At 71.2% G+C, this 226,442-nt stretch carries 208 protein-coding genes, 2 tRNA genes, 1 pseudogene and 2 riboswitches (2 of these 213 only partly in view); of the genes and pseudogenes, 81 read left to right on the top strand and 130 right to left on the bottom strand.

Going from position 1 to position 226,442, the window contains the following annotated elements; translation table 11 throughout:
* A protein-coding gene (locus tag AB0J46_RS17430) for a terpene synthase family protein (RefSeq protein WP_364332518.1) crosses the window boundary here: on the top strand, positions 1 to 1,235 show its 3' portion. The gene continues 961 nt to the left of window position 1, outside the view; 1,235 of the gene's 2,196 nt are visible here — the last part of the coding sequence; its start codon lies beyond the left edge, outside the window; its stop codon occupies positions 1,233 to 1,235.
* Here the strand turns inward: AB0J46_RS17430 and AB0J46_RS17435 are convergent.
* Together AB0J46_RS17435 and AB0J46_RS17440 are read right to left on the bottom strand one after the other, a co-directional pair.
* Positions 1,202 to 1,549, bottom strand: coding sequence for an STAS domain-containing protein (locus AB0J46_RS17435; protein ID WP_364332521.1), 348 nt, complete (start codon positions 1,547 to 1,549; stop codon positions 1,202 to 1,204). The two genes, AB0J46_RS17430 and AB0J46_RS17435, sit on opposite strands and share 34 nt — an antisense overlap.
* Before the next feature lie 412 nt (positions 1,550 to 1,961).
* Positions 1,962 to 2,228 (bottom strand): hypothetical protein, encoded by a 267-nt coding sequence (locus AB0J46_RS17440; protein WP_352322994.1) that lies wholly within the window; start codon positions 2,226 to 2,228, stop codon positions 1,962 to 1,964.
* 398 nt (positions 2,229 to 2,626) lie between these two features.
* On the opposite strand from AB0J46_RS17440, the gene AB0J46_RS17445 reads away from it, so the two are divergent.
* The gene (locus AB0J46_RS17445) at positions 2,627 to 3,115 is read left to right on the top strand and encodes a C40 family peptidase (protein WP_364332525.1); all 489 of its coding nucleotides are present in this window, start codon (positions 2,627 to 2,629) and stop codon (positions 3,113 to 3,115) included.
* A 278-nt stretch (positions 3,116 to 3,393) separates the two neighbouring features.
* Here AB0J46_RS17445 and AB0J46_RS17450 read toward each other — a convergent pair whose 3' ends face one another.
* The 3 genes from AB0J46_RS17450 to AB0J46_RS17460 all read right to left on the bottom strand — a co-directional run bounded on the left by AB0J46_RS17450 (position 3,394) and on the right by AB0J46_RS17460 (position 5,314).
* A complete protein-coding gene (locus AB0J46_RS17450) occupies positions 3,394 to 3,660 on the bottom strand; it encodes a hypothetical protein (protein WP_352322992.1) in 267 nt (88 codons plus the stop codon).
* A 506-nt stretch (positions 3,661 to 4,166) separates the two neighbouring features.
* Complete coding sequence (locus AB0J46_RS17455) at positions 4,167 to 4,700, bottom strand: MarR family winged helix-turn-helix transcriptional regulator (RefSeq protein WP_364332528.1); 534 nt, start codon at positions 4,698 to 4,700, stop codon at positions 4,167 to 4,169.
* Positions 4,697 to 5,314, bottom strand: coding sequence for a DJ-1/PfpI family protein (locus AB0J46_RS17460; protein ID WP_364332531.1), 618 nt, complete (start codon positions 5,312 to 5,314; stop codon positions 4,697 to 4,699). The genes AB0J46_RS17455 and AB0J46_RS17460 overlap by 4 nt, the downstream gene beginning before the upstream one ends.
* A 61-nt stretch (positions 5,315 to 5,375) precedes the next feature.
* Between AB0J46_RS17460 and AB0J46_RS17465 the strand changes: the two genes are divergently transcribed.
* Positions 5,376 to 6,722: an NERD domain-containing protein kinase family protein gene (locus AB0J46_RS17465; protein ID WP_364332534.1), complete on the top strand. Its 1,347-nt coding sequence runs from the start codon at positions 5,376 to 5,378 to the stop codon at positions 6,720 to 6,722.
* An 8-nt stretch (positions 6,723 to 6,730) separates the two neighbouring features.
* Here the strand turns inward: AB0J46_RS17465 and AB0J46_RS17470 are convergent, their stop codons facing one another.
* On the bottom strand, positions 6,731 to 9,412 hold the full coding sequence (locus AB0J46_RS17470) for a BTAD domain-containing putative transcriptional regulator (RefSeq protein WP_364332537.1): 2,682 nt from the start codon (positions 9,410 to 9,412) through the stop codon (positions 6,731 to 6,733).
* Between the two features lie 115 nt (positions 9,413 to 9,527).
* On the opposite strand from AB0J46_RS17470, the gene AB0J46_RS17475 reads away from it, so the two are divergent.
* Positions 9,528 to 10,436, top strand: a complete 909-nt coding sequence (locus AB0J46_RS17475; protein WP_364332540.1) for a M23 family metallopeptidase — start codon at positions 9,528 to 9,530, stop codon at positions 10,434 to 10,436.
* A gap of 6 nt (positions 10,437 to 10,442) precedes the next feature.
* Here the strand turns inward: AB0J46_RS17475 and AB0J46_RS17480 are convergent, their stop codons facing one another.
* On the bottom strand, positions 10,443 to 11,246 hold the full coding sequence (locus AB0J46_RS17480; protein WP_364332543.1) for an FKBP-type peptidyl-prolyl cis-trans isomerase: 804 nt from the start codon (positions 11,244 to 11,246) through the stop codon (positions 10,443 to 10,445).
* A 107-nt stretch (positions 11,247 to 11,353) separates the two neighbouring features.
* On the opposite strand from AB0J46_RS17480, the gene AB0J46_RS17485 reads away from it, so the two are divergent.
* Together AB0J46_RS17485 and AB0J46_RS17490 are read left to right on the top strand one after the other, a co-directional pair.
* Complete coding sequence (locus tag AB0J46_RS17485) at positions 11,354 to 12,400, top strand: DUF2293 domain-containing protein (RefSeq protein WP_364332546.1); 1,047 nt, start codon at positions 11,354 to 11,356, stop codon at positions 12,398 to 12,400.
* A 31-nt stretch (positions 12,401 to 12,431) separates the two neighbouring features.
* Positions 12,432 to 12,806, top strand: a complete 375-nt coding sequence (locus AB0J46_RS17490; protein ID WP_364332549.1) for an MmcQ/YjbR family DNA-binding protein — start codon at positions 12,432 to 12,434, stop codon at positions 12,804 to 12,806.
* Here the strand turns inward: AB0J46_RS17490 and AB0J46_RS17495 are convergent.
* The 8 genes from AB0J46_RS17495 to AB0J46_RS17530 form a co-directional block, all read right to left on the bottom strand.
* On the bottom strand, positions 12,786 to 13,394 hold the full coding sequence (locus tag AB0J46_RS17495; RefSeq protein ID WP_352322983.1) for a LysE family translocator: 609 nt from the start codon (positions 13,392 to 13,394) through the stop codon (positions 12,786 to 12,788). The two genes, AB0J46_RS17490 and AB0J46_RS17495, sit on opposite strands and share 21 nt — an antisense overlap.
* A gap of 212 nt (positions 13,395 to 13,606) precedes the next feature.
* Positions 13,607 to 14,794 carry a serine hydrolase domain-containing protein gene (locus AB0J46_RS17500; RefSeq protein ID WP_364332552.1) on the bottom strand — a complete coding sequence of 396 codons (1,188 nt, stop codon included), beginning with the start codon at positions 14,792 to 14,794 and terminating at the stop codon, positions 13,607 to 13,609.
* A 122-nt stretch (positions 14,795 to 14,916) separates the two neighbouring features.
* A complete protein-coding gene (gene kynU, locus AB0J46_RS17505) occupies positions 14,917 to 16,113 on the bottom strand; it encodes a kynureninase (RefSeq protein ID WP_364332555.1) in 1,197 nt (398 codons plus the stop codon).
* Positions 16,114 to 16,125: 12 nt separating this feature from the next.
* Complete coding sequence (locus AB0J46_RS17510; protein ID WP_364332558.1) at positions 16,126 to 17,220, bottom strand: ABC transporter substrate-binding protein; 1,095 nt, start codon at positions 17,218 to 17,220, stop codon at positions 16,126 to 16,128.
* 65 nt (positions 17,221 to 17,285) lie between these two features.
* The gene (locus tag AB0J46_RS17515; protein WP_352322979.1) at positions 17,286 to 17,801 is read right to left on the bottom strand and encodes a 3-hydroxyanthranilate 3,4-dioxygenase; all 516 of its coding nucleotides are present in this window, start codon (positions 17,799 to 17,801) and stop codon (positions 17,286 to 17,288) included.
* The gene (locus tag AB0J46_RS17520) at positions 17,798 to 18,223 is read right to left on the bottom strand and encodes a RidA family protein (RefSeq protein WP_352358645.1); all 426 of its coding nucleotides are present in this window, start codon (positions 18,221 to 18,223) and stop codon (positions 17,798 to 17,800) included. The genes AB0J46_RS17515 and AB0J46_RS17520 overlap by 4 nt, the downstream gene beginning before the upstream one ends.
* The gene (locus AB0J46_RS17525; protein ID WP_364332563.1) at positions 18,220 to 19,017 is read right to left on the bottom strand and encodes a fumarylacetoacetate hydrolase family protein; all 798 of its coding nucleotides are present in this window, start codon (positions 19,015 to 19,017) and stop codon (positions 18,220 to 18,222) included. Before AB0J46_RS17525 ends, AB0J46_RS17520 begins: the two co-directional genes overlap by 4 nt.
* The gene (locus AB0J46_RS17530; protein WP_364332566.1) at positions 19,010 to 20,419 is read right to left on the bottom strand and encodes an aldehyde dehydrogenase family protein; all 1,410 of its coding nucleotides are present in this window, start codon (positions 20,417 to 20,419) and stop codon (positions 19,010 to 19,012) included. The genes AB0J46_RS17525 and AB0J46_RS17530 overlap by 8 nt, the downstream gene beginning before the upstream one ends.
* A 258-nt stretch (positions 20,420 to 20,677) precedes the next feature.
* Between AB0J46_RS17530 and AB0J46_RS17535 the strand changes: the two genes are divergently transcribed.
* From AB0J46_RS17535 to AB0J46_RS17545, 3 genes are all read left to right on the top strand, one after another.
* Entirely contained in the window at positions 20,678 to 21,160 is a 483-nt protein-coding gene (locus AB0J46_RS17535) for a VanZ family protein (protein ID WP_364332569.1), read from the top strand.
* A 153-nt stretch (positions 21,161 to 21,313) separates the two neighbouring features.
* Positions 21,314 to 22,066, top strand: coding sequence for a GntR family transcriptional regulator (locus AB0J46_RS17540; RefSeq protein ID WP_364332572.1), 753 nt, complete (start codon positions 21,314 to 21,316; stop codon positions 22,064 to 22,066).
* 138 nt (positions 22,067 to 22,204) lie between these two features.
* Entirely contained in the window at positions 22,205 to 22,447 is a 243-nt protein-coding gene (locus AB0J46_RS17545) for a hypothetical protein (protein WP_364332575.1), read from the top strand.
* 157 nt (positions 22,448 to 22,604) lie between these two features.
* Here the strand turns inward: AB0J46_RS17545 and AB0J46_RS17550 are convergent, their stop codons facing one another.
* Entirely contained in the window at positions 22,605 to 23,654 is a 1,050-nt protein-coding gene (locus tag AB0J46_RS17550; RefSeq protein WP_364332578.1) for a hypothetical protein, read from the bottom strand.
* A 147-nt stretch (positions 23,655 to 23,801) separates the two neighbouring features.
* Here AB0J46_RS17550 and AB0J46_RS17555 point away from each other — a divergent pair, with 147 nt between their 5' ends.
* Complete coding sequence (locus AB0J46_RS17555; RefSeq protein WP_364332581.1) at positions 23,802 to 24,323, top strand: gamma carbonic anhydrase family protein; 522 nt, start codon at positions 23,802 to 23,804, stop codon at positions 24,321 to 24,323.
* On the opposite strand, the gene AB0J46_RS17560 is transcribed toward AB0J46_RS17555, so the two are convergent.
* Positions 24,295 to 25,173 carry a hypothetical protein gene (locus AB0J46_RS17560; RefSeq protein ID WP_364332584.1) on the bottom strand — a complete coding sequence of 293 codons (879 nt, stop codon included), beginning with the start codon at positions 25,171 to 25,173 and terminating at the stop codon, positions 24,295 to 24,297. The two genes, AB0J46_RS17555 and AB0J46_RS17560, sit on opposite strands and share 29 nt — an antisense overlap.
* 74 nt (positions 25,174 to 25,247) lie before the next feature.
* On the opposite strand from AB0J46_RS17560, the gene AB0J46_RS17565 reads away from it, so the two are divergent.
* Both AB0J46_RS17565 and AB0J46_RS17570 read left to right on the top strand, forming a co-directional pair.
* On the top strand, positions 25,248 to 26,579 hold the full coding sequence (locus AB0J46_RS17565) for a hypothetical protein (RefSeq protein WP_364333460.1): 1,332 nt from the start codon (positions 25,248 to 25,250) through the stop codon (positions 26,577 to 26,579).
* Positions 26,580 to 26,793: 214 nt separating this feature from the next.
* A complete protein-coding gene (locus tag AB0J46_RS17570; protein WP_020540796.1) occupies positions 26,794 to 26,955 on the top strand; it encodes a hypothetical protein in 162 nt (53 codons plus the stop codon).
* Between the two features lie 119 nt (positions 26,956 to 27,074).
* On the opposite strand, the gene AB0J46_RS17575 is transcribed toward AB0J46_RS17570, so the two are convergent.
* From AB0J46_RS17575 to AB0J46_RS17605, 7 genes are all read right to left on the bottom strand, one after another.
* On the bottom strand, positions 27,075 to 27,356 hold the full coding sequence (locus tag AB0J46_RS17575) for a metal-sensitive transcriptional regulator (protein WP_352327377.1): 282 nt from the start codon (positions 27,354 to 27,356) through the stop codon (positions 27,075 to 27,077).
* Between the two features lie 29 nt (positions 27,357 to 27,385).
* Complete coding sequence (locus AB0J46_RS17580; protein ID WP_357975264.1) at positions 27,386 to 28,453, bottom strand: glycosyltransferase; 1,068 nt, start codon at positions 28,451 to 28,453, stop codon at positions 27,386 to 27,388.
* Complete coding sequence (locus AB0J46_RS17585) at positions 28,450 to 29,244, bottom strand: hypothetical protein (protein ID WP_364332587.1); 795 nt, start codon at positions 29,242 to 29,244, stop codon at positions 28,450 to 28,452. The genes AB0J46_RS17580 and AB0J46_RS17585 overlap by 4 nt, the downstream gene beginning before the upstream one ends.
* A gap of 147 nt (positions 29,245 to 29,391) precedes the next feature.
* A complete protein-coding gene (locus tag AB0J46_RS17590; RefSeq protein ID WP_364332590.1) occupies positions 29,392 to 31,491 on the bottom strand; it encodes a (Fe-S)-binding protein in 2,100 nt (699 codons plus the stop codon).
* Positions 31,492 to 31,617: 126 nt separating this feature from the next.
* A complete protein-coding gene (locus AB0J46_RS17595) occupies positions 31,618 to 32,202 on the bottom strand; it encodes a TetR family transcriptional regulator (protein WP_358291609.1) in 585 nt (194 codons plus the stop codon).
* 16 nt (positions 32,203 to 32,218) lie between these two features.
* Positions 32,219 to 33,007: a class I SAM-dependent methyltransferase gene (locus tag AB0J46_RS17600; RefSeq protein ID WP_364332593.1), complete on the bottom strand. Its 789-nt coding sequence runs from the start codon at positions 33,005 to 33,007 to the stop codon at positions 32,219 to 32,221.
* Entirely contained in the window at positions 33,004 to 33,813 is an 810-nt protein-coding gene (locus tag AB0J46_RS17605) for a sugar phosphate isomerase/epimerase (RefSeq protein WP_358291607.1), read from the bottom strand. The genes AB0J46_RS17600 and AB0J46_RS17605 overlap by 4 nt, the downstream gene beginning before the upstream one ends.
* Before the next feature lie 115 nt (positions 33,814 to 33,928).
* On the opposite strand from AB0J46_RS17605, the gene AB0J46_RS17610 reads away from it, so the two are divergent.
* The 5 genes from AB0J46_RS17610 to disA all read left to right on the top strand — a co-directional run bounded on the left by AB0J46_RS17610 (position 33,929) and on the right by disA (position 38,232).
* Positions 33,929 to 34,627: a class I SAM-dependent methyltransferase gene (locus tag AB0J46_RS17610; protein WP_364332596.1), complete on the top strand. Its 699-nt coding sequence runs from the start codon at positions 33,929 to 33,931 to the stop codon at positions 34,625 to 34,627.
* A 364-nt stretch (positions 34,628 to 34,991) separates the two neighbouring features.
* Positions 34,992 to 35,366, top strand: coding sequence for a MerR family transcriptional regulator (locus AB0J46_RS17615; protein ID WP_352358614.1), 375 nt, complete (start codon positions 34,992 to 34,994; stop codon positions 35,364 to 35,366).
* The gene (trxA, locus tag AB0J46_RS17620; protein WP_352325882.1) at positions 35,363 to 35,671 is read left to right on the top strand and encodes a thioredoxin; all 309 of its coding nucleotides are present in this window, start codon (positions 35,363 to 35,365) and stop codon (positions 35,669 to 35,671) included. The genes AB0J46_RS17615 and trxA overlap by 4 nt, the downstream gene beginning before the upstream one ends.
* Before the next feature lie 37 nt (positions 35,672 to 35,708).
* On the top strand, positions 35,709 to 37,115 hold the full coding sequence (gene radA, locus AB0J46_RS17625) for a DNA repair protein RadA (protein WP_364332600.1): 1,407 nt from the start codon (positions 35,709 to 35,711) through the stop codon (positions 37,113 to 37,115).
* Positions 37,116 to 37,155: 40 nt separating this feature from the next.
* Positions 37,156 to 38,232 (top strand): DNA integrity scanning diadenylate cyclase DisA, encoded by a 1,077-nt coding sequence (gene disA / locus AB0J46_RS17630; protein ID WP_352358608.1) that lies wholly within the window; start codon positions 37,156 to 37,158, stop codon positions 38,230 to 38,232.
* Positions 38,233 to 38,242: 10 nt separating this feature from the next.
* Here disA and AB0J46_RS17635 read toward each other — a convergent pair whose 3' ends face one another.
* Positions 38,243 to 38,914, bottom strand: coding sequence for a hypothetical protein (locus tag AB0J46_RS17635; RefSeq protein WP_364332603.1), 672 nt, complete (start codon positions 38,912 to 38,914; stop codon positions 38,243 to 38,245).
* A gap of 78 nt (positions 38,915 to 38,992) precedes the next feature.
* Here AB0J46_RS17635 and AB0J46_RS17640 point away from each other — a divergent pair, with 78 nt between their 5' ends.
* The gene (locus tag AB0J46_RS17640) at positions 38,993 to 39,868 is read left to right on the top strand and encodes an A/G-specific adenine glycosylase (RefSeq protein WP_352358604.1); all 876 of its coding nucleotides are present in this window, start codon (positions 38,993 to 38,995) and stop codon (positions 39,866 to 39,868) included.
* A 7-nt stretch (positions 39,869 to 39,875) separates the two neighbouring features.
* Here the strand turns inward: AB0J46_RS17640 and AB0J46_RS17645 are convergent, their stop codons facing one another.
* Both AB0J46_RS17645 and AB0J46_RS17650 read right to left on the bottom strand, forming a co-directional pair.
* Positions 39,876 to 40,292 (bottom strand): cupin, encoded by a 417-nt coding sequence (locus tag AB0J46_RS17645; protein ID WP_364332606.1) that lies wholly within the window; start codon positions 40,290 to 40,292, stop codon positions 39,876 to 39,878.
* Positions 40,293 to 40,353: 61 nt separating this feature from the next.
* Entirely contained in the window at positions 40,354 to 40,731 is a 378-nt protein-coding gene (locus AB0J46_RS17650; protein WP_364332609.1) for a cupin, read from the bottom strand.
* Between the two features lie 59 nt (positions 40,732 to 40,790).
* Between AB0J46_RS17650 and AB0J46_RS17655 the strand changes: the two genes are divergently transcribed.
* Positions 40,791 to 41,261 (top strand): MarR family winged helix-turn-helix transcriptional regulator, encoded by a 471-nt coding sequence (locus AB0J46_RS17655; RefSeq protein ID WP_364332612.1) that lies wholly within the window; start codon positions 40,791 to 40,793, stop codon positions 41,259 to 41,261.
* A gap of 55 nt (positions 41,262 to 41,316) precedes the next feature.
* On the opposite strand, the gene AB0J46_RS17660 is transcribed toward AB0J46_RS17655, so the two are convergent.
* The 6 genes from AB0J46_RS17660 to AB0J46_RS17685 form a co-directional block, all read right to left on the bottom strand.
* A complete protein-coding gene (locus tag AB0J46_RS17660; RefSeq protein WP_357702269.1) occupies positions 41,317 to 42,255 on the bottom strand; it encodes a TIM barrel protein in 939 nt (312 codons plus the stop codon).
* A 958-nt stretch (positions 42,256 to 43,213) separates the two neighbouring features.
* Complete coding sequence (locus AB0J46_RS17665) at positions 43,214 to 45,715, bottom strand: ATP-dependent Clp protease ATP-binding subunit (RefSeq protein WP_364332615.1); 2,502 nt, start codon at positions 45,713 to 45,715, stop codon at positions 43,214 to 43,216.
* A 1,116-nt stretch (positions 45,716 to 46,831) separates the two neighbouring features.
* On the bottom strand, positions 46,832 to 47,164 hold the full coding sequence (locus AB0J46_RS17670) for an Lsr2 family protein (protein ID WP_125641669.1): 333 nt from the start codon (positions 47,162 to 47,164) through the stop codon (positions 46,832 to 46,834).
* Positions 47,165 to 47,689: 525 nt separating this feature from the next.
* Positions 47,690 to 48,178 (bottom strand): RDD family protein, encoded by a 489-nt coding sequence (locus tag AB0J46_RS17675; protein ID WP_364332618.1) that lies wholly within the window; start codon positions 48,176 to 48,178, stop codon positions 47,690 to 47,692.
* A 106-nt stretch (positions 48,179 to 48,284) separates the two neighbouring features.
* Positions 48,285 to 49,916, bottom strand: coding sequence for an RDD family protein (locus AB0J46_RS17680; RefSeq protein ID WP_364332620.1), 1,632 nt, complete (start codon positions 49,914 to 49,916; stop codon positions 48,285 to 48,287).
* 85 nt (positions 49,917 to 50,001) lie between these two features.
* Positions 50,002 to 50,571, bottom strand: a complete 570-nt coding sequence (locus tag AB0J46_RS17685) for an amino-acid N-acetyltransferase (RefSeq protein WP_358291588.1) — start codon at positions 50,569 to 50,571, stop codon at positions 50,002 to 50,004.
* Between the two features lie 287 nt (positions 50,572 to 50,858).
* A riboswitch (cyclic di-AMP (ydaO/yuaA leader) is annotated at positions 50,859 to 51,010 on the top strand.
* A gap of 6 nt (positions 51,011 to 51,016) precedes the next feature.
* On the opposite strand from AB0J46_RS17685, the gene AB0J46_RS17690 reads away from it, so the two are divergent.
* Complete coding sequence (locus AB0J46_RS17690) at positions 51,017 to 52,060, top strand: NlpC/P60 family protein (protein WP_364332623.1); 1,044 nt, start codon at positions 51,017 to 51,019, stop codon at positions 52,058 to 52,060.
* A 70-nt stretch (positions 52,061 to 52,130) separates the two neighbouring features.
* On the opposite strand, the gene AB0J46_RS17695 is transcribed toward AB0J46_RS17690, so the two are convergent.
* Entirely contained in the window at positions 52,131 to 52,343 is a 213-nt protein-coding gene (locus tag AB0J46_RS17695) for a LuxR C-terminal-related transcriptional regulator (RefSeq protein ID WP_132597751.1), read from the bottom strand.
* 277 nt (positions 52,344 to 52,620) lie between these two features.
* On the opposite strand from AB0J46_RS17695, the gene AB0J46_RS17700 reads away from it, so the two are divergent.
* Positions 52,621 to 53,724 carry a cytochrome P450 gene (locus AB0J46_RS17700; RefSeq protein ID WP_364332626.1) on the top strand — a complete coding sequence of 368 codons (1,104 nt, stop codon included), beginning with the start codon at positions 52,621 to 52,623 and terminating at the stop codon, positions 53,722 to 53,724.
* Here the strand turns inward: AB0J46_RS17700 and AB0J46_RS17705 are convergent.
* Entirely contained in the window at positions 53,714 to 54,112 is a 399-nt protein-coding gene (locus AB0J46_RS17705; protein ID WP_364332629.1) for a helix-turn-helix domain-containing protein, read from the bottom strand. The two genes, AB0J46_RS17700 and AB0J46_RS17705, sit on opposite strands and share 11 nt — an antisense overlap.
* Before the next feature lie 80 nt (positions 54,113 to 54,192).
* Here AB0J46_RS17705 and AB0J46_RS17710 point away from each other — a divergent pair, with 80 nt between their 5' ends.
* Positions 54,193 to 55,122 carry an NADP-dependent oxidoreductase gene (locus AB0J46_RS17710; protein ID WP_364332632.1) on the top strand — a complete coding sequence of 310 codons (930 nt, stop codon included), beginning with the start codon at positions 54,193 to 54,195 and terminating at the stop codon, positions 55,120 to 55,122.
* A 42-nt stretch (positions 55,123 to 55,164) separates the two neighbouring features.
* On the opposite strand, the gene lysX is transcribed toward AB0J46_RS17710, so the two are convergent.
* Positions 55,165 to 56,646 carry a bifunctional lysylphosphatidylglycerol synthetase/lysine--tRNA ligase LysX gene (gene lysX, locus AB0J46_RS17715; RefSeq protein ID WP_364332635.1) on the bottom strand — a complete coding sequence of 494 codons (1,482 nt, stop codon included), beginning with the start codon at positions 56,644 to 56,646 and terminating at the stop codon, positions 55,165 to 55,167.
* Positions 56,647 to 56,794: 148 nt separating this feature from the next.
* Between lysX and AB0J46_RS17720 the strand changes: the two genes are divergently transcribed.
* Entirely contained in the window at positions 56,795 to 57,271 is a 477-nt protein-coding gene (locus AB0J46_RS17720) for a hypothetical protein (RefSeq protein WP_358291578.1), read from the top strand.
* A 65-nt stretch (positions 57,272 to 57,336) separates the two neighbouring features.
* Here AB0J46_RS17720 and AB0J46_RS17725 read toward each other — a convergent pair whose 3' ends face one another.
* The 5 genes from AB0J46_RS17725 to AB0J46_RS17745 form a co-directional block, all read right to left on the bottom strand.
* Positions 57,337 to 58,119 (bottom strand): type III pantothenate kinase, encoded by a 783-nt coding sequence (locus AB0J46_RS17725; RefSeq protein WP_352318636.1) that lies wholly within the window; start codon positions 58,117 to 58,119, stop codon positions 57,337 to 57,339.
* A 3-nt stretch (positions 58,120 to 58,122) separates the two neighbouring features.
* On the bottom strand, positions 58,123 to 60,648 hold the full coding sequence (locus tag AB0J46_RS17730) for an L-aspartate oxidase (protein ID WP_364332638.1): 2,526 nt from the start codon (positions 60,646 to 60,648) through the stop codon (positions 58,123 to 58,125).
* A gap of 84 nt (positions 60,649 to 60,732) precedes the next feature.
* A complete protein-coding gene (panC, locus tag AB0J46_RS17735) occupies positions 60,733 to 61,566 on the bottom strand; it encodes a pantoate--beta-alanine ligase (protein ID WP_364332641.1) in 834 nt (277 codons plus the stop codon).
* 22 nt (positions 61,567 to 61,588) lie between these two features.
* Positions 61,589 to 62,479 (bottom strand): DUF2520 domain-containing protein, encoded by an 891-nt coding sequence (locus AB0J46_RS17740; RefSeq protein ID WP_364332644.1) that lies wholly within the window; start codon positions 62,477 to 62,479, stop codon positions 61,589 to 61,591.
* Between the two features lie 333 nt (positions 62,480 to 62,812).
* Positions 62,813 to 63,037: a chaplin family protein gene (locus tag AB0J46_RS17745; RefSeq protein ID WP_352358570.1), complete on the bottom strand. Its 225-nt coding sequence runs from the start codon at positions 63,035 to 63,037 to the stop codon at positions 62,813 to 62,815.
* A gap of 194 nt (positions 63,038 to 63,231) precedes the next feature.
* On the opposite strand from AB0J46_RS17745, the gene AB0J46_RS17750 reads away from it, so the two are divergent.
* Positions 63,232 to 64,194, top strand: a complete 963-nt coding sequence (locus tag AB0J46_RS17750) for an SAM-dependent methyltransferase (RefSeq protein ID WP_364332647.1) — start codon at positions 63,232 to 63,234, stop codon at positions 64,192 to 64,194.
* On the opposite strand, the gene AB0J46_RS17755 is transcribed toward AB0J46_RS17750, so the two are convergent.
* Complete coding sequence (locus tag AB0J46_RS17755; RefSeq protein WP_358291568.1) at positions 64,178 to 65,377, bottom strand: cytochrome P450; 1,200 nt, start codon at positions 65,375 to 65,377, stop codon at positions 64,178 to 64,180. The two genes, AB0J46_RS17750 and AB0J46_RS17755, sit on opposite strands and share 17 nt — an antisense overlap.
* A gap of 75 nt (positions 65,378 to 65,452) precedes the next feature.
* Positions 65,453 to 65,568: riboswitch (SAM riboswitch) on the top strand.
* A 46-nt stretch (positions 65,569 to 65,614) separates the two neighbouring features.
* On the opposite strand from AB0J46_RS17755, the gene AB0J46_RS17760 reads away from it, so the two are divergent.
* Positions 65,615 to 66,910 (top strand): aminotransferase class V-fold PLP-dependent enzyme, encoded by a 1,296-nt coding sequence (locus AB0J46_RS17760; RefSeq protein ID WP_364332650.1) that lies wholly within the window; start codon positions 65,615 to 65,617, stop codon positions 66,908 to 66,910.
* A 3-nt stretch (positions 66,911 to 66,913) separates the two neighbouring features.
* On the opposite strand, the gene AB0J46_RS17765 is transcribed toward AB0J46_RS17760, so the two are convergent.
* Positions 66,914 to 67,597: a DoxX family protein gene (locus AB0J46_RS17765; RefSeq protein WP_364332653.1), complete on the bottom strand. Its 684-nt coding sequence runs from the start codon at positions 67,595 to 67,597 to the stop codon at positions 66,914 to 66,916.
* Between the two features lie 123 nt (positions 67,598 to 67,720).
* Here AB0J46_RS17765 and AB0J46_RS17770 point away from each other — a divergent pair, with 123 nt between their 5' ends.
* Positions 67,721 to 68,866, top strand: a complete 1,146-nt coding sequence (locus AB0J46_RS17770) for an NADH-quinone oxidoreductase subunit D (RefSeq protein ID WP_358291564.1) — start codon at positions 67,721 to 67,723, stop codon at positions 68,864 to 68,866.
* Positions 68,863 to 69,930 (top strand): acyltransferase, encoded by a 1,068-nt coding sequence (locus tag AB0J46_RS17775; RefSeq protein ID WP_364332656.1) that lies wholly within the window; start codon positions 68,863 to 68,865, stop codon positions 69,928 to 69,930. Before AB0J46_RS17770 ends, AB0J46_RS17775 begins: the two co-directional genes overlap by 4 nt.
* Here AB0J46_RS17775 and AB0J46_RS17780 read toward each other — a convergent pair.
* From AB0J46_RS17780 to dacB, 11 genes are all read right to left on the bottom strand, one after another.
* Entirely contained in the window at positions 69,927 to 70,382 is a 456-nt protein-coding gene (locus tag AB0J46_RS17780) for a DUF3180 domain-containing protein (RefSeq protein ID WP_364332659.1), read from the bottom strand. The two genes, AB0J46_RS17775 and AB0J46_RS17780, sit on opposite strands and share 4 nt — an antisense overlap.
* Positions 70,379 to 70,882: a 2-amino-4-hydroxy-6-hydroxymethyldihydropteridine diphosphokinase gene (folK, locus tag AB0J46_RS17785; RefSeq protein WP_352358556.1), complete on the bottom strand. Its 504-nt coding sequence runs from the start codon at positions 70,880 to 70,882 to the stop codon at positions 70,379 to 70,381. Before folK ends, AB0J46_RS17780 begins: the two co-directional genes overlap by 4 nt.
* Complete coding sequence (gene folB, locus AB0J46_RS17790; RefSeq protein ID WP_358291557.1) at positions 70,879 to 71,244, bottom strand: dihydroneopterin aldolase; 366 nt, start codon at positions 71,242 to 71,244, stop codon at positions 70,879 to 70,881. Before folB ends, folK begins: the two co-directional genes overlap by 4 nt.
* Positions 71,234 to 71,680, bottom strand: coding sequence for a nuclear transport factor 2 family protein (locus tag AB0J46_RS17795; RefSeq protein WP_358291555.1), 447 nt, complete (start codon positions 71,678 to 71,680; stop codon positions 71,234 to 71,236). The genes folB and AB0J46_RS17795 overlap by 11 nt, the downstream gene beginning before the upstream one ends.
* Positions 71,677 to 72,483, bottom strand: a complete 807-nt coding sequence (gene folP, locus AB0J46_RS17800; protein WP_357975464.1) for a dihydropteroate synthase — start codon at positions 72,481 to 72,483, stop codon at positions 71,677 to 71,679. The genes AB0J46_RS17795 and folP overlap by 4 nt, the downstream gene beginning before the upstream one ends.
* A gap of 117 nt (positions 72,484 to 72,600) precedes the next feature.
* Complete coding sequence (folE, locus tag AB0J46_RS17805) at positions 72,601 to 73,179, bottom strand: GTP cyclohydrolase I FolE (RefSeq protein ID WP_352318609.1); 579 nt, start codon at positions 73,177 to 73,179, stop codon at positions 72,601 to 72,603.
* Positions 73,176 to 75,170 (bottom strand): ATP-dependent zinc metalloprotease FtsH, encoded by a 1,995-nt coding sequence (gene ftsH, locus AB0J46_RS17810; protein WP_352358549.1) that lies wholly within the window; start codon positions 75,168 to 75,170, stop codon positions 73,176 to 73,178. Before ftsH ends, folE begins: the two co-directional genes overlap by 4 nt.
* Before the next feature lie 238 nt (positions 75,171 to 75,408).
* Positions 75,409 to 75,960 carry a hypoxanthine phosphoribosyltransferase gene (hpt, locus tag AB0J46_RS17815; protein WP_352318606.1) on the bottom strand — a complete coding sequence of 184 codons (552 nt, stop codon included), beginning with the start codon at positions 75,958 to 75,960 and terminating at the stop codon, positions 75,409 to 75,411.
* Positions 75,961 to 75,970: 10 nt separating this feature from the next.
* Entirely contained in the window at positions 75,971 to 76,975 is a 1,005-nt protein-coding gene (gene tilS, locus AB0J46_RS17820) for a tRNA lysidine(34) synthetase TilS (protein ID WP_364332666.1), read from the bottom strand.
* A 63-nt stretch (positions 76,976 to 77,038) separates the two neighbouring features.
* Positions 77,039 to 78,115 (bottom strand): zinc-dependent metalloprotease, encoded by a 1,077-nt coding sequence (locus AB0J46_RS17825; protein WP_364332669.1) that lies wholly within the window; start codon positions 78,113 to 78,115, stop codon positions 77,039 to 77,041.
* A 47-nt stretch (positions 78,116 to 78,162) separates the two neighbouring features.
* On the bottom strand, positions 78,163 to 79,578 hold the full coding sequence (gene dacB / locus AB0J46_RS17830) for a D-alanyl-D-alanine carboxypeptidase/D-alanyl-D-alanine-endopeptidase (RefSeq protein WP_364332672.1): 1,416 nt from the start codon (positions 79,576 to 79,578) through the stop codon (positions 78,163 to 78,165).
* Between the two features lie 86 nt (positions 79,579 to 79,664).
* Here dacB and AB0J46_RS17835 point away from each other — a divergent pair, with 86 nt between their 5' ends.
* Positions 79,665 to 80,156, top strand: coding sequence for an inorganic diphosphatase (locus tag AB0J46_RS17835; protein ID WP_352318598.1), 492 nt, complete (start codon positions 79,665 to 79,667; stop codon positions 80,154 to 80,156).
* 3 nt (positions 80,157 to 80,159) lie between these two features.
* On the opposite strand, the gene AB0J46_RS17840 is transcribed toward AB0J46_RS17835, so the two are convergent.
* From AB0J46_RS17840 to AB0J46_RS17860, 5 genes are all read right to left on the bottom strand, one after another.
* Complete coding sequence (locus tag AB0J46_RS17840) at positions 80,160 to 81,281, bottom strand: C40 family peptidase (protein ID WP_364332675.1); 1,122 nt, start codon at positions 81,279 to 81,281, stop codon at positions 80,160 to 80,162.
* A 68-nt stretch (positions 81,282 to 81,349) separates the two neighbouring features.
* Positions 81,350 to 82,051: a hypothetical protein gene (locus AB0J46_RS17845; RefSeq protein ID WP_364332678.1), complete on the bottom strand. Its 702-nt coding sequence runs from the start codon at positions 82,049 to 82,051 to the stop codon at positions 81,350 to 81,352.
* Positions 82,052 to 82,058: 7 nt separating this feature from the next.
* Positions 82,059 to 83,528: a hypothetical protein gene (locus tag AB0J46_RS17850; RefSeq protein WP_364332681.1), complete on the bottom strand. Its 1,470-nt coding sequence runs from the start codon at positions 83,526 to 83,528 to the stop codon at positions 82,059 to 82,061.
* Between the two features lie 102 nt (positions 83,529 to 83,630).
* On the bottom strand, positions 83,631 to 84,431 hold the full coding sequence (locus AB0J46_RS17855; RefSeq protein WP_364332684.1) for a hypothetical protein: 801 nt from the start codon (positions 84,429 to 84,431) through the stop codon (positions 83,631 to 83,633).
* Between the two features lie 64 nt (positions 84,432 to 84,495).
* Positions 84,496 to 86,106 (bottom strand): ATP-binding cassette domain-containing protein, encoded by a 1,611-nt coding sequence (locus tag AB0J46_RS17860; protein WP_364332687.1) that lies wholly within the window; start codon positions 86,104 to 86,106, stop codon positions 84,496 to 84,498.
* 128 nt (positions 86,107 to 86,234) lie between these two features.
* Here AB0J46_RS17860 and AB0J46_RS17865 point away from each other — a divergent pair, with 128 nt between their 5' ends.
* The 5 genes from AB0J46_RS17865 (at position 86,235) to AB0J46_RS17885 (ending at position 90,680) form a co-directional block, all read left to right on the top strand.
* Complete coding sequence (locus AB0J46_RS17865; RefSeq protein ID WP_364332690.1) at positions 86,235 to 87,404, top strand: DUF4185 domain-containing protein; 1,170 nt, start codon at positions 86,235 to 86,237, stop codon at positions 87,402 to 87,404.
* A complete protein-coding gene (locus tag AB0J46_RS17870) occupies positions 87,401 to 88,411 on the top strand; it encodes a DUF4432 family protein (protein WP_364332693.1) in 1,011 nt (336 codons plus the stop codon). Before AB0J46_RS17865 ends, AB0J46_RS17870 begins: the two co-directional genes overlap by 4 nt.
* On the top strand, positions 88,408 to 89,178 hold the full coding sequence (locus tag AB0J46_RS17875; RefSeq protein ID WP_364332696.1) for an SDR family oxidoreductase: 771 nt from the start codon (positions 88,408 to 88,410) through the stop codon (positions 89,176 to 89,178). The genes AB0J46_RS17870 and AB0J46_RS17875 overlap by 4 nt, the downstream gene beginning before the upstream one ends.
* 177 nt (positions 89,179 to 89,355) lie before the next feature.
* Positions 89,356 to 89,775, top strand: a complete 420-nt coding sequence (locus tag AB0J46_RS17880; protein WP_358291533.1) for a peptidase inhibitor family I36 protein — start codon at positions 89,356 to 89,358, stop codon at positions 89,773 to 89,775.
* A gap of 143 nt (positions 89,776 to 89,918) precedes the next feature.
* On the top strand, positions 89,919 to 90,680 hold the full coding sequence (locus tag AB0J46_RS17885; RefSeq protein WP_364332699.1) for a hypothetical protein: 762 nt from the start codon (positions 89,919 to 89,921) through the stop codon (positions 90,678 to 90,680).
* On the opposite strand, the gene AB0J46_RS17890 is transcribed toward AB0J46_RS17885, so the two are convergent.
* From AB0J46_RS17890 to AB0J46_RS17935, 10 genes are all read right to left on the bottom strand, one after another.
* Positions 90,639 to 92,075, bottom strand: coding sequence for a peptidase S10 (locus AB0J46_RS17890; RefSeq protein ID WP_358291529.1), 1,437 nt, complete (start codon positions 92,073 to 92,075; stop codon positions 90,639 to 90,641). The two genes, AB0J46_RS17885 and AB0J46_RS17890, sit on opposite strands and share 42 nt — an antisense overlap.
* A gap of 9 nt (positions 92,076 to 92,084) precedes the next feature.
* On the bottom strand, positions 92,085 to 93,317 hold the full coding sequence (locus tag AB0J46_RS17895) for an enolase C-terminal domain-like protein (RefSeq protein WP_364332702.1): 1,233 nt from the start codon (positions 93,315 to 93,317) through the stop codon (positions 92,085 to 92,087).
* Positions 93,314 to 96,277, bottom strand: coding sequence for a hypothetical protein (locus AB0J46_RS17900; RefSeq protein WP_364332705.1), 2,964 nt, complete (start codon positions 96,275 to 96,277; stop codon positions 93,314 to 93,316). Before AB0J46_RS17900 ends, AB0J46_RS17895 begins: the two co-directional genes overlap by 4 nt.
* The gene (locus AB0J46_RS17905) at positions 96,278 to 97,087 is read right to left on the bottom strand and encodes a carbohydrate ABC transporter permease (RefSeq protein ID WP_364332708.1); all 810 of its coding nucleotides are present in this window, start codon (positions 97,085 to 97,087) and stop codon (positions 96,278 to 96,280) included. It abuts the gene before it with no gap.
* Complete coding sequence (locus tag AB0J46_RS17910; RefSeq protein WP_357975433.1) at positions 97,084 to 97,929, bottom strand: sugar ABC transporter permease; 846 nt, start codon at positions 97,927 to 97,929, stop codon at positions 97,084 to 97,086. Before AB0J46_RS17910 ends, AB0J46_RS17905 begins: the two co-directional genes overlap by 4 nt.
* The gene (locus tag AB0J46_RS17915) at positions 97,929 to 99,179 is read right to left on the bottom strand and encodes an extracellular solute-binding protein (protein ID WP_364332711.1); all 1,251 of its coding nucleotides are present in this window, start codon (positions 99,177 to 99,179) and stop codon (positions 97,929 to 97,931) included. Before AB0J46_RS17915 ends, AB0J46_RS17910 begins: the two co-directional genes overlap by 1 nt.
* A 34-nt stretch (positions 99,180 to 99,213) precedes the next feature.
* On the bottom strand, positions 99,214 to 99,909 hold the full coding sequence (locus tag AB0J46_RS17920) for a FadR/GntR family transcriptional regulator (protein WP_352318565.1): 696 nt from the start codon (positions 99,907 to 99,909) through the stop codon (positions 99,214 to 99,216).
* 60 nt (positions 99,910 to 99,969) lie between these two features.
* Positions 99,970 to 100,521 carry a DUF305 domain-containing protein gene (locus tag AB0J46_RS17925; RefSeq protein ID WP_364332714.1) on the bottom strand — a complete coding sequence of 184 codons (552 nt, stop codon included), beginning with the start codon at positions 100,519 to 100,521 and terminating at the stop codon, positions 99,970 to 99,972.
* 180 nt (positions 100,522 to 100,701) lie between these two features.
* A complete protein-coding gene (locus AB0J46_RS17930; protein ID WP_364332717.1) occupies positions 100,702 to 101,808 on the bottom strand; it encodes a serine hydrolase domain-containing protein in 1,107 nt (368 codons plus the stop codon).
* Positions 101,809 to 101,936: 128 nt separating this feature from the next.
* Positions 101,937 to 102,785: a helix-turn-helix transcriptional regulator gene (locus AB0J46_RS17935; protein ID WP_364332720.1), complete on the bottom strand. Its 849-nt coding sequence runs from the start codon at positions 102,783 to 102,785 to the stop codon at positions 101,937 to 101,939.
* Positions 102,786 to 102,888: 103 nt separating this feature from the next.
* Between AB0J46_RS17935 and AB0J46_RS17940 the strand changes: the two genes are divergently transcribed.
* Entirely contained in the window at positions 102,889 to 103,662 is a 774-nt protein-coding gene (locus AB0J46_RS17940; protein WP_364332723.1) for an alpha/beta hydrolase, read from the top strand.
* 93 nt (positions 103,663 to 103,755) lie between these two features.
* On the opposite strand, the gene AB0J46_RS17945 is transcribed toward AB0J46_RS17940, so the two are convergent.
* The 4 genes from AB0J46_RS17945 to AB0J46_RS17960 form a co-directional block, all read right to left on the bottom strand.
* Positions 103,756 to 104,403, bottom strand: a complete 648-nt coding sequence (locus tag AB0J46_RS17945) for a ricin-type beta-trefoil lectin domain protein (protein WP_364332726.1) — start codon at positions 104,401 to 104,403, stop codon at positions 103,756 to 103,758.
* A gap of 137 nt (positions 104,404 to 104,540) precedes the next feature.
* Complete coding sequence (locus tag AB0J46_RS17950) at positions 104,541 to 104,777, bottom strand: hypothetical protein (protein WP_364332729.1); 237 nt, start codon at positions 104,775 to 104,777, stop codon at positions 104,541 to 104,543.
* Positions 104,778 to 105,268: 491 nt separating this feature from the next.
* A tRNA-Thr gene (locus tag AB0J46_RS17955) sits at positions 105,269 to 105,345 on the bottom strand.
* Between the two features lie 57 nt (positions 105,346 to 105,402).
* Positions 105,403 to 106,935: an alpha/beta hydrolase gene (locus AB0J46_RS17960; RefSeq protein ID WP_364332732.1), complete on the bottom strand. Its 1,533-nt coding sequence runs from the start codon at positions 106,933 to 106,935 to the stop codon at positions 105,403 to 105,405.
* Between the two features lie 193 nt (positions 106,936 to 107,128).
* Between AB0J46_RS17960 and AB0J46_RS17965 the strand changes: the two genes are divergently transcribed.
* Positions 107,129 to 108,961 (top strand): glycoside hydrolase family 15 protein, encoded by a 1,833-nt coding sequence (locus tag AB0J46_RS17965; protein WP_364332735.1) that lies wholly within the window; start codon positions 107,129 to 107,131, stop codon positions 108,959 to 108,961.
* Between the two features lie 21 nt (positions 108,962 to 108,982).
* Here the strand turns inward: AB0J46_RS17965 and AB0J46_RS17970 are convergent, their stop codons facing one another.
* From AB0J46_RS17970 to AB0J46_RS17980, 3 genes are all read right to left on the bottom strand, one after another.
* Complete coding sequence (locus AB0J46_RS17970) at positions 108,983 to 110,368, bottom strand: MFS transporter (RefSeq protein WP_364332738.1); 1,386 nt, start codon at positions 110,366 to 110,368, stop codon at positions 108,983 to 108,985.
* 279 nt (positions 110,369 to 110,647) lie between these two features.
* Entirely contained in the window at positions 110,648 to 111,166 is a 519-nt protein-coding gene (locus tag AB0J46_RS17975) for a hypothetical protein (RefSeq protein ID WP_364332741.1), read from the bottom strand.
* A 192-nt stretch (positions 111,167 to 111,358) separates the two neighbouring features.
* Positions 111,359 to 111,853: a DUF1269 domain-containing protein gene (locus tag AB0J46_RS17980; RefSeq protein WP_358291499.1), complete on the bottom strand. Its 495-nt coding sequence runs from the start codon at positions 111,851 to 111,853 to the stop codon at positions 111,359 to 111,361.
* A gap of 430 nt (positions 111,854 to 112,283) precedes the next feature.
* Between AB0J46_RS17980 and AB0J46_RS17985 the strand changes: the two genes are divergently transcribed.
* A complete protein-coding gene (locus AB0J46_RS17985; RefSeq protein WP_352358484.1) occupies positions 112,284 to 112,577 on the top strand; it encodes a hypothetical protein in 294 nt (97 codons plus the stop codon).
* A 103-nt stretch (positions 112,578 to 112,680) separates the two neighbouring features.
* On the opposite strand, the gene AB0J46_RS17990 is transcribed toward AB0J46_RS17985, so the two are convergent.
* From AB0J46_RS17990 to topA, 9 genes are all read right to left on the bottom strand, one after another.
* Positions 112,681 to 113,880, bottom strand: coding sequence for an AI-2E family transporter (locus tag AB0J46_RS17990; RefSeq protein ID WP_364332745.1), 1,200 nt, complete (start codon positions 113,878 to 113,880; stop codon positions 112,681 to 112,683).
* Between the two features lie 1,094 nt (positions 113,881 to 114,974).
* Positions 114,975 to 115,835: a regulatory iron-sulfur-containing complex subunit RicT gene (gene ricT, locus AB0J46_RS17995; RefSeq protein ID WP_364333463.1), complete on the bottom strand. Its 861-nt coding sequence runs from the start codon at positions 115,833 to 115,835 to the stop codon at positions 114,975 to 114,977.
* A gap of 120 nt (positions 115,836 to 115,955) precedes the next feature.
* The gene (locus tag AB0J46_RS18000) at positions 115,956 to 117,002 is read right to left on the bottom strand and encodes a permease-like cell division protein FtsX (RefSeq protein WP_364332748.1); all 1,047 of its coding nucleotides are present in this window, start codon (positions 117,000 to 117,002) and stop codon (positions 115,956 to 115,958) included.
* A complete protein-coding gene (locus AB0J46_RS18005) occupies positions 116,999 to 117,526 on the bottom strand; it encodes a SigE family RNA polymerase sigma factor (RefSeq protein ID WP_358291493.1) in 528 nt (175 codons plus the stop codon). The genes AB0J46_RS18000 and AB0J46_RS18005 overlap by 4 nt, the downstream gene beginning before the upstream one ends.
* A gap of 179 nt (positions 117,527 to 117,705) precedes the next feature.
* Entirely contained in the window at positions 117,706 to 118,884 is a 1,179-nt protein-coding gene (locus AB0J46_RS18010; protein WP_364332752.1) for a DNA polymerase III subunit delta', read from the bottom strand.
* Between the two features lie 9 nt (positions 118,885 to 118,893).
* A complete protein-coding gene (gene tmk / locus AB0J46_RS18015) occupies positions 118,894 to 120,930 on the bottom strand; it encodes a dTMP kinase (RefSeq protein ID WP_364332755.1) in 2,037 nt (678 codons plus the stop codon).
* Positions 120,931 to 121,071: 141 nt separating this feature from the next.
* Entirely contained in the window at positions 121,072 to 121,644 is a 573-nt protein-coding gene (locus AB0J46_RS18020) for a helix-turn-helix transcriptional regulator (RefSeq protein ID WP_364332758.1), read from the bottom strand.
* Between the two features lie 72 nt (positions 121,645 to 121,716).
* Positions 121,717 to 122,946, bottom strand: a complete 1,230-nt coding sequence (locus AB0J46_RS18025; RefSeq protein ID WP_364332761.1) for a metallophosphoesterase — start codon at positions 122,944 to 122,946, stop codon at positions 121,717 to 121,719.
* 13 nt (positions 122,947 to 122,959) lie between these two features.
* A complete protein-coding gene (gene topA / locus AB0J46_RS18030; protein ID WP_364332763.1) occupies positions 122,960 to 125,644 on the bottom strand; it encodes a type I DNA topoisomerase in 2,685 nt (894 codons plus the stop codon).
* A gap of 189 nt (positions 125,645 to 125,833) precedes the next feature.
* On the opposite strand from topA, the gene AB0J46_RS18035 reads away from it, so the two are divergent.
* Complete coding sequence (locus AB0J46_RS18035) at positions 125,834 to 126,019, top strand: DUF5703 family protein (RefSeq protein ID WP_125641854.1); 186 nt, start codon at positions 125,834 to 125,836, stop codon at positions 126,017 to 126,019.
* Positions 126,020 to 126,141: 122 nt separating this feature from the next.
* Here the strand turns inward: AB0J46_RS18035 and AB0J46_RS18040 are convergent, their stop codons facing one another.
* Together AB0J46_RS18040 and AB0J46_RS18045 are read right to left on the bottom strand one after the other, a co-directional pair.
* On the bottom strand, positions 126,142 to 128,289 hold the full coding sequence (locus AB0J46_RS18040; RefSeq protein ID WP_364332766.1) for a chaplin family protein: 2,148 nt from the start codon (positions 128,287 to 128,289) through the stop codon (positions 126,142 to 126,144).
* A 198-nt stretch (positions 128,290 to 128,487) separates the two neighbouring features.
* Positions 128,488 to 129,069, bottom strand: a complete 582-nt coding sequence (locus AB0J46_RS18045; protein ID WP_364332769.1) for a hypothetical protein — start codon at positions 129,067 to 129,069, stop codon at positions 128,488 to 128,490.
* Positions 129,070 to 129,377: 308 nt separating this feature from the next.
* Between AB0J46_RS18045 and AB0J46_RS18050 the strand changes: the two genes are divergently transcribed.
* The 4 genes from AB0J46_RS18050 (at position 129,378) to AB0J46_RS18065 (ending at position 139,646) form a co-directional block, all read left to right on the top strand.
* Positions 129,378 to 129,463, top strand: a tRNA-Leu gene (locus tag AB0J46_RS18050).
* A 442-nt stretch (positions 129,464 to 129,905) separates the two neighbouring features.
* On the top strand, positions 129,906 to 135,983 hold the full coding sequence (locus tag AB0J46_RS18055) for a hypothetical protein (protein WP_364332772.1): 6,078 nt from the start codon (positions 129,906 to 129,908) through the stop codon (positions 135,981 to 135,983).
* Entirely contained in the window at positions 135,976 to 138,006 is a 2,031-nt protein-coding gene (locus AB0J46_RS18060) for an MBL fold metallo-hydrolase (RefSeq protein WP_364332775.1), read from the top strand. The genes AB0J46_RS18055 and AB0J46_RS18060 overlap by 8 nt, the downstream gene beginning before the upstream one ends.
* Before the next feature lie 197 nt (positions 138,007 to 138,203).
* Positions 138,204 to 139,646 (top strand): MDR family MFS transporter, encoded by a 1,443-nt coding sequence (locus AB0J46_RS18065; protein ID WP_364332778.1) that lies wholly within the window; start codon positions 138,204 to 138,206, stop codon positions 139,644 to 139,646.
* Here AB0J46_RS18065 and AB0J46_RS18070 read toward each other — a convergent pair.
* From AB0J46_RS18070 to AB0J46_RS18080, 3 genes are all read right to left on the bottom strand, one after another.
* Positions 139,643 to 140,296 carry a response regulator transcription factor gene (locus AB0J46_RS18070; protein ID WP_364332781.1) on the bottom strand — a complete coding sequence of 218 codons (654 nt, stop codon included), beginning with the start codon at positions 140,294 to 140,296 and terminating at the stop codon, positions 139,643 to 139,645. The two genes, AB0J46_RS18065 and AB0J46_RS18070, sit on opposite strands and share 4 nt — an antisense overlap.
* Complete coding sequence (locus AB0J46_RS18075; protein WP_364332784.1) at positions 140,281 to 141,612, bottom strand: histidine kinase; 1,332 nt, start codon at positions 141,610 to 141,612, stop codon at positions 140,281 to 140,283. The genes AB0J46_RS18070 and AB0J46_RS18075 overlap by 16 nt, the downstream gene beginning before the upstream one ends.
* 177 nt (positions 141,613 to 141,789) lie before the next feature.
* Positions 141,790 to 142,677 (bottom strand): LysR substrate-binding domain-containing protein, encoded by an 888-nt coding sequence (locus tag AB0J46_RS18080; protein ID WP_364332787.1) that lies wholly within the window; start codon positions 142,675 to 142,677, stop codon positions 141,790 to 141,792.
* A 111-nt stretch (positions 142,678 to 142,788) separates the two neighbouring features.
* Here AB0J46_RS18080 and AB0J46_RS18085 point away from each other — a divergent pair, with 111 nt between their 5' ends.
* The 6 genes from AB0J46_RS18085 to AB0J46_RS18110 all read left to right on the top strand — a co-directional run bounded on the left by AB0J46_RS18085 (position 142,789) and on the right by AB0J46_RS18110 (position 148,993).
* Entirely contained in the window at positions 142,789 to 143,667 is an 879-nt protein-coding gene (locus tag AB0J46_RS18085; RefSeq protein WP_364332790.1) for an NAD(P)H-binding protein, read from the top strand.
* Between the two features lie 79 nt (positions 143,668 to 143,746).
* On the top strand, positions 143,747 to 144,406 hold the full coding sequence (locus tag AB0J46_RS18090; protein WP_364332793.1) for a helix-turn-helix domain-containing protein: 660 nt from the start codon (positions 143,747 to 143,749) through the stop codon (positions 144,404 to 144,406).
* A 9-nt stretch (positions 144,407 to 144,415) separates the two neighbouring features.
* Positions 144,416 to 145,618 (top strand): cytochrome P450, encoded by a 1,203-nt coding sequence (locus AB0J46_RS18095; RefSeq protein WP_364332796.1) that lies wholly within the window; start codon positions 144,416 to 144,418, stop codon positions 145,616 to 145,618.
* 152 nt (positions 145,619 to 145,770) lie between these two features.
* Positions 145,771 to 146,457: a hypothetical protein gene (locus tag AB0J46_RS18100; protein ID WP_364332799.1), complete on the top strand. Its 687-nt coding sequence runs from the start codon at positions 145,771 to 145,773 to the stop codon at positions 146,455 to 146,457.
* A gap of 155 nt (positions 146,458 to 146,612) precedes the next feature.
* Entirely contained in the window at positions 146,613 to 146,855 is a 243-nt protein-coding gene (locus AB0J46_RS18105; RefSeq protein WP_364332801.1) for a hypothetical protein, read from the top strand.
* A complete protein-coding gene (locus AB0J46_RS18110; RefSeq protein ID WP_364332803.1) occupies positions 146,855 to 148,993 on the top strand; it encodes a peptidase domain-containing ABC transporter in 2,139 nt (712 codons plus the stop codon). Before AB0J46_RS18105 ends, AB0J46_RS18110 begins: the two co-directional genes overlap by 1 nt.
* Positions 148,994 to 148,998: 5 nt before the next feature.
* Here AB0J46_RS18110 and AB0J46_RS18115 read toward each other — a convergent pair whose 3' ends face one another.
* Genes AB0J46_RS18115 through AB0J46_RS18125 form a run of 3 tightly spaced genes read right to left on the bottom strand, consistent with a single transcriptional unit; the run spans position 148,999 to position 153,286 of the window.
* Positions 148,999 to 151,230, bottom strand: a complete 2,232-nt coding sequence (locus AB0J46_RS18115; RefSeq protein WP_364332805.1) for a polysaccharide lyase 8 family protein — start codon at positions 151,228 to 151,230, stop codon at positions 148,999 to 149,001.
* A gap of 40 nt (positions 151,231 to 151,270) precedes the next feature.
* On the bottom strand, positions 151,271 to 152,245 hold the full coding sequence (locus AB0J46_RS18120; RefSeq protein ID WP_364332808.1) for a zinc-binding dehydrogenase: 975 nt from the start codon (positions 152,243 to 152,245) through the stop codon (positions 151,271 to 151,273).
* A gap of 60 nt (positions 152,246 to 152,305) precedes the next feature.
* On the bottom strand, positions 152,306 to 153,286 hold the full coding sequence (locus AB0J46_RS18125) for an AsnC family transcriptional regulator (protein WP_364332810.1): 981 nt from the start codon (positions 153,284 to 153,286) through the stop codon (positions 152,306 to 152,308).
* Positions 153,287 to 153,371: 85 nt separating this feature from the next.
* Between AB0J46_RS18125 and AB0J46_RS18130 the strand changes: the two genes are divergently transcribed.
* Positions 153,372 to 154,751: an MFS transporter gene (locus tag AB0J46_RS18130; protein ID WP_364332813.1), complete on the top strand. Its 1,380-nt coding sequence runs from the start codon at positions 153,372 to 153,374 to the stop codon at positions 154,749 to 154,751.
* 18 nt (positions 154,752 to 154,769) lie between these two features.
* Here the strand turns inward: AB0J46_RS18130 and AB0J46_RS18135 are convergent, their stop codons facing one another.
* The 4 genes and pseudogenes from AB0J46_RS18135 to AB0J46_RS18150 form a co-directional block, all read right to left on the bottom strand.
* The gene (locus tag AB0J46_RS18135) at positions 154,770 to 155,960 is read right to left on the bottom strand and encodes a hypothetical protein (protein ID WP_364332816.1); all 1,191 of its coding nucleotides are present in this window, start codon (positions 155,958 to 155,960) and stop codon (positions 154,770 to 154,772) included.
* Between the two features lie 45 nt (positions 155,961 to 156,005).
* Complete coding sequence (locus AB0J46_RS18140; RefSeq protein WP_364332819.1) at positions 156,006 to 158,792, bottom strand: BTAD domain-containing putative transcriptional regulator; 2,787 nt, start codon at positions 158,790 to 158,792, stop codon at positions 156,006 to 156,008.
* Between the two features lie 90 nt (positions 158,793 to 158,882).
* Positions 158,883 to 159,192, bottom strand: a pseudogene (locus AB0J46_RS18145) (thiamine pyrophosphate-dependent enzyme); the annotation flags it as partial.
* Positions 159,193 to 159,325: 133 nt separating this feature from the next.
* Positions 159,326 to 159,793, bottom strand: a complete 468-nt coding sequence (locus AB0J46_RS18150; protein WP_352318303.1) for an ATP-binding protein — start codon at positions 159,791 to 159,793, stop codon at positions 159,326 to 159,328.
* A 195-nt stretch (positions 159,794 to 159,988) separates the two neighbouring features.
* On the opposite strand from AB0J46_RS18150, the gene AB0J46_RS18155 reads away from it, so the two are divergent.
* Positions 159,989 to 160,234 (top strand): hypothetical protein, encoded by a 246-nt coding sequence (locus AB0J46_RS18155; RefSeq protein ID WP_364332822.1) that lies wholly within the window; start codon positions 159,989 to 159,991, stop codon positions 160,232 to 160,234.
* A 35-nt stretch (positions 160,235 to 160,269) separates the two neighbouring features.
* Here AB0J46_RS18155 and AB0J46_RS18160 read toward each other — a convergent pair whose 3' ends face one another.
* Both AB0J46_RS18160 and AB0J46_RS18165 read right to left on the bottom strand, forming a co-directional pair.
* On the bottom strand, positions 160,270 to 160,953 hold the full coding sequence (locus AB0J46_RS18160; RefSeq protein ID WP_358291440.1) for a DUF2267 domain-containing protein: 684 nt from the start codon (positions 160,951 to 160,953) through the stop codon (positions 160,270 to 160,272).
* A 61-nt stretch (positions 160,954 to 161,014) separates the two neighbouring features.
* A complete protein-coding gene (locus AB0J46_RS18165; RefSeq protein ID WP_364332825.1) occupies positions 161,015 to 163,294 on the bottom strand; it encodes a xanthine dehydrogenase family protein molybdopterin-binding subunit in 2,280 nt (759 codons plus the stop codon).
* 88 nt (positions 163,295 to 163,382) lie between these two features.
* Between AB0J46_RS18165 and AB0J46_RS18170 the strand changes: the two genes are divergently transcribed.
* Positions 163,383 to 163,865, top strand: coding sequence for an MSMEG_6728 family protein (locus AB0J46_RS18170; RefSeq protein ID WP_358291436.1), 483 nt, complete (start codon positions 163,383 to 163,385; stop codon positions 163,863 to 163,865).
* Here AB0J46_RS18170 and AB0J46_RS18175 read toward each other — a convergent pair.
* A complete protein-coding gene (locus tag AB0J46_RS18175; RefSeq protein WP_364332828.1) occupies positions 163,854 to 164,891 on the bottom strand; it encodes a carboxymuconolactone decarboxylase family protein in 1,038 nt (345 codons plus the stop codon). The two genes, AB0J46_RS18170 and AB0J46_RS18175, sit on opposite strands and share 12 nt — an antisense overlap.
* 166 nt (positions 164,892 to 165,057) lie before the next feature.
* Here AB0J46_RS18175 and AB0J46_RS18180 point away from each other — a divergent pair, with 166 nt between their 5' ends.
* The 3 genes from AB0J46_RS18180 (at position 165,058) to AB0J46_RS18190 (ending at position 168,401) form a co-directional block, all read left to right on the top strand.
* Entirely contained in the window at positions 165,058 to 166,188 is a 1,131-nt protein-coding gene (locus tag AB0J46_RS18180) for a sensor histidine kinase (RefSeq protein WP_364332831.1), read from the top strand.
* A complete protein-coding gene (locus AB0J46_RS18185) occupies positions 166,185 to 166,844 on the top strand; it encodes a response regulator transcription factor (RefSeq protein ID WP_364332834.1) in 660 nt (219 codons plus the stop codon). Before AB0J46_RS18180 ends, AB0J46_RS18185 begins: the two co-directional genes overlap by 4 nt.
* Positions 166,845 to 166,991: 147 nt before the next feature.
* On the top strand, positions 166,992 to 168,401 hold the full coding sequence (locus AB0J46_RS18190; protein WP_364332836.1) for an LCP family protein: 1,410 nt from the start codon (positions 166,992 to 166,994) through the stop codon (positions 168,399 to 168,401).
* 36 nt (positions 168,402 to 168,437) lie between these two features.
* Here the strand turns inward: AB0J46_RS18190 and AB0J46_RS18195 are convergent, their stop codons facing one another.
* On the bottom strand, positions 168,438 to 169,004 hold the full coding sequence (locus tag AB0J46_RS18195) for an NAD(P)-binding domain-containing protein (RefSeq protein WP_364332839.1): 567 nt from the start codon (positions 169,002 to 169,004) through the stop codon (positions 168,438 to 168,440).
* Between the two features lie 115 nt (positions 169,005 to 169,119).
* On the opposite strand from AB0J46_RS18195, the gene AB0J46_RS18200 reads away from it, so the two are divergent.
* Positions 169,120 to 169,947, top strand: a complete 828-nt coding sequence (locus AB0J46_RS18200; protein WP_364332842.1) for an alpha/beta hydrolase — start codon at positions 169,120 to 169,122, stop codon at positions 169,945 to 169,947.
* A 152-nt stretch (positions 169,948 to 170,099) separates the two neighbouring features.
* On the opposite strand, the gene AB0J46_RS18205 is transcribed toward AB0J46_RS18200, so the two are convergent.
* Positions 170,100 to 170,270: a DUF3073 domain-containing protein gene (locus AB0J46_RS18205; RefSeq protein WP_358291422.1), complete on the bottom strand. Its 171-nt coding sequence runs from the start codon at positions 170,268 to 170,270 to the stop codon at positions 170,100 to 170,102.
* An 86-nt stretch (positions 170,271 to 170,356) separates the two neighbouring features.
* Here AB0J46_RS18205 and AB0J46_RS18210 point away from each other — a divergent pair, with 86 nt between their 5' ends.
* A complete protein-coding gene (locus tag AB0J46_RS18210; RefSeq protein ID WP_090938046.1) occupies positions 170,357 to 170,689 on the top strand; it encodes a metalloregulator ArsR/SmtB family transcription factor in 333 nt (110 codons plus the stop codon).
* On the opposite strand, the gene AB0J46_RS18215 is transcribed toward AB0J46_RS18210, so the two are convergent.
* Positions 170,682 to 171,245, bottom strand: a complete 564-nt coding sequence (locus AB0J46_RS18215; protein WP_352366202.1) for a hypothetical protein — start codon at positions 171,243 to 171,245, stop codon at positions 170,682 to 170,684. The two genes, AB0J46_RS18210 and AB0J46_RS18215, sit on opposite strands and share 8 nt — an antisense overlap.
* A 76-nt stretch (positions 171,246 to 171,321) precedes the next feature.
* On the opposite strand from AB0J46_RS18215, the gene AB0J46_RS18220 reads away from it, so the two are divergent.
* Genes AB0J46_RS18220 through AB0J46_RS18230 form a run of 3 tightly spaced genes read left to right on the top strand, consistent with a single transcriptional unit; the run spans position 171,322 to position 173,675 of the window.
* Positions 171,322 to 171,834 carry a PadR family transcriptional regulator gene (locus AB0J46_RS18220; RefSeq protein ID WP_357702057.1) on the top strand — a complete coding sequence of 171 codons (513 nt, stop codon included), beginning with the start codon at positions 171,322 to 171,324 and terminating at the stop codon, positions 171,832 to 171,834.
* A gap of 10 nt (positions 171,835 to 171,844) precedes the next feature.
* Positions 171,845 to 172,723: a 1,4-dihydroxy-2-naphthoyl-CoA synthase gene (locus AB0J46_RS18225; protein ID WP_364332846.1), complete on the top strand. Its 879-nt coding sequence runs from the start codon at positions 171,845 to 171,847 to the stop codon at positions 172,721 to 172,723.
* A 34-nt stretch (positions 172,724 to 172,757) separates the two neighbouring features.
* The gene (locus AB0J46_RS18230) at positions 172,758 to 173,675 is read left to right on the top strand and encodes an aminoglycoside phosphotransferase family protein (protein WP_364332849.1); all 918 of its coding nucleotides are present in this window, start codon (positions 172,758 to 172,760) and stop codon (positions 173,673 to 173,675) included.
* A 135-nt stretch (positions 173,676 to 173,810) separates the two neighbouring features.
* Here the strand turns inward: AB0J46_RS18230 and AB0J46_RS18235 are convergent, their stop codons facing one another.
* Entirely contained in the window at positions 173,811 to 174,104 is a 294-nt protein-coding gene (locus tag AB0J46_RS18235) for a hypothetical protein (RefSeq protein WP_364332852.1), read from the bottom strand.
* Positions 174,105 to 174,198: 94 nt separating this feature from the next.
* The gene (locus tag AB0J46_RS18240; protein ID WP_364332855.1) at positions 174,199 to 175,059 is read right to left on the bottom strand and encodes an alpha/beta hydrolase; all 861 of its coding nucleotides are present in this window, start codon (positions 175,057 to 175,059) and stop codon (positions 174,199 to 174,201) included.
* A gap of 97 nt (positions 175,060 to 175,156) precedes the next feature.
* On the opposite strand from AB0J46_RS18240, the gene AB0J46_RS18245 reads away from it, so the two are divergent.
* Positions 175,157 to 175,678: a CGNR zinc finger domain-containing protein gene (locus AB0J46_RS18245; protein ID WP_364332858.1), complete on the top strand. Its 522-nt coding sequence runs from the start codon at positions 175,157 to 175,159 to the stop codon at positions 175,676 to 175,678.
* Positions 175,679 to 175,713: 35 nt separating this feature from the next.
* On the opposite strand, the gene AB0J46_RS18250 is transcribed toward AB0J46_RS18245, so the two are convergent.
* Positions 175,714 to 176,628: an NADP-dependent oxidoreductase gene (locus tag AB0J46_RS18250; protein WP_364333466.1), complete on the bottom strand. Its 915-nt coding sequence runs from the start codon at positions 176,626 to 176,628 to the stop codon at positions 175,714 to 175,716.
* Between the two features lie 155 nt (positions 176,629 to 176,783).
* On the opposite strand from AB0J46_RS18250, the gene AB0J46_RS18255 reads away from it, so the two are divergent.
* The 3 genes from AB0J46_RS18255 to AB0J46_RS18265 are packed head-to-tail and all read left to right on the top strand — an operon-like array spanning position 176,784 to position 184,235.
* Positions 176,784 to 177,335, top strand: coding sequence for a hypothetical protein (locus AB0J46_RS18255; protein ID WP_364332861.1), 552 nt, complete (start codon positions 176,784 to 176,786; stop codon positions 177,333 to 177,335).
* Complete coding sequence (locus tag AB0J46_RS18260; RefSeq protein WP_364332864.1) at positions 177,335 to 179,431, top strand: flotillin family protein; 2,097 nt, start codon at positions 177,335 to 177,337, stop codon at positions 179,429 to 179,431. The genes AB0J46_RS18255 and AB0J46_RS18260 overlap by 1 nt, the downstream gene beginning before the upstream one ends.
* Position 179,432: 1 nt before the next feature.
* The gene (locus AB0J46_RS18265) at positions 179,433 to 184,235 is read left to right on the top strand and encodes a DNA repair ATPase (protein WP_364332867.1); all 4,803 of its coding nucleotides are present in this window, start codon (positions 179,433 to 179,435) and stop codon (positions 184,233 to 184,235) included.
* A 114-nt stretch (positions 184,236 to 184,349) separates the two neighbouring features.
* On the opposite strand, the gene AB0J46_RS18270 is transcribed toward AB0J46_RS18265, so the two are convergent.
* Positions 184,350 to 186,098, bottom strand: coding sequence for an ABC-F family ATP-binding cassette domain-containing protein (locus AB0J46_RS18270; protein ID WP_364332870.1), 1,749 nt, complete (start codon positions 186,096 to 186,098; stop codon positions 184,350 to 184,352).
* 158 nt (positions 186,099 to 186,256) lie between these two features.
* Positions 186,257 to 186,697, bottom strand: coding sequence for a MarR family transcriptional regulator (locus tag AB0J46_RS18275; RefSeq protein WP_364332873.1), 441 nt, complete (start codon positions 186,695 to 186,697; stop codon positions 186,257 to 186,259).
* 84 nt (positions 186,698 to 186,781) lie between these two features.
* Between AB0J46_RS18275 and AB0J46_RS18280 the strand changes: the two genes are divergently transcribed.
* Complete coding sequence (locus AB0J46_RS18280; protein WP_364332876.1) at positions 186,782 to 187,933, top strand: NAD(P)/FAD-dependent oxidoreductase; 1,152 nt, start codon at positions 186,782 to 186,784, stop codon at positions 187,931 to 187,933.
* On the opposite strand, the gene AB0J46_RS18285 is transcribed toward AB0J46_RS18280, so the two are convergent.
* Positions 187,895 to 188,773 carry a 4-hydroxy-tetrahydrodipicolinate synthase gene (locus AB0J46_RS18285; RefSeq protein ID WP_364332879.1) on the bottom strand — a complete coding sequence of 293 codons (879 nt, stop codon included), beginning with the start codon at positions 188,771 to 188,773 and terminating at the stop codon, positions 187,895 to 187,897. The two genes, AB0J46_RS18280 and AB0J46_RS18285, sit on opposite strands and share 39 nt — an antisense overlap.
* Positions 188,774 to 188,844: 71 nt before the next feature.
* On the opposite strand from AB0J46_RS18285, the gene AB0J46_RS18290 reads away from it, so the two are divergent.
* Positions 188,845 to 189,714: a LysR family transcriptional regulator gene (locus AB0J46_RS18290; protein ID WP_364332882.1), complete on the top strand. Its 870-nt coding sequence runs from the start codon at positions 188,845 to 188,847 to the stop codon at positions 189,712 to 189,714.
* A gap of 38 nt (positions 189,715 to 189,752) precedes the next feature.
* Here AB0J46_RS18290 and AB0J46_RS18295 read toward each other — a convergent pair whose 3' ends face one another.
* The gene (locus AB0J46_RS18295; RefSeq protein WP_358291395.1) at positions 189,753 to 190,340 is read right to left on the bottom strand and encodes a helix-turn-helix domain-containing protein; all 588 of its coding nucleotides are present in this window, start codon (positions 190,338 to 190,340) and stop codon (positions 189,753 to 189,755) included.
* An 84-nt stretch (positions 190,341 to 190,424) separates the two neighbouring features.
* Here AB0J46_RS18295 and AB0J46_RS18300 point away from each other — a divergent pair, with 84 nt between their 5' ends.
* On the top strand, positions 190,425 to 191,378 hold the full coding sequence (locus tag AB0J46_RS18300; RefSeq protein WP_364332885.1) for a zinc-binding dehydrogenase: 954 nt from the start codon (positions 190,425 to 190,427) through the stop codon (positions 191,376 to 191,378).
* 5 nt (positions 191,379 to 191,383) lie between these two features.
* On the opposite strand, the gene AB0J46_RS18305 is transcribed toward AB0J46_RS18300, so the two are convergent.
* Complete coding sequence (locus AB0J46_RS18305) at positions 191,384 to 192,334, bottom strand: serine hydrolase (protein WP_364332888.1); 951 nt, start codon at positions 192,332 to 192,334, stop codon at positions 191,384 to 191,386.
* Positions 192,335 to 192,458: 124 nt separating this feature from the next.
* On the opposite strand from AB0J46_RS18305, the gene AB0J46_RS18310 reads away from it, so the two are divergent.
* From AB0J46_RS18310 to AB0J46_RS18320, 3 genes are all read left to right on the top strand, one after another.
* A complete protein-coding gene (locus AB0J46_RS18310; protein ID WP_364332891.1) occupies positions 192,459 to 193,442 on the top strand; it encodes a polyprenyl synthetase family protein in 984 nt (327 codons plus the stop codon).
* Between the two features lie 84 nt (positions 193,443 to 193,526).
* Positions 193,527 to 194,201, top strand: a complete 675-nt coding sequence (locus AB0J46_RS18315) for a hypothetical protein (protein ID WP_352362137.1) — start codon at positions 193,527 to 193,529, stop codon at positions 194,199 to 194,201.
* A 48-nt stretch (positions 194,202 to 194,249) separates the two neighbouring features.
* Complete coding sequence (locus tag AB0J46_RS18320) at positions 194,250 to 194,810, top strand: hypothetical protein (RefSeq protein WP_364332894.1); 561 nt, start codon at positions 194,250 to 194,252, stop codon at positions 194,808 to 194,810.
* On the opposite strand, the gene AB0J46_RS18325 is transcribed toward AB0J46_RS18320, so the two are convergent.
* Both AB0J46_RS18325 and AB0J46_RS18330 read right to left on the bottom strand, forming a co-directional pair.
* Complete coding sequence (locus tag AB0J46_RS18325) at positions 194,788 to 196,218, bottom strand: MFS transporter (RefSeq protein ID WP_364332897.1); 1,431 nt, start codon at positions 196,216 to 196,218, stop codon at positions 194,788 to 194,790. The genes AB0J46_RS18320 and AB0J46_RS18325 overlap by 23 nt on opposite strands.
* Positions 196,219 to 196,259: 41 nt before the next feature.
* Positions 196,260 to 196,988: a class I SAM-dependent methyltransferase gene (locus AB0J46_RS18330; RefSeq protein WP_364332900.1), complete on the bottom strand. Its 729-nt coding sequence runs from the start codon at positions 196,986 to 196,988 to the stop codon at positions 196,260 to 196,262.
* A gap of 127 nt (positions 196,989 to 197,115) precedes the next feature.
* Between AB0J46_RS18330 and AB0J46_RS18335 the strand changes: the two genes are divergently transcribed.
* The 3 genes from AB0J46_RS18335 to AB0J46_RS18345 all read left to right on the top strand — a co-directional run bounded on the left by AB0J46_RS18335 (position 197,116) and on the right by AB0J46_RS18345 (position 199,987).
* A complete protein-coding gene (locus tag AB0J46_RS18335) occupies positions 197,116 to 198,495 on the top strand; it encodes an LCP family protein (protein WP_364332903.1) in 1,380 nt (459 codons plus the stop codon).
* A 98-nt stretch (positions 198,496 to 198,593) separates the two neighbouring features.
* The gene (locus AB0J46_RS18340) at positions 198,594 to 199,523 is read left to right on the top strand and encodes an ATP-binding protein (protein ID WP_364332906.1); all 930 of its coding nucleotides are present in this window, start codon (positions 198,594 to 198,596) and stop codon (positions 199,521 to 199,523) included.
* 77 nt (positions 199,524 to 199,600) lie between these two features.
* Positions 199,601 to 199,987 (top strand): SCO5389 family protein, encoded by a 387-nt coding sequence (locus AB0J46_RS18345; protein ID WP_364332909.1) that lies wholly within the window; start codon positions 199,601 to 199,603, stop codon positions 199,985 to 199,987.
* Between the two features lie 35 nt (positions 199,988 to 200,022).
* Here the strand turns inward: AB0J46_RS18345 and AB0J46_RS18350 are convergent, their stop codons facing one another.
* From AB0J46_RS18350 to AB0J46_RS18360, 3 genes are read right to left on the bottom strand one after another with little or no spacing between them, the layout of a single operon-like run.
* Entirely contained in the window at positions 200,023 to 201,003 is a 981-nt protein-coding gene (locus AB0J46_RS18350; RefSeq protein ID WP_364332912.1) for an LLM class flavin-dependent oxidoreductase, read from the bottom strand.
* A 17-nt stretch (positions 201,004 to 201,020) separates the two neighbouring features.
* Positions 201,021 to 201,692 carry a ribonuclease HII gene (locus AB0J46_RS18355; protein WP_352318371.1) on the bottom strand — a complete coding sequence of 224 codons (672 nt, stop codon included), beginning with the start codon at positions 201,690 to 201,692 and terminating at the stop codon, positions 201,021 to 201,023.
* Positions 201,693 to 201,701: 9 nt separating this feature from the next.
* Positions 201,702 to 202,637, bottom strand: coding sequence for a LysR family transcriptional regulator (locus tag AB0J46_RS18360; protein ID WP_352362154.1), 936 nt, complete (start codon positions 202,635 to 202,637; stop codon positions 201,702 to 201,704).
* 79 nt (positions 202,638 to 202,716) lie between these two features.
* Here AB0J46_RS18360 and AB0J46_RS18365 point away from each other — a divergent pair, with 79 nt between their 5' ends.
* The 3 genes from AB0J46_RS18365 (at position 202,717) to AB0J46_RS18375 (ending at position 208,049) form a co-directional block, all read left to right on the top strand.
* On the top strand, positions 202,717 to 204,003 hold the full coding sequence (locus tag AB0J46_RS18365; RefSeq protein ID WP_364332916.1) for a pyridoxal phosphate-dependent aminotransferase: 1,287 nt from the start codon (positions 202,717 to 202,719) through the stop codon (positions 204,001 to 204,003).
* 141 nt (positions 204,004 to 204,144) lie between these two features.
* Entirely contained in the window at positions 204,145 to 204,789 is a 645-nt protein-coding gene (locus tag AB0J46_RS18370) for a GNAT family protein (RefSeq protein ID WP_352318377.1), read from the top strand.
* Positions 204,790 to 205,043: 254 nt separating this feature from the next.
* On the top strand, positions 205,044 to 208,049 hold the full coding sequence (locus AB0J46_RS18375; protein WP_364332919.1) for a BTAD domain-containing putative transcriptional regulator: 3,006 nt from the start codon (positions 205,044 to 205,046) through the stop codon (positions 208,047 to 208,049).
* Positions 208,050 to 208,304: 255 nt separating this feature from the next.
* Here the strand turns inward: AB0J46_RS18375 and AB0J46_RS18380 are convergent, their stop codons facing one another.
* The gene (locus tag AB0J46_RS18380; RefSeq protein ID WP_364332922.1) at positions 208,305 to 209,717 is read right to left on the bottom strand and encodes a methyltransferase; all 1,413 of its coding nucleotides are present in this window, start codon (positions 209,715 to 209,717) and stop codon (positions 208,305 to 208,307) included.
* 124 nt (positions 209,718 to 209,841) lie between these two features.
* On the opposite strand from AB0J46_RS18380, the gene AB0J46_RS18385 reads away from it, so the two are divergent.
* Positions 209,842 to 210,144 (top strand): hypothetical protein, encoded by a 303-nt coding sequence (locus AB0J46_RS18385; protein WP_352318383.1) that lies wholly within the window; start codon positions 209,842 to 209,844, stop codon positions 210,142 to 210,144.
* Here the strand turns inward: AB0J46_RS18385 and AB0J46_RS18390 are convergent.
* From AB0J46_RS18390 to AB0J46_RS18400, 3 genes are read right to left on the bottom strand one after another with little or no spacing between them, the layout of a single operon-like run.
* Positions 210,116 to 211,093: an NAD(P)-dependent oxidoreductase gene (locus AB0J46_RS18390; protein ID WP_364332925.1), complete on the bottom strand. Its 978-nt coding sequence runs from the start codon at positions 211,091 to 211,093 to the stop codon at positions 210,116 to 210,118. The two genes, AB0J46_RS18385 and AB0J46_RS18390, sit on opposite strands and share 29 nt — an antisense overlap.
* A gap of 33 nt (positions 211,094 to 211,126) precedes the next feature.
* The gene (locus tag AB0J46_RS18395; protein WP_352318387.1) at positions 211,127 to 211,726 is read right to left on the bottom strand and encodes a TetR/AcrR family transcriptional regulator; all 600 of its coding nucleotides are present in this window, start codon (positions 211,724 to 211,726) and stop codon (positions 211,127 to 211,129) included.
* Positions 211,723 to 212,235, bottom strand: a complete 513-nt coding sequence (locus AB0J46_RS18400) for a GNAT family N-acetyltransferase (RefSeq protein ID WP_364332929.1) — start codon at positions 212,233 to 212,235, stop codon at positions 211,723 to 211,725. The genes AB0J46_RS18395 and AB0J46_RS18400 overlap by 4 nt, the downstream gene beginning before the upstream one ends.
* 58 nt (positions 212,236 to 212,293) lie before the next feature.
* On the opposite strand from AB0J46_RS18400, the gene AB0J46_RS18405 reads away from it, so the two are divergent.
* The 4 genes from AB0J46_RS18405 (at position 212,294) to AB0J46_RS18420 (ending at position 215,736) form a co-directional block, all read left to right on the top strand.
* Positions 212,294 to 212,773 (top strand): helix-turn-helix domain-containing protein, encoded by a 480-nt coding sequence (locus tag AB0J46_RS18405; RefSeq protein ID WP_364332932.1) that lies wholly within the window; start codon positions 212,294 to 212,296, stop codon positions 212,771 to 212,773.
* 32 nt (positions 212,774 to 212,805) lie between these two features.
* Positions 212,806 to 213,627: an SURF1 family protein gene (locus tag AB0J46_RS18410; RefSeq protein WP_358291312.1), complete on the top strand. Its 822-nt coding sequence runs from the start codon at positions 212,806 to 212,808 to the stop codon at positions 213,625 to 213,627.
* 10 nt (positions 213,628 to 213,637) lie between these two features.
* A complete protein-coding gene (locus tag AB0J46_RS18415; protein WP_364332936.1) occupies positions 213,638 to 214,381 on the top strand; it encodes a tyrosine-protein phosphatase in 744 nt (247 codons plus the stop codon).
* Between the two features lie 158 nt (positions 214,382 to 214,539).
* Positions 214,540 to 215,736 (top strand): amidohydrolase family protein, encoded by a 1,197-nt coding sequence (locus AB0J46_RS18420; protein ID WP_352362172.1) that lies wholly within the window; start codon positions 214,540 to 214,542, stop codon positions 215,734 to 215,736.
* On the opposite strand, the gene AB0J46_RS18425 is transcribed toward AB0J46_RS18420, so the two are convergent.
* The 4 genes from AB0J46_RS18425 to AB0J46_RS18440 form a co-directional block, all read right to left on the bottom strand.
* Positions 215,733 to 216,083, bottom strand: coding sequence for a YkvA family protein (locus AB0J46_RS18425; protein WP_364332939.1), 351 nt, complete (start codon positions 216,081 to 216,083; stop codon positions 215,733 to 215,735). The genes AB0J46_RS18420 and AB0J46_RS18425 overlap by 4 nt on opposite strands.
* Positions 216,084 to 216,147: 64 nt before the next feature.
* A complete protein-coding gene (locus AB0J46_RS18430; RefSeq protein WP_364332942.1) occupies positions 216,148 to 217,566 on the bottom strand; it encodes an amidase in 1,419 nt (472 codons plus the stop codon).
* Entirely contained in the window at positions 217,566 to 218,531 is a 966-nt protein-coding gene (locus tag AB0J46_RS18435) for an LLM class F420-dependent oxidoreductase (RefSeq protein WP_364332944.1), read from the bottom strand. Before AB0J46_RS18435 ends, AB0J46_RS18430 begins: the two co-directional genes overlap by 1 nt.
* A gap of 65 nt (positions 218,532 to 218,596) precedes the next feature.
* Entirely contained in the window at positions 218,597 to 219,265 is a 669-nt protein-coding gene (locus AB0J46_RS18440) for a TetR family transcriptional regulator (RefSeq protein ID WP_352318405.1), read from the bottom strand.
* Between the two features lie 319 nt (positions 219,266 to 219,584).
* Between AB0J46_RS18440 and AB0J46_RS18445 the strand changes: the two genes are divergently transcribed.
* Positions 219,585 to 220,334 (top strand): hypothetical protein, encoded by a 750-nt coding sequence (locus AB0J46_RS18445; protein ID WP_364332946.1) that lies wholly within the window; start codon positions 219,585 to 219,587, stop codon positions 220,332 to 220,334.
* Positions 220,335 to 220,478: 144 nt separating this feature from the next.
* On the opposite strand, the gene AB0J46_RS18450 is transcribed toward AB0J46_RS18445, so the two are convergent.
* The 5 genes from AB0J46_RS18450 to AB0J46_RS18470 form a co-directional block, all read right to left on the bottom strand.
* Positions 220,479 to 221,537 carry an aspartate-semialdehyde dehydrogenase gene (locus AB0J46_RS18450; protein WP_364332948.1) on the bottom strand — a complete coding sequence of 353 codons (1,059 nt, stop codon included), beginning with the start codon at positions 221,535 to 221,537 and terminating at the stop codon, positions 220,479 to 220,481.
* On the bottom strand, positions 221,534 to 222,808 hold the full coding sequence (locus tag AB0J46_RS18455) for an aspartate kinase (protein ID WP_352318411.1): 1,275 nt from the start codon (positions 222,806 to 222,808) through the stop codon (positions 221,534 to 221,536). The genes AB0J46_RS18450 and AB0J46_RS18455 overlap by 4 nt, the downstream gene beginning before the upstream one ends.
* Positions 222,809 to 222,895: 87 nt before the next feature.
* Positions 222,896 to 223,426 (bottom strand): DUF5063 domain-containing protein, encoded by a 531-nt coding sequence (locus AB0J46_RS18460; protein WP_352362187.1) that lies wholly within the window; start codon positions 223,424 to 223,426, stop codon positions 222,896 to 222,898.
* Positions 223,419 to 224,018 carry a recombination mediator RecR gene (recR, locus tag AB0J46_RS18465; protein WP_364332952.1) on the bottom strand — a complete coding sequence of 200 codons (600 nt, stop codon included), beginning with the start codon at positions 224,016 to 224,018 and terminating at the stop codon, positions 223,419 to 223,421. The genes AB0J46_RS18460 and recR overlap by 8 nt, the downstream gene beginning before the upstream one ends.
* 2 nt (positions 224,019 to 224,020) lie before the next feature.
* A complete protein-coding gene (locus tag AB0J46_RS18470) occupies positions 224,021 to 224,371 on the bottom strand; it encodes a YbaB/EbfC family nucleoid-associated protein (RefSeq protein WP_125640519.1) in 351 nt (116 codons plus the stop codon).
* A 494-nt stretch (positions 224,372 to 224,865) separates the two neighbouring features.
* Here AB0J46_RS18470 and AB0J46_RS18475 point away from each other — a divergent pair, with 494 nt between their 5' ends.
* Positions 224,866 to 226,122, top strand: coding sequence for a GAF domain-containing protein (locus AB0J46_RS18475; RefSeq protein ID WP_364332955.1), 1,257 nt, complete (start codon positions 224,866 to 224,868; stop codon positions 226,120 to 226,122).
* A gap of 45 nt (positions 226,123 to 226,167) precedes the next feature.
* Here AB0J46_RS18475 and AB0J46_RS18480 read toward each other — a convergent pair whose 3' ends face one another.
* A protein-coding gene (locus AB0J46_RS18480; protein WP_364332958.1) for a DNA polymerase III subunit gamma and tau crosses the window boundary here: on the bottom strand, positions 226,168 to 226,442 show its 3' end. 2,068 nt of this gene lie beyond the right edge of the window; 275 of the gene's 2,343 nt are visible here — the last part of the coding sequence; its start codon lies off the right edge, out of view — the gene reads right to left on this strand; its stop codon occupies positions 226,168 to 226,170.

Here is a 226,442-nt window from a genome sequence, read left to right on the forward strand (position 1 = left end):
TGCGGTCGAGCCGCTACATGAACAAGGGCGCGAAGACGGCCCGGCCGCTCGGCGCGAAGTCGCTGATCGCCGGCACGGGGGCCAAGCGGCTGCGCAACTTCGCCCACACCGGGCGGCAGCGCGTCGGCCCCTCGCAGATCCCCGAGCTGTACGTGCCCTTCGAGCTGCGCCTGTCCCCCCACCTCGACGGGGCCCGGCGCAACGCGGTGACCTGGTGCGCGTCCATGGGCCTGCTGGAGGCCCAGCCGGGCGTCGTGGGCTCGGCGGTCTGGGACGCCGAGAAGCTGGCCGACTACGACCTGCCGTTGTGCGCGGCGGGCCTGCATCCCGACGCCACCCCCGAGGAACTGGACCTGGCCTCGCACTGGCTGTGCTGGGGCACCTACGGCGACGACTACTTCCCCGTGGTCTTCGGCCGGTCGGGCAACCTGACGGCGGCCAAGGTCACGGTGTCCAGGCTCTCGGCGTTCATGCCGCTGGACGGCACGCCGGCGCCGCCGCCCGTAAGCGCGCTCGAACGCGGCCTGGCCGACCTGTGGGCGCGTACGGCGGGGCCGATGCCGGCCGGCGCCCGCGCGCAGCTGCGGCGGTCGGTCGTGACGATGTGCGAGGGCTGGCTCTGGGAGCTGGGCAACGAGGCGGCCCGGCACATCCCCGACCCGGTGGACTACCTGGAGATGCGCCGGCTCACCTTCGGCTCGGAGCTGACGATGAGCCTGTGCCGGCTGCGGCACGCGTACGCGCTGCCCGAGGCGCTGTACGAGAGCGGCCCGATGCGGGCGCTGGAGAACGCGGTCATGGACTGCGGGATGTTGCTGAACGACATCTTCTCGTACCAGAAGGAGATCGAGTTCGAGGGCGAGGTGCACAACTGCGTCCTGGTGGTCCAGAACTTCTTCGACTGCGACTACCCGGCCGCGCTCGGCATCGTCAACGACCTGCTGACCTCGCGGATGAAGCAGTTCCAGCACATCGCCGCGCACGAGCTGCCGATCCTGTGCGACGACCTGGGGCTCGACTGCGCGGCGCGGCAGACGCTCGACGCGTTCCTGGCCGACTGCCGCCATTGGCTGACCGGCATTCTCAACTGGCACCGCGGCTGTCTGCGCTACGACGAGCCGTCCCTGCGCCGGCACCACCGGCCGCCGGCCTTCCGGCTGTCCGGCCCCCACGGGCTCGGCACGTCGGCGGCGACCTTGGTCTACAGCGGCACGTCGTACGGGCGCGGGGCGTAGAACCAGCCCATCATGCGCAGCAGACGTCGCAGGTGCGGCGTGACGTTGCGCAGCCGGATCCACCGTTCCTCCGGGGGCAGCGCGGGCAGCGCCAGCACCCGCAGCCCGGACAGGTCGACAAAGGTCAGCTCGCCGGTGTCGACCACGATGTACGTGCTGCCCCCGCGCGAGTCGGACAGCGTGCTGGCGAGCGCGGGGCTGTTGGTGACGTCGACCTCGCCGGACAGGGCGACGGCCGGGGCTCCGGGGACGACCCGCAGCGTGATGCTGAGCTGCCCGTCCTGATAGAGCAGCCGCTCTTCGAGATCGTTCACGACGTGCGCACCCCCCAACAGCTATGGACAGGGGGTTGCCGGCGGGATGACCGTCAAGCTTCCTCCCGGCCGTGGTGGCCGCCCTGAGGAGGTCGCGGTTCCTTCGCCGCGCTGACGATTAACCCGAAACCAGATTACACGAAGTATGTTTCGCTATGTAATGTTCAGGAGAAAATGACCGAATTGCAGCCCAATAATGAAGGGTTGTACCGATCTCCGCAGACGCACGAAGCCGGCCCAGCACGCAGGGCTGGGCCGGCTTCGGACCGTCCTCACGGCGGGGCCCGCACACGTCCCGCCGCGGCCGATCCGGAGGCGTTCGGCAAGGTGCCGCCACGAAGGGTCGTGGCTGCCGGAACGCCTTCAGGTCAGCCTGACGGGCGCGCGGACGGGCCGCCGCCGGTCAGCGGTCTCAGTTGTTGTCGCCGTAGTTGCTCTGGGCGTCCAGGACGTTGAGCTCGATGTCCTGGAGGTGCAGGGCGGTGAGGACGTCGATGTACTTGACGGAGTCGTTGAGGACGTCGTTGGCCAGCGTCAGGTCGTCCAGGATGGACAGCTGGCTCAGGATGGCCTTGCCGCCGTTGTAGGCGTTGGGGCCGACGTCGGCCGAGGCGCTCGTGGCGGTGAACCCGAACAGCGCGCCGGCGATGGCTGCACCGGTGAGAATGCGACGCATCATTTTTTACTTCCCTTTCATCGGAATCGGCGCAGCGGTGCGCGTCATCATTTATTACCCGCCTCCCGAGTGGCGGGAATTTCGCGAATAACGATCTCGTGGGGCTGCGGCGGGCCGCAAGGAAAATATGCTAAGCCAAAGTCAAGTACCCGCACTTATTCCTTGGCCGTCGATCGGGCGAAAGACATCCCGAAATGCCCCGAAATAATGTGACTCGTCGGGCACGGCGGGTTGTTTTATCCCCATACTCCCGGAGCAGGTAATCGGGAGAAGTCGCTTGAAACGCCGTGCCGTAACGGCGGCACGGCCGGCCACGCGGGGGTGCCGAATATGCCATGAACGGACTACTGCGATTGTTGGCTGTTGCATTGGCGCACATCATTGTGTGCGTTTCCCATTCGATGCCCGCGCAGGGCGCCGCAGGCTGCCATCCGCACGGGTGCCGGGCGCAGGCTCCGGCCGTCCGGTCGGCGGCGGGCTCGATCGCGCTGCGGGCGGCGATTGAGATGATCGGCGTCCCGTACTCGTGGGGCGGCGGCGGTCCGGGCGGCCCCGGATTCGGAATCGGCAAAGGGGCCAGGACCTGGGGATTCGACTGCTCGGGCCTCACCGAGTACGCGTGGGCGCGGGCCGGCGTGGCCATCGGGACGACGACGTACGAGCAGTGGCGGTCCGGGATCCGGATACCGCGGGAGGAGATCCAGCCCGGGGACCTGGTGTTCTACGACAGCGACGTCGACACCCCCGGCCCCGAGCACGTGGCGCTCGCGGTGGACGGCACGCAGATCGTGCACGCGCCTTACAGCGGCGAATCCGTACGGCTCGACGCGCTGGAACGGCCGCGCTTCCTGGGCGTCGTACGCCCGAGCCCGGGCCGTTCCGACGCCTAGGCCGAGCCCGGCGGGCCGAGTTCGCCGGCCGGGCCCGCGCGGAGCCGGGTGCGCCTACGCGTGAGCCCCGCGGCCCAGGTCGTCCTGCAGTGATCGACCTGGGCCGCGAGGCGTTCAGAGCTCGGTGCGCACCAAGCCCGTGCCGTGGCCTCGCGAAATGCCACGGCCCGTACTTTCGGTCCACCTCAAGGCACCAGGAAGGCGACCTTGGCCGGGCGGATCCGCGAAATCTCCCGCGGGTCGCCGATCGTCTTCCTGCCTACGCCACGCGAGGAGGCTCAGTTGTTGTCGCCGTACTTGTCCTGGTTGTTGAGGACGTTGGCCTCGATGTCGTTCAGGTGCAGCAGGGTGAGGATGTCGATGTACTTGATGGAGTCGTTGGCGACATCGTTCAGCGCCGTCAGGTCGTCGAGGATGCTCAGCTGGCTCAGGATGCTCTGCCCGTTGTTGTACGGGTTGGGGCCGACGTCCGCGGACGCGGCGGAGGCGGAGAAGCCGAGAGCGGTGACCGCGATAGCTGCACCGGCCAGAATGCGACGGATCATGTTTGCTTTCCTCCATGGATCGGCGCTGAATTTGTGCGCCATGGTCGTTTGTGCAGGGCTGTGAGGTGCCGCAAATAACCATCGCGGCAGGCAGCGAAAATCGCAACTCGGAATGCCCTAACGAAGGTCAAGGGGACGCCTCGATTTCTTGGCACTCGGTTTCCGCGCTCATCGACGGGGCACTGCATATATCCCGGTCCGGCTGCCCGGTGAACGGGATTCTTTTGGCCTTCCGGCGGCGATGTTGGGGCGTTCGCGCCCTGCCGTTCAGGCAACGATCACCCGAAACTTGAGGAACGACCTACGACGCCGGAGCCCGAATTCGGCGAATTTGGCGACCAGGTGAGTGGTTATCCAGGTGATCGCCTCGGAGGCGCCGTTGCGTTATTGCCGGACGACGGTCGACCCAGATGTCCCGCTGACCTGCGAGAACGCCCCCGAACCAAAACCGCCCCCTCCCGTCGAAGGACAGGGAGGGGGCGGGACGCGTGGGGAGAGAGGCGGGGTCAGGGGGTGATCAGGTGGTCGAGGGCGGCGGTCAGGCGGTGGAGGGCGGTCAGGGATTCGCGGGCGGCGTCGAGGCCGAGCACGTCCACCAGGCGGTCGGCGAAGTCGCGGTGGCCCGGGACGATCCCGGCGATCGCCTCGCGGCCCGCCTCCGTCGGCTGGAGGAGCTTGGCTCGGCGGTGGGCGGGGTTGGGCCGGTATTCGGCCAGGCCCCTCTCCACCAGCAGGTCCGCGATGCGCTGCACCCCCTGGCGGGTCATGCCCATCACCCGGGCGATCCCCGCCACGGGCAGCGGCTCCCCCAGGACGGCGCCCAGCACCTGCCACCAGGCCGCAGTCATGCCCGCCGGCTTGGCCAGCTCCTCCGCCACGTGCAGGAACTGGCCGTTGAGCCGGAACGACGCCAGAGCCAGACCGGACAGCAGCTCGGCCGCCGCACTCCCACCGCCGTCACCGCTCCCACCTTGCCCGCCACCGCTCCCGTCGCGGCGGGCACGGGGGTCTGCGGGGTCGGGGCTGCCGCCGGGGGTCATGCGGCCATCAGCACCTCGAACGCCGAGGCGTCGCTCTTGCCGAACAGGCGGTACCAGGCGTCGAGCACGTCGGGCCGGTAGACGTCGAGCCGGCGGAAGATCTCCCGGGCGAAGGCGACGGGCTCGGTCGGGCCGGCGGTGACGAGGTCGCCGTCGAGCACGGCGTCCGTCTCCTGGTAGCGCCCGGCTCCGGCGTAGCCCTGCTGGGCCCCCAGATACGGCAGCGCCGCGCTGGTGTGGCCGCGGTCGTCGAGCAGGCCCTCGCGGGCGAGGCCGGCCGTGGCGCTGCAGATGGCCGCCACCGGCACCCCCGCCTCCAGGAACTCGCGCGCCTTGCGGGCGAACGGCGCCAGCTCGTCACCCGCGTCCCACAGGTCGGCCCCCGGCAGGATGAGCAGCGAGCTGCCCTCGGGCGTGAGCCGGTCGAGCGCCAGGCCCGGGGTGACCCGCAGGCCGCCCATGCTGACGACGGGCTCGCAGGTCAGGCCGACGTTGACGATCTCGTACGCCCCGGGCTCGCGCTGGAAGCGCTCGCTGCGCAGATGGGCGGTCGCGTGCCAGGTCTCCCAGTCGGCGAAGGTGTCGTAGACGGCGTGGTGGATGATTCCCTTCATGACAACATGCTGTCATTTCGACAGCATGTTGTCAATGGAGAACCGTGCGAGGATAGGCGCCATGGCACAGATCGTCGGCGGAGGACGGCCGGTCAACGACGCCGAACGGCGCGTGATCTCCTACTTGCGCGACCACGCCCCCGCCGACTGGCTGCTGCTGCACAACGTCGAGGTCCCGCGCGGCGACGACGTGTTCGAGGTCGACCTGCTCGTGCTGACCGCCCACTCGCTCGTGGTCGTCGACGTCAAGGGCACCCGCGGCCGCATCGAGGTGTCCGGCACCCGCTGGTACCCGCCGCGCCGGGAGGCGTTCGGCTCTCCGGTGACCAAGCTGCGGGGCACCGCCAAGGCGCTCAAGGGCCTGCTGGTGTCCAGGGCCACCCAGCTCGAACGCGTCTACGTCGACAGCCTGGTCGTGCTCACCTCGCCCGACGCCCAGCTGGTCGACCAGGCCGGCCGCGACGCCCCCAACGTCACCGACCTGCCCGGCCTGGTGGCCACGCTGGGCGACGTCTCACGGGTCAGGCGGGGGTGCAGCCCCGACGTGCGGCCCTACCTGACGGCGGTGCTCGACGCGCTCAACCACACCGTGCGCCGCAGCACCGCGCCGCCCAGGTTCGGCAACTGGGAGGTCGAGGAGCAGCTCGGCGGCGACGCCAAGGTCACCGAATACCGCGCGTTCAACGCCACGCTGCCGGGCAGCGAGACCGTGCTGCTGCGGGTCTACCAGGCCGACCCGCTGGCCGACCACGAGGCGCGGGCCGCCGAGCGCCAGCGCATCGCCAACGCCTACCAGTCGCTGGCCCGCATCCCGCCCCATCCGTGCGTCGTGCGCTCGCGCGACTTCTTCGCCATCGACGACGAGAGCCGGTTCGTGCTGGTGCTCGACGACGTCCACGGCGAGGCGCTGCACCTGTCGCTGGGCAAGGGGGCCCGGCTGGGCGTGATCCAGGACCTGCTGCGCGGGCTCGCGCACGCGCACGCCAACGGCGTCGTCCACCGGGCGCTCACGCCCGGGTGCGTGCTGGTCACCGACGACGGGCACGCGGTGCTGACCGGCTTCGACTACGCCAAGCCGGGGCCGCGCAACTACACCGTCGCCCACGAGCTGGGCAACGTGCTCGACGCCCATTACGTGGCGCCCGAGTGCCAGGAGCGTCCCGACCGGATGACCACCGCGTCCGACGTCTACGCGGCGGGGGCCATCGCCTACCAGCTGCTCACCGGGCAGCTCCCGACCAGCTCCGACGCCCACGGTCCCGACGTCCCCGACGTCGTGCGCCGGATGCTCGACCACTCCCCGGCCAAGCGGCCGAGCGCCGCCGAGGCGCTCGACGCGCTGCAGGGCGTGCCGTTGCAGCAGTCGCGGCTGCGGCGGCTGGTCCGCCGCCTGGTCTCCGGTCCCTGACGTCCTCCTCAGGCCGGCAGGCTGCGGCGCAGGGCGCTGGCGTGCCTGAGGTAGTCGAGGGCCAGGCCGGTGCGCCCGGCCGAGCGGTGCAGCTCGCCGAGCAGCTGGGTGGCCGACGCCTCGCCGCTGCGGTCGCCGAGCTCCTGGAAGACCTCCAGCGAGCGTTCCAGGCCGGTCGAGGCGCGGGTCAGGTCGCCGCGCGCCGCCTGGAGGCCCGCGAGGCTCTGCAGCGCGTACGCCCCGCAGTGGCGGTCGCCGAGCGACTCGAAGATCTCCAGGGCGTGCCGGTGGAACGACATCGCCTGGTGCAGCCGGCCCATCTGGAGGCACACGCAGCCCTCGCGGTGGGCGTCCCCGAGCTCCTGGGCCAGCCGCATGGCCTCGCCCAGCGACTCCGCCGCCTGGACGAGGTCGCCCGAGGTCAGGCAGGCCCGGCCGATGGCCTGCCGGGCGAACGCCTCGCCATGCCTGTCCTCGGAGGCGACGAACATGGCCAGTGCCCGGCGCAGGTGCCCGAGCGACTGGAGGTGCCGGCCGCGGAACTGGTTCACGGCGCCGAGCCCGCAGACCGAGGTCGCCTCGGCCCTGACGTCTCCTATTTCGTGAAATATCTGGCGGGAGAGGGTGAAGCCCTCGGCGGACTCCTCGTACCGGTCCTGGTAAAGGCTGACCTGGGCCAGGCCCCTGAGCATGGCGGCCTCGCCGTACCGGTCGCCGGCGGCGCGGGCGGCGGCCAGGGCGGCGGTGTGCGTACGGCGCCAGGTGCCGAGGTGGCAGCGCAGGTCGAGGTAGGGCACCATGGCGGCGGCCAGCCCCCAGGCCGACTCGGCCAGGCCCAGCTCGGCCGCCAGGTCCACGGCTCCGGCCAGCGCCTCGTGCTCCGACTCGAACCAGGTGATCGGGTCGGCGGTGAGCCGGTCGAGCGTGCGCGCAGGCAGCCGCCACCTGGCCGCCCTGGCCGCGGTGAGGCTGAAGACGGTGGTGGGCAGGCGGGCCATGGCGTGCTCGGTGGTGGCCGTCCAGGCCGCCAGCACCCGGGCCAGCGCGCCGCGGTCGGGGCCGCGGTCGCGGGCGTGCCTGCCGACGAGGTCGGGCACGCGGTAGCGCGGCTGGCCGACGTCGTCGGTGCCGACGGGGTCCAGCAGGTGGGCGTCCACGAGCAGGTCGGTGACGTCGTGCGCGCCGTGCCGGCCGAGTGCCGCGTCCACCACCCAGCCCGGCTGCGCCCCGGCGGCGGGCCCGAGGACGCCGAGCGCGCTCAGGGTACGGGCGGCCTCCACGGGCAGCCTGCGGTACCCGGCGTCGAGGCAGGCCCGCACCTCTTTCAGCTCGGCCAGCCAGTCCTCCTCAAGCCGCTCGCGCAGCACCGACAGCGACCAACCGGGCCGGGCCGCCAGCCGGGCTCCGGCGGCCCTGACCGCCAGGGGCGACCCGCCGCACAGCGTGACGACGGCCAGGGCGTCGGCCGGTTCGCGGGCCACCCGCCCGGCCCCGGCGACGCCGCCGAGCAGCGCCAGCGACTCCTCCGGCGACAGCTCGCCGAGCTCGACGCGCAGCGCGCCGGGCAGCTCGGTGATCCGCCGCCTGGTGGTCACGATCACGGCGCTGTCGTTGCCGGGGAGCAGCGGGCGTACCTGGGCGGCGTCGCGGGCGTCGTCCAGCAGGACCAGCATCGGGCGTTCGGCCAGCAGCGACCGCAGCAGCGCCGACCGCTCGCCGGGCGTCGGCGGCGCGCCGGTCACGCCGAGCGCCCGCAGCGCCTCGGCCAGCAGCTCGCCCGGCGCCCTGCCGCCGAGCTCCAGGTAGAGCTGCCCGGCGGGGAAGGCCGGGCGCAGGCGGTGGGCGGCGTGCACGGCCAGGGCCGACTTCCCCACGCCGGGCGGGCCGGAGATCACCGCGACCGAGAACGTCCCGGCCAGCGCGGCCAGGGGGGCGGCCCGGCCGATGAAGTCCGGCAGGTCGGGCGGGAGCTGCCGGGGCACGGCCGGCGCCGCCCGGCCCTCGTCGGCCAGGATCAGCTCGTACGCGCCGCGCAGCTCGGCCCCCGGCTCGACGCCGAGCTCGTCCACGAGCTGGTCGCGGACCGCCGCGTACGTGCGCAGCGCCTCGGCCTTGCGGCCCCCGCGGTGCAGGGCGAGCAGCAGCCGGCCCCACAGGTCCTCCCGGTAGGGATGCTCGACCAGCAGGCCGCGCAGCTCGTCGGCGGCGCCGTCGTGGTCGCCGGCCTTCAGGCGCCGCTCGATCAGCGACTCGGCGGCCCGCAGCCGCAGCCGGTGGAGGTGCTCGATCCGGCGGTCCCAGACCGGGCTGCCCGGCAGGTCGCTCAGCGGCGCGCCGCGCCAGAGCGCGAGGGCCGCGCCGTACTCGCCGCGGCGGGCCAGCTCCTCGAACAGACGCAGGTCGAGCGCGCCGTCGGCGACGTCGATGGTGTAGCCGGCCCCGGCGGCGCGCAGGCCGACCGGGCCGAGCTGGGACCGCAGCGAGCTGACGTAGGTGCGCACGTTGGCCAGCGCCGAACGCGGCGGGCGCCCCGGCCAGAGCACCTCGGCGAGCCGGTCGGCGCCGACCACCTGCCCCGCCTCCAGCAGCAACGTGGCCAGCAGCATGCGGGGTTTGCCGCCGGAGATCCGTAGGGGACGGCCGGCGGAGCGGATCTCCAGCGGGCCGAGGACGTGGAAGGTGACCGTCATGACAGCATCAGCCCCTTTACGGGAGATCTGACAGCTCTTTGTATCGGTTCTGGATGATTCTTGTGCGGCCAATGCGGACTCTGGTGTCACAGATCCCACTGGAAAGGATCACCCCATGAAGCTCAGCCGATCAATGGTCGCCGGCCTGGCATTGTTATTCGGCCTCGGCACGACGACCCCCGCCTTCGCCGACCCGGAGCCGGAGTCCGCGCAGGCGCAGCTCCTCGCGACGAACTTCCAGATGCCGTTCCCCTGCGGCCAGACCTGGACCGGCAACTCCAGCGCGAGCAGCGCCCACCAGTCGTGGGAGATCGACTTCAACCGGGGCAGCACCGCCGACGCCGACCTCGGCGACCCGGTCGTGGCCGCCGCCTCGGGAACGGTGGTGATCTCGGCGCACCAGGGCTCGACCAACGGCTACGGCAACCTCGTCAAGATCGACCACGGCGGCGGCTGGTCCACCTACTACGCCCACCTGAACACCCGGCTGGTCAGCGCCGGCCAGTCCGTCTCGCAGGGCCAGCAGATCGGCACGGTCGGCAACACCAGCAAGCCGGGCAACAACATCAGCCCCCACCTGCACTACGAGGTGCGCCTGGGCACCAGCTACCCGTCGAACATCCAGAAGGCCGTCTTCAACGGCGTCACCTTCGGCTACCCGGTGCAGACGCTGAGCTCGAAGAACTGCGGCGGGTCCAGCAACCCGTACACGCCGCAGGAGGCGTGCGGCGCCGGCTACGACGTGATCGACTCGGCCGGGCTCGGCACCGACGGGACCGTCTACCTGCTCTACAACGGCTCCAACGGCAACAACTGCGTGGTCACCATGAAGGCGAAGTCGCTCGGCACGGCGACCGCGACGACCGCCTACCTGGAGGTGCAGGGCAGTACCAGGAAGACCGACTCCGGCAACTACGGCTACTACGCCGGCCCGGTCTACGCCGCCGCCGCGAACACGTGCGTCAAGTGGGGCGGCAAGGCCGGCGCCTCGGCCTACGACAGCCCGTTCGAGCACTGCGGCTGAGGCGGCTCAGGCAGGCGTGATCGTGTCGAGGACGTCGATCACGTACAGCATGGGCCTGTCCACCGGGGACCCCACGGCCAGCCGGCTGCCGACCTGGCTGCCGACCAGCGCCTCCAGCCAGGCGGGCGGCACCGAGCCGGGCCTGAGCGTGAAGGCGCTGGGACCGCCCTTCCGGTAGGACGAGTCCACCACCGTGCGGGACGGCCAGGACGCGGCCACGTACTGGATGACCACCTTGGAACCGGCCGTGACGTCCCGTCCCGAACCGTCGATGAGGGTCCGGGGCGGGGAGTCCGGCCGCAGGTCGGACGGGATCGCCGGCAGCGCCCGTCCGACGAGCCGCGCGTCGGGCGGGTAGCCGCCGAGGATGTCGAAGACCACCACCAGCGTGTCGGCCGGCGAGACGCCGGTCAGCGGCACGTTCGGGCCTATGGCCTCGGAGGCCGGGCTGACCAGCATCACCCGGCTGCCGGCCGGCCTGCCGATGAGCGAGGCCCGCCAGGTCTCGGAGACCTGCCTGCCGTCGAAGACGACCGTGGTGGGCTGGTTGCCGTCGTAGGTGCTGAGATACGGCTTGTTTCCCGACCATCGCCGGATGTCCACGTCGGCGAGCACGACGTCCCCCGGGACCGTACGCCGGCCGTTGCCCATGGAGAGCACCGTGATCCGCGGCGTGCGCCCCGGCTTCCCCCGAGGTATGGCGACGACGGGCTTGCTGCCGAACGCACCCGTCACGACGGGCTGCGAGCCGTCCTCGGCGACGCCACACGAGGTGGCCAGCATGAGTACGGCAGGCCAGAGCAGGCGCACGATTTCCCCCAAGATGCCAGATCCGAAGGGGTTACTTGCCGCGATCGCCAAAAGGAAAGCTGCGGGTCTCGCCATCTCACGACAAAGGGCGCGGGAGACTGGACCGCGTGAGCAAGCCCAACCTGGCCCGCAGGGTCGCAGAAGCAGCCGAGATCGCGTTGACCAACCGCCACTACGTGACGTTCATCGACGTCGTCACGGGGTTGCGCTGGCTGCGGTCCCGGCACGTGGACCTCTGGCGGCAGGGCCGCGCGGGCACGCTGGCCGAACTGGCCGCGGTCGACGAGGAGCGGCTGCTCGTCACGGCCGGGCTGCTGCGGGAATGGGCGCTGGCCAAGGGGCTGCGGCCGGTGGAGACGCCGTACGTGGCCGGCACCCGCGACCGGCGCGACCTGCGCTTCACCTCCGGCCACGAGCAGGACGCCTTCCGCGTCCACTGGCTCTCGCCCGATCTGAGCGAGGCCCGGGTGCGACGGCTCACCGAGCGGCAGAGCAAGGTCCCCGACCTGGTGGCGGTGGTCTCCGAGGACCCGTGGACGTGCGCGTCCTGCGGCGACACCGGGCCGTACCTGATCATGGAGGACGACCGGCCCCACTGCCTGAGCTGCGCCGACCTGGACCACCTGGTGTTCCTGCCATCGGGGAACGCGGCGCTCAGCCGGCGGGCCAAGCAGGAGAGCGGGCTGTCGGCGGTGGTCGTCCGGTACAACCGGCGGCGCAAGGTCTACCAGCGCCAGGGCGTGCTGGTCGAGGAGGGCGCGCTGGCCGCGGCCGAGGAGCGCTGCCTGGCCGACGAGGAGGCGCGGCTGCGCCGCCGCGAGCGCGACCAGGTGCGCAGGGCCGAGCAGGACGTCGCCTTCCAGGCGGCGATGGCGGCCGAGATCGCCCGGCTGTTCCCGGGCTGCCCGGCCGAGCGGGCCCGCGAGATCGCCGAGCACGCCGGGCGGCGCGGCAGCGGCCGGGTGGGCAGGACGGCGGCGGCCAGGGCGCTCGACGAGAACGCCATCACGCTGGCGGTGATCGCGTCGGTCCGGCACCTCGACACCGACTACGACCGTCTGCTCATGTCCGGCGTCCCCCGGATGGAGGCCAGGGACCGGATCAGGGACGCCATCGAGGCCAGGCTCACGGAGTTCCGGCGACCGCCCCGATGACCGCGCGGCCCGCCTTCGGTACCGTCCATACATGGACGACTGGCACACCGTACGTGCGGAACTGCGGGCCTTCGCGCTGGGGCTGCCCGAGACCCACGAGGACCATCCGTGGGGCGAGACGGTCATCAAGGTCAACAAGAAGGTCTTCGTGTTCCTCGGCCTGGACGAGCAGACGGAGAAGTGGGCCCCGACGTTCGGCGTGAAGCTGCTGTCGGAGGCGCACGGCCACGCGCTGACCGTCGAGGGCGCGGCCCCCAGCGGGTACGGCCTGGGCAGGGCCGGCTGGGTGACCGTGCCGTTCCTGTCGGCGCTGCCCGAGACCGACGTGCTGCTCGACTGGGTCGAGGAGAGCTACCGGGCCATCGCCCCGAAGCGGGCGGTCAAGCTACTGGACGGCCAGCCGTAGCGCGAAGGCGACCAGCAGCACGCCGGTCACCCGCTCGACCCTGGCCCGCACCCGGGGCCTGCGCAGCAGCGCGCTCACCCGGTCGATGATCACGTTGTAGAGGCTGAACCAGAGCACGTACAGCACGGCGATGATCCCCGACAGCAGCAGGGCCCGTCCCAGGGTGTCGCCGTGGCCGGGCAGGAACTGCGGCAGCCAGGTCACGAAGAGCAGCAGCACCTTGGGGTTGAGCAGGTTCGACAGCAACCCCCTGCGCACGTGCACGAGCGGCGAGCCGGTCGGGGGCGCGGCGCCCTCCACGGCCTTGGCCCGGTTCCGGCTCGACAGCAGGGCGTGCACCCCGAGCCAGAGCAGGTAGCAGATGCCGAGGGCGCGCACCACGGTGAAGGCGGTGGGCGAGGCGGCCAGCAGCGCCGACAGGCCGACCGCGGCGGCCGCGGCGTGCACGGACAGGCCCAGCAGGCCGCCGAGCATGGTCAGCAGGCCGGCCACGCGGCCGTGGGCGAGGGAGTTGCGCATGATCAGGGCCGCGTCGGGGCCGGGGATCATGATCATGATCAGCGTCGTGACCGCGAAGGTCAGCAGCATGGCGGGGGTCTCCCGGAGCTGGGGGCGCGCTCCCGCCCGACCCGCCGGGTGTGCGGAGGTCGCACGGTCACGCGGGCGAACATCGTCAGTGCCTTGTGGGCACCGGCCATGATATCTGGATCAGTTTGCCGAAACACGCCAGGAAAGGCGATAAGGGACCTCTGTGACGAAAGCCACCGCGAGGTCCCTGATCTGTCCGGCGCAGCCCGCCGCTATTCGGCGAAGGCCGCCAGTGCGACGCCGAGGCCGCGTTCGTTCTGGCCCTGGGCCTTGGCGTCGGTGGAGTTGAGCGAGTAGACCACGACGCGGCTCAGGTCCTGGGTGGCGCCGATGCCGGTGGAGCTGCCGTAGCGGGCGCCGGTCTTGCCGTACGCGACGATGCCGCCGGGCAGCACCAGCTCGGTCAGGCCCGAGGTGTAGTGGGCCGGCTCATCCTCGGTGCCGTACATGGTCACCTTCGGCACGGTGAACATCGGCTTCAGCTGCTCGGCGGGCACGAGCCGGCCGCCGAACAGCGCCTTGGTGAACTTCTCCAGGTCGGCGGCGGTGGAGATGAGGTCGCCCGAGGCCCAGGTGGAGGTGACCTCCATCTCGGTGACGTCCACGACGTACGCGCCGCCGTAGGTGAAGGAGTCGGGGAAGCCCTTGGGGACGACCTGGTAGCCCTGGTTGTGCCGGCCGTGGATCTTGACGGACGCGCCGGGGAAGTAGCTCTGGTTCATGCCCGCCGGGCGCAGGATCCGGGCGCCGACCTCCTGCTCGTACGACCTGCCGGTGACCTTCTCGATCACCAGGCCCTCGACGAAGGTGTTGATGTTGAGGTAGTGCTGCTTGGTCCCGGGGGTGAACTCGATCGGGTTGAGCACGGCCTGGCGGACGTACTCCCGCGGGGTGATCGTCTTGAAGCGGTCGGCGTAGACCCGCTCGAAGCCGCCCTCCGACTTCGGCGCGGGCAGCCCGCTGGTGTGGTTGAGCACCTGGGCCAGCTTGACCGGCGGATAGTCGGCGGGCAGCAGCCCCGGCAGGTAGTCCTGGACCGTGCGGTCGAGGGAGACCTTGCCCTCGGCCACGAGCTGGAGCACGACCGCCGTGGTGAGCACCTTGGTCACGCTGCCCGCCCGGAACCTGGCCCCCTCCCTGGCCGGGTGCTTCCCGCGCAGATCGGTCACGCCGGAGACGCCGTGCCAGGAGCCGGCCGAGCCGCTGACCCTGACCTCGGCCGCGGTGGCGTCGGCCGCGGGCAGCCCGGCGATGCTCTTGCGCAGCGCGGTCTCGTTGATCGGCGGCACCTGGACGGCGGCGGCGCTGTGGGCGCCCACCTCCGCATGGGCGAGGGCGGGAACGCTCACGGTCAGGGCGGACAGGGCCAGGACGGCGACGGCGAGACGGGTGCGCTTCATGGGGATCTCTCCAGGTCACATCGGCTTTCGATGGGACAATCCTGGCCAGGGACCCCCTGGCGGCGGATCGCCGACGACGGCGATCTTCCGGCTCGCTCTCAGGAGGGAGGGGACTCGCCCGATCAGGTGACCGCGAGCCGCCGGGCGTACCGCTCGTCCCGCCACAGCTCCTTGTCCAGCACCTCCAGCAGCGTGGTGGCCGCGTCGTGGACGTCGGCGTAGCCGATGTAGAGCGGCGCGAAGCCGAACCTCAGGACGTCCGGCGCGCGGAAGTCGCCGTGCACCCCCCGGTCGATGAGGGCCCGCATGACCGGGTAGCCGTCCGGGTGGTGGAAGCAGACCTGGCTGCCGCGAGAGTCCGGCTCGGCGGGCGAGACCAGCTTGAGCGCGTCGCCGACCAGGTCGACGAAGAGCGAGGTCAGGGCGACGCTCTTGGCCCGCACCTGCGCCATCGGCACCCGCTCCCAGATGTCCAGCGCCGCCTCCAGCGCGGCGAAGGACACCACGTGCGGCGTGCTGACCGCGAAGCGCCGGATGCCCTCGGCCGGGCGGTAGCCGGTCTCGAAGGCGAACGGCTCGGCGTGGCCGTGCCAGCCGGACAGCACGTTCTCGGCGGTGGCGTGGTGGCGCGGGTTGACGTAGAGGAAGGCGGGCGCGCCGGGTCCGGCGTTGAGGTACTTGTACGTGCACCCGACCGCGAAGTCGGCCTGCGACACGTCCACCTCCATGGCGCCCACGCTGTGGCACACGTCCCAGACCATGAGCGCCCCGGCCGCCTGGACCTGGGCGGTCACCGAGGGCACGGGCCGCCGGGCGCCGGTGCGGTAGTCCACCTCCGACAGCAGCACGACGGCCGCGTCGTCGAACCGGCCCTCGGCGTAGTCGCGCACCTCGTAGTCGCCGAGCAGCCGGGCCAGGCCCTGGGCGATGTAGTGGTCGGTGGGGAAGTTCCGCGGGTCGGAGACGATCACCTTGCGGCCGGGGCGCAGCCGTACGGCGGCGGCCAGCGCCTGGTAGGCGGCGATCGTGGTGGTGTTGCCCACGACGACCTGGCCGGGGCCGGCCCCGATCAGCGGCGCGAGCCGGTCGCCGGCGGTCAGCGGCTGGTCGTACCAGCCGGCCGCGTTCCAGCCGCCGACCAGCCGGCCGCCCCACTCGTCCTCGACCGTGCGGCGCACCCGTTCCGCGGCGCGGCGCGGCATCGCGCCGAGCGAGTTGCCCACGAGGTAGACGACCCCTTCGGGCAGGACGAACTCGTCCTTGAACGGCCGCAGCGGATCGTCGGCGTCGAGGGCGAGGCAGGCGTCGCGGTCCAGCACCGGTTGTGCTCCTTACGGGGGTGAGATGGTGGCAATTATCCGGTTTACACCATTCTGGTACTCGCGGACGTACCAGTTCTGCACCGGATTGTGGGCCGCGTCCAGGCTGAGCGATCCCCGCGGGCCGTCCAGCTTCCCCACCCCGGCCAGCGCCCTCGTCAGGTCGCCGCCGGCGGCCGCCGCCCGGTCGATCAGCCGCATCGCGTCCCAGCTCTGCAGCGCGACCGCGGACGGGTTGCGCCCGGTGCGCGCCCGCCACCCCGCCACGAACGCGGCGTTGGCCGGGTTCTGCAGCGCGGGCGACCAGAGCCCGACGCTGACCATGCCCTCGGCGTCCCGGCCGACCGCGCGCAGGACGTCCTCGTCGGCCAGGTTCTGGCAGGCCAGCAGCTTGATCCTGGCATCGTAGCCGAACCGCTTGAACGCCTTGACGAACGCGACCGCCTCCCCGCCCGCGTAGAAGGCGTACAGAAGCCGCGCCTCGCGCGGTATGCGCGCCAGGTACGGCTCCAGGTCGGCCTGCCCGCCGAACGGCGTCAGGATGCGCCTGAGCGGCCCGGCGCCGTATCCCTCGGCGAAGCCGGTCAGGGTCTCGGTGCCCGCGGAGTAGTCGGAGGCCATGAGCACCACGTCCTGGCCGGCGTAGTGCTCGGCGGCGTACCGGCCGGCCGCGTAGCCGTGGGCGCGGTTGGTGTAGGACACCCGGAAGACGCCGGGCCCGCCGAGCTGGTCGGCGCCCGCGTTCGCGATCACCACCGGGGTGCCGGCCGCCTCCTTGACCACCGAGACGGCGACCGGCGAGGCGAGCAGGCCGGTGAGCACGTCGGCCCCGCCGTCGATCAGCTTCCTGGCCTGCTCCGCGCCGATCTCCGGGCTGCTGGCGTCGTCGGCCACGACCAGCCGGGCCGGCCGGCCGCCGAGCAGGCCGTGGTGGTCGTCCAGGTAGAGCCGCATGGCGGTCTCCATGTCGTCGCCGAGGGTGGCGTACACGCCGGTCTGCGAGATGATCGCGCCGACCCGTACGGGCTCGTCCTCCGCGGCGAGGGGCACCGAGCCGCCGCAGCCGGCGACCATCAGCGCGACCAGCCCCAGCACGGCAACGCGCATGGGAGCCCCCTTCAGCCCTCGCCCGACGCCCCGGGCACGCGCGCCGCGCGGGCGTCGGTGGCCAGCTAGCCCTTGCCGGGGTGCAGCGCGCCGCACCGGTCACACGTGCGGGCCTTCTCGTCGCCGTAGAACGCCTCGAAGACCGGCGGCAGGTCCTTGACGATGTCGCGCACCTGGAGCTCGACCTCGTGGACCTTGGCGCCGCACTCCGCGCAGTACCACTGGAACTTCTCCAGCTCGCCCTCGGGCCGGATGCGCTCCACCACCAGCCCGACGGACCCGGCCTCCGGGCGCTGCGGCGAGTGCGGCATGCGCGCCGGCAGCAGCCACATCTGCCCCTCCCGGACGTGCACGGTCTCGGGGCCGTTCTCGGTCACCACGTTGACGTGCATGTTGCCGCGCACCTGGTAGAACAGCTCCTCGTACGGATCGACGTGGAAGTCGGTCCTGGAGTTGGGCCCGCCGACCACCATCACGATGAAGTCGCCGGCCCCCTCGAAGACCACCTTGTTGCCGACCGGTGGCTTGAGCAGGTGGGCGTGCTCGTCGATCCACTTGGTGAAGTCAATGGGGGGAATCATGGTCGCTCCTGTGGATGGTAGGCGACGGCCTGCATCTCGATGAGCAGGTGCGGGTGCGGGAGCTGGTGCACCGCCACCGTGGTCCTGGTCGGACCCTCCTCGTCGAAGAATTCGGCGTACACCTCGTTGTAGCCCTTGAAGTCGTTCATGTTTACCAGGTACGTGGTGATCTGTACGAGATCGGCGAGCGAGCCTCCGGCGGCCATGAGCAGGTCGCCGACGTTCTCGATGACCGCCCGCGTCTGGGCGCGGATGTCCAGGTCGGTGACGCCGAAGCGGTCGGCGCGGGCGCCCGCGAAGGTGCCGTCGGGCCTGCGGGAGCTGGTGCCGGAGACGTACAGGAAGTCGCCCGCCCGCTTGACGTGCGGGAACCGTCCCCGGGGCACGGCCTTGCCGGGGACGCGGATGGCCTCGCGGCTCACGTGCCGAACACCGCCCGCACCGAGCCGAGCCCCTCGATCCTGGCCTCGAACACGTTCCCCGCCTCGACCGGCACGACCGGGCCGAGCGCGCCGGTCAGGACGACGTCCCCGGCGCGCAGCGGGTGGCCGGTGGCGGCCAGCGCGCCGGCCAGCCAGAGTGCGGCGTTCAGCGGGTTGCCCATGCACGCGGCTCCGGACCCGGCCGAGACCTCCTCGCCGTCGCGGGTCATCGTCATCGCCGCCGCGCCGAGGTCGAGGTCGGTCAGCCGCTTCGGCGTGGCGCCCAGCACGTACGCGCCGGAGGAGGCGTTGTCGGCGACCGTGTCGGTGATCGTGATGTCCCAGTCGGCGATGCGCGAGTCGGCGATCTCGATGGCGGGCAGCGCGAACTCCACCGCCCTGATCACGTCCACCAGCGTGAACGGTCCCTCGGTCAGGTCCTTGCCGAACACGAGCGCGACCTCGGCCTCGGCGCGCGGCTGCAGGAACCGCTGCACCCTGATGGGCCGGCCGTCGAGCTCGGCCATGTCGGCGAAGAGCATGCCGTGGTCGGGCTGGTCGATGCCGAACTTCCGCTGCAGCACCGGGTTGGTGGCGCCGATCTTCCGGCCGACCGGCCGCCGGCCCTCCGCCAGCGCCCGCCGGGTGTTGATGTCCTGCACCGCGTAGGCGTCGGTGACCGTGGTGATGAGATCCCTGAGCGGCGCGCAGGGCTTGCCGGTACGCGCGGCCTCGACGAGCCGCTCGGCGGCCTGCCCCCGGGTGTCGACGGCCAGGGACCATTCGTCATGCATCGGGTTGCTCCAGTTTGATGGTGATCGTGGTGGGCTCGGAGTAGAAGTCGAGCGACTGCGTGCCACCCTCCCTGCCGATGCCCGACAGCTTCACGCCGCCGAACGGGGTGCGCAGGTCGCGCAGGTACCAGGTGTTGACCCAGACCAGCCCCGCCTCCAGGCGCTGGGCCACGCGGTGGGCGCGGTCGAGGTTGGCGGTCCAGAGGGTGGCGGCCAGGCCGTACTCGCTGCTGTTGGCCAGGTCGATCGCCTCGGCCTCGCTGTCGAACGGAGCCACGTGGCACACGGGACCGAAGATCTCCTCTCGATTGAAGCGGGACCACTCCGACAACCCTGTCATTACCGTTGGTTCCACGAAATATCCGGAATCGCGGTGGTCGCCGAACGTCGGGACGCCGCCCCCCGTGAGCACCTTGGCCCCCTCCGAGCGGGCCAGGGCGTAGTAGGACAGCACCTTCTCCCGATGCCCGGCCGAGATCATCGGCTGCGGCTCGACCTCCTGGGCGCGAGAGGCCAGGAGGCCGCAGAAGTCCTCGAAGATCGGCCGCTCGACGTAGAGCCGCTCGGTGCACAGGCACACCTGGCCGCCGTTGGTGAAGACCGACTTCACCGTGCCCTCGACGGCCCGGCCCAGGTCGCAGTCCTCGAAGACCAGGCCGGCGTTCTTGCCGCCCAGCTCGAACGAGATCGGCTTGACCCGGTCGGCGGCGGTCTTCATGATCTGCGTCCCGGTCGCGGTCGAGCCGGTGAACGTCACGCCGTCCACGCCCGGGTGCTCGACGAGGAGCTGGCCCGCCGGGCCGTGCCCGAAGATGATGTTGACCACGCCCGGGGGCAGGCCGGCCTCGGCGCAGATCTCGGCGAAGACCGCGGCCGAGCCGGGCGTGTGCTCCGACGGCTTGACGACCACGGTGTTGCCGGCGACGAGGGCGGGGGCCAGCTTCCACGTCATGAGCAGGAACGGCAGGTTCCACGGCACGATCACCGCGACCACGCCGAGCGGCCTGCGCACGGTGTAGCTGAGCACGCCGGCGAGGTGGAAGGCGTCGTCGGGGCGCTGGGAGGCGATCTCGGCGAACGCGCGGAAGTTCGCGATGCCGCGCGGCACGTCGAGCGTGCGGGTCTGGCCGAGCGGCTTGCCGGTGTCGGCGATCTCGGCCGTGACCAGGTCGTCGAAGCGGACCTCGATGCCCTCGGCGAGGCGGCGCAGCCATCCGGCCCGCTCGGCCACCGGCAGCCCCGCCCAGTCGCGCGCCGCCTCCCTGGCCGCGCGCACCGCCCGGTCGACCACCTCCGGATCGGCCTCGTGCACCTGCCTGATCACCCCGCCCGTCACCGGGTCGTGGACCGGGAACGCATTGCCCGCCGCCACCGGCAGCCCGCCGATGAAATGGGTCAGCACAGCAGCCTCCTCTAGCCTCACTCCCGGTATAGATCGTCGGGCGACGGTCAGACAACAGTCCGGCGGGGGCGGGAACCGCGCGGGCCCGTCAGCCCTCGGTGGCGCCGGTGACACTGAGCCACGCCTCAGCCGGGCCCCGGCGGACCTGTCCATACAGACATCTTCCGGTACCCCTCGGCGGCCCGGGATGATGACCAAATGGCGCGCACATGGGAATTGTGGGGAAATATCATCATTGCTGGGGTTCTTGCGCTTCCAGTGGCCTTCCTGGCGATCATCCTCCTCGCCCGCCGCCGGGCCCGCGCCGGGCATCCGGCGCCGCTGCGCACCTCGCTCGCCGACGTCGGCGTCGTGGTGGGGACCGCGCCGTGGATCTGGATGATCCTCACGCCGTCCACCGGCCGGTCCGGGGTCGGCCTCGTCCCGTTCATGGACCTCGCCGATCTCGCCGGAGCCTCGTGGGAGACGGTGACGGTGCAGGTCGGAGGCAATCTGCTGGTGTTCGCCGCGCTGGGCGCCCTGCTGCCCGTACGGACCGCCGCGATGGCCTCCTACGGCCGGGTTGCGGCCGTCGCGGCGGCCTTTTCGGTCACGGTCGAGCTCCTCCAGTACGCCCTGCGCCTGGGCCGGTTCTCCTCCGTGGACGACGTGATCATGAACACCGCGGGCGCGGTGCTCGCCGCGTCGGTTACTCGCCGCTGGTGGGCCCCGCGAATAGCGGCCGGGACCGTTCCACGATAACGGTCTGCATAAACCTCCTCGCATTCATCACACAGGCACGATCAGCTCAAAAGAAGCTCGGGACCAACCTCTGTATCTGTGCGATCGTGGACAAGACGGGGCAAGTTCTCTGGAGACGCCACAACCTGGTTGGTGACAGAGGGTGATCGAAACGTGTCTGAATCCCCGGTACCCCACGAGCCCCCTATTTATCGCCGCATCGCCGACGGCCTCCGCGCCCGGATCCTGTCCGGCGAACTGCGCGACGGGGACCGCCTACCGGGCGAGAACGCGCTCATGGCCGACTACGCAATCGCACGCGCCACCGCCAGGCAGGCGCTTGCCGTACTGATCAACGAAGGGCTGGCGGTGCCCAAACGAGGTTCGGGGGTCTACGTGCGCCTGTTCAAACCCATCCGCAGACACGGCTCGCGCCGCCTGTCACGAGAGCAGTGGGGTCAGGGGCGTGCCATCTGGGACGCCGACACCCGGGGCCGTCCCTTCACCGTGGACCAGGTGGAGGTGGTGCTGGAGCGCGCATCGGAGGAGGTGGCGGGCGTCCTGGAGAGCGGCGAGGTATGGGTGCGTCGGCGCCGCTACTCCGTGGACGGCCGGCCCGTGCAACTGGCGACCTCCTCCTTCCCCGCCCGCCTGGTCCAGGGCAGCGCCATCACCCTGGCCGACACCGGGCCGGGCGGCGTCTACGCCAGGCTCGGCGACCTGGGCCTGCCCCCGGCCCACTTCACCGAGGAGGTACGGGCCCGCATGCCCGGCCCCCGCGAGACCGGGCTGCTCGACCTGCCCGGCGGAACCCCCGTCATCGTCATCGCCCGCACCGCGTACACGGCGGGCGGCAGACCCGTCGAGCTCAACGAGATGGTTCTGGACTCGGCGGCATACGTACTCCAGTACGACTTCGACGCCTAGTTCAACCCGATCTGTCAAGCGATAGGTTGACCTGTCCATCACGATCATTGATTTCTCTAGAGAGGTCCCTCATCTTCTAAGGAGATGGAACCGTTCAGGAGATGGAACCTTCGCCTGGGGCCCGGGAGAGGTGCGCGGATGTCCGTTGACCGGCATCTTGCCGAGATCGCCCGGGAGTACCCCAGGTGGACCATCTGGCGGAGCGACGCGGGCCGCTGGTGGGCCACGCGGCACCATCCGCTCGACGCGGCGCAGCGCGCGGCCGGATGTGCGATGACCATCGACGCGGACGACCCGGACGACCTGCGCGACCAGCTCCGGGACCAGGAGGAACGGACCGGCCGGCAGCCCCGCTGGTGGGCCGGCCCCGCTCCTCCCTGACGCGGGCCGTGGAGCGTTCCGCGGCTCGCACGCGAGCAGCCCGGTGCCGGGTCCAGCGTCTCGGCGGCCCCGGCACCGGGCCCCCAACGGGGCCACGAACGCGGAAGTCTCCGACCCTATCGGGGGCGGGGGCTTCCGCTCCCCGCCCCTTCACCCTCTAGGTGTGGTACTCGCCCAGCCGCAGGATGTGCACGTCGGTGTCGTCGGAGACGCTCTCCTTCGGCTTCTCCTCGTCCTCCTCGACGATGACCCGCACGTCGTCCTGCGCGGACTGCTGCGGGGCCGGCGCGGCCTCGATGGCGGGCTCCGGCGCGGGCGCCGGGACGGCCACCGGCTGCTGAGCGGCCACCGGCTGCTGGGCGGCGACCGGCGCGGGCGGCAGCGCCGACTCCGGCACGAGCTGCCCGGCCGCCGCCTCGGTGCGCATCAGGTCGCCGAGCACCGAGCCGATCTCGGTCAGCCGCCGCACGACCTCGGTGTGGGTGTTGGTCAGGTACTCCACCCGGCGCCCGGCGTGCTCGTCGAGCGAGGCCGTGCGCTGACGCGCCGCCGCCAGCATCGACTCGGCCTCCGCGTGCGCCCCCGCCACCAGCTGCTCGGCCTGCGCGTGGGCGGCCGCCATCATGCGCTCCGCCTCGGCCTGCGCCCCGCCGAGCACCCGCTCGGCCTCGGCGTGCGCGTCGCGCAGCAGGCTCTCGGCCTCGCTGCGGGCCGACCCGAGCTGCTCCTCGGCGTCCGCGCCCGCCTGGGCCAGCATGCGCTCGGCCGCCTGCGTGGCCTCGGCCACCCGCCGCTCGGCCTCCGCCTGCGCCGAGGTCAGCATCTTGTCGGACGTCTCGCGCGACGTCGTCACCAGCCGCTCGGCCTCGGCCCTGGCGCTCTCCCGCACGGCGGTCGCCTCGGCCTCCGCGTCGGCGCGCTTGGCCGCGGCCTCCTCCTCGCCCAGCTTGAGGATCTGCGCGAGCCGCGGGCTGAGGTCCTCGTAGCTCTGGGGCGCCTCGACCATCCGCCGCCTGGCCTCCGCCAGCTCGACCCGGCCCTGCTCCGCCTGGTCGATCGCCCGCGCCAGCCGCTCTTCCAGATCCCGGACCTGGTTCCGGGTACGGATCATGTAGTCGTGCACCTGACGGCGGTTGTAGCCGCGCATCACGACTTCGAAGGTGTCCTCTTGCATCAGATCGGGAATGCTCTCGTGCTGGTTTGTCATGGGGGTTACCTAAGGGTTTGCGTGAGGCGGGGGAAAACTGCGGGTTGTGAGGGTCTGACGACGAGACGTCAGGAAACGACTTTCCTGCCATCTGCCCACGTCCGCAACCGGAACGCCACACCTGGGGCGGGAATTACGATTGGACGAATGTACATAGCAGCGTTGGACGACGGGGCAGTGCCGGACCTCCACCCGGAGGCGTACATCGCGCCCGGCGCCGTCGTGGTCGGAAGTGTGCGGGTGGGCCGGATGTCCAGCATCTGGTACGGCTCCGTTCTCCGAGGGGACGACGAGCGGATCGAGATCGGCGAGGAGTGCAACGTACAGGATCTGTGCTGCCTGCACGCCGACGCCGGCCAGCCCGCGATCCTGGAGGACCGGGTCAGCCTGGGCCACAAGGCCATGGTCCACGGCGCGTACGTCGAGACCGGCGCGCTGGTCGGCATCGGCGCGATCGTGCTCGGCGGCGCCCGGGTGGGCGCGGGCACGCTGGTCGCCGCGGGAGCGCTGGTCGGGCCGGGCAAGAAGATCCCGTCCGGGGTGCTGGTCGCCGGTGTGCCGGGCAAGATCGTGCGCGAGCTCACCGACGACGACCGGGCCTCCTTCGCCCGCACGCCGGACAACTACATGGCCAAGGCGGTCAGGCACCGGCAGGCGTCAGCAGTTTGATCAGGACCTGGTCCGACACCGAGGCGGTGTTGAGCGGGTCGGCGTACTCCGGCAGCTCGGGGCGGAGGAAGCGGACGAAGTCGACGGTCAGCTTGAGGTCGGGCACACCCTTGATCTGCTTGGCGTTGGCCTTGGCGGCGTCCTTCTTCAGCGCGCCGTAGCTGTCCCAGTCGGTGTAGGCGGTGACACCCCATTGCAGCACCTCGGGGAGGTTCGAGGGCCAGCGTCTGGCGACCTTCCAGGCGCCGCCGTCCTCCTTGTAGAGCGCGACGGCGACCCGGCCCAGCCTGGCCAGGACGAGGTCCACCCAGCCGTCCTTGACCGCCACCTCCAGCGGCTTGGAGCTGCCGTCCTGGGTGAACTTGGCCTCGACCTGCCCGGCCGCGTCGGCGGTGCCGGTGGTGACGGACATCCACACGGGCTTGGCGTACGTGCCGGGCTGGCGGGCCATGAGCCCGCCGAGCGAGAACTTGCGCGCCGGCCTGCCGCCCTTCTTGCCGGTGACCTTGACCCGGGCGTGCATGACGATGTCCCCGGCCAGCTCCTGGTAGACGAAGGGGCCGCGGAAGCCGTCGTACCAGGTGGAGGTCTTCGGCTCCAGGTAGAGGGCGCCCTTGGCGGTCTTGTTCACGTCGAGCTTGGCGATCCTGTCGACGTCCTTCTCGGTGTCGCTCAGCTTGCTCCACACGGCCAGCTCCGCGGCGTCGGCGAACTCGCTGGAGGCCGATCCGACCTCGCCGCCCGGCGTGGGCGCCTGGGCGTTCTGGACGGTGAGCACGCCGGGACCCGTGGGAGTGGGCGGCGCCGCGGCGGTCCCGCAGCCGCTCACCACACCCGCCACTGCCAACACCCCTGCCACCTTTGCCCTCATAGCGGACATTCTGCCGTGAAATGCCGACGGGTGACGTCGGGCGGCCCAGTACGATGACGGCCGTGCGCCCCTGGGATGCGTTCACCTCGGCAGAGGCGGAGGTCCGCGCGATGGTCGCGGACCCGCGCTGGCAGGGCCTGTCCGTGCCCGACCGCGCGCACGTCCTGGCGGCCAGGGTCCTGGTGACCCAGGACGGCGACCGCTGGCTCTACGGCGCGTACGCGCGCTGGCACCTGCACGACCCCGGCGACGGCCGCTGGCACCCCGCGCCGCCGCCCAGGGGCGAACGGGCGCGCAAGGTGGGGCACGCCACGGCCGCGCTGCCGGACCAGGTGGTGCCCACCGGGCCCGACTTCGCCGCCGAGCCGGGCTCGACCCAGGCGTTCATCGGCCCCGACGTGCTGCCGGTGGTGACCGGGCAGATCGCGGAGATGGTCCGCGGCGCCGGGCGCAAGTCGGAGCTGGACTACCCGCTGACCGCCTTCGGGGAGATCTTCGCCGCCGACGTGCCGAGCACGGTCGCCGCCGTCTGGGGGACGATCATGTGGTGCGCGTACGCGCCGGCCTTCGACGGCAACGAGCGCCTGATCACCCTGTTCGGCGAGTACCTGCGCCGCTCGCTGCCCGGCGACGAATGGGTGCGCTGGCTGCCCGCGCCGCCGCTGCTCGACCTGGTCACGCTGGTGTCCGAGCGCACCCGCGCCGGCCGTCCCCGGGCCGCGCTCCGGCTGGCCGCGCTGATCGCCGACACCGCCCAGGCGCTGCTGTCGGACATCCGGTTCAGGCCGCGGGCGCTGGCGCTGCTCACGATGGTGGAGCCGGTGCTGCGCCGGCCCGGCCGCGACGACGCCACGGCCGCGCGGGGCGACGACGCCGTGCGCCGGGCCTGGCTCGACCGCTGCCCGCCGCGGCTGGCGCTGGCCCTGCTGCCGGAGACCGATCCCGACGCGTACTTCGCCCACTCGGTGTACGACCTGGTCGAGGCGCTGGGCTTCGTGCAGGACGCGTCCGGGGCGGCGGCGGCGTACCTGGCCGACCTGTCGGACTCCAGGAGGATGTTGCCCGAGCGGCTGAACCACCGGTTGCGGCGGGCGTACGTGGAGTTGGAGCGTGCCGGGCTGACGGGCACGTCGGCGGCCGAGCGCACCGAACCGGAGGGCTTCGCCGTGCGTCCGGGCGGTGCGCCCGTGCCGCAGGCGGCGGCGGTGGTGACGCCGCCCGACCGGGAGAGCAAGGCGGCCGTGCTGGGCGCCGCGTACGCCACGTGCCTGGCGTGGGGCCGGCTGACCGGGGCCAAGGTGCCGCAGCACGGCCTGGCCGGCCAGAGCGCGCTGGTCCGTGAGCTGATCCACGAACGCGACGACCACCACATCGGTCACCCGTAACGCACTATTACCGTTATTTCCCCCTTACTCCGCCTATATCCCGCTATCACTTCAGCCACCGGGCAATTCGCTGAATTGTGATCTCGACTTCGGGAAATGATCCCTGTGGGGCCCCCGTGACGCCGAAAGGAATGACTCCGATGGGCCATGTCGCCGGAAGGGCCCTCGCCGTAACCTCGTAGAGGGTGTGGGCTGCGGAAGGAAGGACGACGCGGTGGGGCACGACGACCTGGACTCTCGGGTCCACGACCGTGTCGCGTTGGACGAGATTGCGCTCTACGCCGAGGTGCTCACTGCCGTGGCTGTCAGCGAGCGGCGGCTGACCTTGGACGAACTCGACGACGCGCTCGGATTGCGGACTTCGGCGAGTCGCTGAAGACCATCGAAAATTACCTGTCCCGGGCTCCTGTGGGGTCCGGGACAGTGGTTCCCGGCTATTACAGGTAACTAGTCAATCGAGGGTGTGCCTCTCCTACGTATGGAGGAGGCGACCCCCTACGACTTGACCAGGCGGGCGATGGCGGCCGACGCCTCCTTCACCTTCGCCTCGGCCTCCGGGCCGCCCGTGTTGATCGCGTCGGCGACGCAGTGGGAGATGTGCTCCTCCAGCAGCCCGAGCGCCACGGCCTGAAGGGCCCGCGTGGCCGCGGAGACCTGGGTGAGCACGTCGATGCAGTAGGCATCGTCGTCGACCATGCGCTGCAGGCCCCTGATCTGGCCCTCGATTCGCCGGAGGCGCGTCAGATATGCCTGCTTGTCTCCGCTGTACCCATGCATGCTTCTACGGTACCCGTAACCCGTATGAGCTAGCGGAGATCTGACAGCAGCTTCTCCCACTGTTCGGCGACTTCCTCGGCCGAATGGCGGACGGCGGTGTCGAGGGCGCCGGCCGCGAGCGAGCGCCGGCGGCGCTCGTCGTCGATGAGCGCGAGCAGCGCGCCCGCGAAGTGCTGCGCCTCGCTCTCGCTCTCGGGCACCAGCACGCCGTTGTAGCCGGTCGCCACGAACTCCCTGGGGCCCCTGGCGCCCTCGAAGGCCACCACCGGCACCCCGCACCCCATGGCCTCCAGCACGGTCATGCCCAGGTCTTCGCTGCGGGAGGGGTTGGCCACGATCGACGCCTTGGCGAACTCCCCCGCCAGGTCGGGCGTGACGCCCATGAAGTAGACGTGGTTGTGCAGGTTGAGCTCGTTCACCAGCGACCGCAGCCGGCGCTCCTCGGGGCCGCCGCCGTAGAGCCGCAACCGCCAGTCGGGACGCTTGTCCGCCACGATCGCGAACGCCCTGATCAGCCGGTCGTACGCCTTGACCGACACCCACCGGCCCCCGGCCGCCACGATCCGGTTGTCCATCCGCGAGCGCGGCCACGGGCCGCCCGGCAGCGCGTCCGGCACGGAGTGGACGGCGGACCCGTCGCCGAGCAGCCTGCCCCATTCCTCCTGGGCCGACTCCGTGGCCGTCACGACCGCGTCGAGGCGCGGGTAGAGCCGCTGCACCGGCCCGGGGACGGCGGGCCGCCCCCACTCTCTGGCGATCTTGAGGGTTTCACGTGGAGCATGCCGCGCCACCTGGACGCCGATGCCCGGCCTGGTGGTGATCAGCACGTCGGACCTGAGCCCGCGCAGCAGCCGCCAGAGGGCCATCTCGGTGCGCATCTGGCCGCGCGGCAGCAGGTGGCGCACCCCCGGACGGGCGTCGACCAGGCTGCGCATGGCCACCTTGGAGCCGATGGGGAAGAACGGCTTCTCCTTCTGCCGCCGGACGCTGATGACCTCGACCTCGTGCCGCTCGGACAGGGCGGTGGCCAGGTTGAGCGTCGCGCGCACGTCGCCGCGCATGCCGTACGCCGAGGCGAGCACCAGGCTGACCTTCATCCGCCCACCTCGATGCGCAGCTCGTCGTCGGCGGTGTAGCAGGGCCGGACGGGCACGCCGTCGATCTCGGCCGACGGATAGTGCAGCCGTCTTCGTTTGCCGTCGACGTCGTCGAGCCAGGCGCCCAGCCGCAGCGGCGTGGGCACGCCCTCGACCTCCAGCGCGGGCTCCCAGGTGCCGGCCGCGTCGGGGTCGGCCTCGACCACGTTCACCAGCGACACCGCCGCGTGGAAGCGCACCCCCTGGACGGTGGCGTTGGCCGACACCCGTTCCCTGGTCGGCCTGCGGTCGAGGGTGAGCGTGGCCTCGCGGCGCGCGTCGTCGTCCTCCAGCCCGGTGTACGCCAGCAGCCCCGTCACCTCGAACCGGCCCTCCCTGAACCAGATCGCCCGCACCTCGGCCACCGGCGCGGCGTCGGCTATCTTCAGGGCCAGAAACCCGTTCCGCGTCCGGTACGACCGGTAGGCCAGCGTCCGCCGGCACAGCGCGTACGCGTCGAGGTGGTCGAGCGAGAACCCCGGGTCGACGCTGCGCAGCCTGCTGCGGCTGCCCTCGTGCCGCAGGTAGGCGTCCCAGCGGCCGGCGGTGAGCTCCAGCGGCGCCAGCGAGACGGCCAGCGTGGCCTCCCGCGTCCGGCTTCCCGTGCGGCCCAGGCGCACGTCGCGCTCGACCCCCGTGGCGCGATGGCGCAGCACGAGCTCGGTGCCGTCACGCAGGGGCTCATCGATGGCGAGTCGCAGGGAGAGCACGTCGGCCAGGGTGACTTCGGCGTCCGTGACCACGACGCGCATCACTAGCCCCCTCCCCGTCGAATAAGGCCATGCGACGTTGAGGTTACCGTGATTTTCCCGTTATGTGGATGGGAGATTTCCAGCGAGGAGGCCCGTGACGTGCGGAACTCCTCTACAGAGCCTGTAGAGGAGTCCGACTTTCCGTGGTCAGGAAGCGCCCTTGACCGATTTGATCAACAGCTGTGCGACGTCCACGACTTCCAGCGATTCCTTGGCCTCGCCGTTGTTCTTCTTCTCGTTGATCGCGTCGCCGAGCATCACCATGCAGAACGGGCACGCGGTCGAGACGGTGTCGGGATTCGTGGTGAGCGCCTCGTCGACCCGCTCGGTGTTGATGCGCTTGCCGATGCGCTCCTCCATCCACATGCGCGCGCCGCCCGCGCCGCAGCAGAAGCCGCGGTCCTTGTGGCGGTGCATCTCCTGGGTCTGCACGCCGGGCACCTTCGACATGATGTCGCGGGGCTGGGAGTAGACCTTGTTGTGGCGGCCGAGGAAGCACGGGTCGTGGTAGGTGATCTTCTCCTCGATCGGCGTGACCGGGGTGAGCAGGCCCTCGTCCACCAGCTTCGACAGCAGCTGCGTGTGGTGCACGACCTCGTAGGTGCCGCCGAGCTGCGGGTATTCGTTGGCCAGGGTGTTGAAGCAGTGGGGGCAGGTCGCGACGATCTTCTTGACGCCGGCCTCGTTCAGCGTCTCGATGTTCTGCTGGGCGAGCATGTTGAACAGGTACTCCATGCCCAGGCGGCGGGCCGGGTCACCGGTGCACGCCTCCATCGGGCCGAGCACCGCGAACTTCACGCCCGCGATGTGCAGCAGCTCGGCGACCGCCTTGGTGGTCTTCTTGGCGCGGTCCTCCAGGGCGCCCGCGCAGCCCACCCAGAACAGGTACTCGGCGTCCTCGGGCATCTTCTCCTCGACCAGCTCGACCTCGAAGTCGAGCTCCTCGATCCAGTCGGCCCGCTTCATCTCGGACATGCCCCACGGGTTGCCCTTGTTCTCCAGGTTCTTCACCATCACCCCCGCCTCGGACGGGAACGACGACTCCACCATGACCTGGTAGCGGCGCATGTCGAGGATGTGGTCGATGTGCTCGATGTCCACCGGGCACTGCTCGACGCAGGCGCCGCAGTTGGTGCACGACCACAGCACGTCGGGGTGGATGACGCCGTCCTCGCCGACGAGCGGCTTCTCCAGCAGCGCGAGCACGTCGGTGTCGGCGTGCTCGGTGCTGGCGGCCATCAGGTACGGGGCCACCTTGAAGGCGTGGTCGCGCTGGTCGAGGATGAGCATCTTCGGCGAGAGCGGCTTGTCGGTGTTCCAGGCCGGACACTGCGACTGGCAGCGGCCGCACTCGGTGCAGGAGTAGAAGTCGAGGAAGCCCTTCCAGGTGGTGTCGCCGATCTTGCCGCGGCCCAGGCGCTCGGCGTCGAGCTCCTCGTCCTCGAAGTCGACGAGCTTGCCGTCGACGCGCAGCTCGGACGCGGCGCCGAGCCCGTTGGGACGCCGGGAGAACAGCACGTTGAGCGGCGCGGTGAAGATGTGCAGGTGCTTGGAGTTCACCACGATGACCAAGAACACCAGCATGAAGCCGATGTGCAGGAGCAGCGCGATCTCCTCCAGCAGCGGGCTGGCCGGCAGCGCGTCGCCGAGCGCCAGCGAGACGAACGCGCCGGAGGAGTAGGGGAAGTTGCCGTTGGCCGCGGAGGCGCCGCGGGCCAGGAACAGCGTCCAGATGATGTTGAAGATCATGAACAGGACGAGCCAGGCGCCGCCGAGGTGCGAGCCGGAGAAACGCGACTTGCGGCCCAGCGTCTTGGGCGAGTTCTTGACCCGGATGATCGCGAAGGCGACCAGGCCGAGCAGACACGCGACGGCGATGAAGTCCTGGAGGAAGCCGAGCACGCCCCAGGTGCCGATGAGCGGGATGTGGAAGTCGGGCTCACCGGTGATCGCGCCCTGGACGATCGCGCCGTACGCCTCGATGTAGACGGTCAGCAGGATGAAGAACGCCCACATGACGAAGAAGTGGGCGATGCCCGAAGGCGTCCACTTCAGCAGCTTCTTCTGGCCGAAGACCTCGACGAGCTGGGCCTTGAGCTCGTCGGCGGCGTGCTCCTTGGCGTACTCGACGCGTTCGGGCGCGGGTGGCCCGGAGGTCGCCAGCCTGAACAGGAACAACACCCTGCGGCCGGCGACGGCCACCGCCAGGACGGTCATGACCAGCCCGATGATCGCTACCCAGAGCACGGGGTCCTCCCACAGACGACGATGGCTGCCAGCATACGGACACGTGTTTCCAGGAAGCTTACCGGCCAGTAACTTCCCGGGATGACATCCATACCCTATGGTCAGTGCCCTATACAGAACAATGCTCTACGCCGTGAAGTACCTCTGTATGGTCGGGGCGATCAGCTCGACGAGCTCCTCCGGATCGGCGCTGGCCAGCGGTTCCAATTTGATCACGTGGCGGCCCATGATCACGCCGTACATCTGGCCAAAAGCTGCCTCGATGCGTAGGTGCGGAACACCAAGGCGGTCGGCCACCTGGAAGAGCAGAGCGTTCGTGATGAACTCCCGGAACATCGCCGCCGCCTGCTCGTTCGTGAGCGCCGAGCGCATCAGGGCGATCATCGGCTCGCGGGTCTCCGGCTCGGCGGTCACCCGCAGGATCATCCGCACCAGCCGCTCGCCGATCTCCTCGCGCGGGCCGTCCAGCAACAGCGGGATGACCTCGTCGGGGGTGATCGGCAGCTGCATGGCCGCCGCGAACATGCCCTCCTTGGTCTCGAAGTAGTGGTGGACCAGAGCGGGGTCGACCTTGGCCTCCCGCGCGATCCCGCGCACCGTGGCCTTGTCGAAGCCCTTCTCGGCGAACACCCGCCGCGCCGCCGTCAGGATCTCGCCGCGCGTGTCGGCCGAGCCGGGCCTGCGGCCGGGCCGGCGTCGTACGTTGCTCATGGCCGCGTCCCGCCGGTCACCGGCCCACCGCCAGGTACACCCGCATCGGCACCGACAGCACGCCCTCGGGGAAGGCCTTCCTGAGCTCCCCGCGCTGCCGCCCGACCAGCTCGTCGGCCGCGTCCGGCGACAGCGCCGCCATGTACGAGTGGGAGCGCAGGTCGAGCAGGAAGTCCTCGATGCCGACCAGCCTCGTCCACGGGATCCAGCGCTCCTGGACCACCTCGAAGGCCGCGGCGATCGGCGGCACCGACCACTCCTCGACCGCCGGCCCCCAGTACGTGGGCACCGCCTCGGCCAGCCGCGCCTCGTAGGCGGCCAGCCACTCGGCCTGCGCCGCGTGGTGCAGGTTCCAGCACCCCACGATCGCGCCGCCGGGCCGCAGCACCCGCCTGGCCTCGGCGATCGAGACGACGGGGTCGAGCCAGTGCCACGACTGGGCGTACGTCACCAGGTCGGCCACCCCGTCGGCCAGCGGCAGCGCGTTCCCGTCGGCGATCACCGCGGCGACCGCCGGCGGCTCGCCGTCGATCCGCGTGACCAGCCGGGCCAGCATCTCCGCCCCCGGATCGACCGCGATCACCTGGGAGCCGCGGGCCCGCAGCGCGTGCGTCAGGATGCCCGTGCCCGCGCCCACGTCGATCGTGGTGGCGCCGTCGAGCTCGATCCCGGTCACCTCGGTGAGCGCGCGGTACATCTCGTCGGGATAGGACGGGCGGCCCGCGTCGTAGGCGTCGGCCACGCTGTCGAAGACCCGCGCGAGGTCTCTGGTCGGCCCCACGTTCCTGGTCGGCCCCACGTTCATCGGGACGCCGCCAGGTGCAGCCGGGCGAAGGCCAGCGCCTCGGCCAGGTCGTCGACGCGCTCGGTGCGGCTGGCCGCCTTGCGGGTGTTGATCTCCAGCACCACCAGGCCGCCGTAGCCCGAGTTCGCCAGGCGTTCCAGCATCTGGGCGCACGGCTGGTTGCCCCTGCCGGGGACCAGGTGCTCGTCCTTGTTGGTCACGCCCATGCCGTCGGCCAGGTGGAGGTGGGCGAGCCGGTCGCCGAGCTTGGTGGCCATCTCCATGGCGTCGGAGCCGGACACCGCCGTGTGCGACAGGTCGAGGGTGACCTGCGGGAAGTCGTAGTCGATCGGGTTCCAGTCGGGCGAGTACGGCACCACGTCGTTGCCCCTGGCGCGCAGCGGGAACATGTTCTCGACCGCGAACGTGACATCGGTCTCGTCACGCATGCGGGCCAGGCCGTTCTCGAAGTCGCGGGCGTAGTCGCGCTGCCAGCGGAACGGCGGGTGCACCACGACGGTCGAGGCGCCGAGGCGCTCAGCGGCCTTCTGCGCCCTGACCAGCTTGGCCCAGGGGTCTCTGCCCCACACCCGCTGCGTCACGAGCAGGCAGGGCGCGTGGATCGCCAGGACGGGCACCTGGTAGTGCTCGGACAGCCGCTCGATCACGTCGATGTCCTGGCTCACCGGATCGGCGCCGACCATGATCTCGACACCGTCGTAGCCCAGGCGCGCGGCCAGTTCGAACGCGTCGGGAGTGCGTTCTGGATATACCGAGGCGGTGGACAATGCGATCTTCGCATTGGGCACGCGGATGACATCAGCCACGTTGCCAGCCTAAGCCGGAGAAGCGCCTCTGGCGCGTGAGCCCCACCAGATAGCCCTACCCAACCCCCCATCCCACCTCAAAGACACTCCCTCGGACCCCGCTACGGTTGGGGCCATGCCACGGATAGCCAGAGGCGCGATCCCCAGCCCGAACATCTGGAACGCTCCCCAGGTCTACGAGCTGGAGAACCGCGCCGTGGATCCCGAAGGCGCGGCCGACGCCGCGATGCGCGAGCTGCGCCCCTGGGCGGGCGCGACCGTGCTCGACATCGGCTGCGGCACCGGCTTCCACCTGCCCGTCCTGGCCGCCGACGCGGCCGCCGTGATCGGCGTCGAGCCGCACGGCGACCTGGCCGGCCTGGCCCGCCGCCGCTGCGCGAACCTGCCCAACGTCTCGGTGCACGCCGCCGCCGCCCAGGACCTCCCGCTGCCGGACGCGAGCGTCGACGTGGCCATGGCCCGCTGGGCCTACTTCTTCGGCCCCGGCTGCGAGCCCGGCCTGCGCGAGCTGTCCCGCGTCGTACGCCGCGGCGGCGCCGCGTTCGTCATCGACCTCGACGCCACCCGCGGCTCGTTCGGCCGCTGGTTCTCCCGCACGGTGCCGACGTACTCGGCGCGCGAGGTGGAGGCGTTCTGGGTCCGTCAGGGCTGGCAGCGGCGGCCGCTCGACCTCACGATGACCTTCGAGCGCCGGGCCGACCTGGAGGCCGTGCTGCGCATCGAGTTCGCCCCCGAGGTGGCCGAGCAGGCCGTCGCGGAGACCCCCGGCCTGGAGCTCTTCTACCCGAACGTACTCCGCTGGCGCTACTTCTGAGTTCATGGCCTCACTCCGTTCGGCGGGCTCGGTCGCCAAACGCCGCCGCCTTCCCCCGCTCTGGTCGCTCCGCTCCCGCCACTCCTCCAGGCGACGGCACTCCTGAGCTCATGGCCTCACCCCGTTCGGCGGGCTCGGTCGCCATACCCCGCCGCCTTCCCCCGCTCTGGTCGCTCCGCTCCCGCCGCTCCTCCAGGCGACGGCACTCCTGAGCTCATGGCCTCACTCCGTTCGGCGGGCTCGGTCGCCATACCCCGCCGCCTTCCCCCGCTCTGGTCGCTCCGCTCCCGCCGCTCCTCCAGGCGACGGCACTCCCTCGCGCGGGCTTGACATTGACGTCGGCGTCAACGTTTACCGTGGTGGCATGCGCATCGGGGAGCTGGCGGAACGCACCGGGGTGAGCACCCGTTCACTCCGCTATTACGAGCAGCACGGCCTGCTCTCGGCCAGACGTGGCCCCAACGGCTACCGCGAGTACGCCGAGGAGGACGTCAAGCTGGTGGCCGAGATCCGGTCGCTGCTCTCGGTCGGATTCACGCTGGAGGACACCCGTCCCTTCGTCGACTGCCTGCGCTCGGGCCACAGCTCGGGCGGTTCCTGCCGGGAGTCCGTCGAGGTCTACCAGCGCAAGATCATGCAGATCGACGAGGAGATCCGGGTGCTGCTCGCCCGCCGCGCCGAGGTCGCCGCCCAGCTCGCCCAGTCGTGTCCCGGCTGTTTCGTAAGGGGAGACAAATGATCACGTTGACCACCGACAACTTCGAGGAGCAGGTGCTCAAGAGCGACAAGCCGGTGCTGGTCGACTTCTGGGCCGAGTGGTGCCCGCCGTGCCGCATGGTGGCCCCCGTCCTGGACGAGATCGAGGCCGAGCACGGCCTGGCCATCGGCAAGCTCAACACCGACGAGAACCCCGAGATCATGTCCCGCTACGGCGTGATGGGCCTGCCCACGCTGCTGCTGTTCGAGAACGGCGAGCCCGTCAGGCAGATCGTCGGCGCCCGGCCCAAGCGCCTGCTGGTGCAGGAACTGGGCCTCACGCGGTAGTCGAGGATTGTCGGCACGGGCCGCTAGCCTGCTCGACATGGCCAAGACAGCGCAGAAGCCCGGTTACCGCTGTGCCGAGTGCGGCTGGCGCACCAGCAAGTGGGTCGGCAGGTGCGGCGAGTGCCAGGCGTGGGGCACTGTCGACGAGGAGGGCGCGCGCGCCGGGGTCAACGTCGTCCAGGGCGGCGCGACCGCCGGGCCCGCGCTGCCCATCGGCCAGGTCAAGGCCGAGGTGGCCACGGCCCGCACCACCGGGGTGAGCGAGCTCGACCGGGTGCTCGGCGGCGGCCTGGTGCCCGGCGCGGTGGTGCTGCTGGCCGGCGAGCCCGGCATCGGCAAGTCCACGCTGCTGCTGGAGGCCGCGGCCCGCATCGCCGAGCGCACCACCGTCCTCTACGTGACGGGCGAGGAGTCGGCGGCCCAGGTGCGCCTGCGGGCCGACCGCATCGGCGCCATCCAGGACAACCTCTACCTCGCCGCCGAGACCGAGCTGTCGGCGCTGATCACCCACGTCGACAAGGTGGAGCCCAGCCTGCTGGTGGTCGACTCGGTCCAGACGGTCGGCTCGGCCCAGGCCACCGGCGTGCCGGGCGGCGTCACCCAGGTTCGCGAGGTGGCCGCCAACCTGGTGCGCATGGCCAAGGAGCGCAACCTCGCCACGGTCCTCGTGGGCCACGTCACCAAAGAGGGCTCGATCGCCGGCCCCCGCACCCTCGAACACCTGGTCGACGTCGTGCTCAACTTCGAGGGCGACCGCCACTCCAGGCTGCGCATGGTCCGCGCGATCAAGAACAGGTTCGGCCCCACCGACGAGGTCGGCTGCTTCGACCTGCACGAGCGCGGCATCGAGGGCATCACCGACCCGAGCGGGCTGTTCGTCTCGCGGCGCAGCGAGCCGGTCGCCGGCACCTGCGTCACCGTCACCGTCGAGGGCACCCGCCCGCTGCCCGCCGAGGTGCAGGCGCTCGTGGCCCGCACCGAGGCCCAGCAGCCGCGGCGCACGTCCTCGGGGCTCGACACCTACCGCGTCCAGATGATCCTCGCCGTGCTGGAGCGCCGGCTCAACGCCCGGCTCGGCGGCTGCGACGTGTTCACCGCCACCGTGGGCGGCATCAAGCTGGCCGATCCGGCCGTCGACCTGGCGGTCATGCTCGCCGTCGCGAGCGCCGCGGGCGACAAGCCGCTGCCGCCCGGTCTGGTGGCGCTCGGCGAGGTGGGCCTGGCGGGCGAGTTGCGCCCGGTCAAAGACGTGCGCAGGCGGCTGACGGAGGCGTCCAGGCTGGGGTTCAAGCGGGCGCTCGTGCCCGCCGGATCCCTGGAGACGGGCGCCGGGAAGCGCAACGGGCAGCGGGCTCTGGTGCCCGTCGGGCCCGTGGCGTTCGCCCCCGGGTTCGAGGTCGTCCAGGCCGAGAACGTCTGGGACGCACTCACGCACGTCACATAGCACGGCTAAGCTGGGCGTGACCAATCGACACGGGGGTCAGGTGGACAGGAGTCTTGACGACCGCCGTCGCGACGCTTTGGCCGCCGTGGCGCCGGGCACTCCGCTGCGCGACGGCCTGGAGCGCATCCTGCGCGGGCAGACCGGCGGCCTGATCGTGCTCGGCCACAACAGGACCGTCGAAGAGGTCTGCAGCGGCGGCTTCGAGCTCGACGTCGAGTTCTCGGCCACCCGCCTGCGCGAGCTGGCCAAGATGGACGGCGCGATCGTGGTGAGCAACGACCAGAAGATCGTGCGCGCGGCCGTGCACCTCGTCCCCGATCCCGCGATCCCCACCGACGAGTCGGGCACCCGCCACCGCACCGCCCAGCGCGTGGCCAGGCAGACGGGCCTGCCCATCATCGCGATCAGCAAGTCCATGCGGATCATCGCCCTCTACCTCGACGGCATCCGCTACGTGCTGGAGGAGTCCGCGGCCATCCTGTCCAAGGCCAACCAGGCCCTGGCCACCCTTGAGCGCTACAAGCACCGGCTCGACGAGGTCTCCGGCACCCTGTCGGCGCTGGAGATCGAAGACCTCGTCACCGTGCGCGACGTGTCGGCGGTGGCCCAGCGCCTGGAGATGGTCCGGCGCATCTCCGACGAGATCAAGGGCTACGTGGTCGAGCTCGGCACCGACGGCCGGCTGCTGTCGTTGCAGCTCGACGAGCTGGTGGCGGGCGTCGACTCCGAGCGCGAGCTGGTCGTGCGCGACTACCTGCCGGCCCCCGCGAGCCGCCGCCAGAAGCGCCTGGTCGAGGCCCTGCACGACCTCGACCACCTGTCGGGCGCCGAGCTGCTCGACCTGTCGGCCGTGGCGCACGTGCTGGGCCACGGCGGTGCCGAGCGGCTCGACAGCCCGGTGAGCCCGCGCGGCTTCCGGCTGCTGGCCAAGGTGCCCCGGCTGCCCGCCACGGTGGTCGACCGGCTGGTCAACCACTTCGGCGGCCTGCAGAAGCTGCTGGCCGCCAGCATCGACGACCTCCAGGAGGTGGGCGGCGTCGGGGAGTCGCGCGCCCGCAGCGTCCGCGAGGGCCTGTCCCGCCTGGCGGAGTCGTCGATCCTCGAACGTTACGTCTGAGGCCGGCCGCTCACCGCAGGTGGAAGACGCCCTTGCCGCTGCGGAGCGCGCCCATGCGGGCGGTGGCCACGTACGTGCCGGGCAGGGCTGAGGCCGGGGACGAGCGGCAGTCGGTGCTCGACCGGCGCCGGTCCCACTCCAGGGTGCGCACGTACGGGATCCCGCGCTGCAGCTCCCTGACCTCGGTGCCCACCCCGCTGACGCAGTCGGCGGTGGACCAGATGCGGTCGGCGCCCGAGGTGATGCGGATCTCCATGGCCCGCGGCCCGACGTCGGCCGTGCACATCACCGGCCCGGTGTTGACCAGCGTGACGATGAAGGTCGGACGCGACGCGCCGGCGTAGATCGGCTCCTTGCCGCCCTGGAGGCTCAGCACCAGGCTGTCCTGCGGGCACGGCTCCCCCGGCCGCCTCGGCTTGGCGGCCGGGCTCTCCTTGGGCGCGGGGGTGGGCGACGGGCTGGCCGTCCCCATGGCGAGCGTGCGCAGGCCCGCGAGCAGCGGATCGGTGGCGGGCGTCGCGCTCGGTGAGCTCTGCGCGCTGGACGAGCGTTCCGGCCCGGAGCCCCCGCTGGAGCACGCCCACGCCACCACGGCCACCACGACGAGCACGGCCACCAGCACGCTCATGCGACGTCGCCAGTAGACGTCACCGCCGTCGCCACCCATCGAATCCGGATCCATAGGCACAGCATGGTAATTGATCGGCTACCAACAGTGACGACACGCCGAACAAGCCCATCTACGAATACGCTTGACCGCGTGGTTGAGCCGAACCTCCTGCACGCCCCCGTTCTGGAGTGGTACGAGGACAACGCCCGAGACCTCCCCTGGCGCGCCGACGACGCGACCCCGTGGGGAGTGCTGGTCAGCGAGATCATGCTGCAGCAGACCCCGGTCGTCCGCGTCCTGCCGGTGTGGCTGGAGTGGATGGCCCGCTGGCCCACTCCCAAGTCGCTGGCCGCCGAGCCGCCGGGTGAGGCCGTACGGCATTGGGGCCGGCTCGGTTATCCGCGCCGGGCGCTGCGCCTGCACGCCTGCGCCCGCGCCATCGCCGACGAGCACGGCGGCGAGGTGCCCGCCGACCACGCGACGCTGCTGGCCCTGCCGGGCATCGGGGAGTACACCGCCGCCGCGGTCGCCAGCTTCGCGTACGGGGGCCGGCACGCCGTCCTGGACACCAACGTGCGGCGGGTGTTCGCGCGGGCCGTACGGGCCGAGGAGTACCCGCCCACGGCCACCTCGGCGGCCGAGCGGCGGCTGGCCGAGGCGCTGCTGCCGGAGCTGGGCGCGGCCCGCTGGGGCGTGGCCGTGATGGAGCTGGGCGCGCTGGTCTGCACGGCCCGCGCGCCGCGCTGCGCCGACTGCCCGATCGCCGACCTGTGCGCGTGGCGGCTGGCCGGCAAACCACCCCACACCGGTCCCGCCCGCAAGGGCCAGACGTACGCCGGCACCGACCGCCAGTGCCGTGGTCGCCTGCTCGCGGTGCTCCGCGCGGCCCACGGCCCGGTGCCGAAGGCTGCCCTCGACGTGGTGTGGGACGACGCGACCCAGCGCGAACGCGCCCTCGACGGCCTGGTCGCCGACGGCCTGGCCGAGGTGCTCGACGACGGCACGTACCGGCTGCCCCACTCCTGAGCGCCCGCTAGGCCATCCACGGGGGCACGGTGCGGTCCGTGCCCTTCGGGGCCAGGTCGCAGGCGTCGGGCGCGGACACGCCGCCGGGGTTGTAGACCTCCACGCCGGGCGGCGCGACCACGATCGAGACGAACCCGTGCTCGGGGTCGGCGAACATCTGCCGGCTCACGTCGGCCGGCAGGACCATGGTGTCGCCCGCCCCGACCTCGAACCGCTCGCCGCCCAGCTCGACGACCGCGCCGCCGGCCAGCCAGGTCCACACCAGCTCGCGGTCGGCGGCGTGCACCGGGCCCTCCATGCCGGGGTTGGCGTCCACCCGCCACATGACCTGCCCGGCCCCGCCCTGGGTGGGCGAGGCGAGCGTGGTCATCAGGGCGTTGGGCGTACGGACTTCTCGGGCGTCGGCGGACATGACGACAGGCATCACACAAGCTCCTTCTTCTCGGCTGGGCACGGCCCCGCGCCGCACCCGTTCCTGATGACGATCACGCGATCCACGGCGGCGTGCCGACGTCTGTGCCGTCGGGCATGAGGGCCCTGGCGCCGCCTGCGGCGGTGACGACGGCCGTGAAGCCGGCGTGCTCGTCGGCCACCACCCTGCGCAGGACATGAGCGGGCATGACGACGGTGTCGCCCGCGCCCACCGCGAACCGTTCGTCGCCCAGCTCGACGGTGGCGCCGCCGGAAAGCCAGCTCCACACCTGCTCGGTGTCGATGTCGTGCTGGGGCCCCGCCACGCCCGGCTTCGCGTCGACCCGCCAGAGCGCGCACGAGGCACCGCCCTGCGTCGGCGAGGCGAAGGTGGTCATGACCCCGCTCGGCGTCTCGGAACGCCGGGAATCCGCGTCACGAATGACAGACATGCTTTGACCCCCTAAGATAGGCAACTACGTTGTCTATATAGTTAACCAGGTTGTCTATCTTGTCAAGCGACACCCCAGGCTTCGAACTGCCTCTACGACTTCTGCTGGCCTTCCGCACGCTCATCGACGAGCTGCACGCCGAGCTGGCCCGCCAGGGCCATCCGGAACTCCGTCCGAACCACGGGTTCGTCATGCAGGCGATCGGCACGCGCGGCACGACCGCCGTCGACCTGGGCCGTACCCTGGGCGTGTCGAAGCAGGCCGCGGGCAAGACGATCGAGACCCTCGAACGCGCCGGCTACGTCGAGCGCACCAGGGACGACTTCGACACCCGGCGCAAGATCGTGCGCCTCACGCCCCGCGGCGTCGACGCGCTCGACCGCTCGGCCCGCATCTTCGACGCGCTGCGCGCCCGATGGGCCGCGGAGCTGGGCGAGGACCGCCTGCGGGCCCTGGAGTCGGACCTGCGCAGGATGACGCCGGCGAACATGTGGCGACTGGACACGCCAGGCTGGTTCGCCGGCCTCTGACTGGATCAGCCGAGCCGGAACCGGTGGGCAGGCTCGACCGGCCCCGGCCTCTTGATCAGGCGGCCAGTTGCAGGCCGAGGCTGGTCAGGTTCGTACGGGCCCAGGCCAGCTCCTCGGCCAGCAGCGACACCAGCGCGCCCGGCCCCTTCGCGCGCCCCGGCACGAACAGGTTGTGCGTCTCGACCTCGATGTGCGCGCTCCCGCTGACCGCGCCGGACAACATCGCGGTCAGCGTGTCGTGAAGCACCGCGCCGGTGCTCGGCGTCTCGCCCGTGTGGTTGTGCACGTGCCCCAGCTTGACGACGGGCGCCCCGGCCTCCGCCAGGCCCTTCAGCGCCGCGCCGGGCTCCTCGGCCCCGCAGGCGAGGTGACAGGCGTCCAGGCACACGCCCAGGTGCTCGGAGTCGATGCCGCCCACCCGCTCCAGCGCCTGCTCGGTCGTCTCCAGGACGCACCCCGGCCACGGCTCGAAGCCGACCCTGATGGTCTTCCCGGTCACGCTGTAGATGCCGCGCAGCTCGCGGGCCAGCCGCTCCAGTCTGCGCGTGGCGATGGCGTGCAGGTCGGCGGGCCAGTCGCGGCGCCAGCCGATCGGGATCGTCGAGATGCTGCCGAACCGTACGTCGTCGGGCAGCAGGAAGGCCAGGATCTTGGCCAGTGCCATGGTGTAGCGGTAGCGCTCGGGCTTGGCCCAGTCGGGGCCGGGGACCTCCTGGTTGCGTCCGCCGGTGCCGTTGAGGCTGACGACCTCCAGGCCGCGCTCCTCCAGGGAGCGGCGCAGCCGTACGAGCTCGATGCGGTCGGCCGTGAGGTGGTCGGCGACGCCGGGCGACAACCACAGCCCGATGCCCATCCGCTCCACGCCCAGCCTCTTGCGCACCGGCACCGCGTAGCGGGTCAGGTGCGCGATCAGGTTCTCCAGGTCCTCGGCAGGGTGGATACCTGCGTTGTAGGCGAGGTGAACGAGCGTTCCGTCGTTGTGACGCAGGCGCATCGGTTCCTCCACGGCTTGCTTGAGTGTTCCCGTCGCCCGCCTCAGACGCGCGAACCCTGTGTGAGCATGCCTGCTTCCGGGTGGCGCACGCGTCCGCCCTGAGTCGATTCCTCACTACTCCCCAGGGAGCAGCTCCGACTCTAGGAACACGCTCTTGCGGATCACTTGGATGAGACTTGGCGATGCTCTACGCAGTGTAGTACTACTACCGGTGGCGGCGTACCCACCCATCCAACAATTAAGCAACAACCCACCCCACCCCCCTCGAAGCCACCACAGAGGCAACTCGCGCCTGAGGGCCGCACGAAGGACCCCCCTCATCGACGTCCAAACGGGCCCCGAACCAGGGACACGCGCCACGCACCGGAACCAGCCACGCACGGCCTCAGTTCCCGCCCTGCAGGGCCCTCAGCCGCGTACGGCGCCAGGGCCCACCGGCCCGCCGTAAACCGGAGCCAACAACGGCGCCGCAGAGAACCAGCGCCCAGAGAAGGGCGCCGCAGAATGGTGGCACTCCGAAGACGACCGGGCGCTGCAACACCAGCGCCCGGTCAGAGGCCGGGGCCGGGCGTCAGCGATCGGCGATCGGCGATCGGCGATCGGCGGTCACTGGACGGGTCAGTGGACGGGCGCCGGCGGACGGCGGTCGCTGGTCGCTAGCCGGCGGTCGGGCCCCGGCGGACGGCGGACGGCGGTGAGTGGACGGCGATCGGGGGTCGGCAATCGGCCGTCGGGGGCCGGGAGTCGGCCGTCGGCGGCCGGCGATCCGCGGTCGGCAATCCGCGGTCAGTGGACGGCGATCGAGGGTCGGCCGTCGGCCGTTGGACGCCGGGGGCGGGCGTCGGGGGGCGGGGGCGGGCGTCGGATGTCAGGCGTTGGGCGTTGAGCGTTGGGCGTTGGGCGTTGGGGGTGGAACGCGAAAACCCCCGCCGGGGCGGGGGTTTTCGGTGGTGGTCGGTCAGTGCTGGATCGGTGCGGCGATCGCCGCCGCCGAGTCCGGGACCGTCGAGGCGGACTCGCCCTTGAAGATGAACTTCGCGTTGTCGCCTTCGCCCTCGATCGTCACCTTCACGACCTGCCCCGGACGGAGCTCGCCGTAGAGGATCTTCTCGGACAGGGAGTCCTCCAGCTCGCGCTGGATCGTACGGCGCAGCGGCCGGGCGCCCATGACCGGGTCGTAACCGCGGTCGGCGAGCAGCTGCTTGGCCTCCGGCGAGACCTCGAGACCCATGTCGCGGTCCTTCAGCCTGGCGTCGACCTGGGCGAGCATCAGATCGACGATCTTGATGATCTCGTTCGGCGTCAGCTGGTGGAAGACCACGATGTCGTCGACACGGTTGAGGAACTCGGGCCGGAAGTGCTGCTTGAGCTCCTCCTGGACCTTCGCCTTCATCCGCTCGTAGTTGGACTCGGTGTCGTTGGACTTCGCGAACCCGACCCCGATGCCCTTGGAGATGTCACGGGTGCCGAGGTTGGTGGTCATGATGATGACCGTGTTCTTGAAGTCGACCACGCGGCCCTGGGCGTCGGTCAGGCGACCGTCTTCCAGGATCTGCAGCAGCGAGTTGAAGATGTCGGGGTGGGCCTTCTCGATCTCGTCGAACAGGACCACGGAGAACGGCTTGCGCCGCACCTTCTCGGTGAGCTGGCCGCCCTCCTCGTAGCCGACGTAGCCGGGAGGCGAGCCGAACAGCCTGGAGACGGTGTGCTTCTCCATGAACTCCGACATGTCCAGGCTGATCAGAGCGTCTTCGTCGCCGAAGAGGAACTCCGCCAGAGCCTTGGACAGCTCGGTCTTACCGACACCGGACGGGCCCGCGAAGATGAACGAGCCACCGGGACGGCGCGGGTCCTTCAGACCGGCGCGGGTACGCCGGATGGACCGCGACAGGCCCTTGATGGCGTCGTCCTGGCCGATGATCCGCTTGTGGAGCTCGTCCTCCATGCGGAGCAGGCGCTGGGACTCCTCCTCGGTCAGCTTGAAGACCGGGATGCCGGTGGCGGTCGCCAGGACCTCGGCGATGAGCTCCTGGGTGACCTCGGCCACGACGTCCATGTCGCCGGCCTTCCACTCCTTCTCCCGCCGCTCGCGCTTGAGCTGGAGCTGCTTCTCCTGGTCGCGGAGCGCAGCGGCCTTCTCGAAGTCCTGCGCGTCGATCGCGGACTCCTTGTCGCGGCGGACGTTGGCGATCTTCTCGTCGTACTCGCGCAGGTCCGGCGGAGCGGTCATCCGGCGGATGCGCATCCGGGAACCGGCCTCGTCGATGAGGTCGATCGCCTTGTCGGGCAGGTAGCGGTCGCTGATGTAGCGGTCGGCCAGCTGCGCGGCGGCCACCAGGGCGTCGTCGGTGATGGAGACGCGGTGGTGGGCCTCGTAGCGGTCGCGCAGACCCTTGAGGATCTCGATCGTGTGGCTGAGAGAGGGCTCGGCCACCTGGATCGGCTGGAAGCGGCGCTCCAGCGCGGCGTCCTTCTCGAGGTACTTGCGGTACTCGTCGAGAGTGGTGGCGCCGATCGTCTGCAGCTCGCCGCGGGCCAGCATCGGCTTGAGGATGCTGGCGGCGTCGATCGCGCCCTCGGCGGCGCCCGCGCCGACGAGCGTGTGCAGCTCGTCGATGAACAGGATGATGTCGCCGCGCGTGCGGATCTCCTTGAGCACCTTCTTCAGGCGCTCTTCGAAGTCACCGCGGTAGCGGGAGCCGGCGACCAGGGCGCCGAGGTCAAGCGTGTAGAGCTGCTTGTCCTTCAGCGTCTCGGGCACCTCGCCCCTGACGATCTTCTGCGACAGGCCCTCGACGACGGCGGTCTTGCCGACGCCGGGCTCGCCGATCAGCACCGGGTTGTTCTTGGTCCTCCGGGAGAGGACCTGCATGACCCGCTCGATCTCCTTCTCACGGCCGATGACCGGGTCGAGCTTGCCCTCACGGGCCGCCTGGGTCAGGTTGCGGCCGAACTGGTCGAGCACCAGGGACGTGGACGGCGCCGACTCCTGGGGACCGCCCGCGGCGGCCGGCTCCTTGCCCTGGTAACCGTGGAGCAACTGGATGACCTGCTGCCGGACACGGTTGAGATCAGCTCCAAGCTTGACCAGCACCTGGGCGGCGACACCCTCACCCTCGCGGATGAGCCCGAGCAGGATGTGCTCGGTGCCGATGTAGTTGTGACCCAGCTGCAAAGCCTCACGGAGCGACAGCTCGAGGACCTTCTTGGCCCGCGGGGTGAACGGAATGTGCCCCGACGGAGCCGACTGGCCCTGGCCGATGATCTCCTCGACCTGCTGGCGCACACCCTCAAGGCTGATGCCGAGGCTCTCCAGAGCCTTGGCGGCTACGCCCTCACCTTCATGGATCAAACCAAGAAGAATGTGCTCAGTGCCGATGTAGTTGTGGTTGAGCATCCTGGCCTCTTCTTGGGCCAAGACGACAACACGCCTCGCTCGGTCGGTGAACCTCTCGAACATCTCGTCGCTCCTCACAGAGCGGTCAGTCAGGCCGGTAAATCCGGTCCCGTCATCCCGCATGCTAGCCCTGGCTCGGCGAACCGTGCCCACTGCCGCTGACACGCTCTATAGCAGAGACGTTCCCCGAGAGCAGGGCGTTCACCCTCTATCCAACTACTGTTCGGGGGTGACGTGTTCCCGATACGCCGCAAGCGAACGATGTTTAGGCGCTTCCCGGAAGCGCCTGGAATTCGACGCCCGCGGCCCAGGGCGGACCAACACGGATCGGCCGTCGGACGCCGGGGCGAAGCCGGCCTTGGGGTGCCCGCCGGCCACGCATCTCCGATGCCCGCGCCCGTATCTGTTACGTAATCATCGTATGTGCTGCTCCAAACCGCGTCCAAGCGCGGACGCTACGCCCTGAGCACAACTCGGCACGCAACGCACGCCACACGTATTCCCCATCGGGTCAGCCGGGTTACCGATCGCGGTGCGCACGAGGGTCCTGCGACGGGACAATGCGCGGCGCACGGGAGAGGCCACCGGTTTTCCATCGTGCCCCACCAGCCGCAGGCCCGCGTTTTGCCGGTCATCCACGGCCCGCCCCACCGAGAAGCCCGAGGAGAGGCCCGAAGAGAGGCTCGAACAAGCACCGACAAGCCCTGAGAACCCCGCACAAGGCCGTAAGAAGACGGAAGTACCCGGTACCGGAAGAGGGCTTGCGACGGCGCTTCCGGAAGGACCGGCTGCTCGATTGTGCGGCGGAGCGTCACCGCTTTGCGCGTACGCGCAGGGGCCGGGAAGCGGAACATTGCGGCGGGTGACGGCATTGGCCCGTTCCGGCCGCGGGTGACGAACACGGCGGCGAACACGGCGGCGTACACGCGGCGAGCCCGGCGGCGCCCGGGAATTGACACGGACGCCGGCCGCAAAGCCCGGCACGTTCCACTCCCGCGCGACGCCTTGTCCGGCGACACGAGTGAGCAATACGCCCACATTTGGGCGAATTAGAAGATCAACAAGTGGTCCGGGGATTCACGAACTCCCCACAAAAACGATCATGCGCTTATGGCGCTCGCCGGGGTCCTAGGCGAACGGCATAAGCGCATGGTCAGGAGATGGCTCTCTCGACGAGGCTCAGTGAGCCGCTTCGTACTTCTCCACGACGGTGGAGGCGATCCTGCCGCGCTCGCTGACCGGCAGGCCGTGAGCCTTGGCCCACTGCCGGATCTCCGAGCTCTTCTCGCGGCTCATCGCACGGTTGCCGCCGCGACCACGGCGACGGGCGGACACGGCTCCTGCCCTGCGGGCGTGCTGCACGAAAGGCGTGAGTGCGTCCCTCAGCTTCTTGGCGTTAACGTCGCTGAGGTCAATCTCATAGGAGGAGCCGTCAATAGCGAAGCTGACCGTCTCATTGGCCTCGCCCCCATCGAGGTCATCGATGAGAATCTCCTGGATCTGCTTGGCCATCTACGCAATCCTTTCCCGGAGCATTGTTTCATTCGCTCGCCCAAACATATACCCGGAAAGGCGCGGAGACAATTCAGCGCTGCGGGGATTCGGCTGACTGGCAGATCAGTTCTGGTTCTCGGCCTGATCCTGGCGGTTTGCCCGTCGCCCGGCGCCCTCCGATCGCAGCAACTTCACCGCGCCAAAGATGAAGGCGCCGCCGACCACGACCGGGGGGATGAGCGCTGACAATACGTCTGTTACGGCTTCCATTCGTCCTCGCCTCCAGGGCTTGCAGGGTTTCGGGGGCGCTAAATACGCATCCCGGCGCGACCTGCGGGACCTGCGGGAGCACGCCGGACGCTCATGACGCCTAGGTGACAACTCACCCGGAACCGACCATAGCCACACACAGTCGCCCTCAGGGAGCAGGGGCACCGACATCCGGCAACCCGGACGTCCCATAGCCTAATGCCAGTCTCTCCAGGCTCCTTACCGGATCAAGGGAAAATTTTGCGAAAAGGCATCTTCCCAGGTGCGGATGGCTCAACGAAGATCTTTTACCACCCGCGTTCCGGCCAGCCTGTCATGCGGCCCGCGCTCCAACGGCTTGTCGATCAGGATGAGCAGCCCGACGCCGAACAGCAGCATTCCGGCCAGCAGATTGACCACCGGAATGCCCATCAGCATGACAGGCCCGGGATAGACCAGGGCCCGTTTCAGCAGGGCGCCACGCGGAAGGTCGTCCGGCGCCAGGCGAATCTTCATGATCGCCTGGCCGAAGGTCCGCCGGCGCAGGCAATGGGCCCGCCAGTCATAGGCCGTATAACACAGGCCGGCCAGGAACCAGGCCAAGAGCCCGGGGAGCCGCCCGCCGAACGCCTCGACCATCCCGACAGTCCGGAAGACGCCCCACAGCGCGATGAACAGAATGTAATAGAAGACCCCGAAGACCAGCGCCTCAATGAAGCGGGCGGCGAGGCGTTCCCACCATTCCGCGGGCACGGCGCCCGGCCACGACGGTGTCCCGGCCATATCCCACCTCACGCGGTCGGCGGTCGTACCCCCCATTTTGGTACGCCCCGCACACACAAAACAGAGGCCGGCGGGAAGCCGGCCCCTGTTTTACGCTGACGCGGGATTACTTGATCTTCACGACCACCGTGCCCGCGAACTTGTCCGCGAACGTCTGCTGCAGCGGCTTGTCCCACAGCTGCGAGGCGCCGTTGACCGCGACGCACGCCCAGGCGAGCAGCGGGCCGAGGAACGGGATCCAGCTCAGGATGTAGCCGCCCCAGGTGACGCCGGCGCGCTTGATCGCCAGGTCGGACGCGAGCCCGCCCGGAGGAAGGGCCTGGCCCACCGGCACGACCTTGATCCCCATGACCATCTTGCCGACCGTCTGGCCGTTCATCTTCGTCAGGAAGAACTCGTAGCACACCCAGACGGCGGTCGTCACGATCGACGACAGGAGGGTGATGACGAAGGCGGACAGGAGGCCGGAGGTCAGGCCGGTCGCCGAGTCGTAACCGACCGCGAGCAGGCCCAGGATGAGGCTGACCACGAAGTTCACGACGCCGAGGATGACGCCGTCGATGATCCTCGCGACCAGACGCTGCCACCACTCCGCCAGGGGGGCCGGAGCGCCCGGAGGCTGTACGCCGACGGGCTGACCGTAGGGCTGGCCGTAGCCGGGCTGGCCGTAGGGCTGCGACTGCTGCTGCTGGCCGTAGGCCTGGCCGTACTGCTGCTGGTCGCCGTACTGCTGGCCGTAACCCTGTTGCTGGTCGCCGTACTGCTGCTGGGCGTAGCCGCCCTGCTGGCCGTACTGGGCTTCCTGGCCGTAGCCCTGCTGCTGGCCGTAGTCGGGTTGCGACTGCTGGCCGTAGCCCTGCTGGCCGTACTGGGCCTCCTGGCCGTAACCCTGCTGCCCGGAGGCGGCCTGCTGACCGTAGCCGGGCTGGGCGTACTGCTGGCCCGAGGACTGCGGCTGCTGGCCGTAGCCCTGCTGGCCCGAGGCGGCCTGCTGGCCGTACTGGGCCTCCTGGCCGTAGCCCTGCTGCTGGCCGTAGTCGGGTAGCGACTGCGGTTGCTGGCCGTACTGCGGCTGCTGACCGTAGCCCTGCTGGCCCGGGGCGGCCTGCTGGCCGTACTGGGCCTCCTGGCCGTAACCCTGCTGACCCGAGGCGGCCTGCTGGCCGTAGCCGGGCTGGGCGTACTGCTGGCCCGAGGCGGGCTGCTGGCCGTAACCCTGCTGGCCGTACTGGGCCTCCTGGCCGTAGCCGGGCTGCGTGTACTGCTGGCCGGAGGACTGCGGCTGCTGACCGTAACCCTGCTGACCCGGGGCGGCCTGCTGGCCGTACTGGGCCTCCTGGCCGTAGCCGGGCTGCGTGTACTGCTGGCCCGAGGACTGCGGCTGCTGACCGTAGCCCTGCTGCTGGCCGTAGCCCTGCTGACCCGGGGCGGCCTGCTGGCCGTACTGGGCCTCCTGGCCGTAGCCGGGCTGCGTGTACTGCTGGCCCGAGGACTGCGGCTGCTGGCCGTAGCCCTGCTGCTGGCCGTACTGCTGCTGTTGCTGGCCGTACTGCTGTTGCTGGCCATAGCCCTGTTGCTGCTGCTGACCGTATGGGGGCTGGCCGAAGGCATCGTCCGCCCGGTAGCCGACCACAGTCACGTCCGGGTCGGGCTCGCCGGGCCGACGGCCGTGGTGCTGACCGTACTCGGGGTTCTCGCCGGAATCGTCCTGTGGGTACGGCGGCTGTCCGGTGCTCACCGTGTCACCTCGCTTCGAGTGCGCATGTGGCACGTGTCAGGACACATGCCTGTGCTGCCCAACGTATCGACATAGGTATCAACAATCACCTTTCCAAGTGGTCAAGGTCCGCGTCACCCGATGTCAGATGCAGCAGCATGCGGGTGTTGCCAAGGGTGTTCGGTTTGACGTGTTCCAGATCAAGGAACTCCGCCACACCCTCGTCGTACGAGGCCAGCAACTCGGCGTAGACCTCGGGTGAGACCGGCGTGCCCTGGATGGGGCGGAAACCGTGCCTCGCGAAGAAGTCGACCTCAAAAGTCAGACAGAATACACGCCGCAGCCCCAGATCCTTCGCCTGCCGGACGAGTGCCGAGACGATCCGCCGCCCGACCCCCAGCCCCCGGCACGCGGGATCGACGGCCACCGTACGGACCTCGGCGAGGTCCTCCCAGAGCACGTGGAGCGCGCCGCAGCCGACGACCTCCCCGCCCCGCTCGGCCACCCAGAACTCCTGGACGTCCTCGTACAGCGTGACCGTGGCCTTCTCCAGGAGCCGCGGCCCCGCGCCCGCGTAGGTGTCCACGAGACGCCTGATCGCACGCACGTCGGGCGTGCGCGCACGCCTGACCACGACCGCGGTCTCGGGGACTGCCACTTCGGCCACCTGCTCCATGGCTCTCCAGGGTACAGATCTCATTACGGCTCGGCCCTAAATCCCACGTCTCGGGCATCTCATCACATCCCGTGGTCAGGTGAACACGGGCCGACTTGGAGCTTTCCTCCAGACCTCAGCACCCCGAATGCTGGACAAAAGGTGCAGAAGCCCGCTTCCGTACGGCTACCCACGAGATCACCTTGTGACCCTTCAGTTGTGAAACCTCTACAGACTCGGCAGTTCCGGTTGAGCGTGAACCCGGAGTGCATTAGTGTCCAGCGACGATGTTCTCCGCGTAATGCGCGCGGAAAGACACGCCCAATTCCCGCAAGGGAAGCCGGGGAACCAACGGCGGCGAGCACCTGGCGCCACCACTTGGGGTGAATCCGACCATCTCGGTAGGGCTGCTCCGGCCCGAACCCGTCAGCTAACCCGGCCGGCGTCGATGAGAGGAGCTCGGTTGGTGAAGCGGACGTTCGACCGCTCGGGGAAGTCCGGGGGCAGGCACGCCCGCCCCCAGGAGCAGGCCAGGCGCGCACGCCGCCTCGGCGTCATCGGCGTCACCGTCGCCGCGATGCTGTTCACCGTCCCCGTCGGTTCCGCCGCCGCCGACCCGAAGCCGTCGCTCTCCGAGCTCTCCGACCAGGTGGAGAAGCTGCACGAAGAGATCGAGACGCTGGCCGAGCAGTACAACGAGCAGCGCGAACGGCTGAAGGCGGCCCAGAAGGCCAACGACTCCGCCCAGAAGATCCTGGCCACCAGCGAGTCCGACCTGGCCGCCAAGCGCGCCAGGGCCTCGCTGCTCGCCCAGAACGCCTACATCACCGGCGGCCTGGACAAGGCCCTGGCCTTCGCCCAGTCCGGCGACCCCGAGACCTTCCTCGACCGGGCCGCGACCACGTACGCGCTCGAACAGCAGCAGGGCGAGGAGGTCAACCAGCTCGCCAGGGCCATGGAGGCCGCCGAGCGGGCCAGGGCCGGCGCCAAGACCCGCATCGCCGAGGTTCAGAAGATCGTCACCGATCTGGAGAGCAAGCGCTCGAAGATCACCAAGCTGGTCACCAAGGTCGAGAGCAACCTCTACCGGCGGGCCGTCGGCGAGGCGGGCCGTCCCGGCACCCGGGCCGTGCGCGTCAACCTGCCGGTCATCGGCGACGGCAAGGCCGCCCAGGCCGTCAAGTGGGCCCTCACCCAGCAGCTCAAGCCGTACGTGTGGGGCGCGGAAGGGCCCCGCTCCTACGACTGCTCCGGTCTGGTGATGGCCGCCTACCAGCGTGTGGGCATCTCGCTCCCCCACTACACCGGCGACCAGTGGACGGCCGGCACGCACGTCAGCCGCGACCAGCTGCGCCCCGGCGACCTGGTGTTCTTCTACAGCGACCTGCACCACGTCGGCATCTACATCGGCGGCGGCATGATGGTCCACGCCCCACGGACGGGTGACGTCGTGCGGGTCGCCCCGATCGGCGGGCGGCCGTTCGCCGGCGGCGTGCGCATCGCGGACTGACCCGCGCCGGTTCGCCCAGCGTCACTTCGCCCAGCGTCACTAGATGATGAGCGCCGCCAGATGAGCGCCGCTAGATGAGCTGGCGGCGCGCCGCCCATGCCACGGCCTCGATCGCCGTGGCCACGCCGATGCGGTCGCAGATGCCCCTCAGCCTGCGCCGTACGGTCCGTCCGCTGATGTCCAGCCGCCTGCCTACCCGATCGACGGTCACTCCCCTGGCCAGCTCGGCCAGTAACGCCAAATCCGCGTGGCTCAGCTCAACGCCTTCTGTGAGCACATCCACCGGGAGCCCTCCCCCCAACAGCAGAACTCGGACCTTTCAGGCGAAGCAAGCCGCTCGTCTCGGTGAAGGTAAACGCATCGCGGAAAGGTCGTCAAGCGCCACAATCGGCGCCCTTGACCAGTGCTATTGACATGATCACTTATATGTGACGTACTCCGCATATGTTGGCACGCCGTGGTCCGCTATGAACGGTCCAAACGATCAATTCGGCGGCCCGGTTCCACCTCCGATGAGCGCCACCGACGTGCTGGGTTTTGATCCCTCGGATCCGCAATTTGTGCGCGATCCGTACGTCCGATATCGCGAGCTGCGAGCCGCCGGGCCGATCTTCAGAACGCGCGGCGGGCTGCTCGTCGTGACCACGTACGAGTTGTGCGCGGCCGTGCTGCGCGACCCCGGGTTCGGTCACGGAACGTCCCCGCCCGCACAGGAAGAGGCAGGTCAGCCCGGCAGGTCGTTCCTGCTCATGGACCCGCCCGATCACACCCGGTTGCGTGCTCTGGTCAGCCGCGCGTTCACGCCGCGCATGGTGGCCCGCCTCAGGCCGCGGATCGAGGCGATCACCGCCGACCTGATCGGACGGCTGCCGGAGGAGGCGGAGCTGATTTCCGGCTTCGCGTACCCGCTGCCGGTGATGGTGATCAGCGAGATGCTCGGGGTGCCGCCGGAGGACCACGGCCGCTTCCGCGGATGGAGCGAGGCCCTTGCCCGCGGACTTGACCCGATGCTGACAGACGCCCTCATGTCGGAAACGGAGCGTTCCAGGAACGAGTTCCGCGACTACTTCCGCCACCTGATCGCACGGCGGCGCGAGCGTCCCGGCGAGGACCTCCTGAGCGCCCTCGCACACGTCGAGGAGCTCACCGAGGCCGAGTTGCTGGCGACCTGCGTGCTGCTGCTCGTGGCCGGCCACGAGACCACCGTCAACCTCATCGCGAACGGCGTGCTGAACCTGCTGCGGCACGACCTGCTGCACCTCGCCGCCGAGCGCCCGAGGGAGGTGGTGGAGGAGGTGCTGCGCTTCGATCCGCCGGTCCAGCTCACCTCCAGGATCGCGCTGGAGGACCGGGAACTGGGCGGGACGCCGGTGCCCGCGGGCTCGGCCGTGCTCGTGCCGATCGGCGCGGCCAATCGCGACCCCGCCGCGTTCGCCGATCCCGACCGGTTCGACCCCGCCCGCGAGCCCGGCCGCCACCTGGCCTTCGGCCTCGGCCTGCACTTCTGCCTGGGAGCGACGCTGGCCAGAATGGAGGGCGAGATCGCGCTGTCGGCGCTGGCCGCGGCGGCGCCGAAGATGGAGGCCGCCGATCCGGAGCCGCCGTACAAGGAGAACGTGGTGCTGCGCGGGCTGGCCCGGCTGCCGGTGCGGCTCAGGCGGTAGCGTCGTAGCGTTCCCTGGCGGCCTCGACGTCCTCGATGTGCTCCTCGGCCCATGCCTTGATGGCGGTGACCAGCGGCATCAGGCTCAGGCCCAGCGGGGTGAGCGCGTAGTCGACGCGCACCGGCACCTGCGGCGTGATCCGGCGCGCCACCAGGCCGTCGCGCTCCAGGCCGCGCAGGGTCTGGGTGAGCATCTTCTGGCTGACCCCGGCGATGTGCCGGGCCAGGTCGCTGTAGCGACGCTCGCCGGAGGCCAGCGAGCTGAGCACCAGCGTGACCCATTTGTCGCTGAGCCGGTCGAGCAGCTTGCGGGAAGGGCATTCGGCGAAGTAGGCGTCGAAGGCGAGTCTCGCCTGGTCACGCCGCTGCGCCGCCGTCGTGGTCGCCACCGTCTCACTCCTCGCCGTGTGTTACGCACTTCCAGGTGCCTACTTACTGAAAGAGAGTAACTCTTCCTAGGGTCGCTGGCATGACGAACATGCGTGCACTCATCGGCGGCTCCGGCGCTCCCCAGTTGGTGTCCGCGCCGCTGCCGGCGGCGGGGCCCGGCCAGGTGCGGATCAAGGTGGCCGCGGCCGGGGTCAACCCCTTCGATCTGGCCGTGGCGTCCGGGGCTCTGGCCTCGTACGGGCTGGCCAGGAAGCTCGACTCCTACGGGATCGGCTTCGACGCCGCGGGAACCGTGGACCAGGTGGGCCCGGGAACCTCCTTCAGCGTGGGAGAGGAGGTCGTGGGGCTTTGCGCGCGGCTGGAGCTGCCGTACAAGGCGCAGGCCGAGTACGTCGTGCTGGACGCCCCGGCGGTGGCCCGCGCCCCGCGCGACGTGAGCCCCGTCCACGCGGCCACGCTGCCGCTGAACGGGCTCACCGCCTGGCAGGCGCTCGACCGGACCGGCGTCGGCCCGGGCGGCACGCTGCTGGTCACGGGGGCGGCGGGGGCCGTCGGAGGCTACCTGGTGGAGCTGGCCGCCGTGCGCGGCGTCAGGGTGGTGGCCGCCGCCGGCGCCGCGGACGAGGAGCTGGTACGCGGCTTCGGGGCGGAATGGTTCGTCGCCCGCGAGGAGGACCTGGCCGAGGCCGTACGGGCGCAGGTGCCCGGCGGTGTGGACGCCGTGGTGGACGCGGCCGTGCTGGGCCTGCCCGCGCTCGACGCCGTACGGGACGGCGGGGCGTTCGTGGCGCTCGCGTCGGGGGTCGCGCCGGTGGCGCTGCGCGGCACGGACGTGGCCACCGTGCTGTTCCGCTCGGACGCCCGGCAGCTCGCGGAGCTGGTGCGCCTGGTCGAGGCCGGACGGCTGACGCTACGGGTGGCCGGGACGTACCCGCTGGAGAAGGCCGCCGACGCCCACGCCCGCCTGGCGGAGGGCGGCCTGCGCGGACGGCTGGTGCTGGTGCCCTGACCGTTCGGACCGGCGCCCCTGCGCGGGGCGCCGGACGGCGGCTCAGTGGGTGGGCTTGACCAGCGGGAACAGGATGGTCTCGCGGATGTTCTTGCCGGTGAAGGCCATGATCATCCGGTCGATGCCGGCGCCCATGCCACCCGTGGGCGGCATCGCGTACTCAAGGGCCTGCAGGAAGTCCTCGTCGAGCTGCATCGCCTCAAGGTCGCCGCCCGCGGCCAGCAGCGACTGCTCCACCAGCCGGTGACGCTGGTCGATCGGGTCGTTGAGCTCGGAGTAGCCGGTGCCGAGCTCGGTGCCGAACCCGATCAGGTCCCACTTCTCGGTCAGCAGCGGGTTGTCGCGGTGGAGACGGGCCAGCGGCGAGGTCTCCAGCGGATAGTCCATGACGAACGTCGGCTGCACGAGCGTGTGCTCGACCAGCGCCTCGAACAGCTCCTGGACGAGCTTGCCCGACCCCCACTTGGCGTCCCAGTGGACCTCGCGGCGGTCGGCGATCTTCCGCAGTTCCTCAAGGGTGGTCTCGGTGGTGATCTCCTCGCCCACGGCGTCGGACACCAGGTCGTAGAGCCGGACCCGCGGCCACTTCTCCATGCCGAGGTCGATCTCGACGCCGTCGTGCACGACCACGGTGGTGTCCAGGGCGGCCACGACGGCCTTCTGGTACATGCGCTGCGTCAGGTCGGCGATGTCGTTGTAGTCGAGGTAGGTGCCGTAGGCCTCGAGCATGGTGAACTCGGGGTTGTGCGTGGAGTCGGCGCCCTCGTTGCGGAAGTTGCGGTTGATCTCGAAGACCTTCTCGACGCCGCCGACCACCAGCCGCTTGAGGTAGAGCTCGATCGCGATGCGGAGGTAGAGCTCCATGTCGTAGGCGTTGATGTGGGTCTTGAACGGCCGGGCCGTCGCGCCGCCGTGGATGGGCTGCAACATCGGGGTCTCGACCTCGAGGTAGCCCTCCTCGTGCCAGAAGTCGCGCACCGCGCGCACGGTCGCGCTGCGCACCCGCGCCATCTTCCTGGCCTCGTCGTTGACGATGAGGTCGACGTAGCGCTGGCGCACCCGCGCCTCGGGGTCGGTGAGGCCGACGTGCTTCTCCGGCAGCGGGCGCAGGCACTTGGCGGTGATCTGCCAGCTGTCGGCGAGGATCGACAGCTCGCCGCGGCGCGAGGTGATGACCTCGCCGGTCACGCCGACGTGGTCGCCCAGGTCGACGTCGCGCTTCCAGGCCGCCAGCGACTCCTCGCCGACCTTGTCGAGCGAGATCATGACCTGCAGGTCGGCGCCGCCGTCGCGAAGTGTGGCGAAGCAGAGCTTGCCGCCCACGCGGTTGAGCATGACGCGGCCCGCGACCCCGACCGTCTCACCGGTGGCGGTGTCGGGCTCCAGGCCCTGGTGTTTCTCCTTGACCTCGGCGTTGGTCGCCGTGCGTGGGAAGTTCACCGGGTAAGGGTCGACGCCCTCGCTGCGGAGGCGGTCGAGCTTTTCCCTCCGGATGCGCATCTGCTCTGGAAGTTCCTCGCTCACAACAACAAAGCGTAGGGGATACGGCGAACTGCAAGCGCTCGTGACGGTTCCCTGCAGGGGCGCTGCAAGGACCCTTTTGTACCAATGACTCACGAGCTCCGGAGGGAGCCGGCAAGGAGCCGGCCCGAGGGGAGCTCCGGGAGAGATCATGATGAAGAAGATCGCGACGGGCATCCTCGCCATCGCCGCCACCAGCGCCGTGGCCCTGTCGCTTCCTTCGGCCGCCAGCGCGACCACCGCCGACTTCGACGACTACTCCGACTACTGGGGCCCGGTGTACGCCAAGCAGCACCTGGCCAAGGCCCAGGGTCACGTCAGCGTCGAGTGGGACGAGGAGGACTCCAACGAGGTCCACGTCACCGGCCGGCTGTACGACCTGGACAACCGCGACTACGACGAGGGCGGCAAGTGCGCGTACGTGAAGTTCCAGGCCGAGGACTCCGACGGCGACTGGTCCACGGTCTACGCCAAGAAGTACTGCGGCTTCCCCGGCTACAAGAAGTTCCACTTCGAGGAGAACGACGTCTTCACTCTGCGGGCCAAGGTCTGCCAGGTTCCCGAGCAGGGCATCTTCGCCACCAAGTGCGGCCCCTGGAGCGAGCTCTACAGCGCCGAGAACGAGTGACCCTCGCCGGCGACACCACGACCGACAGGCGGCCCCCTTCCCGAGCGGGGGCCGCTTGTCACGTTCTAAGCGGTATTGCGGTGATAAATCAGGCGCAAGCCGATGAGGGTCAGCCACGGCTCGTGCACGTCGATCGAGCGCGACTCGCCGACCACCAGCGCCGCGTGGCCGCCGGTCGCCACGACGGTCACCTCGTCGGGGTCGTCGGCCAGCTCGGCGGCCATGCGCTCGACGATGCCGTCGACCTGGCCGGCGAAGCCGTAGATGATGCCGGCCTGCAGCGCCTCGACCGTGTTCTTGGCGATCACCGAGCGCGGCCTGACCAGCTCGACCTTGTGCAACTGGGCGCCGGCGGCGGCCAGGGCGTCGACCGAGATCTCGATGCCGGGGGCGGTGACCGCCCCGACGTACTCGCCCTTGGCCGACACCGCGTCGAAGGAGGTGGCGGTGCCGAAGTCGACGATGATGCACGGGCCGCCGTACTGGTCGATGGCGGCCAGGGCGTTCACGATGCGGTCGCTGCCCACCTCTTTGGGGTTGTCCATGCGCACCGGCACGCCCGTGCGCACGCCGGGCTCCACGATGACGGCGGTGACGTCGCCGTAGTAGCGGCGGCACATCTCCCGCATCTCGTTGAGCACGCTCGGCACGGTCGAGCAGATGGCGATGCCGCTGATGTCGGCGCCCTTGAGCAGGGGTGACTGGGCCAGCAGCCCCTGGAGCACGACGGCGATCTCGTCGGCGGTGCGGCGGGCGTCGGTGGCCAGCCTCCAGTGCTCGATGACGTCCTCGCCCTCGAACAGCCCCAGCACCGTGTGCGTGTTGCCGACGTCGATCGTGAGCAGCATCAATTACCCCCGCAAATCCAGTGCGATGTCCAGGGCCGGCGCCGAGTGGGTGAGCGCTCCCACCGCAAGGTAGTCAACGCCAGTTTCAGCCACATCACGAGCCGATTCCAAGGTCAATCCCCCACTCGCTTCAAGCGCAACCCTGTTTTTCGCCCGACTTTTCACGATTTGTACGGCATGTACGGTGTCCTCGACCGTGAAGTTGTCCAGCAGGATCTCCTCGGCGCCCTCGTCCAGCAGGGGCTCCAACTGGTCGAGCCGGTCGATCTCGACCTCGATCGGCACCTCGGGATAGCGCTCCCGCACCGCGCGGTACGCCTCGGCCACGCCGCCGGCCGCCACCACGTGGTTGTCCTTGATCAGGGCCGCGTCCGAGAGCGACATGCGGTGGTTGACGCCGCCGCCGCAGCGCACGGCGTACTTCTCCAGGGACCGCAGACCCGGCAGGGTCTTGCGGCTGTCGCGCACCCGCGCCCGCGTGCCCTCGATCGCGGCCACCCACCTGGCGGTCAGCGTGGCCACCCCGGACAGGTGCGTGAGCAGGTTGAGCGCGGTGCGCTCGGCGGTCAGCACGGCCCGCGTCGGGCCCTCGACCGTCATCAGCACGTCGCCGGCCGCCACCCGCTCGCCGTCCTTGGCCCGCCGCTCGGCGCGGCCGGCGCCCAGCCGGAGGAAGACCGCCTCGGCCACGGCCAGCCCGGCCACCACGCCGTCCTTGCGGGCCACCACGTCGGCGGCCGAACGCTGCTCGGCCGGGATCGTGGCAAGGCTGGTCACGTCGCCCGCCTCCTGCAGGTCCTCTTCGAGCGCGCGGTCGATCAGCGCGTCGACCTCGGCCGGGTCGAGCCCGGCGGCGGTCAGCTCCTGCGCCAGCCGCGGCGGCATCGCCTCGCCGTGCGGGGTGTACGTCATGCGAAGGCCCTCCTCGGTCAGGGTCACGTCCAGGTGGCCCAGCCACTCATTGTCGTCCCGGCTCTCGTGGTCCTCGCGCCAGTGGGAGCCGCGCGTCTCCAGCCTGGCCGCCGCCACGCCGGTCAGGACGGCCGCGACGGTGAGGAGGTTGCTCGCCTCCCACGACTCGGTGCAGGCGGGCACCTCGACCGGCGTCCAGAGCGCGTCGCGCAGCGCCTTCGACGTGGCCTGCAGCGACGCGCGGCTGCGCAGCACCCCGGCGCCGGCGCTCATGTGCGCCTGGATCCTGGGCCTGACCCTGGGGTCCACCAGGCCCGTCGCGGGCCGCCCGGCAACCGGCTCGCCCGGCTCGGGACGCGTCCGGTGGATGTCCTCGGCGATGCGCTCGGCGAAGACCAGGCCCTCAAGGAGCGAGTTCGAGGCCAGCCGGTTGGCGCCGTGGACGCCGGTGCAGGCCACCTCGCCGCAGGCGTACAGACCGTCGATCGAGGTACGCCCGGACAGGTCGGCGCGGACGCCGCCACTGGCGTAGTGGGCGGCCGGGGAGACGGGGATCGGCTCGGTGACCGGGTCGATGCCGTGCTCCCGGCAGACGGCGTAGATGGTGGGGAAACGGCTCTCCCACTTGTCCCTGCCGAAGTGGCGGCCGTCGAGGAAGACGTGGTCGCGGCCGGTCTCACTCATGACCCTGGTGATCGCCTTGGCCACGATGTCGCGCGGGGCCAGGTCGGCCAGCTCGTGCACGCCCTGCATGAACCGGTTGCCCTCGTGGTCGACGAGGATGGCGCCCTCGCCCCTGACCGCCTCGGAGATCAGCGGCTGCTGGCCGGTCGAGCCCTCCCCCAACCACAACACGGTCGGGTGGAACTGCACGAACTCGATGTCGCGCACCACCGCCCCCGCCCTGAGCGCGAGCGCCACGCCGTCGCCCGTGGACACGACCGGGTTGGTGGTCGCGGCGTAGACCTGGCCCATGCCGCCGGTGGCCAGCACCACCGCCCGCGCCAGGACCGCCCCGACGCCGTCGCGCGCGCCCTCGCCCATGACGTGCAGGGTCACTCCCCTGGCCCGGCCGCGGGCGTCCTTGAGCAGGTCGAGCACGAGCGCGTGCTCGATCACCTCGATCGATCCGGCGCGCACCGCCTCGACCAGCGCCCGCTGCACCTCGGCGCCCGTGGCGTCGCCGCCGGCGTGCACGATCCGGTGGCGCCGGTGGCCGCCTTCCCTGGTGAGCTGGAGCTCGCCGTCGGGGGTGCGGTCGAACCGGGCGCCGCGCTCGATGAGCCGCCGCAGCGCGCCCGGCCCCTCGGTCACCAGGGTTCGTACGGCCTTGGTGTCGCACAGCCCGACCCCGGCGAGCAACGTGTCGCTCAGGTGCTCGTCGGGGGTGTCGCGCGGGTCCAGCACGGCGGCGATGCCCCCCTGGGCCCACTTGGTGGACCCGGCGGACAGCACGTCCTTGGTGACGACCAGGACCTTGGCCGCGGGATCCAGCTCGGCATGGCGCAGCGCCACGGTCAGGCCCGCGACGCCGGAGCCGACGACGACCACGTCCGCCTCGACCGTCCAGCCGGGTTCGGGGGCCGTCAGACGCTGGGGAATCGCCGGTGCACTCATGGGGGTCTCCTCACTGAGGCGATTTCGTCACTATGACGATAACGCCTGCCGCAGCGTGGACATGCCCCGGGGGCACCGTACGGATCAGCGACGAAGACTCAGGACGACGTTGTCGATCAGCCGGGTGCCGCCCACCCGGGCCGCCACGGCGAGCACGGCCGAGCCTTCGTAGGCGTCGTCGACCTCCTTGAACGTGGCCGGATCGACCAGCGCCAGGTAGTCGAGGTCGAGGTCGGGGCCGGCCTCGTCGAGCACCGCGCGGGCGGTGGACCGGATGGCGCCGGCGGTGAGCTCGGCCGCGCCCGTCCGCAGGGCGCGGGACAGGGCCAGCGCGACCGCGCGGTCGCGCGCCGACAGGTAACGGTTGCGGCTGGACAGGGCCAGGCCGTCGGGCTCGCGCACGGTGGGCGCCCCGACGATCTCGACGGCCAGGTCGAGGTCGGCCACCATGCGGCGGATGACGGCGAGCTGCTGGGCGTCCTTCTGACCGAAGATCGCCACGTCGGGACGGACCAGGTTGAACAGCTTGAGCACCACCGTCAGCACACCGTCGAAGTGGCCCGGCCTGGAGGCGCCCTCGACGATCGCGCCCATCTCGCCCGCGCAGACGCTCACCTGCCGCTCGGGGCGGTACATGTCCTCGGGCGAGGGCGCGAACACGACGTGCACGCCCTCCTCCCGGCACACGTCGAGATCGGCGTCAAACGTACGGGGATAGCGGGAAAGATCCTCGTTAGGACCGAATTGCAGCGGGTTGACGAAGATGCTGACCACGACCTGGTCGGCGCGTACCCGGGCGGCCCTGATCAGCGACCGGTGGCCCTCGTGCAGCGCGCCCATGGTCGGGACCAGCGCCACGCTGCCCGTGCCACGCGCCTTCGCCAGGTCGTCCCGGTTGCCGGCCACGATCAGATCCATTGCTGCCCTCCACACCCGACGGTCAGGTCCATATATTGCCCCCAAGCGCGTCGAGCAGCCGCTCCGCCTCCTCCGGTTTGAGCAGCCCAGCGGCCAGCGCCCGGTCGGCGGTGAGCCGGGCCAGTGCGATGTAGGCGTCGGCGGCCTCCGGGGCGGCCAGGATCAGCGCGTCGACGTGTTTGCGCACGGTGCCCGCGTCGCCGCGGACGACCGGGCCGGTCAGCCCGGCGATGCCCAGCCGCAGCACGTTGTCGAGCGCCGCGCCGAGCAGCGGGCCCAGCATCCGGCCCGGGTGCTCGACGCCGATGCGCCCGAGCAGCTCCTCGGACTCGGCGATGAGCGTGACCATGTGGTTGGCGGCGTTGGCCAGGGCCGCGTGGTAGAGCGCGCGGTCGGTCTCGGCGATCCAGACCGGCTCGCCGCCCATCTCGATCACCAGCGCCTCGGCGACCGGCCGCAGCAGGTCGGGCGCGGTGACGCCGAACGAGATGCCGGTGATCTTGTTGAGGTCGTCGTCGCGGCCGGTGAAGGTCATGACCGGGTGGAGCGCGAGCGGCAGCGCGCCCACCCCGGCGGCGGGTTCGAGCACCGACAGGCCGTACGCGCCGCTGGTGTGGACGAGCAGCTTGCCCTGGAGGTCGGCGCCCGTACGGGCCAGGCCGGCCACGAGGTCGGGCAGCGCGTCGTCGGGGACGGTCAGCAGGATGAGCTGGGCGGCGGCCACCACCTCGTCGGGCCGCGTCAGCTCGACCCCGAGCCGGTCGGCGGCCCACCTCCGCGACCTGTCGGAGACCCCGCTCGCGGCGACGATCCGGTGGCCCGCCTGCGCCAGCGCGGCGCCGAGCGCGGAGCCGACCTTGCCCGCGCCGAGCACGCCGACGGTCAGCCGTGCCGGGCGATCACCTGCGTCCATGACGTCTCACCCCTGTCGACGGTGATGGCACTGCCGACCAGCGTAACCGGCGGGCGGCGCCGCACATGTCGCGGGCCGACGAACGCGGTCAGGCATGCCCGCCGCTTTACCGCCTGTTGAGTTAACGACAAATGCGACAGGGGCATACGAATCGTGCACCCCCTGTCGAAAGAGATGAGGAGAGGGGTCCACGCACGACGACGGGCGCCGAGTCCTGAAACCCGACGCCCGCCTGGATGCGACCTCTTGGAGGTGCACTGACCGGTCATCCGCCGACTGACCGGCCGGGATCAGAGCCCGGACCGCGCGCGAGCGGTCCGGGCTCTCCCTGCCTCAGCGGCTGTAGACCGCGGTGTTGGGGCTCCCCTGGCAGCCGTTGATCGGCACGGCCTGGATGCCGATGTTGTTGCCGCAGACCGGCACGACGGCGGTGATGGGGAGGTGGATCGGGCTGCCGCTCAGGATGCCGTTGTTGCCGTGGGTGACGTCGTCGGCGTACGCGGGGGCCGCCAGCGCCAGCAGGGCAATGGCACCTGCCATGACCAGAGTCTTCTTCACGGGGGGCTCCTCTCAGTATGCGGCCGTGGTGGCCGCAATGCTTTGGTGGAGCGAACCGGCTCGCCGCTTACCGCGGATGGGCGAAACGCAGTCGCTCGGTGACAGTACGTAAACGTTAGCGCAATGTAGCGACCAAGTGTAGTCAATCAATGACTTAGCGTGTCGATGGCCGGAGTCATGAGATAGTCAGCCTCATGTGGCTCACCTGGCGCGCCGCGACCGAGCGCGCGCTCTACGGCGAGGAGGGTTTCTACCTCCGCGAACGCCCCTCGGGCCACTTCCGCACCTCGGTCGGGGCCTCGGCGGTGTTCGCGGAGGCGGTCCTGACCCTGCTGGCGGAGGTCGACTGCGACCTCGGCTCCCCCGAGTGGCTCGACCTGGTCGACATCGGCTCCGGCGAGGGCGTGCTGGTCCGCCGCGTCCTCGACCTGGCCGAGCCCGCTCTGCGCGACCGGCTCCGGGTCACGTGCGTCGACCTGTCACCCCGGCCGCCGGGCCTGCCCGACGAGGTCGAGTGGCGCCGCTGCCTGCCGTCCAGCATCACCGGCCTGGCCGTCGCCAACGAGTGGCTCGACAACATCCCGCTCGACGTGGCCGAGCAGACCTCCGGCGGCCCGCGTCTGGTCATGGTCAACACCCGCACCGGGGAGGAGCGCCTCGGCGGCCCGCTGCGGCCCGCCGATCGGGAGTGGCTCGACCGCTGGTGGCCGCTGCCGCACGTGGGCACCCGCGCCGAGATCGGCCGTCCCCGTGACGACGCCTGGGCCTCCGTTCTGGTACGCCTCGCCCGCGGCCGGGCGATAGCCGTGGATTATGCACACCCTGTGGATAACCGACCGCTCTGTGGCACGCTGACCGGTTACCGCGACGGCGCCGTCGTGGCCCCCGTCCCCGACGGGACCTGCGACATCACCGCCCACGTCGCGCTCGACGCGTGCGCCGAGGCCGGGCGGCGGGCCGGCGCGATATCCACAACCTTGTCCACACAGCGCGACATGTTGCGGGCGCTGGGCCTCACCGGCGCCCGGCCGCCGGTCGACCTCGCCCGCACCGATCCGCGCGGCTACGTGCGCGCGTTGTCGCGGGCGTCGGAGGAGGGCGAGCTGATCGATCCGGCCGGGCTCGGCGGGTTCGGCTGGCTCAGCCAGAGCCGGTGACGTCGAGGTCGAGCGAGCGCAGGCCGCGGATGACGAAGCCCGGCTTGTAGACCGGCTCCGCGCGCAGCTCGATCGTCCCGACCCGGTCCAGCAGGGCCGTGAACGACTCCGTCAGCTCGATCCTGGCCAGCGGCGCGCCCAGGCAGAAGTGGATGCCGGCGCCGAAGGAGATGTGCGGGTTGTCCGGACGGCCCAGGTCGAGCCGGTCCGGGTCCTCGAACACCTCGGGGTCCCTGTTGGCCGAGCCGAACAGGCAGGCGACCTCCGAGCCGCGCGGGATCCGCACGCCGTGCACCTCGATGTCCTCCAGCACCCAGCGCTCGAAGAGCTGCAGCGGGGTGTCGTAGCGCAGCAGCTCCTCGATGGCGGTCGGCAGCAGCGAACGGTCGGCGCGCAGCCGGGCCAGCTCGCCGGGGTTCTTCAGCAGGGCTCGCCAGCCGTTGCCGGTGACGTTGACCGTGGCCTCGTGGCCCGCGTTGAGCAGCAGCACGCAGGTGCCGGCCAGCTCGTCGAGGGTCAGCTCGGGGATCGCGGCCAGGGCGCTGACCAGGTCCTCGCCGGGGTTGGCCAGCCGGTCGCGGGCCAGGTCCTTGAGGTAGGACTCGAACTCCTCGGCCGCGCGCACCGCCTGGTGCTGGGTCTCCAGGCTGGGGTTGAGCTCGTACATGCCGCACATGTCGGCCGACCACGGGCGCAGCAGGTGGCGGTCCTGCTCGGGGACGCCGAGCATCTCGGCGATGACGGTGACCGGCAGCGGCTCGGCGACCTCGGCGATCAGGTCGCCGCCGCCCTTCTCGACGTAGGCGTCGATCAGGCTCTCGGCGATGGCCCGGACGCGCGGGCGCAGCGACTCGACCATGCGCGGCGTGAACGCCTTGGACACCAGCCGGCGCAGCCTCGTGTGGTCCGGCGGCTCGACCTCCAGCATGCCGTTCCTGCTGACCCGCCAGAAGGCTTCCTGGAACTCCGGCGCGGGCTGCCGGCCGAACTCCTCGTGCGTGGCGACGTGCGTGTAGTCGCGGCCCAGCCGCCGGTCTCTGAGCAGCGCGTTCACGTCCGCGTGCCGGGAGATCAGCCACTGGTTGGACGGCTCGAAGTAGCGGACGGGCGCCTCGCGCCTCAGCTCGTCGTACGCCGGATAGGGGTCGACGACGAAATCCGGATTCCAAGGATCAAAGCGCACCATTTCATCTTATGAGACGGGTTGACCTGCTGAGCTTGCGAATCATGCCCGGGTGTCGGTTATAGTGCCGTCGTAGGTCATGAGTGCCAGCGACAAGCCCCGGCTAGCTGGCCGGCAACCCTCGCGTCCGCGGCGGGGTGCCCCGGGTGAAGACCTGGTCCGTCACGAGGTGTGGCGGGCAAGCGCGGGCTCCGTGGCTGCTTCCAGGGGTCCGACCGACCCGTGAGGAGCTGTGCCGTGTCCACGCTGACGATCTTCAACTCCGTTCCCGCCCAGGCCGCCGCCGAGGCCCACGCCCCTGCCGCCGCCTCCGGACGGTCGATCCCCGCCGTGCTCGGCGCCGACCTCGAAGTGCCGGTCAAGGGCGGCCGGCTGGTGAGCTACGCCAACCTCGACTACGCCGCCAGCGCCCCCTGTCTTGAGCCGGTCAGCGCCGCCGTCGCCGCCGCGCTCCCGGCCTACTCCAGCGTCCACCGCGGCGCGGGCTACGCCTCCCAGCTCACCACCGCCCGGTACGAGCAGGCCCGCCACACGGTCCGGGCCTTCGTCGGCGCCCGCCCGGACGACGCCGTCATCTTCACCCGCAACACCACCGACGCCACCAACCTGCTGGCCGGCTGCCTGCCCGAGGGCACGACCGTCGTCGTCTTCGACTCCGAGCACCACGCCTCGCTGCTGCCCTGGGAGCGGTCCGTGCGCCTGGCGCCGCCCGCCTTCCCCGGCGAGGCCGTCCGCGCCGCCGACGAGGCGCTGGCCGGGATCGAGGGGCCCAAGCTGCTCGTGGTCACCGCCGCCTCCAACGTCACCGGCGAGCTGTGGCCCATCGCCGCCCTCGCCCACATCGCCCACCGGCACGGCGCCCGGATCCTGGTGGACGCGGCCCAGCTCGTCCCGCACCGCAGGCTCAACCTGACCGCGCTCGACCTGGACTACGTGGCCTTCTCCGGCCACAAGCTGTACGCGCCCTTCGGCGCCGGCGTGCTGGTCGGACGCCGTGACTGGCTGGCGGCGGGCGAGCCGTACCTGAAGGGCGGCGGCGCGGTGCGCTCGGTGGGCGAGACCACCGAGTGGCACGACGACCCCGAGCCGCGCCACGAGGCCGGCACCCCCAACGTGCTCGGCGCCATCGCCCTGGCCGCCGCCTGCGACGCGCTCACCGCCACGGGGTGGACGGAGCTGGTGCGCGAGGAGGAGCGCCTGATCGCCCGGCTGCGTACCGGCCTGGCCTCGATCGACGGGGTGCGCGAGCTGTCGTTGTGGGGCGAGGACCACCCGCGGGTGGGGATCGTGTCGTTCGTCGTGGACGGCTACTCGGCCCGCGAGGTGGCCGAGGCGCTGTCCGGCGAGTACGGCATCGGCGTGCGGGACGGGAAGTTCTGCGCGCACCCGTTCGTCCGGCACCTGCTCGGCACCTCGGACGGCGGCTGCGAGGACGGCACCGCCTCGGCGGTCCGCGCCTCCATCGGCATCGGCAGCACGCAGGAGCACGTCGACCGCCTGGTCGAGGCCCTGCGCGACCTGGTCAGCCGCTGACGCTCAGCGGTTGGGCGGCTTCTGCTGGTGCGGCTCGTCGGACACCAGGGCGTCGATGTCCCGCATGTCCTCGTCGTTGAGGTGCCCGGGGCGCGGCGCGTTGGGCTGCCGCGGCACGCTGGGCTGCTCGGCCTCGCCCTCGGGCCGGGCCGGCGTCGTCGGGCCGCCCTCGGGCCCGACCTGCGTGGCGGGCCCTTCGGTGACGACCGTCGTCGGCTCGGTGCGGCGGGCCGGCCGGTGCGCGGCGAGGTCGTCCTCGGCGATCTGGCGTTCCCTGCGACGGCGGTACGTCGAGTGGAAGATGCCGTCGAGCCCGATACGGCCGCCGCCAAGCGCGGCGAGCATCAAGGCCAGCGCACCCAGCGCGCCCGGCAGTTCCCATCCCCCGCCTTGCGACAACACCCCGTGGCCCGCGTGCACGAAGACGATCGCGCCGATCATGTCGATGAGCAGCAGCAACGCCACCGGCCGGACCAGCAGGCCGAGGATCAGCAGGGCGCCGCCGACCAGTTCGACGATGGCGGCGAATCCGGCCGACAATTCGGGCATGGGCACGCCCATCTCCCGGAACTGCCCCGCCGCGGCACCGAGCCCGCCCTGCCACTTCTGCCAGCCGTGCGCCACGAAGATCACCCCGAGTACCACCCGGGAGATCAGGGCCGCCACATCAAACAGGACTCTCTTCACAGTGCTTTCTCCCCCCGTTCCCGGTATTGATCCCCATGTCTGGCTTCGGGATGCGTTGCCATACGATTCCTTGACCATCCCCCACGCTGGATCACCCCGTGGGACGGTGGCAGCATGGGCCCTATGACGGAACGCGTGGTCGGGATCGGCGCCGGCGCGAAGGAGCTGGCGACCGAGGACATGATCCTCAACATCGGCCCCCAGCATCCCTCCACGCACGGCGTGCTCAGGCTCCGGCTCACCCTCGACGGCGAGCGCATCGAGGCGGCCGAGCCGATCATCGGCTACATGCACAGGGGCGCGGAGAAGCTGTTCGAGGTCCGCGACTACCGCCAGATCATCATGCTCGCCAACCGGCACGACTGGCTGTCGGGGTTCGCCAACGAACTGGGCGTCGTGCTGGCCGCCGAACGGCTGCTCGGCATGGAGACGCCGGTCAGGGCCGTGTGGGCGCGTACACTGCTGGCCGAGCTCAACCGGGTGCTCAACCACCTGATGTTCCTCGGCTCCTACCCCCTCGAACTGGGCGCGATCACCCCCGTCTTCTACGCCTTCAACGAGCGCGAACGCATCCAGGCCGTCATGGAGGAGATCTCCGGCGGGCGCATGCACTACATGTTCAACCGGGTCGGCGGCCTCAAGGAGGACCTGCCGCTCGGCTGGCTCGACCGGGTCGCCGCGGCCGTCGCCGAGACCCGCCGCCGGGTGCCCGACATCGAGGGCCTCATCCTGAACAACGAGATCTTCCTCGCCCGTACCAAGGGCGTCGGCGTGCTGACCCGCGAGCAGATCCTCCAGTACGGCGTCAGCGGCCCCATCGCCCGCGCCTCCGGCGTGGACTTCGACCTGCGGCGCGACGACCCGTACCTGGCCTACGGGGAGCTGCCGGTCACGGTCGTCACCCGGCGCGACGGCGACTGCCATGCCCGGTTCGAGGTGCTGTTCGAGCAGCTCAAGGTCTCCCTCGACCTGGCCGACGCGTGCGTCGCCCGGCTGCGCGAGCTGCCGCCCGGGCCCGTCAACCAGCGCCTGCCGAAGGTGCTCAAGGTGCCCGAGGGCCACACGTACGCGTGGACCGAGAACCCGCTCGGCATCAACGGCTACTACCTGGTCTCCAAGGGCGACAAGACGCCGTGGCGGCTCAAGCTGCGCTCGGCGTCGTTCGGCAACGTCCAGGCGCTGCGCGAGCTGCTGCCCGGAAACCTGGTGGCCGACATGATCGCCATTCTGGGCTCGATGTTCTTCGTCGTGGGTGACATCGACAAGTGAGCACTCCCGAACGCGACAAGTACGTCGACTGGCTGCGCGCCCTCAGCCTCATCGTCGTGGTGGTCTGGCACTGGGCGTTCACGATCCTGGAGTGGAAGCCGAGCGGGCCCGAGCCCACCAGCCCGCTCGGCTTCACCTCCGGGTTGTGGATCCTGACCTGGCTGCTCCAGGTGCTGCCGCTGTTCTTCTACGTCGGCGGCCACGTGCACCTGCTGTCCTGGAACCGGGCCCAGGCGCGCGGCGTCGGCATCGGGGCGTTCGTCTGGCGGCGCATCCGCGCGCTGTCCCTGCCCGCGCTGTTCCTGTGCGGCGTGTGGATCTCCGTCGGGGCGATCGTCACCTGGGCGTTCCACGTGGAGTGGATGTGGCGGGTGGTGCTGCTCGTGCTCAGCCCGCTGTGGTTCCTCGGCGTCTACCTGGTGCTGATCGCGCTGCTGCCGGTGGCCCTGTGGCTGCACCGGCGCTACGACGTGCTGGCCCTCATCTGGCTCGGCGGCTCGGCCCTGGTCGTCGACGTCGTGCGCTTCCGCTACGGCTTCGAGTGGGCCGGCTGGCTCAACATGATCATCGTCTGGGGGCTGGCCCACCAGGCGGGCTTCTTCTACGACCGGATCGTCGTCCTGCCCCGGCGCTACGACGTCGGCATCCTGTGGACCGGCCTGTTCGCGCTGATCGGCCTGGTCTACTCGGGCATCTACCCCGGCTCGATGGTGGGCGTGCCGGGCGACAAGTGGTCGAACATGGCGCCGCCCACGTTCGTCATCGTCGCCCTGCTGATCTTCCAGATCGGCCTGGTGGAAGTGCTGCGCCCGGCCATGGAACGCGTGCTCGAACGCCCCCGCTGGGCCCGTGCCAACTCCTTCATCAACCGCTACGCCCTGCCGCTGTTCCTGTTCCACACGACCGGCATGGCGATCGCCTTAGGGCTGTCGTGGTGGTTGTTCGGCAACCTCGGCACGAAGATCCCGCCCGACCTGAAGTGGTGGCTGGAGCGGCCGATCGCCATCGTCGGGCCGCTGATCTGCACGCTGCCGGTCATCTACCTCTTCGGCCGCCGCCGCTAGTCGGATTTGCGCTCGTCGGAGTCCTTCGGGATCCGGCAGCAGTGTTCCAGGTACAGGGCCGCGCAGACGAGCACCACGCAGGCCACGAACGACCCGGCCGCCACGAAGAACTCCGAGCGCGGCGTCTCCCGGTCGAAGATCTGCAGCGTGTACGCGGCGAACCCGGCGAACATCCCCGCGAACACCGCACCCGCGTACGCCGAGGCCTTGGCCAGCGCCGCCAGCCGGGCCACCGCCAGCGGCTCGACCGGTTTGGTGTCGGGTTTCCTGGCGATCCTGGCCTTGGTCACCCATCCGCTGTAACCCTCGCCGAGAGCGAGCAGCAGCACGGTCGGGATGGCCGTCCAGGGCATGATGGGCAGGTCGGAGTAGAAGTGCCGGACCGCCGCCCAGACGACCAGGGCGACGACGAGCAGGAGAGCGGCCAGCCGGCCGGGATGCGTCGGCTTCAATCGGGCCTCTGCAGCTTCAGGTCGTCACGCAGGCGCACGCCGTGCCGGTCGAGCTCGGCCAGCAGGTCGGCCACCCGGCCCCGGCCCGGCACCGTGGCCTCGGGGTCGATCACCGACCACGGCACCAGCACGAACGCCCGCTCGTGGGCCCGGGGATGCGGCAACGTCAGCTCGGGGTCGTCGGAGACGGTCTCGCCCACGACGATCAGGTCGACGTCGAGCGTACGCGGCCCCCACCGCTCCGCACGCACCCGGCCGAAGGCGTTCTCCACGCCCAGCGCCCGCTCCAGCAACGTGCGCGGCGGCAGCGCGGTCTCGGCGACGACGACCGCGTTGAGGTACGGCTCCTGGCCTCCCGGCCCCCCGACCGGGTCGGTCTCGTAGACCGGGGACACCTTGACGAACTCCAGGCCAGGGGCGTCGAACAACGTGTCGATGGCTCCCTGCAACGTCTGGAACCGCTCCCCCAGGTTGCTGCCGAGAGCGAGGACGGCCTTCATGCGCGGCTCCGCTCGATCGTCACGATCACATCGTCGAACGGCAGCGGGATCGGCGCCGCCGGTTTGTGCACACTCACCTCGACCTTGTGCACCAGCTCACTGGAGAGGCAGACGTCGGCCAGCCGCTGGGCCAGCGTCTCGATCAGCTCGACCGGCTCGCCCTCGACCACCTCGACCAGCGCCTGGGCCAGCTCGCCGTAGTGGACGGTCTTGGTGAGGTCGTCGCCGGCCGCCGCCGGGGCGGTGTCGAGGAACAACGTCGCGTCGATCACGAACTCCTGGCCGAGCTCCCGCTCGGCGGGCAGCACGCCGTGCCTGCCCCTGGCCCGCAGGCCCTTGAGAGCGATGCGGTCAGACCTCAAGCTCGCCCTCCTCGTCCTCGTCGTCGTCTCCCTGGAGCACCGGGGAGCCGTGGTGCATCCACAACCGCCAGCCCTGCGCGGTGCGGATGTAGACGTTGCTCGCCACCACCTTGCCCGCGGCGAAGCTGGACTCACCCTCCTCGCCCGCCGTCAGGATGTTCTCCACGCAGGTGAGCACGGCCACGTCGCCCAGCACGGTGGTGTTGACGTCGGTCAGCACGAACTGGATGTAGGTGGTGTTGGCCATGATCAGCGCCCACGACCGCAGCACCTCCGACCGGCCGGTCAGCAACGTCCAGCCCGGATGGACGCAGCTCACCTGGTCGTCGGCGGTGTCCTCGGCCCAGATCTCGGTCATCTTGTCGAGATCGGCGCTCTCGATCGCGGTGTAGAACTCCTCGTTGACCGTCTCGATCGCGGCAGTGTCGACGCTCATGTGCCTGCTCCGGCTCTCTTCCATGCGGCCGCCACGCGCACGGCATCGGCATTGGGACCTACCTCGTGCACGCGCACGCACCAGGCCCCCGCCTGAGCCGCCAGCGCGGTGACCGCCAGCGTTGCGTCGTCGCTCCTGCTGAACGGGCGGGGCGCGCCGTCGGGGCCGGCCAGCAGCCGCCCGAGGAACCGCTTGCGCGAGGCCCCGATCAGCAGCGGGAACCCCAGCTCGGCGAGCTGCGGGATGCCGGCCAGCAACGCCCAGTTGTGCTCGGCGTTCTTGGCGAAGCCGAGGCCGGGGTCGAGCACGATCTGCTCGGGGGACACCCCCTCGGCCAGCACGAGATCGACCCGCTTGCTGAGCTCCTCGCGCACCTCTGTCACGACGTCGGCGTAGACGGCGCGGCTGTCCATGTCATGGCTGTGGCCGCGCCAGTGCATCACCACGTAGGGCGCTCCCGTCGCGGCGACCACGCGCGGCATCTCGGGGTCGGCCAGGCCGCCGCTGACGTCGTTGACGAGCCTGGCGCCCGCCTCGACCGCGGCCCTGGCGACCTCGGCGCGCATCGTGTCGACGCTGACGGCCACGCCCTCGGCGTCGAGCGCCCGGATCACCGGGACGACCCTGGCCAGCTCCTCCTCCAGCGACACCCGCGCGGCGCCGGGACGGGTGGACTCACCGCCCACGTCGACGATGTCGGCGCCCTCCCGCACCAGGTCGAGCCCGTGCCGGACGGCGGCCTCCTCGTCGAACCACAGGCCGCCGTCGGAGAAGGAGTCGGGGGTCACGTTGACCACGCCCATGACGAGGCACCGTTCCGTGCCGCCCGGCACGTTGATGGGCACGCTAGTCATGGGGCAAGCCTAGGCGTTCCCCCACACCTGCCGACATCTCGGGTCCCCAGTTGTGGATAACGATCGTCACCTGCCGAGAATCAGCGCCATCGCCTCGGAGCGGGTCTTGTCGCTGGTACGGAAGTCGCCGCGGACCGCCGACGTGACCGTCTTGGCCCCCGGCTTCCGCACGCCGCGCATCGTCATGCACAGGTGCTCGGCCTCGACCACCACGATGACCCCGCGCGGCTCCAGCACCCTCATGAGGGCGTCGGCGATCTGCGAGGTCATGCGCTCCTGCACCTGCGGACGGCGGGCGAAGACGTCGACCAGCCGGGCCAGCTTGGACAGCCCGGTCACCTGGCCGCGCTCGTTGGGGATGTAGCCCACGTGGGCCACGCCGTGGAACGGGACCAGATGGTGCTCGCAGGTCGAGTAGACCTCGATGTCCCTGACCAGCACCATCTCGTCGTGGTCGACGTCGAAGACCTTGTTGAGCACGTCTTCGGGGGTCTGGCCGAGCCCGGAGAACTGCTCGGCCATCGCGCGGGCGACCCTGGCGGGCGTTTCGAGCAGGCCGTCACGGTCGGGATCCTCGCCGATGCCGTAGAGGATCTCGCGTACGGCCTTCTCGATCCGCCCCAGGTCGACCTCGTGCTGGGTCACGCACTGTCTCCGGACTGGAAGGCGTCCTGGTGGCCGGAGGTGAGCGAGCCGTTGGCCGACTGCTCCTTCGGGGTCAGGATCGGCGGGCGGTCGGAGGGCAGCCGCTTGCCGTAGCCCGCGTACGAGGGACGGTGCTCCTTGACGACCACCGGGGCGAAGATCTGCAGGACCTGCTCGCGGGAGAGAGTCTCCTTCTCCATGAGCTCCAGCACCAGGTTGTCGAGCACGTCGCGGTATTCGACCAGGATGTCCCAGGCCTGGTCGTGCGCCGTCTCGATCATCCGGCGGACCTCCTCGTCGATGGAGGAGGCGATCTTCTCGGAGTAGTCGCGCTCGTGGCCCATCTCGCGGCCGAGGAAGACCTCGGCCTGGCCGGTGCCGAACTTACGGGCGCCGAGCTGCTCGCTCATGCCGTACTCGGTCACCATGCGGCGGGCGACCGCCGTGGCCTTCTCGATGTCGTTGGAGGCGCCGGTGGTGGGCTCGTGGAAGACGAGTTCCTCCGCCGCGCGGCCGCCGAGCAGCATCGCGAGCTGGTCCATCATCTCGGACCTGGTGGCCAGGAACTTGTCCTCCATCGGCAGCGTCATGGTGTAACCGAGCGCGCGGCCGCGGGACAGGATGGTGATCTTGTGGACCGGGTCGGAGTTGGGCAGCGCGTGCGCCACCAGCGCGTGACCGCCTTCGTGGTAGGCGATCATCTTCTTCTCCTTGTCGGACATGACCCGCGACTTGCGCTCGGGCCCTGCCATGACACGGTCGATCGACTCCTCGAGGACCTCCATCGTGATCAGCTTCTGGTCGGCGCGCGCGGTGAGCAGGGCCGCCTCGTTGATCACGTTGGCCAGGTCGGCGCCGGTGAACCCGGGGGTGCGGCGCGCGATGACGTCGAGGTCGACGTCGGGCGCGAACGGCTTGCCGCGACCGTGGACCTTGAGGATGCCCTTGCGGCCCTCCAGATCGGGACGGTCGACCGTGACCTGCCGGTCGAAACGGCCCGGACGCAGCAGCGCCGGGTCGAGGATGTCGGGCCGGTTGGTCGCGGCGATGAGGATCACGCCGCCCTTGACGTCGAAGCCGTCCATCTCGACGAGCAGCTGGTTGAGGGTCTGCTCGCGCTCGTCGTGACCGCCGCCCAGGCCGGCGCCGCGGTGGCGGCCGACGGCGTCGATCTCGTCGATGAAGATGATCGCGGGGGCGTTGGCCTTGGCCTGCTCGAACAGGTCGCGCACGCGGGAGGCGCCGACGCCGACGAACATCTCGACGAAGTCGGAGCCGGAGATCGAGTAGAAGGGCACGCCCGCCTCACCCGCGACCGCGCGGGCCAGCAGGGTCTTGCCGGTGCCGGGCGGGCCGTAGAGCAGCACGCCCTTGGGGATCTTCGCGCCGATCGCCTGGAACTTGGCCGGGGCCTGCAGGAACTCCTTGATCTCCTGGAGCTCCTCGATGGCCTCGTCGGCGCCGGCGACGTCGGCGAACGTGGTCTTGGGGGTGTCTTTGGTGATGAGCTTGGCCTTCGACTTGCCGAAGTTCATCACCCGGGAGCCGCCGCCCTGCATCTGGTTCATGATGAACAGGAAGATCAGCACGATGATGACGATCGGCAGGAAGCTCACCAGGATGCTGAGCAGGAAGTTCTCCTGGGGCACCTCGGTGGTGAAGCTCTTCGTCTTGTTGGCGTCGACCTGGGCCTGCAGCTCGTCGGTCAGCTTCGCGCCGTAGCCGCTGACCCAGTTGGACTGGATCAGCTTCGCCGGGGCGTCACCCGGCCGGACGACGATCGGCTTGATGAGGGTGAGCTCGACCCGATTGTCCTTGTCGACGACCTTGGCGCTGGTGAAATTGCCGGCGCGAATCTGCTGGAGGACCGTGGACGTGTCGGCCTGCTTGAAATTGCCCCCGCCGCTCCAGAGCTGGGTGACGAGCAGGAGCAGCACGACGATGCCCAGGATCCACAGCAGTGGCCCACGTGTAAATCGCTTGAGATCCATCCGATGCGGAACCCCTTGCGGGCCCGTCCCTTCCTGACCATGGCCTGGAACCCCGGGCTGGCCCGGGGCCGCGGCATCCGACACCGCGACTTCTGACTACCCGAAGGGGACTTGCGGTCACCCTTCCGGAGTCTGAAGGTACACCGGCACGGCGCACGGAGGGACCCGCCCGCTACACCGGTCTTGCCCTATCAACGTACGTCACGTTGCGCGATGTTCCCGGCCATGGCCGGGATTACTACTTATAAACGTGCGGGGCGAGCGTTCCGATGAACGGCAAATTGCGGTAGCGCTCCGCGTAGTCGAGCCCGTAGCCGATGACGAACTCGTTGGGAATGTCGAAGCCGACGTATTTCACGTCGATCGGCACCTTCACCGCGTCCGGCTTGCGCAGCGCGGCGCAGATCTCCAACGACGCCGGATTGCGCGACTTCAGGTTTTCCAGCAGCCAGTGGAGGGTCAGGCCCGAGTCGATGATGTCCTCGACGATGAGGACGTGGCGGTTCAAGATGTCGGTGTCGAGGTCCTTCAGCACCCGTACGACGCCGGAGGACTTGGTGCCCGCGCCGTAGGACGACACCGCCATCCAGTCCATCTGCACCGGCACGTGCAGGGCTCTGGCCAGGTCGGCCATCACCATGACCGCGCCCTTCAGCACGCCCACGAGCAGGACGTCCTTGCCCGCGTAGTCCTCGTCGATGCGCCCGGCAAGCTCTTTGATCTTGGCCTGGAGGTCGTCCTCGGGGATGAGGACCTTCTCCAGGTCTTTGCCCATGTCGGCAGCGTCCACCTGTGGTTCCTTAAACGATGGGACTGATGGCGAGTATCAGGGTGCCATACCGCCGAACTGCGGACAGACCTCCGGGTAGATCCACCGCCTTCTGCCCGTGCCATTGCGTGACCAGCCGATCGACCGCCAGCACGTGGGTGGCGGAAAGCGCGCCGGAGGGCGAGCCCGTCGCGATGGCCGCGCGCCGCAGCACCCTGCGGCGCACGGCGTCGGGCAGTTTCTCCAACTCGGGAACGGACAGGACGACGGCCTCTCCGATATCGCTAAGAGCGCAATTCGGGAACGCCGATTCGGCCCACTGGTCGAGGGCGTCGGCGTCCTCCCGCGCCATGGCGGCGGTCCGCGCGAGCGCCTCGGCCACCCCCGGGCCGAGTTCCTCGTCGAGCATCGGCAGGATCCGCTTCCTGACGCGGACGCGGGTGTAGCGGGGATCGTCGTTGTGCGGGTCGTCCCAGGGGGCGAGGGACATGGCCGCGCAGGCGGCGACCGTCGTGGCCCTGGACAGGCCGAGGAAGGGCCGGCGGTAGCGGCCCGCGCGGGCGGCCATGCCGGAGATCGAGCGCAGCCCGCTCCCCCTGGCCAGGCCCAGCAGGACGGTCTCGGCCTGGTCGTCGCGGGTGTGGCCGAGCAGGACGGCGGCGGCCCCCAGGCGGTCGGCCGCCTCGGCCAGCGCGGCGTACCTGGCCTCGCGGGCGGCGGCCTCTGGGCCGCCGTCGGTGCCGACGGTGACGCTGAGCACCTCGGCCGGGGTCAGGCCGAGACCGGCGGCGATGCCGACGACCTGCCGGGCGCGGCCGGCCGAGCCGGGCTGGAGCTGGTGGTCCACCGTGACCAGCCCCGCGCGCAGGCCGGCGCGGGGGGCGACGAAGGCCAGCGCCGCCGCCAGGGCCAGCGAGTCGGCACCGCCGCTGCACGCGGCCAGGACCAGCGCGCCGGTGCCGGCGAGGTCGGTCAGCGCCTCGCGGACGGCCCGGCGCACGTCGGCGACGGCTGGACGGGGACCCACAGGAGCCATTGTCCCGGCTGGGGGAACCGGCCGCACGCCACGCGGACGGCCGGCGTCCCCGGGACGGGAAGGTCAGGCGGGAAGGGCCGGGGTGCCGATGACGCGGTGGATCCAGGCGTCGGGGTCGGCGATCTCGGGGGTGGTGGGCAGGGTCTCGGGAGAGGTCCAGACCTTGTTGAAGCCGTCCATGCCGACCCGGTCGACCACCTTGCGGACGAACGCGGAGCCCTCGGCGTACTGCTTCATCTTGACCTCGATGCCCAGCAGGCGCCGGACCGTGCGGTCGAGCCGGGAGCCGCCCTCGCGGCGCTGGGCGAACTTGGCGCGGATCTCCGAGACCGACGGGACCACCGAGGGGCCCACGGCGTCCATGACGAAGTCGCCATGGCCTTCCACCAGGGTCATCACGGCCGTCAGGCGGTCGAGGATCTCCTTCTGGGCGGGCGACTGGATGGCGTCGATCAGGTTGCCCTCGCCGCCCCTGACCACGTCGGCCACCGTGTCGGCGGCGTTGCGCAGGCGGTCTAGGAGCGTGGGCAGGTCGAGGTCGGAGGCGAGCAGGAACTCGGTCATCTGCGACCTGACGTACTCGCGCAGCCAGGTGACGCCGGTGAACTGCACGCGGTGGGTCTCCTCGTGGAGGCACACCCACAGGCGGAAGTCGCGGGGCACGACGTTCATCTCGCGCTCGGCGTGGACGATGTTGGGCGCCACGAGCGTCAGGCGGCCGGTCGGCTCCTGGCCTGTCGGGTCGGGCGGCAGGAACAGCTCGTACTGGCCGAGCACGCGGGAGGCGAGGAAGGCGAGGACGGCCCCGACCTCGACGCCGGTGATGCGCGAGCCCACCGCGGCGACGATGGCGGGCGGCGGGTTGTCTCCGCCGCCCATGCGCTGGGTCAGCGGTTCGAGGACCACGCGGAAGCCCTCGACGTTGGCCTTGATCCAGCCCGGCCGGTCGACGATGGTCGCGGGCTGCGGCGCGGTCTCGGTGTGGATCTTCGTGAACTCGCGCACGTGGCCCTCGGCCTCACGTGACAGCGTGCGGAGCTCGGCGACGGCCTGCCTGGCCTCCTCCTTGCTCACCTGAGGACCGGGGCGCACCAGGCGCGTGCCGGTCGTGACGGCCAGATCCCAGTCGATCACCTGCATGACGTCCACCGTACGTTGTTCTCGTCACGCCTGCGAAGAAGCGGCGGTCAGGATCGCGCGACGATCGCGGCGAGCCTGTCGAGCACGGGCTCGGCGTTCACCGGCACGTCGTCGGCCAGGAAGGCGAAGGTGACCAGCCGGCCGTCTTTGGTGGTGGCGAGGCCCGCCAGGGTGTTGACGTTGTTGAGCGTGCCGGTCTTGGCGCGGACGAGGCCGACCTGGCCCTTGCTGTCGGCGCCGGTGAAGCGCTTGCCGTTGCCCAGCGTGCCGGAGAAGCCGGCGATCGGCATGCCCGAGTCGACGGCCCGCAGCTCGGGATGCGCGGCCGAGCCGGCGATGGCGATGATCCTGGCCATGGCGTCGGCGCTGACCCGGTTGCGGATGGACAGGCCGCTGCCGTCGGCGACGCTGACGCCCTTGGTCACACCGAGCCGCCGCATGACCCCGATCACCGCCTCCGCGGCCCCGGCGTACGACGCCTCCTTGCCCTCCTTGATGGCGACGTGCCTGGCCAGGGCCTCGGCCATGTCGTTGTCGCTGTGGGTCAGGGTGTGCTCGACCAGGGCGTACAGGGGGGCGGAGTCGACCTTGCCCAGCTCGGCGGCGCCCGCCGCGGCCCGCTCCTGGCGGATGTCCTTGGAGACGGTGACGCCGTACCTGGGCAGCAGCCGGGCGAAGGCGGAGGCGGCGTACGCGGCCGGGTCGGGCACGCGGGGCCGGGCGCCGGGACGCTGGCGTCCCTCGTCCATGGCCAGGGCGTGGACGGGGGCCGCCTCGCCGTCGGGCACGTAGTTGGGCTTCCAGCCGGGCGCGATGGCCGGCCCGGTGAACAGGCTGTCGTCGTAGGAGAGCGTGACCTTCCTGACGCCCTTGGCCTTCAGTGCGGCGGCGGTCCGGGCGGCCAGGGTGGCGAGGGAGGCCTGCTTGGGGTAGCCGGGCCTGGCCGACGGCCCGGCGAGCAGCGGGTCGCCGCCACCCACCAGGACGATCGCGCCGGGCGCGCGGCCCTGGACGACGCGGGTGGAGAAGCGGGTGTCGGGGCCCAGCGAGGCGAGCGCCGCCGTGGTCGTGACGACCTTGTTCGTGGAGGCCGGGGTGATGCCCGTGTCGGGGTTGGCGGCGAAGATCCGGGCGCCGGTGGCGGCGTCGAGCACGACCGCGCCCACCCGGCCGCCGAGTGCTTTGTCACCCAGCGCGTCGGTGAGCTGGCGGGTCAAAGTACTCTTAGTCGGGAGAGGTCCGTTCCCTGACGTCGCCGAAAGCTGGGCCAGCACAGGCCCCGAGGTGACCACGGGGGCGGGGGGGATTCCCCGGGGAGACGCCGTCGGCCCGATCGGTGACGGCTGCCTCGTCAGCGCGCTCAGGTTGAAGTCGCTGGTCATGGCGTAGACGCCGATGACGATCGTGACGATCTGAAGCACGGCGAGAGTGGCCAGCATCATCGAACGCTCGTGCCGCGCCACGTCGCCTGACCTCTCTCCTGGTGTTCGCCTACGAGACATTAACGCCCAGCCGGGACTTCCCGGGGGCCTTGAGCGGAGGAACCGCGGTGGAGTTCGACGTTGTCGTTGAGATTCCCAAGGGGCAACGGAACAAGTACGAAGTGGACCACGAGACCGGAAAGATCAGGCTTGACCGGCTCCTGTTCACCTCCACGCAGTACCCCGCCGACTACGGCTTCATCGAGAACACCCTCGGCGAGGACGGTGACCCGCTCGACGCGCTGGTGCTGCTCCAGGAGCCGACGTTCCCGGGGTGCTACATCACCTGCCGCGCGGTCGGCATGTTCCGGATGACCGACGAGAAGGGCGGCGACGACAAGGTCCTGTGCGTGCCCTCGACCGACCCCCGGATGCACCACATCCAGGACATCCACCACGTGTCGGAGTTCGACCGGCTGGAGATCCAGCACTTCTTCGAGGTCTACAAGGACCTTGAGCCCGGCAAGTCCGTCGAGGGCGCCAACTGGGTCGGGCGCATCGAGGCCGAGGCCGAGATCGAGCGCTCGTTCCACCGGGCCAAGGACGCGGGTCACCACTGATCCTCACCGGGGCCTGGTGGCGCCCACCAGGTCCCCTCTCCAGATCGGGGCGACCCGTACCACGTCGCCGGTCTGGGGCGCGTGCACCATCTGGCCCTGGCCGACGTAGATGCCCACGTGGTGGATCGTGCCGGGGTCGTCGGTGATGCGGCCGAAGAACAGCAGGTCGCCGCGGCGGAGCTGGTCCAGCGGCACGTGCGGGCCGGACGTCCACTGGGTTCCGGTCCAGTGGTCCAGGCGCACGCCCACCTGCTCCCAGGCGCGCATGACCAGGCCGGAGCAGTCGTAGGTGTCGGGGCCCGCGGCGGCCCACACGTACGGCTTGCCGAGCTGGGTCAGCGCCCAGTTGGCAGCCAGGTTGCCGCCCGCCGAGCCCGCCGCCAGGCCGGCCGCCGACAGTGCCAGGGCCCGCCGTCTGGCCAGCAGCTCGGCGTGGCTGCGGGCGGCGTTCACCCGGTGCTGGAGCTGCCGCCGCTCCACCCGGAGAGTGCGCGTCTCGCGGCGCTGCCGGGCGACGGCCGCCTCCGCGGCCAGCTTCGCCCGCCGGGCGCGCTCCGAGGCGGCCTGCCGGGCGTCGTAGGCGTTCTGCGCCTGCGTCCGCAGGATGGCGGCGACCTCCTGGGCGTCGCGCATTCTGCGCAGGATCTGGGCCCGCTCGTCGCCGAGGTGGCCGAGCACGCTCGCCCGGTGCAAGAAGCCGTCGACGCCGCCCTCGTCGATGAGCATGCCGACGATCGGGTCAAGCGCCGTCATCCCGCCGTAGCTCTGCGCGGCGAGCAGCGCGACGGCCTGCCGGGCGCGCTCGGCCTCGGCGTCGGCCGCCGCCTGACGCGCCTGGGCCTGCGCGTACGACTGCTCGGCCTGCCGGAGCCGGACCAGCTCGCCGTTGTACGCCTCCACCTGCCGTTCCACGGCCGCGGCCAGGTCGTCGAGCCTGGACTGGGCCACGGCCAGCCCGGCGCTGGCCACCCCCAGCTCCTTCGAGCGCTCGCGGGCGGCCTCGCGCGCCTTCTTCACGTCCTTGGCCGACGGCATGGGGTCGGCCAGCACCGGCGAGCCCGGAGCGAGCGGGCACAGGGAGGCCAGCAGGACGCACGCCAGGAGCCCAGCCCGAAATGCGCGCATAGGTCCCCCCGGAAACAGATGGTTACTCTATGCACACAGTTCCCAGCGCTTTCATGCGCGTAACGTCATCACCGCAGGCGGAAGAGCCGTTCTATCCACGGACGGATTCCGGTGACCACCGGCCGGGCGGCCCGCGGGTAGGTGAAGACGGGGGTCTGGACGCCGTACGCGGCGTGCAGCTCGGCGGCCTTGCACCAGTCGGCGGTCACGCGGGCCGCGGCCCATGCCGCCGCGATGGCCGGTCTGGCCTCCGGATGGCGGTCGTAGGTCTGGAAGAGGGTCATCGCGGCGTCGGCGGCGGCGTGGCCGTCGCCCGGGTAGGCGGTGCCGGCCAGGTAGGGAGCGGTGACCCGGCCGCCGTGGCAGGTGTCGAGCACCCAGGTCCAGTTGGCCGTCACCAGCCCGAGCACGGGCTCGGGGACGTCGGCGGCGGCGCCGTACATGCGGTCCTGGCGGGGGCCGGTCAGGCGGCGGGCGTCCCACAACCAGTCGAGCTCCTCCGGCTGCGGGCCGCCGGCCAGCCAGGACAGCACCGCCAGCCCGCGCGCGGTGCGCAGGCGGCACAGGTCGAGCACGTGGCGCAGCATGCGGGGGCCGCGGTCGAGCCAGGTCGGCCAGTCGACGCGGTGCCCCCTCGGCACCAGCTCGGCCACCCGCCCCGGGACGGGCGACGGGCAGACCCGGCGCCCCAGATGCGGATCCTGACGCACCTCGAACGCCTCCACGACCCGCCCGGCGAGCCGGTCCTGGTGCGTCTCCAGAAGCTCCACGGGGTGCTCAGCCGCTCTCGACGGGGGTGACGGGCGCCTCGGTGGGGGTGTGCGTGGGGGCGGGCGTCGCCGTCTCCGAGGGCGTGGTGGTGGGCGCGGGCGTCTCCGTGGGCGTCGGTGCGGGGGTGGGGGTCGGCACCGGCGGGGTCCGGGTGGGCGGACGCGTGCCGGGTTCGCCGTGCGGCGGATGACCCGGCTCGCCGTGCGGCGGATGACCCGGGTGGCCGGTACGGCCGGGCAAACCGGGCTGGCCGTACGTCGGCTCGCCGGGGTCCTCGCCCGGGGGGTCGGTCTGCGGCGGGCCGTCGGGCGTCGGCCGCGGCTCGCCGGGCGCGGTTTCGGCGGGCGGCGAGCTCGCGTACGTGGGCACGAGCACGGCCGGCGGCACCGGCGTCGTCGAGCCGAGCATGCCGAACGGCTCGGGCGCGGCGCTGTCGAGGATGGGCGCTACGGTCAACTGGGCGTCCTGCGGGTCGGGTTGCCAGGGCAGTCTGATGCCGGGCGGCTCGCCGGTGGCGGGGAAAGCGGCCGTCGCCACCCCGGCGAGACCGCCGTTGTCCTTGCCGAACTGGTTGAAGATCACAGCTATCGCCACCACGGTCGCGACCGCCGCCAGCGCGCCCGCCACCGCCTGAGGCCACCTTCGAGCCGCCGTCTGCGTGGGAACGGGAAATCCGGCGGCGTCCAGGGCGGCCGTGCGCCGGGCGACGTAGCGGCGGTAGGGCAGCAGCTCGGGGTCGGCGAAGCAGCTCATGACCCTGATGCGCAGGGCCTCGGGGAGCGCGGCGGCGGGCAGCAGGCCGAAGACCTTGGCGGCCGAGGCCTGGCGGGCGCGGTGGGGGGCGCAGACCTCGCAGCGGGCGACGTGCCCGACCAGGTGCTCGCGCATCTCCCTGGTGAGGTCGCCGGTGAAGCCGGCCAGGATCCGGGCCCGGCGCGGGCAGTCGTAGGGGCCCTTGCGCGCCAGGATCTCGGCGGTGACGGCGTCGGTGAGACGATCGCGCGCCTGCTCCCTGGCCTGCTCGACCTGGCGCGGCGGGATCGCGAGCACCTGGGACAGCTCGGCGGTGTCCAGGGCGTGCCTGGTCGCCAGCTCCAGCACCTCGCGGTCGGCGACGGGCAGGCTCACGACCGCGTTCCAGGCCATGAGCCGCAGGTCGGCGTCGGCGGGGTCGTCCAGCGGCGGAGCCTCGGCCAGGACCTCGTCGGCGCCGGGCGGCGCGGCCATCCGGCGGCGCAGGCACTCCTGCCGGGCCAGGGCGAGCAGCCAGACCCGGAACCTGTCCGGCTGGGACAGCGCGCCCGCGTGCGCCTCGGCGGCGATCAGCGTGTCGCGCAGGGCCACCTGGGCGCTGTCGGTGTCGAGGAGGAGGGACCAGCAGTAGCGGTAGACGTTCTCCGCGTGCGTGTCGTAGAGCTCGGCGAGGGCTCCCGGGTCGCGGGTGCGGAGTGCCTCCACCAGGACGCGGTCATTCATGTGACCGAAGGTAATGGATCGGTAACTAGTAGTTCTACCGGTTCCGCCGCTTCTACCGCGACCCCGCCAATTTCCCCAGCAATTTGTTCGGACTAATACCGATTATTGCTTTACCTGCCCCATGGCCTCGCTTCCCCGGTCCACCGCGAACGGCTCAGAGGTGGGCTTGACCGTGTGCACCGGGAGCGCGCCGCCCATCGCCAGGTCCTCGTAGGGACGGCCGGTCGAGCCCCAGGTCCGGGCGGTGACGTCGGTCTTGACGACCTTGCTGTCCTTGGGCAGTCCGGCCACGGTGAGGATGAACCTGGGCGGGCTGCCGGCCTTCACGTCGTCCACGAACGTGCTGCCGCCGCCGAGCAATTTGCCGGCCGCGTCGCGCAGCAGCGCGTTCACCACCAGGCTGCTCGCCGGCAATTGATACGGATTCCCGACATAGCCGGTAATAAGGTAAGAGCCGTCTTTTTGGCGCATTGTCTGGACGCGCGTGATCGGGAAGGACTGGAACGACGACGGGATGCGCGCGGCGGACCGCCACTGCGCCGGACGGTACTGGATGGTCACCTTCACCGGCTTCTCGGCGGCGGACGCCTGGCCGGTGAAGGCCAGGGAGCCGCCCGGCGGCACGGCGTCGAGCGGCTGGTCCATGCGCACCACCTCGGTGCCGGCGGCGTCGCGGCCCACGATGGTGGCCACCACGTGCTCGCCGAAGTGCCACGGGTTGGCGTTGGTGAGCACGCCCGCCCAGTTGACGGCGTAACCGTCGGTGGACTTGGCGATGTTCGAGACCTGCTCCTTGAGAACGAGCGGCTTGAGCGATTGGGCGGGCTGGTCCTCACTTGAACAACCGGCGAGGCAGATCGCCCCGAGTGCGAGGAGGCTGACGGTTCGGCTACGCGGGATCACTTTGCCGTGATAACCCGTGCATGGGCACGGCTGGCAGATGACACGCGCCGGGCGTACCAACTCTTTAACGCCTCCGGACGACCCTCGTCTCGTCCCACACCGGCTCGGACGACTCGTAGACCGTGCCGTCGGAGCCGAAGACCAGGAAACGGTCGAAGTCGGCGGCGAACCAGCGGTCGTGGGTGACCGCCATGACCGTGCCGTCGAACGCGTCGAGGCCCACCTGCAGCGCCTCGGCGCTGGCCAGGTCGAGGTTGTCGGTCGGCTCGTCGAGCAGGAGCAGCGTGGCGCCCGACAGCTCCAGCAGCAGGATCTGCAGCCGCGCCTGCTGGCCTCCGGAGAGCGTGTCGAACCGCTGCTCGGCGATCAGCCCGGCCAGCTCGTAGCGGGCCAGCGTCTTCATGGCCTCGTTCTTGAGCTTGGCGTGCTCGTTCATCACGATCTCGACCGGGGTGCGGCCGAGCAGGTCGGGCCGGGAGTGGGTCTGGGCGAAGTGCCCCGGGACGACCCGGGCGCCGAGCCTGGCCACGCCGGTGTGCGCGACGGGCTCGCCGGCCACCAGGCGCAGGAAGTGGGACTTGCCCGAGCCGTTGGAGCCGAGGACGGCGACCCGCTCGCTGTACCAGATCTCCAGGTCGAACGGGCGCATCAGGCCGGTCAGCTCCAGGCCCTCGCAGATGACCGCGCGCTTGCCGGTGCGGCCGCCGCGCAGGCGCATCTTGATGTTCTGGTCGGCGGGGGCCTGCTCGGGCGGGCCCGCCTCGACGAACCTGCGCAGCCGGGTCTGGGCCGCGTGGTAGGGGGCGGCCATGCCGTCGTTGTACCTGGCCTTGTTCTTCAGCATGTTGACCAGGGCCTTGAGCTTGGCGTGCTCTTCGTCCCAGCGCCTGCGCAGCTCGTCGAGCCGCTCGTTGCGGGCCTTGCGGGCCTCGGCGTAACCGGCGAAGCCGCCGCCGTGGATCCAGATGTTGCCCGACTCGACCGTGACGATGCGGTCGGCGGCGTTGGCGAGGAGCTGGCGGTCGTGGCTGACCAGCAGCACGGTCTTGGGCGTCTCGCGCAGCTGCTGCTCCAGCCACTCCTTGCCGGGCACGTCGAGGTAGTTGTCGGGCTCGTCGAGCAGCAGGGTCTGGTCGGGGCCGCGCAGCAGCGCCTCCAGGACGAGCCGCTTCTGCTCGCCGCCGGACAGCGTGGCCACGTCGCGGTACTTCACCCGGTCGAACGGGACGCCGAGGGCCGAGACCGTGCAGGTGTCCCAGAGCACCTCGATCTCGTAGCCGCCGGCGTCGGTGTAGTCGCTGATGGCCTGCGCGTAGCGCATCTGCGCCTTCTCGTCGTCGCGCTCCATCATCACCAGCTCGGCCGCGTCGAGCCGCTCGGCCGCCTGCCGCACGGCCGGCGGGGCGACGCCGAGCAGCAGGTCGCGGACGTTGCTCCCGTCGCGCACGTTGCCGATGAACTGGCGCATCACGCCCAGCCCGCCGGAGCTCGTCACGTTGCCCTCGACGGGCTCCAGGTCGCCCGCGACCAGGCGCATGAGGGTGGTCTTGCCCGCGCCGTTGGGCCCGACGAGCGCCGCCTTGACACCGTCGCCGATCCGGAAGGAGACGTCGTTGAGCAGGGGCCTGCCGTCGGGCAGCACGTACGTCAGATGTCCTACTTCAACGTGGCCCATCCGGGCAGGCTACCGGCCGCCCGCGACCACCGGCACCCGGTTTTCGGCCGGTGATCAGGGGGCCCTGGACAGCAAGTGATCTAATGACTAGAACTGTACGGGACTCCCCCAGCCCCTAGGAACCGGTGATGACGCGATTCCGCTCCTCCCTCCTCCCCCTCGCCGTCGCCCTGCTCGGCCTGGTCGCCGTCCCGCAGCAGGCGTGGGCCGCGCCGCCCAAGCCGGTGCCGCCGTCGGCCGGCGTGACGCGGGAACCGTCCGGGCCGGTCTCGGCGTGCGCGCCCACCGTGCGCGGCGCGTCCGTGGACGCCCGGCTGACCAGCCTGTTCACCTCGTACGGCAACGACAACAGCCGCCTGGACGACTGGACGGGAGCCGACGGCACCTACTCGCTCCGGCTGCCGAACGGCCGTGAGCTGTGGGTGTTCTCCGACACCTTCCTCGGCCAGATCAACGCCGACGGCTCCCGGCCGCCCGTCGTCGAGGAGGGCGGCAGCACCGTCTTCCTGAACAACTCCTTCGCCGTCGAGCGGGACGGGCGGCTGTCCACCGTCCACGACGGCACGGCCGCGAAGCCCGAAGCCGTGATGCCTCCGCGCGACGACAAGCACTGGTTCTGGGCCGGGGACGCCACGCTGGCGGGCGGCCTGGTCGAGGTCACCTACCAGGAGTACGAGCGGTTCGGCCCCGGCGCGTGGGACTGGCGCTGGCACCGCAACGTGGTGGCCAGGTTCGCGCCCGGCCGGCTCGACCAGCCGGTCAGCGTGCACGACCTGCCCTCGGGCCACGGCGTCTCCTGGGCCTCCGGCCTGCTGAAGGACGGCGGCTACACCTACGTGTACGGCGTCGAGGACCTCGGCTCGGCCAAGTACATGCACCTCGCCCGGGTCAGGGGCCAGAGCCTGCTCGGCGCATGGGAGTTCCGCACGGCCGACGGCTCGTGGTCACCGGACGAGACCGACTCGGCCCGGATCATGGGCGGGGTGGCGAACGAGTACAGCGTCACCCGGGTCGGATCCGGATATGTCCTGATCACGCATGACACCACCGAGGTGCTCAGCCCCAACATCGTGGCCTACTCCTCCTGCTCGCCCACTGGCCCCTTCACCGGCAAGCAGCACGTCTACACCACCCCCGAGACCAGCGGGAACGTCTTCACCTACAACGCCCACGCCCACCCCGACGTCGCCGGGAACGGCCTGGTGGTCTCCTACAACGTCAACAGCTTCGTCAACACCGACCACTACCGGGACGTGTCGATCTACCGGCCCAGGTTCCTGGACGTGACGTTCGGGTGAGGCGCAACTGGGCGGCGCGCCTGCGGCACCTCACCCTCGACGGGCTGCGGGCGGTCACACTGGAGAACGAACGGCTGCGCGTGACCGTCCTGCCGGACAAGGGCGGCGACGTGGTGGAGTTCCTGCACAAGCCCACCGACACCGACTTCGTCTGGCTCTCCCCGCAGGGCCTGCGCGACCCGCGCGACCACCGTCACGGCGCGGCCGACGACGTCGCCCAGTTCGTCGACCACTACGAGGGCGGCTGGCAGGAGGTCTTCCCCAACGGCGGCGCGCCGAGCGAGTACCGGGGCGCGCGCCTGGCCCAGCACGGCGAGGTCGCCGGGCTGCCGTGGTCGTGCGAGGTGGTGGCCGACTGCGCGGAGGAGGTCGCGGTGCGGCTCGCCGTGCGGACCCGGCGGCTGCCGTACCGGGTGGAGAAGGTGTTCCGGCTCCGGGCGGGCACGGCCGCGCTGGAGGTCGAGGGGCGGGCGACCAACGAGGCGGACCTCGCGCTGCACGCGATGTGGGGCCAGCACATCGTCTTCGGGGCGCCATTCCTGCGGGCGGGCGCGCGGATCCGGCTGCCCGAAGGCGTGCGGGTGATCCCGCACGCGACGCCGATCGGCCCGGCCGGGCGCCGGGTGCGGGCCGGCGGGCCGTGGCGGTGGCCGGTGGTGCCCGCCGACGGGGGCGGGGAGACGGACCTGAGCGTGGTGCCCGAGCGGGGCGGGCCGAGCGACATCGTCTACCTCACGGGTTTCCCGGAGGGTTGGTACGAAATTTCAGGGGATATCGGTATCCGGGTGGAGTGGGATGCGGCGCTCCTCCCCTACCTGTGGATGTGGCAGGAGCTCGGCGCGTCCACCGGCTACCCCTGGTGGGGGCGGGCCTGCACGCTGGGGCTCGAACCGTTCGCCGGCATGCCGACCGACGGCCTGGCCGCCGCCGTGGCCAACGGCAGCGCCCTGTCGCTCGGACCGCAGGAGACCAAGGTGTCGAGATGGCGCGCGGAGGTGCTGGCGTGAGTGAGTTTTCCGGCAAGGTGGCGCTGGTCACCGGCGGATCGATGGGCATCGGCCGGGCGGTGGTCGACCGGCTGGCCGACGGCGGCGCGAACGTGGTGTTCTGCGGCGTGGACGAGGACGCGGCGCTCGACAGCGAGCACGTCACCGGCGTCGTCGCCGACGTGCGCCGGGCCGGCGACCTGCGCGACCTCGTGGACCTGGCCGTGACCAGGTACGGCGGCCTCGACGTCGTCGTCACCTGCGCCGGCGTCCAGCGGTACGGCACGGTCGAGGACACCCCGGAGGAGGTGTGGGACGAGGTCATGGACGTCAACCTCAAGGGCGTCTTCCTCACCTGCAAGGCCGCCGTGCCGAGGCTCAGGGAACGCGGCGGCGGCTCGATCGTGGTCATGTCCTCGGTGCAGGCGTTCTCGTCGCAGGCGCAGGTGGCCGCCTACACCGCGAGCAAGGCCGCCCTGAACGGCCTGACCAGGGCCATGGCGCTCGACCACGCGGCCGACGGCATCCGGGTCAACGTGGTCTGCCCCGGCTCGGTGGACACCCCCATGCTGCGCTGGGCGGCCGACCTGTGGCGGGGCGACCTGTCGCAGGAGGAGCAGGTCGAGCAGTGGGGGAAGGCCCATCCGCTGGGCCGCGTGGGCCGCGCGGAAGAGGTGGCCGAGCTGGTGGCGTTCCTGGCGGGGCCGCGTTCGTCGTTCATCACCGGCGCCGAGCACCGCGTGGACGGCGGCCTGCTGGCCCGGAACCCTGCGGCGCTCCCCGACTAGGTCGAGTAAGTCCCCAGTCGCCTCCCGAACCTGGCAATCGTTGCGTCAATGCGGCGAAGTGCCAGGTGGTGAGCCTGGTAACCAAGGTCTCTGCGTGTATTCGAGGGTGGGTCCCGAGCCCCCTCACAGCACGCTTGGTACGGGTTCCGAAACGACTCACCGATCTAGGAGAGACCTGTGAGGCTCACCAAGAAGGCCGCCGGCTTCATCGCCGCGGCCGCGCTGTTCACCGTGGTCGTCCCGGCTGCCGCGGCTGAGGCCAGCCCACGCTCGACGTGCTACGGCGGCCGCGTCTGCCTGTACGCCGGATTCGACTACAACCGGGGCCAGAGCGACCACTGGCGCGACTTCACGGCCGACGACTCCGACCTGGCCGACAACAACTGGCTGAACTGGGACTTCAGCAACACCTGGCACAGCATGGACAACGAGACCAGCTCCGTCAGGAACCGGGTCGGCTGCAGCGCCACCCTCTGGCAGCACGCCGACTACACCGGTGCGCACAGCACCTTCACCCACAACTCCAACGACGGTTACCTGTCGAACAACGCCATCGGCAACAACCGCACCAGCTCGATCGACATCTGGTGCCGCTGAGAAATAACGGGAGTGCCGGTTTCCGGGCTTGGCCGCCGGAAACCGGCTGTCGCGGCCTCCTCGCGGGCACGCTGCTGCTGTCCGTCGCGGCCTGCGCCGCCGGCGAGCCCGTACCAGAGCGGCCCCCGGCGGGCGTGACCTCGGTGTCGCAGCTCGTGTTGCCGTTCGACGCCTACAAGCCGACTCCCGAGCAGCGGGCCGTCCTGGGCAATGCCCACAACCACCTGGTCGCGCGGTGCATGAGCCGCCGCGGCCTCACCGTCACCCCACCCGCGGAGGACGCCGCCGAGCTGGCGGCGATCGACCCGGGCAACTCCCGCCGCTACGGCGTCGTGGACACCTCGGCCGCCCAGCGGTACGGCTACCACCTGGCCAGGCCTCCGTCCCCGGACACCACCGGCTCCTGGGTCAACAAGCTGCCCAAGCACACCCGCCACCGCCTGTACGGCACCGCCGCCGACCGCGGCTGCCTCGACCGCGCCTCCGCCGAGCTGGAGGGCGGCACCCGCCAGGCGGACTGGCCCTGGCTGGGCCTGCAGGACTCGCTCACCCTGGAACAGGCCGCCAAGCACGGCGGCGTGGCCGCGGCGACCAGGCGCTGGCAGTCGTGCATGACCCAGGCGGGACACCCCTACCCCGACCCGGAGTCGGCCATCGCCGACTCCCGCTGGAACCTGGAGAAGCCGGACGTGAGCGAGGAGGAGAAGCTGACGGCCGTCGCCGACACGACCTGCAAGTGGGCCTCAGGCCTGGTCGCCGCCTGGTTCTCGGCCGACGCCGAGCTTCAGCGCGCGGTCATCCGGGACAACCGGGAACGCTTCGACGCGCTCGCGGCCAGCCTGCGGCAGCGGCTGGAGCGCGCCTCACGCCTGCTGTCCGAGCACGAAGGCCGCCAGGTCGGCTGACTGGCGCAGCCTGCTGGGCTCGTGCGCGTACATCATGTGGCCGGCCTCGTAGTACTTGAACTCGACGTTGGCGGCCAGCTCGGCGGGCACGGGCAGGTGGGCGAAGGCGTGCTCGGCCGCGTAGTACGGCGTGGCGCCGTCGTGGTAGCCGCAGGCCACGTGCACGCGCAGGTGCGGGTTGGTGCGCATGGCGGCGCCGAGCCGGTCGGTCACGCTGACGTGCACGCCCTCGAACTCCTTGTACGACCACGGGTGCACCCGCGAGCTGAGGATCTCGTAGGGCAGGTCGTTGGCGTACTCCAGCTCGGTCCGCAGGTAGTGGTTGAGCGCGGCGCTGTAGGGGCCGGTGATGGCGTTCATGCTCGGGTCGGAGACGAAGTGCTCGCGACCGCCGTCGGGGTCCCAGCCGGTGAAGCGGCCGTCGAGCCTGCCGACGGTCAGCCGGCGCTCGCGCAGCAGCTCGGTGAAGAAGCGGATGTGCTCGATGCGCAGGTCCACGCGGTCGACGTAGTCCTCCGACAGGCCGGACAGGGCGGCGACCCTGGAGACCGCGGCGGCGCGCTCGCCGGCGGTGAGGCGGTTGCCGCGGGCCAGGGCCCACGGGTAGTCGCGGGAGGCGTACTCCTCGGCCTCGCGCAGCACGTCGGCCAGCGGGCGGTCGCCGTGCAGCCCGTGATAGTGCGCGATGGCGGCATAGGTCGGGAGATAGAGGGCGTAGGCCACGTCGTTGCCCTCGTTGAACTCGACGGTCGCGTAGTCGAGCACCGAGGAGATCAGCATCACGCCGTTGAGGTACATGCCGTGGCGCGACTGGAGGTGGTCGGCCAGCCCGGCCGCCCTGACCGTGCCGTACGACTCGCCGGCCAGGAACTTCGGCGACATCCACCGCGCGTTCCTGGTCGTCCAGAGCCGGATCACCTCGCCGACCGACTCCACGTCGCCGCTGAACCCGTGGTACGGCTCGGCCTTCTCGCCCTCGGCCGCCCGCGAGTAGCCGGTGGACATCGGGTCGATGACGACCAGGTCGCTCACCTTGAGCAGCGTCTCGTCGTTGTCGGCCAGCGCGTACGGCGGCGGCAGGAGCGCGCCCGCGTCCCCCATCACGACCCGGCGCGGGCCGAGGATGCCGAGGTGCAGCCACACGCTCGACGACCCCGGCCCGCCGTTGAAGGCGAACGTGACCGGCCTGGTCAGCGGGTCGGCGTCGTCGAGGGTGTAGGAGGTGAGGAACACCTCGGCCTTCGGGCGGTGGCCGTCGAACGTGCCGTCCGTGAACACCTCCTCGCGCACCACCATGGTTCCGGTGGTGGCGGTGTACCCCTGACCGGTCGGCAGGGTGTGCCGGGTGGTGACGAGGTTGTCGGCGGGCTTCTTTGTCTGTACTTCGTCGGACATAGCGGCCAATTATGGGGCAACGTCCACCGAGATCGCGGGGTCGGCGAAGCGCTCGTTCGGGACGGTGGCGTACCAGCCTGGACGCCCCGGGTCGCGGTCGTAGGGATAGCCGCCGGTCTCCCGGTAGAACTCGGCGTAGCGGGCCACGCGATCGGGGTCGAGACGCACCCCGAGCCCCGGCCCGGAGGGCACGGCGATGGCGCCGTCCGCGTACGGCAGCCTGCCGCCCTCGATCACGTCGTCGCGCAGCTGGTGGTAGTGGGCGTCGGCGGCGTAGGTCAGGTTCGGCAGCACCGCGCCGAGGTGCAGCATGGTCGCGAGCTGGATGCCGAGCTCGCCCGAGGAGTGCACGGCCACCCCGACCTGGAACGTGTCGCACACCCCCGCCGCCTTCACGCACGGCCGGACCCCGCCCCAGAACGTCGTGTCCAGCAGCACCACGTCGGCGGACCTGCGCAGCACGTTGGAGGCGAGCTGCTCGAAGTTGACGACCACCGTGTTGGTGGCGAGGGGCACCCTGACCTGCTCCCGGACGGCCCTGAGCCCCTCCATCCCCCAGACGGGGTCCTCCAGGTAGTCGTTGTTCAGCCCCTCGATGGCCCGGCCGAACCGCAGCCCCTCGGCCACCGACAGGACGGCGTTGGGGTCGTACCTGAGCCGGTCGTCCGGGAACGCCTCGGCCAGGGCCCGGTAGCACTCCAGCTCGTAGTCCGGCGGGAAGACGCCGCCCTTGAGCTTGTGCACGGTGAACCCGTGCGCCTGCTTGAGCAGGGCGGCGTGCTCGACGAGCTGGGCGGGGGTGCGGATCTCCGGATGGCCTTCGGCGGCGTACCGGAAGAACAGGTAGGAGGCGAACGGGACCGTGTCCCGCAGCCGCCCGCCCAGCAGGTCGTGGACGGGCACGCCGAGGTGCTGCCCGACGAGGTCGAGGCAGGCGAACTCGACGGCGGCCAGGAGCTGGGTGCGGTTGTTGTAGAGCGAGGCGGTCGGATTGGCGATCTTGAAGCGCAGCGCCTCCAGCTCGAACGGGTTGTGCCCCTTCAGGTACGGGACGAGCGCACGGAAGGCCGACTCCGCGCTCTCCCCACCGCCGCCCATCTCCCCCAGGCCGACCAGCCCGTTGTCGGCCTCGACCTCGACGATCGTGCGCACGAACCGGCCCCAGTGGGCGCCGTTGCTGTGCCGCAGCGGCGCCTCCAGCGGGACGGCGACCGTCGTGGCCCGGATGTCAACGATCTTCACGCGCGCTTCCCTCCGACGACGGCGACCCCGCAGGCGGGCAGCCGGACCTCGACCGGATCCCGTCCAGGGACCGTGACCGTCGCCGTCACCGGCTCGGCGGCCAGCGACTGCAGCCGGACCACCTGCTCGCCGTCCACCCGGCCGATCGAGGTGATCAGCACGTCGGGGTGGTCCACCGAGGCGTAGGTCTCGGTGGCCCCGGGACCGCCGGTGATCAGCGCGCCGACGAACGGCTCGGTCAGCCCCGAGGCCGCCGCCGCGCCCAGCCTGCTGCCCTTGACACCGGCCGCCGAGGTGACGGCGTACCGGAAGGTGGTCTCGCCCTGCTGCTGGGCCGGGAAATTGGTGTCCCAGATGTTGTTGAGCGCCCAGGAGTAGACCGTGCCGTCCTCCTTGTCGAGCGTGGGCGGGAACGGCGCGTACGGCATGTGGATGGTGCCGAGCTGCACCAGCGGCGCTTCCAGGGTGGCCCAGGCGACGGTCAGCTCGGGGTCCTCGAAGGCGATCCAGTGCCTGATCGGCAACATGTACTCGGCCGAACCGGGCACGCGTGGCACGCCGGGGCCGCCGACGCCGCCGGTCAGCTCCCAGGCGGTGGCCGGGCCGGTCGCGAACGGGAAGGCCAGGAACACCGCCTCCTTGGCCGGGGTTCCCTGCTTGGCGAGCTGGTAGGTCAGGTCGAGCCTGGGGACGCCCCGGTGCAGCTCGATCGTGGTGCGCAGCCAGTCGACGCCCTTGCCCTGGAGCTCGATGACCAGCCTTTCGCCGACCGCCGTGCGCTGGGCCTTGACGATCGTGGCGTGCCGGGCGACGGCCCGGTCGCCGAGGAGCGTCCTGTCGTGCGCCCCGACGTGACCCGACAGGTGGTTGAAGTGCGGGGCGGTGGCGTAGCGGTCGTATACGTACTGGCCGAAGCCGGCGGCCGCCTCGCCGTTGACCAGCTCGCGGCCGGCGGACTTGTCGAAGATCGAGCTGATGTGGCCCTCGCGCACGTCGTAGGCGACCCGGTAGAACTCGTTCTCGATCACGCCGTCCAGGTCCGGCTCGACCGGCTCGGGGGCCTGGCCCGGCCCGCGGACGACGTCCAGCCGCGCGTAGCCGAAGCCGGGGACGTCCGGCACGACCGCGTGCACGTGCCGGCCGATCGGGCGGGTCGGCCAGTCGTCGGGGTCGACGTACTCCTCGTGGTGCGGCACGGTCTCGCCGGTCCGGGCGTCGACCAGCGCGATCGGCACGTCCACGGCCACCACGTCGCGCGGCAGGAACGCGCGCACCACGTCGGTGCGCGCCCTGGTGCCGGGGTTGAACACGGCGAAGGCCGCCAGGACCGCGCCTTCCGTGCCCTCCGCGCCTTCCGGGTCCGGGGAGGAGAGGGCGGCGGCGAAGCGGCGGGTGGCGGCGTGCAGCAGGTCGGAGGCGTCGTCCTGGGCCTGGTAGGCGCCCGACGACTTGCGGGTCCACTGCAGGCCGCCGGAGTCGCCCGCCTCCTCGGCGTCCTCCCACGGGTTGGCCGCGCCCCAGGTGTGCTCGTTGAACAGGGCGACCTTGTCGTAGGCTTCGTCGATCTGGTCCGTGGCGTCCGCGCCCGCGATCGTGTGCAGGGTCTCGGCGACGCGCAGGGCCGACTGGGCGCGGCGCACGTAGCCGAGCGGGCGGGCGCCCGAGCCGAGCCCGTCGGCCCACCAGTCGGTCCAGTCGCCCTCGTGCACGGCCAGGCGGTCGTGGTAGTGCTCCTCGACGTGCTCGAAGAAGTCGCTGTTGACCGCCGAGCGCAGGCGCGGCCAGGCCCACGTCTCGTTCCACCGGCGGGCGATGGAGGCCGGCACGATCGACGGCCCGGCGTTGTCGGCGTGCGCGCCCTGCACCCGCAGGTGCAGCACGTCCAGCTCGTACGGCTCGCGCGGCGCGTCCGGCCCCTGCCACCCGAACGTCCCCGGCCCGTACGGGTAGCCCCGCGTGGCCAGCGCCGACAGGTAGCGCGGCAGCAGGTCGTCGGCCAGCTCGTAGGAGTCGGTCAGCCCGACCGTGTTGCCCTCCATGTACGCCATCCCGTGCGGCGTGTCGGTGAACCACACGAGCAGCTCGTTCCCGCTCGGCGCCCGCCACCGGAACGGCCTGGTCAGCTTGTCGCCGCCGTGCAGGTACGGCACCGACCGCCCGGCCCAGTTGTGCGCGGCGGCCAGATAACGCACGCCTGAGGCGTTGAGCGCGTCCACCAGGCCGACGACCGCGCCCGGCACGTCGGTGTGCATGGCGGACCTGGTGGCGAAGCCGTACCGGTCCTGGAGCTGGGCGGTGAAGCGGAGCTGGCGGTAGAGCTCCTCGGTCGAGCACGCCTCGGTGTGCAGCTGGAACGGCAGCGCGGTCACCTCGATCACGCCCGCCCTGGCCAGCGCGGCGAACGACTCGACCTGCCCGGCCGGCCGGGCGTCGAGCCATTTGAGCGCGGGCATCGACGACTCGACCGTCCAGCGGAACTTGGCGTCGTCCGGCCAGGAGGCGGTCTCCTCGGCCAGCCGCACGGCCGCGTCGAGGTAGTCGAGGTGGTGACGGAGCACCGTGCCCTGGGGGTCGGTGTAGCCGATGTCCAGGTGCGAGTGGTGCACGACGAACACGCTCCACTTGCGCTGCGGGGTGACCGTGACCTGCGCGCTGCCGACCACGCCGGCGTCGTCGCGGCACTCCAGGGTGAGCGTGCGCGGCGCGTCCACCTCGGGCACCAGCAGCGTCACGTCCGTGCCGGAGGCGCTGTCGACGCCCACCAGCACGTGGGTCAGGGGTTGCGTGCTCGACACCCTGACCGCCTGGCGGCCGTCGTGCGTGAACAGCGGCAGCACCGCGACCCGCACCTCCAGCCCGCGCGCGCTGATCACCGGGGTCGAGGTGTCGTTGCGCAGCGCCTGCCTGATCCCGTCGTAGTCGGGGCTACCCAGGCTCCGCTGCAGCAACCGGCTCGTCATCTAAACACTCCCTAGGGACAGGCCCCGTGCGAAGAGGCGCTGGGTTGCCAGGAACAGCACGACCGTCGGCAGCGAGACCACCAGGCCCGCCGCCAGGCCGACGGGGACCGGGGTGCCGGCGTAGACGTCGGTCATCAGCCCGGCCAGGGCGGTCATGACCGGCCGTACGCTCTCGGTCTGGGTCAGCGTCAGGCCGAAGACGAGGTCGTTCCAGATGAAGGTGAACTCCAGGATGAACACCGCCGTCAGCGCGCTGAGCGAGATCGGCAGGTAGATGCGCCAGAAGATGCGCCACGTGGACGCGCCGTCCATGCGGGCCGCCTCGAAGATCGAGAACGCGACCCCCGTGTAGAAGTTGCGCAGCACGAACGCGGCCAGCGGCACGTTGATCGCGGTGTAGATCAGGATCATGCCGAGCCTGCTGTCGTACAGGCCGGCGTCGCTGTAGCCGACGAACAGCGGCACGAGCAGCATCTGCGACGGGAACACGGTGCCGCCGAAGATCAGCAGGAACCACCAGAACCCGTGACGCAGCCGCAGCACCACGATCGTGTAGCCGGCCAGCGCCCCGATCACCACGCCGAGCAGCGGCGAGACGACCGCGTAGAGTGCGGTGCTGGCCAGGCTGCCGGTCAGGTCGGCGCTGTCCAGGGCGCGGCCGAAGTTGTCCAGCAGCGCGAAGTCACCGGACGGCGCCCACGCGCTGCCCGGGTCGTACGAGGCCGCCGGCCTGGAGGCGTTGACGACGAGCAGGTAGGTCGGGCCGAGCCAGATCAGCCCGAGCACGATGAGCACGATCCGCCGGATCATCGCACCTGCCTCCTCAGGTAGAGGTAGGAGGCCAGCCCGGTGACCACGGTGAGCAGCACCGCGACCGCCGAGCCGTAGCCGTAGTCACTGGCCACGAACGTGTCGCGGTACATGGTCACCGCCAGCGTCTCGGAGTTGCGTCCCGGGCCGCCCTGCGTCAGCACCCACACGATGTCGAACGTCTTCAGGCTCGCCACCAGGGCCAGCCCGACCACGACCGCGGTCAGCGGGCGCATCAGCGGCCAGATCACGTGCCGGAACAGCCGCCAGCCGGAGGCGCCGTCCAGGCGGGCGGCCTCGATGGGCTCCTTGGGGATGGACTGCAGGCCCACGACGAACAGCAGCGTGTTCACGCCGAGCTGCTGCCAGGTCCACACCAGCAGCATGGCCAGCGTGTTGTCCGGCGCGACCTGCAGGAACGCGGTGTCCACGCCGAGGAGCCGGTTGGCGATGCCGTCGTGGGACAACACCGGGCTCCACACCATGGCCAGGCCCGCGCCGCTCAGCGCGTACGGCAACATGAACGGCACCCGGTACCAGGCGCCGCCCTTGATGTCGTAGGACAGCACCGCGACCAGCAGGCCGAGCCCGACCGGCAGCACCATCGTGCCGGCCACCCAGATGAGCGTGTTGCGGGTCGAGGTGAGCAGCGCGGGGTCGTCCAGCAGCTTGACGAAGTTGTGCACGCCGACCCACGCCGGAGGCTCCAGGCCGTCGTAGCGGGTGAGGCTCAGGTAGGCCGTCCACAGGAACGGCGCGTAGAGCAGCCCCGCGACCAGCACGGCCGCGGGCGCCACGTAACCGTGCCTGAACCGGCCCAGCATCGGGGTCCGGGCGCTCATCACTGATGCGTGGCCCAGTACTCGTCGGCGGCCTTCTGGATGGTGTCCAGCACGTCCTTGTACGTGCCGGGCTCGGTGACGAACTTGCCGAAGCCGTCGAGAGCGGCGGTCAGCACCGGCGGCGGCGTGGCCTCGAAGTAGCGGTTGACCAGGCGGTACTTGCCGCCGCCCGCGTCCTTGGTGACCGCGCCGAGCGCTTCGTCGGCGATCTCGACCTTCGGGTTGGCGCTCACGTCGCCCCTGGTGGTGGCCCACTTCTTCTGGGCGTCGGCGGTGGTCCACCACTTGAGGTACTTCATGCTGGAGTCGGGGTCGGCGCCCTTGGCGAGCGAGCACAGCGGCCCGCTCTCGAAGATCATCGAGGTCTTCGGCAGCGCGGGGTTGACGTTGGGGATGACGAAGAATCCGTAGTCGGTGCCGGACTTCAGGTCGCGCTGCGTCATGCTGGTGCTGAACCAGGTGCCGAAGGAGACCATCGCCGCCTTGCCGGTCTTCATGACGTCGCCGGGGTCGGTCTTGTCACCCGGGTTCATGAAATATCCGGCGTCGATGAGCGACTTCCACTTCTCCATCACCTGCACCACACCCGGATCGGTGTACTTGGCCTGGCCCGTGGACAGCCGGTCGTACAGGTCGGGGTCGGAGCCGGCCAGGAGCTGCTCGAACCAGACGAAGGAGAACAGCACGCTGGTGTGGTAGAAGGCCTTGACGCCGTTCTTCTTCAGGGTCTCGGCGGCCTGGACCAGCTCGTCCCACGTCTGCGGGGGCTTCAGGCCGTACTTGTCAAAGATCTTCTTGTTGTAGAACATGCCCCAGTAGGCGACGTTCATCGGCACGCAGTACTGCTTGCCGCCGATGGTGTAGTACGGGGCGAGATCCTGCGACAGGTCGCCCGCCTTGATCGCCTCCTGCCAGACGGCCGTGCTGTCGGCCACCTGCTTCTGCTTGACGATCTCCGCCAGCATCCCCCCGGTCTGCCAGGTGAACAGGTCGGGCTTCACGTCCGTGCGGAACGACGCCTTGATGAAGGCCTGGTACTGCGCGGAGTCGGTGTATCCCGTCGGCTTCATGCCCAGGCCGATCTGCTGCTTGGACAGCGCGCCCATCTCGTCGAAGTATTTCGTCCAGGCGCCCTTGTCGTTGTAGAGCGTCAGTTCGGTCTTCTTCTTCGGCGCCTCGGCGCTGTTGCCGCCGCAGGCGGTCAGGACCAGCGCCGCCACGCCGAGCGTGGCCACACGTGACCGGAACATGGCCGGCCTCCTTGCTCTTTCGGGGGGACTTGCTCTATCTGGGTGGCAACCTCTGTTCGACGACGGTCCGGACGTCGACCAGATGGGCCCGCATGCGCGCCTGCGCCTCGGCGGCGTCACGCGCTTCGATGGCCTCCAGGATGGCCAGGTGCTCCTCGTAGTCGCGGCGCCGGTCGTCGAAGATCTGCAGGATCTCCCGCTGCTCCGGCCCGTGGACGGTGAGCAGCGAGTCGACGACCTCGTGCAGCACGCTGTTGCCCGCCATCCGCGCGGTCGCCCGGTGGAAGGACATGTTGGCCTCGTGCAGCTCGGCGTCCTCGCCGCGCAGGTGCCGGCCGGCCTGGTCGAGCACCCGCTTGAGCGCGGCCAGCTCCGCGCCCTCGGCGTGCTCGGCGGCCATGGCGGCCAGCGGCGGCTCGATCACGATCCGCGCGCCGAGCAGTTCGAGGAGCTGGGCGGCATGCATCTCGCGCATGTTGGGGTTGGGCAGCACGAGCCGCTCGATGTCGGCGCCGACGTAGATGCCCGAGCCGTGCCGCAGCTCGATGGCTCCGGTGGCCTCCAGCCTGCGCAGCGCTTCGCGCAGCGTCGGGGTGGTGACGGCGAAACGCTGGGAGAGCTCCCTGGTGGAGGGCAGCCTGTCGCCCGGCCGGTGCCCTCCACTACGGATGAGCTCCAGCATGCGCTCGGTCAGAGCGTCGGAAAGCGTCGGCCGCGCAACCTCGGACATATCAAGTGATCTAATCACCTAATCCGACGCACGTCTACGCCGACCGGGGATCTTCCCCGATCAGCGCTTGAGCAGGTCCTTCATCAGGTCGATCTGGGCCTTGCGGGACGCCTGCACCTGCCCCGCCCACTCCTTGACCGCCGGGTCCGCGCCGGAGGCCACCTCGGTGTCCGCCATCCTGATCGCGTCACCCTGGTGCGCGATCAGCAGGGTCATCAGGTCGTGCTCGAAGGACTTCGACTTCTTCAGCGCCCTGATCTGCTTGCGGTCGGTCTCCGGCATGCCGCCATGGTGGTCATGGGCGCCGGAGGCGGCGGTGAGCGGCTGCTCCCAGGCGTACAGCCAGCGCAGCATCATCTCGACCTCGTCCTGCTGCGTGCTGGCCACGGCGGCCACCAGGATCCGGAGCTGGTCGTCGGTGGCCCGTTGACTGCCGAGCTTGGCGATCTCTATGCCCTGACGGTGGTGCTGCACCATCATCTGCACGAACATCACGTCCTGGGCGTTCACCGGAGGGGCCTGGGCTCCGGCAGCCCCGCAGGCGGTGGCCAGCAGGAGGCACAGGGCCGCCAGGACGAGCTTCAGGGCGCCGGATCGGGGGGTAGCGGCCACTCTGCGCGCCTTCCATTAAAAAGGAAACCTTCCTAAGAGTTAGACGATTTCCCCCCGGCGCGCAAGGGCCCCTGTCAAGGCGGCGGACCGCCTGCGCGGCGGCCGGCACGGGGCCGCTCGCCGTCCGGCACGACCGGCGCGGCGGACCGGCGCCGGGCCGCCCACCGTCCGGCCCGGCCCCTAGGAGGCCGCCTGGCCGAAGACCTCCTTGACCAGCCGCTGCACGACCTCCTGGAACGCCGCGGCCTGGGACATCGCGGCGTCGTCCACGTAGGTCACCGAGGCGGTCAGGGTCCTGCGGCCGTCGGGCGTGCTGTACATCAGCGCCGCCGAGCCCGAGATGCCGCCGTTGTGCGTGATGACGGTGCCGGTGTCGGGGTCCGCGTCCTGCACGAACACCCCCAGGCCGTAGCCGACCTTGGGATGCGCGGCGCGCATCTCGTCCAGCAGCGGGGCCGGCAGGAGCCGGCCGCCCATCAGCCCGGAGATGAACGTGTGCAGGTCGCGGGTGGTCGAGATCATGTCGCCGCCGGTGGAGATCCAGGAGGGGTTCTGACGGGTGACGTCGACCGTCTTGTCCTGGCCGTCCTCCTCGTAGCGGTAGTAGGCGTGGGCGTGCGGCCCGGCGATCTCCGTGTCGGTGTCCGGCACGACGGTGTCCGGCAGCCCGAGCGGGTCCAGGACGCGCAGCCGCATCTCCTCGGCCAGCGGACGGCCGGTGACCTTCTCGATCAGCAGCCTGACCAGGACGTAGTTGGTGTTGGAGTAGCTCCAGTCCGCCCCCGGCTCGAAGCGGGCGGGCTTGGACAGCGCGAGCCGTACCAGCTCCTGCGGCTGGTAGGTCTTGAAGCGGTTCTCCACCCACTCCTTGCCCGACCAGACGATCCCCGGCACGACGGTGCCGTCCTCGTAGTACTCGCCGGTGAAGTTGAACACGCCGCTGGTGTGCTGGAGCAACATCCGTACGGTGATCCGCCGGTCCAGCCCGAACTCGGGCAGGTGGTCGTCCACGACATCGTCCAGGCCGAGCACGCCGTCGGCCACCAGGCTCAGGACCAGGGCCGCGGTGAAGGTCTTGGTGACGCTGCCGACCCGGAACCGCCCGTCCGCCGGCGGCTCGGCGAGGCCGCCCAGCTCGCGCACCCCGGCGGTGCCGACCCACTCGCCCCGCTCGTCGTTCACCCGCATCTGCACGCCGACGAAACCGGCGTCCACGATCTCCTGGAGGATCTTCTGCAGCTCCGGGCGCTCGGCCACGTTGTCCACGGAAACGCTGTCGTTCGTCATGCTTCGTACGCCTTTCAGAGCCTTCGGGCCGATTCCCCGAACCGGTGATGGTTCAACCATCCCCGGCCGCACTGACACGGGACCGTCGCCGTCCTGACGTGCCCGCTGACGCGGCGTCTCCCGTACGCCTACCGATGGCTCCGGTGCACGGTCTCCGGCCCCACCACCCGCAGCAGCTCCAGCGCCTCGAACGTCTTCGACCCGGGCGGCGGCGTGAAGATCAGCAGCCGCTGGTCCTCGGCCGGGGCCAGCAGCACCTCGTAGTCGAACTCCATCGCGCCGATGGCCGGATGCCGGACCCGCATGCGGCTGCCGCGGCGTACCGCGACCTCGTGCCGTTCCCACAACGAGACGAACTCCGGGCTGGCCCGGCGCAGGCGCTCGACCAGGGCGCGGGCCGGCTCGTCGTTGCCCCGGCGGACCACCGCCGCACGCAGGTCGGCCACGTGCACGCGGGAGCGCTCGGCGTGCTCCTCCTCCGGGTAGGCCTCGCGCCTGAACGGGTCGGTGAACCAGCGCCACACGATGTTGCGATCGGGCTCCTCGACCGTGCAACTGCACCCGAACAGGGACTCGGCCATGGCGTTCTGCGCCAGCACGTCGCCCAGGTCGCTCAGCACCTGCGCGGGCGTACCGACGAGGCGGTCGAGCAGGTAGAGCAGGCTCGGCTTGACGTGCTCGCCCGCCCGCGGCCCGGCCGGCGGCCGGTGCCCGGCCAGCAGGTAGAGGTGGTCGCGTTCGTCGCCCGTCAGCCGCAGCGCCCGCGCCAGCGCGCCCAGCAGCTGGGTGGACGGCTGCGGACTGCGCGCCTGCTCCAGCCGCATCAGGTAGTCGGCCGACATGCCCGCGAGCTGCGCCACCTCCTCCCGCCTCAGCCCCGGCGTACGGCGACGCGGCCCCGACGGCAGCCCCACCTCGCCGGGCAGCAGCCGCTCCCGCGAGCGGCGAAGGAAGTCAGCAAGCTCTGCACGATCCATGAGCCCATCCTGCAATACCGCGAAATATCGCAGTCCAGGACTGTCTGTCCTAGGGAATCCGGTCCGCTCCTCATCCGCGACGCCGGCTGGCACGGTGGCGCCCATGACCCGACACCTGACCGTCTCCGGGACCCGCGTCGTCTACCGCACCGTCGGCGACGGCCCCGGCCTGGTGCTCCTGCACGGCACCGGCCCGGGCTCATCGACCTGGGACGGCGTCGCCGAGCGCTTCGCCGACCGCAACACCGTGATCCTGCCCGACCTCGGCGGCAGCGACCTCGTCGAGGACGACGGCGCCCCCCTGACCGTCGAGGGCCTGACCGAGCAGCTCGCGGCCGTCATCGAGGACTCCGGCAAGGCACCCGTGGACCTGCTCGGCTTCTCCCTGGGCGCGGTGGTCGCCCTGTCCCTCGCCGCCACCCGCCCCGAACTCGTCCGCCGCCTGATCCCGGTCTCCGGCTGGGCCCACACCGAGGACGCCTACCTGCGCACCGCCCTGCAGACCTGGCTCGGCCTGGCCGGCACCCCGGACGCCTTCGCCCGTTTCTCCATGCTGACCGCCTTCAGCCGCCGCTATCTCAACTCCCTCGGCCCCGAGGACCTGGAGAGCCGGGCGACGTACTTCCGGCCGCACCCCAACCGCCTGCGCCAGATCGACCTCGGCCGCCGCGTCGATCTCCGCCGCCTGCTGCCCGGCATCACGGCCCCCACGCTGGTCGTCGGCGCCGCCCGCGACGGCCTGATCCCGGTGGAGAACTCCCGCGAGCTCCACGCCGCCATCCCCGGCAGCTCCTACGTGGAACTCGACACCGGCCACGTCTCCGCCGTCGAACGCCCCGACGACTTCGTCACCCTCGTCCGCGACTTCACTTCCTGACCTCTGCCCCCGTCACCAGTCCGGCGTCCGGCACAAGGACGGCGGGGGCCGGTCCGCTCACCGCGGACCAGCCCCCGCCACCGACCCGCCGGCTCAGACCAGAGTGTCCTTGATCTTGATCTGACCCCCGTCGATCACGAACCTCTGATTGTTGTTGTTGGCCTGACACTCCCACTGATAGATCCGGACCCCGTTACCGCGGTCGTTGGTGACATCGACACACATCGGCCGCGACGTCCCCAGAGTGTCCTTGATCTTGATCTGACCCCCGTCGATCACGAACCTCTGATTGTTGTTGTTGGCCTGACACTCCCACTGATAGATCCGGACCCCGTTGCCACGGTCGTTGGTGACATCGACACACATCGGCCGCGACGTCCCCAGAGTGTCCTTGATCTTGATCTGACCCCCGTCGATCACGAACCTCTGATTGTTGTTGTTGGCCTGACACTCCCACTGATAGATCCGGACCCCGTTGCCACGGTCGTTGGTGACATCGACACACATCGGCCGCGACGTCCCCAGAGTGTCCTTGATCTTGATCTGACCCCCGTCGATCACGAACCTCTGATTGTTGTTGCCGCTCTGACACTCCCACTGATAGATCCGGACCCCGTTACCGCGGTCGTTGGTGACGTCGATGCACATCGGGTTCGGAGCGGAAGCCGCGGCGGGCAGCACGAGACCCGCACTGACGGTGACGACGAGGACGGCTCCAGACAGAAGGCGACGAACCAGCATGAGTGTCCCTCCGAGGGTGCGTTGAACAGGGCTCATGCACCATGTCGCAACTCATGGTGTTCGATCAATCACCTTCCGTTTACAGTCCCCTTCCCTCCTCCCGGCACACACAGTGACCAACCCGCGCACACCGGCCATTACACCCGGTCCCGCCCGGCATTCTCCGCAGCCCGGGAGGACGGCAGTCGCCTGCGTTGCGCCAATTCGGAGATCGAGCCACGATTCGCCCGCGCCAGGACTGCGAGGGCCCGCAGGATCTCAGGCCGCTCATCCGGCCGCGTGCCGCGGAGCGCGACGATCGCCACAACCGTCATCGCCACGGCGGGAATCGCGAGCGTGACAACGGCCGCGATCACCAACACCGACAACTGCATGACCCGCACTCCTCCGCCTGCTCGGGTCGAGCAAGCGGGGGCTCAGCTCGACCAGTGGCACACTGGCAAGCTGAGTTCCCCTCACCTGGCGGGTCTCAGACGGGATTTCGTCATCCCATTCGGTTGTCTCAAGGAACGCTGTTCGATCATGACCGCCCGGACGACGGTGGGCGCGTTCCATCACCCGAGGTCTCCCCCGCCCGCTCAGGCGGACCGACGGCCCCGGGAGTACAGACAGGGCTTCCAGGGCTTCCCTGTGTGTACTGTGCCGTGATGACGAGGCCGCCGCGAAGGGGTACTCCCCTCGCTCCCAGAGTGCATCGGCACCGCGGCCCCGTCAACCAGCCGGCCCCTGTGCGCCGAGGCGGGCCGGTGGACCCGCACCCGCAGTTGATCCCGCCACTGAACTGGTCTGACCTGTCCATGACAGAGGCGGGTGCTGTACGCCCATGCAAAAGGCCCTCCTGGACGAACCGGGAGGGCCTTTGAAGTGGAGCCGCCTTGGGGATTCGAACCCCAGACCCCTTCATTACGAGTGAAGTGCTCTGGCCGACTGAGCTAAGGCGGCGTGCCTGTACGGCTTGGAAGAGTCTACAGGAGATCTAAGGGTTCTTGCTCCTTCCGATCACCGGATGCCCGGACAGATCGCACCGTCCTTCGGCGGCACCCCCTTCACGAGATACTGGTCCACGGCGTCGTCCACACAGGGGGAGCCGTTCCCGTACGCGGTGTGGCCGTCGCCGTCGTAGGTCAGCAGTACGCCGGACCGCAGTTCACCCGCCAGCGCCCGCGCCCACCCGTACGGCGTCGCCGGGTCCCGTTTCGTGCCGACGACCAGGATCGGAGGAGCCCCCGCGGCGGTCAGGCGGTGCGGCGAGAAGGTGGGCCGGGCCGGCCAGAACGCACACGGCAGGGACGACCACACGATGTACGGCCCGAACCGGGGCGCCTTCCTGGACGCCTGCGCCGCATCCTCGGCGAACGCCGCGGCCGTCGCCGGATAAGGGCCGTCGACGCAGTTCACCGCCAGATTGGCGGCCAGTTGGTTGGAGTAGGTGCCGTCGTCCTGCCTGCCGGCGAGCTGGTCGGCGTTGCGCAGCAGGAGTGAGCCGTCGCCGTTCAGCGCCCGGCGTAGCGCCTCGGTGAGTTCCGGCCAGGAGGCACGGTCGTAGAGCGGCGTCAGCGCGCCGAGGGTGGCCAGCGCCTCGGTGACCCGCCGGCCGCCGCCTTCCAGAGGCCGGGTGTCCGCGCGGTGGATCAGGGCCCCGACCTCGTCCGTCGCCTCTTCGACCGTCCGGCCGGCGAACGGGCAGTCGCGGTCGCCCAGGCAGTCCTCGGCGTACGCGCGCAGCGCCTCCTCGAACCCCACGGCCTGCTCGGTGTTGACCAGCACCCGCGAGCCGGCCGGGTCGAGGGCGCCGTCCAGCGCGAGCGCGCGCACCTTGCCGGGGAACAGGTCGGCATAGACGGCCCCGAGAAAGGTCCCGTACGACTTGCCGAGATAGGTCAGCTTCTGGTCGCCCAGGGCCTGGCGCAGCAGGTCCAGGTCGCGGGCCACGTCCACGGTGCCCAGGTGGGGCAGGAGCCGGCCGGAGTGCTTCTGGCAGCCGTCCGCGAACCGCCGCGCCGCCGCCTCCAGCGCACCTCGCTCCTCAAGGGTGTCGGGGGTGGTGTCCATGGCGACGAACGCGTCGAGAGCTTCGTCGTCGAGACACTCGACCGGCGCCGACCGGCCGACCCCGCGCGGGTCGAACCCGACGACGTCGAACCGCTCCCGTACCTTCTCGCCCACCACCAGCCGGGCGGCCCTGGCGTACTCCACCCCGGACGCCCCCGGCCCACCCGGGTTCAGCACCAGCGAGCCGATCCGGTCGCCCGTCGCGGGCAGCCGGACGACCGCCAGCTCAAGCCGCTCACCGTCGGGACGCTCATGGTCGAGCGGCACCCGCAACGTCCCGCACTCGAAGCCGTCCCCGCAGCCGGACCAGCCGAGCCCCCGCACCACCCGCTCCGCCGGACGGCCACACCCACCGGCGAGAAGCACCACCGGCACCACGCCCCCCGCCACGACGCGGCGCAGCCACCGCGCGACCCACCACCGCGACACGCCCGGCACGGGCAGCAGGGCGAGGGCTCCCCACGAGCGGTATTCACGCACCGCACCAGGAAACCACCCCCTGGATGCCCTCCGGCGAATCGCCGGGCCGAGGCGCGCGGTCGTCACCCTGGATGACTTCCTGCGATACCAGGAGTTAGCCTGAAAAGGCTGCTCCGTCCCCCCGGTGACGGTCGCCAAGTCGACACGTCCGGAGGCAGTCGTCCGGTATGTCCGGCGAACAACGGAGGCATCGATGAACGGCTACCCGCAGATCGCGGACCACGGCATGATCGGAGACCTGCAGACCGCCGCGCTCGTCTCCAGCGACGGCACCATCGACTGGTGGTGCACGCCCCGGTTCGACTCCCCGAGCCTCTTCGCGTCCATCCTCGACAGTGAGCGCGGGGGCCACTGCCGGCTGGCCGCCGACATGGAGGGAAGCGACGAGGCGGCCGTGCGGCAGCTCTACCTGCCGGACACCGCCGTCCTCGTCACCCGGTTCATGGCTTCCGGCGGCGTCGGCGAGGTCGCCGACTTCATGGAGCCGAACGCCTCCAGCACCCCTTCCGGCCGGCACCGCCTGGTGCGGTTCGTCCGGGTGGTCCGCGGGAGCCTGCCTTTCGTCTTCGCCTGCCGTCCCCGCTTCGACTACGGGCGGGCACCGCACACCCTCGCGCTCGGCGACGCCGGCTCAGCGGTCTTCCAGGGCCCCGGCACGAACCTCCACCTGCAGGCCGCCGGCCCTGTCGCCCTGCGCCCGGACGGTGAGGACATCGTCGCGGACTTCACCCTCCAGGCCGGCCAGACGGCGGCGATCGTCCTGACCAGCTGCAGCGGCGACGACCAGGACGTGCCGCCCGTGACCGCCGACGGGATCCGCGACAGCTTCGAGGCCTGCCGCGCCTTCTGGCACGGTTGGCTGCGCGCGTCCCGGTATCGGGGTCGCTGGCGCGACATGGTGAACCGGTCGGCGATCACTCTCAAGCTCCTCACGTACGCGCCGACCGGCGCTCCGATCGCCGCCGCCACGATGGGGCTGCCGGAGCAGATCGGCGGCGAACGCAACTGGGACTACCGCTACACCTGGGTCCGCGACGCCTCCCTGTCCGTCCGGGCCCTGATCGGCCTCGGCTTCGTCGAGGAGGCCCAGGCGTTCCGTACGTGGCTGCATGAACGGCTCCTCGCCGGCCGCGCCTCCGGTGAGCCGCTGCAGATCATGTACCGGATCGACGGGGATCCCCATCTGACCGAGGAAGTACTCGACCACCTGGAGGGATACCGGCGCTCCCGGCCGGTACGGGCCGGAAACGCCGCCTCCGATCAGCTCCAGCTCGACATCTACGGTGAAGTCGCCGACGCCCTGGCCCAGGCCCAGGAGATCGGCGGCATCCGCGGCTGGCGGTCCTTCGCCGAGCTGCTCGACTGGCTGGCCGACACCTGGGACCGTCCCGACGAAGGCATCTGGGAGACCCGCGGCGGGCGTCAGGAGTTCACCTACAGCCGGCTGATGACCTGGGTCGCCTTCGATCGCGGCATCCGGATGGCCACCACCTACTCGCGTCCCGCTGACCTCGTGCGCTGGATGAGTGTCCGGGACGCCGTCTTCAACCAGATCATGGACCGCGGCTGGAGCCCTGACCGGCAGGCCTTCGTCCAGCACTACAGCACCGACGTGCTGGACGCCTCGCTGCTGCTCATGCCCCGGGTCGGGTTCATCTCTCCCCGCGACCCGGCCTGGCTGAGCACCCTGGACGCCATCGACCAGGAGCTGGTCAGCGACAGCCTCGTCTACCGCTACGACCCCGCCGCCTCCCCCGACGGCCTGCGCGGGTCGGAGGGAACGTTCAACCTGTGCAGCTTCCTCTACGTCGAGGCCCTGGCCCGCGCCGGACGGCTGCAGCAGGCCCGGTACGCCTTCGACAAGATGCTCACCTACGCCAACCACGTCGGCCTGTTCGCCGAGGAGATCGGCCCGTCAGGCGCGCAGCTCGGCAACTTCCCGCAGGCGTTCACCCATCTGGCGCTCATCGCCGCGGCCGTCGCCCTCGACGAACACCTCGACCGTGCCGAACCGGGCGGGCGGTAGACCGCGCACGGCGTCTCGGGGTCACCGGGGGTCGGCGGGGAGCCGGATCGCGGCGGCCAGGCCCACCAGGGCGAAGATCGCAAGAGCGATCATGGCGAGGGCATAGGACCGGTTCCCTTCGGCCAGCCCGGAGATGATGATCGTGCCGGCGATCGCCGTGCCGAACGACGAGCCGAGATTGGACACGCTGCGCGACAATCCGGAGATCTCGCCCTGCTGTTCCTCGGGAAAACTGGACTGCACGACGTTGACCGACGGCGTGAGCATCACGCCCACGCCCAGCCCGATCAGCAACAGCCCCGGCACGAAGGCGACGACCCGCGACGACGATTCGACCAGGGCGAGCAGGACGGCGATCCCGGCCACGGTCATGGCGAAACCCGCCGAGATCAGGTTCTTCTGGGCGTGCTTCTTGGCGAGCCGCTCCGCCGCCAGGGAGCTCACCAGGATCCCCGCGGTCGCCGCGGTGAAGACGACACCCGTCTGGACGGCGTTGTACCCGCGGACCTTCTGCAGGAAGACCGCGACCACGAAGGACGTCCCCATGAGGACCAGCCACTGCATGTTCTGCGTGACGAGCCCGAGATCGGACGTACGGTTCCGGAACAGACGCGTCGTGAGCAACGGCTCCTTCCCGGCGCGTTCCCGGGCCCGGATGTGCAGGAAGAACCAGATCAGGAAGCCCACTCCGACGACGAGGAACGCCGTCATCAGCAGTACGTTCTTGCCGGCCTGGAGAATCCCGAACACCACGAAGAACATGCCGACCGCCGACAGGACCGCGCCGGCGGTGTCGAAGGGCCGGGTCGGATCCGGCGGCACCGGGTCGGCGATCCGGCGGCTGAGGAAGACGATCACCGCGACCACCACCGCCTGGAAGACGAACGCGGCACGCCAGGTGATCGCCGTCGCGATGAAACCGCCGATCAGCGGGCCCGCAGCCGCGCCGACGCCTCCCAGCCCGCTGATCAGGCCGAAGGCGCGGGCCCGCGACCGCAGATCGTCGAAGGCCATCGTCGCGAGAATGTAGACGGGCGGGATCAGCAACGCGGTCCCCACCCCTTCGAGGACCGAGTTGCCGAGGATCAGCACCGCGAGGCTGGGCGAGAACGCGCTGGTCAGAGCGCCGATCCCGTACAGGGTGAGGCCCGCGAGGAAACACTTCTTGCGACCCCAGCGATCAGTCAGCTTGCTGCACGGGATCATCAGCACGGCCATGATCAACAAGAAGAGCGTGATCGTGCTCTGCACGCCCTTCACCGTGGTGTTCAGGTCCCGGCCGATGTCGTTGATCATCACGTTCATGTTCGAGCCGGCGAAGCTGCAGATGAACTGGGCGAGGGCCAGCGGGGCCAGCGGGCTCTTCGCGAAGGCGGCCGAGCTCCCGGGGGCTGCGGGTCCGGTCATGGCCCACCCCGCCGTCGCGCTCGCCGAGCTTGATCGGTGGCGAGGAGGGCGGCGCCTTCGCCGTACGAACCGGCGCCGGCCCTTTCAAGGACGGGATCGCTGCGGCACATCATCCACCTGCGCATGACCACCTCGATGTGAAACCGGCATGATGTTCGCCGCCTCCGCGGTGCCCGCCTCCGCGGTGCCCGCCTCCGCGGCGGCCGGCTCCATGGCGGCCGTCGCCACGGATGACCGGCCGCCTCTGCGGTCGGAGCGGCCGTCCCGGCGGGCGTCCGGTCAATGGTGGAACGCGGCCTTCAGCACCACGATCACCAGCCCGAGCAGCAGATTGATCACGCTCGTGACCAGCACCATGCGAGAGGAGGCGCCGATCCCCACGGCCGCCGCGGCCGACCAGCCGACCTGCCCGGCCACCGCGACCCCGAGGGCCAGCCAGGCGGTGCCCTGCGGTTCGAGGCCCAGCAACGGCCCGACGGCCACGGCGACGGCAGGCGGAACGGCCGCCGTGACGATCGGCCACTCCTCGGCGCAGGCCCGGCGGATGTCGGCCACGCTCATGCTCTGGAAGACCGCACGGGCGCCGAACAGGCGGGCGTGGACATGAGCCGCCCAGAACACCGCGCTGGTCCCCAGCAGCAAGATGATCATCTCCAGACGCGGGAACCTGCCGAGCGACGCGGCACCGGCCACCACAGAGGCGGCGAGCAGTGATCCGTAGACCGCACCGGTGTAGTCCCTGTGGGCGCCTTCGGCCGGCGACCGATGACCGTCGGCCGGATCGGGCACCTTCCCCATGACGACCTCTCTTGATGATGACCGGACCACCTCTGGACAAGGGTGCTCAACTCTCACCCTCGCGACAATGCAAACGCGCCGCGCTCACAAGGCGAGGCGGGGCCGGGTGAGGCGGGGCAGGGTGAGGCGGCGCAGGGCGAGGCGGGGCCGGGCGGGTGCACCGCGGATCTGTGGCGGTGTGCGGCATTCCGTTCACCGGGCGCCGATCCCCTCCATCATCTCGCGCAGTTGCGCCTCCTCCTCGCGGTTGAGCGAGGTCTGGATGACATGCCCGCCGTACGACTGGATCTCCGGAATGACCTTGTCCGGCGTACTCTGCACGACCAGGACGAACAGCGCGGCGGTGCCGGGTTCGAGCTTGCCGGCGATCTCCCTCATGAACTCGTCGTTGACGCCGGCGTCGGTCATCGCTGCGGCGGCCGCTCCGGTGGCGGCGCCCATCGCCATGCCGAAGAGCGGCACGAAGAACAACATCCCGATCAGGCCACCCCACAGCGCTCCACCGGCCGCACCCATACCCGTCGTACCGCTGGTCTGGTGGAGCTTGATCGTCCCATCGGCCCGGCGTTCGACGATGGCCACGTCCTCCATCGTGATCAGGTTCTGCCGTTGCAGGTCGGCGAGGCGGTCACGTACGGCGATGGCGGTGGGGAGGTCGGGATAGGAGATCGCGATGAGGTTGCTCATTGGGCTTGTTCCTCCTGATCGGTTACATCGGCGAGCAGCTGCGGACGCCCCCGGAAGGCAGTGCGGGCAGCCACCGGGAACAGGTCTGCGACCGGCTTTCCGGGCGGGCAGGCCACGTGACCCGGGACTCCCAGCGGAAGATCCCCAACGGCCGCATCACGGCATATGACGGCAACGCCCTGGCAAGCCGCTGTCCATGCTTCTGATCCCCTGTTCCCAATCGGGCGGCCACCGCGAGAAGGCAAAGATTTCCCTCAGGCAAATCTGTGCATTTTTCGGAAATGACCTCTATGCGCAGAGACAGCACCCGGGCAGGCAAATCGAAGCAGGGACTTTCCATGCACAACGTCGAGGATGAGCAGCCCCGGCTGCGGGGACCATCCCCTTCGCCTACCTTCCGGCGAGGCGTGATGGAGGGACGTGGGCCGCCATGGGATGTCTGTTCGCGATCTTCGCGGGCCTCTTTCCGCGACTTGCCGTTTTCATCATCTGGGTGGCGCGGCCCGCTCTGGTCAGCGCCGCCTTCCACACGTGGATCTGGCCTCTCCTCGGGCTGATCTTCCTGCCGTTCACCACGTTGATGTACGTGATCCTGTACGTGCCCGGAGTCGGCCTGAGAGGAGCGGACTGGTTCTGGATCGCCGTATCGGTCGCTCTGGACCTCTTCCACTGGATCGGCACCGCGACCCAACGTCGCCAGATCCCCGGCTATCCCCGCGGCTGACCGGCCACCGCCCGTACCGCCGCACGTGACACCGACCGGAGGGCCCGGGGCGGTCTCCGCTCGGCCCCCTGCCGGAACGATCGTCGATCCGCTCGGGTCCACGTCACTTCGGCGGCGGCGAACCGGGGTCGCCCTTCGAGGACGTTCCTCCGCCTCCGCCCTTCGAGGACGCTCCCCCGCCTCCGCCCTCCGGCGGCGCCGATTCGGCGGCCATGGCCTCTCGCAGCTCCTGACGGGTGGCGAACGTGTCGATCAGCGACAGCAGCATGGCCACGATGGGGATGGCCAGCAGCGCGCCCATCGCGCCGAACAGCGACGCCCCCGCGATCACGGCGGCGAAGGACACCCCGGGATGGATGTCCACCGCCCGCGAACTGATCTTCGGCTCCAGCGTCAGGTTCTCCACCTGCTGGTACACGACGCCCCACGCCAGCGCGGCCAGGCCGACCCAGGGACGTGACGAGACCAGTCCCACCACCACCGGCAGGGCGATGGAGATGTAGGTGCCGATGGTGGGCACGAGCTGGGCGACCAGCCCCGTCCACGCACCGAGCGCCAGCCAGGAGGGCATGTCCAGCAGCAGGAACACCAGGGCCGACGCCGTGCCGTTGATGGCGGCCAGGATGAGCCGGGATGAGACGTATCCACCGGTCTTGATCGTGGAGACGTCCCAGACACTGATGAAGACCTGCTGGAGCCGGCCGGGCAGCAACTGCGCGAGCCACCGGCGCAGCCTCGGCCCGTCGGCGGAGAAGTAGAACGTCAGCAGCGCCAGGGTGAACAGGTTGAACAGCGTTCCGGTCACCGTGCCCAGTAGCCCCAGCACCCCGCCGAGTGCGCCCTGCGCGTAGTCGGCCGCCTGCTGCGGGGTGAGTTTGATGGACTTGAGAATGTCGGAGATCTCATAACGAGTGCCGAGACGGGCGTTGACCCACTCGACGACGCCCGCGATGACGTCGGGCAGAGCCTTCAACAACACCGCGATCTGCTGCACGAACATGCTGCCGAACAGGACCATGAAGATCACGAAAGCCAGGATGAACAGCGTCATCACCAGCAGCGTCGCTCTGCCTCGGCGCATGTGCCGCGACGTGCGCCGCACGGCGGGCTCCATGGCCAGAGAGAGGAACCACGCCATCACCAGCATGGCGATCAACGCACCCGCGTCCGTGATCACGAACCGGACGAAGAACGCCACCGCGACGACGGCCGCCATGGCAAGCCCGGCACGCCAGACGTTGGCAGGTGAGAGCATCACCTGCACTGCGGGCCCGCCGTCACTCGACTGCACCGGCTTCTTCATGACTCTCCAGAGATCTAGATCCCACCTCCGATGACCACGGCGAACGACAAGACCGCAGAGGACAACGAGTCCGGCCCTCACCCCGGGCGCACGGCCATCAGCCTCCGTAGCCTGCGGCCGAATACGTCATACATGGAAGTGACGCACCCAACGTACGACGACCAGCCTCTCCACCCCCGCATCTCCCACCCGACCGGCTTGTCCACCCCCTCCCCCCAGCCCCCACCCCCGCTGAACGGCACCCCACACCCAGGCCGTACTAGCCGGGTGGGGCCGAGCCGAGCCGAGGCGGGGCGGGGCGGGCCGAGGTTGGGGGCCGAGCCGAGCCGGGCCGAGCCGGGCCGGGCCGAGCCGACGCGAGGCGAGGCCTGGGGCGCGGGCGCGGCGGATGGCTGACTCCGGCACTTCGAACGGACTTCGCAAGCTGCCCCCTTACATAGGCGCCGGAAGGTGGCGCTTCGGGCGCGCTGCTGTGGCGGGTGCCTAAAGTGGGCCTGGAACTCTGCTGGGGCTCGGTGGGCTGGTGCTTCCCAAGGAACTGCGGGGGCTGATCAGACAAGCTGTTGCGAACTGATGCCCCGCTGAGGCTGTTCGAGCCTGGCCCACTGTTGGGACTGCAGCGAGTTGGTGCTGCTGGCCGGCCCCGGCGGACTGATGTCTCAGGTGGTGGCGTCGAGAGCGGTGCCTCGGGTGGGGCTCTTGCAACTGCGAATCGGCGCTTCCGATGTGGCTACTTCGGCTCCGAGTGGCGGTTCCGATGGGCCGCTGCGGTGGCGGGCTGGCGCCTCGGGTGGGGCTACTACTGGCTGCGAGTCGGCGCTTCCGGTGGGGCCTGCTAGGGCTCCGAATGGCGCGCCGGTGGGGGTGCTGCGGTGGCGGGCTGGCGCTTCGGGTGGGGTTTGTTGTGAGCTGGTGCTTTTCGCCATGGTGGGCCTCATCAGTGAGCGCGGGGCCGTACGAGGGGCCGCACGGAGCCGCCGCAGCCATGCCGCTCACGCTGTAGCTCCCACGGCCTCCCCGTCGCCTTCGGGAAGGCGGTCAGCCTGATACCGGCCGCCTATGAGCGCCATCTGGGCCCAGGACGGGAGGAGCGTTCAGAGGTCCTCCCCGCCCCCAGAAGGCTTGTGGTCGGGCGATTCCTGCTGGTTGCCGTACATCGTGTCGTGCTGGATGCGGGGCGAGCACACCGACGCGGAGGGGCACGCACAGCGCCTCCCACCATCGTCCAGGCGCACCGTCACCGTGTCGGCGGGGACGTTGTGCCCGGTGACGACCCCATCACCCTGCGGCGTGCTCACCCGGCTTCCCGCGCGGGGCATCCTGTACCGGCTCTCGACGTACAACGGGTGCTCGTACTTGAGGCAGCACATGAGCCGCCCACAGGCCCCCGCGATGCGCAACGGGTTGACCGGCAGGTCCTGGTCTTTGGCCATGCGCACGGACACGGGCTCGAAATCCTTCAGGAACGTGGCGCAGCACAGGTCACGGCCGCAGGGACCGATGCCGCCCTGCAGCCGCGCCTCGTCCCTGGGACCGATCTGCCGCAGCTCGACCCTGGCCCGCAGGTTACGGGCCAGGTCGCGGACCAAGGCCCGGAAGTCGACCCGATGAGGGGCCGAGAAGTAGACGGTGTAGACGTTGTCCTGGTCGAGATAGTCGATGCCGACGACCTTCATCGGCAGCGTGTGCCGTTTGATCAGCTTCTTCGACACGCTGCGAGCCTCGGCCCTGCGGCGTTTGTTGGACTCGTCACGCGAGAGGTGATCCTCGCCCGCCGGCCCCTCGCACACGGGCAGACCGTCGATGTCCTCGCTCGTGTACTGCGGCGCCCACACACACTCCGCCACCTCGGGGCCCGAGTCGGTCGGCACCAGCACCTTGTCGCCGACCTTGAAGGTGTGCCCGCCCGGATCGAGGTAGTAGAGCCTCCCGTAGCGCGTGAAGCTCACGGCCATGATCATTCCCATGGGCTCGAGCTCGCCTCCCTGACGGCCTCGGGGGTTGTTACGGCCTTCCGTTGCCACACTACGTGGGTCCACCCGGTGAACGTGAGGGGCACCGGGCCCGATCTTGAATCAACCGCCCGTCCGGCAGTCCTGGCCCTTCGGCAGGGAGACCCGGTACCGGGCCATGGCCAGAGTCGCGTCGATCAGACAACGGCCGTCGACGACGGACGCGACACCCCGCCGCTTTCTCAGGGCCTTGATCAGCGCGCTCCAGTCGTCGCGCTCCGACCTCATCTGCAACCGGTACGACTCCGGCATGTCCTCGACCCTGGTGGCGGCGAGCAGTGTCTTGTTGTCCTTGTAGCTCCGTTTGAAGTTCTCGTACGCCGTCGACTGGTCCTCGTAGACGATGGACTTGACCTGCTTGGACGCACGCAGGAGTGCGACGATCTCGTCCTTCTGTCTGGCCGTGGCCCCCTTGCCCTCCTTCACGATCTTCTCGCCGTCCGCCGCACGTTCGGCCCCGCAGGCGGGCAGCGCCGAACCGTCGCCGCAGAGGAAGACGCTGACCTGAGTGCCGGATGACGGAAGGGAAGCGGCGGAGGGCACCAGGTCGATGTCCTCGACCCCCGGGAGCGAGCTGAGCGCCTGCTTCACCGGCACCGGATCCGTGCCGGGCTCAAGCCGCAGCCGGAACGAGGCACGCAGGTCGTCGACCGTCACCGCGTCGAGCAGCCGCTGGTTGTGCGCGAAATCGCGCCGGAAGCTCTCGAAGGCTTCGGCTTGATCCACATATATGAGCGAGGTGACGCCGGACACCTCCTTCGCCGCATTGTCGATCGACTTCAGCTGATCAAGCGTGACGCCATGCCCTTGACAGGACGGCGCCTTCCCGCTGGCCGACCTCGAACAGAGGAAGATCGACAGCTCCAGCGCATCGGCCTGACCGCCGGTGGGGCCGGCCAGCGTCGCCACGTGCTCGTCACCTCGCACGCCCAGCCAGACGGCGGTCGTAGCCCCCGCGAGCACCACCGCCACGGCCGCGCTCACCAGCCGGAGGTCCACCCGGCTCCGGCGCCGCTCGGGCGTGCGCAGCGGCTTGAGCGCGCCGGTGTCGACGGTCGCGCCGGCCTCGACGAGCGCCGCACGAAGCCTGTCTTCCATCGGACTGTTCATGATTCCTCCCCAAGCGCCCGGCCGAGAGCGGCGAGCCCTCGCGCGATCGTGGACCTGGCCGTGCTCGCGTTGACGCCCATGGTCGCGGCGACCTCCTGGTCGGACAGGTCGAAGTAGTAGCGCAGGGTCAGCGCCTCACGCTGTCTGCGCGGCAGCTCTCGCAGGGCGAGCAGCACCTCCCGACGCTCCTCGCCCAGCAGCGCGGCGCTCTCCGCCGACCAGACCGGCGGCTCGTAGGGCACCGCCCGCCGGAACACCGTCGCCCGTCTGCGCAGGACGGACCGGCACCCGTTGAGCACGGCGGAACGCACATAGGCCAGCGCCTTGTCGGCGTCCCGCAGACGGGCCCGGCCGGCGTGCGTACGTGCGAACGCCTCCTGTACGACGTCTTCGGCGGTGGCCTGATCACCGACCATGATCAGGGCGAGCCGCACGAGGCCCACATGATGCTCGGCGAAGATCGATGCCACATCGACCTGTTGCCGCGCCAGGGCCTGTTGTTGGGAGAGCAGTTCGACTTCCACGCTACAGAGACGCTTCGCGGGCTCACTTGCTGCTCCGGTCACCCAGCTATCTTTTCGCCCTCCTGACAAGCGAGAAGGCGGAAACCGCAGGCCGCCGCAGCCGGACCCCTGAGGCAAGCCACCGCAGGCGAAGCCCCAAGCAGCCCGCGCAGCCGCCACCGGCAGTGGCCGGGATCAGCTCAGGCCGCCCCGCGCAGCGACAACATCATCGCCTCCACCGCCATCTGCGGATTGACGTTGGCCCCCAGCCGCTCCCGGCACCGCATGATCGCGTCGATCCGCCGCAGCGTCTCCTCCGGCGTGGACGACCTGGCGAGCTGGTCGAGATCGAACCGGATGTCGTCGTTGGCCAGCTCCACCCCCGCCCCGAACTGCATGGCCAGCACGTCGCGGTAGTACGACACCAGCTCCAGCAGCGCGGCGTCGAGCGAATCCCGTTTGATGCGGGTCGCCCGCGACTTCTGCCGGTCCTCCAGCTCCTTGAGTGCGCCCGCCCCGCCGCGCACCAGCCCCCGATTGAGCCCCTTGCCCGTGGAGCCCTCGCCGTAGATCTTGCGCAGCTCGGCCGTCTCGTTCTCGTTGAGCGCCGCCGTGGCCGCCGCGGCCTCTTCCTCGGCCGTCTTGACCAGGCGTTCGGCGGCGGACACGCACTCGCCCACCCCGGTCAGCGTGCGCGGGATGCCGAGCACGGCCTCCCGCCGACGACGGGCGCCCTCGTCGAGGGCCAGTGACCGCGCCCTGCTGATGTGCCCCTGCGCGGCCCGCGCGGCGAACGCGGCGGTCTCCCACGGCACGCTGTCGCGGGTGGCCAGCACGTGGGCGACGGCCTCGGTGGACGGCGTGGTCAGCGTGACCTGGCGGCAGCGCGACCTGATGGTGATCATGAGGTCGTCGGGAGCGGGCGCGCACAGCAGCCAGACCGTGCGCGGCGGCGGCTCCTCGATGGCCTTGAGCAGGGCGTTGGCCGCCGACTCCGTGGCGCGGTCGGCGTCTTCGAACAGGATGACCCGCCAGCGGCCCTGGGTGGGCGCGCCCGCGGCCCGCAGGATGAGCTCGCGGGTCTGCTTGACGCTGTAGGACAGGCCCTCAGGACGTACGGACTCCAGGTCGGGGTGAGAGCCGATGAGCACCTGGTGGCACTGGTCGCAGTGGCCGCAACCGGCATCGGGGCACAGCAGCGCGGCGGCGAAGGCGCGCGCGGCCTCCTCCCGGCCCGAGCCGGGCGGGCCGGTGAACAGCCAGGCGTGCGTCATGCCGGCGCCGCGACCGCCCTTGACGGCCTCGCCGGCCGCCGCAGCGGCCCGCGACAGCACGGAGATCGCCTGGTCCTGCCCGACGAGGTCATCGAAAACTGTCACGGCGTAAGGCTAGTCGCGGATGGCGGGCATCGTGCCCGTGGCGTCTTCGGACTCCCGGGGCACCGGGTCGGGCAGGATCTCGCGGATGCGGTCCTGGATCTGGCGGGTCAGCACCTCGGGCGGCATCGTGCCGTCGACCACGAGGTAGCGGCCGGGATCGGCGGCGGCCAGCGCGCGGAACTCCTTGCGCACCCGCTGGTGGAACTCCAGCGGCTCGGACTCGATGCGGTCGGCCGCCCCGCCCAGCCGGGTGAGCCCCACCTCGGGCGGCGTGTCGATGAGCACGGTCAGATGCGGCACGAGGCCGCCCGTCGCCCACGCGTTGATCTTGGACACGTCTTCGGGGTCGAGCGCCCGGCCGGCGCCCTGGTAGGCCAGGGACGAGTCGACGTAGCGGTCGCTGATCACCAGCGAGCCCCGGTAGAGCGCCGGGCGGATCACCTTCTCGACGTGCTCGGCCCGGTCGGCCGCGTAGAGCAGGGCCTCCGAACGGGCCGACAGACCTCGCTCGGCCGCGTCGAGCAGGATGGCCCGCAACCGCATGCCGATCTTGGTCGAGCCGGGCTCCCGCGTCTGGACCACGTCGTAGCCCTGGTCGCGCAGCCAGATGGCGATCAGCCGTGACTGGGTGGTCTTGCCCGAGCCCTCGCCGCCCTCGAACGCCATGAACAGCCCCGGCACGTGCTCGGCCGGCTCGGCGGGGTAACGCTCGCCGCGCACCGCCGCCAGAAGGTCGGCCGACAGCGAGACGCCCTGCCTGTCGTCCATGTGGCGCAGCGCCAGGATCCCGACGGCCATCGCGAGCCCGCCGCCGATGACCAGCACCAGGTTGGTGCCGTCGAAGCGGTAGGCGATGGTGCCGAGGCCGAACTGGTGGGCGCCGAAGAGCGCCGCCAGTGGGTTGGCCACCGCCACCACGAGCAGCAGGGTGACCCGCGCCGTGGACTGCAGGAACGAGAACGTGCGCCCGCGCAGCGCGTCTTCGACCTCCAGCCCGATCAGGGTGTAGCCGATGATCCACGCGATGCCCGCACACGCCCCGAGCAGCACGGTCAGCATGACGACGATCGGCAGGTTGTGGATCAGCGCGATGGCCACGAGCACCACCCCGGCCACGGTGATGGCCAGGCCGAACAGCCGCCGCCGCGACAACCCGCGCAGCAGCCTGAGACCGACGAACATGCCCAGCGCCATGCCGACGAAGACCGCGCCGAACACGACGCCGTAGGCCGCGTCGCCGCCGCCGAGGGCCACCACGTAGATCTTCGCCACGCCGACCACGGCCCCGCCCGCGGCGAACGCGCCGAGCATGCCGATGATCAGGCCGCGCACGAGCCGGTTGCCGCCCACGAAGCGCCAGCCCTCGACGACCTGCTTGAGCACCGAGGGCGTCGAGATCGCGCCGTCGCGCTTGGGAATGCCCCGCAACGTGAAGATCAGGAAGGCCGACACCAGGTAGGCCAGGGAGTTGACGATCAGCGCCGGAGCGGTCGGGTCCATGCCGTTCAGCACGGGCAGGACGCTGCGACCCATGTCGCCGGCCAGGGACAGCGCGGCGAACAGCAGGGCCGCGATCGGCGCGCTGCCGTAGGTGACCAGCAGGTTGAGGCGGTTGGCGGATTCGAGCTGGTCCTTGGGCACCAGGTTGGGCACCGTGGCGTCCTTGGCCGGGACCCAGAACAGGTTGACGCACTCGACCAGGACGGTCGCGACGATCACCCACTGGTAGGTGCCGATGACCGGGATCGACAACACGACCGCGAACCTGGCCAGGTCGGCGGTGAACATGGTCAGCCGCCGGTCGAACCGGTCGGCGAACACCCCGGCCAGCGGCCCGAGCAGCACCGCGGGCAACATCTTGGCGATGAACACGCCGCCCACGGCCAGCGACTGCATGCGGTAGTCGCCCTGGTTGAGGTTTCCGGCGAGGGCGGTCAGGGCCAGGATGTTGAGCCAGTCGCCCAGACTGCACACCGACATGGCCGTCCAGAGACGGCGGAACGGCGCATGGGCCAGCACATGTGCAGCGCGCCTAGGGGCAGTCATGATTTCAGCGTATCCAGGTGTCGGCCGGACATGGGAAGGCAGGAGACAACGCGGAATTACCCGCTTGTCCGTGGCTGAGGGTATTACGTTCGCGGGTCGGCGTGCAGGTTACCCGCATGGAATAGGCCCTCGAAAGCGTCGTCAATTCATTACTCCGGCCTCTTGCCTGATCTCCTCCACCAGAGGCATCCAGGCGGCACGGACGGCGGCCGGCAGAGCCAGCTCGCCCCAGAGCTCGACGAGCAGCGCGCCGTCGACGTGGTCGAGCAGGTCGGCCGGGCCGCCCTCGCTCAGCAGCGCCGAGTAGGCCGCCCGGCGCCGGTCGCGATCGGCCAGGTCGTAGACCCGGCCGCCGAACCGCAGGACGCCCAGCGCCGCGGCCACCGGCAGCCGCCGCAGGCGGCTCGGGACGTGGAAGCTGCGCCCGCCCGCCGACTGCACGGCGAACTCGACCTTGGGCTCAAGGGCCAGCCGGAACCCGGCCGCGTCGAGGATGCGCCCGGCGGTCTCCAGCGTCGGCGACTTCCTGCCGTGTTCGTAGGCCGACAGCGTGGTGCGCGAGGTGCCGCTCCTGCTGGCCAGCGCCTTCTGGTTCATGCTCGCCGCGTGGCGCGCCTGCCTGAACAGCAGCCCGCCGCGCCTGGCCCAGAAGGCGACGTCGGGCGCGAGCGAAGCCGCCTGACGCAACGCCCCTTCGGCCGGGGAGGAAACCATGCTCACCTCCTGCGAGTATCCGGTCGGATACTACGCCAGGATGACACCACGTGGCGACCGCGTCGCGCAAAGTCAGGAGCGCAGCTCCAGCATAGTGATCTCAGGCGGCGCGCCGACCCGTACCGGCGGCCCCCAGAACCCCGCGCCCCTGGTGACGTACACCTGCACGCCGTCGACCGTGGCCAGCCCCGACACGACGGGCTGCTGCAGGCCCACCACCAGGTTGAACGGCGCGATCTGGCCGCCGTGCGTGTGCCCCGACAGCTGCAGGTCGACGCCGAAGCCGGCCGCCTGGTCCACCTGTACGGGCTGGTGCGCGAGCAGCACGGTGGAGCGCCCGGGCGTCCGTCCGCCGAGCGCCTTGGCGAAGTCGGGCCCGTCGCCGACGGCCTCGCCGTTGAGGTCGTTCACCCCGGCCAGGTCGAGTACGGCGCCCTGGTGGCTGATCTCCACGCGCTCGTTACGCAACGAGCGAACGCCGAGCTGGTCGAGCTCCTCGATCCATTCCTGGGGGCCGTTCTGGGTGTAGTACTCGTGGTTACCGGTCACGAAATATGCCCCGTAGCGGGACTCAAGGCTTTTGAGCGGCCTGGCAAGGGCGCCCAACTGGGCCACGGACCCGTCCACCAGGTCGCCGACGATGGCGACCACGTCGGGACGCAGGCCGTTGATCATCCTGACGATGCGCTCGGTGTGGCCGACGCCCGTGAGCGGGCCCAGGTGGATGTCGCTCACCACGGCGAAGCGCAGGCCGTTCAGTCTCGGGTCGAGCTTGGGCAGCCGGACCCGCACCGGCTCCAGCACCGGGTCGCCCAGAGCGCTGGTCATGCCGTAACCGACCGTGCCGAGCGCGCCGACCCCGGCCACCACCGCGGTGGTGCGCCCCAGGAAAAGCCGCCTGCTCATGGGCGGCACGGTAGGGGGAACAGGCACAGCGGCAGGCTCGGCCGGCGGGGCGGCGGACGCCACCGCCGCGACCGGGACCGGCTCCTTGACCGCCACCGATCCGCGCTCGCCCCTGCGGATGATCACCGACGCGACGGCCCGTGGCACCTCCAGCACGAGCAGGAACACCACGAGGTAGAACATCAGCGCCACCCACAGGTACCCCGGCCAGGCCAGCCAGTTGCCCAGCTCCATCCGCGTGCCCGCGAACGCGGCCACCACGAGCAGGACGAGCCCGACCAGGCCCCAGGTCAGCGCCTTGCGGGCGCGCCCGGGGCGGGTCGCGGAGCGCACCATCCGATGCCACAGATAAAGGTGCGCCACCACGACGAGAGCGACGAAGACCAGCACGATCACACGTCGATGCTACTTACGATTTGGCCGCCGGCTTCTTCGCGGTCGTCTTCTTCGCCGGGGCCTTCCGCGTGGTCTTCTTCGGCGCGGGCGCCCGATCGCGGCGCTCGGCCAGCAGCTCGGCGGCCCGTTCGATGGTGATGTCCTCGACCGTGTCGCCCTTGCGCAGCGACGCGTTCGTCTCGCCGTCGGTCACGTAGGGGCCGAAACGCCCCTCCTTGACCACGACCGGCTTCTTCGACGCCGGATCGTCGCCCAGCTCCCGCAGCGGCGCCGCCGCCGCGGCCCGCCGCCCGCGCTGCTTGGGCTGCGCGAACAGCTCCTTGGCCTGCTCGATCGTGACCGTCAGCAGGTCCTCTTCCGAGGTGAGCGAGCGGGAGTCGGTGCCCTTCTTGATGTACGGCCCGAACTTCCCGTTGTGCGCCACGACCTCCTCGCCGTCGAGCTCGCCCACCACCCGGGGGATGGCCAGCAGCTTGAGCGCGTCGTCGAGGGTGATCGTGTCCAGCGACATCGTCTTGAACAGGGAGCTGGTGCGCGGCTTGGGGGCGTCTGCCTTCTTCGTCCGCTTCTTCGGTGTCTCGTCCTCGGCCGGCTCGGGCAGGATCTCCGTCACGTACGGTCCGTAACGGCCGTCCTTGGCCACGACCATGTGGCCGCTCACGGGGTCGCGCCCCAGCTCGCGGTCGCCGGTCGGCCGCGAGAACAGCTCCTCGGCCTTCTCCGCCGTCAGCTCGTCGGGCGTGGTGTCCTCGGGCACGTTGACCCGCGCGCCGTCTCTGTCCAGGTACGGCCCGTAACGCCCGACCCGCAGGACGATGTCCGTCCCCTTGATCGGGAACGAGCTGATCTCCTTGGCGTCGATGTCACCGAGGTCGGTGACCATCTCCTTCAGGCCCTCGTCGCCGTCGCCCGCGCCGTAGTAGAAACGCTGCAGCTCGGGCACCCGCTCGGCCCGGTCGTTGGCGATGTCGTCGAGCACCTTCTCCATCTCGGCCGTGAAGTCGTAGTCGACCAGGTTGCCGAAATGCTGCTCAAGCAGGTTGACCACGGCGAAGGCCAAGAAGGACGGCACCAGCGCGGTGCCCTTCTTGAACACGTAGCCGCGGTCGAGGATCGTGCCGATGATCGACGCGTACGTCGAGGGCCGCCCGATCTCGCGGTCTTCCATCTCCTTGACCAGCGAGGCCTCGGTGTAGCGGGCGGGCGGCTTGGTGGAGTGGGCGGCCACGTCGAGCCGCGACACGGTCAGCGCGTCGCCCTCTGCCAGGTTGGGCAGCCGCTTCTCGGAGTCGTCGCGGTCGGTCGAGGGGTCGTCGGCACCCTCGACGTACGCCTTGAGGAACCCGTAGAAGGTGATCGTCCGGCCCGAGGCGCTGAACTCGACGTCTTCGCCGGAAGCCGAACGGCCGCCGACCTTGACGCTGATCGACTCGCCGACCGCGTCCTTCATCTGCGAGGAGACGGTGCGCTGCCAGATCAGCTCGTACAGGCGGAACATGTCGCCGGACAGCCCGGTCTCGCCCGGCGTGCGGAACTCCTCGCCGGAGGGCCGGATCGCCTCGTGGGCCTCCTGCGCGCTCTTGACCTTGCTGGTGTAGACGCGCGGCTTGTCGGGCACGTACGCGGCGCCGTAGAGCTTGATGGCCTGCGAGCGGGCGGCGGCGATCGCGGTCTCCGACAGCGTGATGCTGTCGGTACGCATGTAGGTGATGAAACCCTGCTCGTACAGCCGCTGGGCGACCTGCATCGTGTACTTGGCGGAGAAGCCCAGCTTCCGGCTGGCCTCCTGCTGCAAGGTGGTCGTCCGGAACGGCGCGTACGGCTTGCGCGTGTACGGCTTGCGCTCGACGGACTTGACCGAGAACGACGTGCCCTGGAGCCGGCCGGCCAGCTCACCGGCGGCGGCCTCGGACAGGTGCAGCACGTCGGCCGTCTTGAGCTGCCCGGTGCTGGCGAAGTCGCGCCCCTGGGCCACCCTCTTGCCGTCCACCGAGGCCAGCGTCGCGGTGAAGTCACGCGGCCGCTCCTCGGGCTTGCCCGAGTCGAACAGCGCCTGCAGGTCCCAGTAGTGGGCGGAGGTGAACGCCATGCGCTCCCGCTCGCGCTCCACCACCAGCCGTGTCGCCACCGACTGCACCCGGCCGGCCGACAGCCGCGGCTTGACCTTCTTCCACAGGACCGGGCTGACCTCGTAACCGTAGAGCCGGTCGAGGATGCGGCGGGTCTCCTGGGCGTCGACCAGGCGGAGGTTGAGGTCGCGCGGGTTCGCGACGGCGTCGCGGATCGCCTGCGGCGTGATCTCGTGGAACACCATGCGGTGGACGGGCACGGTCGGCTTGAGCACCTCGCGCAGGTGCCAGGCGATCGCCTCGCCCTCCCGGTCCTCGTCAGTGGCCAGGTAGAGTTCGTCAGCACCCTTCAACAGCTGCCGCAGCTTGCTGACCTGCGCCTTTTTGTCGGGGTTGACGACGTACAGCGGCTCGAACTCGTGCTCGACGTTCACGCCAAGGCGCGCCCAGGACTCCTTCTTGAAGGCCTCGGGGATGTCGTCGGCCCGCTCCGGCAGGTCACGGATGTGGCCGATGCTGGACTCGACCGTGTAGCCGGCGCCGAGGTATTTCTCGATCGTCTTCGCCTTGGCGGGCGACTCGACGATCACCAGGCGTGTTCCGCCGGAGCTGCCGTTCTTGGCTGGCACGCTGCTTCCTACCTCACTGTTCGCTTGCAATCCCCCTGCCGGGAGTCGGCATAGATCTGAAAGGTAACCCGACTCGCGGAAATTTCCTTCCCCCGGGCTACCCACTAGCTTCCGGGTCCACCCACAAGCACGCAGAATAAGCCCCATCGAGCGGCATGGCGCCCTGACTCACCCTGGAGACTAATCGTTGTGCTCGACTACTCCTACATGGATATCTTCATTCCGCGCGACCTCACTCGCGAAGCCGCACGTCAACTGCTGACCGAACACGCAGAGTACGGCCAGTGGGAGCTCGCGCGGGTGCGGGTGCACCCTGACGGGAGCCGGCACGTACGGCTGCGACGCAAGGTCATCCGTGTCCGCAGCACGCTCTGAGCCTGGACATGGCTTTGCCCGCTCCGGGCCGCGCCCCCGGAACGGGCAAAGCATCTATCGCCTACCGCTCCCAGGCGGTGGAGCGGTAGCGGTATCTGTGGTTACCGACCTATGCCGTATATCTACTTACGGCCGAACCGGAACCGGCGGGCAGTCGCGAACAGCGTGGCCGACGCGGCGAACATCGAGCCGAGCAGCAGCGCGAGCAGCGAGCTGGAGTTCATCCCGGTGAGACCGGCGGGCTGGGCGGCGCTCATCAGGCCCAGGTTGCCGACCGGCAGGCCGCCGGTGGCGGAGGTCACGGCGCCGCCGACCGGGGTGGAGGAGAGCAGGTCGGTGGCCGGGGAGAGCGGCGAAGAGGGACGGGCCGGCGCCCTGCGCACGTGGTCGGTCCTGTCGGCCATGTGACGCTTGCCGGGCCGGACGGGCACCCGCTTCTCCCAGGACTTGGCCGGCATGTCCACCTCGCCGGGCCTGGCCTGCGCCGGACCCTGCACCGGAGCCTGCGCCTGGCCGGGAAGGCCGGGCAGCTCGGGCAGGGCGGGCAGGCCCAGGGTCTTGGACGCGTCGTCCACGAGCGGCAGCGAGGACAGGCCGCCGCCGACCGGCAGGCCCGAGCCCTCCAGCTGCTGCGTCACATTGCCGGGAACCGGCAGGCCTGAGCTCTGGAGCTGCTGCGTCACGTTGCCGGGAACCGGCAGGCCGCCGACGTCGGGCAGACCGGGCACGGCGCCGGTGCCGTTGACACCGTTGAGCGCCGGGACGGCGGGCACCGCGGGCAGCAGCCCGCTCTTGGCCGCGGCCTGGTGGCCGGTGGACCGCAGGAACTGGCCGTAGCCGCCCGGGTTGCCGGGCTTGCCGACGTGCGCGCCGCCCAGGCAGCCCGCCGCGGCGTCGCCCAGCACGGCCACGGCGTTGCCGCAGACGTTGACCGGGGCCGTGATCGGCGCGATCACCTGGTTGCCGCTCAGCACGCCCGAACGCCCGGAGGTCGAGTTGCCGCCGCCGCCCACACCGTTGTGCGGCCAGACGGCCGCGCCGCCCTTGCAGTGGGCGCTGGAGGCGCCGAGCACCGCGGCCGCGTTGCCGCAGACGTTGAGCGGAGCCGTGATCGGCGCGATCACCTGGTTGCCCGCCCCGACGCCCGACTGACCGGAGGTGTGGTTGCCGCCGGCGCCCCGGCCGCCGTTCTTGACCGAGACGACGCCCCGGCACCCGGCGAACGCCTTGCCGAAGGCGGCCACCGCGTTGCCGCACACGTTGATCGGAGCCGTGATCGGCGCGATCACCTGGTTGCCGCTCAGCACGCCCGAACGCCCGGAGGTCGTGTTGCCGCCCGCCCCGGAACCGGCGCGGGTGTTCAGCACCGTCGCGCCGCCCCGGCAGTTGGCCACCGCGTTGCCGACGGCGTTGCCGCAGGCCGTGATGGGCAGGTTGACGGGGGCGATCACCTGGTTGCCGCTGCCGGCGCCGTAACGCCCGTCGGTGTCGTTGCCCGTGGAGCCCGGCGCGGCCATGTGGTGCAGCCAGCCGCCGCCGCCCGAGTTGGTGACGCTGGCGCCGCCCTGGCAGCCCGCGAACGCCCGCCCGAACACCGCCACCGCGTTCCCGCAGATGTTGATCGGCCCGTTGACCGGCGCGATCACCTGGTTGCCGCCCAGCGCGGACGAGCGCCCGGACGTACGGTTGCCGCCCGCGTTGCCGACGCCGCTGTTGTGCGCGGAGGCGCCGCCCTTGCAGCCCGCGGTCGCGTCGCCGAAGATGGCCAGCGCGTTGCCGCAGGCGTTGATCGGAGCCGTGATCGGCGCCGTGAGCTGGTTCCCGCCGATGAGGCTGGAGTCGCCCGAGGTCTGGTTGCCCCCGGCGCCGCCCTTGCCCTTGTTGTGGACGGTCGCGCCGCCCCGGCAGCCCGCGTCCGACTTGCCGAACAGGGACACCGCGTTGCCACAGGCGTTCAGCGGCGCGGTGATCGGCGCGTTGACCTGGTTGCCGCCCAGCACGCTGGAGTTTCCCGAGGTGCGGTTGGGGATGTCGCTCGGGCCGGCGTTCTCGACCGAGGCGCCGCCGTGGGACCCGGCGGACGACTGGCCGGCCGCGCCGACGGCGTTGCCGCTGATGTCGATGGGCAGGTTGATCGGCAGGTTGACCTGGTTGCCGCCGCCGACCGAGGAGTTGCCCGAGGTGTCGGCGAAGGCCGCACCGCTGCCGAACGACATGACCGCGACCGCCAGAAGGGCCGCAGGAGTAGATGCTCTAGCCCACGTACGCATGGTGAATGCTCCTAGTGGTTCTTGGGGGGATACCTGAAACGGTTCGCGGGCAGCCGAGGCCGTGCGAGGTCGCACACAACGGTGACCTCGGATTCGCGAACAGGTTGACTGACGTCTCACCCGCCGGCGGAGGGGATCTGACCACGCTCCGCCGTCGCTCTCCGGACGGGACGTCCGGGGCGTGTGGATATGGCGGGATCAGTCAGGTGAGAAGGAAGGGTCGTCCGCCGCTGTGCGGACGACGGGGGGCAGCACACGCGCCATGACGGCGGACTGGTACTGCAGCCGCGGGTCGACACCGGACCTCGCGACATCCCCCATACCGGGCCCGAACGGGCCGCTGCCACCACCGTTGGGCACCAGTCCATCGGTGTCCAAGATCTTTCCGGCGGAGGATGGTGGTGGCAGACCAGGATCCTGCTGGCTGTTGAGACCGTCCACGGTGCGGCCGGCCATCGCCTCGGCGTTGTCCGACGCCGAGAGGTAGCCGGGGACCGAAAGGGGAGCGGGGGCCGCGTCGGCGGCTCCTGTGGTGGCCGCAGTGGCATCCGCGGCCGCCGGAGCGGCGGACATGGCTCCGAACACGACGGCGAGCAGCCATCCGGCCGCCACGAGGGCGCCCATCGTGGCTGCCCGCACGACAACCCTGCGGGCACCGGCCGCGAACCGCGCCATCCGGTCGGCCCGCTCGGCGGTCGTGTCCTGCTCCGGGAGCGTCGTGGGCACGCGGCGCGCAGCGAGGGACGACGCCCTCGACTGCCCGACCTTCGTGCGTGCCACGTGACCTCCCAGCTTCCGGAACCGGCCTCACGTCGTGAGGCCGGTCCGTGGACTCACCCCTCAACGATCCGTAACCGTAGCAGCACCCAAAGTTGCCGCAAGGGCTTTTCAGCAGAGACCCCGAAAAAGGCCAAAGACACGCTGGTCCGCTTCACGGAAGACACCTGGGAGGGTCATCAGGACGGTCCGGCGGGGCCGCCGGAGAGGCGGCGCCTCTCCCCTGTGCCGATACTTGGTATGACTCACCCCCCAGAGTTTGCTAACCTTACGGAGCCGACGCGAGATGACGTCCCGCGTGCAGGCACCAAGTCCGGGTGGCGGAATAGGCAGACGCGCTAGCTTGAGGTGCTAGTGCCCAGTGATGGGCATGGGGGTTCAAGTCCCCCCTCGGACACACCGCACACATGTGGAGGCACCGGTTCAACCGGGCCTCCACATTTTGCTTTCCGGGCAGTACGTGCCCCTCGCCTCAGCTGCGCAAAGAGCTCACCTGTCATCAGGGACCGCCCTGATCAGCCGTTGCCGCAAATGATCGCGGCGAACCTGCAGTCCACGGGGAAGGCGGCTCGCGCTCTGATGAACGAAAGCGATCAAGCAGTCCCACACCAGCAGCGCGCCGGCGACCTCTTCACTTTTTGTCGGACTAGAGGCTACCTTCCCAATTCTTGGGCGTTTCGCACGACACCAACCTCTTGGAGATTTATCGTCCTACGATACGAGCGCGAAAGGCCGGTGGACATATGGTGCAGCGTCGCACCGATAGGGACGAATGTGAGCATCCCGCCCCGTTAGGGCGCGTTCGGGAGCTGCCCTCGTTCCAGAAGGCGGCTCTGATCGTGACGGACGCGGCTGGACGGGTATCCGGCGACGATCTCATGACTGTCCGCGCCTACCCTTCCGACCTGCGCAAAGCCATCCTGAGCCACGCAGGGCTCGCCAATCTGCGGTCAATGAACGCGCCGGCGGCCACGACGCTCGCACGCCTTCTCCACGGCAGCGACAGCAGGCGCCGAACCTCCCTGATCTGCACGCTGGCCGCGTACTTCATGCCCGCATTTCACAATTACGACGATTTATCCAAAGACGAATGCGTACGACTACTGTGTGGCGGGCCCGGCGCCGATGTCCTTTCTCGTACGCGCGTCCTCTCGATACTGCTCGCGACCACCGCGAATTTTCCCGACCCGATCATCGACCTCATGCTGGCCGACATCTACCGGCACGACGAGGCCTTGTCCCCGATGGCACTCGGCCTGCTCGTACACTCCTGCGATCGTCTGGGTCCCGAGGCCGCCGAGGCGGTGCGCGAAGGCTGGCGCGAGCTGCGGAACCTGCATCCGGAGCTGCCCGAGGTGCCCGTCCCGATTCACGAACTACGCAACGCGGCCCTGGCGCTTCTGCACGAGCAGCACAAGAGGGGCAGCGCCCTCCCGAATGAGGAACCGGATCCAGCAGTGAGCGACACCGTCGACGATCAGTCAGCGACAGCCGACACCCACGGTCGGATGACCGAGATCGATCAGCCTTCCATCGAACTGTTGTGCCACGAGTTGGATCAGTTGCGCGAGACCTTCTCGTCGGCCTGCCTCGCGGCTGAACGCGTACGGGCGGCGCTGGAGCGGGCGGAGCGTCCACTCGACCAGGACGTCGAGGTCATCCTGCGCGGCATCCAGGACTTCGACGACCTACGGGACCGGTTGCAGGCCCGGCAGGATCTGCCGGTTCCGACGCCGACCGTCGCCACGTTCCAGCAGGTCCTGGACCAGCTCCGGTCAGCAGACTCTCGGCGTGCCAAGCTCCGGTCGCTGACCGGGATCAGCGGGCCGGCCTCCATCGAGGGCCTTTTGAAGGAGGTCCGCGAGGCTGCGCGCACAGAGTCGCCGATTCTGGAGCCACTGGTTGAACTCATCGGCCTCGCCGGCGTCACGGAGTCCCTCCTGGAGATCGTCGAGGCAGAGCAGCGCTTCCGCGACCTGGCTCCGCGGCATTGGTTGCCCCTGGCGACGGCAGCCGCGCACGGTTGGTTGATCCTGACCGACGATGAAGACGCACATGACCCGGCCGACGGGCAGGAGACGGCAACTCCCCCCGTGGACGAGCCGACGCCCACGCCTCTCCGCAATGCTGAGCCGGCCCTTCCCACGCACCGGCCGGAGGTCACGGCCACCGTCCCGCCACCGGAGCCGGTGCAGCCGACGGAGGACGATCTGCACGATCTCGATGCATTCATCGAGGAGAAACTGAGTCGCAGACTCGCACCGGTTTCTACCGCGTCCCCGCCTCTCACGACTGCCGAGACGGACGCGCACGAGCCGGCGACTCCGGCGAGTGACGTGGTCAAGGCCACGGAATCCGCCACGGCCGAGGCACCGGCTCTCTCCACATACGATCTTCCGGAACTGGACGGCGCGCTGAAGGCCGAGGCGTGCGCCCTGCGGAGCAGGCGCTTCGGGCTCGCCGCCTGGGTTCGCGACGTCGCAGGTGGGTCATCCGCCGAGGTGAACGCCCGCCGGTGCGCGGCGATCGCCGGCGAGATGAGCGAGTTCGCCGGTCGGCTGTCGGCCGCGTTCGCGGAGTCCGCCGCCGATCTGTCGATGAGAACACTCAGTGACGACACCGCTGGGCAGCTTCTGGCATGGGCTGCGGCATTGCGCATCTGTCTGGTGCATCCCACTCCTGAAGCGGCACAGTTGCTCGACGAGCTGGCGCCATTGCTCTCGCCGTACCCGGGGCTGGCCGCGTACGGCGACGGCTTCAGCAAGTTGGCCCAGGCCGGTGCATATCTGATGCCAGGGCTGTCGGGCCAGATATACGACACGTCTCAAGCGGAGGTCAGCCGCCGCGAGGCATCAGAGGCCGCTGCCAGGCTCCTCAGCGAGGGCCCCTCCCAGACGATCAAATTCGCCCTGGCGACCGAGGTGTGGAAGAGCCTGCTGCAGAACGCCTCCAGTGGCCCCGGGAGGCTGCTGGCGATCGCGGCCGCCGATGACACTTCCCACGTTGAGGACGTACGCCAGGACTTGGGCCGGCTCAGGGCGGGAGGCGCGCTCGACCGGCTCATCGACGAAGAGGCAAAACAACGTGCCACCAGGCGCAGCAGCAACCACATCCACTCGGGCGCCCGCGCGAAGCTGATCATGAAGATCGACAAGGCGTTGGATGTCGTCGCGGCATGGGTGGCCGCGGTCCACGAGTTGGAGTCGTCCCGTGTCGACGATTCGGGCGTCGCACGCGTGATCAGGCACTTGAACGACCTGCGTTCGACCGTGGGCCAGAACCGCCGCCGAGCCGATGAGGAGCTGACGCGGCTCACGAACTCTCCTGATCCGATCGTGGCGGCGGCGGCATCCGGCGCCGAAGCGTTGATCGCCGACACCTTGTGGCGACTGGACGGCGGGCAGAGTGACCGGATCGAGCCTCCACCCGCTCTCGTGCTCAACAGCGACCTGCTGCTGTCCCCGGCGATCCGGGTGGCGGCGGAAGGCCTCACCCCCAAGGGAAAGCCCTTGTTGGAGGAGCTCGTACCGCTCTGCGCCTCGACCGCGCGGGACTGGCGGGCTGCCTTCGAGGCTCGGGCTCAGCGGGGGGACCACGAGGGCACCCGCGCGCTGCTGTCCGTCCTGGCGTACGAGGAACCAGGCCTGGCCGTCGAGCTTCGTCCACACCGTGACAAGTCGGTGGACTCGGCCCGGCAACGGCGCGGCGATCGCATCGAGGACCTTCAGGACCGCATCGCGGAGTGGCGTAGGGACGGTGTCCTTCCGGAGGGCGTGGCCAATGACTTCGTCACCCGGCTGCACGCCCTCGACAGCGATGTCCGCGATGACTTCGACGTCATCGAGGAGGCGCTGGCGGAGTTGGAGCGGGAGATGACAGGCGTCCGCGACAACGAGATCGCCTCCGACGAACGCCTTCTGGCCGAACTGAGCGCCGAGAACGCCGACGTGGCAGCCGTCCGGGAGCGGATCGAGGCATACGTCGGGGCCGGGGACCTGACTACCGCGCGCGAGTTCATGGCCCAGGCGAAGGCGGGCAATGAACTGCCCCAGGTCAGTGACGCGGTCGACCACCTGGAGCGATTCTTCCCCGCCTTTCCGCAGGCCTTCGAGGATCTGTCCTCCGCCCCCAAGGGGCGGCAGCGCGGGAGAGAGGGTGATGAGTGGCTCCAGAGCCTCAAAGACGCCCTGCACAGCGGCAACGACGTGTCCGACGCCGATCTGAGGGCGCTCCTGCGTCGGGCCGGTCTGTCGGTTCCCGGCATTCCCCGTGGCCGCCGCGGCCTGGCTCTGAACGGCATTCGCACCTGGCAGACCATGTCGCAAGGGCCGAAGGCCGCCGGGAACTTCAAGAGCGCGGTGGCGGCGGTCCTGCAGATGATCGGCCTGGAAGGCGTTCAAGAGCCCGCCAATCCCGAACAGAACCGGCAGTGGATCACCCTGAAGCAGGTACAGCGACTCGGCGACTCCCTCCTACCCGCGTTCGGATCGCGCATGAGCCCTTCGGGCGACCGGCTCAAGCTGCTCCTGGTGTGGCGACCGCCTGGTCCCCAGCAGGTCATGGAGTGGCTCAAGGACCAGCCGGAGGACCAGACGGTCCTGGTGTTCTACTTCGGGGTGCTCTCCGCTGACCAGCGCAGGCAGCTCGCGACGCTGAGCCGCCGTCGGCCGACGCCCGTCGTGGCTGTGCTCGACGATGCCGCCATCACCTACCTCGCTTGCGTGCCCGACGCGAACTGGGCGACAACGCAGTGTCTGTTGGCCCCGTTCACCGCCGCGAACCCGTACGCGCCCACGGGCGACGTCCCCGAGGAGATGTTCTATGGCCGGCAGGGCCAGCTGAGGGAGGTCACCAGCCCAACCGGTTCCTCGTTCGTGTACGGCGGCCGGCAACTCGGCAAGTCCGCGCTGTTGCGCAAGGCCGAGCGGAAGATCCATGAGACCGATCCCCATCGCAGGGTGATCTCGGAGATCATCCAGGACATCGGCAGGGTCGCCAAGGTCACGGCACTCTGGCCCAGGCTCGCAGGCAGGCTTGCGGAGGCCGGCGTGCTGTCCGGCGGCGCGGCATCACTGACGGATCCGGCGGAGATCTGCCGGGAGGTCAGAGAGTGGATCGACGGCGACCCGGCCCACCAACTGCTGATCCTGCTCGACGAGGCCGACGAGTTCCTCAACAGGGACGCGCGGGACGAGTCCTTCGCCAATGTCATCAGCCTGCGCAACCTGATGAAGGAGACGCACAACAGGGTCAAGGTGGTCTTCGCCGGCCTGCATCAGACGGCACGGTTCGAGAGCCTGTCCAATCAGCCGCTGGCCCACCTCGGCACACCGATCGCGATCGGTCCGCTCGACCCGCGGGACGCCTACAACCTCCTCACCGAGCCGCTGGCGACCCTCGGGTTCCGTTTCCCCGACCGGCTGGCGGCACGGGTGATCGCGGAGGCGAACAACGCGCCCGCCCTCATCCAGTTGTTCGCGGACGCCCTGCTCACCCGACTGCGCCGGATCTCGACCTCCCATACGGCGCTTCCGTACGAGATCACACGCGATGACGTGGATGCGGTCTGGCGTGACAACAAGCTGGCCCGCGGGTTCCGCGACCGGTTTGAGTGGACCCTGAATCTGGACAAGCGTTACAAGGTCATCGCCTATACCGTGGCGTTTCACGCGCTCGAAGCGGGCCCCGATGTCACGCTGACGGCCAATGAGCTGCGCAGTGAATGTCAGGAGTGGTGGCGACAGGGGTTCAGCGACTCCACCAGCGACGGCTTCCGCGGGTTGCTGGACGAGTGCGTGAACCTGGGCGTGCTCGCCGCGGACGGTGAGCGCTACCGGCTCCGCACGCCGCACATACTTAACCTTCTGGGCGGCGCCGAAGAGGTCGAGACCATCCTCGGCCAGGCGGACGCCTTCGAGCTGCCCGACTCCTTCGACGCTCAGTCCTACCGCTACGCCTACAAGACACACGGCGAACGTTCGCCGCTCACTGGCAGTCAGATCACCCGGCTTCTCGGCCCGCGCAACGTACTGCACCTGGTGGCCGGCTCACTCGCCTTGCAGATCGACCGGGTGGCCACGGCCTTGGAGGACGCGGCGGCCCAGCACAAACAGGCGCAGACGCTGCGCGTCGGAGCGGGCCTCACGCTGGAGGGCGCCGTGCAGCGGGCAGCCCAGAGCGCGGAGCACGATCTGCTGATCGTCGATCTGACGGGGCTGCCGTACAAGCGAGCCGCCGCAATGGCCAGGACCGCCGCCAAGGCGATCTCCATGCCGACCAAGGGGCACCTGTCCGTCGTGCTGATCGCACCCCCGGAACACGCCACGGAGTGGCTCGCCACGGCCCGTCCCGCGGGGTACGGCGAGGTCGGGGACTGGACGAACACGGCAGACCTGATCGAGTTGCAGCCGTTCAACAAGGCCGCCGTCCGTCAGTGGATGCATGAGGAAGGGCTCGGCTTTCAGGACGAACCCAGCCAGGACGCGCTCTTGCGCATCACCGGCGGCTGGCCGTCCCTGATCAGCAGGGTGGTCCACGCGCTCAAGGGGGGCAGGGCGGACCGCGATCTGGCGCTGGAGGCCTGTCAGGCCAGTGTGGAACGGTCGCCGAAGGAGTTCGTGCAGTCGACCGGGGTCCTGAGCGACAAAGTGATCCGTACGGCCTGGCGCACACTCGTCGAGACCGACGAATGCGACACACCGGAAGTGCTCGCCGAATGGCTCACCCTGGCGGCGGCAGGTGACGAGCCGCATGCGCTGTCGGAATCCGGGCTTGCGGAGGAGGGCTACATGTCCACCTCCGACCTCATTGAGGTGCTGCGAATCCTCGGAGCCCTACGCCCGCTGAGCGACGGCAGACTTCGGCCGGAGCCCGTGCTCGTGAAGGCCACGCAGCTGATGGGACCGCTCGGTGACTGACGCACTCCTCCCGGTCCTCCAGGCCGCGGCCGAGGTCTTCCTGGCCAGGCCGGCGCTGGCCGCGCAGGCCCACCACCGGGACCAGTTCGTACGCGATCAGCGCCAGGTCATCCTTGAGGCGCTGGTCCGCATCCCGGCTCTCAGGACGCAGGTGCGGGATCGTCTACGGTTTCCACCCGGCCCCCCGGATCTGGAAGCCATTCTGTCCGAACTGGCCCTGTCGCAGGACGACGAAACCGTGCGTGCAGCGGTGCGGCTGGCCGAGCAGCTCAACAGGGAACGCCAGTTACAGCAGACCCAGTGCAAACGCCACCAGAACAAGGTGCACGAACTACGTGCCAAGCTGGACACCTCAAGAGGTCGCCAGGAACACGCTGTCACGGCGTTGAAGGAGGTCGGCGACGCGCTCGCCGAGGCCGAAAGGCGGTCGGAGGAGCTCGAAGTCCAGGTGGCGGCGTTGCAGCGCCGTCTGCATGACCCCCGGACGCTGGCAGCCAACCTGCTCGGCATTCTGCAACGGCCGATGGAACAGAGCGACGAGGGACCCGAGAGCCGGGACCCGCGCAATCCTCGTCAGCAGGCTCGGACGGCGCTCCCCGCCGGGCCGGCCGCCGAGACCGCCGGCATCGATACGGAGGTCCTTTTCGCCGGGCTTCAGGCGCTGGTCGTCCCGCAGCCGAGCACGCCTCCGGCGGCAGTCGTCAAGGAGCGGCACCTACGGGTCACCCCGCTGGGCGGCGCGAACGAGATCGGCGGTTCCTGCGTGCTGGTCGAGGCAGGTGGCACCAGGCTGCTCGTCGACGCGGGACTTCGACCGGGCGACCCGGCGCTTCCGCCCCGGGGCATCACCGACGCCTTGTCCGGGCCCCTTCATGCGGTCGTGGTCACCCACGCGCACACCGACCACTGTGGCTATGTTCCCGCGCTGGTGGACCAGCGCCCAGAGGTGCGTGTCATCGCCACCCCCGAAACCACGCTTCTGATGCCTCGGATGTGGATGGATTCGGCGAAGCTCATGAGCGAACGGGCGCGCCTGCATCGTGAGTGGGGGGCGGACGACCAGGTTCTCTATCGGAACGACTCCGTCTCATCCGCCACCCAGCGGTGCGAAGAACTTCCGTTCGGTGTGGAACGGGTGATCCAGGATGTCTCGGTGGAGCTGTTTCCCGCGGGTCACATCCTCGGCGCAGCCGGCGTCGTCGTCCGGGCGGGCGGGCAGCGGATCGTCATAACCGGCGATATCTCGGGTTTTCGCCAGGAAACGGTGGATGGCTACGCCATCCCTGACTCGGCTCGCGAGCCGGACCTCCTCGTCATGGAGTCCACCTGCTGCGCCGAGGACCACGCACCAAGGGAAACCCGGGTGAAGGACCTGGTCAGGGCCGTCGAAGACATCTACGCGGGCGGCGGAAGGGTGCTCATCCCTGCCTTCGCCCTTGGACGCGCCCAAGAACTGGCCATGATCATGCGTTCCCGTCTGCCCCACGTCCCCGTGCTCGTCGACGGGATGGCCGCGTCGATCGCCTCGTCGTTCGAGCAGATCACCTCCGCTCGGCCCTCTCCCCTGCGCATCTTCGGCGACAACGTGCGCCGCGCCCAGCGGCCGCGGGACCTGTCCGCGTTCACCTCCGGCGTCGTGATCACCACCTCCGGGATGCTGAGCGGGGGCCCCGCGGTTCAATGGGCCGCCCAGATCCTGCCGGAACCGCACAGCGCCCTGTTCCTGTCCGGCTACCAAGACGAAGAGTCCGCGGGCGCGCGACTCCTGCGACTGGTCGAGGAACAGGCGCCTCATCTGACCATCGGCGATCGCGGTGGCGACAGGGACGTTCCCCTGAAGGCGCGGATCGAGATGATGCGGCTGTCCGCCCACGCCGACAGGCGAGGGCTTCTGGAGATCGCCGACGAAGTCGGAGCTCACCAGGTGATGCTGGTCCACGGCCTCCCGCATCGGCAGCGCGACTTCGGCCGGATCCTTGAGATCCGCGGCCATCGTCTCGCTTCGACAAGTCCGTGGGCGTGATCCCTGTCGGGCGGAGGCAGTGGCGGCATCGCCGGTTCTCCCGGGCTGATGAAGGCCTTCGAGGGAGGCCAGGCGGGACGCGGCGATGAGTTTCGTCGGTGGGGATGGTCAGTATGGGGGTGACGAGGACTGCTGACGAGACCCATGACCGCCAGACCGGCCGTGACGAGGCCGGGCCCGAGACCGATAGAGGTACCGTGTCCAGCCCACAACTCGAATCATCCGCCAAGGGCGTGTCCGCCGGTTCGGGCCGTACGCCCGCCGTGATCCGGTTGCTGGTGCTGGCGACGTTCGTGGTCGTGCTCAACGAGACGATCATGATCAACGCGATCCCCCGGCTGATGGACGCCATGCACATCACCGAGCAGACCGCCCAGTGGCTCTCCACGGCCTTCATGCTGACCATGGCCGGGGTCATCCCGATCACCGGCTGGTTCCTGCAGCGGGTCACCACCCGCACGGCGTACACCACCGCCATGGGGCTGTTCCTGCTGGGCACGGCGCTGGCCGCGGTCGCGCCGGTGTTCGGGGTGCTGCTGGGGGCCCGGATCGTCCAGGCGTCCGGCACGGCCGTGATGATGCCGCTGCTGATGACCACGCTGATGCAGGTCGTTCCGGAGAAGGACCGGGGGCGGGTGATGGGCAACGTGACGCTGGCGATCTCCGTCGCCCCGGCCATGGGTCCGGCGATCTCCGGGGTGATCCTGCACTTCGGGTCGTGGCGGCTGCTGTTCGCGGTGGTGCTGCCGATCGCCGGGCTGATCACGTGGAGCGGCCTGCGGCAGCTCAGGAACACCGGCGAGCCCGAGGTCAGCACGATCGACTGGTTCAGCGTGGTGACGGCGGCGGCCGGGTTCGGCGGGCTGGTCTACGGGCTCAGCCGGTTCGAGGGCGGGGACGTGCGCGTCGCCGCCGCCATCACGGTGGCCGGGCTGGTCACCATCGCCGTCTTCGTGGTGCGCCAGCTCGTGCTGCAGCGGCGCGGGACGCCGCTGATGGACCTGCGCACGTTGCGCCACCGCACGTACACGGTGGCGCTGGTCCTGATGTCGGTGGCCTTCATGGCGATGCTCGGGTCGATGATCCTGCTGCCTCTCTACCTGCAGAACGTCCGGGCGCTCAGCCCGCTGGAGACCGGGCTCCTGGTGATGCCGGGCGGGCTGGCGATGGGCCTGCTCGGCCCGGCCGTCGGCCGCGTGTTCGACAACCGCGGCGGCCGGGTGCTGGTCATCCCCGGCGCGATCGGGATCATGCTCGCGCTGGCCGGGTTCACCCAGGTCACGATGACGATGCCGTACTGGCAGCTGCTGGGCCTGCACGCGCTGCTCATGGTGAGCCTGGCCGCGACCTTCACCCCGGTCTTCACGCTCGGGCTCGGAGCGGTCCCGCCGCACCTGTACCCGCACGGCAGCTCGATCCTGAGCACGCTCCAGCAGGTCGCCGCGGCGATCGGCACCGCGCTGGTGGTCACCGTGATGAGCGCGCGGGCCGACACCCTGCGGGCCGAGGGTCTCACGCAGGCGCTGGCGACCCTGGGCGGCATGCGGCTGGCGTTCGTGGTGGGGGCGGTCCTGTCGGTGGCGGTGGTGGTGACCGCGCTGCTGCTGCCGTCCCGGGCGGAGCGCGCCGCCGAGCACTAGGGGGCGGTGGCGCCCAGGTAGGTGAGGACGGCGCGCACCCGGCGGTTGGTGTCGTCGTCGGCGGCGAGGCCGAGCTTGGCGAAGATCGTGGTCGTGTACTTGCTGATGGCGCCCTCGCTGAGGAACAGCCGGGCCGCGATCGCCGCGTTCGACAGGCCCTCGGCCATCAGTTCGAGCACCGAGCGTTCGCGTTCGGTGAGGGTGGCGAGGGGGTCGGCGTGGGCGGGGCGGCCGAGCAGCTTGGCGACCACCGTCGGGTCGAGCGCCGTGCCGCCGTCGGCGACGCGGGCGAGCGCGTCCATGAACTGGCCGGCGTCGAGTACGCGGTCCTTGAGCTGGTAGCCGACGCCGCCCTGGCCGTCGGCCAGCAGTTCGCGGGCGTAGAGCTGCTCCACGTGCTGGGAGAGGATCAGCACGGGCAGGCCCAGCACCTCGCGGCGGGCGGCGAGCGCGGCCTGGAGCCCCTCGTCGGAGAGGGTCGGCGGCAGCCGCACGTCCACGATGGCCACGTCGGGACGGTGGCCGACCAGCGCTTCGAGCGTCGCGGGCCCGGAGTCGACGGCCGCGACGACGGTGTGCCCGTACGCCTGGACGAGACGGACGAGCCCGTCGCGGAGCAGGAAGAGATCCTCGGCTATGACAATTCGCACGGCACCGCCACTGAGACGCGGGTGGGACCCCCGAGGGGGCTGTCGATGTCCAGACGGCCGCCGAAGGCGGCCATCCGGCGTCTGACGCCGTCCAGGCCGGAGCCGGCGGACGCGCTCGCCCCGCCGGCGCCGTCGTCGGTGACGGTCGCGGTGAGGGTCCGCGCCTGCGGCTCGTAGCCGAGCTCGACGGTCACGCGGGTGGCGCGGGCGTGTTTGGCCACGTTCGCCAGCAGCTCGGCGACGGCGAAGTAGACCGCGGACTCGACCGGACGCTCGGGCCGCGCGGGCACGGAACTGCGTACGGCCACCTCGACGGGCGCGTCGAGTGCCAGGGCCCGGACGGCGTCGACCAGGCCGCGCTCGGTGAGCACCGGCGGGTTGATGCCGCGCACCAGCGAGCGCAGCTCGGCCAGCGCCGCGATCGACGAGGCGCGGGCGTCGGCCAGGATGGCGCGGGCGGCGGCGGGGTCGGTCTCCAGGAGGTGTTCCGCGGCCTGCATCGACATGCCCATGCCGACCAGCCGCGCCTGGGCCCCGTCGTGCAGGCCGCGCTCGATGCGTTCGAGCTCGGCGGCCTGGGTCTGGGTGAGGTCGGCGCGCACGGCCTCCAGCTCCGCCACCCGCCGGCCGAGGCGCGAGTCCGGGATCGGGCCGAGGAAGCGGCCGGCCAGGGGACCGAGGACGCGCCAGGCGAAGGGCGCGGCGGCCAGCCCGCCGACGATCAGGGCGAGGCCGAGGCCGCGGAAGTCCGGGACGAGCGCCAGGTAGCCGCCGCCGGCCAGGCCGACCAGCGGCAGGGCCGCGACCGGCAGCACGGTCAGCCCGGCGAGCACGCACCACAGCCCGTCCCAGTGCAGCTGGGGGTCGTGGAAGCGGGCGTTCATCCGGGCGCGGCGGCGGGCCTCCCGTTCGGACTTGTGGTACTCCTCGCCGTCCCACCAGTGGCCGGTGGCCATGCGGGTGACCGGCGAGGGGGTGCGGTAGGCGACCTCGATGCGCAGGCCGAGCCAGCGCGCGGCGAGCCGGCGGGCGGCCTGGCTGAAGGTGCGGCTGGTCAGCGGGTGCACGACCCACAGGGCGACGGCGATCCACAGGATCACCACCAGCGTCTCGCCCAGCAGCGCCAGGGCCACGACGAACGGGGGCGCGGTCAGGTTCGCCGACCAGGAGTAGGCCAGCTTGGCGCCGAAGTGGCCGACGACGACGCCGACGACCGGCATCAGGCAGGTCAGCAGGACCAGGACGGCCGAGCGGCAGAGCCCGAGCACGATCTCGGCGCCCCAGCGCAGGGGCCCGCCCCTCGCGGGCGGTCTCACCTGCCAGCGTCCTTCGGCACGGCGCCAATTGTGCCAGGCTGCCCTTTTCTGCGATGTCCGGGCACCCTTTTGATCGTCCCGAGCGGGCGGGCTGTCATGTCTGTCTTCTCCGGTTCCCGGGCGATGCCGCCCGACCTGGAAGAACGTACGACTGAAGGCACCTCCCCCGGTATCCCGCTACACCCCCGTACGAAGGGGGCCCAGACCCACCGCGACGCCGACGGCGGCGCGGACGAACGCGGCCACGGCCGGCGAGCGGGACCCCTGCGGCCACCCCACGGCCAGCTCGGACGGCGACAGATCGGCGACCTCCCGGTAGGCGATGCCCGGCCGGGGGTGCCGCCGCGCCACCGAGACGGGGACGAACCAGACGGCGCTCCCCAGTTCCACCAGGTTGCAGACCTGGGCCAGGTCCAGGCCGGTGCGGCGCGGCCGGTGGCCGGGGAGGGGTTCGGCGCCGTCCCGCTCGGCGGGGGTGCCGTCGGGCAGCGGCCGGCCGGCCAGGTCGGCCATGGCGAGGACGGGCCGGGCGGCCAGCGGGTCGGCGGCCGGCAGCGCGACCAGGCGGGGCTCGCTCAGCAGCGGCTCGGTGTCGAGGTCGCGGTCGTCGAAGGGGGTGGTCAGCAGCGCGACGTCGGCCCGGCCGTCGCGCAGGGCGGGGGCCTGCTCGTTGCGCCCGCCCAGGAGCAGCTCGACCGGGAGCGCGCCCTCCTCGTCGCGGTAGGCCGCGAGGATCCGCGGCAGCAGCCCGGCGTCGTAGTCGGCCTTGAGCGCCACCCGGAGCCCCGGCTCGGGACGGGCCGCGTGCCGGACCCGGCGGGCCGCCGCGGCGACCGCGTCGAGGGCGGCCCTGGCGTCGCGCAGGAAGACCTCGCCCGGCGGGGTGAGCGCGACCTGCCGCGTGGTGCGCTCCAGCAGGCGCACGCCCAGCCGGCGTTCCAGTTCGCGGATCGCCCGGGACAGCGGGGGCTGTGCCATGCCCAGCCGCTCGGCGGCCCGCCCGAAGTGCAGTTCCTCGGCCACGGCCACGAAGTAGCGGAGCTCGCGGACCTCCAGGTCATTCATATCCGCAGGGTATCAATGGTGATCGGATCGGTCCTTCAGGTTCGCCGCCGCGCTCGGTTGACTGGCCGTACCCCCCGGGCACGACGTCCCCGATTCCCCTTGGAGTTCTCCTTGATCGTCATCACCACGCCCAGCGGCCGGATCGGCCGGCAGGTTCTCGACCTCGTCCTGGCCGCGGACGAGCCGGTCCGCGTCGTCGTACGGGAGCCGGCCCGGCTGCCGGCGGCCGTGCGGGAGCGGGTGGAGGTCGTGCCGGGTTCGCACGGCGACGCCCGCGTCGTCGAGGAGGCGTTCGCCGGCGCCGACGCCGTGTTCTGGGTCGTTCCGCCGAATCCGCGGGCCGCCGGCCTCGACGCCGCCTACCTGGACTTCAGCCGTCCGGCCTGCGAGGCGTTCGTGCGCCGCGGGGTGGGCCGGGTGGTCGGGGTCTCGGCCCTGGGCCGCGGCCTGCCGCTGAACGCCGGTCTCGTGACGGCCTCGCTGGCCATGGACGACCTGATCGCCGCCACGGGCGTGCCCTACCGGGCCCTGACAATGCCCTCGTTCATGGACAACCTGCTCGACCAGGCGGCGGTGATCAGGGACCAGGGCGTGTTCTTCTCGCCGGTCCACGGTGACCTGAAGGCCCCCGTCTGCGCCACCCGCGACATCGCGGCGGTGGCCGCCGGGCTGCTGCTCGACCGCGGCTGGAGCGGGCGGGCCGACGTCCCGGTGCTCGGTCCGGAGGACCTGTCGGGCGAGGACATGGCGCGGATCATGTCCGAGGTGCTGGGACGGCCGGTCGGCCTGCGGCACGTGCCGATGGCGGCGTTCACGGCCATGCTGGCCGAACAGGGCTGGTCGGAGGCGATGGCCCAGGGGATGGCCGACATGATGGAGGCCAAGAACCAGGGGCTGGACAACGCCGAGCCGCGTACCCCGCAGGCCGGCACGCCCACCGGTTTCCGCCAGTGGTGCGAGGACGAGCTGCGGCCGGCCGTCCTGGGGTGAGCGGTCCCTTGTGCGGGGCTCCGGTGCGGCGTAGCGTGACTGATGACCAGATTTCATATCTAGTCATGAGGTGTGGCGCATGGCGGAAAGGGCGGACCGGATCCTCGACGCCGCGGGCGAGCTGCTCCTGCGTCACGGCTACCGCAGGGTCACCGTCGACGACATCGCCGGCCGCGCCGGGGTCGGCAAGGGCACCATCTACCTGCACTGGCGGACCAAGAACGAGCTGTTCGAGGCGCTGCTGCTGCGGGAGTCCATCGAGGTCGTGGAGGAGTTCGCGGCGCTGCTGCGGCACGACCCCGCCCAGGTGCTGCCGCATCGTTTCTCACGGGCGGCCTTCGTCTCCATGAGCCGCAGGCCGCTGCTGCGGGCGCTGTTCACCACCGACATCGAGCTGCTGGGCAAGCTGGCCAAGCACCCGCTGCGCAGCCACGACGTCCTCGCGGCCGAGCGGTTCCAGCGGGTGGCCGACCGGTACGGCCTGCTCAGGCCCGACATGCCGCACCCCCGGTACACGCTGAGCGCCGCGTCCACGGGTTTCTACCTGCTCGGCGGCATCGACACCGTCGGGACGGAGCTGAGCGTCGAGGAGCAGGCGGACGCGCTCGCCTTCACCGTGCTCCATGCCTTCGAGCCCGCCGTGCAGCCGTCCGCCGAGGTTCTGGAGGCGGCGGCGGCGGAGTACGTCGCAATTCTCGAGGAACTGATCCCGCCCTACCGAAAGTGGATCTACGACTAAGGAGAGGCGATGTCCGACATCGTCGAACGGTACAACATCTCCAAGCAGCACTTCTGGCTGCACGGGCCGCGATCGGGCCCGTCCGTCGAGTACGACGCCGCCGCCGGGATGTACAACGTCCACGGCTACCAGGAAGTGCACGACGTGCTCGCCGACCCCGTCACGTTCTCCTCCGACACCATGCGGCTGATCCCCAAGGGGCTGCTGCCGGAGGGCGAGGACTTCTCGATGAAGGGGTTCATCACCCAGATCGACCCGCCGGAGCACGGCAAGCTGCGCAAGCTGGTCAGCAGCGCGTTCACCCGCAAGGTCGTCGCGGACCTCGAACCGCGGATCGCCCAGCTCACCCACGAGCTGCTCGACGCGGCCGACGGCCGCGACCGCCTGGAGCTGGTGGCCGACCTGGCCTATCCGCTCCCCGTCATCGTCATCGCCGAGCTGCTGGGGGTGCCGAGCAGCGACCGCGCCCTGTTCAGGCAGTGGGCCGACGGGCTGTTCCAGCGCGACGCCAAGGTCTCGCTCGCCGAGCCGGTGGAGAGCCAGAGCGCGAACGTGGCGAACACCCTCAAACCATGGCGGGAGATGACGCAGTACCTCGCCGGGCACGCCGCGGAGCGCCGCGCGCGGCCCCGCGCCGACCTGCTCACCAAGCTGGTCGAGGCCGAGGTGGACGGCGAGCGCCTGCCCGACGACCAGGTCGTCAACTTCGCGATACTGCTGCTGCTCGCCGGGCACATCACCACGACGATGCTGCTCGGCAACACGGTCGTGTGCCTGGACGCCTTCCCCGGCCAGCAGGACAAGGTACGGGCCGACCGCTCCACCGTGCCGGCCGTGATCGAGGAGTCGTTGCGGCTGTTCACCCCGTTCGCCGGGCTGGCCCGGTCGACCACCCGCGAGGTCGAGCTGGGCGGGGTGACGATCCCGGCCGACAAGATCGTCATGCTCTGGCTCGGCTCGGCCAACCGGGACCCCAGGCAGTTCCCCGACCCCGACGTCTTCGACGCCGGCCGCGATCCCAACCCGCATCTCGCCTTCGGCCGCGGCATCCACTTCTGCCTGGGCGCCCCCCTGGCCCGGCTGGAAGGGCGGGTGGCGCTGAACATCCTGCTCGACCGGGTCGGCGTCCTGCGCACCGATCCCGGCGACCCGGTGGTCTTCATGCCCACGCCGACCATGACGGGGGTGAACCGGCTTCCGCTCGTGCGGTGACCCGCCGCTGCGCGAGGGGCCGGTTCCCGCCCTCGTCAAGCGCGGGTCCAGGACGCGGCAAAGTGCCGCGCGTCGCCGTGGGCGTCCCGTCCTGTGGGGGGCAAGGTGGCTTGTTCACCTTCGTCGCACCACAAGAGGGGACGATCCTGGCTATGAGCGGCAAGCAGCGGAAGCTGGAGCTGAGCGTGCCGCAGATCGTGGGAAGCGCCCTGGCCGCGGTCACCGCCGCCGTCGCGGCCTCCTACCTCGGGACGGCGGGGACGGTGATCGGCGCCGCGATGATGAGCGTGGCCAGCACCGTCATCGCCGACGTCTACACGCATTACCTCAAACGCACGGGCGACAGGGTGAAGCAGCGCACGGCGGTCGCCCTGTGCAGGAGGAGGCCGCGGTGGGCCAGGGTGGGCGGCGCCGCGGCCCTGGTGTTCACCGTCAGCATGGGCAGCATCGTGATCTACGAGGTCATCGCGGACCGCACGGTGGCCGACCAGGTCGCCGGACGGGCCCCGGGCGAGGCCGGCAAGGCCCCCGGCCGCAAGGACCGCCGGGACGGGCGGGCGGCCGGGGAGCCGCGGCACGAACGTCCCGCGACCCGGCCGCCGAGCCCGACGCCGTCATCCGTGCCGTCCACCGGCCCGTCCGCGACGCCCACGCCGTCCGTGCCGGTCACGGTCACGCCGACGCCCACGCCGGGCGGGACGGGTTCGGCCGGCCCGTCCCCCACGGCCACGCCGGACGCCACCCCCTCGGACCCCGTCCCCACCGCCCTGCCCTCGCCGACCGACCGGGACCCGGGCGAGCCGGCCGACCCGAACTTCGGCGACCTCCTCTTCCGCTGACCCGGGTGTCAGGCGCACGTCCGGCGGGCGGTGCGCCGAGCAGTGGATCCCAAGTGGCTTCCAAGTAGGCGTTCCTAGGCTTGCCGGGAGTCGAGTGGAGAGGCGGGTGAGCCATGGGGGTGGCGGGTGACGGTTCCAGGCGGGGGGCGCCGGCCGTGAACGGTCCGTACGGCACGACGCGCCCGGCCCCGCGCCACGCGGCACCCCCCGCGCGGGACCCGCGGGAAGGGCAGGGCATCTACCGGGAGGAGGCGTTGCGGCACCGGGCGATGTCGCGGGTCACCCGGATGCCGCCGGTGATCAGCACCCCGTCGTTCCTCGCGCTGTGGCTGCTGGTGGCCGCGCTCCTGGCCACCGGCCTCCTGCTGACCATGGCCGCGGTGGAGGCGGTCGCCTGATGTTGCGCCGCCTGCCCGTGCTGCTCCAGAACACCGACACCGAGTGCGGCGCGGCCTGCCTGGCCATGGTGCTGTGCCACCACGGGCACCGCACCACGCTCCACCAGGTCGCCGAGCGCCTCCAGGTCGGCAGGGACGGCCTGAGCGCCAAGGCCGTCGTGGACGGCGCCCGCGACCACGGCCTCAAGGCCCGCGCCTTCTCCCTGGCCCCCGAGGACCTGGCCCGCGTGCCGCTCCCCGCCGTCGCGCACTGGGAGTTCAACCACTTCATCGTGGTCGAACGCTGGTCCCCCGACCGCGTGGACGTCGTCGACCCCGGGCACGGCCGCCGCAGGCTGACGCCGGAGGAGTTCGGGGCCGGGTTCACCGGCGTGCTGCTGGTGTTCGAGCCGGGCGAGGGCTTCCGGCGCGGCACGACGTCGGCGGCGAGCGCCTGGCGCAGGGAGTTCGTCCGGACGCTGTTCCGGCGGCGCAGGGGGCTGCTCGCGCAGCTCATCGCCGCCTCGTTGCTGCTGCAGGTGCTCGGGCTGGCGCTGCCGATGTTCTCGCAGCTCCTCCTGGACTCCATCGTGCCCAGGCGGGCGGTGGACGTGCTGTCCCTGCTGGGCGTCTCCGTGCTGCTCGCGGGGGCGGCCCAGCTGGTGATCGGGTACCTGCGGGCGGCCCTGCTGGTCGCCGTACGGGCCCGGGCCGACCAGGAGCTCACCGAGAGCCTGGTCAGCCATCTGGTGACGCTGCCGTACCGGTACTTCCAGCAGCGCGGCAAGGGCGATCTGGTGACCAGGGCGGGCAGCGTCTCGACGCTCGGCGACATCCTCACCGGGCAGGTCGTGGCGGCGCTGCTGGACGGCCCGCTGGCCGTGGGTTACCTGGTGCTGGTCTACCTCTGGGACCCGGTGTTCGGGCTGGCGCTGACCGGGCTGGCCGTGCTGCAGACGGTCCTGCTGCTGGCCACGACCAGCCGGATCGCCACGCTCACCCGGCAGGAGCTGACGGCGTTGTCGGCGTCCCAGACCAGCCTGATCCAGACGATCACCGGCATCGAGACGCTGAAGGCGTCGGGCGCCGAGAAGCGGGCCGTGGACCAGTGGTCGTCGCACTTCGCCAGGCAGCTCAACGCGGACGTGCGGGCCGGGCTGACCAGGGGGCTGCTGGAGTCGGCGCTGGCCGCGATCCGGGTGACGGCGCCGCTCGGGCTGCTGTGGCTGGGCGCCTGGCGGGTGCTCGACGGGCAGCTCACGGTGGGCGCGCTGGTGGCGCTGAACGCCATCGCGCTCGGCGCGCTGACCCCGCTCGGCTCGCTGATGACCGGGCTGCAGAGCCTCCAGCAGGCGGGCGCGCACTTCGACCGGCTGTCCGACATCCTGGCCTCGGAGCCGGAGCCGAGCAACGGCATCGAGGTGCTGCGGCTGCGGGGCGCGGTCGAGCTGAGCGGGGTGAGCTTCCGCCACGACCCGCGCGCCCCCTGGACCGTGCGCGACGTCTCGGTCTCCATCCGCCCTGGTCAGAAGGTCGCCCTGGTGGGCGCGTCCGGCTCGGGCAAGAGCACGCTGGCCCGGCTGCTGCTCGCGCTGCACACGCCCGTGCTCGGCGAGATCCGTTACGACGGCGTCCCGGCCGCCGAGCTGAACCTGCGCACGCTGCGCCGCCAGTTCGGCGTGGTCACCCAGGATCCGTCCCTGTTCAGCGGCTCGATCAGGGAGAACATCGCGCTGAACGAGCCGGGCGCGTCCCTGGAGCGGGTGGTCGCCGCGGCCCGCCTGGCGGCGCTGCACGACGAGATCATGGACATGCCCATGGGGTACGAGACGATGCTCACCGACGGCGGCGGCCTGTCGGGCGGGCAGCGGCAGCGGCTCGCCCTGGCCCGCGCCGTCCTGTCGCGCCCAAAGGTGCTGCTGCTCGACGAGGCCACCAGCAACCTCGACAGCGCCACGGAGGCGGCCATCGAGGCGAACCTGAGCCGGCTCGTCCAGACCAGGATCGTGATCGCCCACCGGCTCAGCACGGTCAGGGACGCCGACCTGATCCTCGTGATCGACGCGGGCCGGGTGGTGCAACGCGGCACCCACGACGAGCTGACGGCCATCGGCGGCAAGTACGCCGAGCTGGTCGCGGCCCAGGCCGTGCTCTCCTGACCCCGTCACGACAGCCGGACGGTCACCGTCACCGAAGCGCCCTCCAGGTCGGCCGTCGGCCCGAAGGCGAGCCTCAGCCGGTCGCCCGTCGCCGCCCCCGTGAGCAGCGGGTGGCCGCGCAGCACGCCGGCGACCGGCCGGTCCCAGGTCACGGTCAGGCCGTCCAGGTCGCGCCGGGGGTCGGCCACGGTCACGGTGGCCGTGCCCGCGGCGTCCTCCCTGACCAGCACGGCGCAGGGCCCGGAGGCGGCGAGCGGGCCGGCGGCGCCCTCGTTCCAGAAGGCGGCCGCGGTGACGCCCAGCGCGTCCACCCGGACGGCCTGCCGCCGCGCGGTGTTGGCGAGCACGCGGGCCCACCCGGGATCGGCGGCCCTGGCGACCGTGCGCGCGCGGCTCGCGCCCGGCAGCAGCAGGTAGACGTAGTCCGCCTGGTCCGGATCGACGCCGTGGTCGAGCCAGAGCGTGACGTAGTCGCGGTCGCCGCGCCGTTCGCGCAGGGTGCGCAGGCCGTCCGGCACCACGTAGCCGCCGTGGCCGTCGAGGTGCGCCCACCCCGCCCGGAGATCCGCGGTCAGGGGGGCGGCGGTCCTGCGGTTGTCCACGATCGTCTCGACCGGCACGCCGTCCGCGCCGCTGATCCCCGCGCCGAGGCAGACCACGGCGTCGTCGAGGAAGAACCACGACTTGAACGCCTCCATCGTGCTGTCGAGGCCGTTCAGGTGCTGGCCGACGACGGCGTGCGTGCCGTCCGTGGCGCCGCCGACCCAGCGGCCGGGCGGGCAGGTGTCGCCCCAGGCCGGGCCCGCGCCGTCGGGCAGCCGCCGGGTGGAGACGGTCGTGCCGGGCAGCCGGTAGGGGTCTACGGTCGTCCAGAACGAGTCGGAGTACTGGTCGGCGTGGCCGTCGGCCCACCAGTAGAGCATGCCGGAGCCGGTGTGCCAGCCGCGCAGGTTCTCGCCGTTGCCGTGCTCGTAGTGGCCGATCGTGGCGGAGGCCATGCTGAGCGCGGCGCACCAGCCCGGCCTGCGGTGCACGGCCCGCGCGCTCATCGGGAACAGCCGGTGGCCGACGGGCTCCGGCGCGGCGGGCACGGCGTCGTCGGCCAGGACGGCGGTCAGGCGGGCGTGGAAGGCCGGGCCGGCCTCGTCCGGCATGGGACGGCACGTCCGGCGTACCGCCCAGCCCTTGACCATCGCCTGCCAGCGGGCCCGGTCGGCGGCCGGGGCCACCTCGCCGAGCAGCAGGATCGCGGCGGCCAGCTCGCGGCCCCTGTCGTGGTCGCCGAACGGCTTCCTGCCGATCCCCCTGCCGCGCACCAGGTCCATGCAGAACCCGTCGTGCACGAACGGCGTGAACGACCGCTCCACCATGGCGAACACGGTCGGGTCCACGACCTCCCACGGCGTGCCGCGCAGCACCGCGAACAACGTCGCCAGCCCGGTGAGCAGCGTCACCCCGTAGCCGCCCTGGTAGGGCACGGTCGAATGCTGGACGAACGACCCGTCCCGGTAGAAACCATCGCCCTCGGAGACCACGCGGAACACCGGGGCGAGCGCCGAGACCGCCAGCGCCGCCTTGCCGGGGTCGGCCCTGAGCATGGCGCGCAGCACCATCACCACGCACAGGTCCACCCGGTTGGCGGCGGTGCTGGTGCCGCTGTAGTCGCCGAGACGGCTCTCGGGCACGAAGTGGTCGACCGCGTCCCGCAGCGCGGCGCTGCGCCGCTCGCCCAGGTGCGGCCCGACCAGCACGGCCGCGTCGAGCAGCGCCCTCGGCACGCCGATCTCCCAGTGCCACCAGTTGCCCGCCGGGTCGGCGCCGGCGGCGTACACGTGGCGGCGGTAGTGGTCGATCCCGGCGGCGACGGCGGCGGCCAGGGTGGCGTCGCCGGTCAGCCCCGTCCCCGGCAGCGCGTACGCGCGGGCCATGGCCAGCAGCCGTCCCGGCGTCGCGGCGAACGACGGGAACGGCTGGTCCGCCCAGAGCGACGTGCCCGTGTACGCCATGGCCGCGCGGTACCGGGCCGCCCGCCGCCCCGTCTCGGCCAGCCGCGTCCGGTACGGCTCCGCGCCCGCGTCGAACCCCGCCCCAAGCGTCACCTCGCGCCACTGGCGGCGCAGCCTGACGAAGGAGTCGTCCGGCGTGTGGGCGGGCTCGGCCCGGGCGAGCGCGCCCGCCGCGGCGGCCACGGCGACCGCGCCCGCCTGGAGGAGGAGTCGCCTGGACGGCCGGTGCACGCCTCGATTATGACCCCGGCGCCCGCGGGCCCGCGGGCGGTCAGACCTCCAGCAGGGTCTTGCCGTTCACCGCGCGGGCCTCGATCGCCGCGTGCGCCTCGGCCGCCCGCTCCAGCGGGAACGTGCGCCCGACGACCGCCTTGAGCCGCCCGGCCGCCGCCTCGGCGAGCGCGCGCACGGCCCGCTCGTTCCCGTCCTGGCCCAGGGCGGCCAGCTGCTCCAGGCCGATCACCGTGACGCCCCTGCGGTCGGCCTCCGCCGGATCGACGGTCGTGACGCTGCCGCTGGACGCGCCGTGCACGGAGAACCGCCCGCCGCGCGCGGTCACCTCGAACGCCTGGCGGCCGAGTTCGCCGCCCACGCCGTCGAAGACCACGTCGGGGCCGCGCCCGCCGGTCGCGTCGAGGACCTCCTGGGTCCAGCCGGGACGCGAGTAGTCGACGGTCGCCTCGGCGCCGAGCCCGGCGACCACCGCCAGCTTGGCCGCGCCGCCCGCCGCCCCGACCACCCGGGCGCCGGCCGCGCGCGCGAGCTGCACGAGCAGGCTGCCGAGCCCGCCGGCGGCGGCCTGGACGAGCACCCGTTCGCCGGGCCGGATCGCGACGTTCGCGAACAGGCCCACGGCCGTGTTGCCGTCGATGAGCAGCGCCGTGGCGTCGGCCAGCGCGAGCCCGTCCGGCACCTCGATCAGATCCGCGGCCCTGGCCACGACCAGTTCGGCGTTCCCGCCGCCGAAGCCCGGCGTACGGGTCACCACCCGCCGCCCCACCAGCCCGGCATCGACGTCATCGCCCACGGACAACACCAGCCCGCCGACGCCCGCACCCGGCACGTACGGCGGCTCCGGCAGCGGCGGCCCCGGCGTGAACCCCCGCCTGAGCTGCGTCTCGATGAAATTGATCTCGGCGAAGCCGACCTTCACCACGACCTCGCCCGGCCCGGCCACCGGATCCGGGACGGTCCGCGTCTCCAGCACCTCGGGCCCGCCGAACCGCGTCACCTGCACCACTCTCATGACCACTCCTCATCCCGGAAAACGTCCACGGCCAGCGTGCAACCTCAAGACGACTTGAGGTCAACTCGTCAGCCCGGCGCCCGCCCGCTTGATGGTCCTGATGATCGGCGCGGTCTCGATGTGCCGGATGGCGGGCAGCGCGCCCAGGCTGTCGGTGAGGTAGCGGTAGAAGGCGGTGTCGTCGCGGCACACCACGCTGGCCGCGAGGTTGGTCGGGCCCGTGGTCGCCCCGGCGAAGGCGACCTCCGGGTGCTCGGCCAGCGCTCGGCCGGTGGCGTCGAGGTCGGCGGGCGGCACCGACATCCACAGCTGGGCCTCGACCCGGTAGTCCAGGAGCTGGGGCAGCACGTCCATGTCGAAGAACAGGGCGCCGGCCGCGCAGAGCTGTTCCATCCGCCGCCGGACCGTGGACTCCGACCAGCCGGTCGCCGCCGCCAGGTCGGCGTGGCCGGTGCGGCCGTCGCGGGACAGCTCGGCCAGCAGCGCGTCGTCGCCGGGGCCGAGCGTCACGTCCTCGCCGGCGTCGCGGGGGGCGTATACGCGGCCGGCCCGCAGGTGGGCGACCTGGTCGGCGGAGAGCGCGGCGAGCCCGGCCCAGCCGATGCGGCCGCCGACGAACATGTGCAGGGTCCGGTGCGCCGACACCGCGAGCACCCGGTTGGTCCTGGCCAGCTTGGTCAGCAGCAGCGGCTCGCGTTCCCGGTCGAGGCGCTGGATGGCGCCGCAGGAGATCTCGGTGCCGCCGGACAGCAGGTGCACCCAGAACGTGTCGGGCCGCCGTCCGAGTGCCTCGGCGATCGAGGCGCCGGCGTCGGGCGTGCAGCGCAACCGGATGGCCCACGACTGGTGGCCGAGCCGCTGCCGGTCCACCACGCCGACGACCCGGATCCCGCCGCCGGACCGCAGCCGCCGGTAGCGGCGGGCCACCCGCTGGTCGGACACCCCCAGCACCTCGGCGATCCGACTGAACGAAGCCCGCCCGTCCACCTGCAACGCGTGCAGCAGCCCGCGGTCGACCTCGTCGAGCGTGACGTTTTCCACCAGATGAGGCTACAGAGCGCAGAAAACCGGCAGAAGCGCCTCGACGGCTAGGGTTATCCCCCGTCCGGGCCGGACCCTTGCCGCCATGAACACGACACTGACCCGTACGAGCTGGTGGCCGCTGGCCGCCGCCTGCCTGGGCGCCTTCATGCTCCTGGTGGACGTGACCATCGTCATGGTGGCCCTGCCCGGCATCACCGCCGACCTGAAGATGTCCTTCACCGACGCCCAGTGGCTCCTGGACGGCTACGCCCTGGCCCTGGCCGCGCTGCTGCTGGCGGCCGGCTCGGTCGCCGACCACGCCGGGCGGCGCAAGGTGTACCTGATCGCCCTCGGCGTGTTCGCGCTCGCCTCCCTGGCCTGCGGCCTCGCGCCCACCGGGGGCCTGCTGCTGGCGGCCCGCGTGCTGCAGGGGGCGGGCGGCGCCGCCATGATGGCCACGACGCTGGCCCTGATCAGCGCCACCTACCACGGCCGGGAGCGCGGCATCGCGTTCGGCGTGTGGGGCGGCGTGAACGGGGCCGCCGCGGCGCTCGCCCCCGTGCTCGGCGGGCTGCTCACCGAGCACCTGCACTGGCGGGCCGTCTTCCTGGTGAACCTGCCCATCAGCCTGGCCGCCGCCTGGATGACCTGGCGCACGGTCGGCGAGTCCCGCCTGCCGGGCGGGGGCCGGCTGGACCTGGCCGGGATGGGCACGTTCACCCTGGCGGCGGGCGCGCTCACGTACGGGCTGATCGAGGCCGGGCCGAACGGCTGGACGTCGCCGCGCACGCTGGCGCCGCTCGCCGTGGCGGTGCTCGCGTTCGCCGCGTTCGTGCTGGTGGAGTCGCGCGGCGCGCATCCCATGGTGGACCTGCGGCTGTTCGCGAACAAGGCGTTCAGCGGGATCATGGCGGGGGCCGGGCTGCTCATGCCGGCCGCGTTCGCCTGCCTGGCCTTCACCTCGTTGTGGTTGCAGCAGGCCGGCGGGCTGGGGCTCGGGCCGGTCCAGGCGGGGCTGGCGCTGACGCCGATGGCCGGCACCTCGCTGGTCGTCTCGGTCGCCGCCGCCCGCCTGCTCCCCCGGCTGACGGCGCGCGCCGCGGTCGGCGGCGGGCTGCTGCTGATCGCCGCGGGCGCGCTGCTGCAGGGCATGCTCGACGAGCACTCCACGTGGACGGCGCTCGCGCCGGGCCTGGTGGTGACCGGGATCGGCGTCGGCCTGGCCGTCCCGGCCCTCAGCTCGGCCGCCATGGCGCACGTCCCGCCGCACCGGGCCGGGATGGCGGCGGGCGCGGTCAACACCGTCAGGCAGCTCGGGTACGCCCTCGGCGTCGCCGCCTTCGGCATCCTGTTCCAGGACGGCATGACCGGGCCGGGTTCGTTCCCCTCGGCGCTGAACGCCGTCTACCTGGCCGCCGCGGTCACCGGGCTGTTCGCCGGGCTGCTGGTGCTGGCCGCCGTCCGGCCGGCGCGGTCGGCGTGAGCGGGGCAGTCGGCGCGGTCAGCGTGAGCGGGGCAGCGGCTGGCGGGCCAGCCAGGTGAGGGCGGCCAGCAGGTGCACCCGCCACCAGTAGCCGTCGTGGCCGCCGATCCACGCCGCGCACCGGTGGGCCACGCCCGCCCCGGCCAGGCGCGCGGCCAGCGAGCGCGCGCAGTCGAGCGAGGCCGGTTCGAGCGTGCCCGCGGCGAGGTAGCGGGGCACCCGTACGGAGGTGTCGAGGAGCTGCGGCAGCAGGTCGGGGCTGAGGGCGACGGCCGCGGCGATCCGGCCGGGGCACCGGTCGGCGGCGGTCAGCGCGAACGCGGCGCCCTCGGAGAAGCCCGCGCTGATCACGTGGCGCGCCTCGGGGAAGCCGGGCAGGACCTCGCCGACGACGAACGCCAGGTGCGCCGCGAAGCGCCGCGGGTCGGCGTAGGGCAGGTACTCCCTGGCCCGCCCGTCCGGGTACGGCCCCGGCGCGCCGGCGGCGTGCGGACCGGCCAGGATCAGCGGCGGCAGCGCGCCGGCCAGGATCGCCGGCTCCAGCACCCGGGCGTGCGACTCGGCGGCCTGCCCGTCGGCCAGCAGGCACAGGGGCATCGGCCGGATCGGGCCGGGCGGCCGGTAGACGGTGATCGCGCGGCGCTCGCCCAGGTGGACGCTGCTGATCTCGCGGGTGACCAGCGTGCCGGCGAGCCGGGCGGCCGTCGCGGGGGCGGGGGCGGCGCGGGAGCCGTGCCAGATCCGCTCCACCGGACGGCCACCGGGAGGCACCGCGGTGACGCCGATCACGGCCCGGTCCAGGTGCCGTACGCGCAGGGACAGCTCCCACAGGTCGGCCGCCCCCTTTACCGGCCACATCGGGAACCGCACGCCGGCGACGAGCTGGGCGTTCGGCCCCTGCCAGAGCACGTGCAGCACGTCGTCGTCCTCGCCCCAGACGGCCAGCGGCCCGCCGCTCAGCAGGGGCCGCAGCTCGGCCAGGGCGCGCCGCCGCCACACGCGCGCGAAGTGCTCGCCGTCGGGCAGCTCGTGGGCGTAGCGGCGCCTGGCCCGGCGGCGGTTGCCCCGCAGCAGCGCCTGGTTGCGCTGGGCGAGCGTCTCGCGGCCGGCGGCGGCGCGTTCCTCGTCCGTCACGCCGGCCTCGCCGAAGGCGACCTTGTCACCGTGGAACTCGATGGTCTGCACGGCGAGCCGATCACCTGGGGGCATACCTGTACCAAAGCCTGCCGGCCCGCCCGGCGCAAGAATCCCAGGTCAGTGGACGCGGCTCCGGATCAGCCGGTCGAGCAGGCCGTGCACCTGGGCGGGTGACAGGGCGGCGCCCTCGCGCAGGCACTCGGCCAGCTCGGCGGCGGGCAGCGCGCGCCGGATCAGCTCCTCCCGCTCGGCGCCGTCGGCCGGGTCCAGCTCCGGCGGCGAGAAGCCGACCCGGGCCCCGACCGCCTCGACCGCGCCGAGCAGGCGGGCGCCGTCCCGCGGCAGCCCGCCCGCGGTGAGCACCCCGGCCAGCGTGTGCGCCATGACCAGCCAGGACGTGACGTCCTTGTCCTCGTCGAGCATGCGCAGGATCGGCAGCCCGGACGCCAGCGGCCGGTCGGTACGGCCGCCCAGCAGGTCGATCTTCATCAGCAGCCAGGTCGAGGAGGCGGTGACGAAGCGGTGTCCCGTCCTGGTGGCCACCTCGATCGACCGGGTCAGCCAGCCGGCCGCCTCGCCCGTCTCCCGGGCGAACACCAGCAGCATGCCGAGCACCATCAGCGCCTCGGCGTGCAGCCACGCCATGCCGGCCACCTCGGCCAGGTCGAGCGCGGCACGGGCGTCGGCCAGGGCGTTCGGCGCCCCGCACATGCCGCCGAACAGCGCGCGGTAGGTCAGGGCGCGCCCCTCGGCGACCAGGTCGTCGGCCAGGCGGGCCATCCCGGCCGCCTCCCTGGCCCGCCGGCTCGCGGCGACGAAGTCACCGGCCAGGTAGTGCAGGCCGGCCATGCCGATCAGCGCCTGGGAGCGCACGCCGGGCTCGGCGTCGGGGTAGAGCTCCATGGCCGCCGACAGGCTGGCCAGCCCCTCGGCGACGTGGCCCCTGCGGTACCAGAACCACGACAGCAGGCCGGTGAGCCGCAGCGCGTACCCGCCGTCGCCGGCCAGCATCGCCGAGGTGAACGCGGCCCGGTGCTCGGCCTGGTCGGCGAGGAGCACCTCCATCGCGGCGGTCGCCCCCTCGCCGCGGATCCTGGCGTCGGCGGCCTCGGCGCGGGTCAGCACCCAGGCGCGATGCGCGGCCTGGGCCTCGGCCAGCTCGGCCGGGTCCTGCCGGGCGCGGGCGAACTCCTTGATCGTCTCCAGCAGCCGGTAGCGGCGCGGCGAGGTGCCGGGCTCGACCGCGACCAGCGACTTGCGCACCAGCGCGCCCAGGCCGCCCAGGACCGGCCGCCCGCACACCGCGGCCGCGGCGTCCAGGTCGAAGCCGGAGGCGAACGCGCCGAGCCGGTGGAACAGCTCGCGCTCGGCGGGTTCGAGCAGGTCGTAGCTCCACTCCACGGTACGGGCGAGCGTGCGGTGCCGCTGCGGCCCGGCGCCGTCGGTGAGCACGCTGAACCTGTCGTCCATCGAGGTGAGGATCTGCTCGACCGACAACATGCGGCACTGCCCGGCGGCCAGCTCGACCGCCAGGGGCAGCCCGTCGAGCCCCAGGCAGAGGCGTTCGGCGTTGGCCAGCTCGGCGGGCGTCGGCTCCCAGCCGGGCGCGGCGGCCCTGGCCCGGCTCAGGAACAGGTCGCGGGCGTCCGCCGTGGACAGCGGCGGCACGTCGTACAGGGCCTCGCCCGGCACGCCGAGCGTCTCGCGGCTGGTGGCCAGCACGCGTACGCCGCCCGCCCCGGCCAGCAGCTCGGACACCGTGTCGCGGACGGCCGTCACGAGGTGCTCGCAGTTGTCGATCACCAGCAGCGGGCTCCGGCCGCGCAGCGCGTAGGCCAGGCGTTGCCCGGTGACCGGCCCGGTGAGCCCGAGCACCTGGGCGATGGCCCCGGCCACCAGCGAAGGGTCGGCCAGCCCGGCCAGCTCGACCAGCCACGGCCCGTCGGCGTCGTCCCTGGCCCGCGCGGTCTCCAGCGCCAGCCGGGTCTTGCCGATGCCGCCCGGCCCGCTGAGCGTGACCAGCCGGTGCTCGGCGAGCAGCGCGGCCACCTGCTCGACCTCGGCCGCCCGGCCGACCAGCGCGGTCACGGGGAAGGGCAGGTTGCCGCCGCGTTCCGGCAGCGGCGCGGCGCCGCCGGGACGCAGCGCGTCGTCCTGGGCCAGCACCGCCGCCTCCAGCTCGCGCAGCCCCGGCCCCGGATCGATGCCCAGCTCCTCGGCCAGCACGCGGCGGGCGGAGCGCAGCGCGGCCAGCGCGTCGCCCTGGCGGCCCGACCGGTACAGGGCCAGCACCAGCAGCTCCCAGCCGCGCTCGCTCATGGGCTGCTCGGCGGTGAGCTTCTCCAGCTCCGGCACCACGGCCGCGTGCCGTCCGAGGGCGAGCTGCGCGGCGAACAGGCTCTCCCGCGCCGACAGGAACAGCCCCTGGAGCCGCGCGATCTCCGGGACGGCGAAGGCCGCGCCCGCGAACTCCCCGTACGGCTGCCCGCCCCACAGCTCCACGGCCTCGCCCAGAACGGCCAGCGCCGAGCCGTGGTCGCCCGACTCCAGCAGGAGCTGCCCTTCGGCGACCTTTCGGGCGAACCGCTCGGCGTCCACGGCGTCGGGCTCGACGCGCAGCGTGTAGCCGTTGCCGACGCGGGCCAGCACGCTCTGCGGCGACCGGCTGGTCCGGCCGGGTTCGAGTGCCTTGCGCAGCCTGGTGATGTAGGAGTGCAGGGTGGGCATCGAGGCGGGCTCGCCCTCGTCCCAGGCGGCGTCGAGCACCCGTTCGGCCGAGACCACCTGCCCGCGCGCCGCGACCAGCACGGCGAGCACCGCGCGCTGTCTCGGGCCGCCGAGCGCGACCTCCACCCCGTCGATCTCGGCCACGATGGGTCCCAGCACCTTGACGCGCAGCGCCACTTTCCACCTCGGTTCCGCGGCCCGGGCCGCCCCGGGTCAAGGAAGCTTAAATGAGGTTCGGCACCTTTGGCTGCTTTGTTATGACTTGACTCATTCGTCATCTCCCCAGTTCGGAGCCAGGTTCCTGGCGATCCGGATGTCGTCGTTGCTCGTGCCGGCGGGCACCATGGGCCACACCATCGCGTCCCGGTGCACGACGAAGTCCACCACCACCGGCCGGTCGTCGATCGCCATGGCCTGCTCGACGACCGCGTCCACGTCCTCTCTGCCACTGGCGGACCATGCCGAGGCTGCCGTTGTTGATGACGGCCACCTTGATCGGCACGCCCTCCAGCGCGCACACGGCCGGCTCCTGGTCGGTCATCTGGAAGCAGCCGTCGCCGTCGATCGCCCACACCGTACCGACCGCGCCCCCGTCGGCGTCGCGGACCTCCAGCGGCCCCAGAACTCGGAATTCCACGTTGTCCCACTCATCGGCTTCGCCCTAATTGATCACAGTATGGTCGGGCCGACTTGCAGGAGACTGGAACCCTCTACGTGCCCGCCCTGATCGGCACGACGTTGCCGGGCCCGCCGCGGCGGGGCAGCGCGAACCAGGTGGCCTTGCCGACCAGGTCGGGGTGGGTCAGGTAACGCTGGGGATGGCAGCCGTAGAAGCCGTCGGAGAGCCGGGCGACGATGCGCAGCCCCCGTCCGTGCTCGGCGGACGGGTCGGGGACCGAGGGGGCGGGCAGAGGCGGGCCGGCGTCCACGACGACGCACATGACCTCCTTGGCGTCCACGTGCAGGAGCAGCTCGTAGGGGCCCTCGCCGTACATGAACGCGTTGGTGACCAGCTCGCTCACCATGAGGACGGCGTCGTCCACGACGTCGTCGTGCAGGTCGAGCCCGGACAGCTCCTCCCGGATGATCGACCGGGCGTGGCCGACGGTCCGGGCGTCCGGGCGCAACGGCCATACGTACTGCATCCGGCTCCGCCGGGCCGACCGCAGCCTGGACATGGCCTCTCCATCCTGGGAAGGGCGGCGACGAATGCTCGTTTCAGTCAACACGAGACCTGCCTCCGAGTTGTCGGACATGCGGCTGTCCAAACCTGTACGCACGCAAGGGCCGTTCGGGTCGAACGTTTTCCGAGAAATCCTGACTTTCTTCGCGGCTCGACATGTCTTCCCAGGTCAGCGGGTACGGACAGGGCCATGAGCAGTCCTGACGAGAACACCCCCGACACCGACACCACGCCGCTCCTCGACGCGGCCAGGCGTCCGGCCGAGCGCCCGGGTGAACGTCCGGCCGGGCGTCCGGCCGGGCGTCCGGGCGTGGCGGGGAGGATCCCGGCGGAGCACAAGACCGCCGGGCAGGCGGCGCTGGAACAGGCCCTGTCGCAGGCGGGCAAGCACCTGGAGGACCTGACCGGCGAGACGCCCGACCGGCCGCGCGGCTAGCCAGGCCCGCGCCCCAGGACCGGCCGGGCCCGCGGCTACGGGCGGCCGATGCCGGCGCCCACCTCCTCGATGAGGTCGTCGACCCGCCTGGCCAGCTGCACGTCGAGGGCCGTCACCGCGCCCACGGAGACGGTCCTGACCACGATGGCCAGGCCGTCGGCGGTGTCGTGCAGCTGGGGCTGCCGGCCGTAGGTGGCCTTGAGCCGGTCGAGCGCGCGGCGGACGGCACGCAGGTTCTCCCGCGGCAGGGAGATCTCCCGGCGCAGCGCCGAGCGGTCACCGGTCCACAGCGGCAGGGTGGCGAGGGCCGCGGCGATCTCGTCGGCGGTGAGCGGGGCGGCGTGCCCCTTGGGGCCGGTGATGCCGCCGCCGCTGTCCGGCGGGTCGAACAGGGGGCGTACCTGCTCGGGGATGTGCAACCGGGCGATCAGCTCGGGGTCCTGCTCGGCGACGGCGGCCAGCACGGCCTGGGCCCTGATCCTGGCCTGCTCGGGCGGACGACGGCCGAGCAGCGCCGCCTGCCGGACGAAGCCCTCCTCGGTGCCGTCGTTGCGCGGATGGTCCATGGGGAAGTCGTTGGTCAGCTCGGGCGGCAGGGCGTCGATGAGCTCGCGCCGGTCGTCGTCGTCGAGCGTGCGGGCGAGCGTGGTCAGCGTGGCCTCCGCCGCCGCTCTGGCCGGGCCGGCGCCCAGGCCCGTCATGCGGCCGATGGACGCCAAGAGTGCACGATATTCCATGATTCGTCCCCCGATCCGAACCTTCAGGCTCCTCGTGCCCAGGTCAGAGGTGCCGACACCTCCACACGACCTGAGGGGTGAGGGGCACGTCGGTAACGCGTCCGGCCAGCTCGGGCATGGCGGCGGCGACCGCGTTGCCGATGGCGGCGGGCGGGCCGATCGTGCCCGCCTCGCCCGCCCCCTTCATGCCGCCCGGGGTGAGCGGTGAGGGGGTCTCCAGCAGCACGACCTCGATGTCGGGCACCTCGCGGGTGGTCGGCAGCAGGTACTCGGCGAGCGGCTGCCCGTCCTCGGTGTGGACGATCTCCTCGGTCAGCGCCATGCCGATGCTCTGCGCGACCCCGCCGCGGATCTGGCCCTCGACCACGGACGGGTTGACCAGCGTCCCGGCGTCGTTGACCACCCAGTAGCGCTCCACCTCGACCGCGCCGGTCTCGGGGTCCACCGCGACGGCGGCGGCGTGCGCGCCGTAGGCGAAGGTGTAGGCGGCCGGGTCGTAGCTGACCCGCTCCTCCAGGCCCGGCGTGACGCCTTCCGGCAGGTCCCAGGCCCGCCAGGCGGACGTGGCCAGCTCCCGCAGCGACACCGACGCCCGCGGGTCGCCCTTGACGCGCACGCACTCCTCGGCGATCTCCAGGTCGCCGGGCGCCGCCTCCAGCCGGTGGGCGGCGATGGCCAGCAGCTTGTCCCGCAACCGGGCGGCGGCCTGGACGAGCGCCCCGCCGCCGACCGCCAGCGACCGGCTGGCGATCGACCCGATCGACGAGTACGGCGTCGCCGCCGTGTCCCCCAGCACCACCCGCACCCGCTCGATCGGCACCCCCATCCGGTCGGCCGCGACCTGGGCCAGCGCGGTCTCGATGCCCTGCCCGATCGAGACCACCCCGGACGACACCACCACCGACGCGTCCGGCTCCATCCGCAGCACCGCCGTCTCGTAGCCGCCCGCCTGGATGCCCGACGCCTTCATCTCCATCGACGGGCCCAGGCCGGTGGTCTCGACGTGGCAGGAGTAGCCGACGCCGCGAAGGCGGCCGTCGTCCACGCCGGTGACCGGGGTGACCAGGTCGCGCAGGGTGCGCAGGGCCCGGGGGTAGTCGCCGGAGTCGTACTGCTGGTGGACCCGGCTCGTGCACGGCAGCTCGTCCGGCGTCAGCATGTTGCGCAGCCGCAGCTCGACCGGGTCGAGGCCGAGCCGCCGGGCCGCCTCGTCGATCAGGCGCTCCCTGGTCCAGGTGCACTCGGGCTGCCCGAAGCCGCGGTAGGAGCCGGTCGGGGTGGTGTTGGTGACCACCCCGCGCACCCGTACGCCGACCCGCTCGAACCGGTACGGCCCCGGCAGCAGGGTGGCCGAGACCGCGAAGGGCGAGATGCCCACGTTCGAGGGATGGGCGCCGAGGTCGCCGAGGATGTCGGCGTCCAGGGCGACGAACCGGCCCCGGCCGTCGAGCGCCAGCCTGGCCCGGTGGACGGCGGCCCGCGCGGGCAGGGTCGCCGCCAGCCGGTCGCCGGGCGACTCGGTCCAGCTCACCGGGCGGCCCGTCCGCATCGCGGCCAGGCAGACGAGCGCCTCGTCGGGGTAGACGTGCTCCTTGCCGCCGAACCCGCCGCCGACGTCCCGGCTGATCACGCGTACCCGGTCGTGGGTGAGCCCGAACGCGTCGGCCAGGTGCTCGCGCACGTGGTGCGGGGCCTGGGAGGAGACGTGCACGGTCAGCTCGTCGTCGGCGTAGGAGGCCACCACGCCGCGCGGCTCGACGGGATGCGGCGAGATCCGGCCCATCCTGAACGTCATCTCGACGACGTGCTCGGCGGACTCGACGAACTCCGCGCAGTCGGCGTCGCCGAGCAGGAAGTCGGTGACCAGGTTCGTGCCCCACTCGGGGTAGAGCAGCGGCGCGTCCTGGTCGAGGGCGCGTTCCGCGCCGACGGTCGCGGGCGACTGGTCGAGCTGCAGGTCCAGCAGGTCCGCGGCGTCGCGGGCGGCGGCGGGGGTGCCGGCCACGACGACGGCGATCGGCTGGCCGGCGTACCTGATCGTGTCGTCGAGCACCCGGTAGGAGGTCAGCCGCTGGCCCGGGGCGAGGGTGACGCAGGGCAGCAGCAGCTCCGCGGCGTCGGCGGGGGTGATGACGTCGAGCACCCCCTCGACCGTCCAGGCCGCCTTGGCGTCGCAGCCGAGGAGCCGTCCGTGCGCGACGGGGCTGCGCACCACCACCGCGTACGCCATGCCGGGCAGGCGTACGTTGCCGACGTATCTCCCCTTTCCGGTCAGCAGTCTGGCGTCTTCCCTGCGAGGCGTCCGTGCGCCGACATAGCCCATGGGCCGATTGTGCGCGCCGCCAGGCGTGCGGTCCATATACGATCTCGCGGGGCGGCAGGCGGGAAAGACCAGGTCAGCGGGGGCATAGATGCAGACATTTCTTCCGTATCCGGATTTCGCGGCCAGTGCCGGGGTCCTGGACGCGCTGCGGCTGGGCAAGCAGCGGGTGGAGGCGCTGCAGGTGCTGCGCGCCCTGACCGTCCCCGGCTACGGCTGGCGCCACCACCCCGCCGTCAAGATGTGGGCCGGCTACGAGGAGGCCCTGGTCCGCTACGGGCTCGACGTGTGCGAGCGCTGGTGCTCGACCGGCCGGGCCGACACCTGCGCGGCCACGATGTCCGTCGAGCTGGGCCGCGCCTGCGGCACCCCCGTCATCCGCACCCAGCACGAGCTGGCGGCGGCCGGCGAGCTGCCGCCCTGGCTCGGCGACGACGCCTTCCACCTCAGCCACCGCTCCGCCCTCCTGCGCAAGGACCCCGATCACTACCGCCCGCTCTTCGGCGACGAGCCCGACGACCTGGAATACGTCTGGCCCGCCTCGGGCCGCCCGCCCGCCTGCCTACCGGCCTGACCTGCCGCCGGCGCCCACGCGGGTCCCGGTGAGGACGCCCTCCGCGTGCCGCGTCGCCGTGGCGGCGCCGAAGGCGACGAGCCGCACCAGGTCCTCGTCCGTCGTCGCGGCGCCGCGCCAGGCGGCGACGTCCGCGTCGGTGAGCCGGTAGGGCGCGAGGGCGGCGAGCAGCGCGAGCCTGGCTCCCGGCCGTTCCTCGCCGGGCACGCCGGTCAGCGGGCCCGACAGCCAGTCGCCGCCCATCGGCGGGTGCTCGCCGTCCCAGGCCGCGACCGCCTCGGTGACGGCCGTCCGCGCCGCCTCGCCGAGCAGTTCCCCGCCCGTCACCGCGACGGCCATGAGCGTGGCGTACGCCGTGCCGACCGGCGTGCCGGCCGCCCAGGCGGGCTCGGGCGAGGAGGGCAGGCCGTCCAGCACGTCCAGGCCCGCGCCGGGTGGCAGCTCCCTGCGCACCGTCCGGGACATGGCCCGGCCGCCCACGCTGCGCACCAGGCGCGACTTCTGCAGGTTGCCCGGCAGCAGGTTCTCGGTGAGCAGGGACGAGGCGATCCGGTTGACGAAGTGGAAGGTCAGCGCGGTGCCGACGTACCCGGGCGCCTCGTCCGCGGGGAAGGGCGCGGGCACCCGCCCGTCCTTGGCCCACCGCAGCAGCGCGGCGTGCCCGGGATCCGCCGGCACGCCCCCGGCCGCGACGGTCTCGGCCAGCCTGTGGTCGCCGGTGGCGTGCAGCAGCGTCGTGTGCGCGGCCACGCAGAACGGGCACCGGTTGGCCAGCGACACCCCCAGCGCCACCACCTCCCTGCCGGTCCTGGACCCCGGCCCGGCCAGCAGCGACTCCCGCAGCAGCGCCCAGGTCCCGGCCAGCACGGCGGGCGCGGGCGACAAGGTCAGGAAGACCGCCATGCGGGCCATGCCGAAGTCGTCGGCGAGGCGGGCGTAGACCTGGGCCACCCGGCCCGTGGCGTCCTGCGACCGGACGGGGGTGACGTAGCGGAACTGGCCTGCGGCCGTCTGCGTCGTGTTCATGGCCGCCATGGTGGGCCGTGGGACGGGCCGGAGTCGTCCTGCCCGGGATGACTTCCGCGGCTACGGCGCGGGGCGCAGAGGCGGACGGCGTACGACGGCGGGAGTAGTCCCCCATTCCGCCCATGTGAGGACGATTATCGACACATCAGGCTCTACTGTGCTTGGCATGAGCTTGCGATGGCACCCCGCCGTCATGGACGCGGCGCTCGCGGCGGTGGTCGCCGTGCTGCTGACGGCGACCGTGGTGGCCACGCCGGACGCGGGGCCCGCGGACTACGCCGCCGTGCTCGCCGGGTCGCTCGCGCTCGTCGCCTGGCGGCGGGCGCCGGTCCCGGCGCTGCTGGTCACCACGCTGTGCATGCTGGTCTACTCCGCGCACGCCCAGCCCGGCCCGCCGGCCGCCTTCCCGGTGATGGTGACCGTGTTCGCCACGGTCAGGGCCGGTCACCGGGCGCTCGCGGCGGCGGCCGGCGCGGTGTTCCTGGGCGGGACCCTGGCGGTCAACCTGGCCACCCCCGACGGGCAGACCGCGCAGGAGATCGTGCAGAAGACGACGCTGCTGCTCGGCTGGTTCCTGGCGGCCGGGGTGACCGCGACCGTGACCCGGCACCGGCAGGCGTACCTCGCGCAGGTCGAACAGCGGGCCGCCGAGGCCGAGCGGACCCGCGAGGAGGCGGCGCTGCGCCGGGCGGGCGAGGAGCGGCTGCGCATCGCCAGGGAGCTGCACGACTCGCTCACCCACACCATCTCGGTCATCAAGGTGCAGGCGGGCGTGGCCGTGCACCTCGCGCGCAAGCGCGGCGAGGAGGTGCCGGCAGCGCTGCTGGCCATCCAGGAGGCCAGCGGCGAGGCGATGCGCGAGCTGCGCGCCACGCTGGAGGTGCTGCGCGAGGACGACGGCGCCCCCGCGGCCAGCGGCCTCGACCGGCTCACCCACCTGGTCGAACGGGCCCGCTCGACCGGCGTCCCGGCCACGGTGACGGTCACCGGCGACCGCCGCGACCTGCCGGCCGAGGTCGACCGGGCGGCCTACCGGATCGTCCAGGAGGCGCTGACCAACGTCTCCAAGCACGCCGGGCCCGCCACCGCCTCGGTACGCGTCGACTACGGCAAGGAGGAGCTGATCGTGCAGGTGGACGACGACGGCCGCGCGAACGGCGGCCCCTGCGACCCCGGCGTGGGCCTGCTGGGCATGCGCGAGCGCGTCACGGCGCTGGGCGGGCGGCTGGCGACCGGGCCGCGTCCCGAGGGCGGGTTCACCGTGCGCGCCGAGCTGCCGCTGCAGGAGGCCCGGTGATCCGCGTGCTGCTGGTGGACGACCAGGCCCTCATCCGCGGCGGCTTCCGCGCCCTGCTGGAGGCCGAGGACGACATCGAGGTCGTCGCCGAGGCCGCCAACGGGGAGCAGGCGGTCGCCCTCGCCCTGGAACACCGCCCCGACGTGGCGCTCGTGGACGTGCAGATGCCCGTCATGGACGGCATCGAGGCCACCAGGCGGATCGCCGCCGACGAGCGCCTGGCCGACGTCCACGTGGTGATCCTGACCAACTACGGCCTGGACGAGTACGTCTTCCACGCCCTGCGCGCCGGCGCGAGCGGCTTCCTGGTCAAGGACACCGAGCCCGCGGACCTGCTCCAAGGCGTCAGGGTGGCCGCCCGCGGCGACGCCCTGCTCTCCCCCGCCATCACCCGCCGCCTGATCGGCGAGTACGTCGCCCGCCGCCCCGAACCCGAACCCCAGGGCCTGGACGTGCTCACCAACCGCGAACGGGAGGTGACCGCCCTGGTCGCCCGCGGCATGTCCAACGACGAGATCGCCGCCCAGATGGTGATCAGCCCGACCACCGCCAAGACGCACGTCAGCCGGGCGATGACCAAGCTGCACGCCCGCGACCGCGCCCAGCTCGTGGTCTTCGCCTACGAGTCCGGCCTGGTGACCCCGCGCGAGCGCTGACCCGAGGCTTGACCGTCAAGGAACGCGGTCCCTCCGCATACCCGTCCCGGACTGAGTACACTCGGGCACGTTCAACGGCCGAGACTTGTACGGCGAGGCTCTTGGCCCGGGGCGGTGGCCCCTCGGCCCCCGTCCCTCTGGAGTCACGTGAGCAGCGGGCTTGTCGATGCTCCGCCCTCCAGCGACCCCGGCGCCCCCAAGAGGCGCCGCGGGCGCTGGCTACGCTGGGTGATCGCGATCGCGGTCGCCGTCGTCCTCCTGGTCGCCGGCGTGGCCGTCGGCGTCACCGCGAAACTCAGCGGCAACCTCAAGCGCTCCACGGTCACCAAGGAGGACCTCGGCGAGACGCGGCCCCCCAAGGTCGCCACCTCGGCGATGAACGTCCTGATCGTGGGCTCCGACCAGCGCGACGGCAAGAACGCCAGGTACGGCCGCCGCATCGCGGGCGAGCGCACCGACACGATCATGCTGGCGCACGTGTCGTCCAAGCGGGACAACGCCATGGTGATCAGCTTCCCGCGCGACTCGCTGGTCCAGCTCCCCGCCTGCCGGGCCACGGGCGGCCTGCCCGGCCAGCAGCCGCACCTGGGCATGATCAACGAGTCGTTCAACTCCGGGGGCATCGCCTGCACCTGGAAGACGATCGAGTCGCTCACCCGCATCCACATCGACCACTTCGTGAAGGTCGACTTCACCGGCTTCAAGAGCATGGTCAACGCCGTGGGCGGCGTCGAGGTCTGCCTGCCCTCCCCGGTGAACGACAAGAAGGCCCTGCTCCACCTGCCCGCCGGGCGGCAGACGCTCAACGGCGAGCAGGCGCTCGGCTACGTCCGCGCCCGCTACAGCCTCGGCGACGGCTCCGACATCGGGCGCATCCAGCGGCAGCAGATGTTCATCGCCTCGATGCTCAAGAAGGTGATGAGCGGCGAAACGCTCACCGACCCGTCCAAGCTGTTCGGCTTCCTCGACGCCGGCACCAAGTCGGTGACCGTCGACGACGACCTGTCGGTGGGCGTCATGAAGGACCTCGCCACCAGCCTCCAGGGCCTCAACGCCGGGCAGATCCGGTTCATCACCACCCCCTGGCACTACTCGCTGACCCAGCCGGGCCGGGTCGAGTGGGTGCAGCCGCAGGCCGGCCGGCTGTTCCAGATCGTCGCCAGGGACCAGAGCGTCCAGGGCGTCAAAGGCGGCCAGGCCAAGGTGGGCCGGTCGAAGATCCAGATCGAGCTGCGCAACGGCACCTACCGCGGCGGCCTCGGCACGCAGGTGGCCGCCTTCCTGGAACAGCGCGGCTACCACATCAGCAAGATCGGTGACACGGCCAGGAAGCCCCAGGCGAAGACCACGCTGCTCTACGGCCCCAACGCCGAGACGCGGGTGCCCACGCTCACCAACGACCTGCTCGCCGCCACGCCCAAACTGGTCGCCGGCGCCCGGACGAACCACCTGGTGCTGGTGATCGGCGACGACTGGAAGGGTCTCAAGCCGCTGCGCGCCGACGACACCGAGGCGATCAAGGGCTTCGACGCCACCCACGACACCTGCGCGGCCTGACCCGGCCCACCCTGGCCCGTCACGGCTCGGCCCGGGTCACAGCGCGTCGGCCAGCCCGCCTCCGTCGATGGCGGTGAAGCCGGCGTCCTCGATGAGCGGCACCACGGCCTTCTTGGCGGCCTCGTCGTCGCCCCAGTAGGGCATGTCGGCCCGCGGGCCGCCCCGCTGCCCGGCCGTGCCCAGGTCCAGCAGCTCGTTGGGGTACTTGGTGTTGAACGTGCGCACCAGCCGCACCTCGCGGCCGAGCACGTGCTGCTGGTACTGCGGGCTGGTGAGCCCGTCCGGCACGGCCACCACCGCCTCGGCGCCGTCGAGCCGGGTGATCGGGTTGCTGGGGTCGATGACGATCTTTCCGCCCAGCGCCGCGCCCAGCTCCTCGACCACGGTGGGGAACGCCTCCCACCACACCGCCATGACGACGACCTCGCCGAAGCGCGCCGCCTCGATCGGCGAGCCGACGCCCGACTGCCCCTCGGCGGCGGCCGCGGCCTCCTCGGCGAGAGCCGGCCGGGCGTCGCTGAAGAGCACCTCATGACCGGCCGCCGCGAGCAGCCGGCCGAGCGGCGCGCCGAGCCGGCCCGAACCCACGATTCCTACGCGCATGTCTGGATCTCCTTGTCGGCCGATCGGCACCTGCCCATCGGCCTTCCCCGCATGCCCGGCTTTGCGCCTGCGCCGCGAGATCTTTGCCCGCCGGTGATCCCTACACTCGTCGTCCATGAACGATCCCGACGTCCACGAGCTGCGCAGGGGCAGCGCCGAGCGGGCGCACCTGCGTGCGCGGGGGCCCGAGCTGCCGCAGGTGACCGACCTGACCGGGCCGCGCGGGCTGCCGCTGCGGCACTACCGGCCCGCGCGGGAGCGGCGGCCGCTGGTGGTGTACGTGCACGGCGGCGCGTGGGTGCTCTGCGACCTGGACACGCACGACCGGATCTGCCGCCTGCTGGCCCGCGAGTGCGAGGTGGAGGTGCTGGCCGTGGACTACCGGCTGGCGCCCGAGCACCCCTACCCGGCGGCCGTCGAGGACGTCGTGGACGTGCTGCGCGAGGCCCGTCCGGTCGCGGTGGCCGGGGACAGCGCGGGCGGTTACCTGGCCACGATGGCCTGCCTGGCGCTGCGGGACGCGGGCGACCCGTTGCCCGCCGCCCAGATCCTGGTCTGCCCCAACACCGACCTCACGCTCTCCTGCCCCAGCGTGCGGGAGAAGGGCACCGGTCACAGCCTCGACGAGAGCTTCCTCGCCTGGGCCGTGCGGCAGTGGGCGCCCGACCCGGCGCGGCGCGCCGACCCGAGGCTGAGCCCGCTGCTCGTGCCCGACCTGAGCGGGATGCCCGCCACGCTGGTGGTCACCGCCGAGCACGACGCCCTCAGGGACGAGGGCGAGGCGTACGCCCGCCGGCTGGCCGAGGCGGGCGTGCCGGTCACGTGCCGCAGGGAGCCCGGCCTCACGCACGGATTCCAGCAGAACGCCGACCCGGTGTCGCGGGCCGCCACCGGCCGCCTGCTCGCCGACGCGCGCCGCCTGCTCGAAGCGGTGACGGGCTAGCGGCCCGCCAGACCACCGCGGCCCGGCCCGCGCCCTGCGGCAGGCCGCCGGGCGGGCACGGGAACACCGCCTGGAACTCGCGGCGACCGGTCAGGCGCCGGAGGCCAGGCGGCCCGAGAACGTCGCGGACGCCCCCGCGAAGCCGGCGCGCGTCATTGCGCGCGCTCGGACTCCTGCTCGGACGCCGTAGACGTGTACATCTCCTCGCGCGGCGTGTCCGCGCCCAGCTCCTCGCGCAGCCGGTCGTAGTCGATGTTGTGGTTGGCGTACTTCAGCTGGCGAGCGACCTTCGTCTGCTTCGCCTTGGCTCTTCCTCGGCCCATGGCTACTCCCTAGTCCCCGCTGTCATGCTATCCAACAACGTTACGACTTGAAGAATTATGCAACTGCGCTCGATTAGTCTTGCAATATGCACGTGGAGGTCCACCAGGCCAAGGCCGACTTCTTCAGGACGCTCGGCCACCCCGCTCGCATCAGAGTGTTGGAGCTACTCCAGGAAGGTCCACTGCCCGTCAGGGACCTGCTGGCCCAGATCGACATCGAGGCGTCGAGCCTCTCACAGCAGCTGGCGGTCCTGCGCAGGGCCGGGATCGTGAGCGCAATCCGCGAAGGCAGCACGGTGGTCTACACCCTGGCCACTCCCGAGCTGGCAGACCTGCTCGGGGCCGCCCGCCGCATCCTCACCGACATGCTGGCCGACCAGGGGGAGCTCCTGGCCGAGCTGCGGGCGGAGGTCACTTAGCGGCGGCCTCGGCGCGGCGCCTGACGACCTTCGGGTAACGGGCGGTGAAGACGGCGGGGACGACGAACGAGAGCACCTTGATCGCGATGACGACCGTGGTGGCGTGGGGGGCCGCGGCCAGCACGAACGTCAGCGAGACGGCGGCGAGCGTGAACGCCACCGCCCACACCGTCGTGATCACCACGTTGACGCGGCGGAACGCCTGGGTCTCCCAGATCTCCTTCGGCGCCATCGTGCGCGCGATGCCCAGCGTGAACGGCTTGCCGATGGCCAGCGAGCCCCAGGCGGTGCCGGCCAGCCAGACGTTGACCAGCGCGGGCCCGTACGGCGTGAGCGGCGAGTGCGGGGCCGCCAGGGAGAGCACCGTGAGCAGGGCGAAGAAGGCGGCGGCACTCGTCTCGATCACGATCTCGTCCCAGGCCCGGCCGGACCGGCGGTCGATGACCACGAGGGCGAGGGCGATCACGAGGCCGGTGATGGCGCCCCAGCGCCACTCGTCGCCGGTGGCGATGACCGCGTAGACGACCCAGGGGAGGAAACCGAGCAGACCGCGCATCGCGCAACTCCTTTGACATTCCTAAGTAGACATGTCGAATGTAGAACCTCCTGCAGAGATATGTCAATATAGGAATATGAGCTTGAGACACGCCGTGCTTGGTCTGCTCGCCGAGGGGCCGGCCAGCGGCTACGACCTGCTGAAGACCTTCGACGTCTCATTGTCCAACGTCTGGCCGGCCACGCAGAGCCAGCTCTACGCCGAGCTCGGCAAGCTGGCCGACGCCGGTCTCGTGAGCGTCGCGGCCGAGGGCCCCCGCGGCCGCAAGGAGTACGCGATCACCCAGGAGGGCCGGGCCGAGCTGCGCCGCTGGATCACCGAGGTCGAGCCGGTCAGGGTCGGGCGCAGCGACATGCTGCTGCGGGTGTTCTTCCTCGGCCAGGTCGATCCCGAGCAGGCCCGCGCCTACCTGCGCCGCCAGGCCGAGGTGGTGGGCAAGCACCTGGAGCACATGGAGGCCATCAAGGGCTTCGTCGAGAGCGGGCAGGACAACCTGTCGGTCTACGGCCGGCTCGCCCTGGAGTACGGCCTGCGGCTCGGCGCCGTGCAGAAGGAGTGGGCCGAGTGGGCCGAGGGGCAGATCCGTTAGGCTCGCCCCCATGGTCTCCGAGCTGTTCGATCCGAAGATGTGGCAGGTCGTCGAGGGCTTCGACTTCACCGACATCACCTATCACCGGGCCCTCGACCAGGGCACGGTGCGGGTCGCGTTCAACCGGCCCGACGTGCGCAACGCCTTCCGGCCCCAGACGGTCGACGAGCTCTACCGGGCGCTCGACCACGCCAGGCAGGCCACCGACGTCGGCTGCGTGCTGCTCACGGGCAACGGCCCCTCGCCCAAGGACGGCGGGTGGGCCTTCTGCTCCGGCGGCGACCAGCGCATCAGGGGCAAAGACGGCTACCAGTACGCCGACGGCACCCCCGCCACCGGGCGCCTGCACATCCTGGAGGTGCAGCGCCTGATCCGCTTCATGCCCAAGATCGTGATCTGCGTGGTGCCCGGCTGGGCCGCGGGCGGCGGGCACAGCCTCCACGTCGTGGCCGACCTCACCCTGGCCAGCGCCGAGCACGCTCGCTTCAAGCAGACCGACGCCGACGTGGCCAGCTTCGACGGCGGCTTCGGCTCGGCCTACCTGGCGCGGCAGGTCGGGCAGAAGTTCGCCCGCGAGATCTTCTTCCTGGGCGACACCTACAGCGCGGCCGACGCCCACCGCATGGGCATGGTCAACGCCGTCGTCCCGCACGCGGAGCTGGAGGCCACGGCGCTGGAGTGGGCGCGCAAGGTCAACGGCAAGTCGCCCACCGCGCAGCGCATGCTGAAGTTCGCCTTCAACATGATCGACGACGGGCTCGTCGGGCAGCAGGTGTTCGCGGGCGAGGCGACGCGGCTGGCGTACATGACGGACGAGGCGGCCGAGGGGCGCGACTCCTTCCTGGAGAAGCGGGCGCCCGACTGGTCGCCCTTCCCCTGGCACTTCTAGCCGCGGGCGCCCCGGCCGGAGGCAGACTGGGGCGATGAGGATCATGGTTCCCGAGGCGTTGACCGCATCACATGTGAAGATCGACGGCGAGCGGGGGCGGGCCTGGTCGGCCGGCCTGCCCGCGCTGGCCGAGCGTTACCTGGAGGAGTGGGGGCTGCGGCTGGACGAGGGCCGCCCCATGCACGGCGTGGTCTCCCTCGTGCTGCCCGTCGTGCGGGAGGACGGCACCAGGGCGGCGCTCAAGCTCCAGCCCGTCACCGACGAGAACGCCACCGAGGCGCCCGGCCTGCGCACGTGGGCCGGGAAGGGCTCGGTCCTGCTGCTCGACGACGACCCCGAGACCGGCACCCTGCTGCTGGAACGCCTCGACTCCGGCCGCCCGCTGTCGGCCGTCCCGGACGACACCGAGGCGCTGACGATCCTGACCGGGTTGCTGGGCCGGTTGACCGCCTTCCCCGCCCCGCCGGGGCTGCGCCGGTTGGGCGACATCGCCGCGCAGATGCTGGCCGACGTCGACCGCGCGACGGCCGCGCTGCCCCGCGAGCAGGACAGGTACTGGCTGCGCTGGTGCGCCGACGCGGTCGCCGAGCTCGTCGCCGAGCCGGGCGACCGGCTGCTGCACTGGGACCTGCACTACGACAACGTGCTGGCCGCCGAGCGGGAGCCGTGGCTGGCCATCGACCCCAAGCCGCTGGCCGGCGACCCGGGGTTCGACCTGTGGCCCGCCCTGGACAACCGCTGGGACGCCGTCGTCGCCACCGGCGACCCGATCAGGGGCGTGCTGCGGCGGTTCGACCTGATGGTGGACGGGCTGGGCCTCGACCCCGCCAGGGCGGCCGGCTGGACCCTCGGCCGGATCCTGCAGAACGCCCTCTGGGACGTCGAGGACGGCGAGCACGAGCTCGACGAGACCGCCCTGGTGATCGCCGAGGCCGTGCGCCACCGGCAGTGACGGGTCACCGCCAGTAGGCGGGATATCTGTGACCCGGCAGCGCCCGTCCGAGCGCCACCCCGGCGGCGATCACCACGACGCTCGCGACCAGGACCGGGTCGAGCAGGTACACCGGGTCGGGGGCGGTGAGCCCGATCAGCGCCGCCGTGGCCCCGGCCGGCGGGTGGGGGCCCGCAGCAGCAGCATCGGGGCCGTGTAGAGCGCCGCCGCGGTGGCCAGGGCCACCGCCCTGCCGGACGGCCGGGCGGGCGCCCCCGACGTCCCGGCTCGCCCCCACCTCCGGGTGGGCGGCGGCCCGGCCGTCGGGCCCGCCGCGAGCCCGTGGGGGGCGGGCGCGCGGCGGGAGCCCAAGGATCGGTGCGCGTGGACGGCCGCGGCGGACAGGCCGGGGCGGGCCGTGGTGTTCCCGCGGCGCTGGGGCTGGACCATCGGAAGCTCCCGTAAGTCGGAGAGGCGGCGGAGGGCCTGGGCTTTTGGGCCTGTCAGTCGGAGAGGCGGCGGAGGGCCTGGGCTTTTGGGCCCGTCAGTCGGAGAGGCGGCGGAGGAAGTCGCGGACCAGCGCGGCGATCTGCCGGCCGCGGGTCTCCAGGGCGAAGTGGCCCGCGTCGATGAGCTGGATCTCGGCGCGCTCGGTGTCCCGGTCGAAGGCGAGGGCGCCGTCGGGGCCGAAGATCTCGTCGTGCCGCCCCCACACGGCCAGCACCGGCGGCTGGTGCGTGCGCAGGTACTCCTGCCACTGCGGGTAGAGGCCCGGGTTGCGGCCGTAGTCCACGAAGAGGGCGAGCTGGACGGCGTGGTTGCCGGGCCGGTCGAGGCGGGCCTGGTCGAGGGCCGCCTTGTCGGGGTTGACCATGGTGGCGTCGGGGACGCCGTGCGTGTACTGCCAGTGGGTGGCCTCGGGGGTGAGCAGGCCGAGCAGCGCGGAGGTGTTCTCCTCGGAGGGGTCGGCCCACGCCTTGCGCAGCGGCTCCCAGAACGGCGTCAGACCCTCCTCGTACGCGTTGCCGTTCTGGGTGACGATGCCGGTGATGCGCTCCGGGTGCCGGACGGCGAGGCGGAAGCCGACGGGGGCGCCGTAGTCGTGCACGTAGAGCGCGTACTTGGTGACGCCCAGGGTGTCCAGGAGGCTGTCCACCACGTCGGCCAGGTGGTCGAAGCTGTACTCCCACTCGTCGGCGGCGGGGGCCGAGCTGTGACCGAAGCCCGGGTAGTCCGGCGCGATCAGATGGAACTCGTCCGCCAGGTCGGCGATCAGCTCCTGGTAGGCCACCGACGAGGTCGGGAACCCGTGCAGCAGCACCAGCGTGGGCGCCGACGGGTCACCGGCCTCCCGGTAGAACACGTCGAGGCCGTCCACCACAGCGGTGCGATACCGAACAGTCATCTCATCCTCCAGCTATAACCGACTAAATCCGTTTTGCTGGTTAAGTGATAGCATGGCGATCGATAACCGGTCAAATCGCTTTGGGGGGTTAGAGGCAGTGAGGATCCGGCCGCTTCGCGACGAGCCCATGGCGCTCGACCTGGTCGACACCGTCTGGGTGGACCACGGCGCCCTGCTCGACCAGTTCGACGACCTGGAAGGCGTGCGCTCCTGGCTCGGCGACCACGGCCTGCCGGGCGAGGACGATCTGGAACGGGTGCGCGACCGGCTCGTCCGGGCACGGGACGCGTTGCGCGGCTCGCTCGAAGGCCGGGGGCACGACGCGCTCAACGCGGTGCTCGCCGAGGGCTCGACCAGGCCGCGGGTGGACGCCGACGGGCCGCGCGAGACCGTCGTGGTGAGCGATCCGGCCTGGGAGGCGGCCTGGACGGCGGCCGCCGACTTCGTCCGGCTCCTGCGCGAACGTCCCGAACGGCTGCGCAAGTGCGCGAACCCGGCCTGTGTCCTGTGGTTCCTCGACGTGAGCAAGAACGGCAGCCGCAGGTGGTGCTCGATGGAGGTGTGCGGCAACCGCGCGAAGGCGGGCCGGTTCAACCAGCGCCACAAGAACGCCGTCTGAGCCGGCCCGCCCGGAACGCGAGGGGATGGCGGACCTCAGTCCGTCACCAGGACGACCTTCCCCCGGCCGTGGCCGGTCTCGATCTCGCGATGGGCGTCGGCGGCCTCCTCCAGCCGGTACGTCCGCCGCACCGGGAAGGCGAAGCGGCCCTCGGCGTACCGGGCGGCGTACCGGGCGAGCCGTTCGGCCGTGCGCTCGCCCCGGACGACCTTGACGCCCAACTCGGTTGCCCGGCCGTGCTCGACCAGCGTGACGATGCGCCCGCGGTCGGCGACCAGGTCGAGCGAGACCTCCAGGGCGTGGCCGCCGGCGCCGTCGAGGGCCGCGTGCACGCCGCCGGGGGCGAGCGCGCGGACCCGGTCGGCGAGCCCGTCACCGTAGGCGACCGGGATCGCGCCGAGGCCGCGCAGGTGGTCGTGGTTGGCCTCGCGGGCGGTGCCGATCACCGTGGCGCCGCGCATGCGGGCGATCTGCACGGCCGCCGTGCCCACGGACCCGGCCGCGCCGTGCACGAGCAGCGTCTCGCCGGCGGCGACCGCCAGGGCGTCGAGGGCCAGCTCGGCCGTCTGCACGCCGGAGGTCAGGCCGCCGGCCACCTCCCAGGGCGTCCCGGCGGGCTTGGGGGCCACGTCGGCCGCCGGGACCACGATGTACTCGGCGTAGGCGAACAGGCGCGAGAAGCCCAGCACCTCGTCCCCGGCCGACACCCCGGTGACCCCGTCGCCCACCTGGTCGACCACGCCGGCGAACTCGTTGCCCGGGATGCGCGGCCAGGGCACGTCCCCCATGTACGGCGGCAGCCACCCCGCCCGTACGGCCGCGTCGAACGGCTGCACGCCGGCCGCACGCACGCGGACGCGCACCTGCCCCGGGCCCGCCTGCGGCGCGGGCACCTCCATCACCTTCAGCACCTCGGGGCCGCCCGGCTCGGCGAACGCCGCCGCCCTCATCACGTCAGTCATGTCGTCGAGCGTGCTACCTCAACCGCCCTTGAGGTCAAGTCGGCCAACTTTCGATATGAAGTCGGGAACTTTCCGCTTTAGTCGCGCTTTATGTGTATATAGTCCGTCAGGACACACCGGGGGATGGGGCAAACCGAGGGCTGATGACCGAGTTCTTCCACGCCGCTCTGGGCTTTCCGACCGTCATTTTCACTTTCCTCCTCGCGGCGGTCCTGGCTTATTGGCTGGCCGTCATCGCGGGACTGCTGGACCTCGACCACGACGCGCCATGGCTGGGATTCGGGGGCGTCCCCGCCGGGATCGTCATCTCCCTGCTGGTCGCGGTCGCGTGGCTGCTGAGTCTGGTCGGCAGCCAGGTGCTGCCGGACGCCGCGCTGCCCGCCGTGCCCTTCGCCGCGGCGGCGGGCGGCTGGCTCGCCACGCGCGCCCTGATCAGGCCGCTGCGCAGGGCTTTCCAGGACGGCGGGCAGCACTCGCGCGGCGACCTCGTGGGCCGCCCGTGCGTCATCCGCACCGGTGCCGCCACCCCCGACTTCGGCCAGGCCGAGGTCACCGCCGAGGACGGCTCGACCGCGGTCGTCCAGGTCCGGACGACCGGACGGGACCGCCTGGGCCGCGGCGACAAAGCACTCATCTTCGAATACGACAAAGACGGCGAATTCTTCTGGGTCATGCCCTACGAAAGCGAGCTCTGATGGACGTCATCTCCACGGGCTTCGGCGTATTTCTCGCCGTCGTCCTGGTCATCGTGATTGGCCTGCTGGTCATCATCGGCCGCCTTTTCCGCAAGGTGGAACAGGGCAAGGCGCTGATCGTGTCGAAGGTCAACAAGGTGGACGTGACGTTCACCGGCGCCATCGTGCTGCCGGTCGTCCACAAGGCCGAGACCATGGACATCTCGGTGAAGACCATCGAGATCACGCGTACCGGCCGTGAGGGGCTGATCTGCCGGGACAACATCCGGGCCGACATCAAGATCACGTTCTTCGTCCGGGTGAACAAGACCGCCGAGGACGTCATCAAGGTCGCCCAGGCCATCGGCACCGCGCGGGCCAGCGACGAGAACACCCTCCAGGAGCTGTTCAGCGCCAAGTTCTCCGAGGCGCTGAAGACGGCCGGCAAGCAGCTCGAATTCGTCGACCTCTACACCAAGCGGGACGAGTTCCGCGACGAGATCATCCGGCTCATCGGCACCGACCTGAACGGTTACAGCCTCGAAGACGCCGCCATCGACTACCTGGAGCAGACCGCGCTCACCCAGCTCGACTCCAGCAACATCCTGGACGCGCAGGGCATCAGGAAAATCACCGAGCTGACCGCGCTGGAGCACGTACGGACCAACGAGTTCCAGCGTGCCGAGGAGAAGGAGATCACCCGCCAGAACGTGGACGCCCGCGAGGCCATCCTGGAGCTCCAGCGCCGCCAGGCCGACGCCGAGCTCAAGCAGCGCCGCGAGATCGAGACCGTCAAGGCCCGCGAGGAGGCGGAGATCGCCCGCGTGCAGGCCGAGGAGCGGCTGCGCGCGCAGACGGCCGGCATCAAGACCGACGAGCAGATCGGCGTGCAGCGGGAGAACCAGGCCCGCGAGGTGGCGGTCGCCGAGAAGAACCGCGAGCGGGTGATCGCGATCGAGAGCGAGCGCATCGAGAAGGACCGCCTGCTGGAGGTCATCGCCCGCGAGCGGGAGACCGAGCTGTCGCGCATCGCCAAGGACAAGGAGGTCGAGACCGAGAAGCGGTCGATCGCCGAGGTCATCCGGGAGCGCATCGCGGTCGACAAGACGGTGGCCGAGCAGGAGGAGAGCATCAAGCGGCTGCGGGTGGTCGAGGAGGCCGAGCGCACCCGTCAGCAGGTGATCATCGCGGCCGAGGCCGAGGCGCAGGAGAACCTGGTCAAGGACATCAAGGCGGCCGAGGCCGCGGAGGCGGCCTCGAAGTTCAAGGCCCGCGAGGAGCTGGTGCTGGCCGAGGCCCGGCAGCAGGCCGCGGAGCTGGAGGCGCGGGCCAAGATCCGGCTCGCGGAAGGCGTGCAGGCCGAGTCCGCCGCGGCCGGGCTGGCGCAGGTGCAGGTCAAGGAGCGCGACGCGGACGCCATCGAGAAGGTCGGCCGCGCGGAGGCCCTGTCCCTGGGCGAGAAGCTGCGGGCCGAGGCCGAGGGCGCGCGGGCCATGGCGCTGATCGAGGGCGACCGGCTCAAGGCGCAGGCCGAGGGCGAGCAGGCCATGGCGCTGGCCGGCGCCACCGCGATCGGCGAGAAGCTGAAGGCCGAGGCCGAGGGCCTGACCCAGAAGGCCGCCGCGATGGCCGCCCTGGACGAGGCCAGCCGGGGCCACGAGGAGTACCGCCTGCGCCTGGAGGCCGACAAGGAGATCCGGCTCAAGCACATCGACGTCACCCGCCAGGTGGCCGAGTCGCAGGCCAGCGTGCTGGCGGCGGGGCTGGCCAAGGCCAACATCGACATCGTCGGCGGCGACACGATGTTCTTCGACAAGGTGGTCGGCTCGATCACCACGGGCAAGGCGGTGGACGGCTTCGTCAGCCACTCGAACGTGGCCGGGGCGCTCGCGGCGCCGTACCTCAACGGGACGGCCAGCCTGGCGGCGGACATCGCCAGCGTGGTCGGCGGGGTGCGCACCGAGGACATCAAGAACCTGACCGTCTCGGCCCTGCTCATGCGGCTCATCCAGGACGGCGGCCCGCAGTCGACGGCGCTCGGCGAGCTGCTGGAGACCGCACGCCGGCTGGGCGTGGCCGACTCCCCCGTGGCCGCGCTGGCGGCGGCGAAGGGCTGACGTGAGCACCACCGAGCTGGAAGCCGGGACCTACGAGGTTCTGCGGAACCGTCTCCAGGCGCAGGCCAAGGCCCTCGCGGTGGCGGCGGAGGAGGTCAACGGGCAGCGGCTGCGCGTCTTCGGCGGCGCGGAGCTGCGCCTGCTCGGCACCGAGCGGATCAGGACCGAGAACAACTGCGTCCCGAGGGACATCGTCTCGCTGGGCGAGGTGATGTTGTTCGGCTACAACGTCTTCATCGGGCTCAAGCCCGAGACGACCGTGGCCGACGTGTTCGCCGTGCACCGCTTCACCAGGGACGGGGACGCGTTCACGTTCGAGACCGGGAAGCTGGAGACGCTGGAGGAGCCGGCGTTCAGGAAGGACTTCGCCGAGCTGTACCGGTACTACAAGGAGACCAGGCTCCAGCAGCTGCGCCGGGTCGAGGGCAAGCTGCTGGCGGTGTTCCGGACGGGCCCGGCGGACACGAGGGTGCTCAGGTGGACGGTCAGCAACGGCGGTATTCCGAAATATCTGGATAACAGGGGGGAGCGGGACCACGTCTTCCCCCCGTCCCACGACTTCGAGTGGACGCCGACCACCCGCGACGACCACGTCCTCGGCCGCCATCCGCACATCTCCATCGAGGGCGAGGTCTTCGTCGAGACGATCGGCGGCGACCTCACCATCAAGGTCGAGAACAACACCGAGACCGGCGCGGGCGTCTACTCCGAGCCGGTCACCGAACGCCTCCAGTCGCTGGCCGACGCCGACGTCGAGTACGCCAGGGTCGGGCCGCTCGTCCTCATGCGGATCAGGCCGTACAAGGAGCCGGACTGGCGGCATCTGGTGTTCAACACCCGTACCAAGGCGGTGACCAGGCTCGACGGCATCGGCCAGTCCTGCCAGCGGCTGCCCGAGGACCAGGGGCTGATCTTCCCGGGCGGCTACTACCTGGCCACCGGGATCAGCAAGACCTTCGACACGGACGTGGCGGACCTGGAGTTCGAGCGGGTCGTGCGCTCGCCCAACGGCGAGGACGTCCTGTACGTCTTCCACGCCCGCGGCGACGGCCGCTCGTTGCTGCTGCCGTACAACGTGATCAGGAAGGAGGTGGCCAACCCCATCGTCTGCCACGGGTACTCCCTGTTCGACGACGGCACGATGGTGGTCTTCCGGGCCCTCTCCGAGGAGCCGACCCGGGTCCACCCGATGCAGGTGTGGCAGACGCCGTACGTGTCCGACACCTACGCCGCCGCCCAGCCCGCCGGGACCGGGCCCCTGGAGCGCATCGGCAACGCCGAGCTGGTGCGCGGCATCTCCGACTGCCTCTCCGTGGCCCGCATGGTCGAGGAGATGGCGGCGTCGGAGGCCACGTTCGAGGCGCTGATCGCCGCCTGCACCCGCGCCGCCGACTCCTACCACTGGCTCGGCGAGCACGGGCTCGCCGCGCCGCTCGCCGACGTGCGCGCCACCGCCGAGCAGGTGCTCGACGAGTACGAGAACGTCGAGCAGCTCACCCGCCAGGCCGCCGACACCCTGGCCGCGGCCGCCGAGGAGACCGCCCACCTGGTACGCGCGGCCGCCGCCGACACGCCCGCCACCGCCGACGCCTGGGTCACCACGCTGGCCGGCCTGCGCAGGCAGCAGGGCCGCCTGGTGACCCTGCGCGACGCCCGCTACCTGGACCTCGCCCGCCTGGACGAGCTGTCCGCCGCCGTGAGCGCGGAGCTGGCCGCGACCGGCAGGCGCGCGGTCGCCTTCCTGGAGGGCGCGGAGGCGTTCACCGCCTACCACGCGGCGGTCGAACGGCTGGCCGCCGACGCCGCCGCGATCGCGACCGTGGCCGAGGCCGCGCCCGTCGCCGACCGGCTGGCCGAGCAGGCGGAGGGCCTGGAGGTGGTGACGGAGGTCGTCGGCTCGCTGGAGATCGCCGACGCCACGGTCCGCACGTCGATCCTGGGCCGGATCGCCGAGGTGCTGGCCGGGGTGAACCGGGCGCGAGCCGTGCTCGACGGGCGGCGGCGCGAACTGCTCGGCGCGGAGGGCCGCGCGGCCTTCGCCGCCGAGTTCGCCCTGTTCGGGCAGGCCGTCTCGGGCGCGCTGGCGATGGCCGACACGCCGGGCAAGTGCGACGAGCAGCTCGGCCGCCTGATGCTCCAGGTGGAGAACCTGGAGGCGCGGTTCGGCGAGTTCGACGACTTCGCCGCCCAGCTCGCGGGCAAGCGGGACGAGGTCTACGAGGCGTTCTCGGCCAGGAAGCAGACCCAGCTCGACGGCCTGGCCCGGCGGGCCGACCGGGTCTTCGCCTCGGCCGAGCGCATCCTGGGCAGCGTGACCAGGCGGCTGGCGTCCCTGGGGTCGATGGACGAGGTCAACACGTACTTCGCCACCGATCCGATGGTCGGCAGGGTTCGTACGGCGGCGGTCGAGCTGCGCTCCCTGGGCGACGCCGTCCGGGCCGAGGAGCTGGACGGCCGGGTCAAGGCGGCCCAGCAGGAGGCCGGGCGCGCCCTGCGGGACCGGCTGGACCTGTTCACCGACGGCGGCGAGACGCTGCGCCTCGGCCGTCACCTGTTCGCCGTCAACACCCAGCCGATCGACCTGACGCTGGTCCCGCACGACGGCGAGATGCACTTCGCGATCACGGGCACCGACTACCGCGCGCCCGTGCCGGCGTCGTTCGCGGACACGCGGCCGTTCTGGGAGCAGCTGCTGGTGTCGGAGACGCCGGAGATGTACCGGGCCGAACACCTGGCCGCCTCGCTCCTGGACTCCGCAGAGCCCGGCGCTCCCCTGGCCGACCTGGTGCGCCAGGCCGCCGAGCAGCGCTACGACGAGGGCTACGAGCGGGGCGTGCACGACCACGACGCGATCCTCGTCCTGGAGAGCCTGGTCCGCCTGCGCGAGGGCGCCGGCCTGCTGCGCTACCCGCCCGAGGCCCGCGCGGCGGCGCAGCTCTTCTGGGCCTTCGGCACGGACGAGGTTTCACGTAAAACATTGGCCACCAGGGCCGCCTCCCTGGTCCGCGCCCGCGCGGTCTTCGGCCGGACGCCCGCCCTGGAGGCGCTGGCCGCCGAGCTCGGCGGCCGGATCGCGGCCTTCTCCCCCGGCCAGGACACCGGGCAGAGCACGGCTTCGCTGGCCGGCGAGTACCTGGTCGAGGAGCTGGGCGCGACGCCGCCGGGCTTCGTGACCGGCAAGGCGGCGCGCGACCTCCTCGACGGCTTCAGGCAGGCGCTCGGCCCGGCCAGGACGCGCGAGTTCGAGGAGGAGCTGGCCGCGCTCCCCCTGCCCGAGCGGCTGCAGCTCGCCCACGCCTGGATCGGCGCCTACCGGCAGGGCCCCGAGGTGGCCGAGGCCGTCGCCGTGCTCCTGTGCGACCTGCCGCGTCACGACTCCGGCGCCGCCGTCGAGGAGACCGTCGAGGGGCTGCTCGGCGCGCATCCGCGCGTGCAGGACCGCAGGCTGCGGATCAGGCTCGACGAGCTGCTGACCAGGGCGCGCGCCTTCAGGCAGGACCGGGTCCCGGCCTACCGGGCCTACCAGCGCCGCCGCAACGAGCTGGTCGAGCAGGAACGCCGCCGGTTGCGCCTGGAGGAGTACCGGCCCAAGGTCATGAGCGCGTTCGTGCGCAACCGGCTGCTGGACGAGGTCTACCTGCCGCTGATCGGCGACAACCTGGCCAAGCAGCTCGGCGCGGCGGGCGCGGGCAAGCGCACCGACCAGATGGGCCTGCTGCTGCTCATCTCACCGCCCGGCTACGGCAAGACCACGCTGATGGAGTACGTCGCCAGCCGCCTCGGCCTGGTCTTCGTCAAGGTGAACGGCCCGGCGCTCGGCCACGGCGTCACCTCGCTCGACCCGGCCGACGCGCCCGACGCCACGGCCAGGCAGGAGGTCGAGAAGATCTCCTTCGCGCTGGAGAGCGGCAACAACACCCTGCTCTACCTGGACGACATCCAGCACACCTCGCCGGAGCTGCTGCAGAAGTTCATCTCGCTGTGCGACGCCCAGCGCCGCATCGAGGGCGTCTGGAACGGCCGGACCCGCACGTACGACCTGCGCGGGAAGCGCTTCGCGGTGTGCATGGCGGGCAATCCGTACACCGAGTCCGGGCAGCGCTTCCGCATCCCGGACATGCTGGCCAACCGCGCCGACGTGTGGAACCTGGGCGACGTGCTCTCCGGCAAGGACGAGCTGTTCGCGCTGAGCTACGTGGACAACGCGCTGACCTCCAACCCGGTGCTCGCCCCCCTCTCGGGCCGCGACCGGGCCGACGTCGAGCTCCTGGTGCGCCTGGCCAAGGGGGACCCGGCCGTCCGGCCTGACCAGCTCCGGCACCCGTACGGCAAGGCCGAGCTGGAGCAGGTGCTCGGCGTGCTGGGCAAGCTGGTGCGGGCGCAGGAGGTGGTGCTGGCCAACAACGCGGCCTACATCGCGTCGGCGTCCCAGGCGGAGGCGTCCAGGACCGAGCCGCCGTACCGGTTGCAGGGGTCGTACCGGAACATGAACAAGCTGGCCGAGCGCATCGTGCCCGCCATGAACGACGAGGAGCTGGAGGCGGTGATCGACGACCACTACCTGGGCGAGGCGCAGACCCTCACCCAGGACGCCGAGGCCAACCTGCTCAAGCTGGCCGAGCTGCGCGGCCGCCTCACCCCCGCCCAGGCGGCGCGCTGGGCGGAGATCAAGGCGGCCTTCCTCAGGGCCAGGGCGCTCGGCGGCTCCGGCGACGACCCGATGACCAGGGCCGTGGGCGCCCTCGGCCTCCTCGCCGACCGGGTGAGCGAGGTGGGCACAGCCATCAGGGAGTCCGACCGCTGACCGCAGCCGTCAGAAGGCCCCCTCCCTGAGCGGAGCGGCCCGTCTGTCAGGGGCCCGATCCCCGAGCGCAGCGGCCCGGCCCTCAGCGGGCCCGGCGGTCAGCGGGCCCGGCGGTCAGCGGGCCCGGTCGCTGGGCGGGGTGGGTGCGAGCTGCAGGTGGGTGCCGGTGAAGGCGGCGCGCAGGCGGCGGTCGTGGGTGACGACCACCAGCGCGCCCTCGTAGTGGGCCAGCGCCTCCTCAAGCTGCTCCACCAGCATCGGCGACAGGTGGTTGGTCGGCTCGTCGAGCAGCAGCAGGTCCACCGGTTCGGTGACCAGGCGGGCCAGCTCGACCCGGCGGCGCTGTCCGTACGAGAGGTCGGCCAGTCGCCGCCGCAGGTCGTCCGGACGGAACAGGCCCAGGCCGAGCAGCCGGTCGGCGTGCTCGTCGGGGCTGCCCGTCCGCCCTTCTGCGAAGGCCGCGAGGACGGTACGGTCCAGCCGCGCCGCCCGGTCCTCCTGGCGCAGCAGACCGGCCCGTCCGGTCCGGCGCACGGTCCCCTCGTCGGGACGCAGCTCGCCGGCCAGGACCCGCATGAGCGTGGTCTTGCCCGCGCCGTTCGGCCCGGTGACGAGCAGCCGCTCCCCCCGCCGTACGGCGAGCCCGTCGATCCGCAGCCGCCCCGCCACCCGCACCCCGTCGAGCACGACCACCATGGACCGCCACCCCGCCCCACCCACGTCGGCCACGCCCTGATGACGTTCCGGCAGACGCACGTCGGCCCGGACGACCACGTCGGGGTGTTGCGGCAGAAGCACGTCGGCGGGGGTGATCACCTCCTGGGGGTGATCCGGGAGGAGCGCGTCGGCCGGGGGCGGGGCGGTGATGGCGGCGGTGAAGCGGAGCGGCACGGGGGGCGGTGGCACCGCGTGCTCTTCGAGCCATCGCATCCGTGCCCGCGACTGCCGGACGCGCCCGGCGGCGCCGTGGGTACGCGACCGCGCCCGCCACGCGCCGGTGCCCATCCCGGCCTTGGCCATCCCGCGCGGGATGGCCGCCATCCGCCCCGCGTTGGCCGCCACCAGCCCGGCGTGCCGGGCCAGCTCGGACCGCCACTCCTCGTGGGCCCGCACGTGCGCGGCCCGTTCGGCGGCCTTGGCCGCGAGGTAGCCCGAGTAGCCGTCGCCGTAACGGCGCACCCGCCCGTCGGAGACCTCCAGGATCACCGTGGTGACCCGGTCGAGGAACGTCCGGTCGTGGCTGATCGCGACGACCGTGCCGCGGTGCTCGCGCAGGTGCTGTTCGAGCCAGGCGACGGCCTGGTCGTCCAGGTCGTTGGTCGGCTCGTCGAGCAGCAGCAGCTCCGGCGCGGCGGCCAGCGTCGCGGCCAGGGCGAGCCTGGACCGCTCGCCGCCCGACATCGTCGCGACCGGGCGGTTCCGGTCCAGGCCGGGCAGGCCCAGGCCGTGCAGCGCGACGTCCACCCGGGTGTCGGCCTCGTAGCCGCCGCGCGCCTCGAACTCGGCGACGGCGGCGGCGTAGGCGTCCAGGTCGGTGCCGGCGAGTGCGCGCATGCGCGCCTCGATCTCGCGCAGCCCGGCCAGGGCCAGATCGACGACGTCGGCCACGGTGGCGTGCGGCGGCAGCTCCAGCGACTGCGGCAGGTGCCCCACGCCGCCGGGCGCGACCACGGTCAGCTCGCCGTTGTCCGGACGCTCGACGCCCGCCATGAGCCTGAGCAGCGTGGACTTGCCCGAGCCGTTGTCGCCGATCACCCCGGCCTTCTCCCCGGGCCGGACGGTGAGCGACACCCGGTCCAGGACGATTCGGGTGTCGTAACGCTTGGTGATCTCGTTCAGTGCCAATTGGGCAGCGGTACGCATAGAGGCTCCACCTCCTTGTCTCAACGCGGACATGACCGGTACGAGGCGCGGCGGAGCGGTCAGCTCAACGCGTATGCGCCTCGGGCGTGAGAATCACAGGAAGCAGTAACCCATATCGGCGGACACCGTAGCCCATAAGCGGGATTGTGTACAGCCCTTTATTGGGTGCGCAGCGACGTGGTGGCCTCCCGCTGCAGGGCCGTGGACCGCCGGAGGAAGTCGACGATCAGGGCCAGCTCGTCGTCGGTGTAGCGGCCGTACAGGCCGGACATGGCGGCCACGAACGGCTCGAACAGCTCGCCGAAGCCGGCCAGCCGCTCCCAGTTGATCTCGACGATGACCCGGCGCCGGTCTTTGGTGTCGCGCACCCTGCGGACCAGCCATTTGGCCTCCAGCCGGTCGATCAGCCCGCTGACGGAGGCCGGGGCGAGGCCCGTGTGCTGGGACAGCTCTCCGGCGGTCAGCGGCCCGAGACGCTGGAGCAGGTCGAGCGTCTTCTCCTCGGTCACCCCCAGGCCCAGCCGCTCGCCCATGGCGCTGTGGTACATGACCGCGGCGTTGCTGCTCTCCCGGCCCGCCTCGACCAGTTCGTCCAACAATTTCTTTCGATGCTCCGAAATATCTCTGGACATCCCGCCACCCGTGCTCATATATTTCGTTCGGCCGAACGAAAGGATACCAGCATGAAGGCTCTGATCATAGGCTGCGGGATCGGCGGGCCCGTCACGGCGATGGCCCTTCAGACGGCCGGCATCGACGCCGAGATCCACGAGGCGTACCCGCGGGGCGCCGAGAACGTCGGCTCGTTCCTCAACCTCGCCTCCAACGGCCTGGCCGCCCTGCGCGTGCTCGGCCTCCACCGCGAGGTGCTGTCGTCGGCCATCCCCACCCCGCGCATGGTCATGTGGAGCGGCACCGGCAAGCGGCTCGGCGAGGTGGCCAACGGCCTGCGCCTCGACGACGGCACGGTCAGCCACACCGTGCTCCGCTCCGACCTCTACGGCGCCCTGCGCGACGAGGCCGCCCGGCGCGGCGTCCCCATCGCGTACGGCCGGCGCCTGGTCTCCTACGACGACACCGGCGACCAGGTCGTGGCGACCTTCGAGGACGGCACCTCGGCCGCCGGCGACCTGCTGATCGCCTGCGACGGCGTGCACTCGCGCACCCGTTCGCTGCTCGACCCCGGCGCGCCCGGCCCGCGCTACAGCGGCCTGTACAGCTTCGGCGGCATCGTCAGGAACACTGAAACCGGCGGCTTCGGCGAGCCCGGCGTCTACGACATGGTCTTCGGCAAGCGGGCCTTCTTCGGCTGCACGGTGACCGAGTCGGGCGACACGTGGTGGTTCGCGAACCTGCCCAGACGGCTCGGCGACGTGCCCGCGGACTGGCGGCCCGTCCTGGCGGCGGCGTTCGAGGGGGACGCGAACCCCTCGGCCGACCTCGTCCGCCGCGGTCCCGTGGGCCCGGCGCTGCCGGTGTACGACCTGCCGCCGGTGCCCGTCTGGCACCGGGGCCGCGTCCTGCTCACCGGGGACGCCGCCCACGCCACCTCGCCCAGCTCCGGCCAGGGCGCCTCGCTGGCCGTCGAGGACGCGGTCGTGCTGGCCAGGTGCCTGCGCGAGGCGAAGGACCACCGCGCGGCGTTCGAACGCTTCGAGGCCGAGCGGCGGCCCAGGGTCGAGCGGGTGGTCGCCTACTCCAGGACGATCAGCAACAGCAAGGCCGCGGGCCCGGTCGCCCGGGTCTTCCGCGACCTGATGCTGCCGATGTTCCTGAAGCGCGGCGCGAGCCAGGAGTCACTGTCCTGGATGTACCGCCACCAGGTCGGCCTGTGACACCGCGGCGGCGGAGGCCGGCAGCAGCGGCAGCCGCACGTCCGGCGTCGGGATCAGGCCCCTGGCGTGCAGGACGCCCTTGATCACGGTCGGGTTGGGCTCGGCGAAGAGCGCGCGGGAGACCTGGGCCAGCCGGTGCCCGAGCGGGCGCGCGGTGGCCACGTCACCGGCCAGCCAGGCGTCGGCCAGCTCGACGAAGCTCCTGGTCAGCACGTGCGCCGAGGCCAGGATGCCGCCGGTGGCGCCGAGCGCGAGCAGCGGCGAGACGAACGCGTCGTCGCCGCCCAGCACCTCGAAGCCGTCGGGCAGGTCCGCGAGCAGGTCCACCGTGTCCTGGTCGATGCCGCCGGCGGCGTACTTGACGCCCGCGATGTTCTGGTGCTCCCCGATGGCCCGCAGCGTCGCGGCGCCCACGGCCTGCCCGGTCCGGTAGGGGATGTGGTAGATCACCAGCGGCACGGGTGACGCCTCGGCCAGCGCCTCGAAGTGCGCGATCACGCCGCGCTCGCCGGGCCGCAGGAAGTACGGCACGGTCACCAGGGCCGCGTCCACCCCGGCCGGCAGCTCGCGCAGCGCCGCGGCGGTCGTGCGGGTGTCGTTCCCGGTCACGCCGACGGTCAGCAGCGCCCGGCGCTCGGCGCACACGCGCACGCAGGTCTCGACCACCAGGGCCCGCTCGCCGGGGTCGAGGGCGGCCACCTCGGCCGTCGTCCCCAGCGCCACCAGACCGGCCGCGCCCTCGTCGAGCATCTGCCGGGCGAGCTTCTCGACCGCGTCGGCGGCCACCTCCCCCGACGACGTGAACGGCGTGACCAGCGGTACGTGGATTCCTCTCAGCATGCTTCGAGCCTGCCGCCTGCAGACCTGTTAGGTCCAGTTCGGATTTCTTCGTTCGAGCTTAAGATGGACTTATGCTCGACCCACGCAAGCTCCACCTGCTCCGCGAGCTGGCCAGGCGCGGCACGATCACCGCCGTGGCCGAGGCGGTCACCTTCACCCCCTCGGCGGTCTCGCAGCAGCTCAGCGCCCTGGAACGGGAGGCGGGCGTGCCGCTGCTGGAACGCACCGGGCGCACGGTCACGCTCACCCCGGCCGGGCTGCTGCTGGTCGAGCACGCGCAGGCCGTCCTGGAACAGCTCGAACGCGCCTCGGCCGCGCTCGCCGCCGCCCGGGGCGGGCCGTCGGGGCCCCTGCGGATCGGCGCGTTCCCGACGGCCACCCGCGTGCTGCTGCCGCCCGCGCTCGCCCGCCTGGCCGCGGACTGTCCGGGGCTGGAGCCGATGGTGGCCGAGATCGACCCCGCCGACGTCTCGGCGGCGCTGCGGGCGGGCGAGCTCGACGTCGCCCTCGTGCACGAGTACGACTTCGTGCCCCCGGTCACCGACGCCTCCATCGAGACCGAGCCGCTGTTCACCGAGCCGATGTACCTGACCGACCGGGCCCGCGTCCTCGACGCCCGCGACGACCCGTGGATCATGGGCAAGCCGGGCACGCTCTGCCACACCATGGCGATCAGGGCCTGCCAGGCGGCCGGGTTCGAGCCCCGGGTCCGGCACCACATCGACGACTTCGACACCGTGCTGGCCTTCGCCGCCGCAGGTCAGGGCGTCGCGCTCGTGCCCAGGCTGGCGGCGCTCACCCCGCCGGACGGCGTCTCGCTGACCCGCCTGCCCCTGAGCCGCCGCACGCGGGCCGCCTTCCGCCGCGGCTACGGCGACCACCCGGCGGTCCGCGCGGCCGTCGCCGCCTTCCATACGGCCGCCACCGCTCTCCCCCTCTGACCGCGCGGGCCCTCCGCAGGCCCCGCCGGTCCTCCGGGCTAAGGGGCGGGCCTGCCGAGCAGGCCCTCGGCGAGGGCGGCGAAGCTGCGGGCGAGCCGCGCGCTGTCCCCCGCCCGCAACCGGCTCGCGATCGGCTCCATGTGCAGGGACCCGAGCAGCAGGTGCGCGATCTCGTCCGCGTCCACGTCGGGGCGGCCCTCGGTGATCAGGGCGGTGACGTGCCGGTGCCAGCCGGTGTAGATCGGGTTGGTCTCCCGGGGCTCGGATCTGCTGGTCGCGACCGCGTGCTCGTGCGCGGCCACCAGGTTGCCGTTGCGCGCCGCCAGCTCGGCCACCGCGCCCAGGAAGGCGACCAGCCGCTCGACGGGCGGCGCCCCGGGGCCGAGCGGCGGCGGGCCCTCGGCCACCGCCTTGTCCAGCTCGCGGGCCCGCTCGCTCATCAGCTCGCGCATCAGCCCCGTACGGCTGCCGAACCGGTGGAACACCGTCCCCTTGCCCACGCCGGCGGCCACCGCCACCCGCTCGACGGAGACCTGCTCGGGCGGGTGGCGGCGGAGCAGCTCCTCCGCCGCCCGCAGGATCGCCCGCCTGTTGCGCGCGGCGTCGGCCCGCTCTTGACGTTCCATCCGGTCATTGTTGCCCATGGACAAACTTGACCAGCGGTCCATATATTAACTGGACCAACGGTTCAGATAGAGACGGGAACAACCATGCGCGCCATTCAGCTCGACGCCCTCGGCGGCCCCGAGACCCTGCGGCCGGTGGACCTGCCCCGCCCGCGCCCCGAGGCGGGCCAGGTCCTCCTCCGCGCGCGAGCGATCGGCGTCGGCTACGCCGAGACGCAGATCCGCTCGGGCGCGCTGCCGTTCCCGCTGCCGCTGCCCGTCGTGCCCGGCGCGGAGGCGGTCGGCGAGGTCGTCGAGACCGGCGAGGGCGTGGACGACGGCCTGCTCGGCACCGTACGCGTGGGGGTGACCGGCGGCCTCGGCGCCTACGCGGAGTACGTGGCCATGCCCGCCGCCCTGACCTGCCCCGTCCCCGAGGACGTGACGCCCCTGGAGGCCCTGGCCGGGGCCGCGCCCGGCGCGATCGCCCTCGCCCTGCTGCACCGGGCGCGGCTCGGCGGCGGGGAGACCGTGCTGGTCGAGGCGGGTGCCGGCACGGTCGGCGGCTACGTGGTCGCGCACGCCAAGGAGTTCGGGGCGGCCCGGGTGATCGCCACCGCGGGCTCGCCGGCCAAGCGGCAGCGGGTCCTCGACCTGGGCGCCGACCAGGCCCTGGACCACGGCGACCCGAGCTGGCCGGACGCGCTGCCGGACGTCGACGTGGCCTTCGAGTCGATCGGCGGCGCGTCGGCCCGGCGGGTGCTCGACCGGCTCGTGCCCGGCACCGGGCGGATGTTGTCCTACGGCATGCTGAGCGGCGAGCCCGCCGCCGTCACGGCCGCCGACCTGATGGAACGCGGCGTGACCGTCGTCGGCTGCAGCGGCCCCGGCTGGGCCGGCCAGGTGTTCGGCACGCACTATCCCGAGATGCTGGCCCGGCTCGGCTCAGGACGCAGCCGCGCCGTCGTCCACGAGACCCTGCCGCTGGCCGAGGCGGCGAAGGCCCACCGCCTCCTGGAGTCGCGCGCGGTCACGGGCCGCGTCCTGCTGGTGCCGTGAGCGGCTCAGCGGTCGAGGACGGCGTCCAGCACGGCCGTCGCGCTGACCTGCTCGGCGTTGTAGTCGCCGGCCGTCACCGCGACGACCAGCTCCTCGCCGGGCAGCACGAGCAGCCGCTGGCCGCCGTTCCCGATGGCCTCGGTCCACGGCCGGTCGCCGGTGCTCACGTACCACTGGTAGCCGTAGCGGAAGTCGCCGTCGATGACGACGCGGGGCCGCGTCATCTCGCGCACCCACTGCTCGGGGACGATGCCCAGCCCGCCGCCGAGCACCAGCCGGCCGAGCGCGGCCAGATCGAGGGGCCGCAGCCGCAGCCCGGCCGCGGCCATCGCCACGCCGTCCGTGCCCTTGACCCACTCGGTCCTGGTGATCCCGAGCGGCTCGAACAGCGCCTTGGCGGCGTACTCCTCAAGCGGCTCGCCCGCCCCCCGCGCGATGAGCCCGCCGAGCAGGGCCGCGGTGCCACCGCAGTACAGCCACCGCTTCCCGGCCTCCTCGACCACCGGACGTTCCAGGACGAACCGGTACCGGTCAGGAGCGAGCTCCATCGCGATCTCGCTGTTGGCCGGGCTCGTGTACGGCAGGTCCTCGTTCCAGTCGATCCCGAGCGTCATGGTGAGCGCGTGCGCGACGGTGAGGTGCGCCCGGCCCGGATCAGCCACCAGGTCCGGATATTCGGGGAACTGCTCCACCAGCCTGGCGTCCGGCGGCGGCACCAGCCCGTCGCGCAGGGCCACGCCGTACAGCAGCGCGACCACGCTCTTGGTGACCGACCGCACGTCGTGCAGCGTGTCGCGGTCGAAGACGGCGTGCCGGGGGTCCTCGCCGATCCGCTCGTCGACGCCCGCGCCGTAGTGCTCGACGACGACCTCGCCGCCCCGCATGACCACGACCCCGTGCAGATTGGGCGCCGTGCCGGCCTTCAGGACCGCCTCGACCCGCTCCGCCATTCCCATGATGTCCTCCTAAGCCCGGGGGACATCCTGTCGTACCCGCTCCCACGATGTCAGGGTCAAGGGCTGAGAGCGTCCTCAGCGTCTCTCAGGAGGGGCACAGCGGCGCGGGAGCAGGCTTGGTTCCATGGAGCAACTCGTGAACAGCCCCGCCGTCAGCCAGGGTCTGCGCAAGGTCGAGGCCAGGATCAGGCGGCTCAGCGGCTCGTCCGCGCTGCCGGGGATCAACGCGGGCGCCGGGCGGATCGTCAGCGCCGGAGGCAAGCGGTTGCGTCCGGCCCTGACGCTGGCGACCTCGCTCGCCCTCGGCAAGGCCCCCGACCGCCGGGTGATCACGGCCGCCGCGTGCGTGGAGCTGATCCACGCCGGCTCGCTCGTGCACGACGACCTCATGGACTGGGCGACCGAGCGGCGCGGCACCCGTACGCTCAATGCCGAGCTGGGCGCGGGCAAGGCCCTGGTGATCGGCGACTTCATGCTGGCCAGGGCGGGTCTGGCGGCCATCACCGCGGTGTCCAGGCCGGTCGCCGAGGTGCTCGCGGCCACCGTGGTGGAGCTGGCCGAGGGCCAGTACCTGGAGACGAGCGACCTGTTCAACCCGGCCAGGACCAGGGAGAGCGCGCTGCGTTCGATCACCGGCAAGACCGCCGCGCTGTTCCGGGCCGGCTGCCTGGTGGCGGCCGTCTGCGCGCGGGCTTCGACCGAGGACCGGGCGCGCGTGGCGGCGTACGGCGAGAAGTTCGGGCTGATCTTCCAGGTGCTGGACGACCTGCTCGACCTGACCGCCTCCAGCGCCCAGCTCGGCAAGCCGGCCGGCAACGACCTGCGGCAGGGCGTCTACAGCCTGCCGCTGCTCCTGTCCGGCACCGATCTCGGCGACCTGCTCGGCCGCGACATGAGCGACGAGCAGGTGGACGAGGCGCTGCGCCGGCTGCGCGCGGGCGACCTGGTGCCCAACACCCTGGAGTTCTGCCGCGGCCTGGCCTCGGACGCGCTGGCCGCCCTCCCGGTGATCCACGACAGGGAGATCGCGGCCCTGCTGTACGGCCTCCCGACGGCCTACATCGACCACGTCGCGGGGGTGTCGTCGCAGTTGACGGGCGTCAGTTGAGATTTGTTGGAACAATTGGTAGTAATCGCCTCCACAACCCGGCGAATCGCGCTAATACTGGAGTCACGCACTACAGGAGCGCACATGCGAAAGATCCCCCCTCGCATGATGATCCGGGACGACGGGCTTGAGTCCAGTCACTTCCTCCAGCTCGCCGCCGTGGACTTCACCGGCATCTACGCGGTCCACCTGGCCGCGAAGGAAGAACGACTGAAGATGACCAGGCTCGCCATGAGCCTGTTGTCTGGGCCGTTCCTCGCGGCCATCGCCCTGACCAGCGCCAAGGTGGTGGACCCGCAGAGCCTCACGGAGTGGCAGCGCGTGCCGTGGTACCTGTTCGCCCTGGTCACGGCGTTCGGGGTGCTCAGCGTGCTGCCGTTCCTGCGGCTGATCGAGGCGGTCCGCGCCCACGCCAGGACGGCCCGCGCGATCAACAACTTCCGCCTGCTGTACGCCTCCAGGCTCAAGGACCGGCTCGGCTGGAGCCCGAACCTGCCGATCGACCCCCGCTTCCCGGAGACGTACGCGCCGCTGGCCTGGCCCGGGATCAACGTGACGACCCTGGCGCTGGCGAACTCGGCCTACCTGACGGTGGGCCTCACCGGCCTGTGCGGGCAGGCGCCCAACCTGCTCCTGCTCACCTTCGGCATCCTCCTCGTCACGCTGGTCCACTACGCCGTCTACTACGTGCGCTGCAACGTGACCAGGCGGCGCCGGCTCCCGCGCGACCCCTACGAGTTCCCGGATCAGGAGACCTGAATGCCCGGCCCTGCGTCATGGGCGTCATGTGGGGAGGCGTGGATGTGGATGATGCGACATGTCTGGGCGGCGGGCACGCTCGCCGACGACGACCGCGGCCCCGTGATCGAGGCCCCGTCCGTGCTGTTCGAGATCGCCGAGGTGCGGGGCGACGACCCGATCATCGCACGGTACGGCGACGCGGAGCGGCTGGCCCTGTACAGCAGGAAGTTCAGCGAGGACGTGATCGTGCCGCCGTTCAAGTACAGCTACGGCGCCCGGATCAGGGGGCAGCTCGCCTGGGCGGCCGACCTGCTGCGGGTCAAGCCGTACAGCAAGAGCGCGTGGATCTCGCTGACCATCCCCGGCGAGCCGTACGACGCGGTGCCCTGCCTGATCGGCGTGGCGTTCCGGATCCGGGACGGCGCGCTCGCCATGACCGCGACCTTCCGCTCCCAGAACGCCTTCACCAGCTACCTCAACTACCTGCCGCTCGCCGAGGTGCACGCGACCATGGCCCGCGACCTGGAACTGGACCGCGGCCCGATGCGGGTGTTCGTGGACGTGCCGCACCTGTACCTGGCCGACAGCACCCAGGTGCTGCGGGTCATGCGGCCCGCGCGGCGGTGAGCGGCGCGGCGATCTCCTCCAGCCCCTTGCGCTCGGCCTTGACCCCGAAGGCCAGCTCGACCAGCCCCGCGACGATCATCACGATCGCGCCGATCGAGAACGCCAGCGCCGTGTCGCCCGGCGCGCCGCTCTCGACCAGCGAGGCGAACACGAGCGGGCCGGCGATGCCGCCGGCGGCCGTGCCGATGGCGAAGAAGAACGCGATGGCCATCGCCCTGGTCTCCATGGGGAAGATCTCGCTCACCGTCAGGTACGCCGCGCTGGCCCCCGCCGAGGCCACGAAGAGCACCGCGGACCAGCAGAGGGTCAGCGTCATCGCGGTCAGCGCGCCCTGGTTGAACAGCCAGGCGGTGCCGAGCAGCAGCACCCCGGAGCCGATGTAGGTCGCCGAGATCATGGGGACCCGGCCGACGGTGTCGAAAAGCCTGCCGAGCAGCAGCGGGCCGAGGAAGTTGCCGACCGCGATGATCGCGAAGTAGTAGCCCGTGTGCGAGTCGATCTTGAAGAACGTGGTCAGGATCTGGGCGTACCCGAAGGTGATCGCGTTGTAGAGGAACGCCTGGCCGATGAAGAGCGACAACCCGAGGACCGTGCGCTTGGGGTAGAGCGCGACCATCGTGTGCGCGATCCTCAGGAAGCCGATCGACCTGCGCTGGTGGATGGTCATCGACTCCTGCGGCTCGGGCAGGTCCCGGCCGATCTGACGTTCGATGTCGTCCACGATCTGCTCGGCCTCGCGGTCGCGGCCGTGGATGAACAGCCAGCGCGGGCTCTCCGGGACGTTCCTGCGCACCAGGAGGATGGCCAGGCCGAGCACCACGCCCAGCCCGAACGCCACCCGCCAGCCGATGTTGACCGGCAGGTCGTTCAGCAGCGGCACGGTCAGCAGGGCGCCGCCCGCCGCGCCGAGCCAGTAGCTGCCGTTGATGAGGATGTCGATGCGTCCCCGGTGGTGGCTCGGGATCAGCTCGTCGATGGCCGAGTTGATGGCCGCGTACTCGCCGCCGATGCCGAAACCGGTCATGAAGCGGAACAGGAAGAACCACCAGGCGTCGAAGGACAGGGCGGTCATCAGCGTCGCCGCGAGATAGACCACGAGCGTCAGCAGGAACAGCTTCTTCCTGCCGAACCTGTCGGTCAGCCAGCCGAAGAACAGCGCCCCCACGCAGGCCCCGGCCACGTAGAGGGCCGCGGCGAGGCCGGCGACCTGCGCCTGGGTGATGTCCAGGCCGCTGCCGGGCTTGGCGAGCTGCCCGGACAGGTTGCCGACGATGGTGACCTCCAACCCGTCGAGCACCCATACCGTGCCGAGACCGATGACGATCATCCAGTGCCAGCGGGACCACGGCAGCCGGTCCAGCCGTGCGGGCACCTTGGTGGTTACGGTGCCGGTATCCACATCGCTCATAAGGGCACTTGGGTACCCGGTAAACGGATGGCAAACGTTCCCTACAAGGCAGGTTTTCTGGCCTCGACCAGGGTGGTGCCGAACCAGGGGCCGCCGTACCACAGGCGGGCGCCCAGGTCGCGCCGGCGGATGTCGATCACGTCCAGGTCGCGCAGGGCGTCCTCGTAGTCGGGCGCGTACCGGAAGTCCGCGATCAGCATGAGCCCGCCGGGCCGCAGCACCCGATGGGCCTCGCCGATCGCCCGCCGGCGGCCTTCGGCGGAGGGGATGTTGTGGATCGCCAGGCTCGACACGATGACGTCGAACGCGCCGTCCTCGAACGGCAGGTCGCGCATGTCGCCCGTGACCAGGTCGATCCGGTCGGCGACGCCTTCGGCCGCGGCGTTGGCCAGGGTGACGGCCGCGGCGTTGCCCGACTGGTCCTTCGAGCTCCACAAATCGACGCCGGCCGCCCGTCCGGAGGTGAGCCGGGCGGCGGCGGCCAGCAGCACCGCGCCGCGTCCGCAGCCGAGGTCGAGCACCCGCTCACCGCCTTCGAGCGGCTCCAGCAGCTCGGCCCAGACGGCGAACTTGCCCCGGCGCGTCGTGTAGAGGTAGCTGGCCGCGCTGGCCAGCGTGTAGAGCCCGCCGAAGGCGAAGGCGATCCCGGCGGCGGGGATGTCCAGCACGAAGGAGAGCGCCGCGAGAGCCAGCAGGACGATCGCCCCGAAGAGCAGTCCGCCGAGGGCCCACGGCGCGTCGAATCCGTAGCTACCGTGTCGAGTGCTCACTCTCACGTTATATCTCAAGAGGGTCTTGACCGGGAATTGAGCAAACACTTCCCCTTCACCCTCAATTGGCCCGCAACGCAATAACTATGGTGACTTGGATGGGCTGGCATTGGGGGTTTGACCAGGCATGACAGGGAAACAACGCGAATTCGGCCTAGGAGCGAGCATCGCGCTGACGGTGGCGTCGGCCGCGCTGTGGGGGGTGGCGCACCTGGCCACCCACCGTCACCGGATGGGCATCGCCCTCATGGCGGCCTACGTGCTGATGCTCGCCGGCGTCCTGACGGTGTTCACCGCGTTCAGCACCCGCCTGCTGTCGCTGGCGGTCCAGCCCGGCTGGCTCACCGTGCTCACCGTGGCGCTGGTCGGGATCGCGCTGGCGTGGACCGCCGTGATCATCCGGTCGTTCCTGCTCGTCCGTCCCGACTCCTCCGACACCGCCGGACGTTTCCTGACCACCACTCTCGCGGCCGCCCTCTGCGCGCTCGTCCTGGCCCCCACCGCGTACGCCACCCGCATGGCCTACCTGTCCCGCGACGTCGTCAGCCACGTCTTCGCCACCACCACCAGCAGCGCGCCCGTCGTCGCCCAGGACCCGTGGAACGGCGCGAAGCGCGTCAACTTCCTGCTGATCGGCGCGGACGCCGCCCCCGGCCGCCCCGGCGTGCGCACCGACAGCATGACGGTGGCCAGCGTGGACACCGAGACCGGCGCCACCACCCTGTTCGGCCTGCCGCGCAACCTGCAGAAGGTCCAGCTCCCGCACGGCCCGGCCAGGAGCCGTTTCCCCTTCGGCTTCACCGGCGACGGCCCCAGCACCCCCGGCCTGCTCAACGAGATCTTCCAGTACGCCGAGGACCACCCGGAGATGGTCCCCGGCGTGGGCAAGGGCAAGCGCGGCCCGTCGCTGCTCAAGCGCACCGTCAGCGACATCCTCGGCATCCCGGTCAACTACTACGCCATGGTCGACATGAAGGGCTTCGCCGAGATCGTCGACGCGATGGGCGGCGTCCGGGTCACCGTCAAGGACCCCATCGTGTACGGCAAGTACCGCGAGGGCCTGCTGCCCGCGGGCACCCGCAAACTGTCCGGCGAGGAGGCCCTCTGGTACGGCCGGTCCCGCACCGACAGCGACGACTACGTCCGCATGGGACGCCAGAAGTGCCTGCTCAACGCGGTCGCCAAGCAGGCCGATCCGATGACCGTGCTCAAGAGCTTCGAGAAGCTGGCCGCGGCCACCAAGCGGGCCATCTCCAGCGACGTGCCCCAGGACCTGCTGCCCGCCCTGATCGAGCTGTCGGACAAGGTGAAGGACACCAGGATCCGGAGCCTCAGCTTCGTCCCGCCGCTGATCAGCACCGTCACGCCCGACTGGTACCTGATCAGGCGGAAGGTCTCCGAGGCCCTGGACGAGCGCCCGGCCAACCGGTCGGCGAGCGCGCACCACTCCGCCGCCCCGCCCCAGGACCCGGAGAACCCGGTCAGCCTGGACGCCGCCTGCGGCTGAACCTCACCTTTCCGACAGCCATCACCCCAGCACGGAGTGTGGCATGATGGTGCGCGGGCCCAACGGAAACGATTTTCATCGTCATTTCAGGAGCGCACGTGAGAGTGGCATTCGTCGGCAAGGGCGGCAGCGGGAAGACGACGATCTCGGCGCTGTTCGCGCGGCACGTGGCGGCCCAGGGCGACCCGGTGGTCGTCATGGACGCCGACATCAACCAGCACCTGGCCCTGGTGCTCGGCCTCAACGCCCAGCCCGAGCCGCTCGGGGCCCACCTCACCGAGATCAAAGACCTGCTGCGCGGTGACAACCCGCGCATCGCCTCGGCCGAGACCATGGTCAAGACCACCCCGCCGGGCCGCGGCTCGCGCCTGCTGGGCTTCGACGACCTGGCCGCGCTCGACTACGCCGTGACCACCCCCCATGGCCTGCGCCTGCTGGCCACGGGCGCGTTCGACGACGACGACCTCGGCGTGGCCTGCTACCACTCGAAGGTCGGCGCGGTGGAGCTGCTGCTCAACCACCTGGTCGACGGCCAGGGCGAATACGTGGTGGTCGACATGACCGCCGGCTCCGACTCCTTCGCCTCCGGGCTGTTCACCCGGTTCGACCTGACCTTCCTCGTCGCCGAGCCCACCAGGCAGGGCGTGAGCGTCTACGAGCAGTACCGCGACCACGCCGCCAAGTACGACGTCGCGCTCGCCGTGGTCGGCAACAAGGTCCACGGCCCGTCCGACGTGGAGTTCCTCCGCGCGCACGTGGGCGACGACCTGCTGACCTGGATGGAGCACTCCTCGGCGGTGCGCGCCATGGAGCAGGGCCGCCACTTCACGCTCGACGACCTGGAGCCGGCCAACACCGAGGCGCTGGCCGTCCTGCGCAAGACCCTCGACGCGCAGGAGAAGGACTGGCCGCGCTTCGGCCGCCAGACCGCCGAGTTCCACCTGCGCAACGCCCGCGCGTGGGCCAACGCCCGCACGGGAGCCGACCTGGCCGAGCAGATCGATCCTGACTTCGTCTACGGCCCCTAAAACGCACCTCCAGGGCTCTGGAGCTACCCACTTCTCCCACATAACGTCAGATTCGATCCCCTTCGAGAGGAGACAGCATGTCGCTGACCGTCCCGAACGATCTGCTGGACCAGGCCCGAGCCGGAGACGTGGACGACGCCGCGTTCGTCGCCTGCGTCCGCGACTCACTCCCCTACGCGTGGTCGCTGATCAGCGAGCTGGTCGCCGAGCGCGCGCAGAGCGGAGCCGAGTTCACCGACAACCAGGTGCCACCGCCGTCCGAGGAGGCACGCGGCCAGCTCCTGCGGTGTCTGGCGAGCGACGCGATGCGCGGCGCGCTCGAACGCCACTTCGGCGTACGGCTGGCCTTCCAGAACTGCCACCGGGTCGCCGTCTTCGACCCGTCGGCCACCAAGGCCCTCGACGAGTTCGTCACCCCGCGGGCCCAGATCCTCAACCAGAAACCGGAGCTGGTCGACTGCTGAACCCATGGGCGAGCCGGGCCGTCCCGGCTCGCCCGTCAGCCCTCCAACAGGGGGAGGACCTCGGCGCCGAGGCGGCGCACGTCCTCCAGGGCCCGCCGGTGGTCGCCGATGCCCTCCACGGTCAGGATCACGTGCTCGATCCCGGTGCTCTCGGCCGTGCGCCGCAGCACCTCGGCGCAGTGGGCGGGCGAGCCGACCGGATGGATGCGCGTCAGCAGGTCGACGTAGGCGGTGACGTCCCGGGAGGGGCGCGGCCGGCCGTCCACCGGCACGTAGCCGGCCAGCCCGGGGCCCAGCCACGCGGGCATCGACTCCTTCAGCTCCCGGACGGCCGCCTCGGTCGTGTCGGCCACGTGCGCCACCCCTGCCGCCAGGTGCCCCGCCGGGCTCCCGCCGCGCGCGACGTGCTCGGCGACCAGCAGGGCCTTGTCGTGGTCGCCGATGTGCATGCCGAGCAGCATCGGCAGCCCGCGCTCGGCCGCCAGCGCCACCGTCGGGCCCGACGTGCACGCCACCACGGGCCGCAGCCGGGCACGCGGCACCAGGGTGACCTCCCTGAACCGGAAGAACTCCCCCTCGGCCGCCACCGACCCCGCGGACAGGGCCTCGACCAGCAGGTCGAGCGACTCGGCGAAGCCCCGCTCGAACCGGTCGAGCCCGGTGCCGAACACCTCCAGGTCGACCCACGGGCCGCCCCTGCCGACGCCGGGCGTGAACCGCCCGCCCGACAGGTGGTGGAGCATGGCCGCCTGCTCGGCCAGCGCCACGGGATGCCGGCAGGACAGCACGCTCACCGCCGTGCCGAGCCCGATCCGGCTGGTGCGCCCCGCCGCCACGGCGGCCAGCGTGACCGCCGACGGGCACACGCCGTAGGACATGAAATGGTGCTCGGCGATCCAGGCGTCGTGGAACCCGGCCGCCTCGGCGGCCTCGATCAGCTCCACCGAGTTCCGCAGGACCTGCCCTGGGTCCTGGCCGGGAAAGCAGGCCGCGATGACGAAGATCCCGATCCGCACTCCCCCGATCCTACGGCTCAGCCGAACAGCGCGGCCTGCCCTTCGCCCACGAGCGGATCCCTGACCTGCTTCAGATGCCGCCACTGCGGCAGGTCGTCCAGGTAGGACCAGGAGAGCCGGTGGTGCGGTGTGGGACCGAGCCGGGCCAGGGCGTCCTGGTGCGCGGGCGAGGGATATCCGGCGTTCTCCGCGAAGCCGTACTCCTCATGCCCGATCGTGCCCATGTAGGCGTCCCGCCGTACCTTGGCCAGGACCGAGGCCGCCGCGACCGAGACGCTGGCCGCGTCGCCCTTGATCTCCAGGCGGACCGGCCAGGGTGCGCCGATGTAGTCGTGCTTGCCGTCGAGGATCACGGCGTCGGGGCGCACCGGCAGAGCTTCGAGCGCCCGGCGGGCGGCCCTGCGCAGCGCCTCCGTCATGCCGAGCGCGTCGATCTCGGCGTGGCTCGCCTCGCCGAACCCGATGCCGGCCGCCCATGCGGTCAGCTCGCCGGCGAGCGGGCCACGCTTGGCGGCCGAGACCTGCTTGGAGTCGGTCAGGCCGGGCGGCGGTTCGGACAGATCGGTCACGACGGCGCAGACCGTCACCGGCCCCGCCCACGCGCCCCTGCCCACCTCGTCGACGCCCGCGACCGTGCGGGTGCTCGGCATGGACAGCAGGAGCTGCTCGATCTCGTACGTCGGCGCCATGGGCAGACGCTACCGCTCGGCCGGGGTCACCGGTTCCAGATCACCGGCGATGTACCGGGCGGCCACGTGGATCGCCCGCAACGTCACCGACACCGACGGCCGGTGCACGCTGGACCTGCGGGCGACCGCGTGCACGTCGCGGCCGACCGGGTTGCCGGGGAACTCCCTGACCGCCAGCCCGCGCACCCCGGCGGCCAGCGCGAGCGCGGGCACCGCGGCGATGCCGATGCCCTTGGCGACGAGGGACAGGATCGTCCCGAGCCCCTCGAACTCCCAGGGCGTCGGCCGGGTGCCGCCGACGTCCACGAACAGCCGGTCCACGGCCAGACGCGAGGGCTCGCCGTCGGGGGTGGCCATCCACGGCTCGTCGCGCAGCTCGCGCAGGTCGAGCGGCACTCCGGGGTCGGCCAGCCGGTGCCTGCGCGGCACGACGAGCACGATGGGGTCGCGCAGCAGGGGGAAGACCCGCAGGCTCTCGCTCTCGCGGACCGACCCGTACCAGTCGTCGACGAGGGCGATGTCCACCTCGCCCGACTGGACCTCCCGCATGCCGCGCCCCGACCTGCTCTGGCCCAGGCGGAGCGTCAGCTCGGTGTGGCGGCGCAGCGAACGCGCGAGCGCCGGCGCGAATGCCACGGCCGCTGTGGGGAAGGCGGTGACGACGACGCGCCCCGAGGGGGTGCCCGCATGGGCGGAGAGGTCGGACTCGGCCTCCTCGACCATTGACAGGATGCGTTCGGCGTGCTGGACGAGCCGGCGTCCGGCGTCGGTCAGCTCCGCGCTGCGCGCGGTTCTGTCGATCAGCGCGGTGCCGGTCTCCCGTTCCAGCGCCGCGAGCTGCTGGGAGACGGCCGAGGGGCTGTAGCCCAATGACTCGGCGGCGGCCGCGATGCTGCCCCGGCGAGCGAACTCACAGATCAGCGCCAAACGCCGGAATTCGAGCATCAGACTTCCTTACGCCTACCCACAAAAAGCCTCGCTTGTACTGATGCCTTCATACAACCACCCTGGGAACGTGACAAACATGACCGTGACCTTGTCCGCCACCTTGGCGGCGAACGAAGACATCGAACGAAGACGGCGCGCTGGGGAACGCGTGCTGCACCTGGCCTTCGGTGAGGCCGGTCTGCCCGTCCACCCGGCGCTGCGCGACAAGCTGGCCGCCGCTTCCGAGCGCAACGGCTACGGGCCGGTCGCGGGCGCGTCCGGGCTCCGGGCCGCGGCAGCGGGCTACTGGACACGACGGGGGCTCCTGACCGACCCCGAGCTGGTCGTCTGCGGACCTGGCAGCAAGTCGCTGCTGTACGGCCTGCTCCTGGCGATCGGCGGCGACATCGTCCTGCCCATGCCCAGCTGGGTCAGCTACGCCGCGCAGGCCGATCTGGTGGGCTCCCGTCCCATCCTGGTGCCCGCACCGCCAGGAGAGGGCGGGGTGCCCGACCCCGACCTGGTCGTCGCGGCGGTCCGCAAGGCCCGCTCGGCGGGCAGGACGGTCAGCTCCCTGCTGGTCACGCTGCCCGACAACCCGACCGGCCGGCTGGCCACGCCGGAGACCGTCGCCCGCCTGGCGGCCGTGGCGCGCGAGCTGGACCTGATCGTGATCTCCGACGAGATCTACCGCGACCTGGTCCACGACGAGTCGGCCGCCTACACCTCGCCGGCCGACCTTGCGCCCGAGCGCACGATCATCACCACCGGGCTGAGCAAGAGCCTGGCGCTCGGCGGATGGCGGATCGGCGTGGCCCGGCTGCCCGAGGGCGCGCACGGGCTGCGCACCCGGCTGCTGGCGGTGGCCAGCGAGATCTGGTCGGCGCCGGCCGCACCCGTCCAGGAGGCCGCGTCCTACGCCTTCGACGAGCCGCGCGAGCTGACCGACCGGGTCGCCGGCAGCCGGAGGTTGCACGGCATCGTGGCGCGGGCCGTCCACGAGCGGTTCACGGAGATCGGCGCCTCGGTGCCGCGACCTCAGGGAGGCTTCTACCTCTATCCCGACCTGAGCCACCTCAGGCTCGGCGGCTCCGCCGAGATCACCCGGATCCTGCTGGACGAGCACGGCATCGGCGTCCTGCCCGGACACGCCTTCGGCGACGACCCGTCGGCCGCCCGGGTACGCGTGGCGGTGAGCCTGCTCTACGGCGACTCGCCCGAAGAACGACTGACCGCGCTGAACAGCACAGATCCCCTTCAATTGCCATGGATCGCAGCGAATCTGAACCATCTGTCCATGGGCCTGAAGGAGCTCGCCCTGGTCCGTCACGGCGTCGTGGGTGAACGTCACCCGGCGCTGGTGCCGGCACCATGTCACGGTTAGGCGAATCTTTCCCCAAGAGCTGGTTTACCATCCACCAAATCAGCCCTCTGACCTGCGGAAACACCGCACATCCAGAAACCCGGGAAAGATGGCTTCGAGAGCCTGGTTACGCGCGCGCCGCGCGAGCCTCATCATGTGCTCATGCCCGCTCTTGTCACCTTGTCCGGGCGCTCCGTGCGCCTGGAACCTCTCAGCCACGCGGTGATCGACGATCTCGTCGCCGCGGCGAGTGAAGACCGCTCCACTTACGCCTTCACTCGCGTCCCGGACGGCCGGGACGAGATGGTCTCCTATGTGGAGGCCGCCATGGCTGAGCAGGCGGAGGGCCGCACGCTGCCCTTCGCCATCCGGTGGCTGAACACCGACCGCGTGGTCGGTGCCACCCGTCTCATGCACCTGGAGTATTGGCAGGGCCCCATGCCCTGGCCTCCGGGTACACGGGGTGCGGTGGGCGACATCCCGTCCGTGGCGGACATCGGTTACACCTGGCTGGGCGCCTGCGCCCAGGGCACCGGCGTCAACCGGGAGAGCAAGTTCCTCATGCTCTCACTCGCCTTCGAGACCTGGAACGTCCACCGCATCACACTCAAGGCAGATGTCAGGAACGTCCGATCCCGGGCCGCCATCGAGGCCCTCGGCGCACACTTCGACGGGGTGCGGCGAGCGGATAGCCGAGGCGCCGACAACACGGTCCGAGATACGGCCTTCTACTCGATCCTGAACTCCGAATGGCCGCTCGTCCGAGAACGGCTGGCCATGCGGCTCGGACTGGTAGAGGCAGCGTAGGAACATCGGCAACGGCCCCGCCCATACTTTCCGGGCGGGGCCTGTATTTTTCTGCGTCCCCATCGGCTCTACATGACACGCCCCCGTGTCGGTGCGCCATGTACGGCCTGCCATCAGCATGCGGCGGCACGGTCAACACCTGATCAAAGGCGGATCAACGGTTCGTTCCGGCGATCAGCCCAGTTCTAGGTGGTAAGCGGTACTGGATCTATCATTTGGACACAAATCGTTCCATTGCCCGGGAGACAGACGGCATGGCTGGTCAGAGCGTTGAGGGCGGGCTGCGGTTCGCCGTGCTCGGTCCCGTCCGCGCGTGGCGCGAGGGGCAGGAACTCGACCTGGGCACCCCGCTGCAACGTTCGATCCTCGGCATGCTGCTCCTGCGGGAGGGCCGCGCGGTCACCCCCGCCGAGATGATCGACGCCGTGTGGGGCGAGGACGCGCCGCCCCGCGCCCTGGGGGCGCTGCGCACGTACGTCTCCCGCCTGCGCACGGTGCTCGAACCCGACAGGCCCGCCCGCTCCCGTCCCGAGCTGCTGACCTCCATCGGCCGGGGCTACGCCCTCCGCCTGCCCGACGACGCGCTCGACCTGACCCGCTTCGAACGCGGCCTCGCCGAGGCCGAGACCGCCCGCAAGGCCGGCCGGCTCTCCGCCGCCGCCGAGGGCATGCGGGCCGCGCTGACCCTGTTCGAGGGCGAGCCGCTGGCCGGCGCCGTCGGCCCGTACGCCGAGCACCAGCGCGACCGCCTGGCCGAACGCCGCGTCAGCGTCATCGAGACGCTCATGGACCTCGACCTGGAGCTGGGCGGGCACGCCGCGGTCGTGTCCGAGCTGATCGCCCTCACCGCCGAGCACCCCCTGCGCGAACGGCTGCGCGCCCAGCTCATGCTGGCCTACTACCGGTGCGGACGGCAGGGCGACGCCCTCAACGTGTTCACCGAGACCCGCGAGGCGCTGATCGACGAGCTGGGCATCGAGCCCGGCAGCGAGCTGACCGCCCTCCACCAGCGCATCCTGGCCGCCGACCCGGCGCTCACCCTCGTGCCGCCGCCCGCCGCCCCGGCCGAGCAGGCCGCCGGCGAGCCCGAGGCCGAGGAGGAGCCGCCCGCGCTCGAACTGCCCCGCCCGGCGCAGCTCCCGGCCGCGGTCGGCGACTTCACCGGGCGCAAGGAGGTGGCCGTCCGCGTCCACACCCTGCTGTCCGCGCAGTCGTCGGCCGAGGGCGTGCCGGTGGTGGCGTTGTGCGGCATCGGCGGCGTCGGCAAGACCACGCTGGCCGTCCACGTGGCGCACGCGGCCGACGACCTGTTCCCCGACGGCCAGCTCTACGCCGACCTGCGCGGCCACAGCGACGAGGTGACCGCCCCCGAGTCGGCGCTCGGCGGCTTCCTGCGCGCGCTCGGCATCCCGCCCGACGTCATCCCCGACGGCCTGGCCGAACGTTCGGCGCTGTACCGCTCGCTGCTGTCCGACCGGCGCATCCTCGTGCTGCTGGACAACGCCCGCGACGCCGACCAGGTCAGCCCGCTGCTGCCGGGCTCGCCGGGCTGCGCGACGATCGTCACCAGCCGGGCCAAGCTGGCCGACCTGCCCGCGGCCCGGCTGATCGACCTCGACGTCATGGAGCCGGACGAGGCGCTGTCGCTGTTCTCCTCCGTGGCCGGGCCCGAGCGGGTGGCGGCCGAGCACGGCGCCGCCATGGACGTGGTCGCCGCCTGCGGTTTCCTGCCGCTGGCCGTCCGGATCGTGGCCGCCCGGCTGGCCGCCCGCCCCTCCTGGACGGTCGCCTCCCTGGTGCCCAGGCTGGCCGACGAGCAGCGCCGCCTCGACGAGCTGCGCGTGGGCAACCTGGCCGTCGAGGCCACCTTCGCGCTCGGTTACGGCCAGCTCGAACCGGCCCAGGCCCGCGCCTTCCGCCTGCTGTCCCTGCCGAAGGGCCCCGACATCTCGATCGGGGCCGCCGCGGCCGTCCTGGCGATGAACATGTACGAGGCCGAGGAACTGCTGGAGTCGCTGGTCGACATGAGCCTCCTGGAGGCCACCGCGCCCGGCCGCTACCGCTTCCACGACCTGCTCAGGCTGTTCGCCAGGCGCGTCCTGGACAAGACCGAGCGTCCCGAGGACAAGACGCTGGCGCTGCGCCGGCTGCTCGGCTTCTACCTGGCCTCGTCCCGGTCCGCCCACCGGCTGGCCTACGAGGGCAGCATGATCCCCGACAACCTGGCCGTGGTCGGCAGCGGGCTCACCTTCACCACCGTCGACGAGGCCGTGGCCTGGCTGATCTCCGAGGGCGACTCGCTGTTCGCGGCCATCAACCAGGCCGCGACCACGTCCACCGCCGGCGAGCAGCTGCTGCCCGCCGCCGACATGCTGGTGGCCATGGAACCGCTGCTGGAGGCCGGCACCCACACCCGCGAGTTCGACCAGGGCACCCGCGCGGTGCTCGCCGCCGCGCTGAACCTGGGCGACGAGGCCAGCGAGCTGCGCTCCCGGTACGTGCTGGGCCGGGTGCTGTTCGCCGGCAACCAGCTCTCGGAGTCCGAGACCCACTTCCGCCGCGTGTACGAGCTCTCCGACACCCGCGGCGAGAAGATCGTCACCGGCGAGGTGCTCAACGCGCTGGCCGTCGTCGTCGGCCGGCAGCGCCGCCACACCGAGGCCCTCACCCTGTTCGACGCCGCCTCCCGCTACTACCGCGAGAACGGCGTCCCCGCCGGGGAGGCCCTGGTGCTCAGCTACTCGGCCCGCGACCACCTGGGCCTCGGCCACGCCGAGGACGCCATCGCCGCGGCGGAGAAGGGCCTGGCCATCTTCACCGAGATCGGCAGCGGCGCCGGCACCGCCCGCGCCCGCTACCACCTGGGCATCGTGCTCAGCCGGGTCGGCCGGCTCACCGAGGCGGTGCACCACCACGCCGAGTGCCTGGCCTTCTTCCGCTCCAGCAAGCAGCGGGTCTGGGAGCAACGCGTGTGCTCCCGGCTGGCCGAGACGTTCATCGCCGCCGGGCGCTACCCCGACGCCGTGCGCCACGCCGAGCAGGCGCTCATGGTCTCGCGCGAGATCGGCCACCCCTACGGCGAGGCGCTCTCGCTCACCGTGCTCGGCCGGGCGCTACGCGGACTGGGCAGCCTCGCGCGGAGCCTCGACTGCCTCAGGCAGGCCTACGACGTCTTCACCAGGCTCGGCGCCCCCGAGGCCGGCGACCTGAAGCTCCTGCTGGACAGCGTCGCCGTCGAGCGGTCCGTCGTCGAGTCCTGAGTACAGCTCGTCGTCCAGACGTGTCATCCACACATGGTTGATCAAGGCTGTCCTTAGTCAATGCCGATGGCAGCCCGGCCGGTCATCCTGACCGCCACGCGTCGCCAGGGGGCCCGGTCATCCGGATGCTTCGCGTGACGGCTAGCCGCCTCACACGGACGACCGGCCGGACTCGACGCGGACCTTCGAACCCCCCAGGCCCGCGTCTCGGTCAGAAGCCTCCACCGGCGCGGTCAACGTCGGATCAACGGTGAATCAAAGCAGGAAATAACCCTCGGCGATGAGCGGCCGGATCGCGTCGGCGTTGGGGATCTCGCCGTCGCCGACCAGCTCGGCGATCACGTTGAGCAGCGGGCCGAGCGCCAGCTCGCCGTCGCACACGCCGGCCAGGGCGGCCTCGACGGTGCCGACCTCCCTGCTGCGCCGCAACCCCTGCGTCTGGCGCAGCACGATGCGGATCGGGTCCTCGGCGCCGGGCAGGCCGACGCGTTCGTCGAGCACCCCGTCGGCCGTGCGCAGCAGCGCCGCGTCGAGGTCGGCGGCGCGGTGGGCGGCGGCGATGGAGTCGAGCACGTCGTCGACGTAGTCGCCGACCGGCAGGGCCACCTGGTGGGGCAGGTGCTCCACGCGCACGACCGGGTCGAGGGTGCCCGAGTTGCGCATGGTGATCCAGCCGAAGCCGATGCCCTCGACCTTGCGCTCGTCGAACCAGGCCAGCCACCGGTCGTAGTGGTCGGTGTAGCCCTTGGTGCCCTGCTCGGCCGCGTCCTTGAGCCACAGCTCGACGTATTCGGCCGGATCCTGCACGTCACGCTGGACGACCCAGGCGTCGCAGCCGGTCTCGCGCAGCCAGCCGCCGACCCGGTCGTGCCAGTCCTCGCCCTCGACGTGCAGCCAGTTGGCCAGGAAGTGGGCCTGCCCTTCGGGCGCGAGGTGGCGCGGGGTGCGCCGGACCAGGTCGCGGCAGAAGTCGTCGGCCTCGCCGCCGGACTCGCGGTAGGTCAGCGTGCGCTCGGCCCCGGGGGCGATGACGAACGGCGGGTTGCTGACGACCAGGTCGAACAGCTCGCCCTCGACCGGCTCGAACATCGACCCCACCCGCGCGTCGACGCCCGTCACGCCGGACAGCTCCCAGCTCAGCCGGGCCAGCTCCACGGCGCGCGGGTTGAGGTCGGTGGCCACCACCTGCTCGGCCCGCCCGTCGAGGTGGAGCACCTGGACGCCGCAGCCCGTGCCGAGGTCGAGCGCGCGCGCGACGGGCCGGCGGCTGACGAGCTGGGCCAGGTTGGCCGAGGCGCCCCCGGCCCCCACGACGTGGTCGGCCCGCAGCGCCGGGTCGCCGGGCCGGACCTTGCGGTCGGAGACCACGTAGCCGCCGGTCTCCCACGGCTGGAGGTGCACGGTCGCCCTGATCAGGTCGCCGTCGGCCGACACCAGCCCCGACTCCAGGACGGCGGGCGGCACGGACCTGGCCGGCACCGGCACGCCGAGCCACCAGAGCCTGATCAGGGTGCCCAAGGGGTCGCCGTCGGCGGTCGCCCGCAGGGCCGGGACGAGCTCCTCCCGCGCCAGGGCCGAGGCCGCCATGGCGCCGAGCCGGTCGCGGACGCCGTCGATCGTGTAGCCGGTTTCGAGGAGGTGATGGCGCAGTCGTTCCACGGACACCATCCTTTCACCAGCCACCGACAGTGCTCATACTGTTACTTACGCGCCCAAGCGTTCTGCAAGCCATGGACAAGTGGGTGGCGGTATCTCTAGGGGTGCAAGACGCCGTACCGAGGAGCGCGCCCCCATGCTGATCCCCTGCTTGGCCTGCGAGTCGCGATTCGGGCCCGACGAGTACTTCAACGCCTGCTCCGACTACAACCGGGGCCTGGACCTGGTCTCGTGGACCTGCCCGCGCTGCGGCAACCGCGACGACCTGCGGGTGCTGCCCGGCGAGCTGGGGTTCGGCTACCCCTCGCGCGGCAGGTTCGACGTGCACGACCGGCTGCGCGTGCCCGGCCTGCGCAGGCAGCGCGGCGACCTGCGGCTGGACATCTCCCTCGACCGCTCCCGCTGGCAGGTCAGGACGCGGATCCGGCAACCGGCCTGACCGGCGCGCACGCGTACGCGGGCGGCTCGCCCCGCAGCAGCCGCGCGATGTCCTCCACCAGCGCCTCCGCCAGCTCCTCCAGGCTCTCCCCGGTGGCCTCGCCGAGCCTGGGCGTGAGCACCACGTTCGGCAGCCTGGTCAGCGGGTGGGCCGGATCGAGCCATTCGCCCTCGAAGTGGTCGAGCCCGGCGCCGCCCACCTGGCCCTGGCGCAGCGCGTCCACCAGGGCGGTCAGGTCGTGCAGGCCGCCGCGCGAGGTGTTGAGGTAGATCGCGCCCTGGCGCATCGCGCCGAACTCGCTGTAGCCGAACAGGCCCCTCGTGTCCGCGGTCAGGGGCACGTGCAGCGACACCACGTCGGCCTCCGCCAGCAGCGCGGGCAGGGTGTGCGTGGCCTCGGGGACGTACGGGTCACAGGTGACCACCCGCATGCCCAGCCCCTGGCAGCGCCAGCGCATGGCCCGGCCCACCCGGCCGAGGCCGACGATGCCGAACGTGCGTCCGGTGAGCCGTCTGCCGCGGTGGCGCTGGGCGGGGGGCACCCTGCCGCGATGGGCGCGGCCTCTGCGCACCTCACGGTCGGCGGTGACGATGTTCCTGCTGACCGCGAACAGCAGCGCGAGCGTCAGCTCGGCCACCGCCTCGGGGTCGCGGTCGGGGGCGTGCAGGACGGTGACCCCGCGTTCGGCGGCCAGGCGCAGGTCCACGCCCGTGGGGGCGCCCAGGCTGGCCACGATGTCGATGTGGAGTCCGAGTACCGAGGTGCGAACCTGGTCGCCGTCGGTGATGAGCACGTTCGCGCCGGTCTCGATGACCAGGTCGGCGAGCTGCTCGTCGGTGAAGCCGACGCTCGGCCGGGGAGGAGCCTCGGCCACGTCGGCGACCTCGCCCAGACGGGCGAGCGCGCTCTCCGGCAGGTCGGGCAGCACGAGCGCCCGAGGTCTTCTCACATTTGGACAATAACACCACAGACGGTACTCAGATCATTGCTCCCCGCGCTGGCGGAGACTCTGCCAGGCCGCCTCGCCCAGGCCCTTGATCTCTTCCTCGGTCGGGGTGTGCGCCCCGGCGAACCACAGGCGGCACATCTCCTGCGCCGGCCCGAGCCACAGGACGTAGCACATGGTGGCGTGGACGGGCTGGAGCTGCCCGTTCTTCATGTGCGGCTTCCACCAGTCGGAGACCTGGCGGAAGAACGCGCGCCTGGCCTCGGCCACCTCGGCGCCGCCCGGCTCGTGCTTGCGCGGCGGGCGCTCGCTGACCAGGATCCTGGCCCGCTCGGGGTGTTCGCCGGCCCAGCGCATGTGGAAGGCGACCACGGCCTCGATGCCGGCGCGGGCGTCGTCGTGCCGGACCAGCTCGGCGAGGAACTCCTGCTGGTAGGCGTCGAGGATCTCGGCGTACAGGACGCCGTAGACGTGCTCTTTGCTGGCGAAGTGGTGGTAGAAGCTGCCGACGCTTACACCGCTCTCCTCGCGCAGACTGGCCAGCGTGGTGGCCGAGACACCGTCCTGGCTGAAGCGGCGGAGGGCGCCCTCGATGATGCGGGTGCGGCCGTCGCGTCCGTTCTTGACACTCTTCACACTGTCAATGGTGTGCTACCAGAACGTTGTTCCGCAAATACTCCGGCCAGATCGATCATAGCGGTCACCTCGACCGTACCGGACGCGACCTTCATCTCGGCGTCCGGCCACAGCCTGCGGACGAGCCTGAGCACCCGCCGGTTCTCGCCCAGCACGTCCATCCCGACCGTACGCGCCCCCCGCACGGCGGCCCTGAGCAGCAAGGTGTCGACGAGCCGCGGGCCGAGCCCGTTCCCCTGCCAGCGGTCCGCCACGACGACGGCCACCTCGACGTCGGCGCAGCCGCCCCGGTAGCTCATGGCGTGCCCGACGATCTCGTCCCCGGCGGTGACGACGAGCGCGTCGCGGCGCTCGTCCAGGGTCAGCAGAGTGCGTACGAGGTGGGCGGCCGGGACGGTCACGCCGGTGAAGAAGCGCAGCGTCTGGGTGTGCAGCGACAACCCCGCCAGGAAGCGTCTGATCCGTTCCTCGTCGTCCGGGCGGACCGGGCGGATCTGGGTTCCTTGCATAGACTCAGCCTGCTCCTCGGAGCTGAGTCTGTCAATTGAACTCAGATATAATGCGGAGATGAACGTGCCGTTCCGATTGGGCTTCCGGGTGGACAACTGCTCGATCGAGCGCACCCTGGACATCGTCGGGGAGAAGTGGACCTTCCTGGTGCTGCGCGAGGCGTTCAGCGGCGTGCGCAGGTTCGCCGACATGCAGGCGGTCACCGGCGCACCCCGCCAGGTACTCAGCGCGCGCCTGGCCCGGCTGGTCGACGAGGGCCTGCTGCGCAAGGAGCCCTACCGCGAGCCCGGCCAGCGCCAGCGCGACGAATACCGGCTGACCGACAAGGGCCGCGACCTCTATCCGCTGCTCGTCGCACTCATGCACTGGGGTGACAAATACCTGGCCGACGAGGAGGGCCCGCCGGTGCTGCTCACCCACCGCGACTGCGGCGCCCCCATCGAGCTGCGCTTCCGCTGCGCCGAGGGCCACGAGGTGGCCGGGCCGCGCGAGGTCACGCCGGTCCGCGGGCCGGGCCCCGGGGTGCGGAGCGTCTAGCGGGCGAGCCGCGTGAGGGAGCACCCGCCCCGGTGCCTAACCTTGAAGGCGTGTACCGGTTCCTGCTGACGCCCCGGTGGCTGGCGCTCCACGTCGTGGTGCTGCTGGTCATCCCCGCCTTCGTGTTCCTGGGCAGGTGGCAGTTCGGGCGTTTCGAGGAGCGGTCCGACAACAAGGACAGAGTGACCGCCAACATCGAGGCCGCCGCCGTCCCGCTCGACCGGCTCGCGGCTCCCGGCCGGCAGGTCGGCGAGGGCGACCGTTACCGCACGGTCGTCGCCTCCGGCACGTACGACACCTCCCACGGCCTGCTCGTCCGCCGCCGCCCGCAGGAGGGCCGCAACGGCTTCTACGTCCTGACCCCGCTCGTCACCGGCGACGGCAGCGCCGTCATCGTCAACCGCGGCTGGATCCCGGCCGCCGCCAGCGCCGACGCGGCTCCCGAGGTCCCCGCCCCGCCCACCGGACAGGTAACTGTCACCGGGCGGCTACGTCAGAGCGAGACCGAAGACTCCACCGGCATCCGCGAGCGGTCCGGGCTGCCGGACGGCCAGGTGCTGCTGATCGACGCGGCCAAGATCGGGCAGCGCATGCCGTACCGGCTGGTGGGCGGCTATGTCGAGCTCACCGGGCAGCAGCCGCAGGCCGCCGCCGCGCCCGCTCTGGTGCCCGCCCCCGACGTCGGCTCCGGCGGCGGCCTCAACCTGGCTTACGGGGTCCAGTGGTGGCTGTTCATCGGCATCGCGATCGGCGGCTGGATCCTGCTGATCCGGCGCGAGGTGGCCGAGCGGAAGTCCGGGAAACCCGCCGGTGAGACGGCGGCGACCCAGGAGGCGGAAACCGCCGCCAATTAAGGTGGGAAGGGTGATCCGCCACATTGAGTTCACCAATCTCCGCAACTTTCGTGACGTAGGTGGATATGCCACCGAGGACGGGCGCACCGTCCGGTGGCAGCGGCTCTACCGGGCCGACTCCCTTGGCTGGCTGGCCGGCGACGACCTGCGGGCCTTCCACGCACTGCGCGTGCGCACCGTGATCGACCTGAGGCATCCCGCCGAGGTGGAGCGGGCCGGCCGGGTGCCGGAGACCGAGGGGTTGCGCTACCGCAACCTGCCGATCGAGGGCCGTCCCTGGGACATCGCCCGGTTCAGCGAGGAGCTCGGCGTCGAGCGCTACCTCGCCGACCGGTACCTGGAGGTGACCGAGGACGGCGTGGAGAACCTGCGCGCCGCCGTGGAGACGGTCGCCGTCGCGGACAACGCGCCGGTCGTCATCCACTGCGCGGTGGGCAAGGACCGCACCGGCCTGCTCACCGCGCTGATCCTCTCGCTCGTCGGCGTCGCCGAGGACGACATCATCGCCGACTACGCCCTGACCGGCCTGGCGACCGAGCGCTTCATCGCCGACCAGCGCACAAGGCACCCGGACGCCCTGCTGTGGCCGGGGTTCGGCCGGGCCCCCGCCCAGGCCATGCGCCTGTTCCTGGACGACCTGATCGACCGGCACGGCTCCGTCGAGGGCTACGTCACCGGCGTGCTCCAGGTCGACCGGGCCACCATCGCCGAACTCCGCGAAAATCTCCTGACTGATTCGATCTCCCGCGGGTAGAAGGCGCCGGGGTCCGCAAGGGGCAGCATCCTCAAGGACCCCACAGGCCCGGGATCGCCCCCATCCCCCTCCAGGCGGTCCCGGGTACGAATGCATGGATACCCAACGGATACGTCGCAGCTTGTTCGACGTTATGCCGCCGTCGTACGGTTACCTGCGTGACTACGCCGCTGCTCCCCGACCCTGACCCCCGGCGGCGCGACTATGTGATCATCTCTGCCGACGATCACCTGATCGAGCCTCCTGACCTCTTCGAGGACAGGCTCCCGGAGAAATACGCCGACGTCGCGCCCAAGGTCGTGGAGACGGACGCCGGTCACCAGGTCTGGCGCTACGGCGGGGCCACGTACCCGTGCGCGGGCATCGACGTGGGCGCCGGGCTACCACGCGAGCAGTGGACCCTGGATCCGGTCAGGTTCGAGCAGATGCGTCCCGGCTGCCACGACATCGAGGCCCGCGTCCAGGACATGGACGTCGCCGGCATCTGGGCCGCCCTGTGCTTCCCCGGCATGCTGGCCGGCCAGGCGGGCATGCCGTTCGCCCGCACCCGCGACCAGGAGCTCGGCCTCGCCCTGGTCAAGGCGTGGAACGACTGGCACATCGACGTCTGGGCCGGCACCTACCCCGAGCGGATCATCGGCCTGCAGCTGCCCTGGCTGCCCGATCCCGACATCGCTGCCAAGGAGATCAGGGCCAACGCCGCCCGCGGCTTCAAGGCCGTGGTCTTCCCCGAGTTCCCGACCAGGCTCAGGCTGCCGTCGATCCACACCGGCCACTGGGACCCGTTCTTCGCCGCCTGCGAGGAGACCGGCACGGTCGTGGCCCTGCACACCGGCGACTCGTCCTGGTCGCCCGTGCCCTCGCCCGACACGCCCATCGAGGCGATCACGACGCTGATGCCCACCAGCGCCATGTTCGCCTGCGCCGACTGGCTCTGGTCGGGCCTGCCGCTGCGCTTCCCCGGGCTGCGCATCCTCATCGTCGAGGGCGGGGTCGGCTGGCTGCCGATGCTGGCCGAGCGCGCCGACTACGCGCTCGACCACCCGGTCGCGGGCGAGGCCGCCTGGGACGGCGGCCTCAAGCCCAGCGAGGTGCTGCGCCGCAACTTCTTCTTCGGCACGCTCGACGACCACGCGCTGTCCGGCGTCCGCCTCGCGGTCGGCCTCGACCATGTGCTCCAGGAGAGCGGTTACCCGCACTCCGACTCGACCTGGCCCGACACCCAGAAGGCCGTGGCCGCGAACCTCGGCGCGCTGCCGCCCGCCGACATCGCCAGGGTCGCCTACGGCAACGCCGCCCGCCTGTTCGGGCACCCGCTGCCCTCGCGCGCCTGGTTGCGGATGGAGGAGATCTAACCCTCCTCCGCCAGCCTGCCCTGGATGATCCTGCGCTCGTGCTCGACGTAGCGACCGCTCTCGCCGAGCAGCGAGGCGATCAGCCACAGGAACACGCCGAAGTCGTCGGCCACCCCGATGAGCACCAGGAAGTCGGGGATGACGTCGACCGGCGACAGGATGTAGACCACGCCGAGCGCCATCAGGGCGAGCTTGCCCTTGCCCATGCCGTCGTAGCGGCCGCGGGTGACCGCGCCGATCATGCGCGGGATCGCCCGCACCCTGGTCAACATCCCCGGCGTGCCAGGCCTGGTCACCTCGCGGTACGTCCGCCACGCCGCCGCTGCCCGTGCTGCCTTCGCCATCATGAGGATCCTCCTACCCCCGGCTTCTCACGACATAACGCGTCAGCCGGGTGAGGGGTTCCTGACGTCACCGCATGGCGGCGTGCTCGAACGGCCTGACCTGCTCGATCTGCGCGGCCACCCGGATCAGCAGATCCTCCCGTCCGGCCGCCGCGACGAGCTGCACGCCGACCGGCATGCCCGCCGCGTCCCTGTGCAACGGCAGCGAGACGGCGGGCTGGCCGGTCGCGTTGATCGGCGAGGTGTAGGCCACCACCTGCGCGGTCCTGCCGAAGGCGGTGCTGAGATCGGCGGGCGGGATCCAGCCGAGCCGGAACGGCGCCGCCCCCGACGACGGCATCAGCAGCAGGTCGTTGCCCCCGGCCCACCAGGAGGCCATGCGGCGGCGGAAGCCGTCCACCCACTGGGTGGCCAGGATGTGGTCGGCCGCGCTGTTGGCGCGGGCGGCGGTGACCATGGCCGCGTTGCGCGGTTCGAGCTCGTGCAGCTCCACCGGCCTGCCGCGGGCCGCGCCCAGGCTCACGACGTGCGCGGCGAGGTTGTTGGCGACGATGGCGCCGAAGTGCCGGGCGAACTCCGGCTCGGCGAGCGCCGGCGGGCCGCCGGGGGTCACGTCGTGACCGAGGCTCTCCAGCAGCGCCGCCGCCCGGGTGACGGCCTCGGCCAGGTCGGGGTCGGCGGGCACGTCCGGCCTCGGGTGGGCGGTCAGGAAGCCGATGCGCAGCCGTCCCGGGTCGGCGTGCAGTTCGGCGGTCAGGGGGCCGGGCAGCGCGGGGGCGTCGTAGGGGTCGCCCGGCTCGTAGCCGGAGACCGCGTCGAGCGCGGCGGCCGTGTCGCGCACGGTCCTGCTCACGAAGCCGGGGCAGGAGAAGCCGCTCCAGCCCTCGCCCATGGACGGGCCCATGCTCAGCCGCCCGCGCGTCGGCTTGAGCCCCACCAGGCCGCACAGCGAGGCCGGGACGCGGATCGAGCCGCCGCCGTCGCTCGCCGTGGCCAGCGCGACCAGGCCCGCGGCCACCGCCGCCGCCGAGCCGCCGCTCGACCCGCCCGCCGAGTACGCCGGGTCGTAGGGGTTGCGGGTGGGGCCGTACGCCACCGGCTCGGTCGTGACCGTGCTGCCGAACTCGGGGGTGTTCGTCCGGCCCAGCAGCACGAAACCGGCCCGGCGCAGGCGCACGACGCCATGGCCGTCCTCGGCGGCGTCCAGGTCGTCGCGCACCCGCGAGCCCGCGGCGTACGGCTCGCCGGCCTGCCGCCAGCCCAGGTCCTTCAGCAGGATCGGCACGCCGCGGAAGGGCGCGTCCGCCGGGAGGCCGTCGATCTCGGCCAGCGCCCGCTCGAACCGCCGGTGGACGACGGCGTTGAGCTCGCCGTCGTGGGCCTCGACGGCGGCGATGGCGGCCTCGGCCAGCTCGCGGGCCGACACCTGCCCGTCCCTGACCGCCTGGGCCTGGCCGACGGCGTCGAGCCGCAGCACGTCGTCCATCAGCCCTCCCGGAGCGGGGCCAGGTCGCGCACGGCCTGCTCGATCGGCACCTCGCCGCCGGGGATGGGCGCGAGCACCGGCGTGTCGAGCCCGTTGTCGACGTACTGGCGGATCCTGGCCCGGCAGGTGGCGGCGTCGCCGTGCACGACGAGGGCGTCGACCACCTCGTCGGGGATGGCCTTGAGCGCGGCCTGGCGGTCGCCCGCCGCCCACGCCTCGTGCATGGGACGCAGCACCTCGCCCCGGCCCAGCCAGTCATGGAAGGCGGCGTAGGCGGGCACGGTCAGGTAACTGGCCAGCATCCACCTGGCCATCTCGCGCACTTTGCCGGCGTCCTCGCTCACGCAGACGAACAGCCGGGCGATCAGCTCGGTGTCCGGGCCGATCTCGGCGCGCACCTTGGGCACGTCCTCGGGGGCGAGCCAGTTGGTGATCGCGCCGTCGGCCTCCTCGGCGGCCAGGCGCAACATCCGGGGCCGCAGGGCGGCCAGCACGATCTTGGGGGCGGTCTTCGGCGCCCGTTCCAGCTTGAAGCCCTTGATCTCGAACGTCTCGTACCGCTCGGAGACCTTCTCCCCCGCCAGCGCCCTCCGCAGGAAGCGCAGCGTGTCACGGGTACGGGCGTACGGCTTGGCGAACTCCACGGCGTTCCACCGCTCGACGATCGCCGGCGAGGAGGAGCCGATGCCGAGCACGAACCGGCCGGGGGCCAGGTCGGCCAGGGTGGCCGCGGACATGGCCAGCAGCCCCGGCCCCCGCGTGGAAACGGGGACGATCGCGCTCCCGAGCCTCATCCCCGGAGCCCACTGCGTAGCCATCGCCAGCGGGACGAACCCGTCGTTCCCGTTGACCTCGGCCGACCAGGCGTCGGTGTATCCGAGGCCCGGCAACTCCGCGATCAGCTCCTGCGACCTGGCCAGGGAACGGTCGTAGAAGGGGATGGTCATGCCCCAGTTCGGCGTCATTCATGGCCTCCGGTTCGGCGACGGTGAGCCGACCATACCAAGCGGTATGTCGCCAGAAGGAGCCCCTAGGCGCGCAATTCGTGCACCGCGGCGATGAAGTCCTTCGTTATCCCCTGCAACCCGGGCAGATGCGACAGCCCCACCAGCCGGTCCACCAGCGGCACCGTGACCTCGATCAGCCGGTACGTCCGCACGCACCCCGGCGAGGTGTCGTGCACCCAGAACAGCACCATGCCCATCGACAACAACCACAGCAGCTCGGGCAGCTCCGCCCGCAGCTCGGCGTTCATCCGGTCCTTCGACCCCTCGACCACCTCGCGGTAGATCCCGATGGACGCCTCCCGCGCCGGCGACGACTGCGCGCTGAACGGGCTCAGCGGGTTCGTCGGCTCGGCGGCGTGCTTGAAGAACTTCACCGCGAACTCGTGGTACGGCTCCGACACGCGCACCCACTCGCGCAGCACCCCGCTCAGCCGCGCGGCGAACGACCTCTCCGTGGCCAGGAACTCCCGGCAGGCCTGCTCGTGCTCGGCCTGCGCACGGTCGTAGTAGGCCTGGATCAGCGCCTCCTTGCTCTCGAAGTAGTAGTAGGCGTTGCCCACTGACACCCCTGCCTCGGCGGCGATGGCGCGCATGGTCGTCGCGTCGAAGCCACGCTCACGGAACAGTCGCAAGGCCGTCTCGACGATGACCTCTCGGGTGCTCTCCGATCCTCTGTTTCGGGCTTCGGACACGTTCGTCACTTTACGTCTTGAAAGCGCGGTGGGTCATGGAGTGGCACGGTGATCGCCGCCACAGGGCAAAGATGACTATGAGACATGAGTTATCTCCTGGGAATGGTGGGATTGTCGTTTCAGGCGGAAGGGCTCTTTTCCGCGAAAAGGCATCGACATGTGGATACGTGGAACAGCGCGCACCTTCGCGGTGGCGCTCCTCGGCATTCAGATCACCATAATCGCGCTGGCGTCGGCCGCTTCCGCCGCCTCCCACCCATCAGGTGGAGAGCGGGTTCAGGCGCCAACACCGTTCAACCGTCCTGACGAGACCGGGGGGATGCTCGACCTGTCCCTGTGGTTCCCGGAGGGGATCGACGGACCGTGGACGAACATCCGGCAGGCCGCCGTCGAGGCGGCCCTGGCGGAGACATACCAGGTCGAGCAGCACCAGGCGGACCCCGCGGCCGCCAAGTCACAGCTGTCGAAGGAGGACTCCGAGGAGACGGAGGACGCCTGGGCCGAGGCCGAGGACGCGTTCGCCGCGCAGCCGGACGCGCAGGACCGCGCCGAGCGCTCAGAAGCCGTCACGAGGGCCGCGAGCGTCGAGGAGGCGGTGGCGCCTCAGAGTCGGCCGCAGAGGTCGCAGAAGCGATCTCAGCTTGATCTGGCGCGTGTGCTGCCCAGGCAGGCCGCCATGCACATGACCCACGCGCTGGCCGCCCGCTGGCTCAAGAGCTCGGGCCTGCGCACGAAGTCGTCGGGCCACTGTACGAGCCGCCACATGCACCACTGCACCTCGCTCGACTCCGTCAGGGCCGGCACGATCGCCCGGATCATCGACCTCAAGCATGACAGCGGCTGCCCGGTCATGGTGACCGGCGGCACCGAGGCGGGCCACGCGCCCGGCCAGTACAGCCACGGAAACGGCTACAAGCTCGACATCACGCACAACGCGTGCATCGACCGCTACATCACCAGGCACCACCGCAAGACGGGGGTCCGCGGCGACGGCGCCGCGCTCTACCGCTCCGCCACCGGAACCGTCTTCGCCAACGAGAGCAGCCACTGGGACATCCTCTTCCGGTGACAGGCCCCGCCCGCGGGAGAACACGCCCCGCCGGGAAAGCACGAACCACCGGGAGACGCGACTCCTCGGAGAAGGCGACAGAACTCTCCGGGAAACGCGAAGGACGCCGCACACCGGCACGGCGTCCCCACGGAGTCGGCCGGGCTACAGCTCGGAGGCCACCAGCTCGGCGATCTCAGCCGCGTTGAGCGCGGCGCCCTTGCGCAGGTTGTCGCCGCAGACGAACAGGTCGAGCGTGTTCGGGAAGTCGATCGCCTGGCGGACGCGGCCCACGTAGGTCGGGTCGTTGCCGACCACTTCGAGCGGCGTCGGGAAGACGCCGTTGGCCGGGTCGTCCATCAGCACGACCGTCGGCGCCGCCGAGAGCACGCGGTGGGCGTCCTCGACCGTGATCTCACGCTCGAAGCGGGCGTGCACGGCCAGCGAGTGGGTGGTGATCACCGGCACGCGGACGCAGGTCGCCGAGACCTTCAGGTCGGGGATGCCGAGGATCTTGCGCGACTCGTTGCGCAGCTTGAGCTCCTCGGACGCCCAGCCGCCGTCCTTGTACGAGCCGGCCCACGGCACCACGTTGAACGCGATCGGCGCCGGGAACGGCGACTCGTCGGGCAGCTTGCCGGCCAGCGCCTTGCGCACGTCGCCGGCCGTCTGGCCGAGCGAACGGTCGCCGGCCAGGGCCTCGACCTCGTCGTAGAGCCGGGCCGAGCCGGCCACGCCCGCGCCCGACACCGCCTGGTAGGAGGCGACGACGAGCTCCTTGAGCACGTACTCGGCGTGCAGCGCGCCCATGGCCGCCATCATCGACAGCGTGGTGCAGTTGGGGGTCGAGATGATGTTCCTGGGCCGCTCGCGCGCGTCGAGCGGGTTGACCTCGGGCACCACCAGCGGCACGTCGGGCTCCATGCGGAACGTGCCGGACTTGTCGATCGCGATCGCGCCACGCTCGGCCGCGATCGGCACCCACACGGCCGACACCTCGTCGGGCACGTCGAAGATGGCGATGTCGATGCCGTCGAAGACCTCGGGCGCGAGCGCCTGGACCACGACGTCCTCGCCGCGCACGCTCAGCACCTTGCCCGCCGAGCGCGGGGAGGCGACGAGACGGATCTCGCCCCAGATGTCCTCCCGGCTGGACACGATGTCCCGCATGACGGTGCCGACGGCGCCGGTGGCGCCGATCAGGGCGAGATTGGGCCTGCTCATCGTCCGCTACCTCCGTAAACCACAGCTTCGACCTGGTCGGCGTCGAGATCGAAGGCACGGTGGGCGGCCGCCACGGCCGCGTCGACACCGTCCTGCTCGACGATCACCGAGATGCGGATCTCCGAGGTGGAGATCATCTCGATGTTGACCCCCGCGTCGGCGAGGGCCGCGAAGAACGTCGCCGTGACGCCGGGGTGCGAGCGCATGCCCGCGCCGATCAGCGACACCTTCCCGATCTGGTCGTCGAAGAGCAGCGACTCGTAGCCGATGCGGCCCTGGATCTTCTTCAGCGCGGTCAGCGCCACCTGGCTGTCGGCCGTGGGCAGCGTGAAGGAGATGTCCGTGCGGCCCGTGGCCGCGGCCGAGACGTTCTGGACGATCATGTCGATGTTGATCTCGGCGTCGGCCAGCGTTTTGAAGATCGAGGCAGCCTCGCCGACCTTGTCGGGGACCCCGACAACAGTGATCTTGGCCTCGCTCCGGTCGTGCGCGACGCCGGAGATGATCGGCTGCTCCATCTCGGTTCCTTCGGTGTAAGGGTCGGAGACGACCCACGTGCCTTCCGTGGTGCTGAACGAGCTGCGTACGTGGATCGGCAGGTCGAACCGCCGAGCGTACTCGACGCAGCGCAGATGCAGGATCTTCGCGCCGCAGGCCGCCATCTCCATCATCTCGTCGTACGAGATCTTGGGGATCTTGCGGGCGACGGGCACGATGCGGGGGTCGGCCGTGAAGATGCCGTCGACGTCGGTGTAGATCTCGCAGACGTCGGCCTCCAGGGCCGCCGCGAGCGCGACCGCGGTGGTGTCGGAGCCGCCGCGGCCCAGCGTGGTGATGTCCTTGGTGTCCTGCGAGACGCCCTGGAAACCGGCCACGATCGCGATGTGACCCTGGTCGAGCGCCTCACGGATGCGGCCCGGCGTCACGTCGATGATGCGCGCCTTGCCGTGGGTGGAGTCGGTGATCACGCCGGCCTGCGAGCCGGTGAACGAGCGCGCCTCGTGGCCGAGGTTGGCGATCGCCATGGCCAGCAGGGCCATCGAGATGCGCTCTCCGGAGGTCAGCAACATGTCGAGCTCGCGGCCCGGAGGCAGCGGCGACACCTGCTCGGCCAGGTCGAGCAGCTCATCCGTCGTGTCACCCATCGCGGAGACGATCACGACCACGTCGTTGCCGGTTTTTTTCGTCGCGACGATCCGCTGCGCGACCCGCTTGATGCAGGACGCGTCGGCGACGGACGAACCACCGTACTTTTGCACAACGAGCGCCACGAGAGTCTCCCGGTCTGGACTGTGAACTGCCAGTCTACTGGGGGCCTCTTATGGGCCTGATGGTTCATACCACTATGTGGATGATCATCACACGGTGGTGGCTTCCTCCGCCACGTCGAGCCGCGAGTGCGCGGCGAGGGCCTGCAGCGCGCGCATCGCGGCGCCCGCGTGGTTGCCCCAGGTGTTGAAATAGGAGTACTGCCACCACCACAGCGCCTCGTGCGGACGGCCCGCGTGGAAGTGACGCAGCCCGTGGATGAGGTCGGCGGCCACCGCGGTCAGGTCGTCCGACAGCCGGTACGGCGTGACCGACGTGTCCTTGTACGGGTCGAACACCTCGGCGTAGTCGTCGACCGCCTCCAGCCGCTCGGCCAGCGCCGTGCGCACGCCGTCGATGTCGGGGTCCTCGCTCATCGGCGGCTCGTAGTTGCCCGACAGGATCACGTCGCGGTTGGCGCCGAGCTTGGCGCCGGCCAGGCTCACCTGCGCGACCTCCACCAGGAGCAGCGACCAGATCGCGTCGCCGCCCTCGCCGCCGGCGACCCTGGTCAGGCCGTCGACGTAGTTCTGCGCGTGCGCGGCGATCTCTTCGGCCAGCACATCCCACATATCAGACATCCAGGAGCCTCCGTCCTTCGAAAGCACGGCCCAGGGTCACCTCGTCGGCGTACTCGAGGTCACCGCCCACCGGCAGGCCGCTGGCGAGTCGTGTCACTTTGATGCCCATCGGCTTGACCAGACGGGCGAGGTAGGTAGCGGTCGCCTCGCCTTCGAGGTTGGGGTCGGTGGCGAGGATGAGCTCGGTGACCCGCCCGTCGGCCAGGCGCGTCATGAGCTCGCGGATGCGCAGGTCGTCGGGGCCGATGCCGTCGATCGGGCTGATCGCGCCGCCGAGCACGTGGTACGTGCCGCGGTACTCGCGCGTCTTCTCGATCGCCACGACGTCCTTCGACTCCTCGACCACGCAGATGACGTGCGTGTCGCGCCGCGGGTCACGGCAGATGCGGCACTCCTCCTCGGAGGCCACGTTGCCGCACACCCGGCAGAAGCGCACCTTGTCCTTGACCTCGAGCAGCGCGTGCGCCAGCCGCTTGACGTCGGCCGGGTCGGCCGACAGCAGATGGAACGCGATGCGCTGCGCGCTCTTCGGACCGACCCCGGGCAGCATGCCGAGCTCGTCGATCAGGTTCTGGACGACCCCTTCGTACATGCCTAGAACCCTGGCAGCTGTCCGAGTCCGCCGCCGCCCAGACCTTGGGCGAGCGGGCCGAGCTTCTCCTGCTGCAGGTCGGCGGCGGCGCGCACCGCGTCGCGGACGGCCGCGATCACCAGGTCGGCGATCGTGTCGGCGGTGTCCTGCGGGTCGGCCGCGTCGATCACGCTCGGGTCGATCTTGAGTTCGAGCAGCTCACCTGAGCCGTTGACGACGGCAGTGACCATGCCGCCGCCCGACGAGCCCTCGATCTGCGCGTCGTTGAGCTCCTGCTGGGCGCTCACAAGCTGCTGCTGCATGAGCTGAGCCTGCTCCAGCAGCTGCTGCAGGTTGACATCCCCTGGGTTCACCGTCGTGCGCTCCTCGTGGCTCCGGTTCTTGACTGCCACGAGCCTACGGTGTTTGGGCGGCGTCATGTACTGGGAGGGCTCCCCATGTTTCCCTCCAGGCATTCGTCACGGACCTTTGTCATGGCCGGATCTCGGCCCCCCTCCAGTGTCCGAGACCCGGCCATCACGTCGGACGGAGCGGCCGCACCACGCCGACGCGTGTTCCGGAACGGTAGTGCGCCCAACGTTGCACACACGTTGCGTTCATTCAATCACCCTACGCAATCCCCCTGAACAGCTTGCGCATATCGCCGCCAGGACGGATGCTCGTTGTTGACTACTTGGAGTGACCGATGAGTTACGGCCATCTCGATGCGTACTCCCGTCTTCTACGCGGAGCACACGAAGCGGCGGCTACCGGGCAGAGCTCGCCCGATTCGCCCCGCACCCTGATCACGGCCTCGTGGCGGCGGTCGCTCGCGGCGGGGATCGACCCGGATGGCCGGAGCGCCCCTTTGGTCTGCGAGTCCTCCGACGTCGTCGAGATCCGCGAGGCTCATCCGCTGCGGCCGCTGCTGCCCCTGCTCGCCCAGACGCTCTCCGGTCTGGCCGACGAGGCCGACCACGTCATGATCGTCACAGACCGTGACGGGCGAGTGCTCTGGCGTGACGGCAAAGGCGGCATCCTGCGCGATGCGGACCAGGTGGGCCTGGCCGACGGCCATCACTGGGGCGAGTACATGGCCGGTACCAACGGCATCGGCACCGCGCTCGCCACCGGCCGGCCGGTGCACGTCTACTCCGAGGAACACCTGATGCGGGTGCTGCACGTCTGGTCGTGCAGCGCGGCGCCGATCAGCGATCCGGAGTCGGGTGACGTCATCGGCTGCGTCGACGTCAGCGGCATCGCGCGGTCCCTGCATCCGGCGACGGTCGCCCTGGTCGGCGCGACGGCCAAGCTCGCCGAGTCGCAGCTCGCCGTACGGATGCACGAGCGCGACGAACGCCTGCGCCGCCGCTACGAGTCGCTGCGCAACCGGGGCGGCATCCTGCTGTCGCCCACGGGCCGGGTCATCTCGGGCGATCCCATGGGCCGGCTCGGCGCCCGCCTTCCCCTGTCCGGCCAGCGCATGATCCTGCGTGACGGGAGCGTCGCCTTCCTCGAACCCTTCTGCGACGGCTACCTCCTGCGCGACACGCCGTCCGCGACGCCGCCCACCCTGCGCCTGACCTGCCTGGGCGAGGGCACCCCGACGGCCGACCTGGGCGAGCGCCCGCGTCCGCTCTCGCTGCGCCACGCCGAGATCCTCGCCCTGCTCGCCCTGCACCCGCAGGGTCTGTCGGCCGACCAGCTCTCGTTCCACCTCTACGGCGACGACGGCAATCCGGTGACCATCCGGGCCGAGATCCATCGGCTGCGCGGTCAGCTCGGGGAGGTGCTGGCGGCGAAGCCGTACCGGCTGGTCTGTCCGGTCGAGGCGGACTTCCTCGGCGTCCGCCGGCTGCTCGACTCGGCCGACACCGCCGCACTGGCCCGCGCCTACCCCGGGCCGCTCCTGCCGCGCTCGGAGTCGCCGGACATCCGGCGCGAACGCGAGGAGCTCGAAGCCCAGGTACGCGCGTGCCTCCTGCGCCACGGCTCGCCCGACGACCTGTGGACCTACGCCCAGACGCCCAACGGCCGCGACGACTACCAGATCCTGGAACGCCTGTCGGCCCTTCCGCCGACGGACCCCCGCTCGGCCGCCGCCCGCGCCCGCCTCTTCCCCTGACCTCGGCTCCACCTCGTCCCTGGCTCGGATGGAGGGAGAGTTCGGTCAGGTGTGGTCGATCTCGCCGATGACCTGGGCGCCGAGCTCGCGTTGCAGCAGGGCCATGCCGGAGACGGCGTCGACGTCGGCGTCCGCGTCGTTCAGCGGGTCGACCTCGTCGGCGTCGGCGGCCTTGTCACGGCCCGGGATCGCGCTCGGCCACGCCGCCGTGCCACCGGCGCGTGACGCCGGGGTGCGCGGACCCGCCTGAGCGGCCGCCTTGGCGGCCGACCGCGCGGCGGCCAGCCCCGCTCCGACCGGCGCGGCGGCGGGCTGCCGGG

The sequence above is a fragment of the Nonomuraea sp. NPDC049758 genome, assembly GCF_040674635.1.
Classification (GTDB): domain Bacteria; phylum Actinomycetota; class Actinomycetes; order Streptosporangiales; family Streptosporangiaceae; genus Nonomuraea.

Bases quoted from the DNA above. Each gene is read 5' to 3' on its own strand.
- AB0J46_RS17440 (WP_352322994.1), bottom strand. From the start codon at position 2,228: ATGATGCGTCGCATTCTCACCGGTGCAGCCATCGCCGGCGCGCTGTTC.
- AB0J46_RS17445 (WP_364332525.1), top strand. From the start codon at position 2,627: ATGCCCGCGCAGGGCGCCGCAGGCTGCCATCCGCACGGGTGCCGGGCG.
- AB0J46_RS17450 (WP_352322992.1), bottom strand. From the start codon at position 3,660: ATGATCCGTCGCATTCTGGCCGGTGCAGCTATCGCGGTCACCGCTCTC.
- AB0J46_RS17455 (WP_364332528.1), bottom strand. From the start codon at position 4,700: ATGACCCCCGGCGGCAGCCCCGACCCCGCAGACCCCCGTGCCCGCCGC.
- AB0J46_RS17460 (WP_364332531.1), bottom strand. From the start codon at position 5,314: ATGAAGGGAATCATCCACCACGCCGTCTACGACACCTTCGCCGACTGG.
- AB0J46_RS17465 (WP_364332534.1), top strand. From the start codon at position 5,376: ATGGCACAGATCGTCGGCGGAGGACGGCCGGTCAACGACGCCGAACGG.
- AB0J46_RS17470 (WP_364332537.1), bottom strand. From the start codon at position 9,412: ATGACGGTCACCTTCCACGTCCTCGGCCCGCTGGAGATCCGCTCCGCC.
- AB0J46_RS17475 (WP_364332540.1), top strand. From the start codon at position 9,528: ATGAAGCTCAGCCGATCAATGGTCGCCGGCCTGGCATTGTTATTCGGC.
- AB0J46_RS17490 (WP_364332549.1), top strand. From the start codon at position 12,432: ATGGACGACTGGCACACCGTACGTGCGGAACTGCGGGCCTTCGCGCTG.
- AB0J46_RS17495 (WP_352322983.1), bottom strand. From the start codon at position 13,394: ATGCTGCTGACCTTCGCGGTCACGACGCTGATCATGATCATGATCCCC.
- AB0J46_RS17500 (WP_364332552.1), bottom strand. From the start codon at position 14,794: ATGAAGCGCACCCGTCTCGCCGTCGCCGTCCTGGCCCTGTCCGCCCTG.
- AB0J46_RS17510 (WP_364332558.1), bottom strand. From the start codon at position 17,220: ATGCGCGTTGCCGTGCTGGGGCTGGTCGCGCTGATGGTCGCCGGCTGC.
- AB0J46_RS17515 (WP_352322979.1), bottom strand. From the start codon at position 17,801: ATGATTCCCCCCATTGACTTCACCAAGTGGATCGACGAGCACGCCCAC.
- AB0J46_RS17525 (WP_364332563.1), bottom strand. From the start codon at position 19,017: ATGCATGACGAATGGTCCCTGGCCGTCGACACCCGGGGGCAGGCCGCC.
- AB0J46_RS17545 (WP_364332575.1), top strand. From the start codon at position 22,205: ATGTCCGTTGACCGGCATCTTGCCGAGATCGCCCGGGAGTACCCCAGG.
- AB0J46_RS17550 (WP_364332578.1), bottom strand. From the start codon at position 23,654: ATGACAAACCAGCACGAGAGCATTCCCGATCTGATGCAAGAGGACACC.
- AB0J46_RS17555 (WP_364332581.1), top strand. From the start codon at position 23,802: ATGTACATAGCAGCGTTGGACGACGGGGCAGTGCCGGACCTCCACCCG.
- AB0J46_RS17565 (WP_364333460.1), top strand. From the start codon at position 25,248: ATGACGGCCGTGCGCCCCTGGGATGCGTTCACCTCGGCAGAGGCGGAG.
- AB0J46_RS17575 (WP_352327377.1), bottom strand. From the start codon at position 27,356: ATGCATGGGTACAGCGGAGACAAGCAGGCATATCTGACGCGCCTCCGG.
- AB0J46_RS17580 (WP_357975264.1), bottom strand. From the start codon at position 28,453: ATGAAGGTCAGCCTGGTGCTCGCCTCGGCGTACGGCATGCGCGGCGAC.
- AB0J46_RS17585 (WP_364332587.1), bottom strand. From the start codon at position 29,244: ATGCGCGTCGTGGTCACGGACGCCGAAGTCACCCTGGCCGACGTGCTC.
- AB0J46_RS17595 (WP_358291609.1), bottom strand. From the start codon at position 32,202: ATGAGCAACGTACGACGCCGGCCCGGCCGCAGGCCCGGCTCGGCCGAC.
- AB0J46_RS17600 (WP_364332593.1), bottom strand. From the start codon at position 33,007: ATGAACGTGGGGCCGACCAGGAACGTGGGGCCGACCAGAGACCTCGCG.
- AB0J46_RS17610 (WP_364332596.1), top strand. From the start codon at position 33,929: ATGCCACGGATAGCCAGAGGCGCGATCCCCAGCCCGAACATCTGGAAC.
- AB0J46_RS17615 (WP_352358614.1), top strand. From the start codon at position 34,992: ATGCGCATCGGGGAGCTGGCGGAACGCACCGGGGTGAGCACCCGTTCA.
- trxA (WP_352325882.1), top strand. From the start codon at position 35,363: ATGATCACGTTGACCACCGACAACTTCGAGGAGCAGGTGCTCAAGAGC.
- radA (WP_364332600.1), top strand. From the start codon at position 35,709: ATGGCCAAGACAGCGCAGAAGCCCGGTTACCGCTGTGCCGAGTGCGGC.
- AB0J46_RS17635 (WP_364332603.1), bottom strand. From the start codon at position 38,914: ATGGATCCGGATTCGATGGGTGGCGACGGCGGTGACGTCTACTGGCGA.
- AB0J46_RS17645 (WP_364332606.1), bottom strand. From the start codon at position 40,292: ATGCCTGTCGTCATGTCCGCCGACGCCCGAGAAGTCCGTACGCCCAAC.
- AB0J46_RS17650 (WP_364332609.1), bottom strand. From the start codon at position 40,731: ATGTCTGTCATTCGTGACGCGGATTCCCGGCGTTCCGAGACGCCGAGC.
- AB0J46_RS17660 (WP_357702269.1), bottom strand. From the start codon at position 42,255: ATGCGCCTGCGTCACAACGACGGAACGCTCGTTCACCTCGCCTACAAC.
- AB0J46_RS17665 (WP_364332615.1), bottom strand. From the start codon at position 45,715: ATGTTCGAGAGGTTCACCGACCGAGCGAGGCGTGTTGTCGTCTTGGCC.
- AB0J46_RS17670 (WP_125641669.1), bottom strand. From the start codon at position 47,164: ATGGCCAAGCAGATCCAGGAGATTCTCATCGATGACCTCGATGGGGGC.
- AB0J46_RS17675 (WP_364332618.1), bottom strand. From the start codon at position 48,178: ATGGCCGGGACACCGTCGTGGCCGGGCGCCGTGCCCGCGGAATGGTGG.
- AB0J46_RS17685 (WP_358291588.1), bottom strand. From the start codon at position 50,571: ATGGAGCAGGTGGCCGAAGTGGCAGTCCCCGAGACCGCGGTCGTGGTC.
- AB0J46_RS17710 (WP_364332632.1), top strand. From the start codon at position 54,193: ATGACGAACATGCGTGCACTCATCGGCGGCTCCGGCGCTCCCCAGTTG.
- AB0J46_RS17720 (WP_358291578.1), top strand. From the start codon at position 56,795: ATGATGAAGAAGATCGCGACGGGCATCCTCGCCATCGCCGCCACCAGC.
- AB0J46_RS17725 (WP_352318636.1), bottom strand. From the start codon at position 58,119: ATGCTGCTCACGATCGACGTCGGCAACACGCACACGGTGCTGGGGCTG.
- AB0J46_RS17730 (WP_364332638.1), bottom strand. From the start codon at position 60,648: ATGAGTGCACCGGCGATTCCCCAGCGTCTGACGGCCCCCGAACCCGGC.
- panC (WP_364332641.1), bottom strand. From the start codon at position 61,566: ATGGATCTGATCGTGGCCGGCAACCGGGACGACCTGGCGAAGGCGCGT.
- AB0J46_RS17740 (WP_364332644.1), bottom strand. From the start codon at position 62,479: ATGGACGCAGGTGATCGCCCGGCACGGCTGACCGTCGGCGTGCTCGGC.
- AB0J46_RS17750 (WP_364332647.1), top strand. From the start codon at position 63,232: ATGTGGCTCACCTGGCGCGCCGCGACCGAGCGCGCGCTCTACGGCGAG.
- AB0J46_RS17770 (WP_358291564.1), top strand. From the start codon at position 67,721: ATGACGGAACGCGTGGTCGGGATCGGCGCCGGCGCGAAGGAGCTGGCG.
- folK (WP_352358556.1), bottom strand. From the start codon at position 70,882: ATGAAGGCCGTCCTCGCTCTCGGCAGCAACCTGGGGGAGCGGTTCCAG.
- AB0J46_RS17795 (WP_358291555.1), bottom strand. From the start codon at position 71,680: ATGAGCGTCGACACTGCCGCGATCGAGACGGTCAACGAGGAGTTCTAC.
- folP (WP_357975464.1), bottom strand. From the start codon at position 72,483: ATGGGCGTGGTCAACGTGACCCCCGACTCCTTCTCCGACGGCGGCCTG.
- ftsH (WP_352358549.1), bottom strand. From the start codon at position 75,170: ATGGATCTCAAGCGATTTACACGTGGGCCACTGCTGTGGATCCTGGGC.
- tilS (WP_364332666.1), bottom strand. From the start codon at position 76,975: ATGGCTCCTGTGGGTCCCCGTCCAGCCGTCGCCGACGTGCGCCGGGCC.
- AB0J46_RS17825 (WP_364332669.1), bottom strand. From the start codon at position 78,115: ATGCAGGTGATCGACTGGGATCTGGCCGTCACGACCGGCACGCGCCTG.
- AB0J46_RS17840 (WP_364332675.1), bottom strand. From the start codon at position 81,281: ATGCGCGCATTTCGGGCTGGGCTCCTGGCGTGCGTCCTGCTGGCCTCC.
- AB0J46_RS17850 (WP_364332681.1), bottom strand. From the start codon at position 83,528: ATGAATGACCGCGTCCTGGTGGAGGCACTCCGCACCCGCGACCCGGGA.
- AB0J46_RS17860 (WP_364332687.1), bottom strand. From the start codon at position 86,106: ATGGGCCACGTTGAAGTAGGACATCTGACGTACGTGCTGCCCGACGGC.
- AB0J46_RS17865 (WP_364332690.1), top strand. From the start codon at position 86,235: ATGACGCGATTCCGCTCCTCCCTCCTCCCCCTCGCCGTCGCCCTGCTC.
- AB0J46_RS17890 (WP_358291529.1), bottom strand. From the start codon at position 92,075: ATGTCCGACGAAGTACAGACAAAGAAGCCCGCCGACAACCTCGTCACC.
- AB0J46_RS17900 (WP_364332705.1), bottom strand. From the start codon at position 96,277: ATGACGAGCCGGTTGCTGCAGCGGAGCCTGGGTAGCCCCGACTACGAC.
- AB0J46_RS17905 (WP_364332708.1), bottom strand. From the start codon at position 97,087: ATGATCCGGCGGATCGTGCTCATCGTGCTCGGGCTGATCTGGCTCGGC.
- AB0J46_RS17910 (WP_357975433.1), bottom strand. From the start codon at position 97,929: ATGAGCGCCCGGACCCCGATGCTGGGCCGGTTCAGGCACGGTTACGTG.
- AB0J46_RS17915 (WP_364332711.1), bottom strand. From the start codon at position 99,179: ATGTTCCGGTCACGTGTGGCCACGCTCGGCGTGGCGGCGCTGGTCCTG.
- AB0J46_RS17920 (WP_352318565.1), bottom strand. From the start codon at position 99,909: ATGTCCGAGGTTGCGCGGCCGACGCTTTCCGACGCTCTGACCGAGCGC.
- AB0J46_RS17930 (WP_364332717.1), bottom strand. From the start codon at position 101,808: ATGACGAACGACAGCGTTTCCGTGGACAACGTGGCCGAGCGCCCGGAG.
- AB0J46_RS17935 (WP_364332720.1), bottom strand. From the start codon at position 102,785: ATGGATCGTGCAGAGCTTGCTGACTTCCTTCGCCGCTCGCGGGAGCGG.
- AB0J46_RS17940 (WP_364332723.1), top strand. From the start codon at position 102,889: ATGACCCGACACCTGACCGTCTCCGGGACCCGCGTCGTCTACCGCACC.
- AB0J46_RS17945 (WP_364332726.1), bottom strand. From the start codon at position 104,403: ATGCTGGTTCGTCGCCTTCTGTCTGGAGCCGTCCTCGTCGTCACCGTC.
- AB0J46_RS17950 (WP_364332729.1), bottom strand. From the start codon at position 104,777: ATGCAGTTGTCGGTGTTGGTGATCGCGGCCGTTGTCACGCTCGCGATT.
- AB0J46_RS17965 (WP_364332735.1), top strand. From the start codon at position 107,129: ATGAACGGCTACCCGCAGATCGCGGACCACGGCATGATCGGAGACCTG.
- AB0J46_RS17970 (WP_364332738.1), bottom strand. From the start codon at position 110,368: ATGACCGGACCCGCAGCCCCCGGGAGCTCGGCCGCCTTCGCGAAGAGC.
- AB0J46_RS17975 (WP_364332741.1), bottom strand. From the start codon at position 111,166: ATGGGGAAGGTGCCCGATCCGGCCGACGGTCATCGGTCGCCGGCCGAA.
- AB0J46_RS17980 (WP_358291499.1), bottom strand. From the start codon at position 111,853: ATGAGCAACCTCATCGCGATCTCCTATCCCGACCTCCCCACCGCCATC.
- AB0J46_RS17985 (WP_352358484.1), top strand. From the start codon at position 112,284: ATGGGATGTCTGTTCGCGATCTTCGCGGGCCTCTTTCCGCGACTTGCC.
- AB0J46_RS17990 (WP_364332745.1), bottom strand. From the start codon at position 113,880: ATGAAGAAGCCGGTGCAGTCGAGTGACGGCGGGCCCGCAGTGCAGGTG.
- ricT (WP_364333463.1), bottom strand. From the start codon at position 115,835: ATGGCCGTGAGCTTCACGCGCTACGGGAGGCTCTACTACCTCGATCCG.
- AB0J46_RS18000 (WP_364332748.1), bottom strand. From the start codon at position 117,002: ATGAACAGTCCGATGGAAGACAGGCTTCGTGCGGCGCTCGTCGAGGCC.
- tmk (WP_364332755.1), bottom strand. From the start codon at position 120,930: ATGACTGCCCCTAGGCGCGCTGCACATGTGCTGGCCCATGCGCCGTTC.
- AB0J46_RS18020 (WP_364332758.1), bottom strand. From the start codon at position 121,644: ATGGTTTCCTCCCCGGCCGAAGGGGCGTTGCGTCAGGCGGCTTCGCTC.
- AB0J46_RS18040 (WP_364332766.1), bottom strand. From the start codon at position 128,289: ATGCGTACGTGGGCTAGAGCATCTACTCCTGCGGCCCTTCTGGCGGTC.
- AB0J46_RS18080 (WP_364332787.1), bottom strand. From the start codon at position 142,677: ATGAATGACCTGGAGGTCCGCGAGCTCCGCTACTTCGTGGCCGTGGCC.
- AB0J46_RS18090 (WP_364332793.1), top strand. From the start codon at position 143,747: ATGGCGGAAAGGGCGGACCGGATCCTCGACGCCGCGGGCGAGCTGCTC.
- AB0J46_RS18095 (WP_364332796.1), top strand. From the start codon at position 144,416: ATGTCCGACATCGTCGAACGGTACAACATCTCCAAGCAGCACTTCTGG.
- AB0J46_RS18100 (WP_364332799.1), top strand. From the start codon at position 145,771: ATGAGCGGCAAGCAGCGGAAGCTGGAGCTGAGCGTGCCGCAGATCGTG.
- AB0J46_RS18110 (WP_364332803.1), top strand. From the start codon at position 146,855: ATGTTGCGCCGCCTGCCCGTGCTGCTCCAGAACACCGACACCGAGTGC.
- AB0J46_RS18120 (WP_364332808.1), bottom strand. From the start codon at position 152,245: ATGAGAGTGGTGCAGGTGACGCGGTTCGGCGGGCCCGAGGTGCTGGAG.
- AB0J46_RS18130 (WP_364332813.1), top strand. From the start codon at position 153,372: ATGAACACGACACTGACCCGTACGAGCTGGTGGCCGCTGGCCGCCGCC.
- AB0J46_RS18135 (WP_364332816.1), bottom strand. From the start codon at position 155,960: ATGCCCCCAGGTGATCGGCTCGCCGTGCAGACCATCGAGTTCCACGGT.
- AB0J46_RS18150 (WP_352318303.1), bottom strand. From the start codon at position 159,793: ATGTCCAGGCTGCGGTCGGCCCGGCGGAGCCGGATGCAGTACGTATGG.
- AB0J46_RS18155 (WP_364332822.1), top strand. From the start codon at position 159,989: ATGAGCAGTCCTGACGAGAACACCCCCGACACCGACACCACGCCGCTC.
- AB0J46_RS18165 (WP_364332825.1), bottom strand. From the start codon at position 163,294: ATGGGCTATGTCGGCGCACGGACGCCTCGCAGGGAAGACGCCAGACTG.
- AB0J46_RS18170 (WP_358291436.1), top strand. From the start codon at position 163,383: ATGCAGACATTTCTTCCGTATCCGGATTTCGCGGCCAGTGCCGGGGTC.
- AB0J46_RS18175 (WP_364332828.1), bottom strand. From the start codon at position 164,891: ATGAACACGACGCAGACGGCCGCAGGCCAGTTCCGCTACGTCACCCCC.
- AB0J46_RS18180 (WP_364332831.1), top strand. From the start codon at position 165,058: ATGAGCTTGCGATGGCACCCCGCCGTCATGGACGCGGCGCTCGCGGCG.
- AB0J46_RS18195 (WP_364332839.1), bottom strand. From the start codon at position 169,004: ATGCGCGTAGGAATCGTGGGTTCGGGCCGGCTCGGCGCGCCGCTCGGC.
- AB0J46_RS18200 (WP_364332842.1), top strand. From the start codon at position 169,120: ATGAACGATCCCGACGTCCACGAGCTGCGCAGGGGCAGCGCCGAGCGG.
- AB0J46_RS18205 (WP_358291422.1), bottom strand. From the start codon at position 170,270: ATGGGCCGAGGAAGAGCCAAGGCGAAGCAGACGAAGGTCGCTCGCCAG.
- AB0J46_RS18210 (WP_090938046.1), top strand. From the start codon at position 170,357: ATGCACGTGGAGGTCCACCAGGCCAAGGCCGACTTCTTCAGGACGCTC.
- AB0J46_RS18215 (WP_352366202.1), bottom strand. From the start codon at position 171,245: ATGCGCGGTCTGCTCGGTTTCCTCCCCTGGGTCGTCTACGCGGTCATC.
- AB0J46_RS18220 (WP_357702057.1), top strand. From the start codon at position 171,322: ATGAGCTTGAGACACGCCGTGCTTGGTCTGCTCGCCGAGGGGCCGGCC.
- AB0J46_RS18225 (WP_364332846.1), top strand. From the start codon at position 171,845: ATGGTCTCCGAGCTGTTCGATCCGAAGATGTGGCAGGTCGTCGAGGGC.
- AB0J46_RS18230 (WP_364332849.1), top strand. From the start codon at position 172,758: ATGAGGATCATGGTTCCCGAGGCGTTGACCGCATCACATGTGAAGATC.
- AB0J46_RS18235 (WP_364332852.1), bottom strand. From the start codon at position 174,104: ATGGTCCAGCCCCAGCGCCGCGGGAACACCACGGCCCGCCCCGGCCTG.
- AB0J46_RS18240 (WP_364332855.1), bottom strand. From the start codon at position 175,059: ATGACTGTTCGGTATCGCACCGCTGTGGTGGACGGCCTCGACGTGTTC.
- AB0J46_RS18250 (WP_364333466.1), bottom strand. From the start codon at position 176,628: ATGAGGGCGGCGGCGTTCGCCGAGCCGGGCGGCCCCGAGGTGCTGAAG.
- AB0J46_RS18255 (WP_364332861.1), top strand. From the start codon at position 176,784: ATGACCGAGTTCTTCCACGCCGCTCTGGGCTTTCCGACCGTCATTTTC.
- AB0J46_RS18260 (WP_364332864.1), top strand. From the start codon at position 177,335: ATGGACGTCATCTCCACGGGCTTCGGCGTATTTCTCGCCGTCGTCCTG.
- AB0J46_RS18270 (WP_364332870.1), bottom strand. From the start codon at position 186,098: ATGCGTACCGCTGCCCAATTGGCACTGAACGAGATCACCAAGCGTTAC.
- AB0J46_RS18280 (WP_364332876.1), top strand. From the start codon at position 186,782: ATGAAGGCTCTGATCATAGGCTGCGGGATCGGCGGGCCCGTCACGGCG.
- AB0J46_RS18285 (WP_364332879.1), bottom strand. From the start codon at position 188,773: ATGCTGAGAGGAATCCACGTACCGCTGGTCACGCCGTTCACGTCGTCG.
- AB0J46_RS18290 (WP_364332882.1), top strand. From the start codon at position 188,845: ATGCTCGACCCACGCAAGCTCCACCTGCTCCGCGAGCTGGCCAGGCGC.
- AB0J46_RS18295 (WP_358291395.1), bottom strand. From the start codon at position 190,340: ATGGAACGTCAAGAGCGGGCCGACGCCGCGCGCAACAGGCGGGCGATC.
- AB0J46_RS18300 (WP_364332885.1), top strand. From the start codon at position 190,425: ATGCGCGCCATTCAGCTCGACGCCCTCGGCGGCCCCGAGACCCTGCGG.
- AB0J46_RS18305 (WP_364332888.1), bottom strand. From the start codon at position 192,334: ATGGGAATGGCGGAGCGGGTCGAGGCGGTCCTGAAGGCCGGCACGGCG.
- AB0J46_RS18310 (WP_364332891.1), top strand. From the start codon at position 192,459: ATGGAGCAACTCGTGAACAGCCCCGCCGTCAGCCAGGGTCTGCGCAAG.
- AB0J46_RS18315 (WP_352362137.1), top strand. From the start codon at position 193,527: ATGCGAAAGATCCCCCCTCGCATGATGATCCGGGACGACGGGCTTGAG.
- AB0J46_RS18320 (WP_364332894.1), top strand. From the start codon at position 194,250: ATGATGCGACATGTCTGGGCGGCGGGCACGCTCGCCGACGACGACCGC.
- AB0J46_RS18325 (WP_364332897.1), bottom strand. From the start codon at position 196,218: ATGAGCGATGTGGATACCGGCACCGTAACCACCAAGGTGCCCGCACGG.
- AB0J46_RS18335 (WP_364332903.1), top strand. From the start codon at position 197,116: ATGACAGGGAAACAACGCGAATTCGGCCTAGGAGCGAGCATCGCGCTG.
- AB0J46_RS18345 (WP_364332909.1), top strand. From the start codon at position 199,601: ATGTCGCTGACCGTCCCGAACGATCTGCTGGACCAGGCCCGAGCCGGA.
- AB0J46_RS18355 (WP_352318371.1), bottom strand. From the start codon at position 201,692: ATGGCGCCGACGTACGAGATCGAGCAGCTCCTGCTGTCCATGCCGAGC.
- AB0J46_RS18360 (WP_352362154.1), bottom strand. From the start codon at position 202,637: ATGCTCGAATTCCGGCGTTTGGCGCTGATCTGTGAGTTCGCTCGCCGG.
- AB0J46_RS18365 (WP_364332916.1), top strand. From the start codon at position 202,717: ATGACCGTGACCTTGTCCGCCACCTTGGCGGCGAACGAAGACATCGAA.
- AB0J46_RS18370 (WP_352318377.1), top strand. From the start codon at position 204,145: ATGCCCGCTCTTGTCACCTTGTCCGGGCGCTCCGTGCGCCTGGAACCT.
- AB0J46_RS18375 (WP_364332919.1), top strand. From the start codon at position 205,044: ATGGCTGGTCAGAGCGTTGAGGGCGGGCTGCGGTTCGCCGTGCTCGGT.
- AB0J46_RS18380 (WP_364332922.1), bottom strand. From the start codon at position 209,717: ATGGTGTCCGTGGAACGACTGCGCCATCACCTCCTCGAAACCGGCTAC.
- AB0J46_RS18385 (WP_352318383.1), top strand. From the start codon at position 209,842: ATGCTGATCCCCTGCTTGGCCTGCGAGTCGCGATTCGGGCCCGACGAG.
- AB0J46_RS18400 (WP_364332929.1), bottom strand. From the start codon at position 212,235: ATGCAAGGAACCCAGATCCGCCCGGTCCGCCCGGACGACGAGGAACGG.
- AB0J46_RS18405 (WP_364332932.1), top strand. From the start codon at position 212,294: ATGAACGTGCCGTTCCGATTGGGCTTCCGGGTGGACAACTGCTCGATC.
- AB0J46_RS18425 (WP_364332939.1), bottom strand. From the start codon at position 216,083: ATGATGGCGAAGGCAGCACGGGCAGCGGCGGCGTGGCGGACGTACCGC.
- AB0J46_RS18430 (WP_364332942.1), bottom strand. From the start codon at position 217,566: ATGGACGACGTGCTGCGGCTCGACGCCGTCGGCCAGGCCCAGGCGGTC.
- AB0J46_RS18435 (WP_364332944.1), bottom strand. From the start codon at position 218,531: ATGACGCCGAACTGGGGCATGACCATCCCCTTCTACGACCGTTCCCTG.
- AB0J46_RS18445 (WP_364332946.1), top strand. From the start codon at position 219,585: ATGCTCGACCTGTCCCTGTGGTTCCCGGAGGGGATCGACGGACCGTGG.
- AB0J46_RS18450 (WP_364332948.1), bottom strand. From the start codon at position 221,537: ATGAGCAGGCCCAATCTCGCCCTGATCGGCGCCACCGGCGCCGTCGGC.
- AB0J46_RS18460 (WP_352362187.1), bottom strand. From the start codon at position 223,426: ATGTCTGATATGTGGGATGTGCTGGCCGAAGAGATCGCCGCGCACGCG.
- recR (WP_364332952.1), bottom strand. From the start codon at position 224,018: ATGTACGAAGGGGTCGTCCAGAACCTGATCGACGAGCTCGGCATGCTG.